179 protein-coding genes, 4 pseudogenes and 1 riboswitch (2 of these 184 only partly in view) are annotated in these 230,686 nt (G+C 44.0%); of the genes and pseudogenes, 149 read left to right on the plus strand and 34 right to left on the minus strand.

Annotated features, from left to right (window positions below):
* The 4 genes from AC58PQ_RS05335 to AC58PQ_RS05350 all read left to right on the plus strand — a co-directional run.
* Positions 1-424 carry the 3' portion of an HAD family hydrolase gene (locus tag AC58PQ_RS05335; RefSeq protein ID WP_497240926.1) on the plus strand. Its footprint begins 248 nt before the window's first position, so only the last 424 of its 672 coding nucleotides appear in the window; its start codon lies off the left edge, out of view; its stop codon occupies positions 422-424.
* Positions 425-499: 75 nt separating this feature from the next.
* A complete protein-coding gene (locus AC58PQ_RS05340; protein WP_497240927.1) occupies positions 500-724 on the plus strand; it encodes a spore germination protein in 225 nt (74 codons plus the stop codon).
* Positions 725-932: 208 nt separating this feature from the next.
* Positions 933-1,961, plus strand: a complete 1,029-nt coding sequence (locus tag AC58PQ_RS05345) for a cation diffusion facilitator family transporter (protein ID WP_497240928.1) — start codon at positions 933-935, stop codon at positions 1,959-1,961.
* Between the two features lie 29 nt (positions 1,962-1,990).
* Positions 1,991-2,365, plus strand: coding sequence for an ArsR/SmtB family transcription factor (locus AC58PQ_RS05350; RefSeq protein WP_497240929.1), 375 nt, complete (start codon positions 1,991-1,993; stop codon positions 2,363-2,365).
* A gap of 97 nt (positions 2,366-2,462) precedes the next feature.
* Here AC58PQ_RS05350 and AC58PQ_RS05355 read toward each other — a convergent pair whose 3' ends face one another.
* The 5 genes from AC58PQ_RS05355 to AC58PQ_RS05375 form a co-directional block, all read right to left on the minus strand.
* On the minus strand, positions 2,463-3,563 hold the full coding sequence (locus AC58PQ_RS05355; protein WP_497240930.1) for a YheC/YheD family endospore coat-associated protein: 1,101 nt from the start codon (positions 3,561-3,563) through the stop codon (positions 2,463-2,465).
* Between the two features lie 6 nt (positions 3,564-3,569).
* Positions 3,570-4,697, minus strand: a complete 1,128-nt coding sequence (locus tag AC58PQ_RS05360; protein ID WP_497240931.1) for a YheC/YheD family endospore coat-associated protein — start codon at positions 4,695-4,697, stop codon at positions 3,570-3,572.
* Positions 4,697-6,061 (minus strand): YheC/YheD family endospore coat-associated protein, encoded by a 1,365-nt coding sequence (locus AC58PQ_RS05365; RefSeq protein WP_497240932.1) that lies wholly within the window; start codon positions 6,059-6,061, stop codon positions 4,697-4,699. The genes AC58PQ_RS05360 and AC58PQ_RS05365 overlap by 1 nt, the downstream gene beginning before the upstream one ends.
* A gap of 104 nt (positions 6,062-6,165) precedes the next feature.
* On the minus strand, positions 6,166-7,278 hold the full coding sequence (locus AC58PQ_RS05370) for a YheC/YheD family endospore coat-associated protein (protein ID WP_497240933.1): 1,113 nt from the start codon (positions 7,276-7,278) through the stop codon (positions 6,166-6,168).
* Between the two features lie 8 nt (positions 7,279-7,286).
* Positions 7,287-8,675 carry a YheC/YheD family endospore coat-associated protein gene (locus AC58PQ_RS05375; protein WP_497240934.1) on the minus strand — a complete coding sequence of 463 codons (1,389 nt, stop codon included), beginning with the start codon at positions 8,673-8,675 and terminating at the stop codon, positions 7,287-7,289.
* 524 nt (positions 8,676-9,199) lie between these two features.
* Between AC58PQ_RS05375 and AC58PQ_RS05380 the strand changes: the two are divergent.
* The 8 genes and pseudogenes from AC58PQ_RS05380 (at position 9,200) to AC58PQ_RS05415 (ending at position 15,443) form a co-directional block, all read left to right on the plus strand.
* A pseudogene (locus AC58PQ_RS05380) lies at positions 9,200-10,026 on the plus strand (RNA-guided endonuclease TnpB family protein).
* Positions 10,027-10,377: 351 nt separating this feature from the next.
* Positions 10,378-10,581: a hypothetical protein gene (locus tag AC58PQ_RS05385; protein ID WP_497241308.1), complete on the plus strand. Its 204-nt coding sequence runs from the start codon at positions 10,378-10,380 to the stop codon at positions 10,579-10,581.
* Complete coding sequence (locus AC58PQ_RS05390) at positions 10,488-10,700, plus strand: FAD:protein FMN transferase (protein ID WP_497240935.1); 213 nt, start codon at positions 10,488-10,490, stop codon at positions 10,698-10,700. The genes AC58PQ_RS05385 and AC58PQ_RS05390 overlap by 94 nt, the downstream gene beginning before the upstream one ends.
* The gene (locus AC58PQ_RS05395; protein ID WP_497241297.1) at positions 10,685-11,203 is read left to right on the plus strand and encodes a ferric reductase-like transmembrane domain-containing protein; all 519 of its coding nucleotides are present in this window, start codon (positions 10,685-10,687) and stop codon (positions 11,201-11,203) included. The genes AC58PQ_RS05390 and AC58PQ_RS05395 overlap by 16 nt, the downstream gene beginning before the upstream one ends.
* 115 nt (positions 11,204-11,318) lie before the next feature.
* Positions 11,319-12,374, plus strand: coding sequence for an acyltransferase (locus AC58PQ_RS05400; RefSeq protein WP_497240936.1), 1,056 nt, complete (start codon positions 11,319-11,321; stop codon positions 12,372-12,374).
* A gap of 446 nt (positions 12,375-12,820) precedes the next feature.
* Positions 12,821-13,549, plus strand: coding sequence for an oxygen-insensitive NADPH nitroreductase (gene nfsA / locus AC58PQ_RS05405; protein WP_497240937.1), 729 nt, complete (start codon positions 12,821-12,823; stop codon positions 13,547-13,549).
* Between the two features lie 100 nt (positions 13,550-13,649).
* A complete protein-coding gene (locus AC58PQ_RS05410) occupies positions 13,650-13,937 on the plus strand; it encodes a hypothetical protein (protein WP_477590237.1) in 288 nt (95 codons plus the stop codon).
* Positions 13,938-14,114: 177 nt separating this feature from the next.
* Positions 14,115-15,443: a DRTGG domain-containing protein gene (locus AC58PQ_RS05415; RefSeq protein WP_477590238.1), complete on the plus strand. Its 1,329-nt coding sequence runs from the start codon at positions 14,115-14,117 to the stop codon at positions 15,441-15,443.
* Here the strand turns inward: AC58PQ_RS05415 and AC58PQ_RS05420 are convergent.
* The 3 genes from AC58PQ_RS05420 to AC58PQ_RS05430 form a co-directional block, all read right to left on the minus strand.
* Positions 15,440-15,733: a YtpI family protein gene (locus AC58PQ_RS05420; RefSeq protein ID WP_497240938.1), complete on the minus strand. Its 294-nt coding sequence runs from the start codon at positions 15,731-15,733 to the stop codon at positions 15,440-15,442. The two genes, AC58PQ_RS05415 and AC58PQ_RS05420, sit on opposite strands and share 4 nt — an antisense overlap.
* An 85-nt stretch (positions 15,734-15,818) precedes the next feature.
* Positions 15,819-16,310: a sporulation membrane protein YtrI gene (locus AC58PQ_RS05425; RefSeq protein ID WP_497240939.1), complete on the minus strand. Its 492-nt coding sequence runs from the start codon at positions 16,308-16,310 to the stop codon at positions 15,819-15,821.
* A complete protein-coding gene (locus tag AC58PQ_RS05430) occupies positions 16,307-16,639 on the minus strand; it encodes a YtrH family sporulation protein (RefSeq protein ID WP_477590243.1) in 333 nt (110 codons plus the stop codon). Before AC58PQ_RS05430 ends, AC58PQ_RS05425 begins: the two co-directional genes overlap by 4 nt.
* Before the next feature lie 123 nt (positions 16,640-16,762).
* Here AC58PQ_RS05430 and AC58PQ_RS05435 point away from each other — a divergent pair, with 123 nt between their 5' ends.
* The 8 genes from AC58PQ_RS05435 (at position 16,763) to AC58PQ_RS05470 (ending at position 25,946) form a co-directional block, all read left to right on the plus strand.
* Positions 16,763-20,335, plus strand: a complete 3,573-nt coding sequence (locus AC58PQ_RS05435; protein WP_497240940.1) for a DNA polymerase III subunit alpha — start codon at positions 16,763-16,765, stop codon at positions 20,333-20,335.
* 124 nt (positions 20,336-20,459) lie between these two features.
* Positions 20,460-20,960 carry a phosphatidylglycerophosphatase A family protein gene (locus AC58PQ_RS05440; protein ID WP_497240941.1) on the plus strand — a complete coding sequence of 167 codons (501 nt, stop codon included), beginning with the start codon at positions 20,460-20,462 and terminating at the stop codon, positions 20,958-20,960.
* Positions 20,961-21,130: 170 nt separating this feature from the next.
* Complete coding sequence (locus AC58PQ_RS05445; RefSeq protein WP_163949334.1) at positions 21,131-21,319, plus strand: glutamate decarboxylase; 189 nt, start codon at positions 21,131-21,133, stop codon at positions 21,317-21,319.
* A 65-nt stretch (positions 21,320-21,384) separates the two neighbouring features.
* Positions 21,385-22,251 (plus strand): acetyl-CoA carboxylase, carboxyltransferase subunit beta, encoded by an 867-nt coding sequence (accD, locus tag AC58PQ_RS05450; RefSeq protein WP_497240942.1) that lies wholly within the window; start codon positions 21,385-21,387, stop codon positions 22,249-22,251.
* The gene (locus AC58PQ_RS05455) at positions 22,241-23,221 is read left to right on the plus strand and encodes an acetyl-CoA carboxylase carboxyltransferase subunit alpha (RefSeq protein ID WP_497240943.1); all 981 of its coding nucleotides are present in this window, start codon (positions 22,241-22,243) and stop codon (positions 23,219-23,221) included. Before accD ends, AC58PQ_RS05455 begins: the two co-directional genes overlap by 11 nt.
* Positions 23,214-24,968: a pyruvate kinase gene (gene pyk / locus AC58PQ_RS05460; protein WP_497240944.1), complete on the plus strand. Its 1,755-nt coding sequence runs from the start codon at positions 23,214-23,216 to the stop codon at positions 24,966-24,968. Before AC58PQ_RS05455 ends, pyk begins: the two co-directional genes overlap by 8 nt.
* Before the next feature lie 137 nt (positions 24,969-25,105).
* Positions 25,106-25,546 (plus strand): acyl-CoA thioesterase, encoded by a 441-nt coding sequence (locus tag AC58PQ_RS05465; protein WP_497240945.1) that lies wholly within the window; start codon positions 25,106-25,108, stop codon positions 25,544-25,546.
* A gap of 4 nt (positions 25,547-25,550) precedes the next feature.
* Positions 25,551-25,946, plus strand: coding sequence for an FxsA family protein (locus AC58PQ_RS05470; RefSeq protein WP_497240946.1), 396 nt, complete (start codon positions 25,551-25,553; stop codon positions 25,944-25,946).
* Between the two features lie 33 nt (positions 25,947-25,979).
* Here the strand turns inward: AC58PQ_RS05470 and ytvI are convergent, their stop codons facing one another.
* Positions 25,980-27,116, minus strand: coding sequence for a sporulation integral membrane protein YtvI (gene ytvI / locus AC58PQ_RS05475; protein WP_497240947.1), 1,137 nt, complete (start codon positions 27,114-27,116; stop codon positions 25,980-25,982).
* A gap of 277 nt (positions 27,117-27,393) precedes the next feature.
* On the opposite strand from ytvI, the gene ppk1 reads away from it, so the two are divergent.
* Positions 27,394-29,535 carry a polyphosphate kinase 1 gene (ppk1, locus tag AC58PQ_RS05480; RefSeq protein ID WP_497240948.1) on the plus strand — a complete coding sequence of 714 codons (2,142 nt, stop codon included), beginning with the start codon at positions 27,394-27,396 and terminating at the stop codon, positions 29,533-29,535.
* On the opposite strand, the gene AC58PQ_RS05485 is transcribed toward ppk1, so the two are convergent.
* Positions 29,501-31,039: a Ppx/GppA phosphatase family protein gene (locus AC58PQ_RS05485; protein ID WP_497240949.1), complete on the minus strand. Its 1,539-nt coding sequence runs from the start codon at positions 31,037-31,039 to the stop codon at positions 29,501-29,503. The genes ppk1 and AC58PQ_RS05485 overlap by 35 nt on opposite strands.
* 297 nt (positions 31,040-31,336) lie before the next feature.
* Here AC58PQ_RS05485 and citZ point away from each other — a divergent pair, with 297 nt between their 5' ends.
* The 4 genes from citZ to AC58PQ_RS05505 all read left to right on the plus strand — a co-directional run bounded on the left by citZ (position 31,337) and on the right by AC58PQ_RS05505 (position 35,715).
* Positions 31,337-32,449 (plus strand): citrate synthase, encoded by a 1,113-nt coding sequence (citZ, locus tag AC58PQ_RS05490; protein WP_497240950.1) that lies wholly within the window; start codon positions 31,337-31,339, stop codon positions 32,447-32,449.
* Between the two features lie 157 nt (positions 32,450-32,606).
* The gene (gene icd, locus AC58PQ_RS05495; RefSeq protein WP_497240951.1) at positions 32,607-33,905 is read left to right on the plus strand and encodes an NADP-dependent isocitrate dehydrogenase; all 1,299 of its coding nucleotides are present in this window, start codon (positions 32,607-32,609) and stop codon (positions 33,903-33,905) included.
* A gap of 48 nt (positions 33,906-33,953) precedes the next feature.
* On the plus strand, positions 33,954-34,895 hold the full coding sequence (gene mdh / locus AC58PQ_RS05500) for a malate dehydrogenase (protein ID WP_497240952.1): 942 nt from the start codon (positions 33,954-33,956) through the stop codon (positions 34,893-34,895).
* Between the two features lie 388 nt (positions 34,896-35,283).
* A complete protein-coding gene (locus AC58PQ_RS05505; protein WP_497240953.1) occupies positions 35,284-35,715 on the plus strand; it encodes a hypothetical protein in 432 nt (143 codons plus the stop codon).
* A gap of 134 nt (positions 35,716-35,849) precedes the next feature.
* Here the strand turns inward: AC58PQ_RS05505 and yfbR are convergent, their stop codons facing one another.
* Positions 35,850-36,446 carry a 5'-deoxynucleotidase gene (gene yfbR / locus AC58PQ_RS05510; RefSeq protein WP_497240954.1) on the minus strand — a complete coding sequence of 199 codons (597 nt, stop codon included), beginning with the start codon at positions 36,444-36,446 and terminating at the stop codon, positions 35,850-35,852.
* Between the two features lie 544 nt (positions 36,447-36,990).
* Positions 36,991-38,127: a polysaccharide deacetylase family protein gene (locus tag AC58PQ_RS05515; protein ID WP_497240955.1), complete on the minus strand. Its 1,137-nt coding sequence runs from the start codon at positions 38,125-38,127 to the stop codon at positions 36,991-36,993.
* A 117-nt stretch (positions 38,128-38,244) separates the two neighbouring features.
* On the opposite strand from AC58PQ_RS05515, the gene AC58PQ_RS05520 reads away from it, so the two are divergent.
* The 4 genes from AC58PQ_RS05520 (at position 38,245) to AC58PQ_RS05535 (ending at position 43,840) form a co-directional block, all read left to right on the plus strand.
* Positions 38,245-39,795: a fumarate hydratase gene (locus AC58PQ_RS05520; RefSeq protein WP_497240956.1), complete on the plus strand. Its 1,551-nt coding sequence runs from the start codon at positions 38,245-38,247 to the stop codon at positions 39,793-39,795.
* 139 nt (positions 39,796-39,934) lie between these two features.
* Positions 39,935-41,731: a two-component system histidine kinase PnpS gene (gene pnpS, locus AC58PQ_RS05525; protein WP_497240957.1), complete on the plus strand. Its 1,797-nt coding sequence runs from the start codon at positions 39,935-39,937 to the stop codon at positions 41,729-41,731.
* 118 nt (positions 41,732-41,849) lie between these two features.
* Positions 41,850-42,566, plus strand: coding sequence for a response regulator transcription factor (locus tag AC58PQ_RS05530; RefSeq protein ID WP_497240958.1), 717 nt, complete (start codon positions 41,850-41,852; stop codon positions 42,564-42,566).
* Positions 42,567-42,757: 191 nt separating this feature from the next.
* Positions 42,758-43,840: a Gfo/Idh/MocA family protein gene (locus AC58PQ_RS05535; protein ID WP_497240959.1), complete on the plus strand. Its 1,083-nt coding sequence runs from the start codon at positions 42,758-42,760 to the stop codon at positions 43,838-43,840.
* 65 nt (positions 43,841-43,905) lie between these two features.
* On the opposite strand, the gene AC58PQ_RS05540 is transcribed toward AC58PQ_RS05535, so the two are convergent.
* Positions 43,906-44,784, minus strand: a complete 879-nt coding sequence (locus tag AC58PQ_RS05540; protein WP_497240960.1) for a helix-turn-helix domain-containing protein — start codon at positions 44,782-44,784, stop codon at positions 43,906-43,908.
* A gap of 196 nt (positions 44,785-44,980) precedes the next feature.
* On the opposite strand from AC58PQ_RS05540, the gene AC58PQ_RS05545 reads away from it, so the two are divergent.
* Positions 44,981-45,823 (plus strand): phytanoyl-CoA dioxygenase family protein, encoded by an 843-nt coding sequence (locus AC58PQ_RS05545; protein WP_497240961.1) that lies wholly within the window; start codon positions 44,981-44,983, stop codon positions 45,821-45,823.
* A 69-nt stretch (positions 45,824-45,892) separates the two neighbouring features.
* Here the strand turns inward: AC58PQ_RS05545 and AC58PQ_RS05550 are convergent, their stop codons facing one another.
* From AC58PQ_RS05550 to AC58PQ_RS05560, 3 genes are read right to left on the minus strand one after another with little or no spacing between them, the layout of a single operon-like run.
* Positions 45,893-46,180 (minus strand): DUF6171 family protein, encoded by a 288-nt coding sequence (locus tag AC58PQ_RS05550; protein WP_497240962.1) that lies wholly within the window; start codon positions 46,178-46,180, stop codon positions 45,893-45,895.
* Between the two features lie 12 nt (positions 46,181-46,192).
* Entirely contained in the window at positions 46,193-47,671 is a 1,479-nt protein-coding gene (locus tag AC58PQ_RS05555) for an alpha-N-arabinofuranosidase (protein WP_497240963.1), read from the minus strand.
* Between the two features lie 16 nt (positions 47,672-47,687).
* A complete protein-coding gene (locus AC58PQ_RS05560) occupies positions 47,688-48,707 on the minus strand; it encodes a GntR family transcriptional regulator (protein ID WP_497240964.1) in 1,020 nt (339 codons plus the stop codon).
* An 878-nt stretch (positions 48,708-49,585) separates the two neighbouring features.
* Between AC58PQ_RS05560 and AC58PQ_RS05565 the strand changes: the two genes are divergently transcribed.
* From AC58PQ_RS05565 to AC58PQ_RS05680, 24 genes and pseudogenes are all read left to right on the plus strand, one after another.
* Positions 49,586-50,419 carry a class I fructose-bisphosphate aldolase gene (locus tag AC58PQ_RS05565; RefSeq protein ID WP_497240965.1) on the plus strand — a complete coding sequence of 278 codons (834 nt, stop codon included), beginning with the start codon at positions 49,586-49,588 and terminating at the stop codon, positions 50,417-50,419.
* Between the two features lie 19 nt (positions 50,420-50,438).
* Positions 50,439-51,596 carry a Gfo/Idh/MocA family protein gene (locus tag AC58PQ_RS05570; protein ID WP_497240966.1) on the plus strand — a complete coding sequence of 386 codons (1,158 nt, stop codon included), beginning with the start codon at positions 50,439-50,441 and terminating at the stop codon, positions 51,594-51,596.
* A 2-nt stretch (positions 51,597-51,598) separates the two neighbouring features.
* The gene (locus AC58PQ_RS05575; protein ID WP_497240967.1) at positions 51,599-52,816 is read left to right on the plus strand and encodes a carbohydrate kinase family protein; all 1,218 of its coding nucleotides are present in this window, start codon (positions 51,599-51,601) and stop codon (positions 52,814-52,816) included.
* Between the two features lie 4 nt (positions 52,817-52,820).
* The gene (locus AC58PQ_RS05580; RefSeq protein ID WP_497240968.1) at positions 52,821-53,369 is read left to right on the plus strand and encodes a D-lyxose/D-mannose family sugar isomerase; all 549 of its coding nucleotides are present in this window, start codon (positions 52,821-52,823) and stop codon (positions 53,367-53,369) included.
* An 86-nt stretch (positions 53,370-53,455) separates the two neighbouring features.
* Positions 53,456-54,211: a DeoR/GlpR family DNA-binding transcription regulator gene (locus tag AC58PQ_RS05585; protein ID WP_497240969.1), complete on the plus strand. Its 756-nt coding sequence runs from the start codon at positions 53,456-53,458 to the stop codon at positions 54,209-54,211.
* 361 nt (positions 54,212-54,572) lie between these two features.
* Positions 54,573-55,661, plus strand: a complete 1,089-nt coding sequence (locus AC58PQ_RS05590) for a GerAB/ArcD/ProY family transporter (protein WP_497240970.1) — start codon at positions 54,573-54,575, stop codon at positions 55,659-55,661.
* Complete coding sequence (locus AC58PQ_RS05595) at positions 55,658-57,130, plus strand: spore germination protein (RefSeq protein WP_497240971.1); 1,473 nt, start codon at positions 55,658-55,660, stop codon at positions 57,128-57,130. Before AC58PQ_RS05590 ends, AC58PQ_RS05595 begins: the two co-directional genes overlap by 4 nt.
* Before the next feature lie 2 nt (positions 57,131-57,132).
* Complete coding sequence (locus AC58PQ_RS05600; protein ID WP_497241298.1) at positions 57,133-58,275, plus strand: Ger(x)C family spore germination protein; 1,143 nt, start codon at positions 57,133-57,135, stop codon at positions 58,273-58,275.
* 472 nt (positions 58,276-58,747) lie between these two features.
* Positions 58,748-59,139, plus strand: a pseudogene (locus tag AC58PQ_RS05605) (DUF5703 domain-containing protein).
* An 87-nt stretch (positions 59,140-59,226) separates the two neighbouring features.
* A complete protein-coding gene (locus tag AC58PQ_RS05610; protein WP_497240972.1) occupies positions 59,227-59,418 on the plus strand; it encodes a hypothetical protein in 192 nt (63 codons plus the stop codon).
* 443 nt (positions 59,419-59,861) lie between these two features.
* On the plus strand, positions 59,862-63,902 hold the full coding sequence (locus AC58PQ_RS05615) for a DUF7402 domain-containing protein (protein ID WP_497240973.1): 4,041 nt from the start codon (positions 59,862-59,864) through the stop codon (positions 63,900-63,902).
* 93 nt (positions 63,903-63,995) lie between these two features.
* Complete coding sequence (locus AC58PQ_RS05620; RefSeq protein WP_497240974.1) at positions 63,996-65,654, plus strand: S-layer homology domain-containing protein; 1,659 nt, start codon at positions 63,996-63,998, stop codon at positions 65,652-65,654.
* Positions 65,655-66,265: 611 nt separating this feature from the next.
* On the plus strand, positions 66,266-71,134 hold the full coding sequence (locus AC58PQ_RS05625) for a discoidin domain-containing protein (protein WP_497240975.1): 4,869 nt from the start codon (positions 66,266-66,268) through the stop codon (positions 71,132-71,134).
* Between the two features lie 68 nt (positions 71,135-71,202).
* Complete coding sequence (locus tag AC58PQ_RS05630; RefSeq protein WP_497240976.1) at positions 71,203-71,346, plus strand: hypothetical protein; 144 nt, start codon at positions 71,203-71,205, stop codon at positions 71,344-71,346.
* A gap of 754 nt (positions 71,347-72,100) precedes the next feature.
* Positions 72,101-73,639, plus strand: a complete 1,539-nt coding sequence (locus tag AC58PQ_RS05635) for a response regulator transcription factor (protein WP_497240977.1) — start codon at positions 72,101-72,103, stop codon at positions 73,637-73,639.
* 220 nt (positions 73,640-73,859) lie between these two features.
* Positions 73,860-74,084 (plus strand): annotated as a pseudogene (locus tag AC58PQ_RS05640) (DDE-type integrase/transposase/recombinase); the annotation flags it as partial.
* A 100-nt stretch (positions 74,085-74,184) separates the two neighbouring features.
* A complete protein-coding gene (locus tag AC58PQ_RS05645; protein ID WP_497240978.1) occupies positions 74,185-75,354 on the plus strand; it encodes a helix-turn-helix transcriptional regulator in 1,170 nt (389 codons plus the stop codon).
* A 216-nt stretch (positions 75,355-75,570) separates the two neighbouring features.
* Entirely contained in the window at positions 75,571-76,506 is a 936-nt protein-coding gene (locus AC58PQ_RS05650) for a carbohydrate ABC transporter permease (protein WP_497240979.1), read from the plus strand.
* 24 nt (positions 76,507-76,530) lie between these two features.
* On the plus strand, positions 76,531-77,361 hold the full coding sequence (locus tag AC58PQ_RS05655) for a carbohydrate ABC transporter permease (protein WP_497240980.1): 831 nt from the start codon (positions 76,531-76,533) through the stop codon (positions 77,359-77,361).
* Between the two features lie 106 nt (positions 77,362-77,467).
* The gene (locus AC58PQ_RS05660; protein WP_497240981.1) at positions 77,468-78,823 is read left to right on the plus strand and encodes an ABC transporter substrate-binding protein; all 1,356 of its coding nucleotides are present in this window, start codon (positions 77,468-77,470) and stop codon (positions 78,821-78,823) included.
* A 60-nt stretch (positions 78,824-78,883) separates the two neighbouring features.
* Positions 78,884-80,566, plus strand: a complete 1,683-nt coding sequence (locus AC58PQ_RS05665) for a sensor histidine kinase (protein ID WP_497240982.1) — start codon at positions 78,884-78,886, stop codon at positions 80,564-80,566.
* A complete protein-coding gene (locus tag AC58PQ_RS05670; RefSeq protein ID WP_497240983.1) occupies positions 80,553-82,112 on the plus strand; it encodes a response regulator in 1,560 nt (519 codons plus the stop codon). Before AC58PQ_RS05665 ends, AC58PQ_RS05670 begins: the two co-directional genes overlap by 14 nt.
* A 541-nt stretch (positions 82,113-82,653) precedes the next feature.
* Positions 82,654-88,131 carry a galactose-binding domain-containing protein gene (locus tag AC58PQ_RS05675; RefSeq protein WP_497240984.1) on the plus strand — a complete coding sequence of 1,826 codons (5,478 nt, stop codon included), beginning with the start codon at positions 82,654-82,656 and terminating at the stop codon, positions 88,129-88,131.
* Between the two features lie 92 nt (positions 88,132-88,223).
* Positions 88,224-89,906 (plus strand): S-layer homology domain-containing protein, encoded by a 1,683-nt coding sequence (locus AC58PQ_RS05680; RefSeq protein WP_497240985.1) that lies wholly within the window; start codon positions 88,224-88,226, stop codon positions 89,904-89,906.
* A gap of 350 nt (positions 89,907-90,256) precedes the next feature.
* On the opposite strand, the gene AC58PQ_RS05685 is transcribed toward AC58PQ_RS05680, so the two are convergent.
* The gene (locus AC58PQ_RS05685; protein WP_497240986.1) at positions 90,257-91,126 is read right to left on the minus strand and encodes an AraC family transcriptional regulator; all 870 of its coding nucleotides are present in this window, start codon (positions 91,124-91,126) and stop codon (positions 90,257-90,259) included.
* A gap of 192 nt (positions 91,127-91,318) precedes the next feature.
* Here AC58PQ_RS05685 and AC58PQ_RS05690 point away from each other — a divergent pair, with 192 nt between their 5' ends.
* From AC58PQ_RS05690 to AC58PQ_RS05870, 37 genes are all read left to right on the plus strand, one after another.
* Positions 91,319-93,022 carry an endo-alpha-N-acetylgalactosaminidase family protein gene (locus AC58PQ_RS05690; protein WP_497240987.1) on the plus strand — a complete coding sequence of 568 codons (1,704 nt, stop codon included), beginning with the start codon at positions 91,319-91,321 and terminating at the stop codon, positions 93,020-93,022.
* A 57-nt stretch (positions 93,023-93,079) separates the two neighbouring features.
* Positions 93,080-94,285, plus strand: coding sequence for a S41 family peptidase (locus AC58PQ_RS05695; protein WP_497240988.1), 1,206 nt, complete (start codon positions 93,080-93,082; stop codon positions 94,283-94,285).
* Between the two features lie 527 nt (positions 94,286-94,812).
* A complete protein-coding gene (locus tag AC58PQ_RS05700) occupies positions 94,813-96,198 on the plus strand; it encodes an ABC transporter substrate-binding protein (RefSeq protein WP_497240989.1) in 1,386 nt (461 codons plus the stop codon).
* A 102-nt stretch (positions 96,199-96,300) separates the two neighbouring features.
* Positions 96,301-97,209: a carbohydrate ABC transporter permease gene (locus tag AC58PQ_RS05705; protein WP_497240990.1), complete on the plus strand. Its 909-nt coding sequence runs from the start codon at positions 96,301-96,303 to the stop codon at positions 97,207-97,209.
* Positions 97,210-97,227: 18 nt separating this feature from the next.
* Positions 97,228-98,043, plus strand: coding sequence for a carbohydrate ABC transporter permease (locus AC58PQ_RS05710; RefSeq protein ID WP_497240991.1), 816 nt, complete (start codon positions 97,228-97,230; stop codon positions 98,041-98,043).
* A gap of 80 nt (positions 98,044-98,123) precedes the next feature.
* Complete coding sequence (locus AC58PQ_RS05715) at positions 98,124-99,914, plus strand: cache domain-containing sensor histidine kinase (RefSeq protein WP_497240992.1); 1,791 nt, start codon at positions 98,124-98,126, stop codon at positions 99,912-99,914.
* A gap of 6 nt (positions 99,915-99,920) precedes the next feature.
* On the plus strand, positions 99,921-101,564 hold the full coding sequence (locus AC58PQ_RS05720; protein ID WP_497240993.1) for a response regulator transcription factor: 1,644 nt from the start codon (positions 99,921-99,923) through the stop codon (positions 101,562-101,564).
* A gap of 26 nt (positions 101,565-101,590) precedes the next feature.
* On the plus strand, positions 101,591-102,994 hold the full coding sequence (locus AC58PQ_RS05725) for a carbohydrate ABC transporter substrate-binding protein (protein WP_497240994.1): 1,404 nt from the start codon (positions 101,591-101,593) through the stop codon (positions 102,992-102,994).
* A gap of 7 nt (positions 102,995-103,001) precedes the next feature.
* Positions 103,002-105,032 (plus strand): DUF5107 domain-containing protein, encoded by a 2,031-nt coding sequence (locus AC58PQ_RS05730; protein ID WP_497240995.1) that lies wholly within the window; start codon positions 103,002-103,004, stop codon positions 105,030-105,032.
* 25 nt (positions 105,033-105,057) lie between these two features.
* Positions 105,058-109,035 (plus strand): glycosyl hydrolase family 95 catalytic domain-containing protein, encoded by a 3,978-nt coding sequence (locus AC58PQ_RS05735; RefSeq protein ID WP_497240996.1) that lies wholly within the window; start codon positions 105,058-105,060, stop codon positions 109,033-109,035.
* Positions 109,036-109,100: 65 nt separating this feature from the next.
* Positions 109,101-111,209 carry an alpha-galactosidase gene (locus AC58PQ_RS05740; protein ID WP_497240997.1) on the plus strand — a complete coding sequence of 703 codons (2,109 nt, stop codon included), beginning with the start codon at positions 109,101-109,103 and terminating at the stop codon, positions 111,207-111,209.
* A 178-nt stretch (positions 111,210-111,387) separates the two neighbouring features.
* The gene (locus AC58PQ_RS05745) at positions 111,388-113,559 is read left to right on the plus strand and encodes a glycosyl hydrolase family 95 catalytic domain-containing protein (RefSeq protein WP_497240998.1); all 2,172 of its coding nucleotides are present in this window, start codon (positions 111,388-111,390) and stop codon (positions 113,557-113,559) included.
* Positions 113,560-113,608: 49 nt separating this feature from the next.
* On the plus strand, positions 113,609-116,269 hold the full coding sequence (locus AC58PQ_RS05750; RefSeq protein WP_497240999.1) for a glycoside hydrolase family 38 N-terminal domain-containing protein: 2,661 nt from the start codon (positions 113,609-113,611) through the stop codon (positions 116,267-116,269).
* Between the two features lie 198 nt (positions 116,270-116,467).
* Positions 116,468-117,145, plus strand: a complete 678-nt coding sequence (locus AC58PQ_RS05755) for an ABC transporter ATP-binding protein (protein WP_497241000.1) — start codon at positions 116,468-116,470, stop codon at positions 117,143-117,145.
* Positions 117,129-118,166: an efflux RND transporter periplasmic adaptor subunit gene (locus tag AC58PQ_RS05760; protein ID WP_497241001.1), complete on the plus strand. Its 1,038-nt coding sequence runs from the start codon at positions 117,129-117,131 to the stop codon at positions 118,164-118,166. The genes AC58PQ_RS05755 and AC58PQ_RS05760 overlap by 17 nt, the downstream gene beginning before the upstream one ends.
* Positions 118,167-118,201: 35 nt before the next feature.
* A complete protein-coding gene (locus tag AC58PQ_RS05765; RefSeq protein WP_497241002.1) occupies positions 118,202-121,036 on the plus strand; it encodes an ABC transporter permease in 2,835 nt (944 codons plus the stop codon).
* A gap of 3 nt (positions 121,037-121,039) precedes the next feature.
* Entirely contained in the window at positions 121,040-121,918 is an 879-nt protein-coding gene (locus AC58PQ_RS05770) for an ABC transporter ATP-binding protein (RefSeq protein WP_497241003.1), read from the plus strand.
* A 166-nt stretch (positions 121,919-122,084) separates the two neighbouring features.
* Entirely contained in the window at positions 122,085-123,839 is a 1,755-nt protein-coding gene (locus AC58PQ_RS05775) for a sensor histidine kinase (protein WP_497241004.1), read from the plus strand.
* On the plus strand, positions 123,836-125,428 hold the full coding sequence (locus AC58PQ_RS05780; protein ID WP_497241005.1) for a response regulator: 1,593 nt from the start codon (positions 123,836-123,838) through the stop codon (positions 125,426-125,428). The genes AC58PQ_RS05775 and AC58PQ_RS05780 overlap by 4 nt, the downstream gene beginning before the upstream one ends.
* 182 nt (positions 125,429-125,610) lie before the next feature.
* The gene (locus AC58PQ_RS05785; RefSeq protein WP_497241006.1) at positions 125,611-126,924 is read left to right on the plus strand and encodes an ABC transporter substrate-binding protein; all 1,314 of its coding nucleotides are present in this window, start codon (positions 125,611-125,613) and stop codon (positions 126,922-126,924) included.
* A gap of 91 nt (positions 126,925-127,015) precedes the next feature.
* On the plus strand, positions 127,016-127,882 hold the full coding sequence (locus AC58PQ_RS05790; RefSeq protein WP_497241007.1) for a carbohydrate ABC transporter permease: 867 nt from the start codon (positions 127,016-127,018) through the stop codon (positions 127,880-127,882).
* Positions 127,882-128,712 carry a carbohydrate ABC transporter permease gene (locus AC58PQ_RS05795; RefSeq protein WP_497241008.1) on the plus strand — a complete coding sequence of 277 codons (831 nt, stop codon included), beginning with the start codon at positions 127,882-127,884 and terminating at the stop codon, positions 128,710-128,712. The genes AC58PQ_RS05790 and AC58PQ_RS05795 overlap by 1 nt, the downstream gene beginning before the upstream one ends.
* 14 nt (positions 128,713-128,726) lie before the next feature.
* Positions 128,727-131,390 (plus strand): glycoside hydrolase family 38 N-terminal domain-containing protein, encoded by a 2,664-nt coding sequence (locus AC58PQ_RS05800; protein WP_497241009.1) that lies wholly within the window; start codon positions 128,727-128,729, stop codon positions 131,388-131,390.
* A 284-nt stretch (positions 131,391-131,674) separates the two neighbouring features.
* A complete protein-coding gene (locus AC58PQ_RS05805) occupies positions 131,675-136,546 on the plus strand; it encodes an immunoglobulin-like domain-containing protein (protein WP_497241010.1) in 4,872 nt (1,623 codons plus the stop codon).
* A 94-nt stretch (positions 136,547-136,640) separates the two neighbouring features.
* Positions 136,641-138,323 (plus strand): S-layer homology domain-containing protein, encoded by a 1,683-nt coding sequence (locus AC58PQ_RS05810; protein ID WP_497241011.1) that lies wholly within the window; start codon positions 136,641-136,643, stop codon positions 138,321-138,323.
* 650 nt (positions 138,324-138,973) lie between these two features.
* Complete coding sequence (locus AC58PQ_RS05815; RefSeq protein WP_497241012.1) at positions 138,974-140,371, plus strand: response regulator transcription factor; 1,398 nt, start codon at positions 138,974-138,976, stop codon at positions 140,369-140,371.
* Complete coding sequence (locus tag AC58PQ_RS05820) at positions 140,368-142,140, plus strand: sensor histidine kinase (protein WP_497241013.1); 1,773 nt, start codon at positions 140,368-140,370, stop codon at positions 142,138-142,140. Before AC58PQ_RS05815 ends, AC58PQ_RS05820 begins: the two co-directional genes overlap by 4 nt.
* A 148-nt stretch (positions 142,141-142,288) precedes the next feature.
* Positions 142,289-143,947: a type 2 periplasmic-binding domain-containing protein gene (locus AC58PQ_RS05825; RefSeq protein ID WP_497241014.1), complete on the plus strand. Its 1,659-nt coding sequence runs from the start codon at positions 142,289-142,291 to the stop codon at positions 143,945-143,947.
* 75 nt (positions 143,948-144,022) lie between these two features.
* Positions 144,023-144,913, plus strand: coding sequence for an ABC transporter permease (locus tag AC58PQ_RS05830; protein ID WP_497241015.1), 891 nt, complete (start codon positions 144,023-144,025; stop codon positions 144,911-144,913).
* A 14-nt stretch (positions 144,914-144,927) separates the two neighbouring features.
* Positions 144,928-145,821, plus strand: a complete 894-nt coding sequence (locus AC58PQ_RS05835; RefSeq protein ID WP_497241016.1) for a carbohydrate ABC transporter permease — start codon at positions 144,928-144,930, stop codon at positions 145,819-145,821.
* Positions 145,822-145,840: 19 nt separating this feature from the next.
* On the plus strand, positions 145,841-147,922 hold the full coding sequence (locus AC58PQ_RS05840; RefSeq protein WP_497241017.1) for a DUF5054 domain-containing protein: 2,082 nt from the start codon (positions 145,841-145,843) through the stop codon (positions 147,920-147,922).
* A gap of 189 nt (positions 147,923-148,111) precedes the next feature.
* Positions 148,112-148,777 carry a GntR family transcriptional regulator gene (locus AC58PQ_RS05845; protein WP_497241018.1) on the plus strand — a complete coding sequence of 222 codons (666 nt, stop codon included), beginning with the start codon at positions 148,112-148,114 and terminating at the stop codon, positions 148,775-148,777.
* Between the two features lie 56 nt (positions 148,778-148,833).
* A complete protein-coding gene (locus AC58PQ_RS05850; protein WP_497241019.1) occupies positions 148,834-149,595 on the plus strand; it encodes an SDR family NAD(P)-dependent oxidoreductase in 762 nt (253 codons plus the stop codon).
* A 38-nt stretch (positions 149,596-149,633) separates the two neighbouring features.
* Positions 149,634-150,731 carry a mandelate racemase/muconate lactonizing enzyme family protein gene (locus tag AC58PQ_RS05855; protein ID WP_497241020.1) on the plus strand — a complete coding sequence of 366 codons (1,098 nt, stop codon included), beginning with the start codon at positions 149,634-149,636 and terminating at the stop codon, positions 150,729-150,731.
* Between the two features lie 28 nt (positions 150,732-150,759).
* Complete coding sequence (locus AC58PQ_RS05860; RefSeq protein WP_497241021.1) at positions 150,760-151,602, plus strand: amidohydrolase family protein; 843 nt, start codon at positions 150,760-150,762, stop codon at positions 151,600-151,602.
* A 20-nt stretch (positions 151,603-151,622) separates the two neighbouring features.
* The gene (locus tag AC58PQ_RS05865) at positions 151,623-151,946 is read left to right on the plus strand and encodes an L-rhamnose mutarotase (protein WP_497241022.1); all 324 of its coding nucleotides are present in this window, start codon (positions 151,623-151,625) and stop codon (positions 151,944-151,946) included.
* 144 nt (positions 151,947-152,090) lie between these two features.
* Entirely contained in the window at positions 152,091-152,612 is a 522-nt protein-coding gene (locus tag AC58PQ_RS05870; RefSeq protein WP_497241023.1) for an EexN family lipoprotein, read from the plus strand.
* A gap of 617 nt (positions 152,613-153,229) precedes the next feature.
* Here the strand turns inward: AC58PQ_RS05870 and AC58PQ_RS05875 are convergent.
* Together AC58PQ_RS05875 and AC58PQ_RS05880 are read right to left on the minus strand one after the other, a co-directional pair.
* On the minus strand, positions 153,230-154,804 hold the full coding sequence (locus AC58PQ_RS05875) for a glycoside hydrolase family 26 protein (protein ID WP_497241024.1): 1,575 nt from the start codon (positions 154,802-154,804) through the stop codon (positions 153,230-153,232).
* Between the two features lie 117 nt (positions 154,805-154,921).
* A complete protein-coding gene (locus AC58PQ_RS05880) occupies positions 154,922-155,686 on the minus strand; it encodes a helix-turn-helix domain-containing protein (RefSeq protein ID WP_497241025.1) in 765 nt (254 codons plus the stop codon).
* A 246-nt stretch (positions 155,687-155,932) separates the two neighbouring features.
* Between AC58PQ_RS05880 and AC58PQ_RS05885 the strand changes: the two genes are divergently transcribed.
* From AC58PQ_RS05885 to AC58PQ_RS05910, 6 genes are all read left to right on the plus strand, one after another.
* Entirely contained in the window at positions 155,933-156,715 is a 783-nt protein-coding gene (locus AC58PQ_RS05885) for a phytanoyl-CoA dioxygenase family protein (protein WP_497241026.1), read from the plus strand.
* Between the two features lie 87 nt (positions 156,716-156,802).
* Positions 156,803-157,570, plus strand: a complete 768-nt coding sequence (locus AC58PQ_RS05890) for a DUF975 family protein (RefSeq protein WP_497241027.1) — start codon at positions 156,803-156,805, stop codon at positions 157,568-157,570.
* Positions 157,571-157,583: 13 nt separating this feature from the next.
* A complete protein-coding gene (locus AC58PQ_RS05895; RefSeq protein WP_497241028.1) occupies positions 157,584-158,603 on the plus strand; it encodes a hypothetical protein in 1,020 nt (339 codons plus the stop codon).
* Positions 158,600-159,433, plus strand: coding sequence for a DUF8832 domain-containing protein (locus AC58PQ_RS05900; protein WP_497241029.1), 834 nt, complete (start codon positions 158,600-158,602; stop codon positions 159,431-159,433). The genes AC58PQ_RS05895 and AC58PQ_RS05900 overlap by 4 nt, the downstream gene beginning before the upstream one ends.
* 165 nt (positions 159,434-159,598) lie before the next feature.
* On the plus strand, positions 159,599-159,862 hold the full coding sequence (locus AC58PQ_RS05905; protein WP_497241030.1) for a hypothetical protein: 264 nt from the start codon (positions 159,599-159,601) through the stop codon (positions 159,860-159,862).
* 195 nt (positions 159,863-160,057) lie between these two features.
* The gene (locus AC58PQ_RS05910) at positions 160,058-161,821 is read left to right on the plus strand and encodes a glycoside hydrolase family 2 protein (RefSeq protein WP_497241031.1); all 1,764 of its coding nucleotides are present in this window, start codon (positions 160,058-160,060) and stop codon (positions 161,819-161,821) included.
* 51 nt (positions 161,822-161,872) lie between these two features.
* Here the strand turns inward: AC58PQ_RS05910 and AC58PQ_RS05915 are convergent.
* Positions 161,873-162,007 (minus strand): annotated as a pseudogene (locus tag AC58PQ_RS05915) (carbohydrate ABC transporter permease); the annotation flags it as partial.
* Between the two features lie 31 nt (positions 162,008-162,038).
* Positions 162,039-163,298 (minus strand): MFS transporter, encoded by a 1,260-nt coding sequence (locus tag AC58PQ_RS05920; protein WP_497241032.1) that lies wholly within the window; start codon positions 163,296-163,298, stop codon positions 162,039-162,041.
* A 157-nt stretch (positions 163,299-163,455) separates the two neighbouring features.
* Between AC58PQ_RS05920 and AC58PQ_RS05925 the strand changes: the two genes are divergently transcribed.
* The 3 genes from AC58PQ_RS05925 (at position 163,456) to AC58PQ_RS05935 (ending at position 165,161) form a co-directional block, all read left to right on the plus strand.
* Positions 163,456-163,689, plus strand: a complete 234-nt coding sequence (locus AC58PQ_RS05925) for a cold-inducible protein YdjO-related protein (RefSeq protein ID WP_477589539.1) — start codon at positions 163,456-163,458, stop codon at positions 163,687-163,689.
* 383 nt (positions 163,690-164,072) lie between these two features.
* Positions 164,073-164,516 (plus strand): DUF2663 family protein, encoded by a 444-nt coding sequence (locus AC58PQ_RS05930; protein WP_497241033.1) that lies wholly within the window; start codon positions 164,073-164,075, stop codon positions 164,514-164,516.
* A gap of 3 nt (positions 164,517-164,519) precedes the next feature.
* Positions 164,520-165,161: a carbohydrate-binding family 9-like protein gene (locus tag AC58PQ_RS05935; protein ID WP_497241034.1), complete on the plus strand. Its 642-nt coding sequence runs from the start codon at positions 164,520-164,522 to the stop codon at positions 165,159-165,161.
* Positions 165,162-165,289: 128 nt separating this feature from the next.
* Here the strand turns inward: AC58PQ_RS05935 and AC58PQ_RS05940 are convergent, their stop codons facing one another.
* Positions 165,290-166,489 (minus strand): ornithine--oxo-acid transaminase, encoded by a 1,200-nt coding sequence (locus AC58PQ_RS05940; RefSeq protein WP_497241035.1) that lies wholly within the window; start codon positions 166,487-166,489, stop codon positions 165,290-165,292.
* A gap of 232 nt (positions 166,490-166,721) precedes the next feature.
* Between AC58PQ_RS05940 and AC58PQ_RS05945 the strand changes: the two genes are divergently transcribed.
* Complete coding sequence (locus AC58PQ_RS05945; RefSeq protein WP_497241036.1) at positions 166,722-168,149, plus strand: aspartate ammonia-lyase; 1,428 nt, start codon at positions 166,722-166,724, stop codon at positions 168,147-168,149.
* Positions 168,150-168,202: 53 nt separating this feature from the next.
* Here the strand turns inward: AC58PQ_RS05945 and rocF are convergent, their stop codons facing one another.
* On the minus strand, positions 168,203-169,120 hold the full coding sequence (gene rocF, locus AC58PQ_RS05950; RefSeq protein ID WP_497241037.1) for an arginase: 918 nt from the start codon (positions 169,118-169,120) through the stop codon (positions 168,203-168,205).
* Positions 169,121-169,321: 201 nt separating this feature from the next.
* Positions 169,322-170,554, minus strand: coding sequence for an aminopeptidase (locus tag AC58PQ_RS05955; RefSeq protein WP_497241038.1), 1,233 nt, complete (start codon positions 170,552-170,554; stop codon positions 169,322-169,324).
* Positions 170,555-170,714: 160 nt separating this feature from the next.
* Between AC58PQ_RS05955 and AC58PQ_RS05960 the strand changes: the two genes are divergently transcribed.
* The 11 genes from AC58PQ_RS05960 to AC58PQ_RS06010 all read left to right on the plus strand — a co-directional run bounded on the left by AC58PQ_RS05960 (position 170,715) and on the right by AC58PQ_RS06010 (position 183,038).
* Complete coding sequence (locus AC58PQ_RS05960) at positions 170,715-171,650, plus strand: VanW family protein (RefSeq protein WP_497241039.1); 936 nt, start codon at positions 170,715-170,717, stop codon at positions 171,648-171,650.
* A 134-nt stretch (positions 171,651-171,784) separates the two neighbouring features.
* Positions 171,785-173,185 carry a glucuronate isomerase gene (gene uxaC, locus AC58PQ_RS05965; RefSeq protein WP_497241040.1) on the plus strand — a complete coding sequence of 467 codons (1,401 nt, stop codon included), beginning with the start codon at positions 171,785-171,787 and terminating at the stop codon, positions 173,183-173,185.
* Between the two features lie 209 nt (positions 173,186-173,394).
* Complete coding sequence (locus AC58PQ_RS05970; protein ID WP_497241041.1) at positions 173,395-174,495, plus strand: flagellar assembly protein A; 1,101 nt, start codon at positions 173,395-173,397, stop codon at positions 174,493-174,495.
* A 62-nt stretch (positions 174,496-174,557) separates the two neighbouring features.
* Positions 174,558-174,830 carry a hypothetical protein gene (locus AC58PQ_RS05975; protein WP_497241042.1) on the plus strand — a complete coding sequence of 91 codons (273 nt, stop codon included), beginning with the start codon at positions 174,558-174,560 and terminating at the stop codon, positions 174,828-174,830.
* 27 nt (positions 174,831-174,857) lie between these two features.
* On the plus strand, positions 174,858-176,573 hold the full coding sequence (locus AC58PQ_RS05980; RefSeq protein WP_497241043.1) for a sensor domain-containing protein: 1,716 nt from the start codon (positions 174,858-174,860) through the stop codon (positions 176,571-176,573).
* A 116-nt stretch (positions 176,574-176,689) separates the two neighbouring features.
* Entirely contained in the window at positions 176,690-177,433 is a 744-nt protein-coding gene (locus AC58PQ_RS05985) for an Hpt domain-containing response regulator (protein ID WP_497241044.1), read from the plus strand.
* An 18-nt stretch (positions 177,434-177,451) separates the two neighbouring features.
* Complete coding sequence (locus tag AC58PQ_RS05990) at positions 177,452-178,138, plus strand: response regulator transcription factor (RefSeq protein WP_497241045.1); 687 nt, start codon at positions 177,452-177,454, stop codon at positions 178,136-178,138.
* A gap of 28 nt (positions 178,139-178,166) precedes the next feature.
* Positions 178,167-181,046: an MASE4 domain-containing protein gene (locus AC58PQ_RS05995; protein WP_497241046.1), complete on the plus strand. Its 2,880-nt coding sequence runs from the start codon at positions 178,167-178,169 to the stop codon at positions 181,044-181,046.
* Positions 181,047-181,206: 160 nt separating this feature from the next.
* A riboswitch (cyclic di-GMP riboswitch) is annotated at positions 181,207-181,299 on the plus strand.
* Between the two features lie 430 nt (positions 181,300-181,729).
* Positions 181,730-182,242, plus strand: coding sequence for a GGDEF domain-containing protein (locus AC58PQ_RS06000; protein ID WP_497241047.1), 513 nt, complete (start codon positions 181,730-181,732; stop codon positions 182,240-182,242).
* A gap of 125 nt (positions 182,243-182,367) precedes the next feature.
* Complete coding sequence (locus tag AC58PQ_RS06005; RefSeq protein ID WP_497241048.1) at positions 182,368-182,808, plus strand: hypothetical protein; 441 nt, start codon at positions 182,368-182,370, stop codon at positions 182,806-182,808.
* A 38-nt stretch (positions 182,809-182,846) separates the two neighbouring features.
* Positions 182,847-183,038: a hypothetical protein gene (locus tag AC58PQ_RS06010; RefSeq protein WP_497241049.1), complete on the plus strand. Its 192-nt coding sequence runs from the start codon at positions 182,847-182,849 to the stop codon at positions 183,036-183,038.
* A 167-nt stretch (positions 183,039-183,205) separates the two neighbouring features.
* Here the strand turns inward: AC58PQ_RS06010 and AC58PQ_RS06015 are convergent, their stop codons facing one another.
* Both AC58PQ_RS06015 and AC58PQ_RS06020 read right to left on the minus strand, forming a co-directional pair.
* Positions 183,206-183,463, minus strand: coding sequence for a hypothetical protein (locus AC58PQ_RS06015; protein ID WP_497241050.1), 258 nt, complete (start codon positions 183,461-183,463; stop codon positions 183,206-183,208).
* A 245-nt stretch (positions 183,464-183,708) separates the two neighbouring features.
* Entirely contained in the window at positions 183,709-183,900 is a 192-nt protein-coding gene (locus AC58PQ_RS06020; protein ID WP_497241051.1) for a hypothetical protein, read from the minus strand.
* A gap of 306 nt (positions 183,901-184,206) precedes the next feature.
* Between AC58PQ_RS06020 and AC58PQ_RS06025 the strand changes: the two genes are divergently transcribed.
* The 21 genes from AC58PQ_RS06025 (at position 184,207) to AC58PQ_RS06125 (ending at position 205,512) form a co-directional block, all read left to right on the plus strand.
* Positions 184,207-185,826: a glucosaminidase domain-containing protein gene (locus AC58PQ_RS06025; RefSeq protein ID WP_497241052.1), complete on the plus strand. Its 1,620-nt coding sequence runs from the start codon at positions 184,207-184,209 to the stop codon at positions 185,824-185,826.
* 34 nt (positions 185,827-185,860) lie between these two features.
* Positions 185,861-186,538, plus strand: coding sequence for a C40 family peptidase (locus AC58PQ_RS06030; RefSeq protein WP_497241053.1), 678 nt, complete (start codon positions 185,861-185,863; stop codon positions 186,536-186,538).
* Between the two features lie 338 nt (positions 186,539-186,876).
* Entirely contained in the window at positions 186,877-188,541 is a 1,665-nt protein-coding gene (locus tag AC58PQ_RS06035; RefSeq protein ID WP_497241054.1) for a GspE/PulE family protein, read from the plus strand.
* 46 nt (positions 188,542-188,587) lie between these two features.
* The gene (locus tag AC58PQ_RS06040; protein WP_497241299.1) at positions 188,588-189,610 is read left to right on the plus strand and encodes a type IV pilus twitching motility protein PilT; all 1,023 of its coding nucleotides are present in this window, start codon (positions 188,588-188,590) and stop codon (positions 189,608-189,610) included.
* Between the two features lie 26 nt (positions 189,611-189,636).
* Positions 189,637-190,848, plus strand: a complete 1,212-nt coding sequence (locus AC58PQ_RS06045; RefSeq protein WP_497241055.1) for a type II secretion system F family protein — start codon at positions 189,637-189,639, stop codon at positions 190,846-190,848.
* A gap of 35 nt (positions 190,849-190,883) precedes the next feature.
* A complete protein-coding gene (locus tag AC58PQ_RS06050; protein ID WP_497241056.1) occupies positions 190,884-191,324 on the plus strand; it encodes a type II secretion system protein in 441 nt (146 codons plus the stop codon).
* 103 nt (positions 191,325-191,427) lie between these two features.
* Positions 191,428-191,898: a type II secretion system protein gene (locus tag AC58PQ_RS06055; RefSeq protein ID WP_497241057.1), complete on the plus strand. Its 471-nt coding sequence runs from the start codon at positions 191,428-191,430 to the stop codon at positions 191,896-191,898.
* 41 nt (positions 191,899-191,939) lie between these two features.
* Entirely contained in the window at positions 191,940-192,725 is a 786-nt protein-coding gene (locus tag AC58PQ_RS06060; RefSeq protein ID WP_497241058.1) for a prepilin peptidase, read from the plus strand.
* Positions 192,686-193,858 (plus strand): type IV pilus biogenesis protein PilM, encoded by a 1,173-nt coding sequence (pilM, locus tag AC58PQ_RS06065; protein WP_497241059.1) that lies wholly within the window; start codon positions 192,686-192,688, stop codon positions 193,856-193,858. Before AC58PQ_RS06060 ends, pilM begins: the two co-directional genes overlap by 40 nt.
* Entirely contained in the window at positions 193,855-194,397 is a 543-nt protein-coding gene (locus AC58PQ_RS06070; RefSeq protein ID WP_497241060.1) for a PilN domain-containing protein, read from the plus strand. The genes pilM and AC58PQ_RS06070 overlap by 4 nt, the downstream gene beginning before the upstream one ends.
* Positions 194,398-194,406: 9 nt before the next feature.
* Positions 194,407-195,048: a type 4a pilus biogenesis protein PilO gene (gene pilO, locus AC58PQ_RS06075; RefSeq protein WP_497241061.1), complete on the plus strand. Its 642-nt coding sequence runs from the start codon at positions 194,407-194,409 to the stop codon at positions 195,046-195,048.
* A 39-nt stretch (positions 195,049-195,087) separates the two neighbouring features.
* Entirely contained in the window at positions 195,088-195,513 is a 426-nt protein-coding gene (locus AC58PQ_RS06080; protein ID WP_497241062.1) for a hypothetical protein, read from the plus strand.
* Positions 195,514-195,517: 4 nt separating this feature from the next.
* Positions 195,518-196,096, plus strand: coding sequence for a prepilin-type N-terminal cleavage/methylation domain-containing protein (locus tag AC58PQ_RS06085; protein ID WP_497241063.1), 579 nt, complete (start codon positions 195,518-195,520; stop codon positions 196,094-196,096).
* A gap of 64 nt (positions 196,097-196,160) precedes the next feature.
* Positions 196,161-197,531, plus strand: coding sequence for a hypothetical protein (locus AC58PQ_RS06090; RefSeq protein ID WP_497241064.1), 1,371 nt, complete (start codon positions 196,161-196,163; stop codon positions 197,529-197,531).
* A 151-nt stretch (positions 197,532-197,682) separates the two neighbouring features.
* Entirely contained in the window at positions 197,683-198,297 is a 615-nt protein-coding gene (locus tag AC58PQ_RS06095; RefSeq protein ID WP_497241065.1) for a hypothetical protein, read from the plus strand.
* Positions 198,294-199,901 (plus strand): glycosyl hydrolase family 18 protein, encoded by a 1,608-nt coding sequence (locus AC58PQ_RS06100; protein WP_497241066.1) that lies wholly within the window; start codon positions 198,294-198,296, stop codon positions 199,899-199,901. The genes AC58PQ_RS06095 and AC58PQ_RS06100 overlap by 4 nt, the downstream gene beginning before the upstream one ends.
* Before the next feature lie 94 nt (positions 199,902-199,995).
* Complete coding sequence (locus AC58PQ_RS06105; RefSeq protein WP_497241067.1) at positions 199,996-200,676, plus strand: C40 family peptidase; 681 nt, start codon at positions 199,996-199,998, stop codon at positions 200,674-200,676.
* 367 nt (positions 200,677-201,043) lie between these two features.
* A complete protein-coding gene (locus AC58PQ_RS06110) occupies positions 201,044-201,802 on the plus strand; it encodes a gamma-glutamyl-gamma-aminobutyrate hydrolase family protein (protein WP_497241068.1) in 759 nt (252 codons plus the stop codon).
* A gap of 65 nt (positions 201,803-201,867) precedes the next feature.
* Positions 201,868-203,253 (plus strand): NAD-dependent succinate-semialdehyde dehydrogenase, encoded by a 1,386-nt coding sequence (locus tag AC58PQ_RS06115; protein ID WP_497241300.1) that lies wholly within the window; start codon positions 201,868-201,870, stop codon positions 203,251-203,253.
* 82 nt (positions 203,254-203,335) lie between these two features.
* The gene (locus AC58PQ_RS06120; RefSeq protein WP_497241069.1) at positions 203,336-204,724 is read left to right on the plus strand and encodes a glutamine synthetase family protein; all 1,389 of its coding nucleotides are present in this window, start codon (positions 203,336-203,338) and stop codon (positions 204,722-204,724) included.
* Positions 204,725-204,741: 17 nt separating this feature from the next.
* Entirely contained in the window at positions 204,742-205,512 is a 771-nt protein-coding gene (locus AC58PQ_RS06125) for an SDR family NAD(P)-dependent oxidoreductase (RefSeq protein WP_497241070.1), read from the plus strand.
* 191 nt (positions 205,513-205,703) lie between these two features.
* On the opposite strand, the gene AC58PQ_RS06130 is transcribed toward AC58PQ_RS06125, so the two are convergent.
* Positions 205,704-206,525 carry a helix-turn-helix domain-containing protein gene (locus AC58PQ_RS06130; protein ID WP_497241071.1) on the minus strand — a complete coding sequence of 274 codons (822 nt, stop codon included), beginning with the start codon at positions 206,523-206,525 and terminating at the stop codon, positions 205,704-205,706.
* A gap of 161 nt (positions 206,526-206,686) precedes the next feature.
* Here AC58PQ_RS06130 and AC58PQ_RS06135 point away from each other — a divergent pair, with 161 nt between their 5' ends.
* Together AC58PQ_RS06135 and AC58PQ_RS06140 are read left to right on the plus strand one after the other, a co-directional pair.
* The gene (locus AC58PQ_RS06135; RefSeq protein ID WP_497241072.1) at positions 206,687-207,970 is read left to right on the plus strand and encodes a Gfo/Idh/MocA family oxidoreductase; all 1,284 of its coding nucleotides are present in this window, start codon (positions 206,687-206,689) and stop codon (positions 207,968-207,970) included.
* Positions 207,971-207,991: 21 nt separating this feature from the next.
* A complete protein-coding gene (locus AC58PQ_RS06140) occupies positions 207,992-209,011 on the plus strand; it encodes an alpha/beta hydrolase family protein (protein ID WP_497241073.1) in 1,020 nt (339 codons plus the stop codon).
* Positions 209,012-209,103: 92 nt separating this feature from the next.
* On the opposite strand, the gene AC58PQ_RS06145 is transcribed toward AC58PQ_RS06140, so the two are convergent.
* Both AC58PQ_RS06145 and AC58PQ_RS06150 read right to left on the minus strand, forming a co-directional pair.
* A complete protein-coding gene (locus tag AC58PQ_RS06145; RefSeq protein WP_497241074.1) occupies positions 209,104-209,481 on the minus strand; it encodes a YmaF family protein in 378 nt (125 codons plus the stop codon).
* Positions 209,482-209,579: 98 nt separating this feature from the next.
* Positions 209,580-210,014, minus strand: coding sequence for a methylglyoxal synthase (locus AC58PQ_RS06150; protein WP_497241075.1), 435 nt, complete (start codon positions 210,012-210,014; stop codon positions 209,580-209,582).
* 247 nt (positions 210,015-210,261) lie between these two features.
* Here AC58PQ_RS06150 and AC58PQ_RS06155 point away from each other — a divergent pair, with 247 nt between their 5' ends.
* On the plus strand, positions 210,262-210,891 hold the full coding sequence (locus tag AC58PQ_RS06155; protein WP_497241076.1) for an SLOG family protein: 630 nt from the start codon (positions 210,262-210,264) through the stop codon (positions 210,889-210,891).
* Between the two features lie 126 nt (positions 210,892-211,017).
* Here AC58PQ_RS06155 and AC58PQ_RS06160 read toward each other — a convergent pair whose 3' ends face one another.
* Positions 211,018-211,143 carry a DUF6199 family natural product biosynthesis protein gene (locus tag AC58PQ_RS06160; RefSeq protein ID WP_497241077.1) on the minus strand — a complete coding sequence of 42 codons (126 nt, stop codon included), beginning with the start codon at positions 211,141-211,143 and terminating at the stop codon, positions 211,018-211,020.
* A gap of 177 nt (positions 211,144-211,320) precedes the next feature.
* On the opposite strand from AC58PQ_RS06160, the gene AC58PQ_RS06165 reads away from it, so the two are divergent.
* The 5 genes from AC58PQ_RS06165 (at position 211,321) to AC58PQ_RS06185 (ending at position 217,593) form a co-directional block, all read left to right on the plus strand.
* The gene (locus tag AC58PQ_RS06165; protein WP_497241078.1) at positions 211,321-213,390 is read left to right on the plus strand and encodes a bifunctional aldolase/short-chain dehydrogenase; all 2,070 of its coding nucleotides are present in this window, start codon (positions 211,321-211,323) and stop codon (positions 213,388-213,390) included.
* A gap of 27 nt (positions 213,391-213,417) precedes the next feature.
* Positions 213,418-214,638, plus strand: a complete 1,221-nt coding sequence (gene rhaI, locus AC58PQ_RS06170) for an L-rhamnose isomerase (RefSeq protein ID WP_497241079.1) — start codon at positions 213,418-213,420, stop codon at positions 214,636-214,638.
* Positions 214,632-216,134 carry a rhamnulokinase gene (rhaB, locus tag AC58PQ_RS06175; protein ID WP_497241301.1) on the plus strand — a complete coding sequence of 501 codons (1,503 nt, stop codon included), beginning with the start codon at positions 214,632-214,634 and terminating at the stop codon, positions 216,132-216,134. The genes rhaI and rhaB overlap by 7 nt, the downstream gene beginning before the upstream one ends.
* Before the next feature lie 10 nt (positions 216,135-216,144).
* Entirely contained in the window at positions 216,145-216,906 is a 762-nt protein-coding gene (locus tag AC58PQ_RS06180) for a DeoR/GlpR family DNA-binding transcription regulator (RefSeq protein ID WP_497241080.1), read from the plus strand.
* 186 nt (positions 216,907-217,092) lie between these two features.
* Positions 217,093-217,593, plus strand: a complete 501-nt coding sequence (locus tag AC58PQ_RS06185; RefSeq protein WP_497241081.1) for a metallophosphoesterase family protein — start codon at positions 217,093-217,095, stop codon at positions 217,591-217,593.
* Between the two features lie 209 nt (positions 217,594-217,802).
* Here the strand turns inward: AC58PQ_RS06185 and AC58PQ_RS06190 are convergent, their stop codons facing one another.
* The gene (locus AC58PQ_RS06190; protein ID WP_497241082.1) at positions 217,803-218,675 is read right to left on the minus strand and encodes an aldo/keto reductase; all 873 of its coding nucleotides are present in this window, start codon (positions 218,673-218,675) and stop codon (positions 217,803-217,805) included.
* 364 nt (positions 218,676-219,039) lie between these two features.
* Between AC58PQ_RS06190 and motA the strand changes: the two genes are divergently transcribed.
* A complete protein-coding gene (motA, locus tag AC58PQ_RS06195) occupies positions 219,040-219,828 on the plus strand; it encodes a flagellar motor stator protein MotA (protein WP_497241083.1) in 789 nt (262 codons plus the stop codon).
* Positions 219,825-220,631, plus strand: a complete 807-nt coding sequence (motB, locus tag AC58PQ_RS06200; RefSeq protein WP_497241084.1) for a flagellar motor protein MotB — start codon at positions 219,825-219,827, stop codon at positions 220,629-220,631. The genes motA and motB overlap by 4 nt, the downstream gene beginning before the upstream one ends.
* 72 nt (positions 220,632-220,703) lie before the next feature.
* On the opposite strand, the gene AC58PQ_RS06205 is transcribed toward motB, so the two are convergent.
* A complete protein-coding gene (locus tag AC58PQ_RS06205) occupies positions 220,704-222,623 on the minus strand; it encodes a methyl-accepting chemotaxis protein (RefSeq protein WP_497241085.1) in 1,920 nt (639 codons plus the stop codon).
* A gap of 259 nt (positions 222,624-222,882) precedes the next feature.
* On the opposite strand from AC58PQ_RS06205, the gene AC58PQ_RS06210 reads away from it, so the two are divergent.
* The 5 genes from AC58PQ_RS06210 to phoU all read left to right on the plus strand — a co-directional run bounded on the left by AC58PQ_RS06210 (position 222,883) and on the right by phoU (position 227,904).
* On the plus strand, positions 222,883-223,809 hold the full coding sequence (locus tag AC58PQ_RS06210) for a phosphate ABC transporter substrate-binding protein (protein ID WP_497241086.1): 927 nt from the start codon (positions 222,883-222,885) through the stop codon (positions 223,807-223,809).
* 848 nt (positions 223,810-224,657) lie between these two features.
* Complete coding sequence (pstC, locus tag AC58PQ_RS06215) at positions 224,658-225,596, plus strand: phosphate ABC transporter permease subunit PstC (protein ID WP_497241087.1); 939 nt, start codon at positions 224,658-224,660, stop codon at positions 225,594-225,596.
* Positions 225,593-226,450 (plus strand): phosphate ABC transporter permease PstA, encoded by an 858-nt coding sequence (gene pstA / locus AC58PQ_RS06220; RefSeq protein ID WP_497241088.1) that lies wholly within the window; start codon positions 225,593-225,595, stop codon positions 226,448-226,450. The genes pstC and pstA overlap by 4 nt, the downstream gene beginning before the upstream one ends.
* 3 nt (positions 226,451-226,453) lie before the next feature.
* A complete protein-coding gene (gene pstB / locus AC58PQ_RS06225; RefSeq protein ID WP_497241089.1) occupies positions 226,454-227,221 on the plus strand; it encodes a phosphate ABC transporter ATP-binding protein PstB in 768 nt (255 codons plus the stop codon).
* A gap of 23 nt (positions 227,222-227,244) precedes the next feature.
* Positions 227,245-227,904, plus strand: a complete 660-nt coding sequence (phoU, locus tag AC58PQ_RS06230; RefSeq protein WP_497241090.1) for a phosphate signaling complex protein PhoU — start codon at positions 227,245-227,247, stop codon at positions 227,902-227,904.
* Positions 227,905-227,971: 67 nt separating this feature from the next.
* On the opposite strand, the gene AC58PQ_RS06235 is transcribed toward phoU, so the two are convergent.
* Entirely contained in the window at positions 227,972-229,579 is a 1,608-nt protein-coding gene (locus AC58PQ_RS06235; protein WP_497241091.1) for a response regulator, read from the minus strand.
* A 227-nt stretch (positions 229,580-229,806) separates the two neighbouring features.
* Between AC58PQ_RS06235 and AC58PQ_RS06240 the strand changes: the two genes are divergently transcribed.
* Positions 229,807-229,986 (plus strand): hypothetical protein, encoded by a 180-nt coding sequence (locus AC58PQ_RS06240; protein WP_497241092.1) that lies wholly within the window; start codon positions 229,807-229,809, stop codon positions 229,984-229,986.
* Between the two features lie 24 nt (positions 229,987-230,010).
* On the opposite strand, the gene AC58PQ_RS06245 is transcribed toward AC58PQ_RS06240, so the two are convergent.
* Positions 230,011-230,686: the 3' portion of an HAD family hydrolase gene (locus AC58PQ_RS06245; RefSeq protein ID WP_497241093.1), read on the minus strand. Its footprint extends 74 nt past the window's final position; the window shows 676 of its 750 coding nt (coding positions 75-750); the start codon falls outside the window, past its right edge; its stop codon occupies positions 230,011-230,013.

Genomic DNA, 230,686 nt, shown 5'->3' on the forward strand with positions numbered 1-230,686 from the left:
ATTGATCAAGTACCAGGTACAGGGACTTTTGGAGGGCCGCGGGGTGCTGTACGATGGCGTGGCGGAAACTTTGCAGTCATTGCATGCCAGAGGCGTTCGATTATTTGTAGCGAGCAATGGCTTAGAGGCATATGTCAAAGAGGTCATTGCAGCGAAGGGGCTTGCACATCTATTCGAAGGTTTGTACAGCGCTGGTGAATATCAAACGAGATCGAAAGTAGATTTAGTAAAAATGTTGCTTGAAACCCACGGGATTCAGTCGGCTTGGATGGTCGGAGACCGCTCGTCCGATGTGGAGGCAGGTCTTCGTAATAACCTCACGGTTGCAGCTTGCGACTATGCGGGCTTTCGAGAAGCTGGTGAGCTAGATGGCGCGCATATTCGAATTGCACGATTTACAGAGCTGCTTGATTATATGTCCTAATTCACTCAGGTTGTCGCAAAGCCGGATCCTTGGGCATACACTGTAGCACATTGAGAGATAAAGGTGCTGATCAGAATGCCTTCTTTTGTAGGAATATTTAATATCATAAGGAATGAAGGAAACCTGATTAACGGAGATACGTGTGTCATTGCCCCGACGAGTGCCTCCAAAACGTATACAGGAGCGGGCGGGGGAATTACAGGAGATTTTTCCATATCCACGACCGTTTTTAGTGCGACAATTACGTTAGACCCAGACGTGATTGATGCAGTGGCGAATAAGGCAGGAACGGGGACCTAAGTAAGCAAAATAGATTAGGATTTGGACCGATTCAAGCTCACTATGCGTGAGTCGATGAATCGGTCTTTCATTTTTGGTGAAGCCTATTGACACTGGCAAGCTTACTTATTTATTATTAACATATGAGTAATCACTCATATATAATTGTCCTCACGATAGGGTCATCTGTAACACAAGTAGTGAGCAGAGCAGCTAGGGAGGGAATGCCATGCACCAGCACGATTCGGAAAAACACCACGCATGTGGACATGACCATGGAGATGAGAAGAAAGGGCAGGGGCATCATGACCATGAGGGCCACAGCCATCACCACGACCATCATCATGGTCACGGACACCATCATCACGGACATGGCCATCACCATGGACCTACGGGGAATAAACAAGGGTTGCTCATTGCGCTAGGCATAACCGCAGGGATTATGGTACTTGAATTTGCTGGCGGTCTTTGGACGAATAGTTTAGCGCTGCTCTCTGATTCTGGTCATATGCTAAGCGATGCTGGCGCATTGGCGCTAAGTCTCCTAGCCTTATGGTTTGCAGCGAAGCCGTCCTCGGCTCGTTTATCCTTCGGATTTCACCGGTTTGAGATATTAGCAGCACTCTTTAATGCAGTGACGTTATTTGTCATTGCGGGTCTCATTATTTGGGAAGCCATTGAACGCTTCCTTCATCCTGCTGTCGTTGCCAGCGGGTCCATGATGCTCATCGCATGCATAGGTCTTATAGCCAATTTAATAAGCGCCTGGTCGCTCATGCGTAAAGGAGATGTACATGGCAATCTGAATTTGCGCAGCGCTTATCTGCATATTTTGGGTGATGCTTTAGGTTCTGTAGGTGCAATCATAGCTGGCGCTGTGATGCTGCTCTTCGGGTGGTATGCGGTGGATCCTATTATCAGCATTATTGTGTCTCTACTTATTTTAAAAGGAGCTTGGGGCGTCCTGAAATCAACCCTGCATATCTTGATGGAAGGGACTCCAGGTTCTATTTCTATCGGGACTGTTAAACAAGTATTAGAAGGGATTGACGGTGTCGTTGACGTTCATGACTTGCATGTGTGGACGATTACATCGGGGATTGAGGCCTTAAGTTGTCATTTGCTTATTCAGGACGATCGAGACAGTCAGGAAATTCTTCAGCAAGGGATTACCGTCATCGAGAAGCAGTTTGGCATCACGCATGCGACCATCCAAATCGAAAAATCAACGAACAATCACAGCGCTCTTCCTGTATAAAATAGGTGACGGAGATAGGAGGATTTTCTATGGACAAAGGATTACTGGAAGCCATTGCGGTAACCGATGATTGCAGCTGCGGGCATGCGGATATATCCAAAACGGAGCATGAGGGTGAGCTAACCGATGGGCAGGCGACTGGGATTGCGGAGATTTTTAAAGCTTTAGGAGATCCTACGCGTGTTAAAATCATCTACTTCTTACTGAGGCAGGAGCTCTGTGTTCACGATCTTGGGGTGCGAATCGGGATGGAGCAATCAGCCGTCTCACATCAACTACGGTATTTGAGAGACCTGCAAATTGTCAAAAGACGCAAAGAAGGAAAGACGGTATATTACTCCCTGGACGATGAGCATATCGAGCAAATTTTTGTGCAAACGATGGGGCATCTTGGGCATATGTAAGCTGGTCTAGGCAGCATATATAGAAAAACCTGAGCACGAGAATCGATCTCGTTGTCTCAGGTTTTCTTGTTTTTCATGTGCAATCTACTCAATTCAGTCAATTCTCAGAGCCTTTATTTTTTTGCTGCAGCATCCAAAGGGCATATTCCAACGGTCTTGTTATGGCCTTCTGGTAGATAGCGTGCTGACCAATCCTGCGAAAAACCTCTCGCGAAGGCTTCGGATTCACTTCGAGAAGCCATACATTGCCTTTGGGATCGACGGCGATGTCCATACCGAGTTCACACAGCTTGCCGAATTTGACCTCTAAATAGTCTGCAAGCTTGTAGGCAAAATCGTTCATCTCGTCCTTGATTGCCTCTATTTTCTCAGGGGAAGTGAAGCGATACCTCAACAATCGATCTTGCGTTACCGCAGTGCCGCCCCCGTGAAGATTGGAGGTAATACTGCGATGAGGACCAATTCTTCCAGCGCAGCCAGTTACTTCCCATTCACCTTGACCGTTTTTCTGAATGAGCAAACGATAGTCATGAACACGGCCATCATTCAGTGTCAGATGGATGCCTTGCTGAACGACATAGTCGGGACTCAGATTCAGCGTATGCAACTTAATCGCCAGCTGTCTTTCATTAGCTCTGAACGGCGCGATGATCGATCGGTATTGATTTCTACCTTGTAACAAATATAGATCGGAGGAAAGCTGTTCAATTCGCATGATGCCTCTTCCTCCGGTGCCATTCTTCGGTTTGACATAGACAAGCTTATACTTTTTCAGAAACCTCATTAACTCGTGGATGTTGCTGTATCGGACCGTTGCTGGTAGATATGGACGAATTGCTCCGCTTGTGGAGAGTGTTTGATGCATCGCCCATTTATTGGCGAGCGGTTTACTTAAATAAATCAGCTTGGCATGGCGGTTGCGGAACGCTTGAAGCATATGATAATTCGCCGCGGCTTTATAGCGGCAGCGATCGTAGATAATGGGAGGTAATGTCGTGTACTTTCGAAGCCATCTTCCTCGACTGGAATCAAATGTGAGTGTTCGCACTGCGTTTCCTTGTACATCCGCCGGAGTAAACACCTCGACTTGAACACCTAGCTTCTGGCCTTCCTTACTTAGCAGTTTGAAATAGGCAAGTTCTTCAAGTCGAGAGTTGTTTAAATAGATAGCGAGTACGCCTAGTCGTTCTTGAGCCAAGCATAATCACCTTCTTCTCCGATTATTGATCAAATGAAGACTGTATTGAATAATCCGTTCAAGCGATTTCTGGCGGATCCGGGGTTCATCGAATTTCATTGGCTTTGAATTAGCTTCAAAAAACCAGATGTGTCCTGCCGTATCAACACCGATATCCATGGACATTTCCCCAAGTGGATTACCAGAGGATTTCTCTATTTGCGTGGCAAGTGTTATCGCCGCAGTCCGAACGCGATTTAGAATGTTTTTGGCTCCCTTTGCTCCAAAAGCATAAGTGAGCAGCTTCCGTGGTTCGTCAATCGATCCACCGCGCGGAACATGTGTTGTGATGCTTGCTTTACCTGCTACACGTGCGCCAACACCAGAAACACTCCACTCACCCTTAGAAGTTTTCTGGACTAATGCACGCAGATCGTAAGCACGTTCTTTGAATCTGGTTAACGCAATCCCCTGTTGGACGATATAATCTTGGGCGCCGCTATGTCGATCCCATTCCTGCCAAATCTCATCTGAGGAATTATGATAGCTATAGACCATTTTTTTGTCCTCTTGACGGCTCAGACGATATTGTCCATGATTCGGTTTGGTGGACACGCGATCTATTCGCATGATGCCCATCCCGGCTTTACCTTTAACTGGTTTCAAGTAGAGCACGGGGTGCTTCTTTAATAATTCTGAGAGATCGGAAACCTCGTTCATTTGCTGTGTATCGGGCATGTAAGGTTTACTTTCTTTGGCACTATTCAACCAACTGAATAATGTCCATTTGTTAAAAAAGGAAGGGTTGAATAAATGGATACTCGTACTGCGCTTACAGGCCTGAATGGTTTGCTGAACCTCAGGTCTCATTTCCATTTTACGGTAGGGGATTCGATTGTAAACAACTTGAGGAGAGGGAACAAGTTCCCTGCTCCATTTATTAGCACCTGGTTGAAAGCGATAACCGTACATCTCAGAGTTCGATATGCTGAAATCTTTCGTTGTCACGACATAAACGTCGAGGCCATAGCGCTCACCCGTTTTTATCAAATCAAGAAAGTTATCTAAGTTCCCACGAAATACACGGGAACTGTCTTTCACTGTGAGAATGGCCAATGTAGGTTTGGGTACTTTCTCATGAAGGGTAAAACCCATTAGTTTTCCCTCCTTGAGCGGAAGCGGCTCAAATAAAGACAGTGCTCATAAACACTTTGAATGGTGGCAGCATCTCCGTCTTTCAGAGAAGGATGCTTGAAAATCGATCGACCCGGCTTCGCATTGGCTTCAAACATCCACACTTTTTCATTCTGATCAATCCCGATATCGAAGCCAAGCTCGCCAAGTAAATGCTCATAGTTATTTTCAATACCTTGGGCAAGTTTGATAGCCGTTTCCTTGGCATTGTCTAGAATTTGCTCCGCACGTCCCCCATAAACTAAACGTAGAACCTGCTCAGGTGTCATGAGTTGCCCCCCGTTGCGGATATGCGTTGTGACGCTGCCTTTACCGGATTTCTTCGCACCAATCGCTGCCACAACCCATTGATTATTACCGTTTTTCGTCAAGTGGAAGCGGAAATCAATCGGGCAATTATCAATTTCGATGAGTCGAATCCCTTGTTGGGCAACGTAGCTTGCTAAGCGTCCGCGTCCTGTCCCCAGCATTTGCATCAAGCTTTCGAATTTGGCATAGCGAATCAGAACATTTTTATTCGCTTTCCGGTAACGGACGAAATAACCACGCTTCGGATTATAGGTTACACGATAAATACCGATGCCAAGGCTCCCTGCTGTTGGTTTCAAGTAAATAAATTTATGTTTATCAAGCATTTCTTTGATTTGTTCAGCAGTGGGATTAATTCTGGATTCAGGAACGAACCGAAATGCGTCGTCGCCGTCTAACATTTTATAAACATCCCATTTATCAAAGAAGCTCCAGTTAAAGATCGGAATACCCCGCCCCACGAAGCGATTTTTAAATCCCTCCATACCTGCTGATTTCTCCGCTTTGCGGCTGGATAGCCGGTTATAAATAACGTCTGGCAGCGGGAATGTTTTACGCATCCAACCTCCGCCTTCTTTCGGGACTAGGCCTGACACAGTCTCTTGAATCCAGTTCACATTCCTGGGACTGAAAGCGAAGCTGAAGGAGCGATGTGAACCTGTATTAATGACTTGGCGAATGAAGCCAGTTATGGAGCCGAAGGGCGATGTACCACTCTCTACATTGGTTAACACACCGATAAGTGGACCAATTCGAAGCTCTTTATTATTGGTATTAGCAACTAGCACATTCCCAGTTCGAGGAATACGCAAGGAGGCCATTAAGGAAAGCGGGATGTACATATGCTGACCACTTTTTTTGATCAAACGGACCGGTAACGAAGTCCCTTTACTCCCAACCTTTACAGTAATGGATTTAGTTCCGGTTAACCGTAAAGCTTTGGCGAGATCACTCGTTAAGTAGACCGATCTATCTGTTCGTTGTACGGCGTGGAGCATACACGATGTCAAACTCATTAGGTTACCCTCCTAAACTTGTTGCCCTACGGGGCTTTCCGTGTCAAAACAGGCAGATATGACCTTCTGCCCCCATGAGCACGTTCAAACAAAGCTTAGCTAACTCAGCTCAGCTGTTTGTTTAACAAAAATCCAGCATAGTGGATCGGATTTGCAATTGATTTCATACGTGCTCGTTCATTATTTAAACGGGCAAAAATCGTTCTGCCCGGCTTCGAATTCACTTCAAGAATCCATATACGTCCGTCAGTATCGATCCCCAAATCAATACCAAGCTCGGCTAGTCGACCATGATAAGACTCCAAGAAGGTCGGAATGTGCTTGGAGAGCATGGCAATCGTGTTAATCAGCTGATCGGACTTCATTTCACCGAATTCTCTGGTTAGAAAATCACTCACATCTTCGGCAGTGCCCCCGCCATGCAGATTGGAAGTGATACTTCCAGGTTTACCAACGCGAACGGCCATACCCGTTTGTTCCCAGTTACCGCGACCATTTTTCTGAACTAAGGATCGTACATCATAAGCCATTCCGTTCATCGAGTGGAGATGTAAATATTCTTGCAGGAGGTAGGGACGTGAGCCTAACACGCTCTTCAGCCATTGCCAGCAGGAAGGCCACTCCTTGAACTCACCTGTAATAGGATGGTTATGTCCATCTCGTCCTTGTACGCTGTACCCCATGCCTTCTTTGTGAATGTGTAACGCACCTTTGCCTTGACTTCCGCCTTGAGGCTTTAAGAAGGCATCTGCTCTGTTATGAAACCAGATTTCGAGCTGGTGACGGTTACGGAGTCGGCTGGTTTCTGGCAAGTAAGGATGGAGTGCAGGATCCTTCTGTAAGATCTGGCCCACTTCCCACTTTCCGCTTAGACCGTAGCCAAGAAACCGAATAGAGGGCATCGCACGCAGTTTGCGCACGTGATATTGATAGGTGAGATAACTATGTTTATTGCTGAAGAAACAGCGATCATAGATGAGTGTAGGAAGGGGAAACAGCTTAGTAATCCAATCCTGCTGTGTCCTATCGTACATATAGCCTCTTACCATTTCTTGCTTCCATTCGATGCGATTTGGTGAGAAGACAAACACATCAATTCCTTCGTTAGCTCCGTGAGCCGTCAGATTCTGATAAAAGCTTGCGCTAGCAAATGGAAGTTCTCGGTTCAGTTCGGTTACCATGATGCCTAACAAAGGGCGCTGTGTTCGCAATCGCATGTTTCACCTCAATACTTCGCTAAAAAACGAGCGTATTTGACTAGCGTTCTAACAGAAGGTCTAATTTTATTTTTATTGGTATCGGTATTTAGTGCTGTATTATCATCCTTAGATGGCTTGGAGTTGACTTCCAGAAGCCAAACTCTGCCTGCTCGATCAACGGCAAGATCAATCCCTAGTTCTCCAAAATGACTGGGAATTTGGGTTTCGATCCCTTTCGCTATGTCCAATGAGGCTTTGCGTAGTCTCCGAATAATGGAGGCGCGAGTTGGCGTGGAGAAGCCAGCTTTGGCTAATGCTTCAGGAACCGTTGATAAGCTTCCACCGCGTGCAAGGTTAGATACAAAGTGCTGGCTGCCTGCAATCCGACCTACAATGGAAGTGATTTCCCATTCTCCTTTTTCACCACGTTGAACAAGTGCTCGGAAATCAATGGGATTTCCCTCTGCAGTTATGAGATCAAGTCCTTGTTGGATTTGATAACGCTGTGTCTTGAGCTTCCCAGATACGGACTGAAAGACGGCTAGAAGGGATGGGAAGGTCTGTCTGCGCACACCGGCAAGGCTTGTTGAATGAGCCGTATAGGTTTCTCCGCCACCTTCTCTGCGAATACGAATAATGCCATTGCCGAGACTTCCAGTAATCGGTTTAAGGAAAAGAGCACTATGGCGAGCAGCCATTGATTTCAACATTTGAAAGTTTTTGAAAAGGTAAGACTCTGGTAAGTAGCTGTGCAAGGAGCTATCTTTGCGAAGAGCTTCGAAAACTTCTGTTTTGTTCAAATATTTCTCGTTGAAGATTTCCGTGCCATAACGCGATTTGACGTCCTTCATGAACTGTTGAACATTGGTCATATTCTCGTACTTCCGCGAAGTGAGTCGATTGTAGATCACATTGGGAATCGGAAATGTTCTTTTACTCCAAGAACCATTCGCATACGAATAAGCAGAAATTGTTTGTGGATTGGCATGCATCTCTTGTGGAGGGAAGAAACACACACTAGCCCCTACTTGATTACAAGCGTCGGTCAACTCTTTACAAAAAGTGGTAATAGGACCAAAAGGGCGGCTGGGGGAACTCGTATTCACGCGGCTAATCATGACGCCAATTAAAGGTCCGATCGACATTGTATTCGAAGTTGGCTTATAGTTGATAGTAAGCCGTGCCCCTTGATGTAGACCAATCTTGGATGCAAGTGCAGGGTCGACACGGAGGCTATTCGGTACCGCAGCTGTGACCACTTTGACATCCTGCTGGTATGAGCCGAATCGCATGTTAATCATTTGATTGGACGGAACTTTCCACTTTCTTGCAATGGCTTCACTTAGAACAACGGTCCGATCATCCAAATAGATGCTGGTGCTTTGAATGGATACGCCAACTTTCGTTCTGGTCAATAGTGAACACTCCTTCCAGCATAAGAAAATCCCTGTCGAGGCTATTCAAGGATGATCGACCGCGTTTAAAGGTAAATTTTAACGCCAATAAGAAATTTGTTTCGATATCCGAAAACTTAAACTTTCTTATGTGTACACAAACGGCATTACTGCTTAGCAAAGTAAACTACTCCATCATATGAGGACATATTTGCCTTTGTTCCTAGGCATATGAAGGAAAGCGCCCATTCTTCAAACATAACTTCACGGAGTTTTCAGCTAATTTTTAGGGTTTGCTCAGGATTTGAGGTCTTCAACCACGTATACTGAGCTTAGATTCTTAATTAGAGAGATGGGATGGGTTAGGTATGAAAGCATCCTCCAAATGGACAAAATGGCAGATCGGAATCGTGAGTGCGATGATTGTGGTCTATTTATGCATAGTCGAGAACTCTCATTACTTCAGTGATGAGATGAATAGGTAGTTTCATAAGCGAACGTATGTGCTGTAATAGTTCTACAGCCCTTTTGAATGGAGGCTTTGCATGCTATCACATAAAGCATATAACTACCGGATTTACCCGACAAAGGAACAAGAGAGCCTCCTTCGTCAAACATTTGGTTCCTGCCGTTTCATTTTTAATTACTTCCTAACACAATGGAACGATACGTATGCCACAACAGGAAAAGGACTATCTTACAATGTATGTGCAACTGGACTTCCTTCGTTAAAGGCAAGTTTTGGATGGTTAAAAGGCGTTGATAGTATTGCCTTACAATTAGCAGTTCGGAACTTAGCGGACAGCCTTGACCGCTTCTTTAAGAAGCAAACTGATGCACCGCGTTATAAGAGCAGGAAAAATCCCGTTCAAAGCTATACGACCAAATACACGAATGGCAATATTGCAGTTGATGGTAACATGCTAAAACTACCGAAACTGGGTCGTGTTCGCTTTGCAAATTCCAGAGCCATGGAAGGTCGTGTGCTTTCGGCAACGATTCGTCAGAATGCATCAGGTAAATATTTCGCATCACTCGTATGTGAAGTGGAGATTCAACCACTGGTTCAAAACCCGTGAATAAGATGCTCAAAAATCAGCGATTAGCAAAATCGATTGCCGAAGTTTCTTGGTCAACATTTCGTACCTATGTCACGTACAAAGCTAATTGGTATGATCGTACGATCAGTGTTGTTTCGAAGGAATTTCCTTCTAGCCAGCTTTGTCATGTGTGCGGGCATCGCAATCCAGATGTAAAACGACTTGCTTTGCGTCAATGGACATGTTTGGGATGTGGCACCCATCATGACCGTGACGTAAATGCGAGTCAAAACATCAAGCAAGAAGGATTAAACAGGCTAGCGGTTAGTTAATCATCGCTAACTCCGCAGGAATTGCGGATCACGCTTGGGTATCTATTCTGCATTAGTAGAATTAATCCAAGAATCATGCGAATTCATTCGTGTGAGTTTCAATTCAGGAAGTCAAAGAAAGCCCTGAATTTCTCATAGCTGTACGAGAAGCTGCTAATTCGAAGCTGAATGCATCAACAATCGTAACTCAGAAGAAGACGGACCCCCCATCTAAACTAGAGAAGCCCCACACACGAAGTCACGTATCCTAGCTATAGACAATTATTTGAGGGAATAAAGGAAAGTATAGTTGAGCTTGAACAGCATTCTCCCTTTACAGCACCGGGTGTGGCGCCGCAAGAGGATCCCTGGATGAAATCGGTTCGAATCTCGGCAGGTCACCTGTTGGATTTCGGAGGATTTGTGAAAAGCTGGACAGCGCACCAATTAGCCAAACAACTTCGGCAGGCGGCGATGTGGAAGTGTGGGGTGGAGCGTCGGAGAGCGAGCTATGGTGCATTGGCATTGCCAATCCCTTTGAATCGGATCCTGCACGTGAAGCTACGCTTCAACTAAGAACGGGTGCTATAGCTACTTCCAGCATACTGCGCAGGCGCTGGCAAACGAGGGGAGGGCAGAAGCATCACCTCATTGACACACGTATGATGAGGCTAATGGTATTCTTTCCTTTCTGACATTGTTTGTTGGAATGGCGATCGGTATCACCTACAGCTTTCCTCAGCTCCATGGGCGCAAGAAGGGGCAACTGCTACGCTGGCACACTTATACGAATCTAACGGGAACCTGTTTTGCTCTCCTACATACGGTACTTCTCATTATAGATACTTTCATGCCTTTCGACTGGGCGGAACTTCTAATCCCTTTTACAGCGAAAAATAATCCTATTTTGAACGGCTTGGGCACGCTCGCTATGTACGGTTTATTAATCGTAGTATTTACAACGGATATTCGGCAGAAGCTAAAACGAAAGCTATGGCTTGCCCTTCATATGTTGTCCTATCCGATTTTTGTTTTGTCACTGCTGCACCGCATTATGATCGGAACGGATAGCAAGTATGAATGGGCTTCACTCATGTACTTCGGGACGGCAATGATTTTAGTAGGTTTAACGCTAGTTAGATTTCAACTTTCAACGCGTAAACGTCAAGTTCAAGCAGGGAAAACCAAGCAAGGGTGATTCAGGTTCCCATCGATGCGATTGGGGCTCTTTTGCTTGTTCACATGTTGCGAAACATGTCGAAAATGTCTATAGTAAAAGGGTATTTATTATGAAATGAGGATAGTAAACCGATATGGCAAAAGCAAAAATTACGGAGCTTGATATTGTCAGAGCAATTTCGATCCTTGCTGTGGTTCTGATTCATGTAACGGCGGACTGGACAGTGGATCCAGCTTTGAAAGGCAGTAGCACACAGCTGTTTATTTTATTCCTGAACAAAATAAGTTATTTTGCTGTTCCCGTATTTATATTTTTGAGCGGCATCGTGTTGTTCTATATTTATGCGGATAATTGGAGCGCTAAGCAAGCCGGTATTTTCTATTGGAAACGTGTTCGGCAAGTGCTTGTCCCCTACATCGTTTGGTCCTTTTTCTACTATATATATAATCCATGGCTTTGGACGCCAGAGCATCCAATAAAAGTAGATCTAAGCGTTTTTCTTGAGCAGTTAAAATGGGCAGATTCGGGCTATCATCTGTATTTTATGATCATTATCGTGCAGTTCTACCTGCTGTTTCCGCTGCTCGTTTGGGCCGTAAGAAATGCAGCATGGTTTCGTAAAACGCTGGCTTTTTGGGGTTTAGCGATTCAAGCAGGTGTCTACATCTACAGCCACTGGGTTGGTCCGATTAGTCATAAGCCTGAGCTATGTATCACCTATTTCGGCTATTTCCTCGTTGGCGGTGCCATCGGGATGAACTATGGGAATTTCCGCGCATGGTTGGATCACAACAAAGGGTGGGTAATTCCATCCTCCATAGTGAGTGGTTTGGTTTACACGGGGCTGTATTTATTAGCATCAAGGGGATATTCCTTCGAAAATACCTGGTTTGAGATTACGTGGTTGATGTACAATCTTGGCATGGGTGTGAGCATGATCTGGATGGCTAAGGAGCTCCTGTTAAAATGGAAGCGGGTGGGTAAGTTTTTCGTTTCCCTCGGGATGATGTCCTTCGGCGTTTACTTAATGCATCCTGCCTTATTGTCCTTGTGGAAATACAAGGTTCATATGCCGGGTTCGATTCTACTATTTAATGTCTACAACGGGATTGTGTTTGTATTGATTGTGGCCATACCATGGACATTAACATTGCTGTATCGTAAGGTGAGAAAAGTGTTGATGAAATAAGGTTTGGTTGAGGGGAGCCTCATTAACTACACAAAAGCAACCTGCACAAAGTAACCCCCTACAAAGCTGATTCATACAAAAATAGCTTCCGCAAAACTGCGAAAATGCAGTTTTTGTGGGAGTTTTTTCGTGGAGATAGGGAGTTAGTGCAAATATGCAGTAATTTTAGGTTATTTCTCAAAGAAAGTGGGTTTTCATCGGATAAAGTTGCATAATCGCATTAATTTACTAGTTATGAAGCTAGAATTTGGAAAAAAGATGCACATTTGCAGTTTTCGATCTAATTTGCGGCCCCATAGCCCGCATCAGCCCTCCGCATCACCTGCATCCAGCACCGCCACCTTACCAGCGCAAGCTCTGACATACTACACTCTGATTTGGATTTGAAAATTGGTCATATTTCAGGGATACTAATAGAAATGAGACAAAGGACGTGGATCCAGACAATGAACGCCATCATTGAAACCTTGCAAAGTCATCGCTCCATCCGCAAATTTACGAATGAGCCTGTTAGCGAAGAACAACGCGAGGCGATTATCAAGTCTGCGCAAGCCGCCTCGACTTCGAGTAATATGCAAGCATTCAGCGTGATTCATGTGACGGATGCTGACCTGAAGAGCCAGCTAGCCGAGCTAGCTGGCAATCAAGCTTACGTCAGCGAGTGTCCGCTATTCCTCGTGTGGTGCGCAGACCTGCACCGCTACGCGGAGGCGGTCCACCAACACGTGGACACGCCGGTTACCGGCAATGCTGAGAATCTCATCATTGCCACGGTCGAGGCTGCATTAGCTGCGCAAAATGCAGCGATTGCCGCCGAGTCACTCGGCCTCGGCGTCTGCTACATTGGCGGGCTGCGCAACAAGCCCGCTGAGGTGAGCGAGCTGCTGGGCCTGCCCCAGCTCGTGTACCCGATCTTCGGCATGTGCATCGGCATGCCGGATCAAGAGCCGCTGCATCGCCCGCGGCTCCCGCTTGAAGCCGTATACCATGAGAATCGGTATACGCTAAACAACGGCGCGGTCGAGGCATACGACGAGACGATCCGCGACTACATGAATGTGCGTACCAGCGGCAAAGTTGATACGAGCTGGTCCAAAGAAATGGCTGCGAAAGCGCAGCGTCCAAGAAAGCATATGAAAGCCTTTCTGGCCAGCCAAGGCTTCGAAGTGGAATAAGCTTGGCCCTCATGAGCCCATACGTTCATATATCTAGTACTTGTCTCATACAATGGAAATAGGTAGAGATAGGTTCGAGATTATTTGAAGCGAAAGGCGTGTGATCCCATTGAAAGGTTTTAAAAATGTTGTGTACATGAGTTTGGCAGTCGGCATGTTATTTTATTCCATTCCACAACTACAATTCCGTGAGGTTGGTTCCTTGCCGATGATATTTAGTGTCATCTGGCTCGTGATGGCCTTGCTCATCATTGCCGCGCATTTACACCAAATCCTTGGTGTAGATGAAGAAAAGCGCAAGCAGCAGCTCCGCATCAATCGGATGAAGAAATGGCAAATGGAGCAACTCGTGCAAGGCCGACGCAAGCTTTTGCAATTCCGTAAGTAGGCAAAGAATGATCAAATCTTTGACATCGAACATATGTTTGATATAATGATGATGCAGCATCCAATCCAATAGGGTTGGATGCTTTTTCTTCTCACGAACCCTCATTGTTCTTACTTGCTAGAACGCTTATACTAGTAGTACAGACTAATACAGTATTTAGTGAATGAGGTGTAACAGTTGGATACACATTCCGTCGATACATTAACGAAACATGAGCAGATTTTGCGGCATATTGAAGACTTAAAGTTAGGCAGTCGGATTTCCGTGCGCAAAATCGCCAAAAATATGGAAGTCAGCGAAGGCACGGCATACCGCGCGATCAAAGAAGCAGAAAATCAAGGACTCGTTTCAACCAAAGAACGGATCGGAACCGTTCGTGTTGAGAAAAAACTTCGTCAGAACATTGATAAACTGACCTTTGCCGAGGTTGTGAATATGGTGGATGGTCAGGTGCTTGGCGGGGCGAAGGGTCTGCATAAGACGCTGCACAAGTTCGTCATCGGCGCCATGGAGCAAGATGCGATGATGCGCTACATTGAGGCAGGCAGCCTGCTCATCGTGGGTAACCGTAATCGGGCACATCTGTGCGCTTTAGAGCAGGGTGCGGGCGTATTAATTACGGGTGGTTTCAATACGAGTACCGAGGTCAAGGTGCTGGCGGATGAACTGGAGCTGCCGATTATTTCAAGCAGTTATGACACGTTTACCGTCGCATCCATGATTAACAGAGCGATCTACGATCGTTTGATCAAAAAGAAAATCATGCTCGTGGAAGATATTCTCGCCTCTGGCGCAGCGCTCTTCGCACTGAAAGCGAACAGTACATTGAAGGATTGGCAGCGTATGTCCGAGGATACGGGATATAGCCGTTTTCCCGTCGTCGATGAGTGGAATCGCATTATCGGTGTAGTGACGTCCAAAGATATGGTTGGTGCAAGCACGCAGCAATCCGTCGATAAATTGATGACAAGGAATCCGCTCACCGTTTCACCTCAGACTTCAGTTGCGTCTGCCGCCCACATGATGGTGTGGGAAGGGATTGAACTGCTGCCGGTCGTGGATACGAATCGGAAAATTGTCGGCGTGCTTAACCGCAGCGATATCCTAAAGGCAATGCAATCAATCCAGAAGCAGCCGCAGAACGGTGAAACCTTTGAAGATTTGATCTGGTCCGGGATGGAAGAAGTAAGAGATGAGAAGGGCAAACTGCAATTTCATGGTGTGATCACGCCACAGATGACGAATCATTTGGGGACTGTTTCAGAGGGGGTTCTTACGACGCTCATGACGCAAGCGGCTTACCGAATTGTGCAAGAGCATAAGAAGGGTGACCTCGTTATGGATAATATGTCGACCTATTTTCTGAAGCCGCTTCAAATAGATTCCAAAATAGAAATACGGCCCACCATCATCGAGGTGAGCCGTAAATTTGGCAAGATTGATGTAGAAATTTATCATGCAGGAGCCCTGGTATCGAAGGCGATGTTAACCGCCCAAGTGATCTAACGCAGCAGGCGATCGAAGTGCCCGTGATTACGGATTCCGACGAATACATTGAAAACACCGATCAACACGAGTACCGTGCCGAAGATGCGGCGGAAGCTGGATTCGCTGAAGAAGAAGATTTGCGTAATTGCAATGAGAACTAACATGAATCCCATGCAAATGTTCATGCGGGCCGTATACAAGCCCCGCTTGGCAGCATCTGACTCGCGTCTGGAGCGAATGCTGTAGAACAAAGTGAGCCCGAGTAGTAGGCAAATAAGAATAAATAACGTGAGTTGAATGGCGTGCATAGGTACAATCCGTCCCTTTATGTAGAATTTACAATTAACTTTAGCGAGTTTAGGACGGGATTGCAAGATGAGACACGAATTCATCTTATGTTTTTTTCTCCTCGGCCGTAATCCAAATGGTTAACTCCGTTTGGATCAACACAATGGATTTGACTTGGACAACATACTTTTTATCATGTAGAAAATAAGTTCTTTGCGTAATTAGCTTCTCATAGAGGGGCTGGGCATCTCCTACGAATGATGCCTTTTGGCCAATGACGACCTTGAGCTCACTTTTAATATCACCTTCAATTTCTTTCTGAATATCCTCGCTAAAGATGTCAGTGTCATTTTTGGGAAGCAGATGAACATTGACTACATTAACTAACGTTTGATTATTTTTAGTCTTTTTTAAGTTAGCGATATCGATTTCGAGATCTTCATTCTCCTGTAAAACTTTATGCAATTGCACGTACAACTCATTATACGTGTGATGATGAATGCTCATATACACAGCGCTCCCAATGATCGCTCCCGACAACAGCAGTCCAAAGCTCGCAAGCAGTCGTTGATATCGGGCAAAAGGAGGGATTCTCAAGGCTGATGGCCTCCCTTGCAGATCATTTGAATGAGCGCAGTTCCGAATTGTGCTCCTGTAAAAGCAACGATGATATAGACAATCTGTTTGATTGCCGGATTGAGATGGCCAATGGCCACGTGACTTTCAATATAACGGATTGGATCAATGGTTCCGCCAACCGCAGCGACCATCGCCCAAATCTTAATATTTTCCGAAATGGTCAACATTTTTTCTGTGGGAGATTGCAAGGTTAATACGGCTGCTATACCGCTTAGCATGCTGCCTCCGAATACGACCCCAAATGCAATGCAGAAATACATGATAATACTTGCCCAAAAGCCAGCCATGTGTTAATCGCTTCCTTTCTACTGAGTTGGGAGGACAAACTCTCTCTACTACTGTATGGGACTGGCTAGCTCCAATATGATAAAATGTAAGGAATAATTCATGAAAGAAGGGGGGAATTGCGGATGAGTTCGTTTGTACATCTGCATGTGCATAGTGAATATAGTTTATTAGACGGTGCGGCACGGATGGAGGAGCTTGTTTCACAAGCGGCTAATCTTGGCATGACCTCTCTGGCCTTGACGGATCATGGTGTCATGTATGGGGCGATTGCATTCTACAAAGCCTGCAAACAGCGTGGCATCAAACCAATTATTGGGTGTGAAGTTTACTTTACTGCGGGTTCCATTCGCGATAAAGGAACACGGCAGGAGCAGCCGATTTATCACCTTATTTTGCTAGCGAAGAATTTCAAAGGCTATCAGAATCTCATGAAGCTCACTTCGATTGCACATCTAAAGGGCTTTCATTATAAACCGCGTATTGATTTAGAACATCTGGCCCAACACTCAGAGGGGCTGATTTGCCTAAGCTCTTGTTTAGGCAGTGAAGTTTCCCAACATTTGCTCCACAACCGGTATGATGAGGCGCGCAATGCGGCAGAGCGTTATCGCGACATTTTCGGTGACGATTTCTTTCTGGAAATTCAAGATCACGGCATGATTGAGCAGAAAAAAGTGATGGTTTCCATGATTGAATTGAGCAAAGAAACTGGCATTCCTTTAATCGCCACGAATGATGTGCATTACGTAACAGAGCCGGATCATGTGATGCAAGACATTCTTATTTGTATCGGCACCGGCAAAACAGTGGATGACACAGATCGGCTCAAGATGGGAACGAGTCAGATGTATTTGAAAAGCGAAGAGGAAATGCGGCGGTTATTCGTCCATGTGCCTGAAGCGCTTGCGAATACAGCTGAGGTTGCTTCACGCTGTGATCTCGAACTGACGTTCGGGAAGTCGATTTTACCAAGCTTCCGACCGATTCCTGAGCATTTCACTGCGGGGGCTTATTTGCAGGAGCTGTGCAAGCAAGGGTTGGAACAGCGTTATGGCAGTAAGCCAGAGTGGCATGATGCGAGCCATCCCATGAGAAAACAGGCGGAAGATCGCCTAGCCTATGAACTTGGTGTCATTGCGAATATGGGCTTTTCCGATTACTTCTTAATCGTATGGGATTTTATTCGCTTCGCGCATGAGAAACGGATCATGACGGGGCCAGGGCGGGGCTCCTCCGCAGGCAGTTTAGTTGCTTATGTGCTGCGTATTACGAATGTCGATCCGTTGCAATATAAGCTGCTCTTTGAACGGTTCTTGAATCCGGAACGGATCTCCATGCCCGATATCGATATTGATTTCAGCGATGAACGACGGGATGAAGTGATTGACTATGTCGTTGCCAAATATGGTCATGAACACGTTGCGCAAATCATTACCTTCGGAACGATGGCGGCTAAGGCCGCAGTTCGGGATGTGGGGCGTGTCCTGGGTGTGCCTTATGGGGACGTGGATCGGGCCGCTAAAGCGATTCCAAATCAGCTTGGGATGACACTGAAGGAAGCTCTTCAGGTGAGCTCTGATTTGAAAGGAATGGTAGCCAGACAGCCTAAGACCGCAGAACTACTAGAGATGGCTATGCGTGTTGAAGGGATGCCGCGTCATGCCTCTACGCATGCTGCTGGCGTTGTGATTTCTCGTGAGCCTTTGACGCACTACGTGCCTCTGCAAGAGGGGACGGCTCAGACGGCACTCACGCAGTATACAATGGAGCATTTGGAAGCAATCGGACTCCTCAAGATGGATTTTCTGGGTCTAAGGACCCTCTCAATTATTGAACGAGCTGTGGATTGGCTGGCTCAAATGGAGGAAGTTCAGATTAACTTTGATCTCCTCAACATGGATTCGGATGATATCACCTACGAGATGCTCAGCAGAGGGGAAACAACAGGCGTATTCCAATTGGAGTCAACAGGCTGTCGCAAGGTTCTGAAGGATTTGAAGCCCTCTGAATTTGAAGATATTATTTCCGTCTTGGCTTTGTACCGCCCGGGTCCGATGGAATTTATACCGAAATATATTGCAGGTAAGCATGGACTGGTGGAGGTTGTTTATCCGCATCCAACACTAGAGCCTATTCTACGGGACACCTATGGCATCATCGTGTACCAAGAGCAAATCATGCAAATTGCCTCGTCAATGGCAGGGTTCAGCTTAGGTGAAGCAGATTTATTGCGCAGAGCTGTTTCCAAAAAGAAGCGGGAAGTACTCGATGAAGAACGGACTCATTTCGTCTCGGGGAGCTTGCGTCAAGGATTTAATGCCGATGAGGCGAATCATGTGTACGATATGATCGTGCGATTTGCGGATTACGGTTTCCCGCGTGCGCATGCGACGGCGTATGGCGTGCTTGCCTTCCAAACCGCCTACCTCAAAGCGCACTATCCGATCTATTTCATGGCTTCGATGTTGACCGCTGTTATGGGGAATCATCGCAAGGTTGCTGAGTACGTGGACGAATGTCGACGTGTGAAGCTTGCGGTGCTCCCGCCGGATGTCAATGGCAGCGGAACGGTGTTTACGCCAGATTCGAGCGCCGGCGCCATTCGATTTGGTTTGGCCGCCATCAAAAATGTAGGAACACAAGCTATAGATGCAATTCTTAGTGAGAGAAAGAAAGCGCCGTTTGAGAGCTTGCTGGATTTCTGCCGACGTGTCGACCTTCGCGTAGTTAATAAAAGAGTGGTTGAATCACTCATTCAAGGCGGAGCTTTCGATACACTTGGCGGGCATCGTGCTGGGCATCTCGCAGTCCTAGATGAAACGATTGCTTCCGCTACGAAATGGCGCAAGGAACGGGACGATTTACAGCTTCATCTCTTCGGATTTGTTGAAGAGCCGAACTGGGAGGTTGAGGTGCCGAACATCCCGCCGATGCCGCAATCCAAGCAGCTTGAGCTGGAGAAAGAGCTACTTGGTATGTATATCTCTGGTCATCCCCTGGATGCCTATACCGAACAGCTGGCAGAGCTGGATGCCGTGATGTTGCATCAGCTAACGGAGCTTCCAGATCATAGCGATGTCCTTGTTGCCGGGATGATCCTCTCGAATAAGACGATCGTCACCAAAAAAGGCGATCCCATGGCGTTCATGGAGCTGGAGGATCGCATTGATAAAGTCGAGGTGGTCTTGTTCCCCGAGACCTGGAAGAAATCGGCTCCGCTCGTGCAGAAGGGCAGACTAGTCCTCGTCCGTGCGAAGCTGCAGCTTCAGGACGAGGACCCGCCCAAGCTGCTCGCGGAGCAGCTGGTCGCGCTGGACGACCCGGAGGCCGTCCAGCGGCTTCGCAGGCAGCCTGCGGCGCAGCGACGATCCCCTGACAGCGTCAGGGATCGTACGCCGCGCCCGGCTGCCCCGCCGAGCGGCTCGCGCAGCGCCGCTCCTGTCACGCAGGCGGCCCCCGAGGCGAAGCCGCAGCGCGTGTTCGTCAAGATCACGGCTGACTGTGAGCAGCCGGATAAGCTCCTGCAGCTGAAGGCGCTGCTGAAGCTGCATAAGGGCCAGCTCGCGGTTGCGCTTTTCTATGAAAGCAGCAACAAGCTCTTGGCCTTGAGCGACCAGTATCGGGTCGATCCGACCAAGGATCTTATGCGCATGATCGAGACGATCATGGGCAAAGATTCCGTCCGAGTGAAATGAGAAAATCTCAATCGTAGATTTTCTCTCGTGGTTCATGTGGTAAAAATCGCTTTCTCCGCATATGAATAGGAACCCAGCTTTTCATTCTATTCATGTGGGCATCCCATTGCTAGGAGGAGGATTTATGACCGAACAACACATGATCCAACTACTCCAGAAACGCGGTGTGACCGTGGATCAAGTCGCAGAAATCGTATATAAGCTGCAAAAGCCTTATAATGATCAACTCACGATTGAAGAATGTGAAGACAGCGTTATGGCAGTGCTTTCCAAACGTGAAGTGCAATATACCCTCTATACAGGGATTGCCCTAGATGAATTAGCAGAGAAGAAAATGCTGCCAGAGCCGCTGCAATCTATTCTTGAGGTGGATGAACCGCTTTACGGGGTAGACGAGACCTTAGCACTTGGGATTGTTCATGTTTACGGCATGATTGGCTTAACCAGCTTCGGCTATTTAGATAAGGAAAAAATAGGGATTATTCGCGCGTTGAACGATGACCGCAGCGCTGTGCATGTATTTCTAGATGACTTAGTTTGCGGATTAGCGGCAGCAGCCTCAGCTAGAATCGCTCATCAAAATGAGCATGCGCCTGATTATAGCAGTAAACACCGTCTGGACTAAGCCTAAATAGTTCAGGCTTTACTTTTTATATCGATGTGCTCTGTTGCGGGCAAAAGTGAAATTATGATATCATTATTGCATTGTGTGTTCCTATGCGTATAAAGGATGTTGTTATCGTCATAGCTTAGTTGCCTTAGTGGTTGTAGTTGCACGTCATAGGAGGTTTATTCATGTGGACGGTGATCTATATAGCTCCTACTGCGAAAATTGCAGAGCGGATTAAACAGAAGCTGACGGAAGAAGGTTTTCTCGTTCAAGTACGAGGCATCTCTTTATCCAAAAATCAATTCGAAATTGTTGTTCCCGAAGGGGAGCTGGAAGAAGTACAAGAAGTGCTCAATTCTATTTTACATAGATAGTAAAAGTAGAACTAAGAACGTGGCTTGTCAAGGAATATAGATCATAGCCAAGTAGAGGTGGAAATGTGCTAAAGGATTTATTTCAAAAGCGAAAATATGCAACGATTCCTTCCGAGAGAACGAAAAGGGATATTCCTGAGGGTTTAATGAATAAATGTCCGAAGTGTGGCACGATTCAGACAAGTAAAGAGCTTGAGAAGAATCTCAAAGTGTGTACATCTTGCGGTTATCATTATCGATTAAGCGCATCCGAACGGATCCAACTAACGCTCGATGAAGGCCAATTTGTTGAATTTGATGCGGATATGATCTCAGAGGATCCTTTGCAGTTCCCTGATTACGCCCTGAAATTGGACAAAGCGAAGACGACAACGAAGCTTCAGGATGCAATTATGACGGGTCAAGGAACGATTGGTGGATATCCTGTTATCGTTGCTGCAATGAGCTTTGATTTTATGGGAGGCTCGCTAGGTTCCGTTGTCGGTGAGAAAATGACGAGAGCCGTCGAAATTGCGATTGAGAAAAAGCTTCCGATTCTCATTTATTCCACATCTGGTGGCGCACGTATGCAAGAAAGTATTCTCAGCCTTATGCAAATGGCCAAAACTAGCGCAGCATTGTCCAAGCTTAACGAGGAAGGCGGATTGTTCATATCTATTATTACTGATCCGACTTTTGGCGGAGTTTCGGCGAGTTTTGCGATGCTAGGTGATATTATTATTGCTGAGCCAGCAGCTTCATTTGGCTTTACGGGCCGCCGCGTTATCGAGCAAACGATTAAGCAGAAGCTGCCTGATAATTTTCAAACATCTGAATTCAATCTCGAGCATGGTCAGCTCGACAAGGTCGTCTGCCGTAAGGATATGAGACCGACCTTAATTAAGCTGCTCGACATGCACGGTACGAAGGAGGAGGCGACTTATGGCGGGTGAAATGCCGTTTGAACAGCCACTGGCGGAACTAAAAAGTAAAATTGCCGAACTGCGTAAATTTGGGGCAGAGAAGCAAATTGACTTTTCAGAGGAGATTCGTCGTTTGGAAGAAAGATACGCTCAGCTTGAGGATGAACTATATACCACGATGACGTCAGCGGAGAAAATGCAGCTGGCACGCCATCCGCAAAGACCGACGACGATCGATTATATTAACACGATTTTCACGGATTTCATTGAATTTCATGGTGATCGCTTATACGGCGATGATCTTGCTATTGTTGGTGGACTGGCGAAACTGAACGGAGTACCCGTGACGGTTGTTGGTCATCAAAAAGGGAAAGATACGAAGGATAATATCGCGCGGAATTTCGGATGTCCGCATCCAGAAGGGTTTCGTAAAGCGCTGCGTATGATGCGCCAAGCGAACAAGTTCAAGCGTCCCATCGTGACATTTATTGATACGAAGGGTGCGTTCCCTGGGAATGCTGCGGAAGAGCGTGGTCAAGGAGAAGCGATTGCCAGAAATCTGCTGGAAATGGCCTCTTTTCGTGTGCCGATCATCTGTATTGTCATCGGAGAAGGCGGCAGTGGCGGTGCCTTGGCGTTAGGTCTAGGAAATAAGGTGTTGATGTTGGAGAATGCGATCTATTCGGTTATTAGTCCTGAAGGCGCGGCTTCGATTCTTTATAAAGATGCTTCTAAAGCCTTACACGCAGCAGAAGCTATGAAAATTACGGCTGATCATATTCTTGAACTTGGTGTCATCGATGGAATTATACCGGAGCCCAAGGGTGGCGCTCACCGGGATCTAGCCCTACAAGCCGAACATATTAAATCAGCGATCTGGGAACAGCTTCAGCAACTGCTGAGTTTGAACGAACAGGAGCTGCTCGAGGATCGTTACCGTAAATTTAGAGATATCGGTCGGTTCACATTCACTCAGGAGGGTAACAGTAACCATGCGTAAAACGAAAATTGTCTGTACCATTGGACCAGCAAGCGAATCTCAAGAAAATCTTAAAAAGCTTCTAGAAGCGGGCATGAACGTAGCTCGTCTTAATTTCTCCCACGGAGATTTTGAAGAGCACGGGGCACGTATCCGCAACCTTCGCGCTGCATCCGCTGAGACAGGTTTAGTAGCTGCTATTTTGCTTGATACCAAAGGACCGGAAATCCGTACAGGTAAGCTAAAAGAAGAACCAATTGAGCTTGTTCAGGACAAGCATATCATTTTGACTACTGAAGAAATTCTTGGGGATACAGACCGTATCTCTGTTACGTATTCAGACCTGCCACGTGACGTAAAAGTCGGATCGACGATTCTAATCGATGACGGTTTGATTGGTCTTACAGTTGTTGATATTCGTGGAACAGAGATCGAGTGCCGTATCGTTAATGGCGGAACGATCAAAAGTAAAAAAGGCGTTAACGTACCAGGCGTTAAAATCAGCCTTCCAGGTATCACAGAAAAAGATGCGAATGATATCGTGTTCGGTATCGAACAAGGTGTAGATTTCATCGCAGCTTCTTTCGTACGTAAAGCAAGCGACGTCATGGAAATTCGTGAATTGCTGGAGCGTCACAATGCTTCGCATATCCAAATCATTAGTAAAATCGAAAACCAAGAAGGCGTTGATAACCTAGACGAAATTCTTGAAGTTTCCGACGGCCTGATGGTTGCTCGTGGAGATCTTGGTGTTGAGATTCCGGCTGAAGATGTTCCAGTTGTCCAAAAGCAAATGATCAAAAAATGTAACATCGTGGGTAAACCGGTTATTACCGCTACGATGATGTTAGATTCCATGCAACGTAACCCGCGTCCTACACGTGCGGAAGCAAGTGACGTAGCGAATGCGGTATTCGACGGAACAGATGCTGTGATGTTGTCCGGTGAAACAGCAGCTGGGAAATACCCTGTTGAGTCCGTTGAAACGATGGCTCGTATTGCTGAGCGTGCAGAAGCGGCTTTGGAATATAAAGAAATTTTCCTTCGTCAAGCACAAGCACAACAAGTAACGGTGACAGAAGCAATCTCGCAAGCTGTTGCTAACTCCGCATTGGAGCTTGGCGCTAAAGCGATTCTGACGGCAACTGAAAGTGGCTACACAGCGCGTATGGTATCCAAATACCGTCCGAAATCCCCGATTATCGCAGTTACACCTAGCGAGCAAGTCATTCGCCGTTTATCCCTCGTTTGGGGTGTAATTCCGGTGTTTGGCGTACAAGCGAAAACGACTGATGAGCTGTTCAACCTAGCGGTGGAAAGCTCCATCAAAACAGGTATCGTTTCTTTGGGTGATATCGTTGTCATCACAGCAGGCGTGCCAGTTGGCCGCTCTGGAACAACGAACCTGATCAAGGTTCATCACGTTGGTGAGATGATTGCCAAAGGGACAGGCATCGGTATGCAAACAGCTACGGGTACTGTCGTAACTGCACGAACACCAGAAGAAGCTAACGCGAAAATGGTAGACGGTGCTGTGCTTGTAACGGTATCAACGGATAGAGAGTACATGCCGGCTATTCAAAGAGCATCTGCGTTAATTACCGAAGTGGGCGGCATCACGTCTCATGCGGCAGTCGTTGCACTTAGCCTTGGTATTCCAGTCATCGTAGGCGTGGAAAACGCAGTAGAAATCATCAAAGACGGTACAGAAGTGTCGATTTACCCAGAAGTAGGCGTTATCTACTCAGGTCAAGCGAGCGTTCTGTAAGTTAAGTGATAACGAAGAGTGAAGCGAGAGAACAATCTTGCTTCACTCTTTTTTGCGTTTAAGGAGACGCCAAATTCTGAGCTCACGCCCCACCTATGATATAATGGAATCACCAAGTATCTCAGGAGGATTTTTACATGAGTCAGGAACGGTGGCATCAACATCAGCTGCGTGTGCGCTATCAGGAAACGGATCAAATGGGGGTTGTCTATCATGCCAACTATTTAACATGGTTCGAAATTGGTCGCACGGAGCTCATACGATCTCTAGGTTATCCCTATCGTAAAATAGAGGAAAAAGGGCTCTTACTTCCTGTTACAGAAGCTGATCTCAAGTTCAAAAAACCAGCGCGATACGATGATCTTGTGGGAATCTATACACGGGTGTCACAAATGAGCAGTGTTCGCCTGCAATTTACCTATGAAATTCGCAGCATACATGACGATCTCACTGAAGAAATACTGGTGACAGGAACATCTGGTCATGTTTGGGTGAATCCTTCTTGGAGGCCAGTACGTATAGAGAAGGAAGCGCCAGAATTGTGGGAGCTTATTGCGAAGTATTCTGAAGGAGGCTAAACCTATGTTTCGTTGGATTCTTGCTATATTTATTCTTGTGCCTGCGATTGAAATAACCATGTTAATCATGCTTGGACATTTGGTCGGAGGTTGGATGACCTTCCTGTTAATCATAGCGAGCGGTTTCTTAGGTGCTTACTTTGCTAAGCGCGAAGGACGCAAGGTGATGGAATATGCAAAGTTTGAATGGTCGCAAGGTCAGCTGCCAGCTGGGCAAATATTAGATGGGATCTGTATTTTCCTTGGAGGGATTTTGCTGATTACGCCGGGCTTCATAACAGACATTTTGGGTTTCCTGCTCGTCTTTCCATACACGAGACCGATATTCAAGGTGCTGATGCTCGCCATCATTCGCAAACAAATCGGAAAAGGCAACATGCACATCATCAATCGCAGATAATAAAGTTGTCAAACCAAAGGCTCGGTCATCCTCCTATTTCGGAGGTGCCGAGCCTTTGTGTATGTAAGCTGCGATATCATGAAAGATTCTCGCTCGGTAGAAGGCGGTGATAAGGATGAGTGATACAGGCCCAACGATGAGTCCCAATAGACCGAATAGCTTTAAACCAACGAACATCGCAATAAGCGTGGCTAACGGGTCTAGGCCGACTGAAGAGGCTAATACTTTGGGCTCCATGATTTGCCGCGCGATCACAATAACGCCATATAAGACACTAAGTCCAATGCCAAGCACGATATTACCTTGAGCAAAGAACACATAGAGAATCCATGGCACCATGACTGCGCCTGTACCTAGATACGGCATCAAGTCAGCTAAACCAGTTAATAAGCCGATGGTGATCGCATAATCAACTCGGAGTACAAGTAAGCCGATGATCACAACTAGCGCAGTTAGAGAAACGAGAATTAACTGAGCCCTTATGTAGCCGAATAAGGCTTTCTGCAAATCCGTTCGGATCAACTTGGTTGTTTTAACAATCATGTCTGAGAAGATGCCTTTATATCGTTTGATTAGTCCGTACCAATCCTTACTGATGAAAAATGTAGCTAACATGACAATGATCGTGATCGTTGCGATATTCGGGAGTGAGGTCAGGAATGCTTTGAGTGCCGCAAAGACATAAGTGATGATCAATTTACTAACATCAGCAATTGAGCCTGCTGTGGAAGAGAGATTGGTGTTAACCGTCTCCTGATATTTCGGATTATTTTCAAAAAAATCATTCACACGCTCAATCCATTGTTGGAAGGTGACCGAATTAATGAACACATTAAATTCCTCTACCCACCGGTTGATTTGAAGTTGGAGCGTATCTGCTAGTGAGCCTAATTCCACGACGATATTGGCAACAAGTAAAGTGATGACGGTAACCATTGCCCCTAGGAATAAAAGCATGGATAAAGAGACAGACAACCATCTGGGCAGCTTTAATTTGAATTGAAAAAAATTAACAAGCGGATTGAGCATAAGTGCGATAATCCAACCAAAAATAAAGGGGTAAATGAGCGGAATGATATAGTAAAAGGCAAGGGCCACGAGTAAGAGTATAATCGCCACCCAAATGCCCCTGAAAATTTGATGAACTAGTCGCGGATTTAGGATACCCATGGTAGGAATCACTCCTTGTTTCAAGTCAATTTCAAATATAGATTTATATGTTTCACACGATTAACTGGCTATATTTCTAGATAAACGCTCCCGTCCAAGAAGGACGGCGAAGCCGTTTATTTCGATTGTAACATGAACATGGATAAATACGGAAATATCATGTTCTTTACAAAATCTTAATATATTGAAATACAGGGATTTGGATTGTCGCTCCCTTAAGAGCCATAGTACAATGAAGATACAGGATTACTAAAAATGGAAAAATACTGGAGGATTTATGAGTATTGCGCGCGAACCAGAACTGAAGGAAGTTAAAGAACTCAAAGAACTCAAAGAAGTCAAAGAGATTTCAACCAAGTACTTAAATCGTGATTTGAGCTGGATTGAGTTCAATTGGCGTGTGCTTGAGGAAGCGCAAGATGCGAGTACACCTCTGCTAGAGCGGGTGAAATTTCTGTCAATCGTATCGAGCAACCTCGATGAATTCATGAGTGTTCGTGTCGCAGGACTCAAGGATCAAATTAAGGCAGGCTATACTAAAAAGGATTTTACCGGCTACACTCCCGCAGGGCTCATTAAACGTATTATGAAACGAACAGCGAAAATGGTGACAGAGCAGTACAAAACATATCGTGAAGTAACGCGGCTATTGACGCGGGAAGGCATTGTCTTTACCGAGTATGAGGATTTGAATACGTCTCAGAAGAAAGCCATGGATGCCTACTACCATGATATTGTTTTTCCCGTGCTCACACCGATGGCTGTCGATCAAAGCCGACCGTTCCCACTCGTACATAATCAATCTTTATATCTAGCGGTTTTACTTGTTCGTGAGGGAGAAGATTTGGACGAAGAACCTTTCTTCGCTATTGTTCAAATCCCAAGCAACTTGTCACGCTGCATTCCTGTACCTACGCGTTCGAATAGTAAAAAAACCGAATTCATACTACTTGAAGAATTAATTGAGCACCATATTCAGTCTCTTTTCAGCGGCTACATACCGATTTCCGTGCATGGCTTCCGTGTGACGCGAAATGCGGATCTAACGCTCAATGAAGAAGGTGCGGAGGATTTACTGGAAGAGATCGAAAAAGAGCTTAGGCGAAGACGTTGGGGCTCTCCTGTGAGGCTGGAGGTCCAAGAAGGAATCCATCCCTACGCCTTAGCGCAATTGCAGGATGAGTTTGAGATAGAGGAACAAATTTTTGAGATTGATGGACCCTTGGATATCACCTACTTTATGAAGCTAGCCAACACATTGAATGGCTTTGATAATCTTCGCTTTCCGCGGATTGTTGCCAAATATCCCGTTGAATTTGAGGATTCAGCTGATTCGGCGGACTTTTTCAATATTCTTAAAACGAAGGATGTACTCGTTCATCATCCGTATGAGACTTTTGACGCCGTAACGGACTTCATTGTCCATGCCGCGTATGATCCGCACGTATTGGCCATTAAGATGACACTCTACAGAGCGAGTGGTAAATCGCCGATTATTCAGGCATTGGCTAGAGCAGCAGAATCGGGTAAACAGGTGACGGTGGTTGTTGAGCTGAAGGCTAGATTCGATGAAGAGCGGAATATTGCTTGGGCTAGAATGCTTGAAAAATCGGGCTGTCACGTGGTATACGGGCTAGTGGGACTCAAAACCCACGCGAAAATCACGCTTGTCGTTCGACAGGAGGAGCATACCCTTCGTCGATATGTGCATGTCGGAACAGGTAACTATAATGATAGTACGGCCCGGTTATATACCGACGTTGGTTTGTTCACCTCAAACAGTGTCATTGGCGAGGATGCATCGGCGCTTTTCAACGAAATTACAGGGTATTCGGCACCTCATGACTGGCAATCCTTTGCCGTTGCTCCAACCGATATGAAGGATAAGTTATTCGAGCTCATCGCTCGTGAATCTGAGCATGCCAGAGCTGGTCGACCCGCACAGATTATTGCGAAAATGAACTCCTTATCGAATCAAGAGATGGTGGATGCGTTATACGCGGCGTCACAAGCTGGTGTGAAGATCGAACTCATTATTCGCGGGGTATGCTGCTTGCGGCCAGGTGTTCCTGGTCTAAGTGAGAATATTACGGTACGGAGTATTGTAGACCGGTTTTTAGAGCATTCACGGATCTATTATTTCGAAAATGGCGGGCATGTCGATGTCTATCTATCTTCGGCAGATTGGATGACGCGCAATTTAACTCGGCGAATTGAGTTGATGTGTCCGGTTCTGGACCGCGAAATGAAGAAAATGATGATTCAAATTCTGAACGTGACGCTCCATGATAATGTCAAAGCGAGAGAACTCATGTCCAATGGGATGTATTCACGCATAAAAAATGAACTGTCCCCTTATCGGAGTCAGTTCGAGGCAATGCGAATTACTTCATGGAAGAAACTCCGGCGTGATTCGTAAGCTTAAGTCCCCAGATTTTTTCGAAGTCTTTGGTGAATGCGTTAAGCTCCTTGAGCTCCAAATACGGGTTATGCACACAAAGCAGTTTGAGATTCATCGATGTTTCACTGCGTTGGATACTGAGCTCTTGAATAGGCTGTGTTTCACTCACATCCAGAGCAATGGCAAGTTTCAGGATGGCACCTAACTTGATGATTAAGGCTGCATCGGATTCTAGCAGCAGGTCCTTGTACGCAAGAACTTGCTGCTGAGTCCGATTTTTTGTTTTGAATGTTGCGATCAGGGAAGCTATAACAATCTCCCGATGGCTTAAGCCGTCAATATGGGCTTCTTGGATCATATACTCCGTGTGCTTGAGGTATTGGTAGTAATGAACACTTACTCCAATTCGGTACAATAGAGCAGCTGTGTGCAGAAGCAGCCTGCCGCGGGCTTCTAAATCTGTGGATGGAGCAAGCGCATCGTACACCTGCATAGCAAATTTATCGATATGGCGGACATGTTTGACGGCTGCATTAGGGTGGAGCGTAAGCACATTTTGGATGCTAGCTTCCAAAACATTGGGTTTAATGGGTTGCTTTGGATTATAAGTTTCAAAGAAAAGTCCATCGCGCAAGCCGGACCCGCTAATGAGGCAGGCAGAGGATTTCGCTGCTTCAAAGATCGTCTCTAGAATGAGTAAACCTGGCACCATAATATCGGCTCGTTCTTTGGCGAGGCCATCGACTTTCTTTCTTTTTTCTATGGGCAACGAGGACAAAATATTTGAAAATTCCTGAATCTCACCAGATTTCAGGATGTAATTATGCGCAAGCTGGAGCGGATATTTATTGCGTTTACGGCTCATTTTACCCAGTGTACGGATCGTACCTCCTAAACCAACCATGGGAAGATCAGGTGAAGTCGCAATCCAAGGCTGAGAGGCAATCGCCGCATGTACCATCTTACGAATATCGGTAATTTCTTGATCCGTTAGATTAGCGCCTTTCATAAATTGGCGAGTGGTATTCACTGCTCCGAATGGGAAAGAAACACTTTGTACCAATTCCCTATCCTTTAATAAAGAGACCTCAGTACTTCCGCCACCGATATCAATGATCATGCCATCGCGAATATCCATGGAGTTTATGACCCCGAGATAACCAAAGCGCGCTTCTTCAAAACCGCTCAATACCTCAATGCGGAGCCCGGTTTGTTCCTCAAGGACGCGTATGATTTCCGCGGTGTTGGCAGCGTTCCGAACGGCTGCTGTTGCAACGGCTCGAACGGTTGTGACTGCTTGAGACTGGCATAACATGGCATAATGGGTTAAGATAGGAACGATCGAATGAATTTCCTTGCTATGTAAGAGGCCATCTTGACCCATACGTTCGCTAAGTCTTGCGGAATCTTTATGCTCACTCACGACGCGATAAGCTCCTTGGGCATTAATTTCATAAATGACAAGTCGGATGGAGTTGGATCCGATATCGACGATGCCAATCCTAGTTGCGTGGTTGCTCATAGTGTCGCTCCTTTTTAACTCAATTCACGGATTCATTGGTTACATTGTATCAATCTCGCACTATGTCTACAAATTTTTCCGCGTCCACTGAATAATTCGGGGAAATTAACAAAAACTTGTATCGTGTGTTTGGGAACTGTGTACGAAAAATGGTGTGAAAATTCCGCCAAAAAGAATTTCTATGGTAGTGATAATTTACTTCTATGACCCCGTTTGTTCACTTACCAAGTAAAATACTTTATTATTAAGAGTAGAACAGCAATAATTTGCTAATAGAGTAGCTAAGGAGAGATTCCCATGTCTGCAACCAAAGGTTTAGAAGGAATTGTAGCCACAACCTCGTCGATCAGCTCCATTGTAGATGGCGTGCTTACGTATCGCGGGATTGATATTGATGACCTCGCAGAAAATGCGACATTTGAAGAAATTATTTATTTACTTTGGTTCGGTAAATTGCCTACACAAGCTGAGCTTGAGAAATTACAAAGCGACCTGAACTCATACAGTAAAGTACCAGATGCGGTAATTGACCTCATTCGTACATTCCCGAAAGATGTGAATTCGATGGCAGCTCTTCGTACAGCGGTTTCTGCACTTGCCCTGTATGATGCAGAGGCAAATGATGCTAGTATGGAATCCAATGTGCGTAAAGCGATCAAGCTGCAAGCACAAATTCCTGGTATCATCGCAGCTTTCGCACGTATTCGTGAAGGCAAAGAGCCAGTAGCTTCCCCAGGATATTCTTCTGTAGCCGCTAACTTCTTGTTCCAACTAACAGGAAACGAGCCGGATAAAGTAGCAATCGAAGCGTTGGACAAAGCATTAGTACTTCATGCTGACCACGAGTTGAACGCATCCACATTCGCAGCGCGTGTAACGGTAGCAACACTTACAGACATCTACTCCGGTATCACTTCCGCAATCGGCACGCTTAAAGGACCACTTCACGGTGGTGCGAACGAAGCGGTTATGGTCATGCTTGAAGAGATCGGTACTGTTGAGAACGTTGTTCCTTACATTAACGGTAAATTAGAGCGCAAAGACAAAATCATGGGCTTTGGTCACCGCGTATACAAAAACGGCGATCCGCGTGCGAAGCACTTGCAAAAAATGTCTTATGAGCTGGGTAAATTGACTGGCAACTTGAAATGGTACGAAATGTCCATTAAAGCAGACGAGTTGGTAACTGGCCTTAAAGGCTTGAAACCAAACGTAGACTTCTACTCGGCATCCGTATACACAACGTTGGAAATCCCTCGTGACTTGTTCACGCCAATCTTCGCGATCAGCCGTACATCGGGTTGGGCAGCTCATATCCTTGAGCAGTACGAGAACAACCGCTTGATCCGTCCTCGCGCAGAGTACACAGGTCCAGTTAACCAAAAATATATCCCAATTGGCCAACGCTAATTGTTATTGCTTCAAGCTTAAGGTGCGGCAGTTCGGTACTGGGCCCCAGTAAGTCTGGGGGAGTACTGCAACTCCCGTCACTTTTTGTGTGCCTAGCTATGCATGCACATCATATAGAGAAAATCATTTTCGACAAATTTGAGGAGGAACTATTATCATGCCACAATTCGAAGCTTACGAACTACCAACTGAAGGTCAAAAAATCACGATCGAAAACGGTGTACTTCAAGTCCCTAACAATCCAATCATCCCTTTCATCGAGGGTGACGGTACAGGTCCTGACATCTGGGCAGCTTCCGTACGCGTGCTAGATGCAGCAGTTGAGAAAGCATACAAAGGCGAGAAAAAAATCGCTTGGTACGAAGTATTTGCTGGTGAGAAAGCATTCAACAAATTCAACAACTGGTTGCCGAACGATACGTTGACAGCTATGCGTGAATACATCGTGTCCATCAAAGGACCTCTTACTACACCAATCGGTGGCGGTATCCGTTCCCTGAACGTAGCACTTCGTCAAGAGCTTGATCTTTACGTATGTTCCCGTCCAGTTCGTTACTTCAACGGCGTTCCATCCCCAGTTAAACGTCCTGAGCTAGTTGACATGGTTATCTTCCGTGAAAACACAGAGGACATCTACGCTGGTATCGAGTGGGAAGCTGGTTCCGAAGCCGTTAAGAAAGTAATCTCCTTCTTGCAGAACGAAATGGGCGTTAACAAAATCCGTTTCCCAGAAACTTCAGGTATCGGTGTTAAACCAGTATCCTCCGAAGGTACAGAGCGTTTGGTTCGCGCTGCAATCGAGTACGCAATCAAACATGGCCGTAAAACATTAACATTGGTACACAAAGGTAACATCATGAAGTTCACAGAAGGCGCGTTCAAAAACTGGGGTTACGAGTTGGCTGAGCGTGAATATGCAGATAAAACATTTACATGGGCACAATACGATCGTATCAAAGAAGCAGAAGGCGCTGAAGCAGCTAACAAAGCTCAAAAAGACGCTGAAGCAGCTGGCAAAATCATCGTAAAAGATGCGATTGCTGACATTGCTCTTCAACAAGTTTTGACTCGTCCTACTGATTTCGACGTTATCGCTACATTGAACTTGAACGGTGACTACCTGTCTGATGCACTAGCTGCACAAGTTGGCGGTATTGGTATCGCTCCAGGAGCGAACATCAACTACTTGACTGGTCACGCAATCTTCGAAGCAACGCATGGTACAGCTCCTAAATACGCTGGTCTTGATGTTGTTAACCCAGGTTCCGTAATCCTTTCCGGCGTTATGTTGCTTGAGCACCTTGGTTGGTTGGAAGCTGCTGATCTAATCTACAAAGGCTTGGAAACATCCATCAACAACAAAACCGTTACTTATGACTTTGCACGTTTGATGGACGGCGCGAAAGAAATTAAGTGCTCCGAGTTCGCGAACGAAATCATCAAAAACATGGCTTAATTCTTACCTATAGTTGAGTTAGACTAAATATGAGGAGGTATATTTTAAATGGCTATTCGTCGTAATAAAATTACCGTTGTTGGCGCGGGTTTCACAGGTGCTACTACTGCTCTAATGCTAGCTCAAAAAGAACTTGGTGACGTTGTTCTACTCGACATTCCGCAATTAGAAAACCCTACGAAGGGTAAAGCGCTAGACATGCTTGAAGCAGGTCCAGTGCAAGGCTATGACGCTCAAATTACAGGTACATCCAACTATGCGGATGCAGCTGGTTCCGACATTGTCATCATTACTGCAGGTATTGCTCGTAAACCGGGGATGAGCCGCGACGATCTCGTTAACACCAATGCGGGTATCGTGAAATCCGTTTGTGAAAACGTAAGAGAAGTTGCTCCAGATTCCATCGTGATCATTTTGAGTAACCCAGTGGATGCCATGACTTACGTAGCTTACCAAGCACTTGGTTTCCCAAAAAACCGCGTCATCGGTCAATCCGGTGTCCTTGATACAGCTCGTTACCTGACGTTTATCTCCCAAGAGTTGAACGTATCCGTTGAGGATGTTAAAGGGGTTGTAATTGGCGGACACGGCGATGACATGGTCCCTCTCGTACGTTACACGTACGCTGGCGGGGTGCCAATCGAGAAGCTAATTTCAGCTGATCGCATTGAAGCTATCGTTCAACGTACACGTACTGGCGGCGGAGAAATTGTTAACTTGCTTGGTAACGGTAGTGCATACTACGCACCAGCAGCTTCCCTTGTGCAGATGACGGAAGCAATTCTTAAAGACAAAAAACGTATCATTCCTACAATCGCACTTCTTGAAGGCGAGTATGGTTATGATAATCTGTTCATGGGTGTTCTTACAGTTCTTGGCGCTAACGGCATCGAGAAAATTATGGATATCGAATTAACAGAAGCAGAACGAACAGCGTTGGACAAAACAGCTGAATCCGTGCGCAACGTAATTAAAGTTGTAGCGGGTTAATCTATTGGAAATGAAGGACCAACCTCCTAGGTTTAGGAGGTTGGTCTTTTTTTGTGGTGTGCAAGGAGTAGGCATTACAAGCGCTTGCATCGGGTGCAGCGAGCATGCGGATTAGACAGAATACTACGAATAAATTAACGAAAGCCGTTACGATTGCGGATGTGGCAGCAGAGCCGTTGCCTTAGGTTAAGTTCAAAGTAAGGTAAAGAAACAACGCCAATCCCCATGCTTTTGTGGGAGATTAGGCGTTGTTTCTGCATAAATGGTCACATTTTTATGGAGATATGGTGAATTTGCTCATAAGATGACATCGCTTTCTTGTTACGTTCAATCGGATTCTGTATACTAAAAGAGAACGATTCTAATTAAAATTGCGGAGGTCGACTCAATGTACCATGTTATGATTTTTTTACATGTAATAAGTGCTCTATTGCTTGGCTCTTATGTTGTTTTCCCTTTCATTGTGGGACGAGCTGCTAGCTTATCTGGCGCTGGACAAGAAAGCTTCATGGGATTGTTATCTACGATTAACCGAATTGGCCAATTTTCTTTGATTGTTACTTTCATATCCGGAGGCGCGATGATCAGTGAAGTTGATCCGCCTGTTAGTTGGATGGTGCTTTCCGTAGTTCTGTTAGTTATTGTTGGGGCTGTTACTGGTATGCTCGGCAGCAGAATCAAAAAGCTGAGAGCGAATAGTGCCGCAGGCAAGAGCATTATTTCTGATGCTGCGAAAATCAAAGTGTTCAGCTGGATCGGTGCGGTAGCGGTTATCGTTGCAGTTTTTATCATGACAAATCGTCAAATTTTCGAATCATAGGAACAACTTCAAACGGGTACGCCGAAAGAACCTCTTATTCCTCACTAAACATGTGGAGTAAGAGGTTCTTTTTGTGTTCGTAATGGTCGTGTGATTCTTTGGTTATCACCGAAACGATGGATTTTCTCACTCCACTAGCTAGGATCTGCGATGTCTAACGTAATTTCATCTAGTGTTTTCTCGAAGGAAGCACTCATGTGCTCGAGGAAGTAGTCTACTTCAGGCATGTTCATCTTTTTTAAACTATCGAGAACTTGTTGTTTCGCAACGACGAACTCACGATTGCCGGTGGAGAGCTCAGTTAGGCATTTGATATAGGCTTCGATTAGATCAGCGGCCTTTACCCAGCGATAGAGCTCTGGGTCAGGATCTTGAATGAGCCCGCGGTAGATGCTGCTGAGTGCGGGTGGTATCGTGCCAATCAGGCGCTCAACCGCGACATCTTCGATTTCACGGAAATTGCGCAGAATTTGCTCGTTATTGTGTTTAACTGGCTGAGGGATGTCACCTGTCAGCACTTCGGATGCATCGTGGAACAAAGCGATGGATACGACGCGATCGGTCGGCACATTCCCGCCATAGACTTCGTTGGAGATGGTGCACAGCATATGCGCGATCGAGGCTACGTAGAAGGAATGCTCGGCTACATTCTCGCGGCGCGTGTTCCACATAAGGCTCCAGCGATCGATATATTTGAGACGATATAGGTAAGCGAAAAAGTGATGATTCATAAGTTCCTCCTAGGACGGCTATCGGACAGAAAGTATTCGCGAGTATGTCGCGAAATGATCTACCCTAACAGGTATATCATCTCACCTAGGCTAAGTCAACTGGACTGGGACTCGGCGGATTTTATGATTATGAGTTTAACTGCTGGGAAATTGTGTTCAACACATCGAACGAATGTGAAGTTTGAGGATGTGGTTGTACATGAGAGGAGGAGACAGTAAACAGGAAAAGGTGAGGACAAGTTGGATGTTCATTTATATGGGTGGGGCGGCGTTTTATGTGAAGGCTGGAGGAGATAAGTGCAAGAGAAACTCGAAAAAGTCGAGTAATTCGGGTGAAGGAGGGGGGGAAAGGGATGGAGATGGTCGAAAAAGTCGAGTAATTCGGGTGAAGGAGAGGGGAAAGGGATGGAGATAGTCGAAAAAGTCGAGTAATTCGGGTGAAGGAGAGGGGAAAGGGATGGAGATAGTCGAAAAAGTCGAGTAATTCCACTTCAGGAAAGCAAAGAGGAGGTACAACACGTAGTCTCTTGTTGTACCTCCTGTTCTACTTCACGCTCGGCGCCACCCGCACAGCCACCTTACCGGTGGCCGGGGTGTAGACGAGCGACTGCCCGATCAGCGCTTGCAGATCGTCAAGCGCGATCGTGATCTGCCCGTGCTCACGCAGCACGGGCTGCCGCAGCCGGACGCGCGCGTCGCCGCGCGTCGCGGTCTTCGCATTCACCTGCAGGGTGAATGCCTCTTGCCCCAGGAGGAGGCGAAGCTCTCCGCCATCCACCGCGGCGCTGCCGCCAAGCTGCGCGGCAGCAGCGGCCGCGTCCACGCGCAGCGGCGCGCTGCCCGGCTGCGCCGTAACCCGGCGCTGGATCGAGCGCTGCAGCAGCTCCGGCGTGATGCCGGGGCTGCCCGCGTTGATCCGCGGGATCAACAGGTGATCGGCGCTGCGCGTCGCCATCTCGGGTGAGATCGTGAAGGCGTAGCGGATGCCCGCCTTCGCCACTTGCTCCGTCGCAGCTGGCGACGTGATGCCGAACGGGTACGCCATCGCGTCGAGCGGCGCATCCGTAAGCCCTGCAAGCTTGCCGATGCAGGCTTGCGTATCCGAGAACACGCGCTGATTCAAAGCACCCGCGTTATCCCCCTCAATTCTGCCGACAAGTGCGGCTTCCCCACTCGGAAGCTTGTGGTGAAGGTTGTCTGTATGACAGCCAATGTCGATGAAATTCGTCGCATGGGTCATTTCACTGATCTGCTCCTTGGACATCGACGGAATGTACGAGGCCAAGGGGGTCGCTAAATCTGTCGTGATAACGAAGTTGACGGCGGGTATGCGTAAGCTTTTGAGAATGGGATAAGCCCCTGTAAAAAAGCTCTGATACCCATCATCAAAAGTAACCAGAACTGCGTTAGATGGAACGGTTGCGCCTGCCATGTACTTTTTAAACTCATCTAAGGAAATGAAATGATAGCCTTTGCTGAGAAGCGACTCTAACTGATTTTGAAACAGCGCACTTGTGATCGTGCTTGAGCTTGTATCCGTGTCATGGATGTGATGATACATCAGGACGGCAACCTGATTTTGGTAGTAGATGGTTTCGGACCGTTCAGCCTGCAAGGGTGTCAGCAAGAGCGTGAGCCCAATGAGACTAACGAGAATCGAAATTGCGATTCTTTTGTACATGTCAGGGAATCTCCTTGTTTTGCTCACAAGAACCGTCGAACTGTTCCTATGAGGTATGGTATAATGGTTTGTATTCTTTAAGATTATGCGGGTAATTGAGAGGAGATAGACAGCGTTATGCAACATTTTTATCAAAGTGTTTATGATTTAATTGTAGAAACATCTACGAATCTTCCTGGTGATGTTCGTCGTGCGGTACAAGCCGCGCAAATAAAAGAGGATAATGGCACGCGTTCAGCATTATCACTGTCTAGAATTGCCGATAACATTCACATGGCGGAAACGAATGTATCCCCGATTTGTCAGGATACAGGAATGCCAACGTTTATTATACACTGTCCAGTTGGGGCAAACCAAATTATTATGAAGAAACACATCCTTGAAGCAGTTGCGAATGCAACAAAAGCTTCCAAGCTGCGCACGAATTCCGTTGATTCCCTTACAGGTGCTAATAGCGGGGATAACCTCGGACCTGGAACACCTGTCATCCATTTCGAGCAGTGGGAACGTGATGATGTTGAAGTGAAGCTCATTCTCAAAGGCGGCGGCTGCGAGAACAAAAATATTCAATACAGCCTGCCAGCTGATCTTGAAGGCTTAGGCAAAGCAGGTCGTGACCTCGACGGCATTCGGAAATGTGTGATGCACGCAGTATATCAAGCGCAAGGTCAAGGCTGCAGCGCAGGCTTTATCGGTGTTGGAATTGGCGGCGACCGGACAAGCGGTTACGAGCTTGCTAAGCATCAATTGTTCCGTCGTGTAGACGATGTGAACCCGCATCCGGACCTTCGCAAGGTTGAAGAATACGTCATGGAGCACGCGAATACGTTAGGAATCGGTACGATGGGCTTTGGCGGTCAAGTCACTTTGCTTGGTTGTAAAGTTGGCGTGATGAACCGTTTGCCAGCTAGCTTCTTCGTTTCTGTAGCGTACAATTGTTGGGCGTTCCGTCGTCAAGGTGTGATTTTGAATGCGGAAACAGGTGAAATCAACGGCTGGTCTTATCCAAGAGGTGTTGAGGTTTCGTTCCAAGAGGCTTTTGAAGCTAGTAGCGAAGAAGCTAGAAATACACCGCAAGAGGATCGACGCGAGATTGTGTTGACGACTCCGATTTCAGAAGAGCAAATTCGCAGCTTGAAGGTCGGTGATGTGGTCGTTATTAACGGAACGATGCACACAGGACGCGATGCCCTGCACAAATATTTGATGGATCACGATGCGCCAATCGATTTGAATGGAGCGGCAATCTATCACTGTGGGCCGGTTATGGCCAAGGATGATGCGGGTGAGTGGCACGTGAAAGCGGCTGGACCAACAACGAGTATTCGTGAGGAGCCTTATCAAGGTGATATTATTAAAAAGTTCGGTATTCGCGCGGTGATCGGTAAAGGCGGCATGGGTCCTAAAACGCTAGCAGCGTTGAAAGATCACGGCGGTGTGTACTTGAATGCGATCGGTGGAGCAGCACAATACTATGCACAATGTTTCAAAAAGGTTGAAGGCGTCGATTATCTGGAATTCGGTATTCCAGAAGCGATGTGGCACTTAGAGACAGAAGGCTTCGCTGCGATTGTGACGATGGATTCGCACGGCAACAGTCTGCATGCAGATGTTGAGAAAAATTCGTTAGAGAAGCTGGCAGCGCTGAAAGAACCTGTGTTCAAATAAGCTCTCCATGTCTTCAGGATACATTTACAAAAAAAATACTGGATTAACTATAGAAATTAGGGTTACTATTTAGAGTAGCCCTTTTTCTTTTTTTTTTGGAATAAATCGGCACACACACCTGTTGGAGGTTTACGCATCCATGACCAAATTTCGTGCAAAGCTAACCCTGATTTTAATCATTTTAATTGGATGCTCGATGTTGGTTGCCGGTATTTTCATGGCGAAGGTACTCGAGAGTTCCCACGTCAATTCTTTACAAGAAAATATGGAGCGAGAGCTTCATGTGATTGCGTCAAGCGGCGTATGGGATTATCAAGGGACGGATGCCGAGCTGTTTACGTATTATTCTGCGCAAGCGCAGCGTTTGAAGGAAGCAACTAGTGAACGCCTGACCTTTGTTCGTGCAGATGGTAAAGTACTTGGTGATTCTGATCAACTGCCAGAGCAGATGGATAATCATTTAACAAGGCCAGAAATTGCAGCAGCAGCGAAGGATGGGGTCGGCTATACGACACGTTACAGTGATACGCTGAAAGAGAAGATGCTTTATGCCGCTATTCCGGTTAAAAATCAAGCCAAAGTGACAATTGGGTTTTTACGAATTTCGATGAGCTTAGAGCAAGTAGATAAGTCCATTCGCAGCCTATGGTATTTCTTTATTTCAGGACTAGCGATCCTATTCGTCATTGCAGGTATCGTCAGTTATCGAATCGCCAAAGGGATTACTCGACCAATCGAGAGAATGACCAAGGTCGCGCAGCAAATTACGAATTTGAATTACGAGTCACGTGTTCCAGCTTATAGTAATGATGAAGTTGGGCAGCTTGGGCAGGCGATTAATCGGATGTCAGAAAGCTTGCAAGGGCAAATGGCGCGGATTCAGGAAAATGAACGCAGACTGCAAGGCGTCATGGAAAATATGATGAGCGGCATCATGATGATTGACCGCGAAGAGCGGATTATGCTGCTCAATCCTTCTGCTGAAGCGATTCTGGGATTCTCATCCCAGGAGCTGTTAGGTAAGAAATATAATGAAGCGAAGCAGCAATATGATTTTACGAAAATGATCCAAGAATGCATCGAGCTTCAGGAACCGATCTCTGACGAGATGATGTTCTATTATCCTGCTGAACGTATACTGGATATCCATTTGAGTCCCATCGCGCATGAGGATGAAGAATGGTCGGGTGTGCTCATCGTGCTGCATGATATCACGGCGGTCAGGCGATTAGAGCGAATGCGCAGTGAGTTCGTAGCCAATGTCTCACATGAGTTGAAGACACCGATTGCGGCAGTTAAGGGCTTTGCAGAGACGCTGCTGGCTGGCGCGCTGAATGATAAGGAAACGGCGGTATCGTTTCTGCAAATCATTTTTGATGAGAGTGAGCGATTGAACCGATTAATTGGGGATATTCTGGAGCTTTCGAAAATTGAATCGAAGCGGATTCCGATGAATTTCTCGCCCGTCTATTTACCCGAATTTCTGGAGAGATCGCTTAGTGTATTGCGGAAAGAAGCAGAGAAGAAGCATATCGAGCTCAGCATGATGGTAGAAGATGATATGTACATCGAAGCGGATGAGGATCGATTACGCCAAATTATTATCAATCTGCTATCCAATGGTATCGCTTATACTCAAGATGGCGGTAAAGTCAAGCTTCGTGTAGAGCCATTGGAGACCAATGCTGACGGGGATTATGAACGACTGCGAATCATTGTTTCGGATACGGGAATGGGGATACCTAAGAAGGATTTACCGCGTATTTTCGAACGGTTTTATCGGGTGGATAAAGCGAGATCCCGAAGCTCAGGCGGAACCGGACTCGGATTATCGATCGTTAAGCATCTCGTGGAGTTGCATAAAGGAACGATTCGCGTTGAAAGTGAGGTCGGGGTAGGGACGAAATTTATCATTGAATTACCCGTCATTCACTAAATGGGTTCATATTTTCAGCGGATTTACACAGAGATGATGAAGCCTTTACAATGCCTTTACAATTGTGTGATACACTGGGGTTGTGCAATGTTAATAAACTGTAAATGCGAGGGATCTCATGGCACAGAAGATACTAGTTATTGAAGATGAGCCGACGTTGGCTCGGTTACTATCCTATAATCTCTCGCAAGAAGGCTATGACACGAAGGTAATCGATCATGGTGGGGATGGCCTGCAGGAGGCGCTTCAGCAGTCTTATGATTTAATTATTTTGGATATTATGCTCCCGGGACTGAGCGGCTTTGAGGTTTTGGCTAAGCTTAGGCAAAAGGGAAATCGTACGCCTGTCATCATCCTAACGGCTCGAAATGCCGAGGATGAGGTCGTACAGGGCTTGAAGCACGGAGCTGATGATTATATCACGAAGCCATTTGGGGTGGCCGAGCTGCTGGCCCGTGTGGCTGCTGTTCTGCGTCGTACACAATCGGAGGAAGCTGCTGCGGATATTGCCAAATCGAATGAGAAAGTGATTCAGGCGGGTGAGCTTCGTATTTATCCGGAGAAATATGAGGTTGTGTTGAACGGCGAGTCGATTCCGTTGCGTCCTAAGGAGTTTGAGGTTTTATTGTATCTTGTTCAACGTCCAGGCGTAGTTGTAACCCGAGATGATCTCATGAATATCGTTTGGGGCTTCGACTATATCGGCGGCCAACGTACGGTGGATGTGCATGTAAGTTCCTTACGCAAAAAGCTGGAAATGAATCAGCAATCCGTTCAGATTGATTCGATTCGCGGTGTTGGGTACAAGCTGGTAGCGACAATGATTAGAAAGTAAGTAGCATGGAAGCTGGGTGGACAGCGGCCATGCTTTTTTTATTTGGCGGATTTGCTGAGCGGATAACACAATCGCATACAATCTTCGCAAAATCGGGAATTTTATTAACGGTGGTATTGGGTATAATTAGTGTATACATATGACTGCTAGCTTTAGAGGAATTTGCAGGATCATTATAGAGGAGGATCATCATGTCAACGACATATCGGATCGCGATTATTGGGTGTGGGGGGATTGCGGGTGGCAAGCACATGCCTAGCCTTAGCAAATTGGACAATGTAGAAATGGTGGCTTTCTGTGATATCGTTTCCGAGAGAGCAGAGGAAGCTGCTACGAAGTTCGGTAAAGGTGAAGCACGCGTCTACGAAGATTATCGCGTGGTATTGAAAGATAGTTCCATCGATATCGTTCATGTGTGCACGCCGAATGACTCCCATGCTGAAATTACAATTGCTGCTTTGGAAGCTGGCAAGCATGTCATGTCAGAGAAGCCAATGGCGAAGACAGCACTTGACGCTAGACGTATGGTTGAAGCGGCTAAACGTACTGGCAAAAAGCTAACGGTCGGTTATAACAATCGTTTCCGAGGCGACAGCCAGCATTTACATAAACTTTGCTCGGAAGGTGAGCTTGGCGATATTTATTTCGCAAAGGCACATGCCATTCGCCGCCGCGCTGTACCTACATGGGGCGTGTTCCTCGATGAAGAAAAACAAGGCGGAGGCCCGTTGATCGATATCGGTACACATGCGCTGGATTTGACGATGTGGATGATGAATAACTATGAGCCGGCCGTTGTTTTGGGTACTTCCTATCACAAGCTTTCTGGGCGTGAGAACGCGGCGAATGCTTGGGGTCCTTGGGATCCAGCCAAATTCACGGTGGAAGATTCCGCATTTGGTATGATTACGATGAAAAATGGCGCAACGATTATCCTTGAATCCAGCTGGGCGTTAAATACGCTTGAAGTGGACGAAGCGAAGTGTACGCTTTCCGGTACGGAAGGCGGCGCTGATATGAAAGGCGGCCTACGTATTAACGGTGAGAAGCATAGCCGTTTGTTCACGACAGAAGTGGAACTGAACGCAGGCGGAGTTGCATTTTATGATGGAAAAGCAGAAGTTGCTTCAGATTTAGAAATGAAATTGTGGATTCAAGCGATAGAGAACGACACAGATCCAGTTGTTACACCTGAGCAAGCGTGTGTGGTCTCTGAGATTTTAGAAGCTATTTACGAGTCAGCGAGAACAGGTAAGGCTGTTTATTTCGACTAGATGAAAAAAGTCCTATTTCCTGGGAAATAGTTAACGACATGAAAAATCCCTTCTTCCGATACACGTTATCGGTTGGAGGGATTTTTTGTGGTTTTGCGATGGTCGCCGGGCGTCGTGCCTGTGCGTTGTTTGAATATTTTAGAAAAATGATGTAAATCCGCAAACCCGCAATAGTCCGAAATGGATTCATGGCTGAGCTCTGTATTCGTAAGTAATTCCTTCGCATGATGGATGCGCATCTGCAATAAGTATTGGTACGGAGAAGTCCCGTAGCGTTGCTTGAAGAGGAAACTGAATCTAGAAACAGATAGATTGGCCCGATCCGCCATGGCCTCTACGGAGAGAGGTTCACTTAAATGATTGGAGAAATAAGAGGTGATCCAGTTTAAGGTTGGAGCTGGTACGGGGACATCGCGCTGATAGGCTTCTAACATAGAAAGGATGATTTCCAGCATAAGATGCTGTGTTCTCAGCTGTGTAAACGGATCTTGCATATGGACAAGTTCAATGGTTTGCAAGAGCTTTTCTTTCATAAGTGCTGGGTTTTGCGGCTGGACATGTACGGGAACCCTTATGCCAAAAAGGTTTTGAATGGTAGGCTGCATCAGATGGTTATACGCGGATAGATCAATTTGCCCTGGTCGTGTAGGAAAGCTGATCTCACGTTCGGGATTGTAGGCGATATCAAAATGAAGATAAGGCGTGACGGTGCTTGTCAGTCCCTCTAATGAAAGCAGGCTGCCTGGCTGCACGAGGCAGAATTGGCCTGGGTAGAACATATACTTCTGATGATTGACCCAGAAACAGCAAGTACCTTCTTGTATGTACACCAGTAGATAGTCCAAGAGTCTACGCTCGGGATAGTTCCAAGGCTTGCGAACCGCAAAGTCACATGCCCTGATATAGGGGACGATGGGATGCGTGTGTGATAATTCATTGTACATAGAAGAACACCTCTTACGGATATGTGAAAAATCAATATGACTGCCTTAGTATGCCGCACTCACCTCTTATTGTAGTGCATGATGTCACTTATTTTCCAGTTGTTTTTGACAAATCAATAACCTTGTTTGACAAAGATTATTAGGCAACAGGGTCGTATAATGAAGCTATAAATAGACAAGTTGAGGTGCATAGCGCATGAGTAATCTTGAATCGAACCCAGTCAATGAATTGCCGTTGTTAGAAGACAGTTACAAGTTGTCGCAGGAGCAGCAGGAAAGATATCAACGTGATGGCCATATCGTTCTTCGCGGGGTAGCGAATGAGGCTGAGATTAATGTCTATGAGCCGATCATCTCAAACTTGGTGAAGACCTTGAATAACCAAGATAAGCCGCTTGAACAGCGTGATACGTATGGGAAGGCGTTTATTCAAATTTCGAATTTGTGGGAACAAAGTGAAGAGGTTCGCCGCTTCGTATTTGCGAAGCGTTTTGCCAAAATTGCTGCTGATCTTATGGGTGTGGACGGTGTGCGCATGTATCATGATCAAGCCCTGTATAAGGAACCGCATGGCGGTCATACCCCTTGGCATCAAGATCAAATTTATTGGCCGCTCGATACAGATAAAACGATTACGATGTGGATGCCGCTTGTACCGATATCTGAAGCGATAGGTTCGATGACCTTTGCTTCGCAATCCCATCGCATGGGCTACATCAATAAGATGGTTATTTCGGACGAATCCCATCGCACACTTGCGGGTTACATCGAAGGTAAGGGATTTGAGACCAAGTCTCACGGTGCGATGGAAGCAGGGGATGCCACGTTCCATGCCGGATGGACGCTGCATAGCGCCCCTGGCAATCCGACGGATACAATGCGTAAAGTCATGACAGTCATTTATTATGCGGATGGCTTGCGGATCGCTGAGCCCGATAGTAAAGCTCGTGAGAGTGATTTGAAAAGATGGTTCCCGGGCCAGCAGCCGGGTGAGATAGCTGCTTCAGAGCTGAATCCGTTATTGTTCAGCCGTAAGTAAAAAAGATCGCTTTCCCGCATCTAGAATGGGGAAAGCGATCTTTTCGTATATGCGTGCCAGTGTAGGTGGCTACCATTTACTCCCGTATGGAGAAGGGCAGCGAGCGCTACTGAGCTTGGCCTTCACGCCCATCAAACAGCCGCAGTGGCGGCAAGTCGTGCCCCATTGATAGTCGCTGCAGCTTGAGCAGACCGCGATGCGACGGTCATATTCCGCTTCCGTTGTCAGCTTCAAGTTACGCACGCGGAGCGTTTCACCAAAAAGCTTGGCGATTTCTTCGGGTGTTACGTGAACGGAGGCTGAACACCCTTTACAGTCGGATCGGACATCGTTTTTATTTTCAGCTAATTGATCCATCTCAACGTGCTCCTATGTAAGGCAAAGTGTGACCACGGAGTGGGCAGGAAGGGTAACGATGAGTTGCTCATTTTCAAAACGATAGTCCGTAAAAGGTTGATTTTTCACAGCATCTGGATCCTCAAATGTATTATGCGCTTGCAGCGTATCGGACGTGATGATTAGCCCGGAGATGGTTCCCGAAAGCGTACCCTTAATGTCGCATTGGACTTCAAGTGATTCGACATGGTGCAAATTACAGAGAGAAATATGCAATTGATTATCAGCATTTCGTGATGCAGATGCGCTTAGTTGGTTGATTTGCTTGCCATCCATCGCATAGGACGGGCTGTCTGTTTCTACAGCAATATGGCTAGCATCTTGATGCACCTTGTACATGTCGAATACATGGTAAGTAGGTGTTAACAGCATATCAGCACCCTCCGTGAGGATAACCGCTTGCAAGACATTAACGACCTGAGCAATATTAGCCATACGAACACGATCACTATGTTGGTGGAAAAGGTTTAAATTAATACCAGCGATGAGTGCGTCGCGTATCGTATTTTGCTGATAGAGAAAGCCAGGATTCGTGCCAGGCTCAACATTGTACCAAGTGCCCCATTCGTCCACGATTAAGGCCACTCTTTTGTCAGGATCATAGGTATTCATAATAGCAGAATGACGTGTAATGAGTTCATCCATGTAAAGCGTTTTCTCTAGGGTTGAAAACCATTCTTGTTCCGTAAAATCGGTTGCGGACCCTTTATCCTTCCAAATCCCCGTAGGAATTGTGTAGTAATGAAGACTGATGCCATCCATATATTTGGTCGCTTCGCGCATCAAGACTTCGGTCCAATTGTAATCAGCGCTGTTGGCGCCGCAGGCGATTTTGAAAATCTTATTATCCCCATAGTTCCTTACATAGCAAGCGTATCTGCGATACAAATCAGCGTAGTACTCGGGACGCATATCCCCGCCACAGCCCCAATTCTCATTCCCTACGCCAAAATATTTGAGCTTCCATGGCTTCTCATGGCCATTCTCTTGACGCCAGTTCGCCATCGGAGACTCGCCGTCGAAGGTCATATACTCAACCCACTCTGACATTTCCGCTACGGTACCGCTTCCAACATTCCCGCTAATATAAGGCTCGGCGCCGATTAACTCGCACAGACGGAGAAACTCATGCGTGCCGAAATGGTTGTTCTCGAGAACACCGCCCCAGTGCGTATTAATCATCCGTTTGCGTTTCTCTGCGGGACCGACACCATCTTTCCAATGATATTCATCTGCGAAGCAGCCGCCAGGCCAGCGAAGAACGGGAATTTGCAGTTTGCGTAAGGCGTCAAGCACATCATTTCGCATACCTTCAGTGTTAGGAATCGGGGAGTCGCTACCAACCCAAATGCCTTCATAGATACAGCGTCCTAGATGCTCAGAGAAATGACCATAAATATTTCGGTTAATCGTGTGTAGAGGTGAATCGGCATGAATAGTTAGCTTAGCCATGAAAGGTATCTACTCCTTAGTGATTCATATTTAAAATCGACTCCCGACTGATCAGAGCAGCTGAAAGTATGATTTGTTCCTTCGCGATTGACTCGTGGGCGTGGTGGCGATGGATGGCGGAAAGCAGTTCCTCGACGAGATGCTTGGCATCCAAGCTAAACGTCGTCAATCTTGGTGATATTTGTGCGGCAAGCGGAATATCATCGCAGCCAATGATGGATGCATCCTCTGGAATGGAGCGGCCATTCTCTCGAAGGCCTTGTATGCAACCGGCGGCCATCCAATCGTTCACGGCGAATATAGCATTCGGAAGTTCTGCTGTAAGCAGCTGATCCGCTGCTCGTCGGCCGCCTTCCCAGTTCATTTTCTCCGTAATGACTTGGACTTTCGCGTCTTTCGACTGGCAAAATGCAAGGAAACCTTGCTTACGCAGCCGAGAGGAATCGTATTTATCTGGCCCTGCCAGCAGGGTGAAAGAGCGATGTCCTGCATCGTACAGCATTTTGGCCGCTTTGCTCCCGATCCGATAATCATCGAAATAAATTTGGATGATATCCTCACGATGGGCATAGCGCTGAATGGAGAAAAGCTGACCAGACGCCATGTTTAGACGGTCGAGCTGGACGTCGTCCATCTGTCCGATCAGAATGAGCGGGCTCGGAAGTGAAGCTCCGCTTGGTTGATCGGGGTGCACCATCGAAATCTTGATCGCTTGCTTCGCAGCTAAATTCGTGATTTCAACAAGAAAGTTGGTGTAGTAGGGATCATTCCCTTTGATATCTGGTGAACACATGACATAAAGTGTGTCCAAGAGAACAGCCGGGACGATGTAGGTGCCCTTACCTTGTAATTGGACGAGTAAGCCTTCCTGGACCAAGGTTTTGATCGCTGCCCGTACACTTACACGGCTAGCTTCGAAGTTTTCAGCCAAATCGCGCTCAGAGGGGATTTTGACGAGTTGATCCTTTTGTAGTGATTGAATCTGGACACGCAGTTGTTCGATAAGTCTTTCTTTAATAAGGGGGGATTTCTCCATGTGACCAAAACCACCATTCTGGGTGTTACCATTACAATTCTATATAATACCAATAAGATACCATTCGGAGTGTGGAGAGTCAATTCTTATTTGCTTGCTTGCTGGTGTGTGATGTCATATTTATTGAGAAAAATTCCATATTTCTTGAGACGAAATTATCAGAATTAATGAGTATACATTAATTTACTTGACAATTAAAGTAGGCAGAGATATGAGTAAGGTATTTAAAAATCAACTAAGTGTTTACCAGTAATAATGAACCATGTATGGAGTGGTAAGCTGCAACCGTGAAGATTAGTTATATACTACAATCGAAATCTTAATACAAAGCAAGGGATCTATCTTTTGATAGGTCCCTTGCTTGTTTAAATTCAAATGATTTTCACAAGCCCGAGGGAAAGCTGGCAATGCGACCTTTAGTTTATTTTCTCCGTACAGGAGAATGCAAAAAAGCCCAAGCGAGTCTGTCTCCGCCGTGATAAATCGTGTTTCTTTGGTCAAACCATCTTTAATGAGAAGCGTTTGGATAGATCTGAGTGAACCTTCGTGCGGCAGACGGCAAAAACCCCGCAAGCGCTCCGGAAATGAGGCTTGCGGGGTTGGCGTGACACGGCTGCGATCAGGCAAGCGCTGCCGCGATTGCGTCGTTTATTCGTTTGCGGCAATGGAGAAGCTATTCGGCATTTTGGGGAAAGCTGCGGAACGTGAGCGGTTCTGCCAGCCCCTGCTCCAGCGCGTTCAGCGCGTGCTCCTTGCCTGCCAGAGATTCGAGCAGTTCCAAAAAGTCTCCCATAGACAAATGTTATATTTTAACTTATCATTATGTTAGAAACGAACTTTATTTGTTTTTAAATAACATTCAATGGAGGATAACTTAAATGACAGTAAAGCCAAGACTAAACCGTATGTTCAGCGAACAAGGAAAATGTTTTGATGTTGCAATCGATCATGGATTTTTTAATGAGGTTTCGTTTCTAACAGGGATTGAAAACATGCAGCAAGCCATAGCTACGGTCGTTGAAGCTGGACCAAACTGCATCCAGTTAAGTATTGGGCAAGCTGGACAGCTTCAATTGATCCCTGGAAGTCAAAAGCCAGGACTTGTACTTCGTACGGATGTAGCAAATATTTATGGGAATGTACTACCTAATTTCTTATTTAGCGAGCTGATTGACAAAGCTATTGAGCAATCCGTTCGAATGGATGCTGTGGCTGTATGTGTGAATCTGTTACTGCTACCGAATCAGCCTCAACTTCATTATCAATGTGTGAAAAATGTAGCTAGGTTAAAAACGGAATGCGAGAAATACGGTATGCCTCTAATGGTTGAGCCGCTTGTAATGCTAGCAAACGAAGCAAAAGGCGGCTACATGGTGGATGGCGATATTAACAAAATTCTGCCCCTAGTGAGGCAAGCAGTTGAACTCGGTGCAGATGTCATAAAGGCAGATCCTTGTGATTATGTAGAGGAATATCACCGTGTAATCCAGATCGCTTCTGGCGTTCCTGTACTCGTGCGCGGCGGAGGAAGAGCCAGCGATGAGGAGATAATGAGGCGCACGGTTGAATTGATGAAGCAAGGTGCATCCGGTATCGTATATGGTCGCAATGTGATTCAGCATCCGAATCCTGCGGGCATGACTAAAGCCTTGATGTCCATCGTTCACCACGGCTCCACGGAAGATCAAGCTATGGCTATTCTAGCTCAATAACATGATAGGAGATGAATACATGTCGAAGAAAATGATACGCTTTGGAGTTATCGGCTGCGGACTAATGGGCAAAGAATTTGCCAGCGCCGCTGCAAGATGGTGTCATCTTACAAATATTGATAGCGAACCCAGGATTGTAGCGGTATGCGATGCTAATCCTGCTGCAACTCAGTGGTTTCAAGACAATTTACCCAGTGTAGAAGCTTCGTACACGGACTATAAAGAATTGCTTGCCAACCCGAATGTGGATGCGATTTATTGTGCAGTTCCGCATAATTTACATGAACAGATGTATATTGATATTATTGAATCAGGAAAGCATTTACTTGGTGAAAAGCCCTTCGGTATCGATCAAGCAGCAAATAGGCAGATTTCTGAAGCCATCACCCGTAATCCACATGTCATCGTCCGTTGCTCTTCTGAGTTTCCATTTTTTCCGGGTGCTCAACAAATCATACAGTGGGTGCGTGAGAATAAATTCGGCAAAATTATTGAAGTAGAAGCTGGGTTCTGGCATTCGAGTGATTTGGACCCTACAAAAGCAATTAATTGGAAAAGGCGTATTGCCACCAATGGTGAATATGGGTGTATGGGCGATCTGGGAATGCATGTTCTGCATTTGCCAATGCGGTTTGGTTGGAAACCGAAATCAGTAAGAGCATTGCTTTCCAAAATTGTACCCGAGCGTCCGGATGGTAAAGGGGATATGGTCCCATGTGAAACATGGGATAATGCGATTTTAGCTTGTGATGTTGAGGTAGATACGCAACAATTTCCAATGGTTTTATCCACGAAACGTATCGCCCCAGGACATGCCAATACTTGGTTTATCCGGATCACGGGCACGGATTTCTCTGCCGAATTTACAACGAAGAATCCTAAGCAAGTTGCCTCTTTACCTTACAGCCCAGGCGGGGTGCAAGCTTGGCATATAACCGATGCTCCGTATAAGTCAACGTACGGGACGATAACTGGAGGCATATTCGAGTTCGGATTCTCGGATTCCATCTTGCAAATGTGGGCAGCGTTCTGTGATGAACTAACACATCGTAACGAGATGGGGCAGCTATTCTATTGCGCAACGCCAGATGAAGCAGCTTTTAGTCACAAGGTGTTTACTGCAGCGTTAGAATCTAATAGAACTGGGCAAACGATACCGCTTTTTTGGGAGGGATAAGTGTGAGCAGCAAAGATGAGATCATCGTTGCAGGGCATATATGCTTGGATATTATTCCGACGATACACGAGAAACAAACTGGTATGGATGCCCTATTTGTTCCTGGAAAGTTAGTCGATATTGGGCCGGCCATTATTTCGACAGGTGGCGCTGTTTCTAATACGGGTATTGCGCTTCACCGTCTTGGGAGCAAAGTGAAACTAATGGGGAAGATTGGCGGAGATCATTTCGGGCAGGTCATCTTTACCCTGCTGCGGCAGCATGATCCATCCTTAGTGGATGGGATGATCGTGTCACCGGTGGAGCATAGTTCCTTTTCCATCGTTATCAGTCCACCAAATACCGATCGTACTTTTCTGCATGCAACGGGAGCTAATGATACGTATTCGGCTGCAGATCTCAGACAGGAACAGCTGCAGGGAGCACGGTTATTCCATTTTGGATACCCTCCATTAATGCGAAGGATGTACGAAAACGAGGGTGCTGATCTAGCCTTATTATTAAAAAAAGTAAAAGACGAGGGATTGACGGTTTCCCTAGATTTGGCTAAGCCCGATCCCGAGTCACTTGCAGGAAAGGCTGATTGGCGGACAATTTTGACCAAAGCCCTCCCTTTCGTGGATGTATTTCTGCCTAGCTTCGAGGAAATTATGTATATGCTTTATCGGGAGCGTTTCGATGAGATGTTAAAGGAAGCAAATGGGGGAGATTTGCTTCAATGGGTGGACGGCAGAATATTAGCAGAGCTGTCAACAGAATTGCTGAATATGGGTGCGGCTATCGTTGTGCTCAAATTAGGTGAACATGGTTTATATGTGCGAACAACGTCGGATGTAAAACGACTTTCAAACATGGGATTATGCACACCTGAGCTTAGCAAAATTAATAATTGGCTAAATTGCGAACTTATTTCCTCCTGCTATGAAGTGGATGTTATCGGAACTACAGGTGCTGGAGATTGTACAATAGCAGGTTTTCTTTTAGGGCTGACAAGGCAATTGAAGTTGGATGATGTTCTTGATTTAGCAGTGGGCGTAGGAGCATTTAATGTAGAGCAAGCTGATGCTACGAGTGGAATTCCGGAATGGTCAGAAGTTTGGAAACGAATCAATCATGGTTGGGCCAAGAGGAACATGCGTTTAAAACTGGAAGATTGGCGTTTGAACGAGCAGCAAGTCTGGATAGGGCCACATCATAAATCTCAGCAAAAGGGCGTGTAAGGCAATGAGACGAAGTGATATAAGCAAAGCACAATTACATGCGAAATTCATGTTGAAAACAGCGGGTATTGAGTTAACACTCCAAGAAATCGAGAGCATAGAAGTCGCGGATTTTGGTCTGGGCGAGCTCGATGTACAAGGCCTTGAGTTGGTTACCTATGTAAATACAGACCGTTATTGTGCGAAGGAATTAGTTTTATTTCCTAAACAAACATGTCCTGAACATCTTCATCCTTCTCTTGCAAATGAATTGGGGAAAATGGAAACCTTTCGTTGTCGCGCAGGTAATGTTTATTTATATGTGGAGGGAGAGCCGACATCAGAGATCTCAGCCATCCTACCTTCAGGCAGTGAGGAGTTTTATACGGTCTTTCATGAAATTGTTTTGTATCCTGGTCAGCAATACACCATTGAACCTGGAACTAAACACTGGTTCCAAGCTGGTGATGAAGGGGCTATCGTATCTGAGTTTTCCAGTACAAGTAGAGATGAATATGATATATTTACGGATCCGCGTATCGAGCGGATGCCAATCGTAATGGAAGATGAGTAAAGGAACATATCTATGAGACTATATGGACATCAGTTGAATAATTGGGATAATAGAGTAGGAAAAGAATCATTTTACGGGGGTTCTCAATGAATCAAATCAACGGCCGGCAGCAACAGATATTAGATCGTATGGCACTAGATGGTGAGGTTAAAATTGCCGAGCTGAAAGAAATGTTTGATGTAACCGAAATGACAATACGTCGGGATATGGAAAAGCTTGAAGGCATGGGACTTCTTAGAAGGACCTTTGGAGGAGCAATCCTTATAGGCAAGGATATTGCTCTGCAAGATCGTACGGAAGTCCTGATGGAAGAGAAGAAGGAGATGGGCCTTCGTGCAGTACAGTTAATTGAACCTGGAAATTCCATTTTCCTGGATGGAGGCTCAACCACGCTTCAAGTTGCAAGATATTTACCCCCATCTATGAATATCACTGTTGTTACGAACGCACTTAATATCGCTGCCGAGCTTCAAGGTAAGCAGATACCCACAATCGTCGTGGGAGGATTGCTATTAGATAAAACAGCGACACTTGTAGGCCCTGATGCCTCCATGGCTATTGCAAAAATGGCTTTTGACCGCGTATTTATCGGAACCACAGGTTTGACAATCAAACATGGTTTCAGTAATTCCAATATGCACGAAACTGAAATTAAAAGGCTTGTTATCGAACAAGCTTCTGAAGTAAACGTGATGATGGATCATACGAAATATGGCGTTCGAGATCTGTTTTCATTCGCAGGGATAAGTACGGTTCATCGTATTATTTCAGACAGGTATCCAGAAGGTGAATTAAGAACTTCTTTGGAGGAAGCATCTGTCCAAATACTCGTTTGTTTATGACCCTAATTGTGGACGTTTTAAAAGAACGGCCTCAAAGACTAAATTATGCCGCTAAAAGGTGATTTCTGAACTCATCGAGGTCACTGAAAAAGTCCTCTATTGGAAAAAAGGTATAGTCCCTCAATTTATGAGGAGATCGTACCTTTTTTTTCTGTATAATTGAGGAATCAAATATAGTAGGTGATTACGATGATTCAATGTCAACAATCGATGATTGTCAAAAGCCACTTCGGGATGCCCGTGTTAGTCAGCCACTTGTTCTTTGTTCGAACCAATAACAGGAATTTCAGGGAAATTGTATAAATCCAAGAAAGTGCGACATACTACAGGAACAATTTACTAATAAACATCGGAGGCTTAAATGAAAAATGGTTCCATAACGTTTTTACAAACAAGCATGATGTTTATGCTTTCTGTTGGATTACTTAACCATGTCATTATCATTCCCTCGGTGTTAGATAAAGCACAACGCGACAGTTGGATCTCCGTTCTGCTTGCAGGTGCTTTTTTTATGATTTGGGTCGTTCTGCTGTATTCGGCTATTTCTAAAAATCGGGAGATACGTTTTTTTCAATGGCTAAAGCTTACCTACGGTGCAAAGGTATCCTACCCTCTGGCGGGGATTGCTTGTTTGTACCTTAATACTTTATCGACAATTACGTTAAAAGATACCGTTACCTGGATCCATCTCTCATTTTCAACGAGCACGCCAACATTAGTTTTAGGAATTACTTTGTTGATTGTTTGCGCTTTCAATGCTTATAAAGGGATCGAATCTATAGCTAATACAGCAGTAATCTTTTTACCCTTAGTTGTAATTTTGGGATTTTATGTGATGTCGGCTAATTATCCGAATAAGGATTACTCCTTACTTAAGCCATATTTGGAGCATGGCATGATGCCAGTCTGGCATGGTGTTATTTATGTTGAAGCCGGACTAATCGAAATGTCATTGCTAATATTTATGCAGCACCACATTCGTACTCGCATTTCGTTCATGTCGCTAGTGTATCTGGCCTTGATACTTTTAGGGCTTACAGTGGGTCCTCTTATCGGGGCTATCATCGAATTTGGTCCTACGCAAGCTTCACATTTAAGGTTCCCCGCCTATGAAGAGTGGAGACTCGTGACGATTGGTCATTTTATTGAACATATGGATTTTTTAAGTATTTATCAGTGGTTTAGCGGGGCATTCCTGAGAATTTCTCTGACTATTTTTTTGATTAGCGATATTTTGAACATTGAGAAAAAAGGGAAAAAGGTGTTTTTTCTTTTCCTCACATGCCTTATCCAGTTAATTGTGATTAGTTTGCCCTTTAGCGATCCTAAATTTATCAATCTAATAACAGAAATTTTGTTACCCCTTATATTTTGGGTAATGTCGTGCTATTTCCTAATTATCATTGGATTAATTCATTTCGGAAACAGATGGAGAAGAATAAAATCATGACCAATACGTTAGATCGGCTGGATTCTATGAATGATGAAACATTTCAAACATTTCGGCAACTGTTCAAAGACTGTGGCGATGTACAGACTAATAAGCTGACTGTTCCGCAAAAGAATGGAACTTCATCCACTTTACTCCTGATCTATTGTGAGGGGTTGTGCGACGTTAATCGGATTAATGAGTTTTTTATTCCCCACCTGATTGAAATGTTTAAAAATCATGTCATTTCCGATGACGCTGAACTCAGGCAGCACCTGCCATTCCAGCTTAGCTTCATACCGCAAGATGTGGATGCCGATTTTATCATGACTAAAATATTTAATGGTGAATTATTAGCTTATTTTTATGACACAGCCTCTATGTATGCATGTAATCTGGCCAATGCACCTCAGAGGAAAACGGAGGAAACGAATGCGGAGATCTCGGTAAAAGGTCCTCGAGATGGTTTTATTGAAGAAACGAAGACCAATGTCGCATTAATTAGAAAAAGATTAAAGACGAATGCTCTGGCAGTTGAAGAATATACACTCGGTACGCAGACGCAGACGAAAACAATGCTGCTATATCTGAAAGATAGCATTAATCCAGTCGTTGTAGAGGAGATTCAATCCAAGCTGGCCAATGTGAAGGTAAAAGGCCTGATCAGCAGTACACAACTGGAGGAGATGCTAATCGGTAATACTTTATTCTCGAAGTTTGCGTATACGGGCAGACCGGATTTTGCGGTGAACTCACTCATGCACGGTAGGTTTGTGATTGTGGTCGAAGGTTCGCCAACGGCGATCATTGGGCCTATTAACCTTACCTTTTTGTTTAATACTTCGGAAGATGCCTATACACTTAATTTGTTTGTCTTGTTTACACGTACTTTAAGGATATTCGGTATCTTTCTTTCTGTATTTCTTCCTGGATTTTGGATCGCGTTGCTTACCTATCATCAGGATCAGCTTCCGTTCACGTTGCTAGGAACACTAGTTATGTCAAGACAAGGTGTTCCGTTACCGACGACTCTCGAAGCCGTTGTCATGATTTTACTTTTTGAATTGTTTCGGGAAGCGGGCATGCGCTTGCCATCCACGATCGGACAGACGATATCCGTTGTGGGCGGATTGATAGTCGGACAAGCGGCGATTAGTGCGGGAATGACGGCACCAGGCATTCTTGTGGTTGTAGCCATCTCCGTATTAGCGTCGTTTACCATGGTTAATCAAAACATGGTCGGCCTAGTTAGTCTGCTGCGATTAGTCATATTGCTGATTAGCGGAGTACTAGGATTGTTCGGATTATTGATATGTATTTTATCTATTGCCATTTACATGGTCAATCTGCAATCGTTTGGCGTTAAATATTTAAGTCCTATAGCTCCGATCAGCTTCCGTGACCTTTACAAAATTTTGTTCCGAATGCCTTGGGGGAAGAAGGAAGGAATACCAGACTTCACCAGAAAAAACGGAGATGAGCAACAGTGAGGATGATACGGCAATTCCTGGTTTTTGGGCTAGTCTCTCTAATGCTTACCGGATGTTGGGGAGCAAAAGAAATCGAACATCTCGCTTATGTCAATTCGATCGGAATTGATTATGTGAAAGGCAAAGTCGTATTTTACACCAAAATGATTAGTTTTAGTAATATTGCCAAGAAAGAAGCCGGGGCGGGATCCAACAGGGAGCTGGTTTCCATTGGCAAGGGTGAGGGAGAGACAGTGGATGACGCTATCTTTGATCTCTACAGAACGGCGCAGCAAAGACTATCCTGGAGCCACGTGAAAACCTTGGTGTTTACAGAAGCAGCGCTGAGACAGGATGTCATTCATAGCATTTTAGATCAAATGGACAGATATTACGAGTTTCGGTACACCATTTGGACGCTGGCAACCCGAGGGTCGATCGAGGATATGTTTAATGTATACCCAATCCAAAACATGTCTACCCTTTATTCACAATTAAATAACCCGCTTGACCGATATTCTCAAAGCTCGATGATTGCCCCTCTTTATTTGTATAAATTCATTTGGAAATGGGAGGAAGACGGACAGATAGTGCTCATTCCCTCAATAAGCGTCAATGAAGATAGCTGGGTAGAAAATAAGAAGTCGACGCCACAGCTTCAACAAGATGGGATATGCGCCATTCAAAATAAAAAATTGAGGGGGTGTTTTAAACTTGAAGATATGAAAGGCCTGCGTTGGTTGGAGAAAAAAACGGTACGTACCCCTTTACTGCTTCGGATCGATCAAGAGCCGATAGCGATGATGGTTTTGTCAAAAATTAAACCTTTCATCGCGTTCAAGTTGTCAGACGGAAAACTAACATTTCAAATTAAGGTCAAAGCGCTAGCTTCGATTACGGAACAGGAACAGCCTGCTACGGAGAAAGAACTGATAGATCTCGCAAATATGGAAATAAGAAAGCAGATTCAGAAAACGTATCTGATCGGACTTAAATCAGGCACTGATCTTCTTGGTCTTTCCAATTCGCTCTACCGATCCAACCCTAAGGAATGGCATCGCTTGAAGGAAGATGGCATTCTACCATTAAAGCCTGAATCTTTAGAAGAGATTGATGTGAATGTAGGTTTAGTCGATGTGGGGATTTCTAAAATAATTAAAAAATAGACTGTGTCGGAGACAACCATCGTACGAAGCAAGTCCGCGTAACGAGACCACTGAAAAAGTCTTTACGAAGAATTTAAAAGGCTTTTCAGAACACAAAAAATCCGTTTTTAGCCTGTAAGATGGCTTTAAACGGATTTTTTCTTTTTTTATTTGACTTTACATATAAAGATCGATGATCTTCCGAAAAAACGCAAGTTTTTCAGTGGCCTCCGCGTAACTCGTGGGCTTTTTTAGTTCCGCTAAATGGACATACCATGGGGATTTATCAACTTTCGGCCACGAGGAAGGAGATAAAGCACTCAAAGCAGTTGCTTTAATCCTAAAAGAAGAGGCCGAGGAGATAGGGATTGCTGGGAGGGAAAATAAAGTTTGTTAGTGAACATTTACATTTGTAAACATTTATTTTTTTATATTTAGGGGGTCCTTGCTTGCACAACGACAACGAAAACCAGAGCTTGATGAAGATTCGTTGATGAAGGACGGAAATTCACTATTTATTTGGTTCAAGCTAGGTCGCGTCCGCATAAAGCTTTCCCCGAATCCGTTCGCAAAGGAGAATTCCTTCAAACAAACTTTACTCTTGCCGATGGGAAAATAACCATTCGGATCTGGGTAGATGCGAACGCGCCTGTTGTCCATGTGCAGTCGGAAAGCGATCTGGAATTGGAATGTGAAGCCAGTTTGGAGCTTTGGCGCAGACATCGGCCAATGGTGGCGGAAGATAAGCGTGAAGGCAGAACAAGCGGAGGCTCGGATGGTTCCGGTAGCGAGCTAGGACTTATCTATAGTGGATTTCAGCCCATGATTACGCCGGATACGGTAATGCCACTAACGGATCGGCATCTTGTCGAGAAAGCAGCGTAAGCCGCTTGTCTTGCAAGATTTGGAAGCCGTGGATTTGCTCGATTGGAGGAAGCACTTTCCTTCGGAGCTATCCGGAGGACAACATCAGTGCGTTGCGATTGCACGAACATTGGCGGGGATCCGTCGATTATCTTGGCGGATGAGCCGACAGGGGCACTGGATTCGAAGACGGGCGCGGAGAACATGGATATTTTCAGGCGGCTGAATGAGCAGGGCAGGACGATTATTGTAATTACTCATGGGATTGTGAGATTTCGGGATGGGAGATTGCTGAATTAAATTATATTTATCGTCTTACAAAGTGTTTGATATTGGAGTATGTTACATTAACCGCCTATTCATATGGCGGTTTTTTTGCGTACTTCTTAGTGCAAGGCCAAGGGACAGTGAACAATTACGAAGTATTGACAATTTTATCAATCAAACCTTGTGATGCAATCTAGAGGCGGAGTATAGAAAAAAAGTCATGGACCGCCTCCATCAAAATAAACATTAAATTTCTCACGCAAGCGCATTTACTTGGGTTTGTAAGATGATAACAAAATACAAATGGGTTCAGTCAAAATTACAAATCGTTATTACCTGTAATGGATTATAATCTATTTATGCTTACAATAAACTTGTTTAGCTAAGGGGGGACAAAATCAGCCAGAGGCTTCTCTATGGAAAATGCAGCAAATTCGAGTTGAGATTTTTAGGGAAAAGAAGGGTGGAAAAAAAGTATGTTTAACATGCTTCAAATGAAAAAGATTTCAATTTCTACGTTTCTGATTCTCACAGTATTTGCAGTTATATTCACAATCGGTATTCAGACACCGAAGGTAAATGCTGCTTCAGCAAATTTCACCCAAACCACGGAAACAATTGGTGGTGTTAATTATTCGGTCATCACCGTCACTTATTCCGGGGATGATGCGGGTCCCGCAGTTAATGAAGCTATTGCAGCCGCCCAAAATGCTGCAAAACCAGTCATTTTGGATTTTCCGACAGCTACATATAACTTTAAGGATTCGTCTGCCATCGATGCTCAATATTATATTTCCAATGCATCGACTGCGTCACAGACACCAGGAGGGTGGAGAAAGGTCGGACTTTTGTTTAAAAACATCAGCGACTTGACGATACGGGGAAATGATTCAACGCTGATGTTCCACGGTGTGATGACGCCCATTGTATTTGACAATGCCGTAAATGTGAACATGAATAACATTAGCTTTGATTTCAAACGGCCGGTTATGTCTGAAATGACGGTGGCCGCAGTTGGCAGCAATTATATTGAAATGAATGTTCATCCGGATTCCTTGTATCAGTTCGTAAATAATAAGCTCAGTTGGACAGGAGAGGTTGACGGCACTGGCGCTGCTGCGGACAATTGGGTAGCCAGAGGGTACGCAAACATCACACAAGTGCAGGAGTACGATCCGAATACGAAAAAGACGTGGAGAACATCCAATCCCTTTGCGAACTATTCTAGCGCGCAGGATTTAGGAAATAGGAGAGTAAGATTTAATTACACCAGCGCACCGGCATTAGCCGTTGGACACGTCTATCAGCTTAGAAACGACGTTCGCAAAGAACAGGGTGCTTTCATTTACCGGAGTAAGAATGTAACCTGGACAGGGGTAAACTTCTACGCTGCGCCTGGACTAGGCATCGTAGGGCAGTATAGTGAAAACCTTATCTTTAATCAATTAAATTTCGCACCGAAAACGGGTAGTGGGCGGACAAACGCATCTATGGCCGATTTTATGCAAATTTCGGGTTGCAAAGGCCAGATTACGGTTAACAATTCCAACTTCTTCGGAGCACATGATGATCCGATCAATGTTCACGGTACTCATCTGCAAATTGTCAGCAAACCGGCCGCCAACCAGATCATGGTAAGATTCAAGCAATCGCAAAGCTGGGGATTCGATGCATTTGCGGTTAATGATAGTATCGAGTATATAAAGGGTTCAACACTTCTATCCTCTGAAAGCGCTATCGTAACTGGTGTGACTCGAGTAGATGATAATAATATCCTGCTTACCCTTGATAGAGATGTTCCAAGCTCGATAACCGTTAATGATTACTATGTTGAAAATGTAACGTGGAACCCGAATGTCACAATTAGCAATTCAACTTTTGAATCCATTCCTACAAGAGGCATCCTAGTGACGACACGCGGGAATGTTCTAATTGATCATAATCAATTCAACAGATTGACAATGAGTGCAATCCTGATAGCTGACGATGCTAGCAGTTGGTATGAATCCGGTATGGTTAAGAACGTGACCATAAGCAATAATACGTTCAATAACAATGGGAATTCTGTCATAGACATTTCGCCTAGCGCGTCTTCCACGAACCCTGATCAGACCGTACACAGCAACATCAGAATTAGCGGCAATACATTTTATATGACGGGAGGAACCACCTCGATCAATGCTGGAAGCATCAACGGATTCAACTTTATCAATAACACATCTCAGCAAGGAGGGGTTCAGATCAATGCAAAGGGTTCGAAAAATGTAAATATCACAGGAAATACGTTTGCACAGAGTGGGGTAACCAAAGGTATATCTTTGTCTAATATGTATACGAATACCGACACAATTGACACGTCCCAAGGTTTTACGGTAACAAGAAGCAACATTTATGCTGCAAATCTCGGCACAAATATTGCGCCTTTGTCGACAGTAACGGCCTCCTCATTTTATAACCCGACTTATGTTCCTAGAAATGCAGTCGACGGAATCATCGGCGGGATCAATTCCGGGGAATGGGCATCCCTTCATGAATTAAATCCGTGGATACAACTGACGTGGGATACCAGCCGAACGATTAATAAAGTTGTTTTGTATGACCGCAAACAAACTACCACTGATGTCAATGCAGGTACGCTATCTTTTAGCGATGGCAGCAGCATTAACGTAACGGGTATCGATCGAGCTAGCGCGGCAAAGGAAATTGCTTTCCCGGATAAAACGGTTACATGGGTCAAATTCGTGGCAACCGGAGGCACAGGCGGCGATAATGGCCTGTCCGAAATTCAAGTATACATTAGTGAAAATCCATCTAATATTGTTGGAATAACAGCGGCGGCACCCATTACTGGTGTCGAAAATGGAGCTGCAAAGACGGCAGCAGTTCTCGGTTTGCCAGCAACGGTTGTGTTGGTAACCGAAACGGCGGGAATCCTGAATGCCAATGTGGAATGGGATGTGAATGGTTCATCCTATGATGCGTTCTCAAAAGCAGGACAGACGTTCACTGTGAACGGAACAGTAACTTTGCCTGACGGAGTTCCAAATCCGAACAACGTGGCACTGACAACAAGTATCAGTGTGACTGTTTTGGCGGCAACACCAAATGTTCTGGAAATAACAGCACCAGCCTCCATCAGCGGAGTTGCAAACGGAACGGCGAAGTCGGTAGCAGCTCTTGGCTTGCCAGCAACCGCCCTACTGGTAACCGATACGGCAGGTAGCCTGAATGCCAATGTGGTATGGGATGTGAATGGTTCATCCTATGATGCGTCCTCAAAAGCGGGACAGACGTTCACTGTGAACGGAACAGTAACTTTGCCTGTCGGAGTTGCAAATCCGAACAACGTGTCATTGACAACAAACGTTAATGTGACTGTTTTGGCGGCAACACCAAAAGTTGTAGGAATAACAGCACCAGACTCCATAACTGGGCTTGCAAATGGAACGGCGAAGACGGCAGCAGCTCTTGGCTTGCCAGCAACCGTCCAACTAGTAACCGATATGGCGGGAAGCCTGAATGCCAGTGTGACTTGGGATGTAAATACTTCATCCTATGATCCGTCTTCACAAGCAGGTCAGACGTTCACTGTGAACGGAACAGTGACTTTGCCTGACGGAGTTGTAAATGCGAACAACGTGGCATTGACAACTAGTATCAGCGTGACAGTATTACCAGTGCCAGTATCGCCTCAGGCTACCCTAACCAGTGGGCAGCAGGTAATAACTGGCCAAACATTCGATCTAACAATGGGAATAAGCAATGTTACGCAAAATGTATACCAGCAGGTGTATGCTCAAGAGCTGACTCTTACCTATGATGTGGTGAATATGCAGCTGGGTACGGTGACCTCTCTTGTTTCCGGATTGCAAGTCATCGATCAAAAAGAGACAGTGCCGGGGCATGTTCATATTATTCTTGCAAGCACAGACACTGATGGATTTGTTCCCCAAGGAGATGTACTGAAATTTAGCTTTATCGCCAGAGCTGTAACCCAAACTACGAATACAGCCTTTGGTGTAAGTAGTTTTACAATTGCCAACGCTCTAGGTAACGAATTGCAAATTAACGGAGCCTCTTCCAGCATTCAAATTATTTTACCTGCCGTACCGGTGGATAAGACATCACTGAACGCTTTAATCGGAAGTGCTCAGGCAAAGCATGATGCTGCAGAAGAAGGAAATAACGACGGTCAGTATTTGTCGGGATCCAAATTAATCTTTCAGTCGGCCATAAGTGCAGCGGGTGTGACAACTAATGACCCGAATGCTACTCAGGTTCAGGTGGATAATGCTAAAGCTGCGCTTGAAACGGCAGTTCAGGCATTCGAAAACAACAAAATAACAGCAGATGTCAATGGAAATGGAACTATTTCCATTGGGGATTTGGCTATTGTTTCTTCGAGCTATGGCAAGCAGTCTGGTCAGTCTGGCTGGAATACCAAAGCGGATGTTAATAAAGACGGTAAGGTAGATATTACAGACCTTGCGATCGTGGCTAAAGCTATCATACATTAAACTGAATATTGATAATGAGGGGAGAACTCAAGTTCTCCCCCTTTTCAAAATCATGCTTGCATGGCAAGGAGGAAAGAAAGGATGACTTCTCCGATGATAAAAAAACTGCTCGTCTATATGCTGGCATTGCTTTTAATTGTGATTACATTTCCTCAGAATGTCATTCATGCAGACGCAGGCCCGCAGTTTCTATTGTCCATTTCTAACGAAAGCCCGGCGGCAGGTGCCAGTTTTCAAGTAAAGGTAAATGGAAAACAGTTAAATGACATGTACGCGTATGAGGTTAATCTAACTTTCGATTCTAGCAAGATAGAATTTGTGAGTGGTGACAGCCAAAGCGGTGGCTTTGCAATAAAACCTATTGTGAACGGGAACAAAATTCAAGTAGCACATACGCAAATTGGAAATACACCAGGTCAAAACGGAAATGCGCTACTAGCCACTTTAACCTTCCGCGCAGTGAATGAAGAAGCAGCCGATATTGTGCTGAACAGTGTGAAACTCGTGAATTCGCAGTTAGATTCTACACTTATGTCAGTGGCCGAGAAGGTATCGGCAAATGGCGGTAATGGCAAAATGAAATCAGATCAGACCATCCTAACACCTGTAGTGAAGGTCGACTCTGCAACAAACATTGCAACGTCAACCCTTGATGCAGCTGCATGGGAAAAAGCTCAAAAGCAAGCCGAGTCTGATCCAAGTGGAAAAGGAACGATCAGCCTTGAATTTCCACAAACAGCTGATGCAAAAACCTATATTCAGCAGATACCTTCTTATTTAATGTCAAGCGATAAGAAACAATATCAAATTGAAATTAAAACACCTATCGCCACTATTGTTATTCCAAGCAATATGTTCCGAGACGGTGATTTGACGGATAGCCAGACCGAGTTTCTTATCTCTCGAGCAGATACCAGCAAGCTAAATGCAAGCGTACAGAATCAAGTCGGATCTCATCCGGTCATTGAGCTCACCGTTCAATCCGGCGGCCAAACCATTGCTTTCAATAACCCGAAGACCCCTGTTATCGTGAGTGTACCTTATTCGCCGACCATGGAGGAACAGAAACGTCCCGAGCATATCGTCGTCTGGTATATCGATGGACAAGGCAACATTCATACGGTACCGAATGGCAAGTATGATGCAGCCACAGGTCAAGTTACGTTCTCGACGACACACTTTAGCACGTATGCGGTATCGTTCGTTCAAAAGACATTTGGTGATATCGCTTCCGTGGACTGGGCCAAACATGTCATTGAAGTTTTGGCATCCAAAGGAATTATTAATGGTACGACAGACAGCGAATTTAGTCCGTTGGAACACGTAACCCGAGCAGATTTCCTATTGCTGTTATTGCGTACGCTTAACTTGCAAGGACCTTTAGGCGATCGATTTGCAGATGTGAACGAGGGCGTATATTATGACGAAGCCGTAAGGATTGCCAGAGGCTTAGGGATAGCGGGCGGAATCGGAGATAATCTATTCCAACCTGAGGCTTCCATTACAAGAGAAGATATGATGGTGTTGACGGAAAAGGCGCTTAGAATAAGCGGGCAGCTGACAGTCGACGCTATGGCAGCCGAACTTGGCTCATTTACAGATACTCCGGAAATTTCAAATTACGCTGCAAGCAGTATCGCTACTCTTGTCAAGTCAGGGTTAATCAACGGCTACGACAACAAACTTTACCCGAAAGGAACAACGACTCGGGCGGAAGCGGCGCAATTCATGTATAACATTTATAATTATTAGTTGAAAAAGAAAAACACGACGAATGCGTTCTTCAATGTCATTTGTTCTCACGTTAGCACTTGTCTTCATGGGATATGTTAATTATGGAATTAATCAGTGCCTTGGCAATTAGATATTTGTAATTGCAGGTAAATAGACCGCTATGCGAAAGCTCTTTCGCATGGTGGTCTATTTGTGCAGACAATTTTTTACAAGTCAAATCATGTGATGCTCCATACCGATCCTGAATCAATCGTATTCCCCATTGATTCAACTGCTTTGAAAAATGTAAAAATTAGCAGATGGACGAAAAAACTGAAGGTGGTAGTAATCCAAATTGTCGATTACTATCGACACAGTGAACATTTATCTACTAGAGTCGTTCCCGCCGAACAAAAGCACGAAGCTCGTGACTTTCGCTGCTCCCTAATTCGAGAATCATTAGAAAATACAAATGAATTCGGATGAAATTACATGGGTGCTTAGAAAGTGATGAAGTATAATTTGAATACGCTTACGAAATCAATTGTTTAGGTATAAGGGGGGGCGTAAAAATCAGCCAGTCGTTTCTCTCCGGAAAGAGAAACAAAGTTCGAATTGAAGTTTCAGGAAATAAGGAAGGTGGGAAAAGTATGCTTAAAAAGCGTCTTATTAAGAAGATTTCATTGTATATGTTTCAGATATTAACTGCATTTGTAGTAGCTTTCGCAATGTTGATTCAACCAGCAGGTGCAGTTGTTGCTTCGACCAATTACACCCAAACCACGGAAACAATTGGTGGTGTTAATTATTCGGTCATCACCGTCACTTATTCCGGGGATGATGCGGGTCCCGCAGTTAATGAAGCTATAACAGCTGCCAAAAATGCCGCGAAACCGGTCATTTTGGATTTTCCGACAGCCACATATAACTTTAAGGATTCTTCTGCCTTGGATGCTCAATATTATATTTCCAATGCATCGACAGCAGCAGAATCACCAGGCGGGTGGAGAAAAGTTGGGCTTTTATTTAAAAACATCAGCGATTTGACGATACGGGGGAATGGGTCAACGCTAATGTTCCATGGTGTGATGACACCCATTGTATTTGACAATGCCATTAATGTGAACATGAATAATATTAGCTTTAATTTCAAGCGGCCGGTTATGTCTGAAATGACGGTGGCAGCAGTTGGCAGCAATTACATTGATATGGATGTACATCCGGATTCCTTGTATAAGTTTGTAAATAATAAGCTTCAATGGACAGGTGAGGTTGACATTAATGGCAACCCGACAGACAATTGGGTAGCGAGAGGGTACGCTAACGTCACTCAAGTGCAACAATACGATCCAAATACCAAAAAGACGTGGAGAACATCTAACCCTATTTCGGCCTCTACCAGTGCGCAGGATATGGGGAACAGAAGAGTCAGGTTTAATTACACCAGTGCCCCGAGCTTAACTGTCGGACAAACCTATCAGCTTAGAAACGACGCTCGTAAAGAAGAAGGCGCTTTCATTAATAGGAGCAAGGATATAACGTGGACAGGGGTAAACTTCTACGCTGCTCCAGGACTAGGCATCGTAGGCCAATATAGCGAAAACCTTGACTTTCAGCAACTAAATTTCGCACCAGAAATAGGCAGTGGGCGAACAAATGCATCAATGGCCGATTTTATGCAAATTTCCGGTTGTAAAGGCCAAATTACGGTTAACAATTCCAATTTCTTTGGGGCTCATGATGATCCGATCAATGTTCACGGTACACATCTAAGGATCGTCGATAAACCGGCTTCCAACCAGGTTAAGGTAAGATTCATGCAAAATCAGAGTTGGGGATTCGACGCTTTTGCGGTTAACGATACCATTGACTTTATTCAGGGATCTACGCTGCTTGCTGTTGGGAGCGCTGTAGTAAGCAATGTAACCCGGGTTGATGATTATAATATTCTTCTTACACTCAATCAAAATGTTCCGAGCGCGGTAACCGTCAATAATTACTATGTGGAAAACGCTACTTGGACTCCAGATGTCACAATTACGAATTCCACTTTTGAATCCGTTCCTACAAGAGGCATCTTGATGACAACTCGCGGGAAAGTTTTGATTGACAACAATACATTCAACCAATTGGTAATGAGTGCCATATTAATAGCTGACGATGCCAACAGCTGGTTCGAATCAGGCATGGTCAAAAACGTGACAATCAGCAACAATACGTTCAATAACACGGGCAATGCCGTAATCAGCATTGAGCCAAGCGTATCCTCGACGAACCCGGATCAAACCGTGCACAGCAACATTAGCATTAACAATAATACATTTAAAATGACTGGCGGAACTTCATCGATTTATGCCGGCAGCATTAATGGATTCAATTTTAAAAATAATCAGGTTCAAGAAGGCGGATTGCAGATTACCGCCAAAGGTTCAAAAACGGTGAACATTGCTGGAAATACATTTGCACAGAGTGGGGTATCCAAGAAGGTAACTCTGTCCAATATGTATACGGATACCGATACAATCGACCAGGCTCAAGGTTTTACGGTAACACGGAGCAACAATTATACGCCAATGGTTCCGGGTCCGAACGATATTCCGCAATCGCAAATGACAGCAACAGCAACAAGCCAGCATCCCGGTAATGAGGCTAGCAAAGTGCTGGACGGGGATAGTTCTACTATCTGGCATACTGAATGGTCTCCGATGACAAATCTGCCGCAGTCCATCACGATTAATCTTGGAGGCACTTATCAGGTTGCCAAGTTAAGATACCTTCCAAGACAAGAGGGCGGTTCCAATGGTGTAATAACGGGATACACCATTGCTACAAGTACGGATGGAGTTAATTATACCAACGCAGCATCAGGCACATGGGCGAATGACAGCAGTCAAAAGACAGCTGCATTTACACCCGCATCGGCTAATTATGTAAAATTAACGGCTACCAGCGGCGTTGGTAATTTTGCCTCTGCTGCTGAATTGAATATCGAACGTGCGGGAAGTATTCCTGTAACTGCAACTGCATCAAGCTCGTATAACTCAAGTTTTCTTCCTGCAAAAGCAGTTGACGGCGATTGGAATTCCAAATGGTCTGCAACGACTGGAAACAGCGGTGAGTGGTTGCAATTGGACTTTGGTTCCAATAAGACGTTCAATGAAGTGCTTTTGGGTGAATATCTAGATCGGATAACAGGATATAAGATCCAATACGATAATGGCAGCAGTTGGGTCGATTTTTACACAGGAACGACAATTGGCGCAAAAAGAACAATCGATTTTCCTGCCATTACAGCGCAAAAAATCAGGTTTTACGTAACATCGACTAAGATTGATTCTAACGGCTGGGGAAATCAGCCTAATATTACTGAGTTTGAAACTAATATGATCGTCGTGCCAGTTTCATCAATTTCTCTAAGCGGCGCGGGTGGTGCAAATGCGATAACTGTCAAGAATGGCACACTGCAAATGCAGGCTGCTGTTCTGCCTGCCAATGCAACAAACAGCAATGTAACATGGAGCGTCTACGAGGCTGATGGCGTCACGGCAACGGATAAAGCGACTATTGACGCCAATGGATTACTTACGGCTGCCAAAGATGGGACAGTGAAAGTGGTTGCGACAGCTGCGGACGGCAGCGGTGTACAAGGTTCCAAGACAATAGCGATAAGCGGACAAACACCGATTCCTGCAACTGCAACTGCATCAAGCTCGTATAACTCAAGTTTTCTTCCTGCAAAAGCAGTTGACGGCGATTGGAATTCCAAATGGTCTGCAACGACTGGAAACAGCGGTGAATGGTTGCAATTGGACTTTGGTTCCAATAAGACGTTCAATGAAGTGCTTTTGGGTGAATATCTAGATCGGATAACAGGATATAAGATCCAATACGATAATGGCAGCAGTTGGGTCGATTTTTACACAGGAACGACAATTGGCGCAAAAAGAACAATCGATTTTCCTGCCATTACAGCGCAAAAAATCAGGTTTTACGTAACATCGACTAAGATTGATTCTAACGGCTGGGGAAATCAGCCTAATATTACTGAGTTTGAAACTATAAGCGGACAAACACCGCTGATCGTGCCGGTTGCATCGATCGCTGTAAGCGGTGCGAACGGCGCGAATGCGATCACTAACAAGAATGGAACACTGCAAATGCAGTCTGCTATTATGCCTTCCAATGCAACAAACAACAATGTAACATGGAGCGTCTACGAGGCTGATGGTATCACGGCAACGGATAAAGCGACTATTGACATCACTGGATTAGCTACAGCTGTCAAAGATGGGACAGTGAAAGTGGTTGCAACAGCTGCGGACGGCAGCGGTGTACAAGGTTCCACGACAATAGCGATAAGCGGACAAACACCGCTGATCGTGCCGGTTGCATCGATCGCTGTAAGCGGTGCTGGAGGCGCGAATGCAATTACTAACAAGAATGGCACACTGCAAATGCAAGCTGCAGTTCTGCCTGCCAATGCAACAAACAGCAATGTAACATGGAGCGTCTACGAGGCTGATGGCGTCACGGCAACGGATAAAGCGACTATTGACGCCAATGGATTAGTTACAGCTGCCAAAGATGGGACAGTGAAAGTGGTTGCAACAGCTGCGGACGGCAGCGGTGTACAAGGTTCCACGACGATAACGATAAGCGGACAAACACCGCCTGCGCCAACGTTGCCTTTTGCAACGCTAACGGGTCCAGCCTCGGTTCAGAGTGGAGCATTATTCAGTACGAATGTAGGCTTTGGCAATCTGGTAAACAGTGTCAATTCCTCGGTATATGCAGCAGATATCACATTAAGCTTTGGAACAAATGGCATTGATTTTGTATCGGTGGAACCGTTGAAACCCGGATTCGCAGCGGTTGAGATCAAGGCTGACGTGGCAGGACAAATTAGAATTATAGCAGCAGCTCAAGGGGCAATGGGAGCATTAACGACAAGCGGAGATGTATTCAAGATCAATTGGAGATCGAGGTCGCTCCCACAGTCAACACAGGTCAACTTGAACCTGACCGATGCTACCGTTTCCAATGCGTTGGGTCAAGAGTCGGGAGCCGCATTGACTTCATTCATGGTATCGATTATCCCTGTTGATCGTACATCCTTACAAGCGGTGATTGACACAGCGCAGTCCGTATACGATCAAGCGGTAGAGGGTTCTCTAGCCGGTCAATATCCGGTAGGTTCCAAAGCTGTGTTGTTGTCTGCTATTAACGCAGCTAAAACCACGAACTCGGATCCTGCGGCTACCCAGCAGCAGATCGATAATGCGGCCAATACGTTAAACCAGTCGTTGCAGAACTTTAATCTGTTGATCATCCCTGTCTTGCCAGGAGATATCAATGGTGATGGTCATGTAAGTATTGGAGACTTGGCTATTGTAGCAGGGAATTATGGAAAGACCACGCTTAGTTTGGATTGGAATAAGGCTAAAATGGCCGACTTTAACCATGATGGTAAGATCGATATTATCGATTTAGCTGGTATCGCGCAACTGCTTCTAAACTAACAACCAATGTGACAGGAAAGAGAAAAGCGCAGCTTTTCTCTTTTCATTTCCCCATGTGTTTTATTACAATGATTTCGAACGCGACTCAGCAGCAGGTGGATAATGCGAAAGTCGCATTGGAAGCAGCAGTTCAGTTGTTTGAAAGTAAGCTAATAACCGCAGATATCAATGGCTTAGTTGCGGGAGCTAATTTCAATAGTCGTAAATCATGAAAATCACTATGATAAAAGTGTAGCAACGCAAAAAACTAGGGCGGTCATGGAATGACAAATTCAAAAAAACAATGGCAATGGATTACATAAAGTGACTCATTCCCTTTTTCAGATTGCACACTATCCATAGAGATAATAATACCCCCATGTTGATTCACAACCTGCTGGAGTTCGTCCTCGACAAATTCGGTTATACTCGAGCGTAACAGTGTTAGATAACGTTCATACAATCTTTTTGGATTGGAATAAACATAGGCCATGCTCCAAGCTTGGATGAGGTCCACTCCCCCTGCTGTGGGGAAGAATCCATAAGGTCCATGTAGTCGGAAGCGAATCAGTTGGAACCATAAAAGTACACGGATACCGAACCCAGAAAAAATCAATATAAAAGTCAAAAAACTGATAATAATGCCTTGTAAGATAAGTGCTATAATTATTTGAATTGATAGCGGCCACAGAGGCGATTGCATAGCATAAGGGAGTTTTGAATATGCATTTTCTGGTAAACCTATCGGATGGATTCCAATATGCGCACAGGTTAAATAAGGTGGAATGGAAATAAGTGTACAAGATAATGGAAACGGATTCATGGATGAGGGAAACGCAAATATCAAGAAAGTCGATTGGGTTAACGAATGTAAAAGATCGTTTCTTGCTTCACTATGGGGGATCCTCCTATTTTGATATTCAAAGTTCCCCCTCTTTAGGAACATGCATTAGGATATTTATTCCAGATGAAACGAGCTGATCTTTCTTGAATCTATTGATTGTTGAGGATGAGGCACCTGTCCGTAAACATATGAGGTGGATGTTAGAGGGCAGTGGCATTGAGGTATGGGAAACTGAAAACGGAAGAGATGCTCTGGATGTATTAAAGAGTACCGAAATAGACATAATGCTAACGGATATTCGCATGCCTATAGTGGATGGCATAGAGTTAATACAACAGTGCAAGATTCTCTATCCCCGGTTATGGTCTATCGTAATAAGCAACTATGCAGAGTTTAACCTTGCGCAAATGGCATTGCGTTATGGGGCGAAAAATTATTTACTCAAAGCAACCCTCAATAAGGAAAGTCTTATCTCCGAATTAAATCAAGCTTACGAAGATTTGCGAAATCAAGGTTTGGACAAAGGTCGTTTAGACTCAAATGAATTGCTAATGGTTCAAAACTCATTATTCTATGAATGGCAGCATCAACGTATCAGTTCGTCAGAATTAATCAAAAGATCATTGAAATTGAATGTCCAAGTCTTCCAATTCAAGGATCCCAAGTCGATGTTTACATTGCTGGAAGTGGATCGGTTTGCAGAGTGGTGTGAAACTAAATTCAACAATAAGACGGATCTTGCCATTTATGCTTTTATGAATGTAGCCGTAGAGGTCATTAAACAATTTCATCCGAAAAATGAATTATTCCATTTGGAAAACGCCAGATTTATAATTTTGGATTTCGATGAATGTGAGAATGAGAAACACGCAAAGAAGATGAAAGAAGTGCAGCTTGCTTTACAGCAATTTTTAAAACTTGATGCTTCTTTAATAACGGGATATGAATTTACAACCTTAGCTTCATTATTAGAGATGATCCGTAATTCGGTCAACGATATGACAAAGTTATTTTATTGTGGGCCAGCATGCCTAATCTCACAAAATGAGTTCGAGCCTGCTAGCAAAGATATTGATTTGTATTCTTTTTTTCAAAACATGGAGATGGAAAACGACAATAACTACTCGGTGATTTCCAATTTACCGATGTGGGTCGAGTCTTTTTTTGTTTTGATCCGTTATTTAAAGCGACCACCTAGTTCAGTTAAAGAAGACTTGAGGTTTCTGATTACTTTTATCGAGAAAAAGGGATATGCGGTTATAGAGGAATTGAAATCTGAAATAAGTTACAAACAAGCATATCGGTTAAGCGATTATAAAGCCATGTTTGAACGATGGTTAAATGAATATCATTATTTGGGCACACATCGGATAGAAATAGTAAAAGCATTAAACTATATCCATGAACATTATCAAAATAAGTTCACTTTGGATGATATCTGTAATCACATTTACATAAGTCGATCTCATTTTTCTAAGTTATTTAAAGAGCATCAGGGAGTATCCGTTAATGAATATTTGGAAGGGGTCCGCATGAAACAAGCCAGAGTGTTACTTCGAACAACGCCATTAACCATTAGTGAAATAGCCGATAGAATCGGTGTACAAGATATATTTTATTTCAGCAAACTATACAAGAGATATTATAAGGTTAATCCGAGTAAAGACCGGAATATGTTGTAGAGAACAGTTTACAAGATAGGAAGAAGGTAAGACTTCCTCCTTCCAACAAAAACTGATCTGATTTTACAAATGGCAAAGGATGAAATTCCATGTTTTTTTAATTGTTGACTACTTATAATAGGTTTAGTCTTAAAAAGACTTGGAGAAGCTCGAACCCATTTAATGGCGCAACCAGCGTTCAGGATTTGGGAACGTATCAGCTTAGCCAAAAGAAACATTGGTTAGACAAACTAAGTATCTAAACAACATTGTTGAACAAAATCATCGATTCATAAAGAAAATCACAAAACCAATGCTTGGTTTCAAAACGTTTCAGACTGCAGAACAGACGTTGAAGGGAATCGAGGCCTTGCATATGATTAGGAAAGGGCAGGCCGAAAATAATTCGTCTGTCCTAACTTCTGTTGAATGGCTCAATAAAATATTTGGTAAAGTGGCATGTTAAATTACAATTTGTTGGGTATTTGCTATCCATTTTTATTCTTGCACGACAACCGATTATTGATTACCTTTGTTTATATTGAGGTGCCGAGGAGGAGGATCTTTTGCAGAATGGGGGGATTCAAGAGCATCCATATATGATCCGAAATGAGTTCTTACGTAATGCGATGAACCGCCAAGTGTTACAATCACCTGAAGATTTTATTATGAAAGCAAATTCTATAGGTATTCGACTTACGACTGCAGAATATCATGTTATTTCGATAAGGTTTGATCGATTAGTTGAAGTGAAAGCAAGTTATGACAATCACGACTGGTGCTTGTTGAAATATGCAGCGCATACTATGGCCGTGGAGATTACGAATTCTTTAGCGTGTTTTTATGACACTGATGAATGTCTTGTCATTTTCGTGCAAACTTCCGATTTAGAATCAGCGATTGGAATTTGTCATGATCTACAGGTGAAATATCGGAAATATTTGAAGCTTTCGATCTCCGTCGGTATTTCGCAATCGCATGCTGTGCCATTCATCGCAGATGGCTATTTCGAATCGAAGCAGGCGTTGAAATACCGTATGATATCAGATGAAGGTATGGTTATGACTTTTCAAGCCGCCTGCCGCTATCGAAATACATGTTCAGATCGATATTTGAATCAGCTGTGGGCGCTTTTCGAACTTGAACATGCCCAGACGATCATTGATCGGCTCAAAGAATGGAACGAAGAGATCAAGAATGCTGGATTGCACGTAACGGCTTTGAATGCAATACAGAAAGAATTAAAGGTTTTTCTCTTAAGATATTTTGTTAAGGGGAGATTTGGCAATAATCATAATCTCCAGATAGGCAAACAGATTGATCAGATTGAGAAGGGGGATTCCTTTTACGAGAAAATGCAGCCGGTTTTCCAACTGTTGAACGACAAGATTCATCAAGGTAAGAGAGGGGGAATTGAAAGTCGCACAGTTGAGCAATCAATACAGTTCATGAGAGAAAATTTCAATCGAAATTTAACCTTATCTGCGATCTCGGAGCACATATATATGAATCCAGCGTATTTCAGTGTGATGTTTAAGAAGAAAACGGGCAAAAATGTTATTGTGTTTCTTACGGAAATTCGGCTTGATGCAGCAAAAAAGCTGCTTAAACATCCTGAACTGAAAGCTTATCAAGTAGCGGAAATGACAGGATTTAACGATGCGGCTTATTTTTCTAATCGATTCAAGAAATATTTGGGCTTTTCTCCACAGGAATATCGAAATATGCATCCGTAGTACGAAGTTTTCGGATGAAGTAATGACGAGTAATTAGAATCGTGCACCATTTTGCGAGTCAAAGTCTTACGAGAAAATTCGTAGGGCTTTTATTTTTTTTAGGAACCTGGCAAATAAGACAATATTACAAATGAGTCAAGCATTTGCTCCATTCCGAGTCCATTTGAAATAGAAGATAATATAACTATATTCAATCAATTTAATAGGAGGCAACCCGTGGAGAAGATCAATACACTTACTCAACCTGCAAAAAAGAAGTTTCGCCATGGATATTCATTGGAGAGACGCGAAAAGCAAGTCGGTTTCTTATTCGCAATCCCTAGTATTATTGGATTTTTCCTGTTTGTTTTGTTACCGATACTGGGAATTTTTTTCTTGAGCTTCTATAAAGTAGACCTCATGTCAGGGAATTTTTCGTTTGAGGGGTTGAAATATTATAGCAAAATGATTCATGAAGAAGATTTTTGGAAATCAGTTCAAAATACAGGCGTATATTTGGTGATTTATGTCCCATTGACCCTTGTACTGGGACTTGCAATGGCTTTAATCCTAAATGCCAAACTCTATATGAGAGGCTTGGTCAGAACATTTTTCATTATTCCTTATATCACCACTTATGTAGCAACATTAGTCGTTTGGAATGTTTTTTTGCATCCAACGCAAGGACCATTAAATAGTTTACTAATGAGCTTGGGTGTCACTTCGCCTCCGCAATACATGGTGGATACGCATTGGGCACTGCCTGTTCTTGCTATCATTGGAGCATGGAAAGACGTTGGTTATCATTGCATATTATTCCTAGCCGCGTTGCAAGCAGTATCGAACGATTACTATGAATCTTCTTCAATTGATGGAGCCAATCTCATGCAAAGATTCCGACATATCACGTTGCCGTTAATCTCGCCAACTACCTTTTTCCTTCTACTGATCACGATTATCGGCGGGCTTCAAGCTTTCTATCAAATGGCTTTAATGACCAAAGGTGGACCTGCATTCAGTTCAACTACACTTACCTATTATATTTACCGTTCCGCATTTGAGTTTTCTGATTTCTCCTATGCATCTGCAATCGGTGTATTCCTTTTCTTGATAACCTTATTGTTAATTTGGATCAATTGGATTGCACAAAAGAAATGGGTATTTTATCAATAACATGATAATGGGAGGAGGATAACTGTGAAAAGTGGATTTAATGTTCAACAAGGTATAAAATCACTTATATTTATCATAATTGGATTAATCTTTATCACTCCGCTGCTTTGGATGGTATCGACATCTTTTAAATTTGAAAGCCAAGTTTTTGAAAAGCCATTTGTCTTCTTGCATTTGGGACATATGAATTTTGAGAATTACAGAAACATTTGGCTCAACACGCCTTTTTTAACATGGTTATACAATTCTATATTTGTTGTCGTCTTTTCAGTGATATTCCGTTTAATTATTGCTGCATTTGGTGGATATTCATTTGGTTTTTTAAAATTCAAGTATTCAGGAGCTATATTTTTCCTGTTCTTAATGACCTTATTTGTACCGTATCAGCTTACCTTATTACCACAGTTTATTGCATTTCGTTTTGTTCATCTATTGGATACAAGGTGGGCATTAATCATTCCAAACATCTTAGACATTTTATCCATTTTTATGATGAGACAATTTTTTCTAAGTTTTCCTCGTGAATTAATTAGTGCTGCGTACATGGAGGGTAGCGGAATTACACGGTCTTTTTGGAAAGTAGCACTACCTTTAGCTAAAGTTCCATTGATTACACTAGGCATACTCAGTTTCTTTATGATCTGGGATCAGTTTTATCAGCCCCTTATTTTTTTGAAATCTAAAGATCTTTATACAATACCAATGGGCTTACAAAGTTTCCAAACTCAATTTGGTAAAGACTATGCACAACAAATGGCGCTGGCGTGCCTTGCCATTGTACCTGTATTAACTGTATTTTTAATTCTACAAAAACAATTTATCGAGAGTGTGACTTCGTCAGGAATTAAAGGATAACAGAACAGACAATTCTACAAATAAACCAAGCATTTATTCCATTCAGTATCAAATTCAGTTCAACATATAATAGAATTGTACAAAAACAAATTAAGGGGATGAAAACATGATCAAAAAATTATCAATTATTGCTGCATCTTGTGCGCTAGTTTTCACGACAGTTGGCTGTAGTTCCAAAAGCAGTTCGACGAGCAGTTCAAAAGAAAGTACTGTTGCAAGCTCGAAAAACACCGTGACACTTGAGGTATTGAATATTTCTGAGTACATGGATACACCGGAGTTTAAGGCTTTTATCGATCGCTTTCAAAAAAAATATCCGAATATTAAGATTGATCCGATCTCAGTCCCTCATGAACAATATATTAATAAACGCAATGTCATGCTAGCTAGCGGCTCAGTCGTCGATTTAGTATGGGGCAATGGTGTAGATCAGTTTGACGCGATTAATAAAGGATTCCTCATGCCAATTGACGAAGCAGCCAAAGAAGCTGGCGTAGATATGAGTAAAGATTTCGGTAATTTCAAACCGGACAAGGATGGGAAATATTATCGATTCCCTATTCAACAAAACAACTGGATGATGTATTATAATAAAAAAGTCTTCGATGATGCTAAGGTCCCCTATCCCGATGCTAAAGTGCCAATGACTTGGGACGAATATGCTGTCACCGCTCAGAAATTAACAAATAATGAAAGCGGTAAAAATAAAGTGTACGGCATGTTCTATAACAATTGGGGCATGTACTACTATGGTTTCGGCAGTCAATTAACGGACGGCAAGTTTTATTCCTCAGATGGTTTGAGCAATATTAATGCACCTGAATTCAAACGCAGCTTAGAATGGATGAATGATGTTATCAATGTGAAGAAAGCAGCAATGCCAGTAGCGGAATATATCTCCAACAATACAGATTTCTTATCTTATTGGAATGGGAATTACGGAATGGTTGTTGGTGCCCAATGGTATGCACAGTTAGCTGCGACGAAAAAAGACAAATTCCCACGTGATTGGAAAGCTGGAATTGCGCCAATGCCTGTACCTAAGGAAATGGCTGGAAAGCATATGAACTGGTCAAGCATCGATTCGTTGGCTGTTCCTAAAAATTCAAAACATGCCAAAGAAGCGTTGTTATTCGCTAAAGAATATGTTGCGGATTACACCTTGAGTACGGGAACCCTTCCAATGTATAATAAAGTTGACGCGAACAAGTATTATCAGGAACTAGCAGATAAATTGAAAGATGACGGAATTACTGTGGAACAAGTCAAATATCTGTTTGGCGGTGACACAAATGTAATTAATGTCGAAGAAAAACCAATTTTAGGTGCGCCATCTGAATATGAAGCAACCTTCTTGGATCAAATTACACAATATTACACTGGAAAAGTAACGGTGGATGATACTTTGAAAAATATTAAACAAAAAGTCGACAAAGTGATTCAAGAACAAAAAAATAAATAAGTAACTTTCTATGCCCGTCTGATTAGAGGCGGGCATAGAACTTTTACAAGGAGAAGAAGCATGATGTTGTGGAGTTACAAACGGTATTCAGGTCCTAAATCGGTTCAGCGCAGATTGATTTTTTTGCTAGTGGCCGTTTTCATTCCCTTATCGTTGGTACTCTTTTTTGTTTATCGATTTACGGAGCAAACTTTGGTGAGCAAGGTGAACGAGGTTAATCAATTCAGGATGGAACAAACATCTTCTCGTGTTCAAGATTTATTTCAAAGAATATTTATGGCTACAAATCTATTTATTAACGATAGGCAATTTTTAGGTTCACTTGAGGTGAAGGATCCTTTCGATATTGAGAAAAATAAAATTTATTTAGAAGCGATAGAAAGGCTACAATATGCTTTCTTTCTCAATGAAAAATATGCGGTAGTTCTACGTGACAACAACGGCAATATTTATCAATCGGACACATCTCGGCTGGGATTAAGAAAGGAACAATTGCAGGAACGGGTTCTAACAATCATGGACTGGGAAGAAGCTGATATTTTTTATAGTTTCAAATGGTCTATGATAGATTGTCCTCAAATAAATGGAGATTCCACAAGCTTTATTGTATTCACAAGATGGCTGTTTAACCCCGGAACTGCTACAAAAAAGGGGATGATCTCAATCGTTATCCCTATTTCATATATACAAGATATTCTAAAAAACGATGGGGGACATTATGTAATTGAAAATGAAAATCACGAAAGTTTGTTTTCAACTCAAATAGATGGTGATCAAAAAGTAGAGAAAATATCGAAAAGCACGAGTACTCACAGCATGAAGCAGCTAAATCCAACGAATTGGTACTTATATCAATTGGAAAGTACGGATTTTTTAAACAACCAGTTGAGATTGTTTAGTTTCGTTGTATTTATGACGATTGTAGTGATATTAATTATTTATCTTGGAATTATGGCAGTGGTACTTCAGACAACTAGAAAAATATTTAATCAAATACGATCCTTATCCAAGCAATTAACATCGAATTCACCCAATTTAACGATATCGATTCAATCCGATTACCAAATCGTTGAATTATCAGAAATACTTCGCCAATTGGTCCATAATCTGACGACCTCTCGTAAAAACTTTGAACTGGCTTCTACTGAAAAAAGGAAATTGGAAATGGAAATGCTTCAGCAACAAATGAATCCACATTTTTTATTAAATACATTAAGTACAATTCGATTTATTGCTGACTCCACCTCACAGCAAAGGATAAGTTCATTAATACTATCTCTTTCATTTCTTCTAAGACAGCAATTATATAGGGAAAATTCTCATTGGACGATGAAAGAAGAGAAAGAGTATTTACTTAGGTATATAGAGATACAAAATGCTAGATTTGGTGACGAATATAAAGTCGATATTCATTTTCAAGAGGAGATGATGGAAAAGGTTGTATTACGTATGCTTATACAGCCGCTCTTAGAAAATTGTTTTGAACATGCTTTTGCTGGTAAACCAACCGGATGGATTCAAATATTCGCACAGTTTAAAGAGGGTGGAATGAAGTTAACCGTTCAAGATAATGGAAACGGATTTATAAATAGGGAGACACAAAAATCGAGAAAATCTATTGGGTTAGCGAATGTAAAAGATCGATTGTTGCTTCACTATGGGGGCTCCGCATATATTGATATTCAGAGTTCCCCATCAATAGGGACTTGCATTCAGGTATTTATTCCAGATGAAACGAGCTGACGCTTGGATGAAGCTTTTGATTGTTGAAGATGAGGCGCCTGTCCGTAAACACATAAAGTGGATGTTGGAGGGCAGTGGCATTGAGATATGGGAGTCGGAAAATGGTAGAGATGCATTAGATGTATTAAAGAATAATGCCATGGACATTATGCTGACAGATATTCGCATGCCTATCGTGGATGGTATAGAGTTGATACAACAGTGTAAGATTCACTATCCCCGGTTATGGTCAATTGTAATAAGCAACTTTGCAGAGTTTGACCTTGCTCAGATGGCTTTGCGTTATGGGGCGAAAAATTATTTACTTAAAGCAACTATCAATAAGGAAAGCCTTGTCTCCGAATTAAATCAGGCTTACGAAGATTCGCGAAATCAAAGTTCGGACAAAGGAAGTTTGGACTACAATGAACAGTTAATGGTTCAAAATTCATTATTTTATGAATGGCAGCATCAGCGTATTAATTCGGCTGAATTAATCAAAAGGTCAATGAAACTAAACGTCCAAGTCTTCCAGTTCGAGGAACCCCAGTCGATGTTTACACTGCTTGAAGTGGACCGATTTTCTGAATGGTGTGAAGAAAAATTTAACAATAAGACAGATCTTGCCATATACGCTTTTATGAATGTAGCCGTAGAGGTCATTAAACAATTTCATCCTAAAAATGAATTATTTCATTTAGAAAGCGCTAGATTTATACTTCTGGATTTCGGTGAATGCAATAGGGAGAAGCACACTGAGAAAATGAAAGAAGTTCAGTTTGCGTTGCAGAAATTTTTAAAACTGGAATCTTCATTAATAACGGGATATGACTTCACTACGTTAGATTCATTATTTAAGATGGTCCGTCATTCGGTCAACGATATGAAACAATTATTTTACTGCACGCCAGCGTGCCTCATTTCACCAGTTGAGTGCGAATCTACAAGCAAAGATATAGATTTATATACTTTTTTTCAAAACATGGAGATGGAAAACGACAACAACTACACCGCAATTTCAAATTTGCCGATGTGGATCGAGTCCTTTTTTGATTTGATCCGTTATTTAAAGCGTCCGTCTAGTACGGTTAAAGAAGATTTAAAATTCCTGATCACTTTTATCGAGAAAAAGGGATTTGCAGTCCCGGAGGATTTGAAATCGGAAATAAGCCACAAACAAGCCTTTCGGTTAACTGATTATAAATCCATATTTGAACGATGGCTAAATGAATATCATTATTTGGGCACACATCGGATAGAAATTGTCAAAGCTTTAAACTATATCCATGAACAATACCGAAACAAATTCACTTTGGATGATGTCAGTAATCACGTTAACATAAGTCGGTCTCATTTCTCTAAACTATTTAAAGAGCATCAGGGCGTATCCGTTATTGAATATGTGGAAGGGGTTCGGATGAAACAAGCAAGGGTGCTTTTACGGACAACTCCACTCGCCATTAGTGAAATTGCCGATAGAATCGGTGTTCAAGATATATTTTATTTCAGTAAACTATACAAGAGATTTTACAAAATTAATCCAAGCAAAGACCGGAGTATGGTGTAAAGCTAGTTCGACAGTTCTCAAATTCGCCCGAAAAATCGAGGTACAAGTACCAAGTGGGCTCCACAATCTGGAACAGGTGCTGAGAAGGGATCGTTTCTTCGATTCTACAATCCTTGGAGTAGCAAGGTGCAAGTCGAATCCACGAATGGAGATGCAATATTGGAAGGAGCACTAATAGAGTTGGAAACTGTGCCAGGCGAGACGATTACAATGGTACCTTTGAAGTAGGTAAACGCTAGTCAAGCACCTTTAAAAATATAAACATTGACCCTCAGCTCGAAGCTGTGGGTTTCTTTTTTTTGCATAGTGTTGTCAAAATTACTCGAATCTTCCGATTTACTACTGATGTAAAAAGTCAAGATACTGCATGCATCGAAGAAAATAATCCATGTACGCAATATAGCGTTATTGAGTAGGCTTATAGGAGGGGGGATGCCATGAATCCGAACTTTTTTGGGGGATTTATAAAGCAATAGACCAGCAACCTGAATTTGTCTTTTTAGATGTTTGGCGTGATAACAATACTATTGGAGGTCATGAAATGGGAAGTAAGTCACCGAAAAAACTTTTGAAACAAAGCATGTGTCTTATGTTAGCGGTATTCATTATTATGTCATATATTCCATTTACTGCAAAAGAAGTAAGCGCAGCCATTGGAGATCGGTATAAGAAAGGCGCGCTAAAGTACAGTAATGATCTGGATAATACAAACGGCTTAGTTCAGATCAACTTTGGTACTCCGCTTAATGGCGGTTTTTCAACTGCAACCGTAGACGGAAGAACGGCACTCAAAGTTTATGGCAATGAAGCACCCGATAATGCCGCAAATATTTTTGTAGTAGATACGAATTCTACCGTGGCTCCTAAAAATGCTATCGCAGAATTTGATATGAAAATAGTACCATCACCCACTTTTGGATCACAAAAATCGGGATATGTTTTCGGAGTGAATTATACAGCAACCAATGTTGAACCCACTACATATACCTGGTTGGCTAATCAGGATTCTAGCGTAATGAGAATAAGATCTAAGCCCCCAGGCTTTGCTGCGGCTGACAATCTGCCTTCTCATAATGGAAAGATTAAAACATCTACTTGGCAGAAGTGGCGTATTGAGTATTACAATGAAAATTATCGCGTATATGTTGACGATCAGCTGGTAACGGATGCTAACTTCCCAGGGGGAAGAACTACGCATACGGGCCTTGTAGGCTATATGCTCTGGTCACAATCTGAAAACTATATCGATAATCTCAAAGTATATGATTTGGTCATCGATAATCCGCCTGCTCTGGATGATAGTGCTCCTGCAGATAGCTATGCACTGGAGAATGATCAAATTAAGGTTACTGTAGACAAGACATTCCCGCAAGCGCTTAATTATGAGTTGAAATCAACCGGAGGAACGCTTTATGGAGGGTATCCCAATATTGAGCATGTTGCCTATATCACGGATAGTGTAAACCCGGTTGGAAAATCATATCCTGCAAGTGTTACATCATTTACCTACGGAACTCAAACAGCCAATTATACATTGAATGTGCCTGATTTTCATGGTGGAGTTGACATTGCGTATGAGTTTTCACTCGAAGGTAATCAGCTTGTAAAGAAAATATCAAGTATTACCGGACCAGGTGAACCATTCCTAATTTCCCTCAAGCTTGATGTCCCTACCCTTAGGGCGAGAGGCGATCAAGCAAATGCAAAAATTGCCTACGAATACGAAGATGATCCAGATCAGTACAATAACTACCAAGGCGAAGTGAACGGCGATACCGTAGCTGCTGTTAGTACGCTAACCAATCGTACGGATTGGAGTTCATGGGCTTTTACTTATACGGATAAGATTGTTGGTTCCGTATACAATAATTTATTTGATACACCCTTGCAAGTAAAAGTACAAACATTTAACAACGTCAAGCACGCTGGGTTGTATGAGAGAGAGTATTATTATCGTTTTGCCTATAAACCTAATACTTCAGCTGGAGCTACTTTAGGTGCCGAAACTAGCGTATTATCAGGTCGGATGTTTGAAAGTAAAACTTACATTGGTGCTGATAATAATAACAATAGCTTAGTAGATTGGCAGGACGGTGCTGTTTGGGTAAGGGACCAATTGCCTAAACCCTTACAAGGCATGTCGGACATTTATGCGGCAGGTGGGGCATGGCAGCAAGTTCATGGCGCTTTCCCAGATAACCCAACAAACTCCGGAATATATTCGCCTTATTCTATTTTTGCACCTCAAATGAGACAAATATACTACCAAACAGAAGGTTCGCCTACGGAATTCGCCGTGGCTGGATGGCAGCAGCACGGACATGACTGGAGATGGGGAGACTGGGCACAGCCGGTAAACCCAGGTGCAGGCGGTCTTCAGGCCATGCTCAAAGCAGAAGATGATATGAGTAATTATGGCGGAGAAGTATCCTACCACTTAAATCAAGAACTCACCCTTGACCAAGCAGATTCTTGGGATCCAAAAGTGATTTCGCGTAATGGCAGCGGGGGTTTAATTGGGTATAGCGCTGTTTTTGGTCAACATACGTTCTATAACAAATCCTACTTTTTGGATTGGGTGGCCGGAAACACGCCAGCACGGATGAATACCTTCTTTACTACGCAAGGCATGCCGGCCCCTAAGATCCTTTATAATGACCAGTTATGGGATAATCCGAGCCCCTATAACGGTGTATACGGTGTGCACGAATCATGGGCTACGGCAAAGATTTTTGAGAAATATGCTAGTTTTGGTATCAATATCGCCACTGAGGGATATCAGCCTGCCCATATGAGAAATGGCCAATTCAGCAATAAATACAGAAATAACGCAAATTCCAGAATTGATGATTTCGTTACGGCCGGTCGTTCTTCCTATCACATTGGTTCAACTAATCAAGCTCAATTATTCAGCGGACTTATTGCAAGCCGTTCAGGTAATTTAAATTATTATAATGATAAACTGTTTGCTAATGCTGTTATCGATGATTTCTACACCTATACGTATTTGAATGCATTGCTGCAACAGCAGACCGCGATGGAATATATCGACAATGCACAAATGTATGCGGTTAGATGGGGTAACGACATCATTGCCAAGCTTGATAAGACGCAAGCCAATAAATTTATGGTAACGCAAGGCAATGTCGTGTATGCGGACGGTACCGACAGATTCATTCCTGATCTGGAGGAGCCTGAACAGAAGATCCATGTTTATAGCTTAAGCGGAAGTAATAGGGATTGGGTGCTTCCGACATCTTGGGCAGGAGTAACGAAAGTAGACAGATATGAGCTTACGGAGTCAGGGAAGTCCTATATCGACAGAATGAATGTAGTAGGTGGAAGTGTTCATTTGAATACGCCTGCCAAGGTAGCCTATATCCTTGTCCCAGCAGAAACACAAGAGATTGAAGCAGGAGCTGTCAACACCGCAAATGGAAGCACAGCTGCAGCTTCGAGTGAATCGGCAACTGATGCGGCAGCTAATGCGATTGATGGCAATGACGCTACAGTTTGGACAGCTAATGGCGGAAGCGACAATTGGCTGGAAGTAACGTTTGACCATGAAACTGAAGTGAATCGTGTAGAAATCATGGAACAGGGCAACAAAATCAAAGAATATAAGATACAGTATTTGCAAGGAGATGTTTGGGTAGATATTAAAGCTGGCACCACAATCGGAGCTAAAAAACAGCTATTGTTCCCCAATATCAGAAGCAACAAGATCAGGCTATTAGTAACTAATTCGTTAAATAATCCTCAAATCAAGGAGTTTAGCGTATTTGCAGATGCCAACCTTTCTATGACAGCCACAGCATCAGCAGACTCTGGAACTACGGAAACTGTGGTGATCCCGGACGATAAAGGCGTTAATGTCAATTATCGAGTAGGTGTAAACGGCTTTAGTGCGAAAGACGGAGCAATGGAAACTTATTGGAAACCAACAACAACGGCAAACGCTTGGTTACAAATGGATTTTTCAAGGCCATCTAGGGTGAACAGAGCGGTCATTCATGAAACAGGAAGCGCTGTCACTGCATATAAAATTCAGTATTATAAAGGGTCTCAATGGATGGATATCGCGAGCGGAACATCAATCGGAGCATCCCTAGAAGTTAATTTCCCAACTGTCGAAACTCAGAAAATGAGATTGCTTATTGTCTCTGCAACTGCACTTCCACAAATTAGCGAGTTTAAATTGTTCGGTGTGGACAATGCAGTAAAAGTTGCAGATCCGATTCCTAATCTTGCATTAAATAAGACAACTACATCCAGCACTCCAAGTGCTGCTTATGGTGGACCAGAAAAAGCTGTAGATGGAAATACGAATCCAAACTGGATTGCTAATGCGAGCAATTCCATATTTGAATCGACTACAACAAATCAGCCATATTGGCAGGTAGATTTAGGGTCTGATCAAGAAATAGGTGAAGTTGTTATCTATGCTAGAAATGGTTTTATAGACAGAGCTAGTGATTTTGACATTACCATTACTAACAGCAATTCAAATGTGGTATGGACTCATAGTCATGGTACTCTTCAAGGTATCTCCGAAGTTATTCCTGTAGCGGGACCGAATGGAGAAAAAATTAATGGTAAAACCATTAAGATTCAAAGAAGAGCTGCAAATGCGATTTTAACCATTGCTGAAGTTGAAGTTCATGCACAAATAGCATCTGCAGATAAAACTATTTTGCGAAATTTGTATGATGACAGCTCCATAATAGTAAAAGGCAATTATTCAGATGAAACATGGAATACGTTTGTAGCAGCACTCTCATCGGCTTTGCAAGTGCTTGATAATGCTAATGCCACATTAGCTCAGATCAGCCAAGCAAATAGCGATCTGTTCTATGCCAGAGAAGGTCTAATAGAGAAGCTGTATTCGATGCGGCTTGTGGGAATCACAGCGCCGGCATCCATCACTGGAGTTGTATACGGAACAGCGAAGACGGCATCTGCTCTTGGATTGCCAGCAACAGTAGAACTAGTAACGGATACGGCAGGAAGCCTGAATGCCAGTGTGACTTGGGATGTGTATGCATCATCCTATGATCCGTCCTCGCCAGCAGGGCAGACATTCACTGTAAACGGAACAGTAACTTTGCCTGACGGAGTTGCAAATCCGAACAACGTAGCACTGACAACAAGCATCGGCGTGACGGTATTACCAGCACCAGTATCAGTATCGCCTCAGGTTACCCTAACGAATCCACAGCAGGTAATAACTGGGGAATCATTGGATGTGACGATGGGACTGAGCAACCTGACTCAAACTGAATTCCAACTTATCAATGCCCAAGTGTTGACGCTTCATTATGATGCGGTGAATATGCAGTTGGGTTCGGTGACCTCCCTTGTTTACGGGTTGAAAGTCATCGACCAAAAAGAGACAGTGCCCGGACATGTTCAGATTGTTATGGCAAGCGAAATCGCTGATGGCGTTGCTCTCCAAGGAGATTTACTGACATTTAGCTTTACAGCCAAAGCTGTAACGCAAGTGACGAATGCAGCCTTTAGTGTAAGCAGTTTTACCATTGCGAACGGTCAAGGCAACGAATTGCACATTAACGGAGCCACTTCCAACACACAAATCATTTTACCTGTAGTAGCGGTGGATAAGACATCGCTGAATGCCTTAATTACAAGTACGCAAACTAAGCATAATGCTGCAGGAGAAGGAAATATGGACGGTCTGTATGTATCAGGATCCAAAGCCATTCTTCAGGCGGCCATCCATGCAGCGAGTATGATAGCTAATAATCCGACTGTAACTCAGGGACAGGTGGATCAGGCAGCAGTTGCACTTGCAGGGGCAGTTCAGGCATTTGACAACAAAAAAATAATAGCAAATGTCAATGGAAAAGACGGTGTAACCATTGGGGACTTGGCTATGGTTTCGGCAAGCTATGGCAAGCAACCGGGTCAAAGCGCTTGGAATGCCAAAGCGGATGTCAATCATGACGGTAAGGTTGATATTATCGACTTAGCCATCGTAGCCAAAGCTATGTTGCAGTAAAACGATCAATGATAACGAGGGGAGAACTCAGGTTCTCCCCCTTATCCAATTATGCTTGTCTGGCAAGGTTATGAGAAAGGATGACTTATCCGATGAAGAAAACACTGCTCGCATTTATGCTGGCATTCCTTTTAATTGTGACTACATTCCCCAAAAATGTCATTCATGCAGACGCAGGCCCGCAGTTTCTATTGACCATCTCTAACGCAAGCCCTGCGGCAGGTGACAGCTTTCAAGTAACGGTGAATGGGAAGCAGTTAAGCGACATGTATGCGTATGAGGTTAATCTGACATACGATGCTAGCAAGATCAGGTTTATAAGCGGTGACAGCCAAAGCAACGGCTATGCTATAAAACCTATTGTTGACGGGAACAACATTCAAATTGCACATACGCAATTTGGAAATACGCCTGGTCAAAACGGCAGCGCGAAATTGGCCGAATTTACCTTTAGCGCAGCGGTTGAAGGAACGGCCGATATTGTGCTGAAAAGCGTGAAATTGGTGAATTCACAGCTAGATGTTGACCTTATTTCAGTCAATGGAAAAGTATCAGCCCATATACAGCCTACAAGCTCTACGGGAGGCGGCAAAGGCGGAACGAAATCAGGGCCGATCATACTCTCACCTGAAGTGAAGGTCGACTCTGCAACAAATATAGCAACGTCTACCGTTGACGCAGCTGCATGGGAACAAGCTCAAAAGCAAGCCGAATCTGATCCAAGTGGAAAAGGAACAATCAGCCTTGAAATTCCGCAAACAGCCGATGCAACGACCTATATGCAACAGATACCTTCAAATTTAATGTCAAGCGATAAGAAACAATATCAAATTGAAATTAAAACACCGATCGCCTCTATTGTTATTCCAAGCAATATGTTCCGAGAAGGTGATTTGACGGATAGCCAGACAGAGCTGCTTATCTCTCGAGCAGACATCAGTAAGCTAGACGCAAGCGTGCAGAATAAAGTCGGATCTCATCCGGTCATTGAGCTCACCGTTCAATCCGGCGGCCAAACCATTGCCTTCAATAACCCGAAAGCCCCTGTCATCGTGAGCGTACCTTATTCTCCTACAAGCGAGGAACAGCTTAATCCCGAGCATATCGTCGTCTGGTATATAGATGGACAAGGCAACATTCATACGGTACCGAACGGCAAGTATGATGCAGCCACAGGTCAAGTTACGTTCTCGACGACACACTTCAGCACGTATGCGGTATCGTTCGTTCAAAAGACATTTGGTGATATCGCTTCCGTGGACTGGGCCAAACATGCTATTGAAGTTTTGGCATCCAAAGGAATTATTAATGGTACAACAGACAGCGAATTTAGTCCGTTACAGCAAGTAACCCGAGCAGATTTCCTATTGCTGTTACTTCGTACGCTTCATTTGCAAGGGCCATTAGGCGATCGATTTGCAGATGTTAACGAGGGTGAGTATTATGACGAAGCCGTAAGGATTGCCAGAGGCTTAGGCATTGCGGGTGGAATCGGAAATAACCAATTCCAACCTCAGGCTTCTATTACAAGAGAGGAAATGATGGTGCTGACGGAAAAGGCGCTTAGAATAAGCGGGCAGCTGACAATCGACGCTTCGGAAGCCGAGCTGGGCTCATTTACGGATTCACCGGAAATTTCGAATTACGCTACAAACAGTATCGCCACTCTTGTCAAATCAGGGTTAATAGGCGGCTACGATAACAAACTTTACCCGCAAGGTACAACGACTCGCGCGGAAGCGGCGCAATTCATGTACAACATTTATAACTATTAATCGCAAATGAAACGAAAGCAGCAAGAAGGGATGAACGAACCTGTTCATCCCTTCTTGCTGCGAATAGGGTAATTAAAGCTTAGTCTCCATTTTCTTTTCTGATTGTTTATATAGAGAAAGCGATATTCCATAGTATTTTTTATTTGATCCTGAAAGTTTTCTACAACTATTTTGTAGATACGAGCAATAACGATATTACGTTTATTTTGTTTCATGTTTTCAACAAAGAGAACGATTCGGAGAAGATCGACGTAAAAGTTTCATGGATTTCATCCATAGTTTCAAATGAATATATATTTTCATAATAAGTATATTTGCAGTTGTGAAAATATGAGTGTTGTTGCGTCGGCCTAATCATCAGCCGAGATTGATTTTCGCGATTTAAGCAAATTAAGTTCCCCCTTGCGCAATGTGGAAGGGGAGTAGCCACAAAGCCTTTTGAACACTTTGGTGAAATACACTACGTCCTCAAATCCGGTTGCTTTAGCAATATCCTTAATTGAAAGGTTGGTGTGTGTCAATAAACGGGACGTTTTCTCAATTCGATAACTCATAATAAATTGATAGGGCGACTGATTTGTATGTTCTTTAAAAACTTTAGAGAAATAACTACGCTCTAAATTCACAAATTTGGAAATCATAGCTACGGTTAAATTGTGCATCGCATAGTTGGACTTAATGAAACTAATCGCTTTATTCACATAGAACTGTTTTGAATTGGACTCTTTTATCGTTGCTTCAACTTTGCCTAAATAGGACTCTTTTGAAATTAACGAGAGGAGGTGATACATCCAGCCGATACTGCTAATTTCGGAAGGAATTGTATTTTGGCGGGCTTGTTCAAATAGGGCGAAAAATATATTTTCCAATTCTTTTATATGAATATGCCTATGAGTAGGAGAATCAGGAGAAATATCGGATAACCTAAAACATTCTTCTACGATATTCCCATCGAAAGCAACCCAATAGTACTCCCATGGCTCATCTTGGTCGGCTATATAAAAACTTGGCATACCAGGGAAGATGATGAAGCTCTCTCCTGCTGATACAGTGTATTCCTGATCCTTAATCCGGTAGATGCCTTTCCCTTGCTTCACATAATGAAGGAGATAATTATCTCTCATGGAAGGGCCCCAGTAGTGATTAGGCTGAACCTTCTCAAAGCCGCAATAATAAAAGTTAAGCGTGTAATTACACATTGAGGAAATATAATATTCCACCTTAAGATTTCCTCCTTTTATCCTCAAAATGTGCTATGGATTTAGCGTTGATTCCACTAAAAAAAGCCCAATTATTAGACACAAATTTACCAACTATTCACCCCATTCTCACATATATTTGTACGGATCATTCTACTATAATTTCTGTAGTGTTAGCAAACAATCGGAAAAATATGGGGGAGCGCGAAAGTTATGTCAACAAGTTCAATCGGTACAGGGAATTTTGCTTCATTTGATATAGAAAAGCTGACTGACAGTCCTCTTCATCACATCGGACTCGTGTATAAAGACAATGTTTATGTAACGCTTCCGGAAAATGCGGATCGCACTGCGCTTAAAGCGGTCTTCACTACTACGCAACCTGGTGATGTCGTGATGGTGAATGGAGTAGTTCAGCAAAGCGGCGTAACTGTCAATAATTTCAACGAACCTGTGACGTACACGATTGTAAATCATTCGGGTGAAAGGTCATTTGTAGTGAGCGTCGGAGATTGGAGAACCATCCCGGGTCACTTCGCTGAGGGTGACGTAACCAAGAAAGCAGAACGGCCTTATTTCAACGACTATACTAAAACGTTAACTATGAAGTTATTTATGGCCAGTCCTGGTACGGACGGCACCTCCGATGTGAGGCTAAAGTTTGATGAAGCGTTGGAGTTGATCAGGCAAATTGATAATCTGACAATTGGCATCCCGAAAATTATTTATTTGGTAGGTTGGCAATTCTCAGGTCATGACGACAAATACCCGTCTTGGGCAGTTGTGAACGATGCATTGAAATGTACATCTTGTGGTCATGCGACGGCGGAGGAAAGTTTGAAATGGCTGATGCAAGAAGCTCTTGCGTATAATACGAAGGTTAGCTTGCATCTCAATTCGACCGATGCTTATGAAGACAGCCCATTATGGGATGAATATCTTGAAGGAAATCTGATCTCGAAAAATGACGACGGCAGCCTGAAGGAAATAGGCAATTATAATGGTAAAGTGGCTTATCAAGTGAACTACAAAAACGAATGGGAAAGCGGCAAGTACAAGCAGCGCGTCGACCAACTTCTTCAAATGCTGCCGATGATTCGCTCTTTTGGCACCATTCATATGGACGCTTTCTTCGCACACGCGAGCCAGCAAAGCACGTTGGTGCAAGAGCAAGAAGCACGACTTAAAATGATGAGGTATTGGTATGATAACGGTATCGATGTGACAAGCGAGTTTTTATATTCGATGAGCGGGTCAACAGAAACACATAACAACGGAAGCGATACGGGACTGATCGGTGTTATGCCATTGACATGGCACTTTAATCAGAGCAATGATAATTACATGTCACGACCGGCTTCGCTGGTTACGGGCTGTGGAATCAATACGATTACGTACGGCGACGACAGGGAAAATGTTGAAATACTCTTTGGAAGAAGTATGTGGGGAGAAGACATACTGACAAGTTCAGGAATCGTCGGTCCGATTCCGAATTGGGATGTAGAGTTCCTTCATCAGTTTGCGACAATGACAGTGCCGTGGGCGTATCAAAACCAATTCGCACGATTGTCGCTGTATGGAAACGGTACAAGTCGGATCGTGACCTATTCTGATCAGTTGGTGGCGACGCTGGCGACAAAAACGGTAACCAAGGATAGCTTTCCGATCCGTCAGGACAAAAATATATTTGTGCCTGCTGCTTGGAGCACAACTCCGAAAATTATCGCATACAGCTATGTTGGCTATCAAAACAGAACGTGGACGATGCCGCTAAATTGGAGCGAAAATACAGTTAATATTTATACAGTAACTAAAGAAGGCTTTGTTTCCAAGCAAACGAAAGTGGCGCTATCGAATCGTCAGCTAACACTATCGTTAAATGCAAACGAAATGGTTGTTATTGAACCGGAGAACTGAAATTTCTTCTCTATTTTTTCGGACAGCATGGAGATAGAACTTTTGGAGGTAAGGGTTATGTTTACATTAGAGAATGATCATTTGACAGTGCATCTGTATGGATGGCCTGGGGTTAATTCGTATAAACATAAGTTAACTGGAGTCGTGATGCAGGGCAGCAGCACAGAAGGTAAACTAGCTGTAAATGGGAAAGCGACGCATTGGGAAGAATGGGATGTGCAATTGATATACCTGTATCATCAACTGCTACAGCGGAAAGGAAAATGCAGATTGACTACAACATTTCAACTAAATGATGTTTTCGTTAAGAATACGGTTGAATCACTTTCAGACCTGTTGCTTGATTATTATATTTTTCCGAAAACTGCTGAAAGCATTAAGACTGTTCTACTTGAAAAGCTTGCTAAAGGCGACCTTTACAAAGTAGAGAGTGGCTTAGCTTTATCGGAGAAGATTACGGGTTATATGCGTGAAATAAGTAATGACATACATTTGAAGCTTTTCTTTAGTGAAAAGTCGTTACCGCTTCAATTGCACGATTCAATCGCTGACGAGGACATCAAATTACGCGATAAACTGAATAACTACGGATTTGAAAGGGTAGAGAGATTACCAGGAAATATAGGATATCTTGTTCTTAATGAATTCGTTTATCCCGAGCTTGCTGGTGAAACGGCAGCGCACGCTATGAGTTTTTTAGCGAATACTGATGGGTTAATCATTGACCTCCGTAATAACCAAGGGGGCTCTTCATTTATGGCGACGTTAATTGCCAGTTATTTGTTGGATGGTTCTCCACCAGTACATTTAAATGATATTTATTGGCGATTTTATGATATCACACAATCTTTTTGGAGTTTGCCATTTGTGCCAGGGAAGCGATTTGGCATGGATAATCCTGTTTATCTTCTGACCAGTCAAATAACATGTTCAGGTGCTGAAGAATTCGCTTACAGTCTACAAGCAATCAAAAGAGTTAAGATTGTCGGCGAAAGGACTCGTGGCGGAGCAAATTCAGGTGGCATCCATCGCATAAATGAGCATTTTCAGGTCTTTATCGCAAATGGACGTGCAATTAATCCGATAACCAAAGATAACTGGGAGGGTACTGGTGTTTTACCAGATATCGAGACCAACAGTGATGAAGCTTTCGAAAAGGCATATAAAATGCTCCTTCAAAAGTTATTACAACACTTTAGCGAGAACTCGGAACCAGGGCGTGAGGAGTTACTGAAGGACATTAGAAAAATACTAAATAGCTGAAATGCCTTATTAGCTTTGTAAAACCAATAGAATAAAAAAATTTAATAACGCAAAGAATAGGGTGGACACTTCGAGACCACTGCAAAAGACTGACTTTTGTCTGAATTGGATCATCGAAATGGAAAAAAGCATGAGATAATGAAAAAAAAGCAGTCCGTTCCTCGTCAGAGGGCGGGCTGCTTGTCAGCACTGCTTTTCCTTTTCTTCCAGTATACAACAAACCCAATTTCATTGTCAGATATCAAGTCAATTCAACTTTTCTACCACTAAACGGAACCCGTTAAAATTCTTATAGTCCTCTTTTTTAACAAAAAGTACATTTCAAAGATAGATAAAAATACAGTTTCATAAACGCCAATATAGTGCAGGTTTTGTTCAAGATTATGCATGTTAAACAAGCATCTCGAAAATGTATACTTAACTCATAGGAAGTCGGAAGCAGCATTTTCCTTGGAGCAGACAAAGTCTTATCCCTTGTTGCACGGCCAATTCCTGAATTCGCATTTACATTTAGAGGAGGTCTTTACATGAAGAAATTAAAATTAATCCCATCCTTACTCGCTGCTGCTTTACCATTGTCGTTATTAGCGGGTTGTGGAGCAAAAACAGAAACTCCTGCAGCTTCCGAAGCAGCCAAAGCAACTCCAGCGGCTACTGCTGCGGCTACCGCTGCGCCATCTGCCTTGGAAGGTAAAGTCGTATTCTGGTCCATGTGGAAAGATTCAGAACCGCAAGCAAAAGTGATTCAGACTACGGTTGATGAATTTAAGGCTGCTAATCCTAAAGTGAATGTAGAATTGAAATTTACAGGACGTGATCTCGCTAAGCTAATTAAGCCAGCTCTGGATGGCGGACAGCAAGTTGATATTTATGAAGGAGATCCATCCGGAATGATTGGCAATCTGAAGGATCACGTATTGAAGTTTGATGATCTTCTTTCACAACCAGCCGTTGGTATGGCAGGCAAATCATTTAAGGACTCCCTTTTGCCTAGCTTAATGGATTGGACAAAATCACTATCCAAAACTGCAGGAATCGCAGAAGGATACTATGCAATTCCACAGCAACCGTATGCCGTATTGTTCTTCTACAATAAAGCTGTGTATGACAAAGCAGGAGTCACGGCAGCACCTAAAACATGGGATGAATTCATGGCAGCATGTGAATTGATTAAAAAGTCAGGCGTTGCCCCAATTACATTTGATGATGCTTATCGCGATCAGTTTATCGGTGGATACCTAAGCAGCGCAATGGGCAGCGATTGGGTTGATCAACTTGTTAAAGATAAAACTGGCGAAATGTGGAAGGATCCAATCATTGCTCAATTCGCTAAAGATGTCGTTACGATGAAGGATAAAGGTTATTTCTCTGACAAAATTGCTGGAAGTAAATATCCTGCAGCACAACAAGACCTTGTACTTGGGAAATCTGCTACGTACTTGAATGGAACTTGGTTGCCGAATGAAGTTTCTGCAACATCTGGTCCAGACTTCAAATGGGGTTCATTCCAATTCCCTACGATTGCTAATGGAAATGGAAAAGGTGGTCAACAAGGACTATCTTTTGGTGCACAAGCACTTCTTATGAATAAAAACAGCAAAAATGTTCCTGCTGCATTCGAACTTATTAAATACTTAGTAGGGAAGAAAGCACAAGAAGGAATGGCTACGCAAGCTTTAGCGATCCCAGCGACAATCGACTCCAAATGGCCAACACAATTAACGGATGCTTCTGTTGCCTTCTCTAACGCAAAGGTTAACATGCCATGGGGCTTTGGTATTGATAATGCCGGTGATTTCTCAGCTAATACAGTTATCCCTGTATTTATGGAATTAGTTACAGGAAAAATTAAGGCTGATGAATATGTGGCCAAAATGAGCGCGGAAGCGAAAAAATTCTACGCTGGTAAATAATTAAATACCTTTAAGCTATTATCTATGTGCAGCGTTCGATGGAATGCTGCACATAGATTTAATTTTTTCATTAGATTTGATTATTTCATGGGGGTGTATGACATGCTTTTCAAAAAACGAATTATAGCTCTTTTCCTACTGCCAGCAGTCATCATTTATCTTGCCATTTTTCTCTATCCCACCATTAGAGCCGTTATGATGAGTTTTTACAATATAGAATCTATTTCTAGCAAGATGGATACGTGGAATTTTGTTGGCATAGGAAATTACACGGATCTGCTCCATAATTCCTACTTTTTGGGTTCAATGTGGAATGTACTGAAAATATATGTATTTGGCGGAATGATTATATTTTTCTTCGCTTTTCTCTTTGCTGTCATCCTTTCCACGGGAGTTCGCGGGAAAAATTTCTGGAGATCGCTAATCTTTCTTCCCAATACTGTTTCAGTTGTTGTTTTATCGGTTGTATGGCTGCAGTATATTTATAATTCAAGTTTTGGGTTTCTAACGACAGTATTCCATGCAATTGGTCTGAATTCACTAGCAAATATTCAATGGACGGATGATCAACATTTGTTCATGTCCATGTTAGTAGCTTTCAGCTTCGGTTCAATTGGTTATTTTATGATCATTCTTAATGCAGGAATTGACAGGATTCCTCCTGATTTTTACGAGGCGGCCTTGCTCGAAGGTGCAACCGCTATTCAGAAATTTTTCCTAATCACTTTGCCGCTGCTGCGCGACGTTTTTCGTACAACCTTAGTTCTATGGACGATTACAGCCATTAACTTTTTTGTTTGGTCTGCAACATTCGGAATGAACGATCCACACACGATGACACCTGGTTATTATATGTATTTAAAGGTGTTTGGCGGTGGTAGAAACATTTATCAAGAAGCGCAATTTAATGTAGGTTCAGGGGCAACCGTCGGAGTCATTATTGTTCTTTCGATTCTTTTGTTATCTGCAGTAATTAATAGATTTTTCAAAAAAGAGACTTTAGAATACTAAGGGAGGTCTGATTCCAGTATGGCAAGTAAACTTCGTTATATACCGCTTTACGCATGGCTTTTATTTACGATTGTCCTATTTGGATATGCGATATTAGCCTCATTAAGCACGACAAGAGAAATATTTTCGAATACGTTATTTAGCAGTGGTTTACATTTTTCCAATTATGTAAGTTTGTTTAAAGAACAACATATGGGACGATACTTTATGAATAGTGTGATGTATACAAGTGTAGCCTGTATCGGAATTATAGTCGTTGCAGCGCCTGCTGCCTATATCTTGGGACGGGTCAAGTTTAGAGGGAAAAATGTAATTAATTTGATGTTCCTATCTGCACTATCGATACCAAGTTTATTGATTTCAATTCCTTTATTTTCATTATTTGTTGAACTAAAACTAACAGGCTCCCTATTTACTTTAATTCTCATTTATATTTTTACCAACGTTCCTTTTGGTGTGTTTTTACTAACTGGTTTCTTCGCTTCCATTCCGAAGGAATTAGAAGAATCTGCTGCTATGGATGGCTGTGGTCCCATTAAAGCTTTTATAAAGATCATTTTACCTATCGCTCAACCAGGCCTATTAACACTTTCAATTTTTAATTTTATAGGCATATGGAATGACTATTTTTATGCACTCATTTTCGCAAGTGATCCTAAGAGACACACCATTGCACTTGCCCTTCAATCGGTTGTACAAGGATTTACCAATTCAGGGAATTATTCGGGAATTTTCGCAGCATCTATGATCGTGTTTATTCCAACCTTTATCCTGTATGTACTTGTCTCGAGAAAAATCGTTGCTGGTCTTACACTTGGTTCAGTGAAGGGCTAGCAAAGTAAGAGGATATATAAGATAATTAGAGAGCGCAGTAGATGAGAGAATTTGCAAGCTGCAAAAAGAAGGAGTATTTGATGAATTATTGGCATAGACTTGTTCAGCTGTCCAGGAAATCAGGCATTCATACAAGGCTGATCGTGTCATTTCTGTTGATTTCTATACTACCACTTGGAATTACAGGCATCATCGCGTATAACAAATCGAATCAGGCCATAAGTTCCAAAACGAGTAATTATTCCTCCCAAATTTTACAGTTGCTCAAAAATAAAATCAGTGACGAAGCACGAAATTATGAAACATTCGCTGATCAAATCATGCTCAATAAAGAAGTTCAGGGCGGACTGGTCAATTTTGATAAGATGAGTGAGTTAGAGAGAAGCAGACTGCAAGTCTATGTCGAGCAAAGCTTGTTAGGCAATAATTTCTGGATACTCTCAACCATTAAGAGTTTACAAATTCAATTGGCTGACGGCCGCGTTTTGTATGATTTTGGGTATAATACGCTTAAAGAGCAGGATATTCAAAGATTAACAGAGATCGCACATACGAACGGTCAAATGGATACGTGGACTTTCGGTACTACGATAGGTGGTGAATCTTGCCTCGCACTGATGAGGCGGATTCCAAATTTAGAGGGGGCAGAGGGGACGCTCGGCAATTTGATTGTGGGGATCGACGAAAACATTTTCTCACAAATGGCCTACAGCGACATTAATCTGGGTGAAGGCAGCCAATTGGTTTTAATGAACGGTTCTGGTGAAATATTATCCAGCAAATCCGAACTATTTCGTAATGGCGAGAGCCACACACCGAGTGATCCACTACGTGCTTGGATGAACTCGGAACAGTCAACTGGGAGCATGGAAATAGCATCTAAACGCTATTTTGCGTCCTATGTGCATGACGAACCATTGAACTGGTACTTGATCGGCTTGATCCCTTTTGCGTACCTTGATGAAGAATCAAAGGAAATCGAGTTGACCATTATACTTGTCATTGTTGTGTGCATTGTGATCGCACTCGTGTTCACCACATTAATAACGACGAGCATCTCATCACCGCTAAGAAAATTAAAAAATGCTGCGGTTCGTGTTATGGATGGCAACTTAAAAACGAGTATTCTTGACGAGGGTCAAGACGAAATTGGGCAATTATCAGGAAAATTCAACGAAATGATCCTTGAACTTGATCAATTGATCGAGAAGGTCAAGGAAGAACAGGCCAATAAACGAGAAGCCGAATTGAAAATGTTACAAGCACAAATCAATCCACACTTTTTGTTTAATACGTTAAATTCACTAAAATGGGCGGCAATGCTTAGTCAAGCTGACAGCGTGAGTGAAGGGCTGGGAGCTTTGGCGGAATTGCTTCGGAATACAATTGTTCACAAGGATGAACAAGTTACATTAGGGGATGAACTGCATAACATTTCTAACTATATCGTCATTCAGCAAGTCCGCTACGGCACCACATTACAGATGCAGTATGTGATCCCCGAAGAGTTAATGAGCGTTCTTGTACTTAAATTCTTACTTCAACCTATCGTAGAAAACGCTATCATTCATGGGCTAGAAGGATTACACAGAGAACCTATGATTACAATATCCGCAGGTCGAATCCATAATGATATCCAAATAATAATAAGCGACAACGGAAAAGGAATTTCCAGAGAAAAGCTCCAGCGGCTATTGGATTTCGATGCAAAGCCATCGGAGAATCGATTGGCTAACATTGGGATCAGCAACGTTCGTGAACGGATAAAGCTGCATTATGGCGATATTTACGGTCTAGACATTTATAGTGAACCAGATCGCGGAACAGACATCGTCATTACGATTCCCTACGTATTCACGAAAGGAGAGTGAGGAAGAATGCTGCGAGTTTTAGTTGTTGATGATGAGAAAATAGTAAGGATCGCGCTAAGTACAATCATCAAATGGCAGGAAAACGGATTTGAACTGATTGGAACCATGGCGGACGGTTTGCAAGCGCTAGAAGCGATTGAGAATAATAAACCTGATATTGTGATCACCGATTTAAAGATGCCGAATATGGATGGTCTGGAACTTATTCGAATACTTCGTGAAAGAGAATTCGAAGGGAAAATCGTTGTGTTAAGCAACTACGGAGATTACGAATTGGTTCGTGATGCAATGAAGCTTGGTGCAGTCGATTATTTGTTGAAAGTCACACTTAAACCGAATGAATTACTCTCCGTATTGGTGAAGGCTACAGAGTTATTATCGGAAGAACGGTTACGCTCGGAGAAAAACTTCCATATTCGAGTCGAATTGAATGAAAAACAGCTTCTACAAAGAAATCATGCTTGGCTTGAGCTGCTTCAAGAGGATGAAAAGTATTTGGGAGATGTGCTGAAAGAAACTGTGAAAATCGGTGTATCTGCGGATAAACTGGCGGGCTATCTTATTTATGTCAAGATAGATCGTTACGAGCATGCATTGTCAACAGGTAAAATTAAGAACAAAAAACTGCTCAATTTCTCCGTTGCTAATATTATTAAGGAAGCCATTTCTGACCGGGGTACCATTGAATTGGTCGAAATTGGAGATGGACAATATACTGTCATAGTAAGCAAGCTGGATAAGAAAGAGGAAGATGTCAACTGGACTCAACTGGCTAACAACCTTATTAAATTGATGTCATTATATTTAAATTTAAGCATAAGTGTGGCGTTGAGCGAATCATTTAGCGGCTTCGTCCAGCTTCGTGAACAGTTTGCAAGATGTCGTCAAGGGGTAGCAGAAACCTTCTATAAAGGTCCAGGCTCTGTCATTATGACTGCTAACATGAGCTTACAAACAACGTTGTCACTTATTCAACATTCAGAATGGTCAAACGAATTAAAAAGTTTAATCGAAGAGGGCGATGTGGCACGGTTGTCAGAATCCCTTGCAGCCATCATGATTGAAATGAGAGAAGTGATGTGCGATCCAGTTGTTTTGAAACAGTCGATTCTGAGCCTTCTAACGGACTTGGATAACATGATCGTGAAATGGGAGAGGACGACTGGATCCAGCGAAGGGCAAATGAGAGAGTCGAGTTATACATTACCTGAGTTTCTGAAACGTCAAGTCATGAAGGCGGAATCTTTTGAGGAGTTTCATGTATCTGTTGAACAATCATTGCAGGAAGCTGTCTTGCGCTTGCAGCAAGTAAAGAGCCGGAATTGCCGGAAAGAAGTGCTGCGCGTCATCAAGATTATGCAAGAACGATTGGATGACAAAGTAACTTTAGACATGCTGGCCAATGAGGTTAACATGAATGTCAGTTATCTGTGTCGTGTGTTTAAACAGGATACAGGAAAGAGTATTGTGCAATACCTCAATGAACTGAAAATGAACTATGCCGTTGAATTGTTAAAACAACCGGATATAAGAGTGAAGGAAGTTTCCGCTATCGTCGGTATTGATGATCCGTTTTACTTCAATCGATTATTCAAAAAGACTGTTGGAATCAGCCCATCTGATTTTCGTAAGAGATTGTTTCTAAGTTAACAGTTAACGAAAAGGGGAATACACTTATGCCTGTCAATGTAATCAAGCAACATGTCGCTTTCATAAGCGTTCTCCTGTTTTTCATCATTTTAGCGGGCTGCAACATGTCGGAAAGGGATGGAAGCTCGAAGAGCTCAAGTACGCATGATGCCGTTGCTACTAAAACCAAAAAAGAATTTACCAATAAAGAATTGAATGTAGCCGCATTCGAAGGCGGCCAAGGAAAGGATTATTGGGTAGCCGTAAAACAAAAATTTGAAGCGGACTATCCCGGAGTTAAAATTAATTTGACAACCAGTCCGAGAATTATGGATATGCTCAAACCGCAAATCGTCGCGGGTAACCCGCCCGATTTTATTTATATGCCTCCGTCTGATGGCACAGGCCTCATTAATCAAATGATGAAAGACAGGCGATTACTCGATTTAACCGATGTTTTCGAGGGTAATGCTTTGGAATCGGATATACCGCTTAAAAATAAATTGATTGATGGTGTTCTTGACTATTCCAAAAAAATAGGCGACGGTAAAATTTACTATGCGCCAGCCTATATCTCTCCTGCAGGATTAATCTACAATAAGGCTCTATTTGAAAAGAAAGGCTGGAAAGTATCGGAAACATGGGATGAATTTATGGCTCTCGGCGAAGTTGCGAAAGCAGAAGGAAGATCGCTTTTCACATATCCTGGCATGTATGCAGGTTACAACGAGTCGCTATTTTGGTCAACGGCTGCTTCTGTTGGCGGTATCGACGCAGTGACGAAAGCGATGAACTATGAACCTGGTGCGTTTAAATCGCATGCGATAACGAAGGCTATGGATATTTTCTATACGATCGCGCAAAAAGGATACCTATTGCCGGGCTCTCTTGTCATGAACCATACGCAATCGCAAAGCGCGTTTCTGCTAGGCAAAGCACTATTTATTCCTTGCGGCACCTGGATAGAGAATGAAATGAAAGAAGCGCCGCGGGAAGAGGGCTTTCAATTCGGCTTCATGGCACCTCCCGTTATCTATAAAGGTGACCAACAGTACGCGAAAATCGAGCTATATGATTTTTATATTCCGGCCAAAGCCAAAAACATCGAACTGGCAAAAGAATTTTTGCGATATCAGTATAAAGACGAGATTGTCAAGCTGAATGCAGAGAAGTCAAAAGGTGTCATTGCAGTGAAAAATGGCGTCGAGATGGCAAAGCCATATATTGATTCTGTTTTTTATGATGCAATGAAAATTTTTGATCACGGTGTAAAGCCGTTAATGCTCCAATGGAAAACGACACCGAATACATCAGTGACGATCGATGATGCTCTCTGGATTTCCATCAACAATGTTATGAACAAAACGATGTCCGTATCCCAGTGGCAGGATCGGATTGAGATCGTATCTGGCCAATTGCGGAATTTAACTTCGAAACCAACTGGAGGCTGAAAAGCTGATGAAAAATAATGTTTATAACTCAACTTTATTGATTGAAGGTACGACCTTACAAGGCGATAATCCTCTTCCCATGTTCAGAAACAGGAATCATCATCGAGAAGTGAAAGAAAATGGCAGCTTTTCCGATGCGCTAAAAGAAAATATGGGCTATGAAACCGGCGAAAGGTATTTGCCTTACCGCATGCAGGATCGATATACAAGAAAGCGCGAAGATATCACTATCAAAACGATTGTTCTGGAAAATGACATTCTGCAAGCTGTTTTCTTGCCTGAGTATGGCGGGAGACTCTATTCACTCAAAGATAAAAGGACAGATGAAGACATTTTATATAAGAATCCTGTGTTCCAACCTGGGAATTTGGCCATCCTGAATGCTTGGTTTTCAGGAGGAATTGAGTGGAACATTGGACAGATCGGGCATACGTTTACGACATGCTCTTCCATGCATGCTGCGAAGCTAAACGACGATGAAGGTAATGAATTTCTACGAATTTATGAGTATGAGCGTTGTAAAAATGTATTCTGGCATATTGATTTTCATTTACCTGCAGGCGCTGATAAGCTTGGCATTTATGTCCGCATCATTAACGACAATCAAGTGTCAGTTCCGATGTATTGGTGGACGAATATTGCCGTTAAAGAAACGGAGAAATCGCGAGTTTTTTCATCGACAAGTGAAGTGATCTACATTGATCATAAGCTGCCTGGTTTTGGTGTCGATCACCTGCCTTACCTGCCATCTGTGCCTAATACGGATGTTTCCTATCCGATGCAATTTCCTTTTGCGAATGAGTATTTTTTCCAAACTTCCGAATTGACCAAATCGCCTTGGGAAGCAGTAGCTTATGAGAATGGAAACTTATTTTTTGAGCGATCTACCTCCGGGCTTCGGTATCGCAAAATGTTCTGCTGGGGTAACCATCCTGGTGGGCGACGTTGGTGCGACTTCCTGGCCAAGCCTGGCGAAGGCAATTATATCGAAGTGCAGGGCGGAATGGCGCCAACTCAGCTTCACGGCCTCGATATGCCTGCCCATACGACATGGGATTTTACACAAATGATAGGCCAAACAAAGGTGGATACCGAGATAGCTAATCAGACGAGCTGGGATGCGGCATGCACCTATATTCAAGACGTCGTGGACGATAACTTGAGTGAGGATGACGTAACCAATATTCATCATAAGCTGAAATCATTTGCCGATAAAATGCCTGAAGAGCTCCTTCACGCAGGTTCAGGTTGGGGCACATTAGAGAAACTGCGCAGAATAAAGATGGAAGATAGGGAAATCCCGCAAGGCTTTTATTTTTCTGAAACAGTTTTGTCAGATCAATACGACTGGCATGTTCTATTACAAGAAGGACGACTCCCAGAACATGACGTACAAGAAGTTCCAGCTTCATGGATGATCCAAGACGAGTGGTTGGAGATGCTCCAAGATAGTCTCCAAACTAAAGCGAATCAAACGTGGAATGCCTATATGCATCTTGGCGTTATGTATTATGAGAGAGGGATGGATAAGGAAGCTATAGCAGCGTGGGAAAAGTCGGTGGAAATGAAACCTTCCGCTTGGGTGTATAGGAACCTTGCAGAAGTGATGAAACGTCGAGAGAACTATGATTTGGCGCAGCATTATATGGAGAATGCATATAATATTAACAATAAATTCCCAGATAGAGCTTTTGTAGAAGAGTACCTGAATCTATTGATTCAAAGTGAAAATTATGAAAAAGCATGGGGAATATACGAATCGTTGAGTGAAAATGATGCAAATAGTGATCGTATACAAATCATAGTCGGTGCAGCCGCTCTTGAACTAGGTAAGGATGAATTCGTGAACCAATTGTTCACAAAGGAATTTGCCGTAATTCGTGAAGGGGAAGTATTGATTATCGAGCTGTGGTATAAGTATCAGGCCAAAAAACTTGCTCACGCTAGAAATGAAGCACTGACGGATCAACTGCTTGAAGAGGCAAAGGCGAAGTTTCCTCCTCCAACGAATATCGATTTTAGGATTATTGGCTCATAATTTTCGCTAGAAGGATGGATGCAATTTGATTTCACGAAATATAACAGAATTCGGGGTTATGCCTGATTCAGGTGTAGATGTTGTACAAGCTGTGCAGTGTGCGATTGAAGCCATTTCCCGCATGGATGAGCGCGTTATCCTTGAATTCCCAAAAGGACGCTATGATTTCTACCCGGAACATGCAGCCAGAATTCCTTATTACATCTCTAACACAGCCACTGAGGAAGAAAATGAAGATGTAACGAAAACAATTGGCATTTTATTTAAAAATATGAAAAATGTCATTGTCGAGGGCAACGGATCCCTCTTTGTGTTTCATGGCAAACAAACAATGATCGTAGTAGATCATTGTGTGAATATGGAAATTCGCAACGTAAATACCGATTTTGCGTATCCGACTATGGCGGAAATGACCGTTGAGGCGACCGGCAGCGACTATATCGATGTTAAGGTTCATCCCACATCACGTTACGAGATTCAGGATGGAAAACTGTTCTGGATAGGCGAAGGCTGGCGGTTTCATCGTGGTCCCATGCAAGAATATGATCCGCTCACACATACGACTTGGCGCTGCGAGAATTGGATTGCGAATGCCATTCGTGTTGAAGAACAAGAGCCTTGCAGACTGAGGTTGTATGTCGACGTTCCTCCGGCAACGGTTGTCGGTCGTGTACTGCAAGTTAGAGACGGCATACGTGATCAAGTCGGGGTGTTTATTCTGGGGAGCAGTCAAATAACCTGGCATCATGTCGGCATGCATTATATGCATGGATTAGGCATGGTCGGCCAGTTTAGTGAAAATCTAACTTTCCATGAAATGAAGTTGGCGCCTCGTCCTGAAAGCGGACGCAGCGCGGCTGCTTTTGCAGATTTTATGCATTTTTCGGGATGTCGCGGGACGATTGCCGTTACGAATAGTCATTTGGCAGGGGCACATGACGATGCGATTAACGTCCATGGCACTCATTTGCGCATCGTAGAAAAACGGACTCCCCATCAACTCGTCGTCAAGTTTATGCATGGGCAAAGTTATGGGTTTGAAGCTTTTTTTCCAGGGGATACGATCGAATTTGTTCGTGCAAGTTCGCTAACCGCATATGCGAGCAGCATAGTGGAAGCGGCACAATTCATTAGCCCGCGGGAAATATTGCTTACACTGGAACAGACGTTGCCAGATAGGATTGAAGCGGGTGATGTCATTGAGAACGTGACTTGGACACCGGAAGTGGAGATCAGAAACAATCATATTGCGGTCATACCAACACGAGGCATCTTAATCTCTACGCGGCGTAAGGTTACGATTGAAAGCAATGTATTCGAACGTACGGCAATGAGCGCAATTCTCATCGCCAATGATGCGGAAAGCTGGTATGAATCCGGCATGGTCAAGGATGTCACCATCCGTAACAATCGGTTTATCGAGTGCGGAAATAGCGAAAATCCTGTCTTTTTGATCGCGCCAGAGAATAGGGACATCCACGCCGATCTTCCCGTGCACACTCATATTCGTATCGAAAATAATGTGATCCAAACGAAGGATGCGCCAGTACTCGCAGCTAAAAGTACGCGTGATTTACGTTTTATCAATAATGAAATTTGTGCGTCGAGCCTTGGGCGGATGATCGAACCATCGATGATACGACTGACAGCATGCAGTGAAGTAATGATCACAGGAAATACCGTTAATGGAGAACATATGAAGGTGAACGCTGATATGAAATTGCCTGATGAACAACACGATTTACTGTTTCTTGGACCGATTCAGCGATGGGATGAGGCGCTTCCCCTAGGAAACGGTTTAACCGGGTGCCTGGTATGGGGGGGGGGTTCCCCTGGTTCTCCACTCAAATTCAGCTTGGATCGCGGAGATTTATGGGATACGAGGCTGGCTCCAGAAGTTCTAGATCCTAACTTTACGTACAGTCATCTGGTTGAACTTGTCCGAAGTCAGAATCAGAGTGAGATTTCACGTCGATTTAGTGATTTCTTTTCCGCGCATCCGAATCCGACGAAACTGCCAGCAGGACGCCTTGAGCTTTATGGCATACAGGCGACAGACAAGTTAGCATTCAAGCTGAATGTTCGTGAAGCGAAGGCGGAAGTAAGCTGGCTTACGGAGGGTGCGACTGCGCCATGTAAACTGGAAAGCTATTTACATGCGGAATCAGGACTGGGATACATTCGGTTGCAGGGAGATACGGTGAACCAGCTAAGCCTGCATCTTGTTTCTCCCGACTACGCGGGTAAGCTGAATGAGCGAGAGGACATGCGATCCTCTTTTGAAATATCATTAGCTTCGCTCGGCTATCCGGCGGCTGAGTTCGGCAGCGAAGAAGGCATGGAATGGTTCTTGCAACGAACGAGCCATGGCTTAGCGTACGCGATTGTGGTTGCGATGCATCAGCAGACAGATCAGGACATTCATTGGGTATATACGGTTGCTTCCAATTTGGACGGCGATGACTGGTTCGAGGAAGCCATTAGAAATGTGCGGAAAGCTGCTCTTATTGGATTCGAGGAAGCGCTGCATGACCACAAGGGCTGGTGGGAACATTATTGGCAACAAAGCGCATTGACGTTATCTGATTTTGAAATGGAAAAAATGTGGTATTTGACCAACTATTTGTTTGGCTCCTGTTCCCGCAAAGGAGCTCCTCCTATGCCGCTGCAAGGCGTGTGGACGGCAGATGAAGGCTTGCTGCCGCCATGGAAGGGCGATTATCATCACGATTTAAACACGGAATTAAGTTATTGGCATTACTTGAAGGCGAATCATTTGCAAGAAGGGGAAAGCTTTATTGATTTTCTATGGGACTTACGCCCAGCTGCTCGCGAGTTTGCAACGACATTCTTCGGGACGGCAGGCATCAACTTGCCTTCGGTCATGACCATTGACGGCAAACCGCTTGGCGGGTGGCCGATGTATTCCCTCAGCCCGACGAATCAAATTTGGGTATGCCAAGCTTTTGACCATTATTGGCAATATACCGGTGACCGTGATTTCCTTGAAGCCAAAGCGTATGTCTACCTCAAGGAGACAGCTGCTTGTATGCTTGACTTGCTGCAGCCGAATGAGGAGGGCAAGCTGTATTTGCCGCTCTCGAGCTCACCAGAAATACACGATGACAGCTTGCGTTCTTGGTTGACGCCAAACAGCAATTACGATTTATCGCTGCTGAGATACCTGTTTGCCACTTTGGAGCAAATGGCTAATGTGCTAGGCAAGGATGTGGAGCGTGAGCAATGGGCAAACGTACTTGCAAGTCTGCCTGAACTCGCTGTCGATGCATCGGGGCTCATGCTCAGTCCAGATGAGCGGTTGCCAGAAAGCCATCGGCATTTCTCGCATGCGATGGCGATTTATCCGCTGCAAACCTTGGACTATCGAGGCTCTGAAAAAGATAAGCGAATCATTGACGATTCGATTGCCCATCTGGAAAAGCTCGGCAAAGGGTTGTGGGTTGGTTATTCATTTGCATGGATGGCCGCCCTATACACGCGACAAGGAAATGGTGGAGCAGCACGCTACCATCTAGGCCAATTCTGGGCATACATGTGCTCGCCTAACGGTTTCCATCTGAATGGCGACTATAAAAAGGCAGGAATCACGCAATGGCATTACCGTCCATTCACGCTGGAAGGAAATATGGCGGCGGCCGATGCGCTTCAGGAGATGCTGTTGCAGACAAACAACGGCGTCATTCGACCTTTTCCAGCTGTGCCGAAGGAATGGCGGGAACAAGGCGCTGAATTTCACCGATTTCGCGGCGAGATGGGCGTGCTTGTATCTGCCAGAATAGCTGAGGGACAACTAGATTACGTCGAGTTGTTTGCCGAGAAGTGTGACGGCATTTACAAGGTGGAAAATCGGTTTAATTCTGTCAAACTAGTAATAGAACATAACGGAACAATTGATGAAATAACTTGCGCGATCGGTAGTGAATTGACGGTTCAATTGTGCAAAGGAGAAACGTGCACCATTTCGCCAGTCAATAAGAAGTAGCACATCCTTGGACTGGGCATTCATTACGAAACAAGCAACTACATATACAATTCGAGGTGTTTAACATGATAAAACATGATGCCGTAAGAAACATTTGGGTACTTGAAGGAAATCATATTTCCTATGCGCTAGGATTAAGTGATCTGGGCACGATCAATCATATTTATTTTGGTGAAAAGCTTCCGCACCTATCGGATTATCCGAGTGCGAGTAGTATTGCACATTTCCCCTATACACTTGGCAGTGAACTGAGCGAAGAGGAATATATGGGATGGGGAAAAGCGAAATTTACAGAGCCAAGCTTGAAAGTCACCTTTCATGATCATGTGAGGGATGTCATTTTGACATTTGTTGATTTTGAAATCAGTGAGAACGTACTTGTTCTGAACCTGAAAGATACCTACTATGCTTTACATGTGAAGCTAACTTACAAGATGATCGCGGATTGTGATCTCATTGAAAGGTATTGTGAGATTAGTAATCGCAGCGAGAACAATATGACGTTGGAACAAGCCTTAACTGGCTCCATTTACTTACCGCGAGAGAAGGATTACAGACTTACGTATCTTACGGGACGTTGGTCTGGAGAAACGCAATTAAATAGGGTTACGCTTCCAGATACGAAGCTTGTTCTTGAAAGCAGACGAGGTACGACCAGTCACTTTGCCAATCCCTTTTTCATGTTGGATCGGGGAGGTAAAGCAGATGAGACGCAGGGAGAAGTATACTTCGGTGCATTAGCATTTAGCGGCAACTGGAAAATCGCCATTGAAAAAGACAAATTTAACATGGTGAAAATAAGTGCAGGGGTGAATGATTTTGATTTTTCCTGGCATTTGAAGCCTGGAGAGACCTTTCGTACGCCAACCTACATCGTTGGATATGTAAATAAAGGGTTTGGCGAAGCCAGCAGAAATCTACATACCTATCAACGGAACTACGTGCTGCCGATTGAGAATCGAACAAAGCTGAGGAAAACGCTCTATAATTCATGGGATGCTACCGCTTTCGATATCAATGAAGATCAACAGATCAAGCTTGCAGAGATTGCATCTTCCGTCGGAGTTGAGCTGTTTGTCATGGATGATGGATGGTTTGGCGCACGCAATTCTGATCGAGCAGGTCTTGGAGATTGGGTGGTTAATCCCACTAAATTTCCGAACGGATTACACGGCCAGATTCGTAAAATAAACGATTTAGGCATGGATTTTGGACTATGGGTGGAGCCGGAAATGGTGAATCCCGATAGCGATTTGTATCGAGCGCATCCGGATTGGGTCTACCATTTTGAGACACGAGAGCGAACGCTTATTAGAAATCAGCTTATTTTAAATCTGGCTAGAGCTGATGTAAGAGCATACATTTATGAGTCCATAGACAGACTGCTTTCCGAGCATGCCATTGCTTTTATCAAGTGGGACATGAATCGCAACTTCAGTGAACCTGGCTATCCTTCCATGCCCCCAGAGGAGCAGAGGGGAATTTGGGTAAGGCATGCAAGGGGCGTTTATGAAATCATGGACAAGTTAAAGAAAAAACATCCTAACGTTATCTTCCAATCCTGCTCGGGTGGAGGCGGCCGGGTGGATATGGGCATTTTACAGTATTTTGATCAGGTCTGGACCAGCGATAATAATGATGCATTTGACCGGTTGCGCATTCAAGAAGGGTTCTCGTATGCCTATTGTGCCAAAATCATGGAAGCGTGGGTTTCCGACGAAGTAAACTGGGTTAATGGCAGAAAGCTTTCATTAGCCTATCGGTTTCATTCCGCGATGATGGGAGATTTGGGCATTGGAGAAGACCTGTTGAAATGGAGTGACGAAGAAAAGCAAGAAGCGAAAGAGCTTATTCATCTATATAAAGAGATTAGGCCGATTATTCAGCATGGGAATCTTTATCGATTGCTTTCCGTAAGGGAAAATCAGTTGGCTTCGGCTATGTATGTGAGTGAAAATCAAGAAGAGGCGGTCGTTTTTGCCTTCCTACACTCGAATAACTTTGCAGATGAGTTGCCACGCATTCGTTTGCAGGGCTTAGATGAGCAGACGCTGTATCAAGTTGATGGCGCGGAGCAACCCCTCAGCGGAAAAGCTTTAATGAAAATGGGGATTAAAGTTGATTTAAGAGGAGATTTTCAAAGTACGGTTATTAGAATTCATAAAATGTATTAATGTACGTTTTCCGCAAAATAGTGCAGGTTTATTTCAAGATTATACATGTTAAACTAGGGGCTCCAAAATGTATACTAACTCATAGGAAGTCAGTAGATAAATAGTTTGCCAATCACATGCTATATTCCATTAGGAATATAGCATGTTGACTAATAGAAGGATAAGGAGTTGTCGATTGATGGCTGAATATGATCTGAAACAACGGATGGAAAGATATAAGGGCATTTTTATAAAACCACCTGAACATATACCTTCTACCAAAGTGGTCGATGCTCCTTTAATTGGAAATGGTGATGTCGGCGTTGCAATAAGTGGTTCACCTGAACAACAACGTCTATGGATATCGAAAGCAGATTTTTGGAAATCAAAGCGAATATTTATGAATGGAACCCCATGTCTACTAGGTGGAGTAGATATTCACATTCCAGCGCTTAAAGAAGCTACCTATTATTGTGAACAACGCTTGCTTGAAGCAGAGGTAGTATCAACTTTTCAAAGTAGGCATACAACAGTTACGATGAAATGCTGGGTTTCGGCAACTGACAATGTGGTAGTAGCTGAATTAACTGCTGAAGGCCAAGCTGTATCCGTTAAGGTTGACTTGTGGGTCCAATCGGGAAACGAATCTTCAACGGAATATGGTCAGAATCGTGATGTCTCATGGGGGACTCGCAAATTTACAGGTGACGACTTGGATTGGACGACTGAAGGTGTCCTTGCCTTACGAAGTCTAAATCAGGAGAGCAATGAATTTACACTGCTGCCTGGGGAAACATCCTACATGATTATCAACGCGATGACGAATCATGAGCAAACCAACTACTTTCAAGAGTCCATTGAAGCCGTAGCACGATTAGATGAAGCAGCTATTCAAAAAATTCATTCCAAGCATAACAATTGGTGGAGGCAGTTCTGGGAGAAGTCCATGATTGAAATCGGTGATGAGGTACTGGAGAAATTCTGGTATGGCTCCCACTATATTATGGCTTCTTGTAGTCGAAATAAGCAGTTTCCTCCTGGTTTATTTGGGAATTGGATAACAACAGATCAACCTGAATGGGCTGGAGACTATCATTTAAACTACAACTATCAAGCACCTTGGTGGGGAGTGTATTCGTCCAATCATGTAGAGTTAAGTGAGCCGTATGACCAGCCATTGCTCGACTATATGACGAATGGGCGTCAATATGCTGCACAATATCTAGGTTGCAGAGGAATTTATTATGATGTTGGTGTAGGACCCAAAGGACTGCCAACCGGATTATGCCATACCGTGTATGAGGATGGACATATGTTTATGGGGCAGAAAAGCAATGCAGCGCTATGTACAGTAAACATGCTAATGCGTTATTATCACACGTATGATTTACAATATATGGATCAAGTTGCCTATCCATTTCTGATTGAAGTGGCCGATTTCTGGGAGGATTATTTGACGTTTGAGGATAATCGCTATGTCATTTATCGTGATGCCATTCATGAAGTTCCTACGTATACAGACTCACATGAAGATGATGATGATTGGGCAAAAGGTTTCGATGATATGAACCCGATTGTTTCATTAGGGCTAATCCGTATGTTGTTCAAAGGCTTGCTCGATATTTCAGAAGACCTTGGCGTCAATGCAGAAAGACGTGAAAAGTGGACACATATTGTACAGCATATCAGCAATTTCCCAACATATACCCACAATGAAAAAACGATATTCCGTTTAACTGAAGAGGGAATGGCGTGGAGTGATGGTAATACGCTTGCCATTCAACATATTTGGCCAGTTGGCGCAATTGGCCTTGACTCAGAGCCACTGTTGCTCGAAATTGCCAAAGATACAATAACTTCGTTAAATCGCTGGACAGATTATAACGGTTTTCCAACGATATTTACAGCTGCAGCACGGGTGGGATACGACCCAGATATCATCTTGCGAGAACTTCGCCGCCAGTGTACGGATCATAGCTATCCGAACTTATTTATCTTCTTTGGTGGAGGTGGCATCGAATGCTGCAGCGGTGTGCCTTCTGCAATTAATGAAATGCTGATGCAAAGCCATGAGCATAAAATTAGGTTGTTTCCCGTTTGGCCACGCGAAAAAAATGCGCGTTTTTCATGTTTAAGGGCAGTTGGAGCATTTCTTGTTTCGAGTGAGTTGTCAAATGGAAGCGTATCAGCTATTGAAATTAAAAGCGAGAAAGGGAAGCGTTGCTACATTGTAAATCCATGGTTAAACAATGATGTCCACATAGTAGAACAAGGCGAACCGATGCAGGAAATAGCGTGGCAGTTGTCTGGAAATGTGATTTCTTTTGATACGAAGATAGGGAAAACCTATTCGCTCCGGAATGGTCTGTGATTAAAGGAATAACCTCCAGTTCATTATAAGATTAGGAAGGAAGATTACAATGTCAAAAATCAAAGAAGTGCTTGTGCTGCATCACAGCCATATGGATGTTGGATATACACATGCGCAGCCTATTTTACTGGAAATGCAAAGGCATTATATCGATCAAGCTTTGGATCTGTGCGAACTCACTGAGGATTGGGCGGAGGTCAATCGATTCCGATGGACGTGCGAGTCAAGCTATCCGGTTATGCGCTGGTTGGAAAAGGCGAAGCCAGATCAAGTCGATCGCTTTAAACATTTCTTGCACAACGGTCAAATGAGTATCTCTGGCTCCTACATGCATACGACGCCGCTCTGCACGGCGGAGGAACTCGCGAAGATGCTGTACCCGATCCGTCACTTGCGAAGCCAATTCGATATTGAAATAAAGACAGCCATTCATCATGACATTAACGGTCAGCCATGGACCTATAACCAGTTGCTGCTTGATGCCGGCATCGAGTTTCTCATTATGGGCATCAACATCCACTTTGGCGGCGTTCCTTTCAATAGGCCGAACGCGTTTCACTGGCAAGCGCCAGATCGCAGAAAATTGCTAACCTTCAATGGCGAACATTATTCGCTTTTCAGCCAGATTTGCGACGTCAATGCGATGAATACGGACATCATGGCTCAAGGTCTATCGAAATATTTACGTAAAATTGAATCAAACTCGGAATATCCATTTGATTTTGCTTATTTAACCGCAACGAATTTGCCGCTGTACGATAACAATCCGCCAGACCGCGATTTGGCACAATTGCTGAAAACTTGGAATGGTGAAGACAGAGGCATTCAGATCTCGTTCGTAACGCCCGAACAATTATATGCAAGAGTTAACGAGCATGCGGCGAGATTGCCTGTTCATGCAGGAGATTGGACGGACTATTGGAATTTTGGTTCAGCTAGTTCCGCCAAAGAAACCAAACTGAATCGCAGAACCAAGCAAGGGATGAAAGCGGTTGAGCTGCTGGATGCCTTTGGGCAAGTAGAAGATCCATCTTTTACCGAAACGAAACAGGAAGCTTGGAATCAAATCCAGTTGTATGATGAGCACACCTGGGGGGCATCTGATTCGGTTTGGAAGCCTGATCATCTGGGTGTTGACATCCAATGGATGCATAAAGCCCATTATGCCTATATGGCAAATAGTTTAACAGGCTACCTGCTGAATACGCATTTGGAGAAGCTTGCGAACAATCCTTTGCAATCGCTAACGCCAGAAGGCATCATGCTCATCAATCCATCTTCGGTGGCTGTGACGCACGACTTACAGATTCCTTCCAGTTTTCGATTGCCAGGGAGACATTTAAGTGCGGACCGCATGCGACAAGTGTTGATGAATATCGAACATAATCATATGGGGGCAAGCTATGGCACGGTTACGCTACCTCCATTTAGCTGGCGCAAGATTCCATTTCAAGGGCTTAGGGAAGTTGAATTGTCACAGGAGATACAGGCGAGCAAGGGTGTTATTGGCACGGATGGCGAAGGACCTTGGTTTAGAGAGATTACAGTGGAGCAGGGTGCAATTGAAACCCCATTCCATTCCTGCAGCTTCGATCCTTTAACAGGTCGAATTACGAGTTTATTTGATAAGCAGCAAAGTTGGGAAGTGCTCGATCCATCCAGCCCGTGGACCTTGTTCCAATACGTTCAGGAGACGGTTGATACGGTTTATCATCAGAATAACCGAAGCGCCATCCACCCTAGAGATATTGAAGATGGCAACAACAGCATTAGCCAATGGAACCATAACTGGAAGGCTAAAAGACTTACCTATACAAAATTCAATTACTGCCGTGTAGAGCGAAGCGCGCATAGCGCAACATTGATTATTAGTTGGGACGCACCAGGCGTGGAGCAGCTGGAGCAGAGATTCACCTTCTTTAGCTACAAGCCAGATATTGAAATGAAGGCCTCCTTCTTCAAACAAGACATCACGACACCTGAAGGGACTTATTTCGCATTACCGTTAAATTTGCAGGCGTGGCGCTGCCATTATGATACGGCCGGTCAATTGGTTGAATTGGATGCACAGCAATTGCCAGGTGTGTCCAGGGATTTTATTACGATAGATAAGAGCGTTTCTGTGTACGATGGACTGCATGGTGTTACCATGAGCTGTCCAGATGCACCGCTTGTTCAGGTTGGTGACTTCAATTTCGGCAAAGAACAGAAGGCGATTGAGAAGAAAGAAAAGCCTATTCTGCTGGCTTGGCCAATGAATAATTACTGGGATACGAACTTTCGAGCTCGTCAACCAGGTCTTGTTTCGTTCACGTATATCCTATCTACCTTTCATGCCTTCGATCCGGTGGATACGATGATCTCGGCTACTCGAGCCGTTTCATCCGTACTTGCAACGCCTGTCGTCGATTGTGAAGAGGAAAGTGCAGGCCAATTTGTTGAAGTAAGCGAAGATTGCGTTCAACTATTCGATTTGAAGCCGGTGGAGGAAGGTAAGGGAATGCTAGTACGCCTTATCAACCACTCTGATCAAGAAGTCAATACAACATTGCGCTTTCCAAACCGCATGATCGAAACGGTATACAGAACGAATGTATTAGAAGAGATTCAATCGGAGATATCCGGTATTGATGAGGGTTCTTTTACCATTAAAATAGAAGCTAAACAAATGCAGTATATTCTTGTTAATCTGAAAGATAATCATGAATAGTAGGAAATAAGCCTGCAGGTGACGGTGCTTAAGCTTGAATGGAAGATTCGTCTTTCATTCAAGCTTTTTTTTGTGGAAATCCAGTGTAGAAATGTGCAGTTTTTGTTCATTTTTGTGCATGTTAAATAAAGTTCAAGAGTGTTATTAATATTATAAGGAAAAACCTGGAACAAACAATAAAGGGAAAGGATAACACACATGAGCCTTATAAAAGCTACTGGCGTCAAACGCGTATTCGGACGTGGCACGGGGGCTGTAACCGTGCTGAAAGGTGTTGATTTAGCCGTTCCACCCGGAAGCCTAATTGCTTTAAAAGGTCGTTCGGGTTCAGGGAAAACGACACTTATTAATCTGCTTGGCGCGTTAGATAGGCCAACAGAAGGATCCATACATTTTGCAGGTCGAGAACTAACCGAATGTACAGATCGCGAGCGTGATAAACTCCGGAGAACTGAAATTGGACTTATCTTTCAATCTTTTGCGCTGTTACCGTTAATGTCTGCCTATGAGAATGTGGATTTCGCACTTCGAATTGCTGGTGTCGATAAGAAGCAACGGCATATAGCCGCACTTCAGGCACTTGAACTTGTAGGTCTGAAGGCTCGTATGCACCACCGACCGTACGAGATGTCCGGCGGTGAGCAGCAGCGGACAACGATTGCTCGTGCAATTGCACATAAGCCGAAGCTGCTACTAGCAGACGAACCAACGGCGGAGCTCGACAGTAGAACAGGACTGCAAGTGATGAAAGTGCTTATGGAGCTAGTCCGGCACGAGGGAATGACCGTTATTATGACGACACACGATCCAGCCATCATGGAAATTGTCGATCAAGTATATGAATTGGAGGATGGGAAATTTGTTGCAACCCGCTAATCGATATATGTCAATCAAGCTCGCTATTGTGCTGGCTTGCTCACTGCTCTCCGGCTGTTCGCTTCTACCGAAGGAAGAGCAGGCGCTAGAGCCGCCGTTAGTGAAACCAACGCAGGAAAATTATAATACGGTAAAAGTGGAATTGGGCTCAGTTGCCAAGGAAGTGAAAGGAACAGGTATCTTCGAATCGACGAAAATGGATACCGCTCAGTTCACGAGTAACGGAGGGCGATTGGAGAAAATCAACGTGAAGTCCGGAGATCAGGTGAAAAAAGGAGATGTCCTCATACAGCTTACCTTCGATGGATTAGATCTTCAACTGAAAGAACAACAGCTTGCAATGGAGAAGGCAAAGTATGCGTTAAGAATTACCGAGCAAAATAAGGATAAAGATCCAGAAAGCGTCAAAATCGCAGGCCTACAGCTGGAAATCGAGCAAATCAAATACGATCGTCTTCAGCAATCTGTCAATGGTAAACAATTGAAGGCTAATATCGACGGTCGCGTGGTTTTTGTAACAGAACTGAAGCCAGGCAGCTTAATAGAGCCTTATCAGACGCTTGTACTTGTTGCCGATCCAAGTCAGCTTCGAATTGCATGGAGCCCTAACAATTCACAGAATACCCAAGAAGTCGGGCTGGGGATGAGCGCAGAGGTGGCACTGGAAAAAGGTGATCCCATCGTAGGAAAAGTTGTACAGATACCATCATCTGCTCCATTGACACAGAACAAAGATCTTGCTGAAAAATATGCAAAAACGTTGTACGTCGAAGTCGGGAAAATACCAGATGGTGTAGATATCGGTACTTCTGCGTCGATGACCATCTATTTGCAAAAACATGACAATGTCCTCAAAATTCCCATTAGTGGACTGCGTTCATATCTAAACCGAAATTATGTACAGGTGCTGGAGAATAAAGGACTAAGGGAATATGATGTGGAAACGGGTATCCAATCATCAACGGAAGTCGAAATAATTAAAGGTGTTAAAGAAGGACAAAACATCATTCTGCAAAATTAATCTTACCCCGACCTATGGAGCTGGAGGCTTTAGCCATGGCATTATTTAACATGATATTTCGCAAAATGATCCAAAATAAGTGGTTGGAAATTAGTCTCTTGCTAGGGCTTACAATAACTGTGGCACTTGTCAGCTCCATGCCAATCTATACGGAAGCAATATTATCACGTATGCTCGTCAAAGACTTAGATCGACAACAGCAGGATTCCAATACATATTCGGGTTCCTATTGGACTTCTATTTGGCTTGCTGGCAAGAAGGCCGATGAAATGAAAGATACATTGATCCAAGCTGAACGTTTTATGAGAACGGAAGCAGCTTCGGGATTTCATTTGCCGATCCAACAATTTGTTACGACACTAAGTACGTCTACGTTCGGAATTGAGCCAGATGCATCGAGCACAGCTGATCGCAACATCTCACGAACTGTCAACTTGACTTCCTCCTCAGGACTCAAGGACCACATCAAGCTTGTCGATGGTCGTATGCCGTCAGCGAAGCCGGTAAATGGCGTTTATGAAGTGCTCGTGACAGAGAAAACGTTCAATCAGCTTAAAACGGTTTTAGACAATGTGTTTATCGTAAATGAAAATAGTTCCTCCGAAAAGATACAGCTAAAGCCAGTCGGTATTTTCGAGAAAAAAACAGATCATGACTTGTATTTTTATAGTCCAGATTTGGACAGGTTTACATCTACAATGGTCATAGATGAAGAATTGTTTGATCAAGAGTTCGTGCAGAAAGCGAAACTGAAGCTGTTTAGCGCCGAATACTTTATAGCCATGGACTACACCAAAATGCGTGTGCATGATATAAAGGGTTTCTTGCAGACAAATGAAAATATTAAAAATTGGGTAAGTGGTTATGGCGCTGGTTCTTCCAATTATTCAAAGGTTCCTGGGCTAAGCACCATCCAAAGTTATGAGACCCGTGCCTCAAATTTACGTCTTCTCATTTGGTCGTTGAACGTACCTGTACTCATCATGCTCGCATTCTATATGTTTATGGTCTCGAATATGATTGTGGATCGGCAAAAGAACGAGATTGCCGTATTGCGAAGCAGAGGTGCCGCCAGATGGCAAATTATGCTGACCTTTGTCATGGAGGGCCTGATACTTAGCATCATCGCCTATCCTTGCGGAATTCTGTTAGGACTGCTCTTGACAAAAATTACGGGCGCCTCGAACGGATTTTTGGAGTTTGTCCAGCGTACAGCCTTGCCCGTGCAATTGAATAGTGAGGCGATTCAATACGGCTTGAAAGCACTGTTTTGTTCGCTCCTAACGATGCTAATTCCGGCATTTTTGGCAACGCGCGTAACGATTGTCGAACGCAAGCAGCAGTTGGCACGTGTGAAAAAGATGCCGATTTGGCATAAACTGTTTCTTGATGTGATCTTTCTTAGCATTGCAGCATATGGACTGCACTTGTTTAGAACACGAATGAAGACGTTGCTTAATCTTGGACTGAGCACAGGTGATTTGAAAATCGACCCTCTGCAGTTTTTATTGCCAACTCTGTTTATTTTCGGCTTTGGATTGTTGCTGCTGCGTCTTTATCCGTTCTTGATGAGGACTATATACTGGTTGGGTCGCAGTTGGTGGCCGCCTTCGATGTATGCGACATTGATTCAAGTTGGCCGATCGAGTAGCCAGTATCAGTTTCTAATGTTATTTCTTATCCTGACAATTGCGACCGGCGTATTCAGTGCGAGCGCTGCAAGAACGATCAACGATAATATGGAAGACCGAATCCGATACGGGATCGGTGCAGATGTCGTGATGCAGACGTGGTGGTCCAATGATGCTCCTCCCAAATCGGAAGGAAAGGCGCCTCCTAAGCGGATTCATTATGAAGAACCGCCTTTCGACCCAATAAAGAACTTTCCGAGTGTGGAAGAGGCAGCTAAAGTTTTCGTAAAGCCGAAAGCAAGTGTCACCGCCAGCCACTCAAACAACATCGCGACCTTAATGGCTGTCGATACGGACATTTTCGGCCGCACAGCATGGTTTCGTAATGGTTTGCTTTCCCATAGTTTCAATGAGTATTTGAATTTATTAGCTGACAATCCGAAAGCAGTACTTATCTCCAAAACGATGGCAGATAAAATGAAAATAAAGGTTGGCGATTCGATAAATTTAGGTTGGGATGGTGTTGATGCAAGATCGTTTATTGTATACGATGTCCTTGATTTTTTTCCAACCTTTAATCCAAATCCAGCAGAATCCAAAGAGAAAGCTCAGACACCCATGCTCGTCGTTGCCAATCTGAAGCAAGTGCAATCCGTGCTTGCGATTGAACCTTATCAGGTTTGGCTGAAATTGAAGTCAGGTGCTTCGATGAACGCTTTGTATCAAGAAATGCAAGATAACAAACTTTCGGTCGTTTCAATGAGCGATACCAAATCCGAAATACTGAGAGCCAAGAACGATCCGTTCCTACTATCGATTAACGGCGTATTATCGCTTGGCTTCATCATCTCACTTGGTGTAAGTTTCATCGGTTTCCTTCTCTACTGGATGCTTGCGCTGCGTGGCAGAACTCTGCAGAACGGCGTTTTGCGGGCAATCGGAATTTCGTTTCGTTCACTCATCGGTATGCTCATTGCCGAGCAGGTGTTTACTTCCGGTTCTGCGATTCTAATTGGTATGTTGACCGGAAATGTGACAAGCAGGTTGTATGTGCCTGTTTTTCAAACTGCATTTGATGCGAAAAAGCTAGTTCCGCCTTTTGAGGTTATGTTCAATCCCATTGATACCCTACGCCTCTATATCGTTATAATCATGATGCTAGTGACGGGACTTTGCATACTCGGATTTATGCTAACCCGTATCAACATGCATCAGGCTCTGAAGCTAGGGGAGGATTAAATCATGATTCAATGCGAAGGATTAGTGAAAATATACAAAGTAGATGAACTCGAGGTGTTTGCGCTGCAAGGATTGGATTTGCAGGTAGAGACCGGAGAACTGATGGCGATCATCGGCAACAGCGGAAGCGGCAAATCAACACTGTTGAATATGCTTGGCGGGCTTGACCGGCCATCGGCAGGAAGCTTGATGGTTGATGGGAAAGATTTATTGAAATTCACAGAACGCGATTTTGTTACCTATAAACGAGAATCTGTAGGTTTTGTTTGGCAAAACAATGCGCGTAATCTGATTCCGTACTTAACCGCACTGGAAAACATTGAGATGCCGATGATGTTGATGGGCAAACCGAAACGTCTAAGGGCGCTCGAACTCCTGGATTCGGTTGGATTAAGCCACCGGGCGAATAACAAGCTGCACCAATTGTCGGGAGGGGAGCAACAACGTGTCGCAATCGCAATTGCGCTTGCCAATCATCCCAAACTGCTGTTAGCTGATGAGCCTACTGGCTCGGTTGATTCGCGTATGGCATCACAAATTCTCAACCTGTTTCGCAGGCTGAATCGGGAACTCGGCATCACGATCGTCATCGTGACGCACGATCCTGAGTTAGCGAAGAATGTAGATAGAGTTGTAGCCATTAGAGACGGTAAAATCTCATCGGAAATGTTACGCAAACGCGCTTACAGTGAAGAACTAACTGAGCTTGAGCAGGGCTGCGCTATAGATGAACAGGAAACACATGTTGAATATGTGGTGCTGGATAAAGCAGGTCGCCTGCAGTTGCCAAATGGCTATCTTGAAACATTGGGGTTAAAGAAGGCGAATAAGGTGAAAGTCGAATTTGCTCAGGGCAGCATTGTGTTGTCGCCACCTGAGTAGGTGTTAAAATAGGAATTCCCGCTGCTTTTTTCTCCTCGAGAAAGGCAGTTTTTTTTATGCTTAAATAAGTGGAAAAATTCTATTAACAATTGAGAACATTGAGGTTAAACTATTCATAGATTACAGATGTGCGAATCAAGCCCAATAATTCACCAAGGAGATAGTCATGAAAAATATCATAAAAAAGATGAACTCCTCATTGTTCGCAAAGGTTTTTATTGCCGTTATTTTTATTCAAACGATCATTATTTTGATGGGTGGTCAACTGAACATTATCCGTGTAGATCGATTTATTCAAGACCGGGAGTATGAGTATGCTCGCACAGATTTACGTAATATCCAGGATGTTTATAATCATAAATTACAGCAAATCCGCTCAAACGTATTCTCCTTGTTTTTTGAAACCAATCAAAGCGAATCTGTGTTAGAGAAAATCAAAAGATATAAAGGAACCACACAAGCTGATGAATTAAAGGTGAAAGCGGAAATTGAACAAATGCTGCAGTCCATGGCTTATGCAGACATGAACATACATTCGATATCGTTTATAAGAAATACGGATGAGACAAATTTCGCATTCGTCAGGTATTTTGATCCAAGACGATTGCCTAATTTCAAAACAATGACTTCACTTTTGAATGATGAATACGTGAGAGTGTACCCAGTAGCAGAAGCAGGAATGAACGAAAGCCTCGGTAACAACGCGTTAGTTTTTATATTAAAGTTGAACGATCCAGGTGATCTTGTGAGAAGTAAGCCTGTTGGTAACCTGATTGTAAGCATGAATACTTCGTTTTTGCAACAAGAGGGAGGTCATCTCAGGTCAGATTCCATGGTCGAATTAAAGAATGCTAACGGAAGGATCCGGATGTGGGGCAACGCCATTCCGATGGAGGATCGTCAGTCAAATATCGATACGGAACAGCTTTCCTCGACCAATTATTTCGTTACGCAAGTCAGCAACTCGACGGATGACATGACTTTTACGATGATGATTTCCAAAGAAAAACTGATCGATAACATACGTGCTATGAAGAAAAATGAATGGATTACACTCGCGGCTATCATTGTCTTAAATATATTCGTGGCTTATTATATCACTAGGGTGTTGTCTAAGCGGGTCAACACCTTGACTCGAAATATGCGAAAATATAAACCTGGAGAATTCATCCAGCCGATCCAAATACAAAAAAAAGATGAATTCACCGTTTTGGAAGATACATATAACCAATTGATTCAAAAGTTAACTGAATTCATCCAAAAGGAATATGTCCTCGAGATCAAGTCGAAAGAGGCGGAGCTGCAGTTGCTTCACTCACAGGTCAACCCGCACTTTTTATCCAATATGTTGGAAATCGTTCGTATGCAGGCCATCAAAGAAAATAACTTAAGTCTGTCTGACACGATCTATCGGTTAAGCGAAATTTTCAGATGGAATATCAGAAATAAAGAAACGGACGTGACGCTTTACGAGGAGCTATACTATGTTGAATATTACTTGAAGCTCCAAGAATTCCGTTATCCCAAATTGCAATTTCACATTGACTTCCCGGCTCATCTTCAAAATCAACGAATCGTCAAGTTTTCAGTGCAACCGATCATTGAGAATATTTTCAAGCATGCTATGAATAAAGGAAAAGAAATTGAAATTCAAATTAAAGTGTCAGAAGATCAAAATATGATCAAAATAACCGTCATGGATAATGGGAAAGGAATTGCGCTGGATGAGCTGGTTCGACTAAGAGCTAGTCTCCAAATGCCCATTTTGGATTCGAAAGATATGCCATCCATTGGAATCATGAATGTGCATGCAAGACTGCGGTTAATCTTCGGGGAGCAATTCGGATTGGACATCGATAGTCGGATCGGCGAAGGTACTGAAATTACACTTAATATTCCGAGAATCGAGGTGAATCCATGAGTCAATTTATGCGAAAAGTAATCATTGTCGACGATGAGCCGATGATCCGAGAAGGTTTGAATGCGATGATCGATTGGGAGAGCTTAGGTTTCGAAGTAGTTGGATTGTTTGAAGATGGGGAGGATGCGTGGGAGTTTCTTCAAACTAATAAGCAAATTGACTTGGTTATTACGGATATTCAAATGGATGTTTGCACAGGACTGGAATTGCTAAGTAGGATCCGAAAGGCCGATTATCGCTTCAGAGTTCTGATCATTAGCGGATACGACGAGTTTCGTTATCTTCGCGAAGCAATGACGATGGGCATAGACAACTATTTGTTAAAGCCGATCAATAAAGATGAGCTGATAAGTTCACTGGGGCAAATTCAGGAATCACTTCTCATAGAGTACCGTAAATCCCAAGAGTTGTTCGAAGGAACGCTGCTCATGAAAAATAATATGTTGAATCAGATCGTGATGAACAACTACTCTATACGAGACGTCAACGAGAAGTGCGAAATGTTGAATATCAACCTTCAAGAGGGCGCTTTTCAAGTCGTTGTCATGGATACGATCACAAGACAAAAGAATGTTCCGTTGTTAGAAGAGAGGCAACTCTGCGAATTTGCGATTCGTAATGTGGCTCAAGAAGCGATCGGGGGAAATGGCAGCGTATACATCTTTGGGAATCAAAGTAGCCAAACGATTTTCTTATTTGCTGGAATTAAACAATCCAGCCAAGCTGCAATAAGTAACCGAATGAAAGATATTACGGATTTAATACTGAATGTACTAAAAATTCAAGTCGTTGCGTTCATCGGTAGGCCCTGTGCGTTCTGGAGAGATATTCATCTATCTTATCAAAGCGCGATGGAGTTGTATGACTATCGCTATTTCGTCGAATCCGCATCGGTCATCGATTATACGAAGAAGGATCGGGAAACGAAGATAGAAGCTTTATCCAAGGAACTGGGCATCAGTCATTTAAATCAATTATTGGAAAATCAAGCATTTGAGGAAATTCTCGTTGAGTTGGAATGTGTTGGAAAACGATTACAAGAGATCCAGGTACCAGATATTCATTTAATCCGAACTGCTCTAATCGACTTTGCATTAAGATGTTTGAGTAATCTGCGCGAAATGGAATTTGAGATCCATGAGCACACAAGCGACTTTCAGAAGTTAGTAGATGAGCTTTTCTATGCCGACAGCAAGGAGAAGTTGTACGAGCATTTTTGGCAAATAGCCAGTAAGCTGCTTCAAACTTTGCAGAAACTTAAGATGAACAGAAATACGAATATCGTGGAGAGAGTGATTAAATTCATCGATGCTCACTATATGGATGGCTTGACCCTGCAGCAATTATCGCAGCAGTTTCATATCTCGGCGCCTTATCTTGGAAAGCGTCTTAAGATCGAATTAGGGCAGCAATTCAACGAGTATTTGCATCATGTGCGAATTAACAAGGCGAAAAATCTTTTATTGATTTCCGATGAAAATGCCAAGGATATCGCCGGAAAAGTTGGCTATACCGAGACGAATTACTTTTTCAGTCAGTTCAAAAGAATTACTGGCAAATCCCCCATGGAATTTAAAAAAGGAATATAAACCATGTATGATAAATGCCTCGGGATCATTTCCATATCCTGGGGCATTTTTTAATTGGAACAGTTTAGAAATTAAAACTGCATTAATATATAGAGTCAAACTTTAATTTCTGCACTTTTTGTCGACAAAAGTAGATTATATAATAAAAATGTAAAACAAATCACTCAATAGGGGGCACTAAAATGAAAAAATTCTTGACCTTGAGCATGGCGATGCTCGTTACGACATCCCTTGCTGCATGCGGTACATCCAATTCGTCTACTAGTTCACCGAGTTCATCCGCAACTGCTTCGGCAGCTCCTGCGAAAGCTGCCGAAGCAACGCCAGCTGAACTAAGTGTACTTGTGTTTGAAACACCTAACTTGACAGCACAGTTTTGGGATGCCGCGATTAAGAGATTTACGGACAAACATCCTAACATTAAGATTAACAAAATCGTATCCCCAGATACAGATCGTACAAAATACGCAAAACAATTGCTTGCGACAGGTCAGTTCCCAGACGTGTTAATGTCTATATCCGCTCAAGATTTCCTAGCTTCCAAATCGATTATGGCATTCGAAGATCAATATGTTAAAAGAGTTCCAGGTGCAGACGGGCTTGCAATTGACGGAAAGGTTTATCAGCTTCCTTGGGGTGCGCAAACGATCCCTTACATTTACTATAACAAAAAAATGTTCGCAACCGCTGGCGTGACTGAACCGAAAACTTGGAAAGAATTCGTGGATGTCACTGCAAAGCTTAAAGCTTCCGGCGTAACGCCATTGCTGTATGGTGGCGCTAAAGATCCTTGGTCAACGACGTTCCTGTTGGACGGCATTATCAGTGCAGATGTCTATGGCAAAACACCAGACTGGGTCAGCAAACGTAAAAAAGGTGAAGTGAAGTTCTCCGATCCGTTGTTTAAAAATGCTGTGCTGAAATGGAAGAGCCTATATGATTCCAAATCCTTCAACGAAGACGGATTAAGTATCGGCTACTCTCAATTGCAAGAAGCATTCCTCAAAGGCAAAGGCGCGATGTATCCGATGGGGTCTTGGTTCGTAGCTGCTGCTGATGGTCAGAAAGATATCGAAGTTGGCGTATTCCCGGTACCTACCGATGATGGATCCGTCCTCAGCGCATATTCAGTTGGCGGTCCTGCTTTTGTTAGCGCTTCGAGTAAATTCCCTGCAGCGGCGCAAGAGTTCGCAACAGCATTCGTAACTGATCCACAGAATGTCGTTGAAATTGTTAAATCTGATGCTTTAATTCCGTTAGAAGGCCAGAAAGTGGATTTCAAATATTCACCATTGTTCCAAAAAGTTATTGATATCAATACGCAAGGCAAGAAAATTAATGCATTCGGATGGGAAAACGGCGACGCAGCCATGATTACCGGCATGACGGATGAAATTAACAAATCTGCTCAAAATATTATTCTTGGCAAGTCCGTAGATTCAGAATTGGCGGCACTGGATAAAAAATGGGATGAAATTGCTGCGCGCACGAAGTAAAGCTATAACAATAAATAAATAGATGTTTGAATAGGGGGAAGGGAAGTAGTTATCTTCTCCCTATTCTTAAAATCTGAAGGGTGTGGAGGCATTGAACAATAGGATTTCCAACTTCTTTCTCTTTGTATCACATGGACTGATTATTTATTTAGTTTTTGTCATACTACCGATCATCCTTTGTATATATTACAGCTTTACAAATTTTAACCCGCTGTACACGGATTTTAAATGGGTAGGAATAGCTAACTATACGGATCTTATGAAAGATAGCGCTTTCGGACATGCCATCATCGTTACTTGCATAATCGCTTTTATTGTGACATTGGCGTCGAATGCGCTGGGATTGCTCTCAGCTCTATTAGTAAACTTTAAAGGATGGATTTATAACACAGCAAGAACCGTTTTTTTTACCCCGCAAATATTGAGTCCCGTCATTGTTGGGTTTATATGGTCCATTATTCTTACTAATGATGGCGTGTTGAACAAACTTCTGGGCTACATTGGTCTTAGTGGAACGAGCTGGCTTGCAAATACGCACATTGTTGTATATTCCATTATCGCCGTTATTGTTTGGCAATCGATGGGTTTTTGTACGGTCATCTTCCTCGCTATGCTACAAAGCATTCCGAGCGACTTATACGAAGCCTCTACTATAGATGGGTGTAATCGTTGGAAGAAGTTCAAGCATATCACGTTTCCGCTGCTTGCTCCGGGAATTACGATAAACACCGTTATGCTTTTAATAGCCAGCTTTAAAGTGTTCGACCAAGTTGTTGTATTGACGAATGGCGGGCCAGGCACAACTACTGAAACCATCTCTTTGAAAATTATCAATATGGGCTTCGTAGAGAATCAAATGGGGTACGCTTCAAGTATGGCTGTTGTTTTGTTTTTGTTAATTGGTAGTATTTCTGTTTTTGTGGTCAGCATTTTGAAACGCCGGGAGGTTGAATACTAATGCTATCCGGATGGTTTGCAAGAGCACATGCTTTGTTTACGCTTTGTATCACATTCATATTTTTTCTACCCTTATACATGGTTCTTGTCAATATTTTCAAAGATAACAAGAGCGTTATGGACAATCCTTTGAGTTTTCCAACACAATTCACTTTGGATAATCTAAAAGGCGTACTATTAAGGCCGGATCACCTAATATTGACCAGTATGTGGAATAGCACTGTGATTACCGTCATTTCTATAGTCGTCGTAATCGTTTCTTCGTCCATGGTAGCTTATTATCTGGTTCGAAACGATAACAAGAAGACAAGATTACTTCTTATCTTTTTCCTGTTTGGCCTCATGGTGCCAACGACCATTATTCTTATTCCAATTGTTAAAGTCTTGGTTTTAGTTCATTTAATGAGCACGAAGACTGGCCTCATTCTCTTTTATATGGGGTACTATGTTCCATTTGGCATTTTTATGTATTCAGGATTTATTCGGACATTACCGAGAGAGTTGGATGAAGCAGCTTCCATTGATGGGGCAAGTCCACTGCGAACCTTTTGGACAATCATCTTTCCTTTGCTTGGTCCGTGTACTTCGAGCGTGATCATTTTCATCAGTTTGTGGGTTTGGAACGATTTTCTAAATCCGTTAATTATTATCGGACCCATCAAGGGAACTACGATAACGGCAGGAATTTATCGAGTCATCGGACAGTTTTCGGTGAATTGGGGGCAGATGTTCTCTTTGATGTTCATAGCTTCGCTTCCAATTATTGTGTTGTACCTTGCACTTCAGAAACAATTCGTAGAAGGAATAACCTCAGGTTCATTAAAAGGTTAGGAAGGATGAATACAATGTCAAAAATCAAAGAAGTGCTCGTGCTGCACCACAGCCATATGGATGTTGGATATACACATGCTCAGCCTATATTATTGGAAATGCAAAGGCATTATATCGATCAAGCTTTGGATCTGTGCGAACTCACCGAGGATTGGGCGGAGGTCAATCGATTCCGTTGGACCTGTGAGTCAAGCTATCCTGTTCTGCGCTGGTTGGAAAAGGCGAAGCCAGCTCAAGTTGATCGTTTTAAGCATTTCTTGCATAACGGACAAATGAGTATCTCTGGCTCTTACATGCATTCGACGCCGCTCTGCTCTGCAGAGGAAATTGCGAAGATGCTGTACCCGATTCGTCATTTGCGAAGCCAATTCGGTATCGAAATAAAGACGGCTGTTCATCATGATATCAATGGTCAGCCATGGTCGTATAATCAGCTGCTGCTCGATGCCGGCATCGAGTTTTTCATTATGGGCATCAACATCCACTTTGGCGGCGTTCCATTCAATAGACCGAACGCGTTTCATTGGCAAGCACCAGATCACAGAAAACTGCTAACCTTCAATGGTGAACATTATTCGCTTTTCAGCCAAATCGGCGACGTCAATGCGATGAATACGGACATCATGGCTCAGGGTCTGTCGAAATATTTGCGGAAGATTGAATCAAATCCGGAATATCCATTTGATTTTGCTTATTTAACCGCAACGAATTTGCCGCTGTACGATAACAATCCGCCAGACCGCGATTTGGCACAATTACTTAAAACATGGAACAGCGAAGACAGAGGTATTCAGATCTCGTTCGTAACGCCCGAACAATTATATGCAAGAGTTAACGAGCATGCGGCGAGATTGCCTGTTCATGCAGGAGATTGGACGGACTATTGGAATTTTGGTTCAGCTAGTTCCGCCAAAGAAACCAAACTGAATCGCAGAACCAAGCAAGGGATGAAAGCGGTTGAGCTGCTGGATGCCTTTGGGCAAGTAGAAGATCCATCTTTTACCGAAACGAAACAGGAAGCTTGGAATCAAATCCAGTTGTATGATGAGCACACCTGGGGGGCATCTGATTCGGTTTGGAAGCCTGATCATATCAATGTTGACATCCAATGGATGCATAAAGCCCATTATGCCTATATGGCAAATAGTTTAACAGGCTACCTGCTGAATACGCATTTGGAGAAGCTTGCGAACAATCCTTTGCAATCATTAACGCCAGAAGGCATCATGCTCATCAATCCATCTTCGGTGGCTGTGACGCATGACTTACAGATTCCTTCCAGTTTTCGATTGCCAGGGAGACATTTAAGTGCGGACCGCATGCGACAAGTGTTGATGAATATCGAACATAATCATATGGGGACAAGCTATGGCACGGTTACGCTACCTCCATTTAGCTGGCGCAAGATTCCATTTCAAGGGCTTAGGGAAGTTGAATTGTCACAGGAGATACAGGCGAGCAAGGGTGTTATTGGCACGGATGGCGAAGGACCTTGGTTTAGAGAGATTACAGTGGAGCAGGGTGCAATTGAAACCCCATTCCATTCCTGCAGCTTCGATCCTTTAACAGGTCGAATTACGAGTTTATTTGATAAGCAGCAAAGTTGGGAAGTGCTCGATCCATCCAGCCCGTGGACCTTGTTCCAATACGTTCAGGAGACGGTTGATACGGTTTATCATCAGAATAACCGAAGCGCCATCCATCCTAGAGATATTGAAGATGGCAACAACAGCATTAGCCAATGGAACCATAACTGGAAGGCTAAAAGACTTACGTATACACGATTTAATTACTGCCGTGTAGAGCGAAGCGCGCATAGCGCAACATTGATTATTAGTTGGGACGCACCAGGCGTGGAACAGCTGGAGCAGAGATTCACCTTCTTTAGCTACAAGTCAGATATTGAAATGAAAGCCTCATTCTTCAAACAAGACATCACGACACCTGAAGGGACTTATTTCGCATTACCGTTAAATTTGCAGGCGTGGCGCTGCCATTATGATACGGCTGGTCAATTGGTTGAATTGGATACGCAGCAATTGCCAGGTGTGTCTAGGGATTATATCACGGTAGATAAAAGCGTATCGGTTTATGATGGAGGGCATGGTGTGACATTGAGCTGTCCTGATGCACCGCTCGTTCAGGTCGGTGACTTCAATTTCGGCAAAGAGCAGATGACGATAGACAAGAAAGAAAAGCCTTTACTGCTGGCTTGGCCGATGAATAATTACTGGGATACGAACTTCAGAGGACGTCAACCGGGTTTTGTTTCATTCACGTATATCCTGTCTACCTTCACCTCCTTCGATCCAGTGGATACAATGATCTCGGCTACTCGAGCCGTTTCATCCATACTTGCAACGCCTGTCGTCGATTGTAAAGAGGAAAGTGCAGGCCAATTTATAGAAGTAAGCGAAGATTGCGTTCAATTATTCGATTTGAAGCCGGTGGAGGAAGGTAAGGGAATGCTAGTACGCCTTATCAACCATGCTGATCAAGAGGTTAATACGACGTTGCGCTTTCCTAACCGAATAATCGAAACGGCATTCAGAACGAATGTATTGGAAGAGATTCAATCGGAGATATCCGGCATTCATGAGGGAACTTTCACGGTTACAATGGAAGCCAAGCAAATGCAGTATATGCTCGTCAATCTGAAAGAAAAACTTGGATCGTAGGAAATAAGCCTGCCAGGTGACTGGTGTTTAAGCTTTAATGGAAGATGCTTCTTTCATTAAAGCTTTTTTTAGAAAATGTGGAGTGTATTAGCGCAAACAGGCTTTAACCTTTATTAGTCAGTAAACCTAAAAGCATGAAGTTTTTAGGGGGGGGATGGGGTATGTAGTTCAGATTTTGTCTGTAGAGCCGATTGCGAAGAGGGGTTAAACAAATCGATGCACATGTATTTCGCGCCTTATTGATTTAATTGAAAGATAAACTCGATTATACAAGGAGGATTACTATGAAAATTTCAAGGGCACTGAAACGCATTGGTTCTCAGGCGCTGATTCTTAGTCTTTGTTTAAGTGCAACGGCTTGGAGTTTGCCATCCGCGCTGGCGGCTGACGACATCGACGCGGTTGAATCAGGCGATGTCGTCTCAGGAACGCAATTCGCAGAAACAGCGGGTATAGATGACTGGGGAACCATCAGTGAGATCGTAGGCAAGAATTACGGAGAATGGAACGGCGACGGATACAGTGGTGCCATTTCCGACAAAATACCCAACACAGCTCTGCTTGGGAACGGTGATGTGGGGATAACATCGGCAGGCGCGAAAGAGCAAAAGACATTCCTGATCTCAAAGTCTGACTTCATTTCAGCAGGAGATCTGAAAGGCGTGTTTAACAGCGGAAACAATAATACTAAACCTCTGCCCATCGGCGGCATCACGATCCAACAGAAATCCATTCAGGTTAGCAATACAAATTTAGCCCCGACTTACAAAGCTGTAACGGCGAGTTCAACCCATGACACTTTCTATCCGGCCACGGCGGTAAACGGCAATTTCCAGACGTCCCCTAGCGGCTATGGCTGGGTGACTTCGGTCGGTAGGACCCACTGGCTGGAGCTCCAGTATAACGCGCCGATCACCGTGCAACGGTGGGTAGTTAAGAACGATGGCGCAGTACGCAGTGGCGTCAGCATGAACAACACGAGTGCGTTCCGCCTGCAAGTCAGTGAAACGGGAGGCCCGGGTGCTGTCTGGACGGACGTATCCGTCGTCGACAACAACACAAATGATGTGTACGACGCGAACTTGCCCGCTTCTGTCACCTCCGCGCATTTCCGGCTGTACATCACCAATCCGCTGCAGCAGAGCAACACCGATCCCAATCCACGCGCCAGAATCGGACAGTTTGAACTCTATGAGGGTCCGAAGCAAACTGCGCCCGTCCTGGGGAATCCGAACCTTGCGCTGAATCGGCTGGTGATGGTTTCCGATTTCCAGTCCGGCTTCGGTTCGGGACTGTTGGTTGACGGCATATCCAACGATACCAATAAGAAATGGGTCTCCGACACAACCCTTCCGAACCCGCACTGGGCGATCATCGATTTGGGAGAGCCTAAGACGATTGCCAGCTACAGTTTGTATAACGCAAGCTTGGTGGGCGAGCCTGTCACGCGCAACACCAAGGATTTTGCGCTGCAATACCTGTCTGACGAGAGTGGCGTTAGCTGGAACAATGTCACAGCGCAGAGTGGTTGGGTCAATATGGACTCTGTGACAGGCAACGACGCGGCTACTGTGAACAGGAATCTTGCTGCTCCGGTCACTGCGCGCTATGTGCGGCTGTGGGTTACGAAAGCATCTGCTGAGGCGGGCAAGGAGAATGTGCTGCGTATCCATGAGCTGGAACTCTACAGCAAATCTCTAAATATGCCGACGTATGAGAAGCAGGATATCTTGAACGCGCAGATCCAGACCAAGCTAACTATCAATGGTGTGAATCTGTCAATGAACACATGGCTATCGTCCTCGAAAAACATGCTGGTTACAGAACTCACGTCTTTGGGAACCCAGCCAGTCGATCTGGAGGTAAACACATGGGGTAAAGCGGACAACCCACAATATCCGGCTACTGCTGCCAAAGTTGACGGAAACGTGGTAACCACAAGGGCGACATTCAACAACGCGCCGCTAAACCCGAACTCATGGACGTCGAAGGCGGCTTTGGCAACCAAGTTGCTGGGTGCTATAAGCACGGTCTCTGTCAACAGCTTGAAAGGTATGGGCACCACGGCGTTTACGCTGGATGCCGGTCAGACGGTGCAGATTGTCACAGCAATCGGCGGCGGCGGAAAGACCTACAACGCAACGAACAATCTGCTTACGACCGATCCGGTCTCCGAGGCGAGTGCTCTGCTATCGCCGATCACCGGCGCTCAAGAGGTTCAGACCCTGCTGGCCGATCATCAAAGCTGGTGGAAAAATTTCTGGTCTGCCTCCTACATCAACATCCCGGACTACGCGGACGTTCAGAAATACTATTACGGTGCACAGTATCTCCTTGGCAGCACCGCCAAATCCGGCAAAGTTGCCCCGGGTCTTTATGGGATATGGCATACCACCGACAATCCCACCTGGTCGTCCGATTACCATCTCAACTACAACTTCATCGCGACGTTTTTCGGAGCCAACTCCAGCAACCGCTCCGACTTGTCGCTGCCGGCAGGAGAGGCGATCTTGAGCTTCGTGCCCGAGGGTATGAGACGCGCTGCGGACCCGAATCAGCTCAAAAGCATCAACTCAAGCTACGTTAACAGCCGTCCGGAACTGCAAAATGGAATCGCTGACGCGGTTTTATATCCGGTGGGTATTGGACCGTGGGGCACCGTCACTGATGATCATTATCTGTCCGAGGCGCTCAACGCCGCTTTCAGCAGTTATCCTTTGATTCAATATTACCACTATACGCAGGATAAAACGTATCTGGAAACCTACGTCTATGACTATCTTAAGAAATGCGTGAACTTCTATGACGCTTGGCTCGACAAGACCGGCAGCACGTATACATTGTACGCGGGTTACAACGAGGGCTCGTGGGCCAAAAACCCAGCGGTGGAACTTGCGGCACTAAAGAATGTATTGTCTGAATTGATTGCCGCTAGCGTCACGCTGGACAGAGACACGGATCGGAGGGCGCACTGGCAGGATCTATTCGATCACCTCGCTCCGCAGCCGACCAGTGTATGGAATGGCAAGCAGGTCTATTCCCTCGCGGAGAAGGAAATGAAAAGTGGGCAGTGGGTAGATCTGGCCAATCCTGTCCCGGCAGATGGAAACATCATACCGCTGGACACCGTTGTCCCCGGCGGTCAGTTGGGTTACTACTCCTCGAATAGCGCTCAGCAGATCGCTAGAAACACAATCGACGTGTTCGGCACAAGCGCGTGGAGCCAGATCAACAATTTCCCCAGAATCTTCAACGATGCGGTTCATGCCAGATACCCCGCTGATGTTGTCTTAGGAAAAATGACCAACACGATCAGATCCCAGATTCAACCCAATCTGCGCATCAGTGATGGTGTGCACGGCGTGGAGAAGATCGGCGCGACCGAGGCGATCAACAGCATGCTGCTCATGAGTGATCTGGGCGTTATGAAGGTGTTCCCGAACTGGGTGAGCGGAAAGAACGCAACTTTTGCCAGACTGCGCGCGCCGGGAGCCTTCGTTGTGTCCGCTGCTTACGACGGAGCGTCAAACGAGGTGCAAAGCGTGACTATCAAGAGTGAGGCGGGCAAAGCGTTGACCATTGCCTCTCCCTGGGCTGTTGGCGTCGATGTCTTTGACTCATCCGGCCATGAGATTGAAACCACCACCGGAACCGCCCCAAACTGGGCAAGCGAAGTCACTGTTACCTTCAATACTGTTGCAGGAGAGACATATATTTTGCGCAGGAACACAGACCAGATGGACGTCGCATTGGATAAAGCGAATCTTGCTATCGGCTACGCGGAGGGTGACAGCGAAGCAGGTGTAACGGAAAACGTTTATTTGATAAAGAACGGTGCGAACGGGGCAATAATTACATGGAGCAGTGATGCTCCATCTATCATCGACGCGAACGGTAAGGTAACCCGCCCGTTATCTTCCGAATCTGAAGCGACTGTAAGGCTATCAGCAACGATCACCAAAGGTACTGTTTCGGACACAAAGACGTTCGTACTTAACGTATTAAAGGAAACAATTCCAGTAGCACCAAAAGCTGTTCAAATAACAGCACCGGCTTCCATCACAGGAGTGGCAAACGGAACGGCGAAGACGGCAGTAGCTCTTGGATTGCCAACAACAGTCCAGTTGGTAACTGATACGGCGGGTAGCCTAGATGCCAATGTGACATGGGATGTGTATGCTTCATCCTATAACCCGTCCTCACCAGCAGGCCAGACGTTCACTATGAACGGAACAGTAACTTTGCCTGACGGAGTTGCAAATCCGGACAACGTAGCACTGACAACAAGCATCGGCGTGACGGTTTTACCAGCGCCAGTATCCGTATCGCCTCAGGCTACCCTCACCAGTGGGCAGCAGGTAATAGCTGGGGAAGCATTGGATGTGACTATGGGACTGAGCAACGTTACACAAAGTGAATTCAAGCTTATCAATGCGCAAGGGCTGACGCTTCATTATGATGCGGTGAATATGCAGTTGGGTACAGTGACCTCACTTGTTTACGGATTGCAAGTCATCGTTCAACAAGAGACAGTGCCTGGACATGTTCAGATTATTCTTGCAAGCACGAACCCTGATGGCTTTGTTCCGCAAGGTGATTTACTGAAATTTAGCTTCATCGCTAAAGCTGTAACTCAAGTTACGAATACATCCTTTGGCGTAAGCAGTTTTACCATTGCCAACGGTCAAGGACACGAACTGCAAATTAACGGAGCCTCTTCCAGCACACAAATTATTTTACCTGCAGTGCCAGTGGATAAGACATCACTGAACGCTTTAATCTCAAGCGCTCAGGCGAAGTATCATGCTGCAGTAGAAGGAAATATGGATGGGAAGTATTTGACGGGTTCAAAGGCAATTCTTCAGTCGGCCATAAGTGCAGCGAGTGTGTCAGCTAATGATCCGAATGCAACTCAGGTTGAGGTGAATAATGCCAAAGCTGCGCTTGCAGCGGCAGTTCTGGCATTTGACAACAAAAAAATAACAGCAGATGTCAGTGGAAATGGTATTATTTCTATTGGGGACTTGGCTATGGTTTCGGCAAGCTATGGCAAACAACCTGGTCAAGACGATTGGAACGCCAGAGCGGATGTCAATAAAGACGGTCAGGTTGATATTAGCGACTTGGCCATCGTGGCCAGAGCTATGCTGCAGTAAACCGATCAATGATGATGTGGGGGGGACGCAAGTTCCTCCTTTTTTCTAATTATGTTCTGTACGGCAAAGGAATGAAGAAAGGGTGACTTATCCAATGAAGAAAACACTGCTCGCCTATGTGCTGGCATTCCTTTTGATTGTGACTACATTTCCCCAAAATGTCATTCATGCAGAAGCTGGTCCGCAGGTTCTATTGTCCCTATCTAACGCAAGCCCTACGGCAGGTGCCAGCTTTCAAGTAACGGTGAATGGCAAACAGTTAAGCGACATGTACGCGTATGAGGTTAATGTAATGTATGATTCGAGCAAGATTACGTTTGTGAGCGGTGTCAGCCAAAGCGGTGGCTATGCTATAAAACCGATTGTGAATGGGAACAACATTCAAATCGCACATACGCGAACTGGAAATACGCCTGGTCAAAGCGGAGACGCAAAATTGGCGGAATTAACCTTTGAGGCCAAAGGTGAAGGAACGGCCGATATTGTGCTGGACAGCGTGAAATTGGTGAATTCGGAGTTAGATGCTACTCATATTTCAGTTAAGGGGAAAGTATCTGTCCATATACAGCCTGCAACCTCTACTGGAGGCGGCAAAGGCGGAACGAAATCAGGGCCGATCATACTCTCACCTGAAGTGAAGGTCGACTCTGCAACAAATATAGCAACGTCTACCGTTGACGCAGCTGCATGGGAACAAGCTCAAAAGCAAGCCGAATCTGATCCAAGTGGAAAAGGAACAATCAGCCTTGAAATTCCGCAAACAGCCGATGCAACGACCTATATGCAACAGATACCTTCTTATTTAATGTCAAGCGATAAGAACCAATATCAAATTGAAATCAAAACACCTATCGCTTCTATCGTTATTCCAAGCAATATGTTCCGAGAAGGCGATTTGACTGATAGCACGACTGAGCTTCTTATCGCTCAAGCTGATACCAGCAAACTAGACACAAGCGTACAGAATAAAGTCGGATCTCATCCGGTCATTGAGCTCACCGTTCAATCCGGCGGCCAAACCATTGCCTTCAATAACCCGAAAGCCCCTGTCATCGTGAGCATACCTTATTCTCCTACTATGGAGGAACAGAAACATCCAGAGCATATCGTCGTCTGGTATATCGATGGAGAAGGCAACATTCATTCTGTACAGAATGGAAAGTATAATGCTGCCACAGGTCTAGTGACGTTCTCGACGACACACTTCAGCACGTATGCGATTTCGTTCGTTCAAAAATCATTTACTGATATCGCATCCGTGGACTGGGCCAAGCATGCTATTGAAGTTTTGGCATCCAAAGGAATTATTAATGGTACGACAGACAGCGAATTTAGTCCGTTGCAACAAGTAACCCGAGCTGATTTTCTATTGCTGTTAATGCGAACGCTAAATTTGCAAGGACCTCTAGGCGATCGATTTGCAGATGTTAACGAGGGCGTATATTATGACGAAGCCGTAAGGATGGCCAGAGGCTCAGGCATTGCGGGTGGAAGCGGAAATAACCAATTCCAACCCGAGGCTTCCATTACAAGAGAGGATATGATGGTGCTGACGGAAAAAGCGCTTAGAATTAGCGGGCAGCTGACAGTCGACGCTTCGGAATCCGATCTTGGCTCATTTACAGATACGCCGGAAATTTCAAATTACGCTACAAACAGTATTGCTGCTCTTGTCCAGTCAGGTTTAATCAACGGCTACGATAACAAACTTTATCCGAAAGGTACAACGACTCGGGCGGAAGCGGCGCAATTAATCTATAACATTTATAACTATTAAACGAAAATAATGAAATAGCAATTTGGCAAAGCAAATGAAACGAAAGAAGCAAGAGGGATGAAACGATCCGATTCATCCCAGATATTGAAATGAAAGCCTCCTTCTTCAAACAAGACATCACGAAACCTGAAGGGACTTATTTCACATTACCGTTAAATTTGAAGGCGTGGCGCCGCTCGTTCAGGTTGGTGACTTCAATTTCGGCAATGATTGCGTTCAAGTGTTCGATTTGAAGCCAGTGGAGAAAAGTAAGGGACTGTTAGTACGCCTTATCAATCATTCTGAGCAAGAAGTCAATACGACGTTGCTCTTGCCAAACCGTATGATCGAAACGCATACAGAACGAATGTGTTGGAAGAAATACAATCTGAAATATCCGGCATTGCTGAGGGAACTTTCACCGTTACAATGGAAGCCAAGCAAATGCAGTATATGCTCGTCAATCTGAAAGAAAAACTTGTATAGTAGGAATACGCCTGATGCGCTGGGGGTTTAGCTTGAAACTGCTTTTTCTCTTCGGAGAAGGCAGTTTTTTTGTTTAAAACAAGTGAAACTCGTTCCCAAAATACAAATGCAGGATTAGTGAGAAGTTTGTTGAAATATATGTCTCTAATGATAAAGAACAGATCAACAAACATAGAGGTGATCTAATGCTCAAAACCCTTATCGTCGATGATGAAAAGCTTGTTCGAAAAGGAATCATTTCTATTTTTCCATGGAAGCAATATGAAATTGAAATTGTAGGCGAAGCGGCGAATGGAGAACTCGCTCTTGAAATATTGCATGAACATGCTGTAGATCTTATTTTTGTTGATTTGACAATGCCTATTATGGGTGGTCTTGAATTGATGAAAGAGATTGGAGAACGCTTTCCCAATACTTGGATGGTTGTGCTTACTTGCCATCAGGATTTCACCTATATTCAAGAAGCCCTGCGACTTGGTGCCATTGACTATATCATAAAGACACAACTTGACCAAGAAACGATAGAACATGCTCTAGAACGAATTACCTGCCGAATCTTCAAGGAAAAGCATAAGCGAATTCCCGCGCAAAGCAGCATACGTCATGAATCTGAAATTTGCGGTCATGTGCTTGTTAGCGAGAACAAATCCGAACAATTCCCTTTAGAATTTATAGAGCCAGAATTGGTAATCCAAATAGATAACGGTGTGTGGTTTATCTCTTCTATGAAACAAAGCGATTCATACGTTCAAGCGCAATCCTGTATATCCTGGCAAACGAATTCGATCTGGCTGGATGTGGAGGGAAGGAATCCGCAATCGACGCCGTTTTTTTATGATCGACTTCGAGTGATCGTGCCATTCATTTCATATTATCACTTCGAGGCCGGTCAAAAGATAGGAAGGCTTTCTGTGAACACGATATCTGAGTTTCAGTTGAGTACAGATGAAGAGTGGCGGTTGGTGGAAGATCAGTGGCTCGATATGCGTTGGATCTATGATGATAATCATTTTGACGGATTACTCAAAAAAATGGTACATGCCATGCACGAGCCGAATAAAGTACATAACTTGATGAATGGATTATGGACCCCTTGGCTTGAAATCGTAAAGAGCGAACTTATTCGAAACCGCTTACAAGACAACAATCCATTTCTACGTTGGACGGTTTGGGTAGATTGGTTGAAAGAGACTAGAACAGCCATACGGAATGAACTGAAGCGACATTCGTATGGCGTGGAAATGATTGTAAATCTGGTGAAAGCGATTCGCTATATCCAACAAACAAACGACTACTCCTTTGGCCGGGATGAATTGGCAGCCAAGTATTTAATGAGCGGGAGTTACTTCAGCCAAATCTTTAAAGAAATGGTGAGGGAGCCCTATGGCGAATATTTAAAAGAAATACGTCTGCGCAAAGCTGTCGATTATTTACACGAAACGAATCTCCCTATTTATCAAATCGCCGAACAAACTGGTTTTCAGGATGAAAAATATTTCAGCAAAGTATTTCGCCATCTCTATGGAATCAACCCGAACGATTATCGCAAACAACGGATTTCAATAAGCGAGGAAAAAGTATGAATCGTCCATTTAGCCTTCTTCCACCTACCTATACCTTAAAATCACGAATGATCATCATCTTAATGTTAAGTACATTGATTCCCTTATTATTATTAGGTGCCGTTTCCATTGTCTCTTTTAAAAAAAGTACCAACAATAAAATCGAATCGGGTTTGTTTAATGTGTTGAAGCTGACAAGTGCTAGCCTCCAAAGCACGCTCAACAATATGGATTACGCTTCGTTACAGCTTACGAATGAAGGCAGTGTGGGGCAGAAGTTATTAAGTTATTTATCGATGGACAGCAGTTATCAAAAATTAGAGCTTAGTCAGGCCATACAAAGTAATCTGAACCTGGTAAACTTTACGAACCCTGATCTCGGTGTAATTTTGTACCGCTTGTCCAAAAAAAACGAAATTCCGTTTCAAAATTTGGTGATTCGCCCTGACGCTGATTTCTCTAATCTACCTTTACTTGCGAAGTGGAAGGGCGGCGTTTTTTCAGGCCCGCATCGCACACTTTATCGTTATGGGGAGAACCAAGTTTTTTCGTTGCTGAGGCCAGTCTATAATCCGAACAATTTTGATGAAACGAATCAAGCCTACATTTATATTGAGACGAATCTGAAATTGCTTGAAAATATTTTGAACAAGCAGCAGTATGGCATGCCCGCATCCAATGTGTTGATCAATGATGAAGGCATAATTGTTTACAGCGATGCTGTGGAGTCCTATAAGCCCGGCATGCGTTTTGAAGTTGAATCCTCTACAGGTACATTTAAGACTGTCAAAGCTAATACCTATATTTTCGGACAGCGTAATGAGCAAGGCTGGAGTCTGCTCGCGGTCATCAATAAAAAGGATTATGAGAATGAGTTCTATGCATGGCTTGTGAGATTCACATTAATCGTATGCACAAGTTTGTTGTTCAGCTTGATATTTGCTTACGTATTATGGGGAATGGTGTATCGTCCATTAAAGAGAGTGGGCAAGCAAATCGACCTGCTGGCGGATGAGCGATTCGATTCGACCGTTGCGTATACGAACATAGCTGAATTTGATGCGCTGACGCACAAATCATTTCAAATGAGAAATCGAATCCAAGAATTGATCACCGACGTGGAACAGCGTGAAGCGAATAAGCGTAAGCTGGAGGTTGAGAAACTGCTCTACCAGATTAATCCCCATTTCATTCACAATACATTGAATACGATTCAATGGCTGGCCAAAATGAACGGACAAACCGAAATCGACCGGCTTGTTTCTGTTTTCACCCGTGTACTCAATTACAACCTTGGGAAAAAGGGGGAAATCGTACCGTTCCAGGTTGAACTTGAGGCCTTACAAGATTATGTAACTTTACAGAGGATTCGATATGATTATGATTTTCAAGTTTTGTGCGAAATTGATGAAGGATTGAAGGGGATCGAAATTCCACGATTTATTCTTCAGCCCATTGTGGAGAATGCGATTTATCATGGACTCCATGATGATTACGGCAAGATCACAGTCAGCATCCGAAGGAGTAACGAGCATACCGTGCTCGTTGAGGTTAAGGATAATGGGCGAGGAATGACCCCGGAAGAAATTTCAAGAGTGATGATGGAAGAAAAAAATCCATTAAAGGAATCAGGATTAGGCATCGGTCTCGATTATGTCAAACGAATGATGGAAACGTATTACGGTGATCATAGCAGATTTACTATTGAAAGCTTGAAAGGACAGGGTACTGTTGTCACATTAACCATGCCACTACGAAGGCCAAGGTATGAAAATGGTCAGAACGAGTAAGAAAACGGTCTAAACGATCCCGCTGTTTATTGAAAAGACGAAATTCCTCCTGAGAACACCACAATTCTCTCACGGATCATTTCCGCTTACTGCTATGCTTAAGCAGTAGTTCACATTCATTCAGATATATCCAGGGGAGGCAAAGGAAATGTCAAAGAAAAGGTCCGTGTTAGTCTTGGCTTCGTTAATGTTAATTGTTAGCGCTTGCAGCGAGACGAAGACTGAGGTTGCGCCTTCTAGTTCAGCAGCTTCTAGCAAAGCTTCGACCGCGCCTAGTGCAGCTTCAGTAGGTCCATACGTCAAATATGATCAGCCTGTTACCCTCAACCTCGCTAAAGCATACGTCACCAAAGATTTAAAGCTTCCGAATGGCGATACAGTAGGAAACAATGAGTATTTTCGTTACGTGGAGAAAAAACTAAATGTAAAGGTTAACTTATCTTGGCAAGTAGAGACCCCTGAAGCCTATGATCAGAAGATTGGCGTGTCAATCGCAGGCCGTGATTTACCGGATGCCTTTCTTGTAAACGAGTCGCAATTGAAGCAGCTTGTAGCAGCCAACCTTATAGAAGATCTTACAAATGTTTATAAAGATAATGCGAATGATTATATCAAAGGGTTATATAAATCCTATGATAATCGTGTTCTGGGACGGGCAACGTTTAATGGAAAGCTAATGGCTCTTCCTAATACTCAGATCGGTCAGCAATTTAACATTACCTGGATCCGCCAGGATTGGCTAGACAAATATGGTTTGAAGGCGCCTCAATCGCTCGATGATTTGGTGAACATCGCCAAAACATTTGTTGATAAGAATGCTAGCGGTAAAGGTACGATTGGCTTTACAGGTATTCCAACACTTGCGGGCTGGAATGCCACACACGGCTTCGACCCGATTTTCGGGGCGATGAATGCCTACAAGGGTCAATGGCTCAAAGATGCTTCTGGCAAGGTCACATACAGCTCAACATTGCCTGAGATGAAAACAGCGTTAGGCAAGCTGCACGACCTTTATGCTCAGGGCATTATCGACAAAGAATTTGCACTGCGTAAAGATCCGAACGAAGTAGTGGCCAACAACAAGGTAGGCATTGTTTTTGGTCCATGGTGGAGCCCTTATTGGCCGCTGCCAGATTCCTTGAAGAATGATCCTTCGGCGGAATGGAAGCCGTTCCTTGCGCCAATTGATACGAAAGGTAAATTTAATACCGCAGATCAAGATCCGACGAGTAGTTTCCTTGTTGTACGTAAGGGGTATGCGCATCCGGAAGCTGTTGTCAGGACGCTGAACGTGGAGTACGACGGAATTAGACAATTTGATCCAGGGGCGAAGGACATTTACAAGGATGTGCAGGGAGTCGGCGCTATGTGGGGACTGTGGCCATTTACGCTGCAAGTCGGTCCTGAAGATACGGTGTACCAATACGCTGCGGATATTACAAAGGCTGTAGATTCCAAAAATCCGTCTTCTTTAAATGCGGAATTGAAATCCATGTATGACGATGTGATGAAAAATAAGGAAAACCCTAAAAAGGACCTAAATGTATGGAGCAATGCAATCGCAAGGACAGATGGTTCCATTTTGATGGGCTCTGATAAAATCAATATGGTCAGAAATGTATTTTTCGGAAAAACGAAAACCATGGATCAGAAGTGGGCGACTTTGCAAAAGCTTGAAAATGAAACCTTCTTAAAGATCATTATGGGTGAAACACCGCTGGATAGCTTTGATTCTTTCGTCTCTCAATGGAACAGCCTTGGCGGTAAGGATATCATTAATGAAATTACGCAAGAAATGAACCACTAGAAATTGAAGGTCAGGGGAGCGCCAGCCTTTCGCATGGCGCTTCTCCTATATTCAGAATCGATTGGAGGTTTGGGTATGAGGTCGAGCAAATGGCTCATCACCTATCACTTAATGCTGCTGCCGGGAATGGTCTTCCTCATCCTGTTCAGCTTGATCCCGATGTTTGGGGCCGTCATTGCGTTCCAAAATTTTATTCCAGGCATTCCGATATTCAAGCAAGAGTGGATCGGCCTCGATAATTTCAAATTCATGCTTCAGATCCCGGACAGCCGAATTGTATTTCAAAACACCATTATTATAGCTTCCATGAAAATAATAGCTGGTCTCATTGTACCTGTTGCCTTCGCGCTGATCTTAAATGAGGTGCGAACGCGATGGTTTAAGCGATGGGTGCAAACGGTGGTATATTTGCCGCATTTTATATCTTGGGTCATTTTGTCGGGGATTTTGACAACCATGCTTTCCTTGGACGGGATTTTTAACCGAATATTAAGCCAGTTTGGAATTGATCCTATTCTTTTTTTGGCTAGTAACAGTTGGTTTCGCTACATTATCGTCGGAAGTGACGTTTGGAAGGAATTTGGCTTCAGCGCTATTGTGTACTTGGCGGCACTTGCGGGAATTAACCCCGCCTTGTATGAAGCGGCGGAAATCGATGGTGCCGGCAGATTAAGCAAACTGAGACATATAACGCTTCCCGGTATTTTGCCAACGATCATTTTGTTATCTACGCTAAGCTTAGGAAATATCTTAAATGCTGGTTTCGACCAAGTGTTTAACTTATATAACCCGCTTGTTTACAGCTCCGGTGACATTATCGATACCTACGTTTACCGGGTGGGGCTCGTTAATTTTCAGTATGGCTTGGCGACTTCCGTCGGATTATTGAAATCAGTAGTTGCTATCCTGTTGATCGCACTATCCTATAAGCTGGCGAGCAAATTTGCTAATTATCGAATCTTTTAGGGGGGAGGGATTATATGGTTCAGTCTAAGACATGGCTTAGCCGAAGCGCTGATTTTGGTAATTATTTAATATTGACACTCATTTTTTGTATGTCACTATTTCCACTTTGGTATACATTGGCTCTCTCTTTTAGCGATAAAGCCGCTGCGAATGCGGGAATCGTGTCTGTATGGCCGGTAGGATTCAATTTGTCCTCTTATCAGATCATCTTACAAGATCATAAATTTTTTCAAGCTTTCCTTGTGTCAGTGAAGCGAGTTGCGATCGGCGGAGCGATCAACTTTGTATTAACGGTTCTGATGGCGTATCCATTGTCAAAAGAATCGAAACTGTTTCCTGGGAGAAACATGTATATGTGGTTCTTGGTGTTTTGTATGCTTTTTTCAGGCGGGCTCATCCCTCTTTATATAACCGTAGCTGAGCTGCATCTGCTAAATTCCGTTTGGGCGCTAGTATTACCCGGGGCCGTACCGATTTTTAACGTCATTCTGATCATGAATTTTTTCAGAAATTTGCCTAAAGAGCTCTCTGAGGCAGCGGTTGTAGATGGAGCAGGACCTATTAACACGCTCTTGCGAATCTTTATTCCGATATCGCTTCCTGCCTTGGCAACAGTGACACTTTTCAGTATTGTCGGACATTGGAACTCCTTTTTTGACGGATTGATTTTTATGAATAAGCCGGAAAACTATCCGCTTCAGACGTATATTCAGCAGCTGGTGGTACGGATCGATCCGCAATTACTTAGCACTTTAACTACCGAAGAATTAATAAAATTATTTAAAGCTTCGGATAAAACGCTCAATTCCGCCAAGCTTATTGTGACGATGCTCCCACTATTGATCATTTATCCATTTTTGCAAAGATTTTTTATTCACGGAATCGTACTCGGATCTGTTAAAGAATAAATGAAGGATGGTTAAATTGATGACGACAGTTAAAAAAGTACACGTTATTTTCAAAACGCATCTGGATATCGGGTTTACCGATCTTGCGGCTAATGTGGTTGACAAGTACATGACGATGTTTATTCCGCAAGCCTTATCATTGTCTGAACGTATGGCAAGAGAAGAAGGACGGTCGAACTTTATTTGGACAGTCGGGTCTTGGTTGATCGAGGAATATTTGCAATCCGCGTCGGAAGAGCAGCGGATCCAAATGGAACAATCCATTCGTAGAGGGCATATTGCGTGGCACGGTCTCCCTTTTACAACACATACGGAATTGATGGATAAAACACTACTTGAATATGGCTTGTCGATCTCCATGAAGTTGGATCAACGATTTGGGAAGAAAACGATTGCCGCAAAAATGACAGATGTTCCAGGGCATTCAATTGCTATGGTGCCCATCTTGGCGAGAAATGGCATCCGTTATTTGCATGTGGGCGTAAATCCTTCAAGTAAGCCTCCGTCAGTTCCACAAGTGTTTATATGGCGTGCAAGCGATGGTTCGGAATTGATTGTGAATTACGCTGCGGATTACGGCCAACGGCTGGAAGTAGAAGGTCTTGAGGATGTGCTCTATTTTGCGCACACGGGAGATAATTGCGGTCCTTCATCAATAGAAGAAATAGAGAGGCTGTACAGCCGATTGCAAACTGATTATCCGAGTGCGGAAATTTCCGCGTCAACACTGGACGCCTTCGCTGAAAAGCTGCTGGCATGTAAGCATATGCTTCCGGTCGTCAGTGAGGAAATCGGTGATTCGTGGATCCATGGCATGGCTTCCGATCCGGTCAAAGTGGCACGCTACCGGGAACTGCTTCGATTAAGGGATAAATGGGTTGATATGGGTTCTCTAGATCCAAAAGGTGAAAGCTACGGCAAGTTTTGCAATCGTCTCATGTTGATCCCAGAGCATACTTGGGGGTTGGATGAGAAAACCTATTTGGCGGATTACGTCAATTACTCTGCTACGGATTTTACGGCGGCGAGATCGAAGGATCTAATTAGGAATGAAGAGCTTCAAGGCGCTTATGATGCGTTTAATCAACTTGGGCGTAAAGAGCGCAGCTATCGGCACTTTGAAAGCTCGTGGGAGGAGCAACGAGCATATCTGGATCAGGCGGTGTCAGCGCTTAGTTCGGAGTTGCAAATCGAAGCGAAGAAAGTGTTAGACAGCCTGAACCCTGTCAGTTCATATCATTCAAATGACATCGCAAGCATTGAAAATCTTGAAATGAACCGATGCTATACGTTTGGAAAATTTCACGTAAGCTTCGCTTCCGACGGTTCTATCGATCAACTGGTCGACACGAATGGGAAAGTATGGGCAAATGATGAAAATAGGTTAGCTGTCTACCGATACGAAACATTCGGCAAAGAAAACTACGACAACTATTTTAAAGAATATACAATTAACATGAAACAGCATTATTCTTGGGCGATTCCCGATCACGGCAAGCCCGGTATTGAATATGCAGAGCCAACTCCAGAACATAAGCAGTACCGTCCGATTTTAAGAAGCCTCCAAATGGAAAGAGGGGTTGATACTGACAAAGTATGGGCTCAATTAGAGATGCCGTCCGATGCTTGCATTCACTTTGGCGCACCTCATCAGCTCGCGATCGTATATACGTTCCATCATAACGATTGTAACATCGATGTGGAGTTGAACTGGATGGATAAACTGGCATGCCGTTTGCCGGAAGCAAGCTGGTTCTCGTTTGTCCCTTGCGTTGACAATCCGAATTTGTGGACCATGGATAAACTGGGCACACGTGTTTCACCATTATCCGTAGTTAAGAACGGCAATCGGAATATGCACGCTGTGAATACAGGACTTTATTATGAAGGATCGGATGGGGGCCTCATAATCGAGACGTTGGATGCTCCCATCGTATGTCCCGGTGAAAGAAGATTGTTGCAATTCAACAATACGTTCGCACCTCTGGAAGGTGGATTTCATTTTAATTTGCATAACAACGTATGGGGAACGAATTTTCGCATGTGGTTCGAGGAGAATATGAAATACCGCTTCCGATTATGGTTCAGATCTAACAGATAAGTGAGTTGCTAGCAGCAGGTGATAAAGAATAAATAAAGCGGCTCCGCTTGGCGGAGCCGCTTTATTTATCTACGGATTAAGTCGAAAAAATATCTATTTATTTTATATCCTAAATCGTGTATGATTTGTAATATAAAGATTTTGAAAACATATTACTATAAATCCCATTCAGATATTGAGGTGATTATTATGAAAAAGAGCCTAAGTCGCTATGTATTAACCGATGAAATTTATACGTTAATCAAAGAACGAATCCTTAACCATGAAATTGCTTCGGGTGGGAAGATCAATATTGATCAATTAGCCCGAGATCTAGAAGTCAGTAACATTCCTATTCGAGAAGCGCTCACGAGATTAACGGCAGAAGGCTTGGTCAATACGGTGCCTTTCAAAGGAATGTATGTGGCCGAAATGTCGCTGCAAGAGCTGGATGAAATGTTTGAAATTCGGATGGAGCTAGAAGGCTTGGCTATAAAGAAGGCCGCCCCTAGAATACCGCGGGATGCCATAGTGGAACTGGAGCGGGCCATGCAAAGCTGGTCTGACAGGAAACCGACGGAAAGCGACGAACAAATTCTTTTCATTGCCGAAATGAACGAAAGCTTGCATGGTTTAATTCTGGCATACAGTGACAACCAATCGTTAAATCAACTTATCCATTTATATATAGAAAAAATTCAGAGATATTTATCATTCATCCATAAAGGAATCGATCAGAAAGTGATTGAAGATGAATGGCAGGAGCATATGCTGGTTGTAAAAGAGTTGACGTCTGGCAATTTTGAAGCTGCAGAAGAAGCTTTACTTCAGCATTTAAAACATTCGCATATTCGGACTAGAAACTTTTTTCTATAATTTTTTTTTGAAATAAATCATACACGATATATGATAATCGAGAGGGGGCAACGTAAATGAATTTAGAAGGAAAAACAGCGATCGTAACGGGCGGCGGATCGGGTATCGGCGAAGCGATTGTCCGATTGTTCACAGCCCAAGGTGCAGCGGTTATCATAGCGGACTGGAATGAAAAGGAATCAGCGCGGTTGGCGGATGAGTTAACCTCTTCCGGACTTCAAGCCGTGGCGGTGAAAGTCGATGTTTCTAAAGATGCGGATGTCCAATCACTTATCCAAGAAACCGTAGAACGATTTGGAAAGCTGGATATTCTCGTCAATAATGCAGCTGTCATTTTGCCTAAGTTCTTAGAGGACGTGGAGGAAGGAGAGTGGGATCGTCTCCTCAACATAAATTTGAAGAGTGTGTACCTAACGGTCAAACATTCGCTGCCTTATTTAAGAAAAACGAGAGGATCGATCGTCAACATGGCCTCCCTCAACGGCTTGGTTGGACAAAAGATGAATCCCGTTTATGCCGCAACGAAAGGCGGAGTCGTCGCCATGACGAAGGCATTAGCACTCGACTATGCACCGGATGGCATCAGAGTGAATTGTATCTGTCCAGCCGGGGTCTCGACTCCCCTACTACAGCAATGGATTCAAGACCAAGATGATCCGACCGCAACAGTTCAGCTTTTGAATGATATGCATCCCATTGGCCGACCAGCAACCTCGGAAGAAATTGCTCAAGCTGCGTTGTTCCTAGCTACCGCTCAATCCGGTTTCATTACAGGCGTTGCTCTCCCCGTAGATGGCGGAGCTTCACTTGGTTATTAATACATGGTAAATACACATACAATAGGGAGATGTTTCAGATGAAAATTACAAAAGTCGAAAGTTTTGTTTTGCACGTGCCGATTACACCACCAATTACAGATGCAATCAATATCGCAACTCACTGGGGATTAGCTGGTGTTCGCATCTTTACGGATGAGGGCTTTGTTGGATACGGTTATACAGGCACTTGTGCCCATGGTGATGATATGATCGTCGATACGATCGATAAATACTACGCGCCACTTCTAATTGGCAAAGATCCGTTTATGGTCAGAGAGCTATGGAATGACATGCGTTTTGGTAAAATGCACTGGATTGGCCGTTCCGGCGTTACACACATGGCGCTTGCAGCAGTGGATATCGCGATCTGGGATATCATGGCGAAATCTTGTAATAAGCCGCTATGGCAGTTCCTTGGCGGTGCTAAATCGGAACCGATTAAAGCCTATAATACGAATGGCGGCTGGTTGAACTGGTCGGAAGAGCGTTTGGTTAAAGATTGTGCTGAAATTGTAGAGTCAGGCTTCACGGGTGTTAAAATCAAAGTCGGTAAACCGGATTCACGTGAGGATTATGCTCGTTGTAAGGCAGTACGTAAGGCGATCGGCGACGATGTGATTTTCATGATTGACGTCAATCAACAGTGGAATATCAATACCGCAATGACATGGGGCAAAAAGCTTGAAGAGTTCGATTTATTCTGGTTGGAAGAGCCACTGAATCCAGATGACATTATGGGTCACAAAAAGCTGGCGGACGAGTTAAATGTTCCGATTGCTTTAGGCGAGCACGTGTATAACAAATACGCGTTCAGAGACTATATTCACCAAGGTGCCATCGAATATTGTCAAGTTGACGTAACGCGTGTCGGTGGTATTACGGAATGGCTGCAAGTGGCAGGCCTCGCTGCTTCCTATGATGTGCCAATTTGCCCGCATGTAGGCGATATGGGTCAAATTCATTTACACCTTGTCGCATCTACGCCAGGCGCTATTATGCTGGAGTACATCCCATGGATTCGTCATATTTTTGAGGAGCCGGCTACAGTGGTTAATGGGCACTATGTACTACCTCAAATGCCAGGTGCTTCGACGACGATTCTCCCTAAGTATTTCCAGGAATATCGGGTTAGATAGGCTAACGATATCCATATAGGAGGCTAGCATGGTAAAAATAGATGCGCATCAACATGTTTGGAATCTGGAAAAGGTTGCTTACCCCTGGATGGATCCGGCTTTCGGGCCAATTTGCCGCAATTTTGAAGCAGATGAATTAGAACCTTTGGTAAAGCTGGCAGGCATCCATAAAACGGTTATTGTGCAAGCCATGAACTCTTATGAAGATACAGCCTATATGTTGAATGTAGCTGCAGAAAGGGAATGGGTGGGTGCCGTCGTTGGATGGGTGCCCCTCAACATTCCTCAAGTAGCAGATATCAAACTTAGTGAATACGCGAAGAATCCGTATTTCAAAGGGGTTCGCCATCTGATTCACGAGGAGAAGGATTCGGATTGGGTCATTCGTGATTCGGTGATCGAAGGGCTCAAGGTTCTAGCCTCATATGGCATGACATTCGATGTGGTAGGGGTGTTTCCGAATCATCTGAAGCATATCCCGTATTTGGCTAAGAAAGTACCTAATCTAAAGATCGTGATTGATCATTTCGCCAAGCCGCCAATCAAGGAAAAGCAAATGGGAGCTTGGGCGGATGAGTTCGCTGCGGCAGCACAGTGCCCCAATGTTTATGCGAAAGTCTCAGGATTAAATACGGCGGCCGATGCGGACACATGGAGTGCGGATGATTTGAAGCCTTATATTGATTACGCATTGCGGCATTTTGGTGCTGAAAGGCTGATGTTCGGCAGCGATTGGCCAGTGGCCAACCTAGCGGGTAATTATGAGAAAGTCTGGGCCGAAACCAATCTAGCAATTGCCGACTATACGGAGCAAGAAAGATTAGCCATTCTAGGTGGAACGGCGGCACGTTTCTATAATATTCAAGAATAATTGACGCGAGGTGATTCATTGTGCAGCGCTATGGAAGTGTGATCAAAGTGAGGCCAGACAAGCTGGAAGAGTACAAAGAGCTTCATGCTAATGTATGGCCGGACGTACTGAAGATGATCACGGCATGCAACATCCGCAATTATTCGATTTATTATAAAGACGGTTATCTATTTAGTTATTTCGAATATGTCGGCGAAGATTTCGAGCAGGATATGGCGTTAATGGCAGCAGATGCTATCACGCAGAAATGGTGGGAGCTATGCAACCCATGCCAGGAACCGCTGGAAACGCGGCGTGATGGCGAGTGGTGGGCGTCTATGGAGGAAGTGTTTCACAATGATTAGTAGAAGGATAGCCCCAATGAAAGTATTGGGGCTATCCTTTGTTTCGCTTAGGGCAAATAGTTGAATAACCATTAAAGGAATTTGTTATTGGTTCGCGAATAATTGAATATCTTTTATTATCAAACCTGAAATTAGGGAGGGAACATGAGAGTTTATAAAATTATTTTTATCCTATTATGTATCTCCCTTGTTATTTCTGGATGTAAAAGCAAGACAATTGAGGAAGAGTTTTATAAAACACATCATAAAGAAGGACAGGAAATCATTTACCAAGGCTCCGTAATGAAAAGAACATTCATTTTATATAAAGCCCCTTTTGATAGTGGAAATATGGGTATTGGCTTGGCAGTATTTGAAGGTGATGAAGATAAAGGATGGAAGCTGAGTTCATCAAATGCTATGTATAATGACACTAACTTGTTAATCGATCAATCAGGAGTTACCTTTAATGATAATGTTAGAAGGCATATCCTATATGGTTTTATTAATGATCCTGAAATAAATAAAATTGAAATCATCGATAAAAACAATCAAGTTATTGAGGCTACTATTATTCAGACGAATTGGAAGCGAGTGTATTTCGGATTAGTTGAAATGAATGAATTGCGAATGAAGGCTTATGACAAGAACAATAAAATCCTGTTGGAAGTACCGTACAAGAACTAACTGGATTCAGCAAACATAGCAAAAACCAAGAGGGTATCCCAAAAGCCATGCAAATGGCGTATCTCGCTAACGGACACAGTGGACATTATTTGCTTCAAATCAGTGGTTTTGAAATTCTAACGGACATAGACGCCTCTATTCTCCCGTATTCAGCCATCCATCGAGAAATAAGGCCCAATTAGCGGCTGTAGCGTCCGTTAGATTCTGAAAAGCTCTAATTCGACCAAAATAACGGCATCCATGTCCGTTAGATTTTCAAATACCGTCTTTTTCGGGGATTAACGTCGCTCCAGTCCGGTAGCTGGGAAATATCCTTGTATGTATATTTATTTGACCACAACACGAACACGGCATATATTCAACACTTGCGTATACAAGTATTTACTACTGTCTTCCCTATTTGACACCGCACGCAATACGGGATAGTATGTGCTGGGAGTTCGACCTCGGCCTTGAAGCTGATCGATTCGCCAATAGAAACTTCTGCACGGTCACCGTCTCCCACTTTCAATGTTAGTGGGAAAAGGAAAAGCCGATGTGACCTGCTTCTTGGTCTTACCGGCTATTTTCGTCTCGAAATGGTTGAGATATGGCCAAGCAAGGAATGCTGACGACAATTAATACTTCATAACACCAATCAATTCCATCTTGTCATTATAAGCCAATACGTACCAAGGTTCTGACGCGGATTCAGGATTTACATGAATGTCTATTTCCCAAGGAGCCTCATAACTAGCGCCTAGAAACTGATTGCCTTGGTAAATGGCGATGGCAAATGGGGCCTTACCCTGTTCATTTTCAAGCTTAGGATAGACAATTACGGTTTGTTTCCCCGTAGGTAGTGAATGGCCTAAGACTGGCGTATAGCGGTATTGAATGGGATCCACTCCTGGCTCGACTTTGCTTAAAAACCAATCCGATGCGATCAGTCTTTGATAAAACCCGTCCATGAATGGATTCTCCCCGATATCGTAAACATAATTCCCGTTCGTACGAACCGCTTGAGCTCGGCTGAAGTTAAAGTATGTGATCGCTTTGACCTGAGGAAACAATCGCGGCAGCAGTCCGTACATGTACCCCAACTGGTCTTCTGCCCAGCTCCAGTAAGCATTGTTAGTGGGCAAATACGTGTGAGCAACTGCGCCCTCTGAAATCATAATAGGTTTATGACTATAATGGTCGTAGAGCGGAGCGAAGGTATCGATCACGGTACCCTGTAGCTGTTCTTTACCTGATGAGAAGGGGGTGCTATACAGTGAGAAACCAACCCAGTCCACGTAGGAGTCCCCTGGATAGTAGTCATCTATCGTATCTGGAGGCCAGAAATTAGGTGACCACACCATAGCTACATTAGGCGCTTCTTCGGCCATGATGTCGTGTATAAGGCGGAATTTCTCTATATATTTCTGAGGCTCTCCATGCCATGGCACCCATTCTCCGTTCATCTCCGAAGCATAGCGTAGGAAGATTGGAATGCCGGAGGCTTTGGCTTCTCTTGCGAAACGGCGGACGTATTCGTCATCTTTCACGTCGTCTAAGCCAAAGCGCGGTTCCCAACCGATCTGGAGTGCACCGCCAAGCTCCTTCACTCTTTCGGCTGTCCGTGCGGGGAAATAAGTGTTCGTGTCGGTTTGCAGCTTACGCCACCCGACATAAGACAAGTATAGAGCGTGCTTGCGTCCGTAAACGTCTTCGATTTTATTAACATCATAACCGACTCTGCGATCTGCCCCGAGCATACCGATATAAACCCCCGATGCCGGCTCATGTTTGGCTAGAGAGGATGACGCAGAAATATCAGTTGCAGAAGTTTCTACCGATTCGGCCGTCAAGGGAGCACGGAAATAAAGCTCCATATTTACTGAAGAAGTTTGATTGCTAGTGGAAGTAGGTGTAGATATCGAAGGAAGTCCAGCTGCGTGTACAGCGATCCGGTCTCGATATGCAGCTGCGGCCTCCAGATGTCCTGCTTGCGCGGATTTCTTCTCTTGGTTGTTCCAAAAAGTTAGGATATCCGGCTGTTTAGGCCGTTCAGGAGACGAAGTAACAGTAGGCTGAGTCAGTACGGCAACCGTATCAGACTGATTGTGCTCGAGCTGATCTCCTTCACCACTCATGAATAGTGTAGTAATCACGAGGCAACTCGCCAAGCCGAGAAGGGCTCCCAATGTCCAAATAGCCTTTTTTAGCATGATCCAAGTTCCTCTCACAGGGGATTAACATTCATTGTATTCCCAAGCCTACAAGATGGTCAATGGAGGACAAGAGGCTGTCTCATACATGAGACAACCTGTTTTTGTTGACCTTTTTTAAGTATAACGCTTCTCTTTTTGACGGAACCGACCTGGTGGAACCTTTTTCTCCATTTGAAAAGTACGAGAAAAATAATGCACCGAAGAGAAGCCGGTCATTTCGGCGATTTCTTTAATAGGCAGTTCACTGCTAAGCAAGAGATGGGCAGCTTGGCGGATACGTTCGCTGCGGATGAAATTGGTGAAATTTTCATGGATCCCCTCTGCAAATAAGCGAGAGAGATGACGTTCCGATACGTTCAGATAGGTGGCAACGTCTTTAAGCTGGAGTGCTTGAGAGAGGTTATCGCGAATATAGAGCTTGGCACGTTTCATCAAGACATGCGTGTTTGTATGGCGGCTCATGGTATTCTTCGGCAACAATCCGAATACGGCTGGAAGCGAAACTAGCAAGGCGTAAGCAACGGAATGAATCGCGATGTAGGGTAGACTCCCATGTCCTTCTCGTAATAGAAGGGATCGCCACAACTGCACAATGGGCTGATCCTCAGACACGTATAGGCAAATATCGCCATGTTCAGCAAGTTCATTGAAGGCGATCTTCATCGAATCCTCACTCAAAGTTTCATCTAGCTCGAAGCCGATATAGACAATGTGCAGCCCTTTGTCAGTACGGATTTGGTGTATAATGCCAGGCTTTGAACAAAAAATAGTACCAGCGCGGAGCGGATAGATGCGATCATCCTCTGCATATTCTCCTTCTCCATCCAAAATGTAACAAATCTCGAAGAAAGAATGCTTATGGGGCTGATTCTCACCCATACAGGGCTCCCCCCCCCAATAATGAACTTGAAAACAAGCATCAGCTCCTTGGATAACGCTTACATCTCCATTGAGCATGGCTTTGGTTTCTTTGTGAAGATACATGGGCTTCACCTTCTTAAGAGAAATGTTGGCGTTAAAGTACAAAAAAATGTCCTCTGTTGAAAAAGAAAATAATGACGATACTTCCTATAATTATAGATAGAAAGTGGCTTCATGATCAACTGCCAAACGGAGGGATAAACAATGATTCAATCAAAGGATGTCGATTTTTACAAAGAGAACGGGTATTTACTTGTAAAGGGTGTTTTCAATGAAGTGGAAGTTGCCCAAATGAGACAGGCTGTTGAACACATTATTACACGCGCAGCTCAAGCGAAAGCAGATCGTAACGATGTTTGGCAAGGGGATTATCTTCCGGCAGAGGAGTTGAAGAAGCTCGTTCTCAAAGGCTTTCATGATGTGCACTATCATGATGCGGCCTTCATGAGAGCCGTCATTCATCCTAATATGGTTGCTGTGCTAACACAAATTATAGGACCTAATGTTCAACTGCATCATACCAAGATGCTCGTCAAGCCACCTGAGAACGGCGCTGCATTCCCCATGCATCAGGACTATCCCTATTTCCCGCATGAAAAGCATACAATGCTCGCTGCAAGTATTCATCTTGACAATGCGGATATAGAAAATGGGTGTTTGCGAGTCATTCCAGGCTCTCATCTCGAGGGGAGCTTGCCGCATGTCGGCACCCACTATCTGAATCATAAGGAATATCCAATTCAGCTAGGAACACCGTGTGAGGCTGAGGCTGGCGATGTCTTGTTCTTTAATTATTTAACGATTCATGGCTCTTCCGCGAATAAGAGCGCTAGAACGAGAAGAAATGTATTGTTTCAATATCGGGAGGCAAGCGACTTTCCTTGCAATCAGGATCATTTTGATTGGGGCATGGGACTGATGGTAAGCGGTGAGAATCCTAATTTCAAGAAAGTGAAACCTAACTTCCAAATTATTAAGGAAACCTAAAGTTTTCTTTGGTAAAAACAGGTGTTGTTCTATGACTATCTACGTTAAAATAGGATGGTATATAGGCATTACCTGAGGAGGGATTTCGTGAATTGGTCGCGTAAAGAGTTAAAGAGCAGAGCGAAACAAGTATTACGAACGACGTACTGGAAAGCATTTCTTGTAAGTTTGATACTGGCATTTATAAGTGGCGGGTTTCCAAGTTGTTCGGGGAATTGGAATTTGAATGCGAATTCGAATCCAAACATGAACTTGTCCGATACGCATCTAGGATTCGGTGATGTGACGGATGGTGTAGGTGCGATCATTCTGATCGTGATCATTATTGTAGCGATATTGGCAGGCTTGGCAGCAATCGCTTTCAGCATTTTTGTAATTAATCCATTTAAGGTGAATATGCAGCAATATTTTAAACAAGCTTCACAGGGCGAAGCTGACTTAAATCACCTTTTATATGCGTTCAAAAAAGGGAGATATGTAAGTGTCGTCGCATCTATGTTCTGGAGTGCTTTACTTAATTTCTTGTGGTTCTTATTGTTCATCATCCCAGGATTTGTGAAGACATATGCGTACAGTATGGTTCCGTATATTCTGGGTGATAATCCTACAATCGGTAGGAAAAGAGCCGTTCAGCTCAGCAATCAGATGACTCGCGGATATAAATGGCGGATGTTTGTCCTGGATCTCTCCTTTATTGGTTGGTTTCTACTCGGTGCCTTAGCACTTGGCGTTGGCGTGTTGTTCGTATTACCGTATTATAATACGACGAAAGCAGAATTATATTTGGTTTTGCGACAGCAAGCCTTGCATGAGGGTCTGAGTGACCCGAAAGAATTAAATCTACCCATTTTATAAGGAGCTGATTGTTTTGTCTGTCCCAGTGATGGTAAGTAATGCGCAAGTAACCACAGCTAATTCGAAGCATTCGATTACGATGATCATGGGGATGTGGCTAATCATTGGCTTGTTTATTGATGGGTTCGCCCATAACCATGGTGCGGTCGAAACCTTTTTTACGCCGTGGCACGCGATTCTTTACTCCGGGTACTTGGCTTGTGCGGTGTGGATTTTTATGATGATTCGCTCAAACAAAATCAGCAGCCAATCACCCACTTGGATCGCGGCGATCCCCGTAGGCTACAAGCTTGGGGTAGCAGGGGTTGTCCTCTTCTTTATAGGTGGGCTAGGCGATATGTACTGGCATACCGTCTTCGGCATTGAGGTTAATATTGAAGCCCTGCTAAGCCCGACACATCTCCTTTTGCTTGCGGGTGCCCTCTTAATTCTGACAAGTCCCTATCGTGCCATCAGCGCTGTTGAAAAGGGTGCTGCTCCGACGTTTCGCCAATTGTTACCGGCGTTAACTTCGATTGGATTAACCTTTACAGTGTTCGCTTTCTTCCTGATGTACGCATGGTCTTTTCGTCAGCACTTATGGATGGCTAGGGATTATGATGCGATCGCAAGAGCCGTCGTAGATTTCATGCTGACAACGATGATTCTTGTGATTCCGTTGATGTTTGTACTGCGGAGATGGAAACTCCCATTCGGCACGGTTACATTCTTCTTTCTGTTTGAATCGATTTTCTTAGCGGTCTTGGATGGATTTAGAGATTATGGATCGATTATCATTCTGCTCATAAGCGGCGTGATCGGTGATGTGTTGTTTCGCGGGATCAAAGAGAGGGAAGTGACAGACTGGCGATATAAGGCTGTGTTCTTTGTTCTACCTATCTTGATTTGGGGGCTGTATTTCGCCAATTTGAAATTATTCCATACCTTGGACTGGTCTCCTGAGCTGTGGGGCGGCTCGATTTTCCTGTGTGCGCTGTCCTCGCTTGGATTAAGTATTCTTGCAGCACCGGTTACTTCCAGTCCAAGCGAATGAAAGTGAAGTCGCTGCCCATTCTCTGCTTCATTGTCTTGCTATCGGCTTGCGGCTCGTCAACCACTACGACGATTGATATGTCCGATATGTCGAGCATGACGATGACGCCGTCATCCGTCACCCATCCACACACCAGTGATGCTCTTGCCCATTTCTCGGTGGATTCACCGAATTACTTACCGAATGAGCTATCGAACGTCACGATTCTGGTTCAAAATAAATGGAATCGGCCCATCGAGAAATTCGATGTGATGCACGAGAAGCTCATGCACCTCATCGTGGTCAGTAAGGATTTGTCCTACTTCGAACATTTACATCCAACCTATGCGGGTGCCGGGCGATTCGACGTCCAAACGTCGTTTCCGGCAGGCGGGTATTATCAGCTATTTGCTGATTTCACGCCAACCGACTTAGGGGAAACGGTTCAGTCCCATTGGGTGACCATTCATGGGAAGGCATCGAAGGCAACTAAGCTGCAACCCGACAAAAGCTTAACCAAACAGGTAGGTGACAAGGAAGTCACCTTGGCTTTCGATCATCTCATGGCTGGTATGACGCTGGACATGGTATTCACGTTTAAGCAGGGAGTTGCGAAAACACCTGTTACGGACCTGCAGCCGTATTTGGGAAGCGTAGGGCATGTCGTTGCGATCAGTGAGGATGGAAAAGAATATGTCCACGTGCATCCGACTGATCCTGCAGCTACATCCGGCCCTACCGCGGCGTTCAAAATTCTGTTCCCCAAAAAAGGGATCTACAAAATTTGGGGCCAGTTTCAGCAAAACAACGAAGTCTTCATCGTTCCATATGTGATTCATGTGAATTTGTAATATAAAAGAAATATAGTAGACATCTGTCATACATGTTAATCGATTATAATAAAAGACGACCCCCTTTTAAAATATAAACCTTAAGACCCGCAGCCCGTTGCTGTGGGTCTCTTTTTGGTCATTTATGGTACAATAGGCGATATAACCAGATTAGGAGTGAGAAGAATGACTGCACCCATGAATGAGCAGGAGCTTTTACAATTCATCATCAGTAAGTCGAAGGCAGATCCAAAGCAAATTGAGCTAGTTTTGAAGCATGAGAAAGCTTATATCGCCAAAGCCGGTGACGTAGATATCGACAGTGATGATTTGATCGATCATATCCTGAGCCGTCCTGACGTGAAGCTAAGCGAGCTTGCGGTGGATACGATCCTGGAAGCTGAAATGGAGTATTTAATGAAAAATGGCATGGCGGGCTATATCGACTAAGTCATCATAGGCATGGTAAGGACTGCCCTCACGTAGAGATCTCTATGTGGGGGTTGTTTTGTTTTAAATGGTAACTTAAAAGTTAATTAAATAACGCATATTGACTTTATTTTCGGGCGATTGCATAATGGAATCAGGGATTATTACCTTATTTAGTTAACTTTCGAATTATCTAATTGGAGGTTTTCCAACACAATGAACAATCAACCGAGAGCTGAATACCCAAGACCGCAATTTGTGCGAGACAGCTGGATGAATTTGAATGGTGAGTGGCAGTTCGAATTCGATGATGCGTGTGTGGGGACGAAACAGAAGTGGCATAGGGGAGAGAAGGATTTCTCGGAGACGATTCAAGTGCCGTTTGCTTTTCAAAGTCAATTGAGTGGAATTGGTACCAACGAATTTCACGATGTCGTCTGGTATCGCCGCGAGCTGGAGATTCCACAGGCGTTTGAGAATAAGCGTATTCTGCTTCACTTTGGTGCGGTGGATTACCAAGCATCGGTTTGGGTGAATGGGACGCTTGTAGCAACGCACGAAGGTGGCCATACACCTTTCCATGCGGACATTACAGATGCACTTCAGGAAGCCAACAATCAGCTCGTTGTAAAGGCTGTAGATTTTAGCCAAGACGTTACTCTGCCTAGAGGAAAGCAGTATTGGAAAGCGGATTCCGCAAGTATTTTCTATACAAGAACGACGGGGATTTGGCAAACGGTGTGGATGGAGGCCGTTTCTGCGAACGCTTACTTAGATAAGGTGAAGATGACGCCGGATATCGATGCGAAGCAGATCGAAATTAGCTACGAAATCGCGGGTATCGATGCACATTCGGCGTCCAAGCATCAGCTGAAGGTTGATATTTCTTTTAAAGGCGAGCTAGTTTCCGAAGATGTATATGGCATTCGCAGCGGGACGGGCACGCGGAAGATCCGTCTCCATGATTTCAATGATCATGGACTTGGTGGTTGGTGGACGCCGGAGAATCCGAACCTCTATGATGTTACATTTACACTCCTGACGGATAACGAGGTTGAGGACGTCGTGTCGAGTTACTTCGGGATGCGCAAGGTATCGATCGAAGATGGCAAATTGTGCTTGAATAACCGTCCTTATTTTCTGAAAATGGTGCTGGACCAAGGCTATTTCCCGGATGGGAACTTGACGCCGCCGAGTGATGATGCGATTAAACAAGATATCGAGCTTACGAAGGCGATGGGCTTCAATGGGGCTCGCAAACATCAGAAACTGGAGGATCCAAGATTCTTATATTGGTGTGATGTGTTGGGGCTCGTTGTATGGAGCGAAGCGGCAAATGCCTATGAGTACACGGACAAATATGTGGGTCAATTCACGAAGGAATGGATCGCATCGATGGAGCGGGATTATAACCACCCGTCGATTATTGCTTGGGTACCGCTCAATGAAAGCTGGGGTGTCCCGAACATTCAAATCGATAAACGGCAGCAACAGCATGCTTTAACGATGTATCATTTGAGCAAATCGCTGGATCCTATGCGTCCTGTCATCTCCAATGATGGTTGGGAGATGGTGACAACGGACCTCTATGCGATTCATGACTATGAGTGGCGCGAAGAGGTGCTGGCTGAGCGTTACAGCTCGAAGGAAAAGGCGGTTCATGCAATGCCTGCGAATCGACGTATTTTTGTGGAAGGCTTCCCGTACCAAAATCAACCGATCCTAGTAACCGAATTCGGCGGAATTGCCTACAAGAAGAGTGAATGGGAGGGCTGGGGTTACTCCGGGGCAGATAATGATGAGGATTATGAGCAAAAGCTGCGCGCCGTCATTCGTCCACTCCTGAACTCTGGTGTTGTTCAAGGCTATTGCTATACGCAATTGACGGATGTCGAACAAGAGATCAATGGCTTACTGACCTACGATCGCAAGCCGAAAATTCCTGTGGAAATGATCAAAGCGATTAATGATCGTAATTAATAGCAAGCGTAGAAACGCCGTCTGCTCCCAGTGGAGTCGACGGCGTTTTTATTACCCTTTGACAGCGCCGATCATGACGCCTTTTACGAAATACTTTTGAACGAAAGGATAGAGGATGAGAATCGGGACAGAGGCAACCATGATGGTGGCATACTTGATCGTTTCCCCGAGCTGGAATTGATCGGCCGCATGGGGAAAAGAGGTATTTCATGTTCAATTATTCAAGGGTTTTGAAGCGTTGCTTGCCAAAGAAGAAATAAAATAGATAGGAAATGACAGAATATACGACTGCGGTAATGCAGAAGGCGTACGCATAGCCGAAATAACTGCCGTATCGGAAAACAAGGCCTGTACTAATCGGAGAGGCAATAAACCACCCTAGGTTAAAAACAGCTTCTCCCGAGCTTGACGCAAGACCGCGAAGCGAACGATGTACATAGCTCATTTTGATGGAATTGTAGAAAGGATTCGCCGCGTTCATCAGGGCTTGACGGAATAAATACCCGCCCGAAGATAAGTAGAAGTTAGCTGAAAAGGCAGTTAACAGCAGAAAGGGAATGGAGCTTAACTGCAAATACACAACAGATTTGACTTCACCATAGCGTTTAGCAATCATAGGCCCGATCAGGAAGGCTACGCCTGTCGCTGCTTGTCCCAAGGCTACGACGATCCCAATGGCGGATTTGGAAGCTTCAAAGCGATCCTCGAAATACACATTGAGATAAGGAACGATCATTCCGCCGCCGAGTGAAGACAGTAAACCAAGTAAACAGAAAATACCAATCACTTGGATTGACGTTTTATGTTCACGCCAAGTAAGCTTCCAGTTCAATGTTTCGCGTTGGGGTGCTGCTTCCTCCTGGTCACTCTTCTCGAATAAAGACATAGGAAGGACGCCAAGTGCTGCAATCGCCACACCAATTAATAACGTGTACCGCAAGCTATGTATCTCGTCAACACCAATTACGAATTGAAAGAAATCGCACAGCAAGCCACCTAGGGAAATGCCAATGACATTTGCAAGCATAACCAGCGCCATATTAAGGCTGAATAGATGCACCCTCTGCTGTGGAGAAGAGTTATTCGCCATGAAGGGCAGAATCGTGGCCGAAACTACGGCTAACGCCATGCCGCCTAGGAACGCAGAAATCATCATGCCTTCTTTGGCTTCGATGAGTGATCGTGCGGTGAGCGCGGCAATCGTGAAAATAAGGCCAAATGAGATGACGCGCTTCGGTCCCAAGCGATCATTCATGATTCCTGCTGGGATCAGAATGATGGCCGCGGCGAGCGCGGTCATGCCAACCAAGCTGCCGACCATCGTTTGATGGTACCCCAGACTTCTTACATAAAGGTTGTACACCAGACCAAACATGCTGATGCCTAAGTTCCAAACGAAATTAAACCAGAAAAACAGCTTAATATTTCGGCTATAACCACCGAGTTGCTGCTTCCATTCATGTAGTAGATTGGTCATGCGATATTCCTGCCTTTGTATTTTGTGTCTAAATTGCAATCGCTTTGTCTATTCTACCACTGGTAAATACTTTTGAACACGGGAAAGACTTGATATTCGATCCAATCTGTATAATAATAAGTAGTCTAATCTACGAAGCAGGGAGCACATAATTGAAATGTCTACAACAACGAGTATTGTAACGGAAGAACAGAAACCAGAAGTTGAACAGATTGAGATTTGGAAATGTAAAGGAACTGATTGTAAAGCTTGGGTTCGCAAAGAATTCGTAACAGAAGCATTACCAACATGCCCGCTTTGTAAAACGCAAATGGTACGCAGCTACAAGCATGTACCTGTAACTTCTAAAAAAGGAAACAAAAAGTTTCTTGTAGGAAAGAAACGCTTCTAATTCGAAATTATTGAAGTTATTTCTTCTTCTAATAATAGGTCAAGATCAAGAGCATCTTCAGCGAGGCGTGAAGAGTGATGCTCTTGATCTTTTTTTTTATGTAATATTAGATTTGAGTACAAAAATGTAAAAATACATCATTCCCACTAGTAGAGTCACGATTTATAAAAATTGATGCGAATATGCAACCTTTTCAATCAAATTTAACCTTTTTTAAGGCTTTCGATCAAAAAAGATGTATTTTTGCATTTATTCTTCGAGAAACGCCCCGTTTCGCTGAATAAAGATGTACTTTTTGCAATTTTGGATCCTCGGAGGGACAAGGCGTGAAGAGTGATGAAAAAGAGGAGACAAGCATAGCATGGTTATGAGGGGGAGATGCTGTGTTTGGACCTACTATTAATGTGAGTGATGATACCGAAGCCATATTGAAAGAGCTGCAAGAGAGAAAAGTGAAATGGGACAAACTTAAGAAAATGCAACCCATTCTTTCCATTCTTACGGGAGGCATCCTCCTTTTCGTCATCTTCTTATTGTATCGTCATGTGATCGTACGTTCAGGTGGTAATGCCCTGCTGATCTTGGAGCTATTGATAGCCAGTAAATTATTATGCGGCTTATTGCTTGCATGTATAACCTTGTTTCTCTACACCTCCAATCGTGCGGGAGAAACGGCAAAGGCGAAGAGTAAGTATGAGGCCTTGCGTATAGAAGTGATAGAGCGTTTCGATGCCTCTTGGCTCAAAGATGTGAAGTCAGAGTCTCGCGATCAAATTTCGCGCTTCCTATCTAAGGAATTTGATATTAATATTGTTTATAAGAGTTAAAGTATGCAAGGTAGAGGTGAGGAATTGGCAACTGGGATGAAATACGAGTGTAGTTACATCGATGACGTTCGTCATTGGAATTGGTCAGAGGCCCAAATTGGTTACTTGCGTGATGTGGTGACGGAGGAAGCTCCAAGGTTAGAAACTCGGTTTCGTGCCTGCTGGACGAAGATGCATTTACATATCCGATACGAGTGTAAAGATGATCATGTCGTAGCGACAATGACGGAGCGAGATGATCCTCTTTATGAGGAGGACGTCGTAGAGGTGTTCCTTGATCCATTCGGCGGAGGCACGACCTACTATGAGTTTGAAGTAAGTCCGCGCGGCGTCTTATTCGATGCGTTGATTCACAATACGTTGGATGGGAATAAAGAGGTGGATACCTCATGGATTGCGAAAGGATTTCAAGCTGAGGTCAAGCAAGGTACGGATGACGGATGGCTCATCTATGATGTGCGGATACCATTTGCGGATTTGGATGTTGCTGGCGCGCCACTGCCGGGAACGGTGTGGTATTGGAATGTCTTCCGGATCGATGATGATCGCGACGGCACCCGGCATTATTCAGCTTGGTCGCCTACGGGGAAGGTCAATTTTCATATTCCTCAGCAATTTGGGGAGCTTTTGTTTGTGAAAGAATGAGAAGAGGAACGAAGCAAAGCCGCAACATGAATAGGCTCGTTATCCGAGCCTAATCCAAAAACAGCCCACCTTAACAGATCAATCTGTGAAGGAAGGCTGTTTTCTATCTGTATTCATTTGCCAACGGATTAGATATCACTAAGCACATCGTATAGATGCTGCCAAGCCCAATCCAGCTCATCCTTCGTTATGATAAGTGGAGGCGCTAAGCGAATGATATGATCATGCGTTTCCTTACACAGCAAGCCTTTCTCTTTCAATGCTTCGCAGAAAGGGCGTGCGGCAACGGTCAGATCAATGCCGATAAACAAACCGCGGCCGCGAATCTCGTTGATCCGCGACGACTTGATTTCCTGAAGCCGCTTCAGGAAATAAGCCCCAAGCGCATCCGAACGCTCTGCGAGCTGTTCGGCTTCGAGCACCTCAAGAGCGGCGATCCCCACGGCGCAGCCGAGTGGATTCCCGCCGAATGTCGAGCCGTGAGAGCCTGGCTCGAACACCTCAAGAATCTCGCGATCTCCGGCCAATGCCGAGATCGGGAACACACCGCCGCCTAGGGCTTTGCCCAAGACATACAGGTTCGGCGTGACGCCTTCCCAGTCGCAGGCAAAGCGGCGGCCGGTGCGGCCGAATCCTGTCTGGATTTCGTCCGCAACGAACAATACCTGATTCGCCTCACACAGCTCATAACATTCTCGCAAGTAGCCCTCAGGTGGAATAACGATGCCAGCCTCGCCCTGAATGGGCTCCACCATAAATCCAGCCGTATTCGGCCCAATGGCCTCACGCAGCGCCGCTGCATCCCCATATGGAATGATGCGGAAGCCCGGCGTGAAAGGCCCGAAGCCTCGCTGATATTCCGGCGAGGAGGAGAACGATGTGATGGTCACGGTACGACCGTGGAAATTCCCCTCACAGACGATAATTTCTGCCTGATCTTCAGGAATTCCTTTTACATCGTAACCCCATCGACGAACAGCCTTGATAGCTGTTTCAACCGCTTCTGCGCCGGTATTCATCGGCAAGATCATTGGTTTTCCTGTATACTGCGCCAATTTCTCATAGAACAGTCCAAGCGTTTCGCTATGAAAGGCTCTCGAGGTCAAGGTGACCTTTCCTGCTTGTTTAACTAATGCTTTTATGATGTGTGGATGGCGATGCCCTTGATTCAGTGCGGAGTAAGCACTCAACATATCCATATATCGATGACCTTCGGGATTTTCAACCCAAACACCCTCAGCCTTGGAAATAACAAGCGGCAGTGGATGGTAATTACGAGCACCATATTTCTCTGTCAGTTCAATAAGATAGGAGCTTTGCGTAGTCATGTGAATTCCTCCCCTAAATTAGGTCATAGCATCTTCAGTTGTACTACATTGTATTCTAGTATTAGCGTACGATGTCTTCCTAAGTATATAATTGAAAAATAGGCGAAGCTATTCAAATTTTAGCCAACCTGTGCATATCCCTGACTTTTAAGCTAAAAATAACCACGATAGTGGACTTGATGCCGCGCCGGGTTCCATGTAAGTTAAGGGAATGAAAATGAAGTGATAAAGGATGGTTCCGATGACTTTTCGCATTGAGAAAGACTTTTTAGGTGAAAAGCAAGTCCCTTCTCATGCCTATTATGGCATTCAAACGATGAGAGCAATTGAGAATTTTCCCATTACGGGTGTCACCATTCATGTAGAGCTGATTACAGCACTAGCCGAAGTGAAGCGTGCTGCTGCACTAGCGAATATGGATACCCACATGCTGCCTAAGAAGATAGGTGAAGCTTTAGTCAAAGCAGCTGAAGAAGTGAGTGAGGGAAGGCTTGTGGAGGAATTTATCGTCGATTCCATTCAAGGCGGAGCAGGTACCTCCATCAATATGAATATGAACGAAGTGTTGGCTAATCGGGCCTTAGAGCTGCTAGGTGAGGAAAAGGGCAGTTACTTCCACTGCAACCCGAACAACCATGTGAATATGTCGCAATCGACGAATGACGTCATTCCTACAGCGATTAAAATAGCTGCCTACCGCTTGTCAGAGCAATTAATAGAAGCATTAAGCTCGTTACAAAGTGCGTTTGCACGGAAGGAAATTGAGTTTGATGATGTGATTAAAATGGGCCGAACGCACCTTCAAGATGCCGTGCCCATACGTATGGGGCAAGAATTTGGCGCTTACGCGCGCGTGTTGATGCGTGATATCAATCGAATCAAGCAGGCGATGCGGGGGCTTTTGATCGTGAATATGGGAGCAACTGCCGTAGGAACGGGGTTAAACGCGAAGCCTGAATACGTGGAACGTGTCATGTTTCATCTGAAAGGTGCAGCTGGGATTCCAGTCGAGATCTCGGAGCACCTCGTAGACGGAACTCAAAACATGGATGCCTACACGGAATTGTCTGCGTCCTTAAAAGTATGCGCCGTGAACCTATCGAAAATATGCAATGATATTCGGATGATGGCCTCTGGGCCTCGCGCAGGGTTAGGTGAGCTGAAGCTTCCTCCGAGACAGCCAGGGTCCTCGATTATGCCAGGAAAAGTAAATCCGGTGATGCCAGAAGTTGTGAATCAGGTGGCGTTCCAAGTCATTGGCAATGACCATACGATTTGTCTGGCCTGTGAAGCGGGTCAATTTGAGCTTAACGTTATGGGGCCTGTCTTAGCCTTTAATCTCTTGCAATCACTTAAAATATTGCGAAACGCAGCTGACGTATTTGAGCGCTTCGCGATTGAGGGCCTGGAGGCTGATCGTGAGCGCTGTAAGAATTACGTGGAGCAAAGCTTTGGCATCGTTACAGCCTTAAATCCTCATCTTGGCTACGAGGTTGCCGCACAGCTTGTCAAAGAGGCGGTTCGTACGGGACTCACATTGAAGGAACTCATCTTAGAACGAGGACTTCTCACACAGGAAGAGATTGAAGAAATTCTGAATCCGATTCAAATGACTACGCCAGGTATCGCAGGCGACAGATTGCTTCGACCAGCAGAATAAATGTTATGACAATACCCCCGTCTCCATAAGAAGCGGGGGTTATTTGTACGTTATTATAATATTTGCTCACCGAATAAAGAACTAATAAGGCTTACGGCCAATTGTGAGGTTTTATTGCTGTCATCCAGCAGCGGGTTTACCTCAACAAATTCGGCAGAAGTTACGATGCCGGCTTCATGCAGCATTTCAACAGCGAGATGAGCTTCGCGGAAATGAAGTCCGCCTTTGACGGCCGTCCCAGTTCCTGGCGCCTCAATGGGATCCACGGAATCCACATCATAACTGAGGTGAATGCCATCTGTTTTTATTTTAATATAATCAATGGCTTCCTCCATCACATGTGCCATGCCTTTACGATCAATATCGTACATGGTAAAGCATTTGATACCTAGTGATCGAATTAGCTTCTTCTCACCCTCATCTAGTGAGCGAGCCCCGATGAGTACGATATTTTCCGGCTTCACTTTAGGATTAATTCCATGTAAATCAGTTAATAAGGGGTGCCCGATACCCAAGCTGACCGCAAGCGACATCCCGTGTATATTGCCTGAAGGGCTTGTATCCGGTGTATTTAGATCTGAATGGGCATCAATCCAGATGACTCCCAGGTTCGAATAATGCGCGGATAATCCTGCAATGGTGCCAATCGCTATGCTATGATCGCCACCGATAATGAGTGGGAAATGACCTTGGCCGACAACCTGAGATACCTGCTCGGCAAGCTGGGTGTTAATCGCGATAACCTCAGCGAAGTAATTGAGATTGTGTGAATCCACTTGCGCATCTAAGTGAGTTGCTGTGTCGTTCACAAGATGAAGATCAGCAACATGATCAACGGTATAAGCTAATTGCTGCAGCTCGTGAAGTAATCCTGCTTCCATAATAGTCTTAGGTCCATGGCTTGCACCTCGGCGACCTGCCCCAAGATCAAAGTTGACACTGATTGCAGCGATGTTCGGTTTGATACTCATCGGATCAACTCCTTTTGATTGGATGACTAGACAAATAAATCCTCGGGCCAACGCTCCTTTGACTAACATTCCCAATCTACATGTAACCATCCTTCTACATGATATGAAGCTATATTTTCTTTGTTCGCTCGTGAAATCCTTTTCGTGATAAACAAAAAGAGCTCGGATTGTAGATAACTACAATTCCAAGCCCTTTAACCATTAAAATGCCCAATTGCCTTTGCGGAAAATGGGTTCAATTGTGCCGTCTGCGTGTTCGCCGTCAATATCCATGTCAGCGGAGCCGATCATAAAGTCGACGTGAATGAGGCTGTCATTCAATCCAGCTTCCAGCTGCTCCTCTTTGGTCATCTTCGTGCCGCCTTCAATACAAGTAGGGAAGGCTCTGCCGAGGGCCAAATGGTTTGAAGCATTTTCATCATAGAGTGTGTTGAAAAAGATTAGATTCGTGTTCGAAATGGGGGACACATGCGGCACAAGCGCGATTTCGCCCAAGAAGTGCGCACCTTCATCCATTTCGATCATGGCTTGCAACGATTCAAAGCCTTGTTTCGCAGTATAGTGCGTGACGCGGCCTTGCTCGAAGCTGATCGAGAAGTTATCGATCAAGCTTCCTTGATAGCTGAGCGGCTTTGTACTTCGGACCGTTCCATGCGTTCCTATGCGATTAGGGGAAATGAACACTTCCTCTGTCGGGATGTTCGGGTTAAAATCGAAGCCACCCGTTTCGTTCGTCGCAGAACCGCCGCGCCAAATGTGCTGTGGTGGAAGTTCTACGGTAAGCTCAGTGCCAGGAGCGCGGTAATGAATTTTATGAAATTGCTTCGCATTCAATTGTTCCCGTTTGCTGCGGAGAGTGGCGTTGTGATCGTGCCACGTTTGCACCGGATCTTCTTGATCTACGCGAGTAGCTTCGAAGATCGCAGCCCATAAGGCACTTACTGCTGCCTGATCTTCGAGATCAGGGAATACCTTCTGTGCCCAAGCGAGCGAAGGTGCAGCGATGATGGACCATGTCATTTTGTAGGAGGACATATATTCTCGCCATTTGACCAGCTTAGGACCAGCGGCTTTGCCATTCGCAGCAATACGAGCGGGATCCACGTCCTTGAGCAGCTCTGGATTATCAGCATCAATCCATAAATAAGCGCCATTGTTTTCAGCTAATTCCGTTAGCGCTTGCGCACGCCAAGTTGGATACTCGTTGAACGATTCATCAGGTGCGTGTGTATAGCGGATTTGCGTGCAGATTTCATCCACCCATTCAATATGTACATGCTTGGCGCCGGCTTCATACGCTTTGCGGGAGATGAGTCGCACGAATTCGGGGTGCCCAATTGGCGCATTAATCCAAAGCGATTGACCGGACTGAATGTTGAGGGCTACTCGTACCGTCAGCTCCGCATATTTCTCGAGATTTTGTTCAAACGTCATTAGAAAAATCCTCCTTTTTACTCCGTCTTGTTTGAAGTTTATCGCTCTGCTCGCCGACTGTCAAATAAATTTTACCGTTTGGAAAATTGCTCAATTCTGGTTGTCATTGCATGGAATTTTGACATTTGTTTACACTAGTGGCAGGAGGTGAGTTGCGTTCATGCGCTATGAATGGCTATTGGGCCTACTGCTGCTAGCTCAGCCCAAAGAAGTACCTTTTCAACTATCTGAAAATCCAGATGGTCATCAGTGGATGGCCCAGATTCAGCGAGAGCCTTACACGATACAACTTCTCGATGTGCCGATGGTTGATACTCAGAAATTAGACAAGCTTGCGGAGCGAATTGATAAGTCGATTTACCGCAAACCGGTCAACGCCACGATTCATGACAACGGGGCCATTGTCAAAGAGATCGCAGGTGCTAGGCTGAATCGTCGTGCATTTATCGATCAGTTTTATGGACAGTTCTATGCAGAAGGACCCATGAAAGTGGCGTTGCCGCTTCAAATTTTGTATCCCAAAGTAGACAGCGAGCTGCTTGCCAGCATACGAGTCCGTCCTATCGGCTATTATGTTACCTATTTTAATTCGCGCAATAGTCACCGTGTTAATAATCTCAAATTAGCTGCACAGGCCATTAACAACTATGTTGTGCAACCGAATGAGACGTTTTCCTTTAATAAAGTTGTTGGTGTTCGAACCCCGAACAGGGGGTATATGTCAGCTAAGGTTATTGTGAGGGGGGAATTCTCGGAGGGGATAGGCGGTGGGATTTGTCAAATATCCTCAACGCTTTTTAATGCGGTAGACCGCGCAGGTCTTACGATTATTGAGAGATACTCCCACAGTAGGTCGGTGCCGTATGTGCCGCATGGAAGAGATGCGACCGTCAATTGGGGTGGGCCGGATTTTAGCTTTAGAAACGATTATAATCAGCCTGTCTTAATTCGAGCACACACATTGCCTGGACGAGTCCAAATCAGTATATCATCTTCTGACCTCATCAATTTCAAAGCACGACATGTGCCAGGTGCTACTGAAGCGATTCCAGAAGAAGTAGAAACGAATTCGAATGTAGGAAAAATGCTTCCTTAACTCCTTAGAGCCTATTTGGATGTCAAGATATGCATATTTTATGAAATAAAAGCACGAAATCGCAAGATTTCTGAGCTGATTTTTTGCTAAAATAGGGGGCAGATCATTCAGCTTAAGAAGGGTGGAAGTGCTTTATGAAAACATTTTTAGATGAGAATTTCTTACTTACGAATGAAACCGCCGTACATCTTTTTCATGAATATGCCAAAGAATTGCCGATTATTGACTATCACTGTCATTTAAGTCCTAAAGAAATTTATGAAAATAAGCAGTTCAACAACATAACGGAAGCTTGGTTGTATGGTGACCATTACAAATGGCGGATGATGCGTGCCAATGGTGTAGATGAGTCTAAGGTTACTGGTGAAGCTAGTGATTATGATCGCTTTGTAGCTTGGGCCGCGACGCTTCCGATGGCGATTGGGAATCCGTTGTACCACTGGTCCCACATGGAGCTTCAAACGTATTTCGGTGTGTACGATATTATTAATGAGGCGAATGCACCCGCGATTTGGGAAAAAGTGAATGCGAAGCTGGCTGCAGGTGGATCACGCGCTAGAGACCTGATTACCAACTCCAAAGTAACGGTCATTTGTACGACAGACGATCCTGTGGATTCCTTGGAATATCATATCCAGATTAAACACATTGAAGGCTTTGACACGCAAGTGCTGCCATCCTACCGTCCGGATAAGGCGCTCGAAATCAATCGTGCGACGTTCCTTCCTTGGATCGCACAACTTGAAAAAGCGGTTGGCACGCCAATTCGCACCTATGATGACTTGCTAGCAGGTCTAGAAAGCCGCGCTGTCTTCTTCGACTCTGTAGGGTGTAAGGTATCTGACCACGCGCTTGATTATGTACCTTACGCAGTAGCGACCAAAGAAGAAGTCGATGCGATCTTCGCGGCAGGACTTGCTGGGCAGCATGTTACCTTAGAAGATGAAAAGAAATACAAAGCGTTCACGCTATTATTCTTAGGCGGCATCTACAAGAAGCTGGATTGGGCGATGCAGTACCACATTAACGCTTCAAGAAACAACAATGGACATGCTTTCGCTACGCTAGGTCCAGATACAGGTTTTGACTCCATCGGAGACAGCCCAGTGGCTGGTGCGTTAACAGGATTGTTGTCCTCCTTGGCTGTGGCAGGCTCGTTGCCGAGAACGATTCTCTACTCCTTGAATGCGCGGGATAATGAAATTCTAGCTTCCTTGATGGGCAGCTTCCAAGGCGAAGGCATCGCTGGTAAAATCCAACTTGGCGCCGCATGGTGGTTCAATGATACACGGGATGGCATGGTATCCCAAATGAAATCGCTAGGCAATTTCGGATTGCTTGGCCGTTTTGTAGGGATGCTAACGGACTCGCGCAGCTTCTTGTCTTACACGCGTCATGAGTACTTCCGCCGCATTCTATGTAATATGTTCGGTGAGTGGGTCGAAGCGGGCGAGTTCCCGAATGACGAGCAGCTGTTGAAGCAATTGGTTCAAGGTATTTCCTATAACAATGCGAAACAATATTTCGGATTTTAAATAAAAACCTTCGTGCGAGCGTTAGCTTGCACGAAGGTTTTTTTCATGAATCATAATCAATTATTTCGTATATGTTTCCGTTAAGAAACCTCTAGGAAACCTTATCTTGTTATGGATGAAATAATTATCTTTTATGATAGAGCAATATCATCGAAGAATACATATTTAAATCCGATTTTTCTATAAGGCTATAAGAAGAGGGGCATAGCATGGTCAAGACAATTGTCACCAAAGGTAAAACAGTAGAGCATGCGGTTCATCATGCACTTGGACTGTTAAAAGCTAATGAAAATGAAGTAGACATAGAGATATTAGAGTACGAGACAAAAGGCATTTTCGGGATCGGCGCCAAGCCGGCTGTAGTTCGAATACGTGCTGAAAAACAAGAACAAGGAATCCAAAAGGAGGGGCGGATTTTTGTCAAAGATGGACCCAATAAATATCCATTGGTTTCGCCTGCAAAAGATATCAACCTGTATATGAACGATAAAGCTGTTGAAAAAACGGAAGTAGTTACCGAAAAAGATATTCTTATCGTTGATTTAAAGGATGAGGTTCACGAAGCTATCTGGGAATTAAACATATCCGACAACAACATGCAGGCCGTTATGAAGATCATCGCTCCGGCCTATCGAATTATAAGACGTTTAAAGGATTGTTCCCCAACTTCCCTAGTGGTACTGGAAGTGAAGGAAAGTAAACTGCCTATAATGATTCAGACCGGTCTGATTGTAGAAAAGCTCAATGCAATGGGCATTATCCATGGTATCAATTATTCGGAAATTGCAAATGCTTGTGTTAGTGAAGTAGCGGGGTCGTTTGTCATAGCTCAAGGGACTCTGCCAAAGCAAGGAGCACATGGGTATTTTCGGCCCGTCCAGGAAATTGATATTAAAAAACAATTGAAAGTAAGGCCGGACGGGACTGTGGATTATCGAGAAATCCGGCAGTTTCCTTCGGTGGAGCCAGGAGAATTGATCGGTGAAATTATTCCGCCGGTAGCTGGGCTTCCAGGGAGAACGGTTACCAACGAAACTATATTTTCTTCCGAAGTTTACCCGCTTGTAATCAAAGAAGGTATGGGAGTTATCCTAGTCGAGGAGGGGACAAAGATCCTTGCGACCCATGCTGGACATCCTAAATTGAAATATCAGGGGCAACTCGTATCTATATCGGTCTTGCCAACACTTCAGATTAACCAAGATGTTGATCTGAAGTCGGGGAATGTTCACTATGATGGGAATGTTGAAATTCAAAAGCGAGCTTCGTACATAACAGTCACTTATGTTCTAGCGGAGATATATCTCTAACAGGTTCAGGTTGTTATAACTCCAAGATTCATGCCAGCGGGAACATTCATATAGCTGGTTTTGTGCGCGGCGGCGAAGTTTATGCCGGTGAAAGTATGATTGTCGGTGAAGCAGGCGCTGTAGGCGGAGGGTTCACGAAGTTAAGTGTTTCGAAAAATGGAACGATAAAAATGAAACATGCTCTGGAAGATACAATCATTCAGATTGGCAGCAAAGCTTACAGATTTAATCATCCTAAATCCCATGTATTTGCAAGACTCGATGAAAAGGGAGAACTCATACTTACTTGCAAGACCATTGGAATTAACGATTTTATATCAGGAAGAATAACTTAGAAAAAGGAAGGGGGGTGAAATTATTCGATGAATGATCTTTTGGTTTCTAAACATTATTCGGATATTGAACTAACAAACTCGCTTAATGAATTGGAAGATATTAAATTTGCTTTGGATGTATCCTCAATCGTAGCAGTTACCGATCATCGAGGAATCATTACTTATATCAACGATAAATTTTGTGAGATCTCCAAATACAGAAAAGAAGAGTTAATTGGTAAAACCCATCGAATCATCAATTCGAATTATCACCCACCTGAATTTTTTAAGGATATGTGGAAAACAATTTCATCGGGACAAGTATGGACAGGTGAAGTGAAGAATAAAGCAAAGGATGGATCCTTCTATTGGGTAAAAACATTTATTGTTCCATTCTTAGATGGAACAAAACCATACCAATATATTGCGATCCGTACTGATATTACCGAACAAAAAAATATGGAAGAAACGATTCAACATCTTGCCTATTATGATACGTTGACTGGATTGCCCAACCGCTGGAGCATCCAAGAAACACTTAAGAACGCAATTAGAGTCGCAAAGCACAATAATCAGGAATTCTCTGTTTTTTTTATTGATCTGGACAGGTTTAAATTCATCAATGATTCATTAGGGCATGACAAAGGGGACCTTCTCCTGAAACAAGTTGCTCAAAGATTAAGTAAATGTGTAGGAGTAGCAGATATTGTTTCAAGGCAAAGCGGTGATGAGTTTATTATTTATTTCCCGGGGTTAAGCAAAGATCGATCTTCTAAGGTAGCGGAAACGATCATCGATCATTTATCTAGATCCTATATGTTAGGCAATAACGAATCGACGATTACACTCAGTATTGGTATAAGCTCATATCCAATGGATGGAGACAATATAGAGGGACTATTGAAACATGCAGATGTGGCCATGTATAAAGCCAAAGAGGAAGGCAGAAATACATATAAATGGTTTTCTGCTGAAATACAAGACGAATTTATTCAAAAGGTAAATATTGAAACTGGACTGCGGAAAGCGCTTGAGAATAATGAATTTGAGCTGCACTATCAACCACAGTTTAATATGCTTACCGGAAAAGTGATCGGATTTGAAGCTTTATTACGTTGGAACCATTCCAAAATGGGAAGTGTTTCTCCTGTTTCATTTATATCTGTAGCGGAAGAAATAGGAGAAATTGTTCCGATTGGTAAATGGGTCTTGGAAGAAGCATGCAGGCAAAATAAAGCATGGCAAGATGCCGGTCTCAAGACTTCAAAAGTATCCGTAAATATTTCTGCCAGACAGTTTCAGAGTCCAAGCTTCATTGATGATATCAAGGCTATTTTGGAAAAAACAGATTTTAATGCCAACTGTTTAGAGTTGGAAATCACTGAGAGCATTGCGATTCAGGATATACAAAGCACATATGAAAAACTGAATACATTGAACAATTTAGGGATTAATATCGCGATGGATGATTTCGGCACAGGCTTCTCATCGCTAAGTTACTTGACTCAATTTCCGTTAAATACGATTAAGATTGACCGCTCATTCATCAATGGAATCACGAAATCCAAAGAAAACTTAGCTGTTGTAAAAGCGATTATTACTATGGCCAAAATTTTGGATGTTAGTGTAATTGCCGAGGGGGTAGAAACGGAAGAGCAATTAGACTTGCTGCGCAAACAAGAATGTTACGATGTACAAGGATACTATTATAGCCACCCTTTGCCGGCGAAGGATTTAGAGAGTCTGCTACAACAAAAGGGTTAAGTGAACGAGAATAAGGAAGAATAATGGATGTATCACCTTGGTGGTACATCCATTTTTATGGAATTAAAAAAGTTTACAATTATTGCTTCTCAAAAGAACTAAACTGGAGGTTATCTATGATAAATCATGATTGGGCTCGGTCATTACATATATTGTTGGCGGAAGCTAATAAGATTAATCAGATTGTTATTATTGAGAAGCTAAAAGCAAAGGGGATTTCAGTGACTTTAGCTAACAACGGTAAAGAAGTTTTAGAACAATTACCGCTAAAGAACTGGGATCTGCTTTTACTGGACATTTATATGCCTGAGCTCGATGGGATCGAGACAACTAAAATAATTAGAGCTAATCCTATGTATGTTAAGCTTCCAATCATTGCATTGACTGCTGGAGACAGTAAACAAAGTCATGAAATGTTTAATCATGTAGGCATGAATGATGTATTAATGATGCCACTCGACATGGAAGATTTTTTTCGGAAAATAAAGCAGCATGTCAAACCGGTAACCACGAATTCAGATTTAGATGGAATTCAAATAGAAGGAATCAATGTGGAAGCATTATTATCAAGTATCAACGGAAAACACACGATTCTTATTCATATTTTGAGAACTTTTCGCCAAGAATATTTAGACTTTATGATCAAAATGAAGGAAATGCTATTGCAGTTACAAACAAAGAAGGCACAAGAAATGCTGCATGCCTTTAGAGGGGCAGCTTCATCTCTTCATGCTTTAAAGTTATATGAAGCAGCAAGCGAATTAGAAGCCGTATTAAAGAACGATGAAGATTATTCCCCAAGTATTGAAAAGCTCGAAAAGGAATTACAGACGATCCTTCACTCGCTGCGTAACCTTTAGTAGAAAGGAGTCAACTTAATGAAAATAATGCTGTTCGAAGATGAAAGAGTGCTGGGTGATATGCTTGCCATGTATTTGAACGATGAAGGATACGTTGTTAAAAGAGCCGAAAGTGGTATCAAAGGGCTTGCTGATTTTGCGGAATTCAATCCTGATATTGTCATCGTTGATTTTTTATTGCCAGATATCAATGGGATTGAAGTTTGTAAAAAGATACGCAAACATTCGTCTTTACCAATTATTATGATATCCATGATAACAGAAGTTTCTAACCGAATAGATGCCTTAATGTCAGGGGCGGACGATTATATGTGTAAACCTTTTAGCATGAAAGAACTAACAGCCCGATTGGTTGCTCTGATACGAAGATCTAATCATCGCTTGGATCAGATAGAAAATGAAAAAGGAGAAGAGCCCAATCAAGAACTACTAATTGATACGGAGTTCCGCGTCGTCGAAGTTGGTGGGAATCGGATCGATTGTACGTATTCAGAATTCGAAGTCTTAAAGTATTTAAGTAATTCACCAGGCCGAGTGTTTACGAGAGAAGAACTGCTAATTTATTTACGAGGCAATGACACGCAGGTTAATGAGCGTGCCGTTGATGTTATTATTACGAAATTAAGAAATAAAATTGAGAAAGACCCCAAGAAACCGAGTTTCATAAAGACTGTTTGGGGATTTGGCTACAAATTTGAAAGATGAATCAGGAGGTCACATAGGGGATGATATTATGAACGACCATGATTACGATACTAACCATTCGACAACGCTCTTTAACCGTAGTTCAACAGAACTCCAGCGGAGAGCTTTTTTCATCATATCTGCACTTCTTATTATAGTGGCCAGTATTACGTTTCCTTTTGGCCGAATGATACTTCCGGCTATTCCTTCTTTTTTGTCTACAATGTATTCGACGGTCTTTTGTTTCGATCTCATTACCGCGTTTATCCTATTCAATCAATTTCGCATCAACTACAGACTTTCTGTATTAATGCTGTCTGCGGCTTACTTATATGCTTCACTCATCATGATTCCGGGTATACTTTCATTTCCCGGTGTTATCTCTGAACAAAGTTTGTTGCATTCAAATTCGCAAACGTCCGCTTGGATTTATACATTTTGGAATGGTGGGTTTGCGCTGCTTATTTGCGTTTATTTGTTCATTCACTCCCGTAAAGATACGAAATTAAGCCGTCGACAAGCTAGGTTATATTTGACGTTGGTCGTTCTAACTGTCCTGCTGGCAGTCATCACATTAACAATACTATCCATATTCTTCAGCGATATAATGCCTTCATTATTCGCAAATAATCATAGAACCAAGTTTAATAATTTCACTGTCGCTCCAGTTAATCTGATGTTGAATTTTGTTGCTTTCTCGGGAGTCATATTTATTCTTCGCGGTAAAAATGTTGCGAGCCTGTTTCTGTCTCTCTCTGTACTGTCTTCGTTCCTTAATGTGTTTCTAAACACAATCTCCGGTGGACGCTTTAGTTTGGCCTGGTATATGGCCTTAGGAAGCAGTTTCATGAGCTCCAACATTTTGCTGATTTTTCTAATTTATGAAATCAATCAATTGTATTTAGTAGTGAGGCAATGGATGGTAGAGCTTGCAGCAGCCAAGAGAACTGCCGAATCTGCCAGCCTTACCAAGAGCGCATTTTTAGCCAATATGAGCCATGAAATTCGGACCCCGATCAACGCAATCTTGGGACTAAACTATTTACTCCAGCAAACGAGCTTGACTGAGTTACAAGTGGATTATGTGAGTAAATCAAATATGTCAGCCAAAGGCCTGTTGAATCTGGTAAACGATATTTTGGATTTTTCCAAAATCGAAGCTGGCAAAGTCGTTTTGGAGCAAATCGATTTTGACTTGTATGAGGTTATGAACGATATCTCCAGTATGATTAACTTGATGGCATACGAGAAAGGGTTAAAGCTTCATTTCTCCATCGACCATCGCATTCCACAAATGCTCAAGGGAGATCCATATCGGCTAAAGCAAATTTTGCTCAATCTGACGAACAACGCGGTGAAATTTACGAATGAGGGAGAGGTTTCAATATCTGCAGCCCTTCAATTACAAGACGAGATTGGGTATTGCCTATTATTTAGTGTAGAGGATACGGGCATTGGCATGACGAACGAGCAGATGAGCTCACTATTCCAAGAATTCACCCAACTTGATATGTCAACGACTCGAAAATATGGGGGCACTGGACTTGGGCTGGCCATTAGCGATAATCTTGTGGAGCTCATGGGCGGCAAAATGGAGGTTAACAGTCGTGTCGGCGTTGGAAGTTGTTTTGCATTTACCGCGCGTTTCAATCTTAGTCTGGTGTCACTAAGTGAGCATAAAAATTTGAAGCTCAGGCGCGTGCTGCTCATTTGTGATAATACGGAGATGCAGCAGGTTCTAAGGAAGCAACTCGAGCAACTCCAATTCACGATATCCATAGCCGATTCCCCGCAAGAAGCGATCCACCAAATTGCTCGGAATGGACAATGCGATCTCATCATGATCGATTGGAATCTGCAGAACTCGGATGTCATCCATTTGGCTGAGTCGATCCAAAGTGAATCTACAACGAAAATGTCGCAGGTCATTGTGTTGATTAGCGCTCAACATGATTTCGAGTTTCACGAAAAAGCGCGATCGGAAGCCGTAAAAAAAGTGATACTGTATCCGATTAGTCAATCTCAGCTTTTAAACGAAGTGATCACTTTACTTGAGCCGAACGTAGAAAGCCAAATACTTCTATCAGGCACGCAGCCCAAGCAAGAAGAAATGAATACATTGCTGCGGAACACGTCCATACTGCTCGTTGAAGATAACAAAATTAACCAACTGGTAGCTAAGGAAGTGTTAATAGGAATGGGAATGAAGGTCGAGGTTGCGGACAATGGAGAGGAGGCGCTCAAACGGATTGAAAAGGGACGCTTCGATGCTATTATCATGGATTTACATATGCCAGTCATGGATGGCCTCGAGACAACAAAACATATTCGAAAGCACGATGAATTTAAGGATATTCCGATTCTTGCGATGACAGCGGATGTAGTGGAAGGCGTGAAAGAGAAGGTGCGGGAAGCAGGCATGAACGGCTATCTTTCAAAACCTTTTGACCCGGTTCAGCTATACAATGTGTTGCAAAGCTATTTGAAAGCTTCTCGTACGAAAGATGTTCTTGTGGACGATTCTACTAAGGCAGCAGCGAAATTGGTTCCGTTAACGGGCCTGCATGTAAAAGAAGCTTTGCATCAGTTAGAACAAAATATTGGATTGTATCGGCAATTACTGCAAATGTTTGCTGCGGACCATTGCCAGGACGCAGAGCATATTCGTCGAGCTATAGAATTGGGTGATATGGCACAGGCTGTTTTGTTGACCCATATACTAAGGGGGGTTGCTTTGCATATTGGTGCTTTGGAACTATTAGAATCGGCCGCGAATTTGCAGCATGAGCTTGAGGAGCTTGAGAGTGGTAAAAAAGATCTTGAGCAATCACTTCTTCTATTGTCGAAAGTAAAAGAGGAACTAGCTGTCGTTTTGGAATCAATCTCTAATTTCCTAGTGCAATGTGGCAGGGAAAGGCATCCGAATTAGATCGGATGCCTTATTCTCTTAAATAGATAAGAAATACATAAGCAACAGAAAAGAAATGATTCCCTAATGTTATCGCAATATGTATTGATTAACATTATCCATAGGGTGTCCTAATCCTAGAAGTGAAGATCACTATTAAAAATAACGATTCAAGAATTGAAATAGAATAAGGCAAAATTCTCGAAAGGGAATGACGCAAAGCCATGGGTCTAAAATCCTTATAGATAGGGATCATGATTGCCAGGTTGCAGCCTATATCACCGGTGATAGTTCCGGTGGATAATTCGTGCAACCATTTGGTTCGCGGTTATTTTGCCCTAGCGAGTATGTGAAATAAGGCATATATAGGAGGTTTATAATATGTTTAAATTTTTAAACTCAAAAATGATATGGTGGATATTAATAGCAGTGATAATCCCTATTCCTGGACTTTCAATCTATTTTTTCCAATCAAGAGAACATATATATTTTTTTATGTGGAGTGTCCTGTTATTTCCATCATTTATTTTAATAACACACTATCCATTTTGGAAAACGTATTGGTTTACAATTTTATCTTTTTTAATATATATAAATCTTTAGTGATGTATTATTTTGATCTACCCACAAATAGCGCATCCATATTTTCTTCGATAATTAATGTTTCTATTTTCAGTTTAGTTACACATTACAAACTTCACAATGTGAAACTAGTTAAAGAATTAAATGAATTATCTTTTACAGATCCTTTAACGGGTTTATATAATAGAAGATATTTTAATGAATTTCTTGAAAATCGAATATCATCATGGAAAAGAAGTAACTTTCATCTCGGATTCATTGCTTTTGATATTGATAACTTTAAGCGCATTAATGATAACTACGGTCATCCTGTTGGAGATGAAATATTAAAAAATATCAGTAGTTTAATAAGCTCAAGAATTAGAAAAGAAGATGTATTTGTTAGAATGGGAGGAGAAGAGTTCATTATAGTTGTATGTAATGAAACCAAAGAAAGCCTCTTACTTATAGCTGAAAAATTAAGAAGTTTGATTGAAACAGGTGTATTCGTAAGTGAAGAAAATAAGAAAGGTGTTACGATCAGTATTGGAGTAGCTATGTACAATAATGAACCAATTGATGAAATATTAGAAAAAGCAGATAAAGCTTTATATCTTTCTAAAACAACTGGAAAAAACAAAATTACATTTTATTAAACTCGTATTTAAGAGATTTTTTTGTTGAAAAAAGAAGGGAAGAGTATACTTCATGTATGACTACATCCAGAAAATACGCCTACAAGTTGCGATTAAAGTCTTGTGTTCGTAAGGAATTTACTTTTTTGATTAAGATTATTATTGCTCTCTTCGTAGTCTTTTTATGTAATGATCTTTTTGCTACTGTTCGTCCATTTGAATCATTCGGTAATGATTTAACACTATCAGAATCGAATGCAATAGATTTTCTTCCACACAGTTTCCTTTACTATTTGGAAGGGGCATTATTTTCAGGGTGTTTGTTTGTGTGGATTTCTACTCGTGTTAGCAAAAAGGTTGTACTTGATCTCGTGTTTATTTATATGTCGATACTATTTTCTATTCTTTTATTCGCTGTTGGGATTATTGATGTTATTTTAGAGAAAATGTATGAGATGAACATTTCCCTTTATCATATAGAAATTCTTTTTCCTGTGATAGGAATTGCGGCCATTTTGACATATGTACTCTATTCTTCTTTGCACATTGTGGTGTTATACCGAAAAAAGCTTTTATATCATACCTGATTGCTTATTCTATCTATGTATTTTGGGATATCACGACAGTGATAAATTTTCTTATAAAGGATTTTTGGATTCCTTTGACGTTATTAAATTATTTCCATGTGTTGGCATTTAGTGTTTTCCTTTTGGCAGTTGTTGAGCAGATTGCTAGCTCAGATGCAGAAGAAGGTTTATATTTAGCTGAACCCAAACCAGTCCATCATTATGAGGCGTATTTTGCTGGATCCTTGTGAAGGCAGGGGCACGACTGATGAAGGCCACTGCAATTGAGGAACAACGAACTGAATTAGAAAAAGCGTTACAGCCGATGGGCTGTAACGCATGTATATAAATATACTCTTATACATTGTGTTTTAAATGTTATGTATAATTATTATGGCAATAAATAAATCACTACAAGTTAAGGTTTATCTTCCTGTACTTTTGTCGTTGCTTTTCCATTAGCTACCAACCAAGGTTCGACTACGGTCTTATGATAATGCTTAATTGCAATCTCAATAGCCTGTGTCATATTAAATTCAAGCCCAAATAACTGTTCGGAATGATAGTAGACGATCTGTTCAATCTTATTTCTAAGTTCTGGTGTAGCCTTGAAGGTCATAGTTGGGCTAATACCTTTTGTCTTTAAGTCTTTCTTAGTTTCTTGATTGGATGTCATACCTGTTACCAACTCCATTCATAAGTTAACTCTAGTATAACACCCGTGTAACCACATCGCAATGAATATATAAATTAATACACTGTATTTTGTAGGGGGGAGAAAGGCTACAGAAACCTTTCCCCTCAGATTTACGAAGTAGGGTCGTAGCCTTACAAAAATAATTAAAATCGTTTAAACCCACTTGCTACGGATAATTTCCCAGTCGGTTTCGCCTCCTAAACACTTGATATATCACATAGTTTCTATAACTTTCCCGTACCGCCGCTCTCTACCACTTGACTGTGAACACGTCTGATACAGTACTCGATAACTTTCGTCGGCTGGACTCCGAAATTCTCTTGACCAAAAGCGTCCCCAATCTCTTGTAACATTTGATTGACTTCATCTGGTGCAGTGAAACAGGTTTCTCCACCATTCGTACCAATAGAATCCACTTTGACAAATACCACCTTTCGACCTTTAAGAGTATCCTTAGAGTACCATTATAGAATAACCAATTTGCCTGAATACAAATACCTAAAAAATAAAGAACAGAAGTCCATTTTTGTATGAATCATATAATGATAATGAATGGACTCCTGCATGTAGCGTGGGTGTCTTTTTTGTCGTTGTCACAAACTGGTCGGTGTATTTACATCTGAAATCGAAATGGAATAAGCTAGTTATTTAAATACATCACAATACAGTGTATTATGAATACATCGAGTGAGAGCGACTAACAGATATAAGGGGGAATAAAAATGGCCTTATATGTAAATGAACCAGTGGTAATCAATCAATCAGATTCGGCGTATTACGCAGAGGTTGGTACAGTTATTTCAACTGATGGCAATGGAAACGCAGATGTTAATGTTATCTATCTCGGAAACAACATCAAGGTTACTCTTCCAGTAGCCAAGCTAGTTGAATTACCAAACGGTAATGTAGCAACAAACAATGATGCAAAAAATATATTCATCAATGCAATTCAATCGGGTGCAAAAGATGGTTGGACAAGATTTGGTGTACTTCCATCAATAACCATTGCACAGTCGATGCTTGAAAGCTATTGGGGACAAAGTAGTTTGGTCAATAACGCAAATAACCTGTTTGGAATCAAACAAGGTGTCAACTGGACAGGTAATACTGTCACAGTAAATGCAGATGAATTTGACGGAACGAACTGGTATAAAGAAATATCTAATTTCCGTATGTATCCAACATGGAAGGATTCGATTGTAGACCATGGTGTTTTCTTAACGGCAAAGCGTTATAGCAACATCATCAATAACGGTGATTATAAATCGGTAGCAAACAACCTGTACTCCGATGGGTACAGCACAGACCCAGTATATGCACAAAAGTTAATCTCACTGATTGAACAGTATGATTTAACTAGATTTGACCCAGTGCATGTTACGCCGCCTAATCCGCCTACGCCGATGCCTGAAGATCCTAGTCCACTAGATAACCCACAGAATGTTATCAATGCGACACAGCCTAGAATAACAGGCTTAGATATTCAGAATGCACAAACAAACAAAGCAATCAGCATAAGTGCTTCTACAGCCAATACAACAGCCTACAGAATGTCTGCCAAATATACTTTCAATGGCGTTGATACATGGTTGCCGACACAATACACAAAAGATTATGTGACATCTTTAACACCAACAAAAGCAGGAACATATACAATCACCGTATATTCCAGAAACTTGCCAGAATCTGACCCTAAATCTACTGCAATCAGTACAACAAAAACAATTACAGTACAGCCAAGTGTAGTTACTATTAAATCAGTCTTGAATATGAGGGATTACAATGGCAACATTATTGGACAAGTTCAAGCAGGGAGCTCATGGAAAATCATTGATATGACTAGCAAAGCAGGATGGTGCAGAATCGGTAATAATGCGTATGTATCAGCATCGCCAACTAATGTTACCTTTGACACTTCTTTTGTACCAACACCTGTAAAACCTGTTGTAACTCCACCTGTAACACCTGCTATAACTACGTCTTTCGAAGATCAGGTTGCTAGCCTTGTAAACGCAGAACGTGCCAAAGCAGGACTAAAGCCAGTAACATTCCGTTCAGACCTATCTGTTGTTGCAGAGGATAAGGCTATAGACATGAGTCAGAACAATTACTTTGACCACACTTCACCGTCATACGGTACTCCATTTAGTATGATGACCAACTACGGGATTAAGTATTCCTATGCAGGTGAGAACATTGCTAAGGGACAACCTACTCCACAGGAAGTTATGACAGCTTGGATGAACAGTGCAGGACACAAGGCAAACATTCTTAGCCCTAATTTCACAGGTATTGGAATTGGATACTACCAAGGAGCTTGGGTACAAATGTTTGTAGGTTAAGGTATACTAAAAATACTTCTTAGAGGGATGGATAATGAAAAAACTACTAACAATCTTAGCACTCATAATGTCAATTACCTTTGCCTCAAACACCTTTGTACGGCCGGCCGAAGCCGCGGATGCCAGAAAAGTTCAAGCTGTGTCCTATGCCAATGTTCGTTCTGAAGCATCAACTTCTGCTCCAGTTATTGGTCAATTGAAACCTAACCAGACAGTTGCATATCTTGGTGGTGACAAGTATTGGTCAACGATTACGTACAACGGTAAGACAGCATACGTCTCGGCCAGTCCCAATTACACAAAAATCATCGGTACTGCTCCAAAGATCACAGCAGATAATATCATTTCATTTGGTAAGCAATGGATGGGAGTTCCTTATGCGTTCTCCAACACGAAGATCGTTGACGGTAAGCTAATTCAAGCGGATTGCTCTGGTTATACTAGATTCGTGTACGGCCACTTTGGAATCCAGTTGTCAGGCAGTTCTAAGACTCAAGCTACGGACGGGAAACCAGTGTCCCGTAATCTACTACAAGCAGGAGACTTGATCTTTTCAGACACGAACAACGACGGTGTCGTGAACCATGTCTCGATCTACATGGGGAATGACCAGTTGCTTCACACGTATAAAGTTGGTATTGGTGTTACAATTACGAAGTTCAGTGGATCCATCTATGATCGCACATTTGTTAACGCAAGACGAGTTCTTTAAAGTAGAGTCCCACACTTAACAAGGCCAGTTTACGGACAGTTGAAAAAGACCCCTATGCTGTCAAAAGGTGACTTCTGAATTGATCATTGATCATGAGTCATCTTTTTTTTGTCCATTGATGTAGCTCTGAATTGTACTTAGGATTTGAAAATTTGCTTTAAATGTTTCATCAATTGTAGCGATTACGGATCATTAAGTAATCATTTCTATAAAAACACATTTTAGAAATAGAAGTGAAATTTTTATTTAATATCTGTGCAATATAATTTGTATAACTTGTATTCCTGTTTCCGCAATAGAGGTGTCTTTTTTCATTCTAAATAAAGGCGGGTGATGTCATGGCTCCTCGTAAAAGAATCGGAGATCTTTTGGTCGAATCTGGCCTGATCTCGGAAGAGCAGTTGCAAAACGCACTCAGAGAGCAAAGAGAGTTAAATATCAGGCTTGGCGATGTGCTCATCACCCGAAACTATATTACGGAGCAGCAACTGATTGAAATGCTTGAACATCAACTTGGAATACCTCATATACAAATCTATCGCCAGAAAATCGAAACGAAGATAATTAATATTATCCCCCAACGGCTTGCCGAAAAGCACCAGGTTTTGCCGATTCGCACGGAGGGTAATAAGCTGATTTTGGCGATGGCCGATCCTCTGGACTATTTTGCTATCGATGAGCTCCGCATGACGACAGGCTTTCGTATTGAGCCGACAATCGCATCAAAAGACGAACTAGGGCGGGCGATTAAGCGTTATTACGGGCTTCAAGAATCCGTTGATCAAATCATGCAGAATTTGAGTGCGCGTGAACTGGAAGAAGCAAGACCGCTGGCAGAAGATGAAGATTCCCCTGTAGTCAAAACGGTGAATCAAATTATTATACAAGCGATCCAAATCGGCGCAAGCGACATTCACATCGAGCCGCAGGAAGATAGTCTGCGAATCAGGTATCGAGTTGATGGGATCATGCGAACTGAAAGAACGCTTCCTCCGCATATGCAAAGTGTCATCGTTGCCAGGATCAAAATTATGGCGAACATGAACGTCGCGGAAAGAAGAATGCCGCAGGATGGGCGCGTAGAAATGGATGTTGAGTTCCGCAAGGTGGATATTCGGATTTCTTCTCTGCCAACGATTCATGGCGAGAAGGTCGTGATGCGGGTTTTGGATTTGGGAAGTTCGCTAACGGATGTCGAAAAGCTGGGCTTTTCCGAGCACAACCTCCGACTTTTCCAAGATGGAATTAGTAGCGCAGATGGCGTCATTCTGATTACTGGACCTACGGGTAGCGGTAAAACAACGACGCTGTATTCCGCTCTTGCCAGACTGAATAATGATGAAGTCAACATTATTACTGTTGAAGATCCAGTAGAGTATCAGTTGAAAGGTGTTAATCAGATGCAGGTTAATACAACCACTGGATTAACATTTGCCAAAGGGCTGCGCACGATTTTGCGGCAGGATCCCAACATCGTCATGGTCGGAGAAATTCGAGATGCGGAAACGGCAGAGATTGCCATTCGTGCAGCGATGACGGGGCATCTTGTTCTCAGTACCTTGCATACGAACAGCGCTGTGAGCTCCATTACGCGGCTAATCGATATGGGCGTAGAGCCGTTCCTCCTTTCATCCGCGGTAAATTGTATCGTTGCCCAGCGGCTTGTACGCAAAATTTGTCCAAGCTGTGCGGAGAACTACGAGCCGACTTCAGAAGAAATCAAGATTCTTGAGAGGTTTGGCTACTCAGTGGGAACACTACGAAGAGGAAAAGGCTGCGGAGATTGCGGCCGAACCGGATACAAGGGGCGGCTGGCTATTCATGAGGTTTTGCAAGTGGATGATACCCTCCGTTCGATGATTTTGCAAAAATGTTCTGATAGCGACTATCGCAATTATGCCATGGAACATGGATTAATTCCTATGCTGCATGATGGTATAGATAAAGTGGTCGCAGGAGTAACAACATTGGTTGAAGTATTCCGCGTTACGGGCAAAGATTGAGCATGCGACGAATTGGAGGCAGAGTCGTTTGGGAATTATAGAACTGATGAAGCTTGCTCATGAGCACAATGCTTCGGATATTCATATTACAGTCAATTCGCCGCCAATGTTTCGTATTCATGGTGACCTGAAGCCGATCGGCGATGTGCTTCTTACGCCAACTGCAACATTGGAAATGGCTAGGGAGTTAATGACGCGCGAGCAATTTGAAACATTTTTGGACAAAGGCGACTATGACCTTTCATTTGGTATACCGGAACTTTGCAGGTTCAGGGTCAATGTATATCGACAAAGAGGACAAGCGAGTTTAACCATCCGACTCATTCCGAATAAAATCCCTGAGATGGAAATGCTCGGATTACCGCCGACTGCTGAAGATTTTGCTAAAAAGCCGCAAGGTCTCCTGCTCGTGACGGGGCCGACAGGCAGCGGTAAATCGACAACATTAGCTGCAATTCTGGATTACATCAATCGAACAAGAAGCGATCACATTATTACGCTTGAAGATCCTATCGAGTTTGTCCATCCTCACAAATCTTGTATCGTGAATCAACGGGAAATTGGCACGGATACAGATTCGTTCACAAGTGGATTGAGAGCCGCGCTGCGTCAAGATCCTGACGTCATTCTGGTCGGTGAGATGCGCGATCTGGAAACGATAAGCATCGCGATTACAGCGGCGGAAACGGGGCATTTAGTATTTGGTACTTTGCATACTGCCGATGCCCCACAAACAATCGATAGGATCATTGATGTATTTCCTCCGGAAGCGCAACAGCAAGTGCGCGTTCAGCTTGCATCCGTCATGCTCGGAGTCATGGCGCAGCGGCTTTTGCCGACGAGTGATGGAAGTGGCCGAGTAGCGGCAATCGAAGTGCTGGTTAACACACCGGCTGTCGCCAACCTGATCCGGTCAGAGAAAGTACACCAGATCCGCTCTGTTATGCAAACCGGCAAAGCTCAAGGGATGCAAACGATGGAAATGTCGCTTCGCGAGCTGCTTCAACAGCGAAGGATTTCCGTAGATACAGCAAAAGAAGCGCTATTTGGCTTCGCAGAGCTTCATTAATCGTATGGAAGGCAAGGGGGATTCGAGTGCCAAAGTTCAGATATCAGGCAGTTGATGATAGCGGCAACTATTATAAAGGGGTGCTTGAAGCGTCTACCCAACAAACGGCTACGGAAGAACTGCGCGGCAAGGGACTTTGGATTCTGAAGTTGTTAGATCAACAAAATAGTGTTCTTAACAGGGACATTTCGTTCGGCGGACCGAAGGTTAAGATGGTGCATTTCACTATATTTTGTCGGCAGCTATCAACCTTGTATAAGTCAGGCGTCAATATGGTGGAATCGGTTCGTATTTTGAGCGAGCAATCAGAAAGTAAAGCGTTTAAGAAAGTGCTAATGGAAGTTGCTGAGGAGATGCAGCGAGGCACGCAGCTTTCCGTCGCAGCCGCACAATTTCCAACTATTTTCTCTACTGTATTTATTTATATGATTCAAGCGGGGGAAGCAAGCGGTAATTTGGATGAAATGTTCGATCGGTTGGCCGTATTTTATGAGAAAGAACATAGTACGAAAGAAAAAGTCAAATCGGCCATGATTTATCCAATTATTATGGGTATTGTTACCGTAGCAGTTGTGACGTTGATGATGACCTTCGTCATACCTAAATATGTTGAGAGCTTTCAAACTATGGATCTGGAGTTACCGCTTCCTACAATAATTGTTATGAAAATAAGCAACATAATACGAGTATACTGGTATTTTATTCCGGTTGTCGCTGTTATTCCTAATTTGATCATCAATATGATGAAGAAATCGAAGAAAGGGATTTACTACTTGGATTATATCAAGTTGAAGATCCCGGTCTTTGGGAAGTTGGCACATAAACAGTCTATTGCCAGATTCAGCCGTACGTTTAGCTCCTTATTTGCCGCGGCGGTTCCGATGCTTCAGACGATGACCATTGTGTCTAACGTAGTTGGCAATGAAGTCATTGGCAAACTAATTTTGGAATCAAGAGAAAGTTTGCGCGACGGTCGATCCATTGCCGATCCGTTTCAAAACTCATGGCTGTTTCCGCCAATGGTCGTTCAAATGCTCGCGATCGGAGAGAAATCAGGCGCTTTGGACAGCATGATGGAGAAGGTTGCTGATTTCTATGAAGCTGATGTCGATACGATGTCTGATCGACTTAAATCCTTGCTAGAACCGCTAATGATCTTACTGCTCGCTGGAATTGTTGGAGGAATCGTGCTAGCTGTTATGCTTCCGACGTTTAAAATGTTGGGCGGTATTCATTAATATATGTAAACAATTATAAAAGGAGAGATATTATCATGTTGAAAAAGTTAATAAACACGAAAATGAAGTTGGTCAAAAATCAAAAAGGGTTAACGCTCGTTGAGTTGCTTGCTGTAATTGTCATTTTGGGAGTTATTGCTGCGGTTGCTATTCCGGCGATTGGCGGGGTCATTAACAACTCGAAGAAAAATTCTGATGTTCAATCTCAAACGCTAGTCATAGATTCTGCACTTCGTTATATGACAGATGTAGATCCTGACGGTAATGGTTTAAATGATGCAGGTACTGCAGTTCCTGGTTATACAGCTACTGGAGGAACAGTTAGTGTAGATACACTTGTTACTGCAGCATATTTAAAATCAAAACCCAAAATGCAAGCAACGACTCAAGGCTTCATGAATACAGTAGCTGTTACTTTTACAAATGGACAATGGAATATGAATCCGACATCAACCATTACTTATTCAGCATCATAAAAGTACACGGTAACTGCCCAAATAGAGGTAACTCATTCGAGTTACCTCTATTGATATAATTTGAGCGTACGGAATTAATATGGACATATGAAGAGGTAATATTATGATGAACAAGGTAATGAACACGAAAATGAAGTTGGTCAAAAATCAAAAAGGGTTAACGCTAGTTGAGTTGCTTGCTGTTATTGTCATTTTGGGAGTGATTGCGGCAATTGCTATTCCGGCGATTGGCGGCGTCATTAAGAACTCGAAAATCAAATCGGATATTCAATCTGCAGCTCTAGTACGAGATGCAGCCACTCGTTATATGACAGATTTGGATCCTAATGGTAATGCTAATTCAACAGATGCACTAACAACAAACGATGTACCTGGGTTTAGTGGAACAGCTACTTCAGGAACAGCAACAGTTTCTGTATCTACCCTTCAAACTGCAGCATATTTAAAAAATGTACCTAGAGCACAATCAACGCAGCTCTTTAATTCGACTGTAGGGTATTCCTTTGACCAAGTATTTGTTACTTTTAGAGATGGACAATGGGGTGCGACACAGATTTCGTTTGTAAAACCGTAACTAAGTATCTATTGATATCATTTGTACCGAACGGAGCTACTATGGATATTATAACTCTTCTCTATGTGATAACCGCTGCGATCTTCGGACTTGTTTTGGGTAGTTTTTTCAATGTAGTAGCGCTTCGAGTTGTTAAGAAACAATCGATTGCCTACCCGCCATCGCATTGCGTGCATTGTCATCATCCGCTTAAATCGCTCGATCTTGTACCTGTTTTTAGCTACTTGGCCTTACGCGGGTCATGTCGATATTGCAAGAGCCGTATTTCGCCCATTTATCCGTTCGGAGAATTGACGACAGCAGTTGCATTTGCCACAGTTACATGGAAGTTAGCGCCTTCTGCAGAATTATCAGTCGGATTGGTTTTTATTTCCGTTTTAATCATTTGCTCATTGGCAGATATTAAGTATAGGATCATTCCTGATGTTGTAGTGTTTACGGGTATTGCACTCGCTATACTACTGCGGATTTGGACACATCCACTTCCGTTGTGGAATTATGCGGTTGGATTTTTTATTGGCAGCGGAATTCTCTATGTCGTTGCATATGCTTCCTTGTTGTTTTTGAAGAAGGAAGGTATGGGCGGCGGCGATATTAAGCTGTTTGCTTTTATCGGACTTGTACTCGGTATTAAACTAACGTTGTTCACTCTATTTGCAGCAAGTTTATTAGGCGTGGTATTTGGTGTAGTTCAATTGATCATGAATGAGGCACGTCAAGATCGGTCAATACCATTTGGTCCATTTATAGCAGCAGGCGCATTCATTTCTTACATGTGGGGGGAACCATGGATAACCTGGTATCTGAGCGTCATTCGGTTCAATTAGACAACCGCACTCAATCAAAAAAAACATTATTTCCAGGAAAAACATCCTTAGGAATTGAAATTTCTGATTCATTCATAAAAATGAGTACGCTGCGTTTGCGTGGAAAAAAAGAACCATTCGTTCAGACTAGTTTAACAGAGGAGTTGCCTGCACTAGTCGTCGAGGAAGGCAAGATCAAGGATCAGCAAGTTGTCGTCCAAACATTGAAAAAGATGATCGCGCAGCTCGCTTCAAAACCGAAATACGTTCATTTGGCGTTTCCGAGTCAACTTGTGATGGTTCGATTTTTGAAATTTCCAGATATTCCGGAAAAAGATCTTGCGAAACTGGTTGATTTTGAGATCGAGCACAATCTTCATCTTCCTTTTGAAAATCCTACTTTTGACTTTATAAAGTTAAATGGTTCTGTCAATAAACGCACGAAGTTGATGAAAAAAATAAAGAATAATGCGGAAAATCAAAAGCTTCCTGACACCATGCTTGAGGCTGCTGCCGCTAATGAAGAGTCGTTTGCGAGAAAAGGCCTGTTCGATGACTTCGAGCAGGAAAAGCCAAAGGATGAAACGATTCAATGCGATGTGATGCTAGTAGCAGCACCCAAAACGATCATCGAACAATATATGGGTATAATGAAGGCTGCCGACATCAAACTGACAAGCATCGAGATCAAGGCATTGTCATTGCTGCGGCTCTTGCAGCGCACCTCTGCCATCGACCAAACGGGAACCTACATGATCGTCGATCTGAACGAGCATGCTGGGGATCTCAGTATTTTTCAAGGGGATCAGCTTAAAATTACTCGAAGCATCCCGCTGAGCTTTACGGATTCAACAAGTGATGAGTCGGAAACTGATTTTCTCAATCAATGTAATGATTTGGCGCATGAACTAGAGCGACTCATGAATTTTTACCGGTATACGTTAAACAATCGAAATCAGGACTTTGTTGATATTGTGATTTCCGGTGGTACGCGTAGAATGGCCGAGATTATTGCATTTTTGGATAACAGACTGTCGATTCCTGTTCATCTCTTTCAAGCAAGCGCACCCTTTGGGCAAAATAATAGCATTTCCAATGGATTTTCAGTCTTTGCAGTACCTATAGGACTCGCTTATAGGGGGGCTGATGCATGAGGAATATCAATCTGATTCCTAAAGTACCTACATTTCAAGGAGTGCTGTCATCGATACTGCTCAGTACTGCGTTAGTTTTTGTCATCTCAGCTTCTGCATTATTGTTCGTTAGTTCTAGTTATAGTAACAGTGCTAAGCAATTGGACAACGAGATTGCTTTATCAAATGCGGAGATCCAAACGTTAACGAAACAACGCGAACTGGATGAGAGAACCAAAATGTTGCAAGTTCTGCGAGACGAAATAACTAAATTAAATTTAGAACGCGCGAGTTGGATTCAGCTCCTTACTACTTTGGTTGACAATCTTCCAAGTGACAGTGGAATCGGATCTATGAACGCCGTCCCGGGTATGATTGAACTCAAAATGAGTTTTTCCGATCTTGCTTCGGTATCTAAATATGCGACCGCACTTCAAAGCTCAACTTTGATCGAGTCCGTAGCTATACAATCTGCTTTGAAAACGCAAAAATCTGATGAATACTCTGTTTATGACGTCTCTATATCCATTAAACTCAAGATACCCGGTCAAGGGAAGTAGGTGGGAAATTTGAGTAGTAAAGTCCAGTTGATTGCACTTGTAGTTCGGTTGAAAATACCGATGAAAATACTCGTGATTGCAATAACGATAGGTTTGCTGTTCAATGTATGGATTTTCAGCAGCTATTTGCTTCCATCCGTCAATTTGAATCATGCTTTGCAAAATAATTTAGATCAAATCGTGCTCACTAAAAATAGACTCTTGCAGCAACCGATACCTAAAAAGTTTTCTGATGATGAGGCTCATCGCATTACTGCGCAGATTCCTGCCAATGAAGAAATACCCAGATTGATTCTGGAGCTTAAGGAATTGGAACAGCAGGTTGGCGTATCGATAAACTCGTTATCATTTAAAAGTGATGCCAACAAGGCAAAGGTAGAGAATGCGAACGCAACCAATGTGTCGAATGCAATTACAGAAATTCCTTTTACGATTCAGGTATCTGGAACTTTTGAGCAATACGCGCAGTTCTTTTCAAGCATGCACGCACTTCCACGGTTTCTTTCAATCAAATCGTGGATCTGGCAAAGTACAAACGCCACACAAGCACAGAATTTATCGGTAACGACTGACAAAAGTATGACAGTAACAGCTACATTTACTTGCGTTGCTTACTATTCACCTGAGTTAAAGTCGATGTCCGCGAAGTAAAGTGGAGTCGTGGAATCGGATGGAAGAGAGGGAGAGAACATGATCAGCAATCAGAAGGGACTTACTCTGATTGAAGTTCTTGCAGCCACCATGATCCTTATTCTTATGGTTATGGTTTTTCTTAATGTTTCCAGCTTTTATCGAATTTCGTCTCAAAAGGACGATCTTAGAGCCAATGCCATTCGTTTGGCAGAGAAAATGTTAAATGAGCAAAGAAATGCTTTATCAGCGAACATACCCGATCGTCAGAGTTGGAACAATGTGGTGAAAAATATACCTGCGCCAACGCCGTATCGCATCGATATTCAGCAATCTGACTTAACAGCAAGTTCGGGTTATATCAGAACAAACTTTAGAAGCCACGTGGTTTCGTTGCAGGGCGTCGTGTTATTCAGGGATACGGTCGATACGAACGTGGCATTAGTGCCGCGGCTTTTGACGGTTACCGTTTCGTGGGAGGGATAACTTGATGAGAAATGAAAAAGGTTTTTCTTTAACGGAAGTTCTTGCTGTATTAACCGTCAGCACTGTGTTACTGGGCGTAGTTATTATGTTGCTATCATCAACTAATCTTTTATCCAGAACCAACACGATCGATTTTGCGAATGATGCAGAAATCAGAAAAACGATAGACACGATTTCCCGAAATCTTTCCGATGCAAATGAAGCATATTTGGTTGCGGGTGCCAATGAATTAAGATTTATTACATATGTCGGTGGAAGTGAACAAAAGAAATCGCTTGTTTTCAAAAATGGAACCCTGACTCTGTATCAATTCAATTCCACGAATCTGAATGATAGTGTGACTTTCAATTCGACAAACTATACAAACGGACAACTGCTAACGAATCAGCTTAAATCTAACACTTATTCCACGTTGTCAGCCACAAATTCCGCTAACCCACTTGGATCATCGAACATTTTATTAAATAGCGGAGATGCATTCCGCGCTGCCTTTACATTTGAAATGAAAAGAGCCACCTCAAACGGCGGATCGAAAAAGTACGAAGTCACTCAAGAACTTTCATGTAAATTGCTTCGCTATTAAAGGCGTGTCGGCGTCCAATCCACCTACATAAATGCCCATGTCTGCATTCATAGGAGGAAAAACAATGAAATTCATCTGCAACGAACGAGGGAACACTCTTATTTATGTCCTTATTGTCCTGCTGGTTTTAACTATTTCTACACCAGTTATTCTGAACTCACTATCAACTAATCAATTGGCCAATCAACAGTCCGAGCATGATAAGAAAGCGACAGACCTTGCGGTAAGCGGAATGGAATCATTTCTAAGTTATTTAGACGTCTATGACCAATTCGGACAAGGAGCGTCACGCAAAGATTACTTTAATAAGTATGGCGGAGGAACTGCACTCATCGGAGGTGTTTGGGGGAAGAAAACGATACTGTCACCCGAAGGGACAAAAATTACCTTCGAACAAAACATCGAGGAACAAGACATCGTGAAAAAGCCCGTTGACACGGATGGTGAATATACCGTTTACTTCAAAGCCACAGTTGGTTCGCATAGCAAACAGCTAACCTATCGGGTTTCCGTCTATGAATCGAAAGCTGGAGGCTCACAAGTACCGATTCCCGCTGAAGGCAGTGTCTATTACGGCATATCGAGTGACATTAAGCCATCTGTTCAAAGATCAACCATTCAAGCTATCGCTTCAACCTATCTAAGTACGATCCAGAATAACGTCAACACTGAAATTAACAGCTATTTATCGTCGCCTGCACTGATGAAATGCGGAGTTGAACCCGGGCTCGATTCTAATTGTGCAATGAGCGACATTAAAACGAAAAGCGACTCGAGTTCGAATAATCCTGTTATTATATATATACCTGGAACATTAACATTTACCAAAGTAATCACTTTAGGTTCGAAGGAAAAGCCTGTCATACTCATTGCCGACAACTATGATTTTTCGGGCAATGCTACTGTGAACATTTACGGAAGTTTAATCTCGAAAGGAAATATAACCGCTGATTCCATCAATCTAAATGCCTATAAGTCAAGAAGTGGGCAATATGGCGATATTTTCGCACAAGACGATATTACATTTTCTGGCGGTAACCTCATTGCTACTGATATTTACGCTAGAAGTTACGATGATTCCAAAGATGCCAAAATTACTGCTGATTCATTGACAATAGATGGCGCTTTCGTAAGTAAAAATAATTCCGCAATCACCGTTAAGAATGGAACTGTTGCTGTTGGGTCTTTCGATGTGAAGAGTAGTCCAGATATTATTGCAGGTGATCTTCTTGTAGAAGGTGATTTTACAGCTAATAACAACTTTTTATATCAAATCGATGGCGTTATTGCGGTAGGTGGCGTTATCGATACAAAGAAAATTTACAAAGATTCGTTTGTTGGTAAATCAGGTGAAACCTCATTAGATCTAACCGGTTCGGGTGGAGGTCTAGGTACGCCACCACCAGTAGATTGGAACCTAGAACGGAAGAGTTAAATCCCATATTCCTTATAATGACGTCTCTAACTTTGAGTTAGAGGCGTTTTTTTTTGTTCTTTTGCTTGAACGCCCATCATGTAAAATCATGATTTAAGGATATCAGGGAATAGTAAAACTACATGTAACGAAACGGAAAGGATTTTCATAAATGAAAAGAACTCTATTGCTTGGGATAGGGGCATTACTCTTGCTCAGTGGATGCGAGAATACACCTAAACCAATAGCGGAAAAAACCGAAAAAGATGAAAACATGCTAAGTATGAAACGATTTGAATATAAACAAAATCGCTTGCATATCTTGCAATCTTCTACACCAAAACCTATCCATACTGAGGATTTCCGAAATCTGTGGAATTCTATTAATGAAGAAATGAATCGCAACCTGTTTCTACCACCTTTGAAATTCCAGAATGGACAGGAAGGAACGCGTTATTTCACCGCCAATTTCTCGCCTCAATTAGAAATGATCGTGTATGTTTCTGAGGACAATGTCGTTCAATCTATCCATGTGAGCGGAAAACCTAAGAATAAATTTGATCGATTTATGATGCTTGATTGCTGGGCTCAAGTTATAGCTGTCACTCGCAACATAACCGATTCAGGTGAAGTATCTCACTTGTTCAATGAATGGGGAGCATCCGCAAATGCCGATTTATCCGCAATTCACAATCAAACCGTGTATAAGGATCATGCCATTTTCCAAGTCTCAACTACTAATGGGGATGCATTTGATTTCGTGTTTAAAGAGGAGAATTTGCAATGAAACGATTAGTCATAATTCTTTTCTCGCTCCTATGTTTGACGACAGTTGGTAACAACAGCTCCGCACTCTCTCCAAAAATGAATATGTCTTATTTGTATTTCGGCAGTCCGACCAACTATGTAGGCCAGATTGATAAAACAAAAAACACCATAACGATGGTCTCACCTAACTATTTGGATATAGTTGAGCAAGGAAAGCTAGAGGTAACTTGGAAATTGGATACTGCTTTTATCACTGAGATGCATCGGAGAGGCATCCGCGTTGTTCCTTTCTTAAGCAATCATTGGCAACGCGATAATGGGATTGCGGCTTTGAATCCCCAAAATGTTCAAGCTTTGGTCAGCGATATCATACTTGCTATCAACAAATACAATATGGACGGAGTCAACGTGGATATCGAAGGCGTCGGTGTAGATGACAGAGATGCTTTTACCCATTTCATCAAATTATTGCGTGAGCAGATCCCCTCCAACAAAGAAGTTTCCGTTGCGGTAGCCGCCAACCCCTATGCATGGAATACGGGCTGGCAAGGATTTTATGATTATAAATTACTAGCTGCTAACGCTGATTATTTGATGATCATGGCTTATGATGAATCATGGGAAGGTAGCGATGCCGGCCCTGTATCCTCCATTTCCTTTTTTGAAAAATCCTTGAAATATGCACTCAATAAAGGAGTGCCCAAAGATAAGATTGTAATGGGTCTTCCGTTCTATGGCCGATTGTGGAAACAAGACGGACCTACGTCCGAAGGTGTGAATATCGAAGGTTTGGGGGTTTCGAATACGCGAGTCGGACCAATTCTTACTCAGTTTAACGGAACAACATTCTACGATAAGGACAAACAATCGCCGTATGCAACCTTTACAATTCCACAGGGGCAAAATGGATTTGTAGTAGATAAAAAATTGACCGAAGGTAAATATTTATTATGGTACGAAAACGAACAATCCATCAAACAAAAATTGCGTATAATCAATCAATACGGGATCAAAGGGGCTGGCTCTTGGAGCTTATATCAAGAGGTTGCCGAAACATGGGATTATTTCACTCGGTGGTTGAATGGAAGTTTCTTTGCGGATGTTCCCGCCGGTTACTGGGCTGAAAGTGATATTATGAGGGTCTCTGAACTGGGCTGGATAACGGGTATGAGTTCTACAACATTCGCACCGGAAAAACCCTTAACCAGAGCTCAAGGGGCTGTTATTTTGTCCCGTGCTATGAACCTCAACCTAGATAGCGCTAGTCCAGCGCCCTTCGTGGATACACGCGGGCATTGGGCGGCGCCCCATATCAATGCAGCGTTCCAGAACGGAATGGTAGAGGGGCTTGATCGAAGCCATTTCCGACCAGATCAAGCGTTGACGCGTGAACAATTAAGCGCGATGCTGGCTCGCATTTTCAAACTTACAGCAGAAGCAGGAGAGCTTCCGTTTCAGGACATTCAATCGACTAGATGGTCCTATAAATATATATTAGCCTTGCAGCAACAAGGAATTGTCAGCGGTTTGGAACCGAATCGATTCGGAATCGAAGAATCGTCCACAAGATCGCAAATGGCGGCGCTTATGACAAGGTTGATTCACAAAATTCCTGCATCTTGAAGTCCGCCTCCCATCGTTTTCATATTGAGCGAAGCACTTGCTGGCATATACAATGAACAAGTGAATTCAATCGATTCGAAGGGGAGTCAACAACATGATCAAACAGAAACTGATTCTTGCTGCCACTTTGCTGTTCACTGTCGCTGCTAGCTCCCTGATTCCAGAGGCTCCTGCCATTGCGGCAACTGCAACGAGCAGTGCTGCTTTAGCGCAAGGCATGTCGAGTACTTCTGTTTCCTCATTGCAAACGAATTTAAAAACACTCGGTTTCTTTACCTATCCTACGATAACCGGGTACTTTGGTTCCGTTACGGCGCAAGCAGTGAAAGATTTTCAAAAAACATATATGCTGCCTCAAACGGGTATTGCAGATTTACCTACTCAAACAAGCATCAATCACGCACTCACCAAGCAAACGATGATGCGCGACGCGATGAGCTATCTCAATGTCCCCTATCTCTGGGGGGGCATCACTCCGCAAGGTTTTGATTGCTCTGGATTCGTGTATTACATGTTCCAATCACACAACGTACCGATGGTACGCTCTTCGTCCAAAACTTTATACACGATGGGTAACCCCATCGCGGCTGCACAATTGCAAAAGGGCGATCTTGTATTTTTCGCCATTGCCGCACCAGGCGTTGTTGATCATGTTGGGTTCTACATGGGCAACGGACAATTCCTATCTGCGACTCGTTCGGCCGGCATTTACCCGCAAAGCATGACAAACTCGTATTGGGGACCGAAATACATCGGCGCGAAACGCATCTATTAATACGTACAGACCGCACCCTGAAGCCATTCAGGAATGCGGTCTTTTTTACCACATAAGAATTTATATGTTTCCGGTACCCGGAAAAACAAATTCTTATTGGCGATAAAAACAACATTAAAAACGCGGTCGCTCATCCTCGAAGGACTTCGATAGAAGTTTTTCTCATAGCAACCATGTATCTAAGGTATCTACGTATGAGGAACATTCGTTCTGGAATTCAATACTCCTTCACTCAGAGCACCCCTATAGGGTGTTTTTTTCTTTATACGCATAGCACTAACGATTCAAACAACCCGTGTCTTTTCCTTTCCAGAGGTCATGCGTTTCATTCGCACGGAATAAAATGGTGGAGAGAAGAGGTGAAGTGATGAGCAAAATGCCCCTTATCGGAATAACGGGATATCATGTGTCTGGAGAGGAAGGGGTCGGCGGTACCTTTCGAGGAGTGAAGGGCCAAGGCTTCAGCGTCATAGGCCACGATTATATACATGCGGTAAAGCAGGTTGGTGCCATTCCAATCGGCATCCCTGTTGGAGATCGTTCAACTTGCTATGAGATTCTGCAGGCGCTCGATGGATTGATTTTGGCTGGCGGGGAGGATATTGATCCGCAGCTGTACGGCTCGAGTCCGGATCTTCGCTGCTGGACGATCACCCCGGAGAGGGATCGTTTTGAGCTGCAGTTGATCGAAGAGGCGCTGCGGCTTCATAAGCCGCTACTCGCTATTTGCAGAGGGATGCAACTTTTGAATGTGAGCTTCGGAGGCACGTTATATGTAGACATATCCGATCACGCTGAGAACGTACTGGCTCATCAATTTTCACGTGCTCCCCGCTGGTATTTGGCGCATCGGGTCAAGCTGCTAGCTCCGTCCATAGTAAAGCTATACCAGGCTGATGAAATCCGAACGAACAGCTACCATCATCAAGCGGTAAATCAGATCGGAGCGGGGCTTCAAGCGGCGGCGGTTGCAGATGATGGGATTATTGAAGCGCTCATTCATCCTAATCATCCGAACTTATTGGCGGTGCAGTGGCATCCGGAGATGATGGCTGTGAAGCATGAGGAAGGACTGATTCCTTTCCGATGGCTCATCGATCAAGTGAACGGAGGGGGATCATCGTGACATCCGATCAGGAAAAATGGAACTTTCTATGGATCAACGGAGAACAAATTGTGCTGACGGAAAGTATGACGGTCTACAATCCAGCTACAGGAGAGGTGGTTGGAAAAGTTCCCAAGGGAGCTGGGGAGGCCGCGAAAAAAGCGGTCGACGCCGCAGCGCGGGCCTTGTCCGCTTGGAGGCAGCTAACGGCAAAAGAACGAGGCCGCTATCTTTGCGATTGGGCGGACCGGATTGTGCATAACCGAGATGAGCTGTCCATCTTGATGTCCAAGGAGCAGGGGAAGCCTGTAGCAGAAGCAAATGGGGAGCTGGAGAGTTCGGCTGAGTTTATTAGGTGGTACGCTGAAGAAGGAAAGCGGATCTACGGGGAAACAATCCCGGGCTCCGGCAAAAATCAGCGTATCATGGTGTGGCGTCAGCCCGTCGGAGTCGTCGGCATGATTACACCATGGAATTATCCTGCTGCCATGGTGGTCCGAAAGGTCGCACCCGCTCTGGCTGCGGGCTGCACGGTAGTTGTAAAGCCGGCTCGTCAGACGCCGTTAATCGCTGTAGCGTTGTTTCAGCTGTTGATCGACACCGGGATTCCGAATGGGGTGGCTAATCTCGTAACGGGAGATGCGGCTGAGATTGGCAATGTCCTCTTATCCGACTCCCGGGTGCGAAAAATTTCATTCACAGGTTCAACTGAAGTGGGAAAACACATCATGCAAAGCGCCTCCAACCAATTGAAACGGCTTTCTTTAGAGCTTGGAGGCATTGCGCCAGTTATTGTTTTTCCCGATGCTGATCTGGACCTAGCGGCAGCTTGCATTGTCAGCAATAAATTCGAGAACTGCGGCCAAGTGTGTAATGGCATTAATTTAATTTACGCACATGAAGATATTCGGGCAGCCTTGAGCGAGAAGATCGTTTCGAAAGTCCGCCAACTCCGAGTGGGGGTTGGAACGGTACCGGGAATGGACGTAGGTCCCTTGATTGATCGGGCGGCTCTGGAAAGAGTCGAACGATTGGTAGGAGACGCCGCAGCGAAAGGGGCAAAGATTTTAACAGGCGGGCATCGATTAGAGGAAGGTGATTATGCGAAGGGTTATTTTTACGCCCCAACCGTGTTAGACGATGTTCATGATGAAATGGCGCTCGCGAAAGAGGAGATTTTCGGCCCTGTCGCTCCTATACTCGCTTTTCAATCAGAAGAAGAAGTGATCACCCGCTGTAATGGAACGCCTTATGGATTATCCGCCTATTTTTTTACGCGTGATTTGAACCGAGTATACCGGGTATGTGAATGGCTGGAGTTCGGCATGGTCGCGGTCAACGGAACTTCTCTTAGCGTTCCTCAAGCGCCGTTTGGCGGAATCAAGGAAAGCGGAATTGGACGCGAAGGCGGCCATCATGGCTTGGATGAATTTTTAGAACTGAAGTATATCAATTTGAAATTGGACGATTAGCGGCTGACGCTTACGAAGCGAGTTTTTTGGCTGCGTCTTGGTCAGACGCTCTGCATCAAAAAGCTTTTAGGAGGGGATAACCATGGATGAGAACCGGCTTTCAGGGCTGATTTCTCAAGCGGAGCTGGAAGAGGCGATTCAATCAGGCCTTATTGATACGGTGATGATTGCATTTTGCGATATGCAGGGCCGATTGATGGGTAAACGCCTTACAGGCGAGTTTTGTTTGCGTGGCGGTCTGTCCAAAGGGACTCACTTCTGTGTGTATTTGCTCGGAACCGACATGGAAATGAACACTCCCGGCGGGTACGAGCAGATGAATTGGGAAACCGGCTATGGAGATTGGTTAGCGAGGCCGGATTGGTCCACTTTACGCGTCATCCCTTGGCTGGAAAAGACAGTGATGGTCCTCAGCGATGTCGTAGATGAAAAAACAGGATCCCCCATCGGTATTGCTCCGCGCAATATTCTCAAACAGCAATTGCAAAGAGCGGAGCAGAAGGGATTTCGCATGATGATGGCAAGCGAGCTTGAATTTTATTTATTTAAAGAATCGTATGAGAACATTCATGATAAAGGCTACCGGGATCTGCAAGCAGCGGGGCACTATAACGAGGATTATAATTTGCTGCAGGGAACCCGCAATGAACCTCTTTATCGGAAAATCAGAAACGATATGACCGCGGCGGGAATCCCGATTGAATCGACTAAAGGCGAAGCGGCAGTCGGGCAGCACGAGATTAATATACTTTATGCGGATGCCCTCACTTCTGCCGATCGGCATGTATTGCTGAAGCATGGGATCAAAGAGATTTGCATGCAGTATGAAAATTCAGTGACCTTCATGGCCAAACCCCATCATGGGTGGACAGGATCGAGCGGTCATATCCACATCAGCTTATGGGACCTTCAGGGGGAACGAAATCTTTTTTACGACTCTGCTGAGCAACTGTACGCGATGTCGGAGACTATGAGGCATTTTTTAGGTGGTATTTTAGCGTGTACACGCGACTTTTCTCTTTTTTTCGCTCCTAATGTGAATTCTTACAAGCGGTTTGCGCCAGAAAGCTGGGCACCGGTGCATATTGTCTGGAGCCATGATAATCGAACCTCCGGCTTGCGAATTGTAGGGGATCAGCAAAGCTTGCGTATTGAGAACCGAATTCCTGGAGCGGATATGAACCCGTATCTTGCCTACTCGGCGATGATCGCGGCCGGCTTATATGGAATCGAGAACCGGATCGAGCCTGCACCAGAGTGGAAGGGGAACGCCTACGCGATGAAAGGACTTCCTCGTGTTCCAGCGTCGTTGTACGAAGCAATGGAGCTTTGGAAAGAAAGTCCGATCGTGCGCAGTGCACTCGGAGATCAAGTGACAGACCATTATTATAACATGGCCAAAGTGGAGCAACTGTCCATGAACGCATTTGTCACCGATTGGGAGAGGGCCAGATATTTTGAGCAAATCTGATAATGGAGGGCAGATAGATGGGGCGTTTACAGGATAAAGTATGCATTATTACCGGAGCGGGCAGCGGTATGGGGCAGGCGGCTTCTCAAATGTTTGCGCGGGAAGGGGCAAAGGTTGCTCTTTTTGAGATAAACGAGCAGTCAGGGCTTAAAACTACTTTGGAGATAAAAGAGAAAGGAGGAGACGCTGCTTTATTTACTTGCAACGTGTCCAATGAAGAGAGTGTGCAGGCAGCGGTGACCCAGGTAATAAAACACTACGGTAAAGTCGATGTCCTCTATAATAATGCAGGAATTATGCCTTCGGAGGATGGCTCTGTCATTGATACGACCGTCGAAGTATGGGATCGGGTGATGGATGTGAATGTGAAAGGAACTTTTCTTGCGTGTAAGCATGTCATCCCGCATATGGTAAAGCAGCAGAAGGGTTCGATTATCAACATCGCTTCATTTGTTGCGTTCATGGGATGCAGTGTGCCTCAAGACGCTTATACGGCATCCAAAGGAGCCATCGTTTCCTTAACCCGGTCACTGGCTATTCAATTCCGACCCCAAGGCATTCGTAGCAATGCGATTTGTCCAGGGCCGATTGAAACTCCATTATTAACCGAATGGCTGCTGAAAGATGAGGAGGCGAAGCGGATTCGACTGGGCCGTCAGCCAAGTGGGCGTTTTGGAAGACCTGAAGACATCGTGAACAGCGCGATTTACCTGGCATCGGATGAATCGGATTGGACCAACGGCGCGATTCTCCATATCGATGGGGGGATTACTTGCAATTATTTTTGAAACAACATGAAAACCCCCCCCCTCTAATTTAGAATCCGATCTTCCAGTGATTCACTGTCATTCTCCTTTCTTTCAAGGTTAAAAAAGGATGAAACTTCCCCCTCACAACGATGAAGAAGTGAAGGGGAAGTCTTAAGTCTGCGGTGTTAAGGCACTCAAACAGATGACCCCGACGGCGTATCGGAAAATGGTTACAGCCCGAGATGCATCATCTTCCGACATTCCAAAGGTGTTTGCGAAGTCACTTGCTTGAAAACCCGCCCGAAGTGAGCGACGCTATCGAACCCGGATTGCTCGGCGATGTGAATGACCTTCAGCTTTGTTTCTCTCAGAAGCCTCTGGGATTCCCGAATGCGGATATTATTCAAGTATTCAATGAAGGAGAATCCGGTCGTTTCCTTGAAAGAACGGCAGAAATAACTGGGACTAATGTGGAATTTTTCCGAAATTGTCGCCAAGCTAAGCCGTTCGTGGAAATTTTCATGGATATAGGTGGCGATCTCGAAAATTTTGGGATTATGCGCCTGCGGCTGCTCTTCATATGTGTCGAGCTGATTCATCAGTCGACTGCAACAAATTAACAATTGCGTAAGCAGCGCCTTACTATTGAGTTCCCAACCTTTTTGCTCCAGCTGCTTTTCACGCAATAAACTAAATAGTAGATTCTCGACGATCGTGCGATTTGCTCCGGATAGCGAGAAGATACGCTGCTTTAGCTGAAATGGTGCTAGCGCAATGGCGTGGGAGTCATGCCCCATCGTGCTCACCCAAGCGGTATCAAAGCTTAACAAAATACGCTCGTGCGGCTGAGCGTTGGCATCCAGCGTTTTGTGAAGTGTGTTTTTATCAATAAACACAAGATCACCTTCTTGCATTAGATAAGTGCGATCCTGTATGAAATAGTAGCGTTTGCCGCTGAGTAAGTAATAAATTTCGTAATGGTCGTGGTAATGATTCACGGGCATATTGAAGGAATGCTCTCTTCGTAGTCTTTCAATCAGGTAATGAATCAACGTCGGTCCCCCTAATGTCTCGTCTTATCACTCTAGTTTACAGCAATATGTGCAAAGAAATAAAGTCATTAGACAATATTCGATTAGAAACCATACAAATATTGTATTAATCTTAATGCAAGACTTGGTCGAGGTTCTAATTCGAGAGGGGATTAAGGTAGATGAAAACACGTTATGCGATTGTAGGTACCGGAGGACGGGCAGAATTTTTCTATGGATCAATGGTAAAAGACTTTCAAGATACATCAGAGCTTGTTGCGATTTGTGATATTAATCAAACACGTATGAATTTTACGAACGATTTACTGTCGTCCAAATATGAATATCATGCTGTTCCTACGTATAAAGCTGACCAATTCGAGGAAATGATTCATCAAGAAAAGCCGGATGTAATCATTGTTACAACGGTAGACCGTACGCATCATACGTATATTATTAGAGCGATGGAGCTCGGTTGCGATGTTATTTCAGAGAAACCGATGACGGTTGATGAAGAGAAATGCCAAGAAATTCTGGATGCCATCAAACGCACAGGAAAGCAGCTTCGCGTGACCTTTAACTACCGTTATGCACCGCATAATACGAAAATCCGCGAGTTGATCATGGACGGCACCATCGGCGATGTGCATTCCGTGCATTTCGAGTGGTTACTCAACACAGAGCATGGCGCAGACTATTTCCGCAGATGGCACCGCGATAAGCGCAATGGCGGCGGCTTGCTTGTCCACAAGTCAACACACCATTTCGATCTTGTTAACTTCTGGTTAGGAACGCAACCGGAGACGGTTTTTGCCATGGGAGATCTGATGTTCTACGGAAAAGCCAATGCAGAGAAACGTGGAGAAACGAAGTTCTACCAACGTGCTACGGGAAATGCGTACGCGAAAGAGGATCCATTCGCTCTTCATTTGGATAGCAATCCACAATTAAAAGGGCTTTATTTGGATGCCGAGCATGAGGATGGTTATCAGCGTGATCAAAGCGTTTTTGGTGACGGGATCTCCATTGAAGATACGATGGGGGTGATGGTTCGCTATAAAAATAAAGCGATTCTGACTTATTCCTTGAATGCGTATTTGCCTTGGGAAGGCTTTAATGTGAACATTAACGGCAGCAAAGGCCGAATTGAAATGAAAGTTGTCGAGAAGTCCTACGTGAACGCTGGAGGCGAAAAAGCGGACGAGGGTGCGTTGAAATCGAAGACGATTACGGTATTCCCAATGTTCGCAGCACCTTATCAAGTAGAACTTGAAGAAGGGGTTGGCGGCCACGGTGGTGGAGATCCTGTGTTGTTGAAGGATATCTTCGATAAGCCATCCGATGACCGTTTCAAACGCGCGGCTTCCCATGTGGATGGAGCGATGTCCATTCTGACTGGTATTGCTGGAAATATTTCATTACGGACGGGGCAGCCGGTTGCTGTAGATAAATTGGTGAAATTTTAACCTGTGACGGAGGGGTGTCATATGTGGAGTCCGGACGCAAGCATGGCTAATCTGTATCGTTCCTTCGAGTTGAAACGTGAGCAGCAGGAACTGACGAAGGATCATATGAAAAAGCGTTTGGCGAGCTCCTTAGCAGTACCGATGGAGGAACAGGACGAGCTTCGTCCTGTTCTTCTTGAACGTGTGGTGTGCGAGGATCATATCCGTGAACGCATCGAAATCGGTACGTTGTGGGGCTTTCGGGTTCCGGTTTATGTGCTGTTGCCCAAAGGTGTGACAGGTAAGTCTGCTGCTGTGTTGGCGCTTCATGGGCATGGCTTCGGCAGTAGGCAGATCGTTGGTTTGAACGCGGATGGAACTGAGCATACGGGCGAGTCGGATATTCATGGTAACTATGCCTTGGAAATGGTAAGGCGCGGCTTCATAGTTGTCGCTCCCGAAATCCTTGGCTTCGGTGATCGGCGCTTAGAAGCTGACCAATTTGACGGGCAAGTTGGCAATTCTTCGTGCCAAATGCTCGCTGCACATCTTATGCTATATGGGATCTCGTTAGCTGGTGTACGTGTACAGGAAGCTATGCGAGCATTAGATTACATGGTGTCACGTGAGGATATAGACGCTAGCCGCATCGGTAGTTTCGGATTTTCTGGTGGCGGACTACTCGCTGCCTATACGGCGGTATTAGATGAACGCATTCAGGCTACGGTCCTATGTGCGTTCGCCAATACATTTAAGCGCAGCATCATGGGTGTTCGGCATTGTATTGATAACTATGTACCTGGTGTGCTCGATTTCGCGGAACTTCCTGAGCTGATCGGGTTGCTATCCCCACGACCACTGTTCATCGCATCGGGCAGACAGGATTCGATTTTTCCCATTGAAGGTGTGGAAGAGGCTGTCTCGTATTTGGAGCAGGTGTATGAGATGGCGGGCGTTCCTGAGCGATTCGGCGTTCATCTCTATGAAGGTGTTCATGAAGTGAATGGGAGCCAGGCTTACTCTTGGTTGGTGGAGATTTTAATGAGGGAAGGCGAAGTTTGAAGGCTTTAAAGCTCGAAGAGACTACTGAAATCAATTCAGTAGTCTCTTGCTTTTTCGTGGCGAAGGTGTGGTTGATGATAGGATATAAGAACTTACTTCACGCTCTGACGAACGATGCTTTCAATAATCAATTTGTGACCAACTACGACACCAATTCGAATGACACCTGTTGTTCTGCCGGAAATGACGTGGCGATGCCCATCTGCGATATTTGTTAAAATTTGAAAACGATGAAAATGGTTTATGCCTACACCGATGTTGAGGCCCGTGCGACCGGAATACGAATGACGATGTCCGTCAGCTGTTGTCGTGATACCTTGGAACGTGTGACGATGTCTGCCATCCTCGGGGATCACAATATCACTTAAATTACCGAAGGAATGCCGATGATTTTGTACGAGAGATGTCAACCCCTGCATGCGATGTCTGAATTGTACCGGCCCGCCTGATCCTTGTTTGATTCTTGCCATTATTCTATCATCCTTTCGAGAAGAGATGATATTATCATATGCAATTCAGAGTGAACTGGCTTGGTCGAAAGACTAGCACAATGCGGAATTCAGCGCATCTATGTGTTCTCCGTACCATTTAATCGCGGTGAATCATATTTACGAATTTCTTCACGCCAAGAGAGGAAGCCGCTTTCTATGGCCCGGATCAACATTTCTGCGGTACCTACATTCGTAGCGAGTGGGATTTGTTGAACATCACAGAGGCGAAGGAGGGCGGTAATATCGGGTTCATGCCCTAACGCAGAGATCGGATCGCGGAAAAAGATAAGCAAATCAATATCATCCATCGCAATCATCGCGCCGATCTGCTGATCTCCGCCAAATGGTCCTGAACGAAGTCGAATCACATCCAGTTTTGCGGCTTCACTGATTCTTCTTCCTGTAGTTCCAGTAGCATAAAGCTGGTGCTTTTGAAAAATATGCTTATAAGCAATAACGAAGTCCACGAGCAAGTTTTTGTACACATCATGCGCAACTAGTGCAATATTCATTTCCTCTTCGCCCCTTTATATGTCATGTTAGTTGACGTTAATTCGTGTGTTGAGAACAGAATAACTCAAAAATTTAAATAATTCAATCATTATTTTGAATAATTCAGTCAATAATACGTCTTTAATTCGCTATATTTCATTTTAATGTCATATATCATTACATTAAAAGAGGCGGATGCATGCGCTTCTTCCTAATTCGAACTAACTATGCTAACCTGTATGGATAATCAACAAGGGGGTGAGTTCGTTGAAAAGAGTACTCATTACAGGGTACAAAGCGAATGAGTTAGGGATTTTCTCGCTGAAGCATCCTGGCATTCCGATTATTAAAAAAGCGATTCAAAAACGACTCATCGCCTTGTTGGATGACGGACTTGAGTGGGTTGTTGTAAGTGGTCAATGGGGCGTTGAACTCTGGGCCGCAGAGGCCGTGCTTGATCTGAGAGAGAGCACCCATCCAGAACTGAAACTCGCTGTGATCACGCCATTTCTGGAGCAGGAAGAGAAGTGGAGCGATGATAAGAAAGGCTGCTACGCGAACGTCATGCAACGCGCCAATTATGTGAACAGCATAACGAAGACCAAATACGAGGGGCCCTGGCAGTTCAAGGAACGGGACAAGTTCCTGCTCCGTAACTCGGATGGCATCCTGCTTGTCTATGATGAAGAGACTGAAGGTTCACCGAAGTTTATGAAACTGCAGGCTGCTCAAATCGCGGCGCATCATGCGTATCCGATTATGACGATCAATGCCTTTGATTTGCAAAATGTGGCGGAGGACGATGTGAGCGATTATATGGGCGATTTGCAGGATGAAATGTCTGGCGAGTCCAGCAACGATGGCGGAGATAAATGGCATTTCGATGATGATATTTAACGCGAATAGGACGTTCGTCAGATCAATTGATCTGACGAACGTCCTTTATTTTTAGAGTTAGTCGATAAAATCGACAAACTCATGTGCAAGCGAGGCAGTATGAGCCGAGTTAGTCCGTTTTCAATTTCAAAAAAGAAAAGGCAGAAAAACAAAACGAAATACAACCAAAACAATAACCGAAGAGATCCGACTCATCAACAGATAAGCATCGCTTGGTTCTGACTCGCTTTTGATCATCCAGCCATATCGCATGTATCACCCGAACTTGGGAAAGAAAATGTTCAGAATACGAGCGAAGCGAACTGTTTCTGTTTCTTTGGAAAACAAACATAAAAATAATTATTCAAAAACAAACAAAGATATGTTAAGATGAAACCATCAAAAACAAACACATACTCATGGGATGTAAAACTTAGGAGGGTACTTAAAATGGTTGCGAATTTATGGGATGCATCAAAAGCGAATGCAGTATCGAAAGGCGTAGAGGAAATTGTTTATCGTTCTAATTTGCTAGGAACAGATCGTGCTGTTTGTAACTGGGGCGGCGGCAACACTTCTTACAAAACGATTGAAAAGGATTTCCGTGGTCGCGATGTTGAAGTGATGTGGGTGAAAGGCAGCGGTTCTGACCTTGGCACGATGAAAGCAAAGAATTTCACAGGTCTTCGCATGGAAGATATTCGTCCATTAATCGAGCGTGACGAAATGTCCGACGAGGAAATGGTTGCTTACCTTGTGAACTGTATGATCGACAGCAAACATCCGCGTGCTTCCATTGAGACGCTTTTACATGCATTCTTGCCATTCAAAAACGTTGACCATACGCATCCAGATGCGATTATCTCGCTCTGCTGTGCACATAATGGACGTGAGCTTGCCAAAGAAATCTATGGCGATCGTTTCGTATGGGTACCTTATGTACGTCCTGGTTTTACACTTTCCAAAATGATCGCAGATGGCGTTCGCAACAATCCGAAGGCTGAGCTTGTTCTTATGGAGAAGCATGGTCTTGTGACTTGGGGCGAAACGTCCGAAGAGAGTTACCTCAAGACTATTGCCATCATCAATGAAGCAGAAAGCTTCATCGAAGCTTGTGTGAACGAAGCGAATTTGTATGGCGGTTCCAAATATGAATCCCTTACAGAAGAAGCTCGCAAGGAACTATTGGCTCAAGTTCTTCCAATCGTTCGCGGTGCTGTAAGCAATGAGAAGAAAATGATCCTTACCATTGACACGGAGGCTGACGTGATTCAATTCGTAAACAGCCGTGATGCAGCAGTGCTTTCACAAGTGGGAGCAGCTTGCCCGGATCACCTTGTTCATACGAAAATGAAGCCCTTATATATCGATTGGAACCCGACAACGGGTGATGCAGCTTCCTTAACAGAAGCTTTGAAATCCGGAATCGAAGCTTATAAAGAAGAGTACAAGGCCTATTTTGACCGTAACAAAAATGAAGGCGACGTTATCAATGAAGCGGCTCCGCGTGTTATCCTTATTCCAGGAATCGGGATGATCAACACAGGCAAAAGCTGGGCAATGGCTCAAATAAGCGGCGCGCTTTACCACCGTGCAATCTCCGTTATGAGAGGCGCTACAGCTCTTGGAACGTTCGTATCCCTAAGCGAAAATGAATCTTACAATGTCGAGTACTGGCCTCTTGAACTTTATAAATTAACATTGGCTCCTGCAGAAGCTGAATTTTCCCGTCAAGTTGCTTTCATCACTGGTGGCGCGGGCGGAATCGGAAGCGTAACGGCTCGTCAATTCCTCAAAGATGGCGCACACGTTGTGCTTGCTGACCTGAACCTTGAAGGTGCACAGAAGCTAGCGACAGAACTTAATGAACAATATGGCGAAAACAGAGCGATTGCTGTTCGCATGGACGTAACGAAAGAAGAAGAAGTAGAAGCAGCGTTCCGCGAATCTATTCTTAGCTACGGCGGCATCGATATTATCGTGAATAATGCGGGTCTTGCGACTTCCAGTCCTTTTGACGAAACATCGTTGAAAGAGTGGAACTTGAACATGAACGTGCTTAGCACAGGGTACTTCCTTGTTGCGAGAGAAGCGTTTAAAATTATGAAAAAGCAAACAATCGGCGGGAGCATGGTATTCGTAGGCTCCAAAAACTCCGTATTTGCTGGGAAAAATGCATCCGCATACTCCACGGCCAAAGCGGCAGAGATTCACTTGGCTCGTTGTATCGCGGCAGAAGGCGGCGAATTCGGTATTCGCGTGAACTCCGTATTGCCTGATGCGATTCTACAAGGCTCCGCAATTTGGAACTCCGGCTGGCGCAATGAGCGTGCTGCTGCTTACGGAATTGAACCGGATCAGTTGGAAGAGCACTACCGCAAAAGAACGACGCTGCTTGTTAACATTTTCCCGAAAGATGTGGCAGAAGCTATCGTGTATTTCGCATCATCCAAAGCAGCTAAAACAACAGGTTGCATGATCACTGTTGATGGTGGCGTACCTGCTGCCTTCACACGCTAATCACAAATATTAGGAGGCAACAAACCGATGAGCGACAAAGCCTACGCATTATTCGAAGAGCAACAAGCCCTGAGAGGCATTGATATAGCAGCTGTTAAAGCGAAACTGAAAGCCCTGAAAGTTGAGACGCCTTCATGGGGTTACGGAGATTCCGGAACACGCTTCAAAGTCTATCAACAAACAGGTGTACCGCGTAATCCCTTCGAGAAATTCGAAGATGCGGCGCAAGTGCACAAACTGACGGGTGTTTGCCCGTCGGTTGCCATCCACATCCCGTGGGACAAAGTAGACGATTACGCGAAGCTGAAGCAGCACGCGTCTGATCTAGGCGTTTCCATCGGTGCTGTGAACCCGAACCTGTTCCAAGAAGATGATTATATCTTCGGAAGTGTAACGAACTCGAACGCTGCGATTCGTCGTAAAGCGACGGATCACTTACTAGAGTGTGTGGATATCGCCAAAACAGTTGGTTCTGACGTACTGAGCCTATGGTTCGCAGACGGCTCCAACTATCCAGGTCAAGTGGATATCCGTGCTCGCAAAGCGTGGATGTACGAGTCACTCAAAGAAATGTACAATGCGATGTCACCAAGCATGCGCATGTTGATCGAATACAAGTTCTACGAGCCAGCGTTCTATCACACGGATCTAGCTGACTGGGGCATGGCGTTCAATTTGGCGAACAAATTGGGACCGCAAGCTGAAGTGCTTGTTGATACGGGGCATCACCCACAAGGAACGAACATCGAGCACATCGTGACGTACTTGTTGGATGAAAATAAACTAGGCGGTTTCCATTTTAACTCCCGTAAATATGGGGATGATGATCTGATCGTTGGATCTGTGAATCCGTATGAATTGTTCTTGATTTTCTACCAAATCATTGATGCAGCGAACGATAAGAATCCACAGATTCGCCAAGCTGCTGATAATATCGCTTATATGATCGACCAAAGTCATAACATTGAGCGTAAAATCCCAGCGATGCTGCGTTCCGTACTAAACGTGCAAACGCAATATGCGAAAGCTCTTCTGATCAACCTTGAAGAAGTTCGTTCTGCACAAGCGAATCAAGATGTTCTTGGCGCTGAGGATGCGGTTCGTAAAGCTTTTGAATTCGATGTAACGCCGCTTCTACAGGCTGTTCGTGAGGAAATTGGCGTGCCAGTTGATCCGATGAAAGCTTACTTGGCAAGTGGCTACGACGAGAAAATTAATGCACGCGGCAAAGGCGGTGCAAGCTGGTGAGTACCTCGCAGGCAGTTCTAGCCTTTGATTTGGGAGCAAGCAGCGGCAGAGCGATCGTCGGACGTCTTGATTCTGAAGCGGGCCGGATCACGATCGAGGAAATTCACCGCTTTTCGAATGATCCAGTGCGGGTGGGCAACCACCTTCACTGGGACATTTTGCGGTTGCTTCATGAGCTGAAGCAAGGCATTTTACAAACCAAACATCATGGATATACCGAGATTGAAAGCTTAGCGATTGATTCGTGGGCTGTCGATTTTGGATTGCTTGCTGCAAATGGTGAACTGCTAGGGAACCCGTATCACTATCGGGATCATCATACGGACGGCATCATGGGCGAAGTGATGGATATCGTGGGTCGTGAGAAGCTGTATGCCGCAACGGGGCTGCAGTTTTTGCAATTCAATTCCATTTTCCAGCTGTACGCACTCCAAAAAAATAACCCGGAATTACTTGGTCGAGCAGCAACCTTTCTGATGATTCCAGACCTGTTGCGCTACTTCTTAACCGGCGAGAAGCATAGCGAATTCACCAATGCCACGACGACGCAGTTGTTTAATGCGACTAGCTTGACGTGGGACACCGAGTTGATCAACCAGCTTGGCCTGCCGGAACAGATCTTCTTGCCGCCAGTAGCCTCGGGTTCACGTGCAGGGGCGCTTAGCCCAGCCGTCTGTGAGGAACTGGATGTTCCTTCCATTCCTGTCATCGCCGTTGGCGAGCATGATACAGCGTCCGCGGTTGTAGCCGTTCCTGCGCTTGATGATGACTTCGCGTTCCTAAGCTGTGGAACATGGTCATTGCTTGGAACGGAAACGTGCGCTCCTGTCCTCACGGAACAAGCGTTAGCCTGGAATTTCACGAATGAAGGCGGCGTGTACGGCACGAATCGCTTATTGAAGAACATTATGGGCTTATGGCTCATTCAAGAATGTAAACGGAAGTGGGAAAAGGAAGGCAAAACCGCTAGCTTCGCTGAACTTGTGAAGCAAGCAGAAGCAGTAAAGCCGTTCCAATTCTTCATCGATCCGGATGATAATATGTTCCTTAACCCAGCTCATATGCCTAAGCAAATCCAACAATATTGCCGTGACACCCAGCAAGCTGTGCCTCAAACGGACGGCGAGATCGTGCGCTGCATTTTGGAAAGCTTAGCGCTGAAATATCGCTTTATTCTGGAGCGTACGGAGCAGCTTTCAGGCAAAACGTATCGTGGACTTCACATCGTCGGCGGCGGCATTCAGAACGAGTTGCTCTGCCAATTCACATCCAATGCAACGCAGCGTGAAGTGTGGGCTGGTCCTGTTGAGGGTAGTGCCTTAGGTAACCTTGTAGTACAATGGATAGCACTAGGGTATATCGCGAATTTGCGCGAAGCCAGGAAACTGATTCGGAATTCGTTCCCAGTCCAAACGTATCAGCCAGAGAATGGCGCGGGTTGGCAGGCGGCGTATGCAAGTTTTTGTCAGGTGGCCTCCCGATCGACGGTGAAATGAGGGGTTTACAATGCTGGTAGCAGAAAGATGGCAGAGAATCGTTCAATTGGTAAATGAAAGAGGAAGCATTCGCGTAACCGAGTTGAGTGAACTGTGTCAGGTCACGGAAGAGACGATTCGACGTGACTTGGATCGGTTAGAAGCCGACGGCAAGCTTATGCGCAGCCACGGTGGTGCGGTGAGTGTGAAGGAAGCGCAGACCGAAGTTCCGTTCATGGAGCGGGAGACGGCGCACGCGGACTTCAAGAACAGCATTGCGAAGGAAGCTGTTTCCCATATTCAGGAGGGGGACCGCATCATTCTTGATGCGAGTACCACGGCTTGGTATATGGCGAAAATGATTCCCGATATGGCGATTACGATCATCACCAATTCGATGAAAGTTGCCTTGGAGGTCAGCGGCAAAGAGAAGATTCAAGTCATCTCTACAGGAGGCTTGCTTTCTCCGAAGTCCTTGTCCTACGTGGGGCCCTTGTCCGAGAGATCCTTGGACATGTACCATGCACATAAGCTTTTTCTATCGTGCAAAGGGGTGCATATTCAGCGCGGCATCAGCGAGTCGAATGAGCTTCAAGCGCTCATTAAGCGCAAAATGATCAGCATCGCAGACGAAACCTATCTGCTGGCTGACCATAGTAAATTCGGGATGCAAGACTTAACACAGGTTGCAGACTGGTCTGATATTCAACACGTGATCACCGATCGGCTAACAAGTAAGGATGCCCTTGCGCGTATCCGTGAAAAAGGCGTTAACGTCCGCCAATTGGATTAGCACATACGTAAATCCCCGTGCCGCAAGTTGTTTGTTACTGAGATGTTTTGGTTATTCAGCTATTGAAAATGTTTGTTTTATAAGAGACCAGGACGAGGCTGCCGGAGTGAATCGGCTGCCTCGTTGACGATTGTTGAGATTAGTATATCCTTAATGACTAGTCAATCTTGGAAGGAGTAAAAGGCGATGCGAATAGGTGTTATAGCGGATACGCATTTATCTTACAATGCACAGAAGCTGCCCGATGCTCTTATAGCTGGCTTACAAGGTGTTGATCTTATCATTCATGCAGGCGATTGGGTGAGTGAGCATGTCATCGAGCTTGTGGAGCAGATAGCGCCATGTGAGTCGGTGGCTGGTAACAATGACGGTGTAGAAATCGTGGAGAGGTTTGGGAAGAAGAAACTATTAACCTTCGGTAATTTTCGCATAGGACTCATCCATGGGGATGGCTTCCGGAAAACGACGGAGGAAAGAGCTCGTGAGGCTTTCGAAGCTGAGCGGCTTAATATGGTGATTTTTGGACACTCGCATATCCCGTATCTTCAAAATGTTCAAGGGACGATCATGTTCAACCCAGGTTCACCTACGGATAAAAGAAGACAGCCTCGCTACTCGTATGGCATTCTCCAATTAGGGGAGCAATGGAAGGCTGAGCATTTCTTTTATGACCACATAAGAATTTAGAAGTTTCCGAGATTCGGAAAAACAAATTCATATTGGCGATAAAAACAACCTTTAAAACGCGGTCGCTCATCCTTGTATGACTTCGATAGAAGTTATTCTCATTCAAAGCAATAGTACCTACTGTTGTTGCGCACTTGGTTACCCAGTAGAACAAAAGCCCGATAGGCTCAATCTGAGCTATCGGGCTTTTCGCAGTTTCTACTTAAACTCTACCGCACATACCACTCACCGGACACCCAGTCCGTCGATTTCCATTTAAGCACATCGGGATTCGCCAGATGCATAATCTCCTTGAGGAAATCAAGCTGCTCGAGATCGGTCATTGGGGTGAAGTTTTTGGCAATTGCGAGATTCTGCTCTAACTGTTCCATGGACTCCATGCCGACGATGGCTGTAGAAATCGGCAGTGACAGCGTGTATCGCAAGGCTTTCTCATACCAAGGCGCCAATTTACCGAGTGCCATGACCTTCATCCCGATGATCGCGATGCCTTTTTCATTTGCCTTGGGTAGAAACTCATGTGCAAAGCTATATACCAAGTGATCTGCGGCGGACAGCGCAACAAGCGCACTATCGAAAGGATAGCGGTCAATGGCTTCCAATTGGACATTTGGATTCGTATGACCACTTATGGATATATGCTTGATTATGCCTTGTTCTTTCGCTTCAATGAGAGCCTCCAAAGCGCCGCCTTTGGCGAAGCACTGATCCAGTTCTTCCATTTTCATGATATTATGTAAGCGCCATTCCTCCACATGATCGGTCTGTAGACGCTTCAGACTAGCTTCAAGTAGTCGCAGAGAGCCGTCCCGCGTACGATCATGGGTCTTCGTAGCAATCCAGACCTCATCCCTTCGGTTATGCAGCGCTAACGCTTTGCCGAGACGATCCTCCGATTGGCCCGCAGAATAGCTAGGCGCCGTGTCGTAATAAGTAATTCCCTCATCAATGGCACGGTTTACAATCTGAATCGCTTGTTCCTCTGTGCAGTTATGTTCATCCACAATACGCTGAGCGCCAAAGCTTAATAGTGGGAAATGTGCTCCCGCCCGCCCAAAAGGTCTTTTCTCCAATCCAATCATTCCTCCTACGATGGCATGCTAATACTATTCTGTCCTATCGTTCCCAAAATGAATACCAAGACATACCAATTTTACCACAGATGAAAGATGAAGTTTTCTTCGTTGGAAATAGTTAGTAGAGCGAAACAAGCAGGAATCATCACGTGCAACATGTAACTTAATAAGGTAGAGATAATCGTCAAGATTCGACCTAATTAGATCGAATTTATAAACCAGTGGGACTTTAGTCCTAATATTTTTGTGGAAAAGGATTGTGGTAATGGCTAAATAAACTTATTATGGAAGTATGGACTCATTTACTGTCGAGAACCTTGCTGGAACAAGATGATATAAATCAATCGAATACGTAAAGAGGTGCATAAGGATGGAGAAATCATCAATCATTGGTATTGTGTTGGCGGGAATATCAATTGGCTTAGGTATGGTATTAAAGGGGGCAAATCTAGCTGCCTTATTAAATCCTGCTGCGGCCTTAATCATTTTCGGTGGAACAGCTTCGAGTTTGCTCATTGCTTTCTCACTCGAAGAAATCAAGAAAATTCCAGCCTTGTTAAAAATTATTTTTACAGAGCAGAAGTTAATGCCCAAAAAAGAGTTGATCGAGACGTTCATTAACTGGGTGAGCATTACACGTCGTGAAGGGCTATTGTCATTGGAGAAGCAAGCAGAGGAACTCTCGGATCCTTTCATGAAAAGTGGTATGCGTCTGATCATTGATGGGAACGACCCTGATTTCGTTCGTGATGTTCTTCTTGAGGATATTGCTGAAATGGAAACAAGACATAAGAAATTTGCGAGCATTTTTACACAAGCAGGAACGTACGCGCCAACACTAGGAGTACTAGGTGCTGTAGTCGGACTTATTGCGGCTCTTGGTAATTTGAGTGAAATTGAAAAGCTGGGACACTTGATCTCAGCGGCATTCGTTGCCACCATGTTTGGTATTTTCTTGGGGTATGTCGTGTTCCATCCCTTTGCCAATAAGCTTAAGCAGAAGTCCAAGAAAGAGGTTGAGATCAAGCTAATGGTCGTTGAGGGCTTGCTTTCCATTCAATCTGGCGTTTCTGCGAATTCCGTGAAGCAAAAAATGATGATTTTCGTTCCTAATAAAGAACGTGAATATTATGAAGAAGGAGCGGAGGGGGCGCAGTGAGTAAAAAAAAGAGGCATGAGGATCATGAAGAACATATTGATGAAACCTGGCTCATTCCCTACGCGGATTTATTAACTTTACTCCTTGCTCTTTTTATTATTCTGTTTGCGTCGAACCAAGTTGATGAGAAGAAATATGACGTGATCATGCGCTCGTTAAACAGTGCTTTCTCTGGTGGTGAAGCACCCTTCGCGATGTCGAATTTAATTCCCATTAACGATACGGCGAATACGTCGAAAAATACGGAAAAGAGCCAGAGTCCACCTACCAAAGAAGAGCGTAAGACCGAAAGCGGGTTAGCTGCCAAGCTTCAGAAGGAAGAGAAGGATCTCAAAGAATTAAAGGAAAGCATGGATGCTTTTATTAAGGAAAATAAGATGAGTGAGCAGTTGACAACTAAGCTTGATAATGAGAAGTTAACCATTACGATAAGTGATCGTGCGTTATTCGATTCCGGTTCAGCTACGATTAAACAGGAATCTCAAAAGCTTGCCACATCAATGTCCAATTTACTGGGGCAATATCCGGGCTATCAGGTTGAGGTGGCTGGACACACGGATAATATTCCGATTCACCGAGCGGATTTTGAAACGAATTGGGATTTGAGCGCCAAGCGTGCTGTGAATTTTATGAAAATATTACTCATCAACACCAAGATTCAGCCTGCGTTTTATTCCTCAGTCGGGTATGGAGAGTATCGTCCAATTGCTGAGAATGCGACGACGGAGGGCAGAGCGCAAAACCGTCGAGTTGAAGTGAGCGTCCTTCGCAGCATCAAGGCAACCGATGAGATCGCCCAATAAAGTGATCGTCACTCTAATATGAGAAAAGAGCCGAAATCCCAGATGCGGGACATCGGCTCTTTTTTCTCATCGTTATTTGACCCCAACCAGCTCTTTCTTTTCTTGAAGCTGATCCTCCTCTTTGATTTCCTTCTGTTTAGACTGATCATGGTGTTCGAACGCCGGCTCCAAGCTCATTTCCACTTCAATGGCAGCGATTTGTTCCATAATTTGTTCCACGACGTTTTCTTCACTTGCATTGATATGTATAATTTCATCCTCACTTGCGGCTTCACTAATTTGAAACTTGCTAATCTCTGCAAAAAGCTGCTGAGCGAGTTCAAGAATATCATCCGATTCTTCCGCAATACGTCGGATCGAAACGTCCTGTTGGATGCTAGTCGAGTTGACCTCTTCAACACCAGCAGCTGTTTCCTGTGCAATTGCGGCAACAAACTGAACGGAATCGATAAGGTGATTGTTTTTCGATTGGGCTTGCTCGATTTTCTGATGAATTTGCACAATTTGCTCTCGGATGACCAACGTTGATTGCTCAATTCTACTGAAGGAGCCAAATGTTTCCTCCACATGGCTGCTTTGCGTCAACGCAGATTCACGCGCATCGACGAGTGAGAGCTGTAGCTCTTGGATCTGCCCTTGCAGCGTCCCAATGATTCCGCTGATCGTCTTCGACGATCCGTTCGTTTGCAGAGACAGCTCGCGTACTTCGTCCGCGATCACAGAGAAGCCGCGTCCGTGCGCGCCGGCCCTCGCCGCTTCGATCGCGGCATTCAACGCAAGCACATTCGTTTGCGTTGAAATATCCATGATCGAGCGCACGATGGCGCCGATCTGCTTCGAGCTGGCGCTGAGCGTCTGCATCGCCGCGTCCACCTTCTGCAGCAGGTGCTGCGACTGCGCAGTTGATGTTTTCAGTGCCTGCACGGACGCAGTCCCTTGCAGTGTCCCGACAGCAGCCTCGTCGCTGCTGCGTTTCATTTCATAGGTGTACGCGCTAATGTCGCGGATCTCCGTTTCCAGTTCGGCAATGAGCATGGAGCTGCTCTCTGTTTTCATCGCTTGCTCATCCGCACCTGATGAAATCTCATGGATCGCCTTGAGGATATCTGTGTTCGCCGAAGCTGTCAGCTGTGAAAAGCGATGAAATTCATGGGAGTGGGCGGATAAGGAAGAAGCGATGCCCTTCGTCGCGCCGAGCATGAGTCGAACCTGCTGAATCATCTGGTCAAAGCTGTTGCTTAATTGACCTAGCTCATCTGTAGCCGTCGAGTTAATGGTTTGCGTTAAATCACCGGCAGCAATGCGTGTGACCGCTCTTTGCAGAATAGAGATCGGACGTGTGAACGACGTAATAATGAGAAACGCGATGACCAAGGTAAGGAAGAAGACGAAAGCGGAAGCAACTAACATGATCGTGCGGCTATCACCCAGTGCCTTGGAGGAGCTAGCAATCGCCTGGGCAGCACCGTCCGCATAGGTGACATAAAATTTATCGACTAATCCAAAAATGCTATCCTTCAGCTCTTGCGATTCACTATATAAGTACAACAGATTAATTTGAAGATCAGTGGGTTTGATGTTCGGATCCTGAACCATTTTGGCCGCTGTATCGAAATTATTGATGTAATCGACAGAGGCTTGGATTAAGAGGCTGCGCCATTTTTGCTGTTCAGGGGTGCTGGCTGTATTGCCGATCTTCTCTATGAAATCATTGTAGGGCTTTCGTTTACTATTGTACTTCTCGATAAATTCCGGTTTCTTGGAAATCTCAAGTCCAGAAGCAATGATGTTCATCTCCTGAACCATATTCTTAAGCTCTAAGGCCATCACTTTAAGATCTACTTTATCGTTCTGATTGATCATTTGCTGCTTAATCTTCGTCACCTGATGAAGATTGAACAGCGCCACAGCAAAGAAAATGAGCAGCACACCGCTGAAGCTTACGATTAATTTTGCACGCATAGAGAAGTTGGACAACATCATTTTACCCATATGTATACCTCCTATAAATAGATAAGCTTAGACATTTTGCACCTTATTACTTATTAATATAGGGGGCTTCTATTAACTAAAGCGTCGAAATATGTAAGCGATTTGTAAATTAAAAGTTTTACATTACGTTTACGTTTCGTGGGTTTGTATTTTACATTCGCTTGTTACCATATGGAAGTAAGGTCGTTCGACACACAAGTAGATGGGGATCGAACTTAACCAAATCCAGCACATACATTCAAAGGAGGACATGTTAACAATGTTTAACTTCATGTCGAGAAAAGGAATTACATTCACACTATCCGCGGTATTAATGATGGGGACTTTGGTTGGTTGCGGCGCCAAAACAGAAACAACAAAAGATGCAACATCCGCTTCACCAGCAGCAACTGTAGCAGCTTCTACGAAACCTACTGAAGCTCCGAAAACTGATTTAAGCGGTACGGTAACAGCTTCTGGATCCAGCGCACTTCTACCATTAGTGAAACAAGCAGCAACGGAGTTTATGGAAAAGAACCCAAAGGTTACAGTTAACGTAACAGCAGGGGGTTCAGGTACGGGAATTAAAAACGTAGCAGACGGTACATCAGACATCGGTAACTCCGACGTAGAACCTGCAGCTGAATATAAAGATAAAGGTCTTGTTGACCACCAAGTCGCTATCGCGCCTTTCGCTTTGATCGTTAACAAAGATGTGAAAGTGGATAACGTAACGAAACAACAAGCAGCAGACATTTACACAGGTAAAATCACGAACTGGAAAGAAGTTGGCGGCAATGACGCGAAAATCGTTCTTGTTCACCGTCCAGACAGCTCAGGCTCCCGTACACTTGTGAAAAAAATCATTTTGGATGGCAAAGAATTCACAAAAGACGGTATCACACAAGAGAACAGCGGTGCAATGAAAACGGCGGTTGCAGGTCCATCTGGTTCTGGTGCCATTGGTTATGTAGATACTCCTTATATTGATGACACAGTTAAAGCGTTGAAACTTGATGGTGTTGCTTTCTCTGAAGAAAATATCAAAAACGGCACATACAAATTGTTCGGTGTTGAGCATATGTACACAAAAGGTGAAGCGAAAGGTGCTGCTAAAGCATTCATCGACTACATCTCCAGCAAAGAATTCCAAGGTAAGCAAGTTCGTGAGTTGAAGTTTTTACCAGCTGATTTGTTGAAAAAATAAATGGTTACAGCAAGAGCGTCTGCATATTTATGCAGCGCTCTTTTTTTAGTTAGTCGAATTTTTCGACTAACGCCCCCCGCGAAGCCACGCAAGTGCCCGAGATAGTCGAATTTTTCGACTATCTCCTCCCGCGAGGCCACGCCGTTGCCCGAGTTAGTCGAATTTTTCGACTAACGCCCCCCGCGAAGCCACGCAAGTGCCCGAGATAGTCGAATTTTTCGACTATCTCCTCCCACGAGGCCACGCCGTTGCCCGAGATAGTCGAATTTTTCGACTAACGCCCCCCGCGAAGCCGCGCAAGTGCCCGAGATAGTCGAATTTATCGACTAACGCCCCCCGCGAAGCCGCGCAAGTGCCCGAGATAGTCGAATTTATCGACTAACGCCTCCCGCGAGGCCGCGCTGATGCCCGAGATAGTCGAATTTTTCGACTAACGCCCCCCGCGAAGCCACGCAAGTGCCCGAGATAGTCGAATTTTTCGACTAACGCCCCCCGCGAAGCCGCGCAAGTGCCCGAGATAGTCGAATTTTTCGACTAACGCCTCCCGCGAGGCCGCGCTGTTGCCCGAGATAGTCGAATTTTTCGACTAACGCCTCCCGCGAAGCCACGCAAGTGCCCGAGATAGTCGAATTTTTCGACTAACGTCGCGTAGGGGTTTGACCGCCACCATGCGTCGGCGTCACAATGCGCGCACAGGATCCCTGCGAGGCCGCGCCCGCGCCCGATTTTATCGCTCTCCTAACCAAAACTTTTACATTCCCTTAACAATTCATTTACGATCCAATGACATTTATATTCTATGATAATAGTAAGTCATGTGTTACTTGCAGAGAAAGGGGAATCACGAAGTGAATTCCATAGTAGATCAACTAACCAGCGCGAAATCGGACGCAAAGAATCGTCCAGTCATCACTAAATGGACCCAAGGACAGCATAGACAAGATAAAATAATGAGGTGGTTGTTTGTAGGTAGTGCTGCTTTAGTTTCTGCCATCATATTCTCTATCATCATTTTCGTAGGCATGCAGGGTATCAAGACATTTCAGGGTGTAAGCCCTTTGGATTTTTTCTTTTCAACCGATTGGACGCCTGGTCAAAATAAATTCGGAGCGTTTCCTTTCCTATACAGCACGCTGCTGATGACGCTTGTTGCGGTTGTCATTTCCGTTCCGCTTGCGCTATCAGGTGCCTTGTTTATGGCCAAAATAGCACCGAAATGGATGCGCGAGATCATGCGTCCTGCTACGGATTTATTCGTGGGGATTCCTTCTGTTGTGTACGGATTGATTGGTATGACCGTCATCGTGCCTGCTTTAGGTAAAATAACAGGTGGCATCGGTTACGGCATCTTACCAGCGGCGATTATCTTAGCAATTATGATTCTTCCTACTATTCTGTCCATTTCGGAAGATGCGATTCGCTCGCTTCCTGGTCGTTTGGAAGAAGCCTCACTGGCGCTCGGAGCAACACGGTGGCAAACGATGTGGCGTGTACTCTTGCCAGCAGCTAGACCAGGTATTTTGACAGCGATCATTCTTGGGATGGGCCGCGCGATTGGTGAAACAATGGCCGTGTTCATGGTAATCGGGAACTCACCGCAAATGCCGAAATCGCTGCTCGACTCCACGACAGTGTTAACAACAGCGATCGTTAAAGACATGGGGAATACGAATTACGGGTCAACATGGAATAACGCGTTGTACTTGATGGCCTTGTTACTACTTGTCATCTCCTTATTTCTCATTCTCATCATCCGTATCGTAGCTAAGAGGAGTGAACTCAAATGACAAGTAAAACGACGGACCGCATTGCAACGATCTATTTTTGGTCATCAGGCATTATCATTATCGGGATTCTAGCATGGTTTCTCGTTCGTATATTAGGCGATGGTATCCCGCACTTATCCTGGCATTTCATCTTCGGAAAACAGGAAGAAATCAAAGCCGGCGGCGGGGTAGGACCTCAGCTTTTCAACTCTTTCTATGTTCTGTTCTTGTCACTTGTGATCTCGATTCCAATCGGATTATTCTCAGGTATTTACTTAGCTATTTATGCGCAAAAAAATTGGTTCACTGACCTCGTCAGAATTTCTGTTGAGGCCCTTTCTTCTGTACCGTCGATCGTGTTTGGTCTCTTCGGATTTCTTTTATTCGCTAATTTGCTAGGGCTCAAATTTTCAATCATCGGTGGCGCGGCTACCGTAGCTCTATTGAATCTACCTGTCATGGTAAGGGTTACGGAGGAAGCTATTCGTACAGTGCCTGATTCCTATTGGGAAGCTAGCTTGGCGCTTGGTTCAACGAAATGGCAGGCGATCCGTAAGGTACTCATTCCTGCTGCTTTACCAAACTTGATTACAGGGATCACATTGATTGCCGGCCGTGCGCTTGGCGAATCAGCAATTCTTATTTACACGGCTGGTTTATCCGTTTCTCGTTATTTTCCTGATTTCAATCCGCTCAAAATGGGGGAGACACTATCCGTTCATCTCTGGTATATCGGTGCGGAGTCACTCGTTCCGGATGCGAAAGAGATTGCCAAAGGCAGTGCTGCGCTACTCCTAATTGTTGTCCTGATCTTCAATCTGCTGGTTTCGATACCAAGTCGAATCTTACAAAAAAGACTTTCCGGGGGGAAATAACACATGGCTATTGCGACGAAGTATAAGATTAAAGCAGAAAAGCTGAATTTATTTTATGGCGAAAATCAGGCACTTCACGACGTAGATTTAAGTATCGAAACAGGAACCATTGCGGCGTTGATTGGTCCTTCTGGTTGTGGGAAATCTACCTTCCTTCGTACCTTAAACCGTATGAACGATCTGATTGATAGCGTCCGGATCACAGGGAATGTAGCTGTGGATGGACAAAATATTTATGGTTCTGATTCGGATGTCGTTTCCCTACGTAAGCGTGTAGGCATGGTGTTTCAACGTCCGAATCCATTCCCAATGAGTATCTATGATAACATCGCCTATGGTCCGCGGATTCATGGTACGAAGAAAAAGGCAGTTCTAGATGAAATTGTAGAACGTAGTCTCAAACAAGCTGCCCTTTGGGACGAAGTAAAGGATCGATTGAATAAGTCTGCCATGGGATTATCCGGGGGGCAACAGCAACGGTTATGTATAGCTCGTCTACTAGCTGTTGAGCCTGATGTGCTGCTTATGGATGAGCCGACATCGGCCTTAGATCCGATTTCAACATTGAAAGTAGAAGAACTAACACAAACCTTAAAAGAGAAATATACGATTATCATCGTGACACACAACATGCAGCAAGCAGCACGAATATCAGATATGACCTCCTTCTTCCTTAACGGTTATTTAGTAGAAACAGACCAAACCGATAAGATCTTCACTAATCCGAATGATCAACGTACGGAAGATTACATCACGGGCCGATTCGGCTAAAACACATCGAAGGAGAGATATACATGGACGCAAGACCGGGTTTTCATCAATCATTAGCACTGTTACAAAAAGAATTGCAGCAAATGGGTGAAAGTGTAGAAGAACTCATCTACAAATCAGTAGAGTCGCTTGCGAAGCTAGACGAGAAGGCTGCACAGCAAGTCATCCAAAAGGATGATCTCATCGATGATTATTTAACGACCATTGATGAGCTGTGTCTGCGATTAATTGCTTTACAACAACCGATGGCGAGTGATCTGCGAATCATCGGAACGGCGCTCAAAATTGCGACAGACCTGGAACGTATCGCGGATCATGCTGTCGATATTGCCAAGATTACGATTCGGTTTTCAGGTGAGGAGCTTGTAAAGCCGCTAGAAATCATTCCGCAAATGGCTGAAATTGCGATCGAAATGCTTCACGAGAGCCTTCTATCCTATACGGAACGTGATGTACATAGGGCAGCATCACTTGCCGAGAAGGATGACCGCGTAGATAAACTGTATAGTACGGTGATGCAGGAGCTGATGGGGATGATGGGCACGGATTATCATCGGAATCGTCAATTAACCCATCTGTTGTTTGTTGCACACTTCTTGGAGCGTGTGGCAGATCATACTACAAATATCGGCGAAGGCGTCATCTATATGGTTACAGGGAAACGCAAGGATTTGAACGTGTAAGTTAAAAAGCAAATGAGAAGGGCCGCCTCCAAAAGTAGATCCATCTACTTAGGAGGCGGCCCTTTCATTAATTTTGAGGTAACGGGAAGCGAATCAAGAAGGTTGTCCCATTCGTGCTTGAACTGACTTCAATAGTCGCTTGATGCCTTGCCGCAATGCTGTAGCAGATGGCTAAGCCTAGTCCGGTTCCTTCATCCTTCGTGGTAAAGAATGGCCGTCCTAGCTTCTCCAAGTGCTCCGTCTTAATGCCGCTGCCTTGATCTGCAATCATGAGTACAACATGCTCAATGTCCTGGTAGGTTTGAATCGTCAGTGTCCCGCCAATATTCATGGCTTCAAGTCCATTCATACACATGTTCAGGATGAGCTGTCTCATTTCTTTATCATCGAGCTGTATCACTGGGCAATTGCCGAATCGTCCATCGACGTGCTTGCCAGACATCACAGCCTCTGCTTGAATCAGGGGCAGCAAGCTCTCAATAATGCGGTTAATATGCTCGGGCCGCTGATGCGATTGTTTATTTTTGGCAAGCGAGAGGTATTCCGTAATGATCTCATTCGCTCTATCCAATTCTTCTAACATAATGGGGATATATTCTTTCTGCATATGGCGATCATTCTCTTGGAAAAGCTGAAGGAAACCGCGAATAGTCGTCATGGGATTGCGAATCTCATGGGCAATACCTGCGGCCATTTCCCCAACAAGATTCAATTGAGCTAAGCGGGCCATCTCGGCTTCAAATCGCAGACTTTCCGTAATATCAACAGATACGTGAAGCAAGCAGCTTTCATCCTCAATATCGATGATCTCTGTGGAAAGGAGAGCGGTTCGGATTTCGCCCGATTTGGTTTCATACCGTACTTTCTCATTCCGTACGATATCTCCATACTTCGTTACATTGTTGAATTCGTCACGCAACAGATTTAATGGTGTGCCAATAACTTCGTCGCCGTAGCCGGTGTGCTGCTTCCAGCTTTCATTAACATCGAGATAGGTAAGATCAGGAAGACGACGGATGGCCATTAAGGAAGGTGAAAGGATGAACATTTTTTTGAAATGCTCTTGGGAATTCATAAGCTTCTCATGAGCATCCACTAGCTCAGAGGTTCTCTCTTCGACCCAATTTTCAAGAAGCACATTCTGCTCGATTAATTTTGCTTCGGCTTCAGCGAGTTTGCGATTCGTTTCTTCTAGATCCAGGGTGCGTTTATGTAAAAGCTCACTCTGAGCCTTCAGCTTCTGATGGTTCAGATGCATATTCACGAATCCATCTACTTTCATGCGAAGCATTTTGGGATGGACAGGCTTAAATAAATAATCAATTGATCCCACATGATAGCCTCTCAATACATGTTCAATCGAGGTGCTGAGGGCAGTTAAGAAAATGATGGGGATATCTTGACAAGCTTTCCGTTGCTTAATGAGTTCTACGGTTTCAAAGCCGCTGAGTCCTGGCATCTGCACATCCATCAGAATGACCGCGATATGATCGGCAGGCTCTTTTAATAAATATCGAAGCGCTTCCTCCCCTGATTGTAAAGAAATAACGTCATAGGAAGAAGACGCCAGAATGCTATTCAGCGCCAGTAAGTTTTCATAGCGATCATCTACCGCCAAGATTTTTACTTGTTGTTCCATCAATTGTCCTTTCCGCACGAGATCTGCTGTACGCACCTAACAATCCATCCCTCATCTTTTCGAGGAAAAAGTGCAATTCCCTCTTTTTTATTGAAAGTCTTTACATACATTTTACATAAGTTTAATCAAGCCTATCCTATATCGGTGGGGATGATTTTATCGCGATATCCACGTGCCTTTCGCCGAAGCTGCTATGTCAGGAAATTATTAATCGTTTCGAAGCGGGCGTAAGGCTGTATTACGAGGGAGAAGAGTGGGAACATGTGGTGGATCGGAGCGGTCATCATGTGAAAAGCGAGGGGGTCACGCTTTCGCTGTCGTTAGTCATATGCAGCAGTGAGTCCCCCATTGCACTCGAGCACATTTCGCAAACAGCTGCCCAGCTGAAGAAGCATGCGAAGGCACATCAAGGCAGTATTTATTTTTTTCAAGCGATAGGTTAGTACTTACATAGCCCAATTCAATAATCAGAAGGTATAGATCAACTGCTTGAATGAACGAACAATGATGACTTTCTGCTTTCCGATTCGCCTCTCCGATATTTTCTTAATATTCGCCGGATGTATCCAAACCGCATCCATCCCCGTTGAAGCTGCGCCTACCACATCGTTACGCCACGAGTTTCCCACCATCACACTTTGGCCCGCAGCCGTGTTCATTGATTTAAGGGCTTGCTCAAAAATCGCTGGATGCGGTTTGCGTGGACCATCATTCTCCGTAGTAAACAAACGCTCCTGATCAAACCACGAGGTCAGCTTCATTTTCTCCAAATTGCGCTGTAGACGGTTCCGATTACCGTTACTAATGATGGCCAGCTTATATTGGCGAGACAGCGCTTCTAACGTATCTTCTACCCCCGGAAATAAGGCGACGAAATTGTCCTCTCGTTCTTCTACTTGATTGAAAAAAGTTCGTGTAAAAGCCGTATTAACCTGGATAGGAAACGGGTGAAGCGCTTTGATTAAACAAATATGCCGCAGCTCGTCGGGCGAGATGGGGCAACGAATCGGTGTTTTTCGATGGCGGCTCCACTCGGATTTATAGCTAAGCAGTGCCTCTTGCGCGGTCAGTTTCGTATCCTCTGTTTCCCACCTTGCTGTGAAATCCTGCATAACCTCCAGAAAAGCGGAATCGAAGCATTGT

This window comes from Paenibacillus sp. J22P143 (assembly GCF_059692035.1).

Coding starts and splice junctions, on each gene's coding strand:
- AC58PQ_RS05595 (WP_497240971.1), top strand. CDS start 55,658: ATGACCAATACGTTAGATCGGCTGGATTCTATGAATGATGAAACATTT.
- AC58PQ_RS06150 (WP_497241075.1), bottom strand. CDS start 210,014: ATGAATATTGCACTAGTTGCGCATGATGTGTACAAAAACTTGCTCGTG.
- AC58PQ_RS05695 (WP_497240988.1), top strand. CDS start 93,080: ATGTTTACATTAGAGAATGATCATTTGACAGTGCATCTGTATGGATGG.
- AC58PQ_RS05585 (WP_497240969.1), top strand. CDS start 53,456: ATGAATCAAATCAACGGCCGGCAGCAACAGATATTAGATCGTATGGCA.
- AC58PQ_RS05920 (WP_497241032.1), bottom strand. CDS start 163,298: ATGACCAATCTACTACATGAATGGAAGCAGCAACTCGGTGGTTATAGC.
- AC58PQ_RS05855 (WP_497241020.1), top strand. CDS start 149,634: ATGAAAATTACAAAAGTCGAAAGTTTTGTTTTGCACGTGCCGATTACA.
- AC58PQ_RS05780 (WP_497241005.1), top strand. CDS start 123,836: ATGAGTCAATTTATGCGAAAAGTAATCATTGTCGACGATGAGCCGATG.
- AC58PQ_RS05515 (WP_497240955.1), bottom strand. CDS start 38,127: ATGTACAAAAGAATCGCAATTTCGATTCTCGTTAGTCTCATTGGGCTC.
- AC58PQ_RS05360 (WP_497240931.1), bottom strand. CDS start 4,697: ATGGGTTTTACCCTTCATGAGAAAGTACCCAAACCTACATTGGCCATT.
- AC58PQ_RS05470 (WP_497240946.1), top strand. CDS start 25,551: ATGTTTCGTTGGATTCTTGCTATATTTATTCTTGTGCCTGCGATTGAA.
- AC58PQ_RS06115 (WP_497241300.1), top strand. CDS start 201,868: ATGACGGTCTACAATCCAGCTACAGGAGAGGTGGTTGGAAAAGTTCCC.
- AC58PQ_RS05925 (WP_477589539.1), top strand. CDS start 163,456: ATGTCTACAACAACGAGTATTGTAACGGAAGAACAGAAACCAGAAGTT.
- AC58PQ_RS05345 (WP_497240928.1), top strand. CDS start 933: ATGCACCAGCACGATTCGGAAAAACACCACGCATGTGGACATGACCAT.
- AC58PQ_RS05870 (WP_497241023.1), top strand. CDS start 152,091: ATGAGAGTTTATAAAATTATTTTTATCCTATTATGTATCTCCCTTGTT.
- AC58PQ_RS05830 (WP_497241015.1), top strand. CDS start 144,023: ATGAGGTCGAGCAAATGGCTCATCACCTATCACTTAATGCTGCTGCCG.
- uxaC (WP_497241040.1), top strand. CDS start 171,785: ATGAAAACATTTTTAGATGAGAATTTCTTACTTACGAATGAAACCGCC.
- AC58PQ_RS05665 (WP_497240982.1), top strand. CDS start 78,884: ATGATGTTGTGGAGTTACAAACGGTATTCAGGTCCTAAATCGGTTCAG.
- AC58PQ_RS06100 (WP_497241066.1), top strand. CDS start 198,294: ATGAAACGATTAGTCATAATTCTTTTCTCGCTCCTATGTTTGACGACA.
- AC58PQ_RS05805 (WP_497241010.1), top strand. CDS start 131,675: ATGAAAATTTCAAGGGCACTGAAACGCATTGGTTCTCAGGCGCTGATT.
- ppk1 (WP_497240948.1), top strand. CDS start 27,394: ATGAGTATTGCGCGCGAACCAGAACTGAAGGAAGTTAAAGAACTCAAA.
- AC58PQ_RS06055 (WP_497241057.1), top strand. CDS start 191,428: ATGATGAACAAGGTAATGAACACGAAAATGAAGTTGGTCAAAAATCAA.
- AC58PQ_RS05740 (WP_497240997.1), top strand. CDS start 109,101: ATGATAAAACATGATGCCGTAAGAAACATTTGGGTACTTGAAGGAAAT.
- AC58PQ_RS05885 (WP_497241026.1), top strand. CDS start 155,933: ATGATTCAATCAAAGGATGTCGATTTTTACAAAGAGAACGGGTATTTA.
- AC58PQ_RS06015 (WP_497241050.1), bottom strand. CDS start 183,463: ATGACATCCAATCAAGAAACTAAGAAAGACTTAAAGACAAAAGGTATT.
- phoU (WP_497241090.1), top strand. CDS start 227,245: ATGGACGCAAGACCGGGTTTTCATCAATCATTAGCACTGTTACAAAAA.
- AC58PQ_RS05620 (WP_497240974.1), top strand. CDS start 63,996: ATGATAAAAAAACTGCTCGTCTATATGCTGGCATTGCTTTTAATTGTG.
- AC58PQ_RS06070 (WP_497241060.1), top strand. CDS start 193,855: ATGAGGAATATCAATCTGATTCCTAAAGTACCTACATTTCAAGGAGTG.
- AC58PQ_RS05730 (WP_497240995.1), top strand. CDS start 103,002: ATGAAAAATAATGTTTATAACTCAACTTTATTGATTGAAGGTACGACC.
- AC58PQ_RS06105 (WP_497241067.1), top strand. CDS start 199,996: ATGATCAAACAGAAACTGATTCTTGCTGCCACTTTGCTGTTCACTGTC.
- AC58PQ_RS06090 (WP_497241064.1), top strand. CDS start 196,161: ATGAAATTCATCTGCAACGAACGAGGGAACACTCTTATTTATGTCCTT.
- AC58PQ_RS05945 (WP_497241036.1), top strand. CDS start 166,722: ATGGTTCCGATGACTTTTCGCATTGAGAAAGACTTTTTAGGTGAAAAG.
- AC58PQ_RS05385 (WP_497241308.1), top strand. CDS start 10,378: ATGAAATCGGTTCGAATCTCGGCAGGTCACCTGTTGGATTTCGGAGGA.
- pyk (WP_497240944.1), top strand. CDS start 23,214: ATGCGTAAAACGAAAATTGTCTGTACCATTGGACCAGCAAGCGAATCT.
- AC58PQ_RS05750 (WP_497240999.1), top strand. CDS start 113,609: ATGTCAAAAATCAAAGAAGTGCTTGTGCTGCATCACAGCCATATGGAT.
- AC58PQ_RS05905 (WP_497241030.1), top strand. CDS start 159,599: ATGACTGCACCCATGAATGAGCAGGAGCTTTTACAATTCATCATCAGT.
- AC58PQ_RS06025 (WP_497241052.1), top strand. CDS start 184,207: ATGGCCTTATATGTAAATGAACCAGTGGTAATCAATCAATCAGATTCG.
- AC58PQ_RS06030 (WP_497241053.1), top strand. CDS start 185,861: ATGAAAAAACTACTAACAATCTTAGCACTCATAATGTCAATTACCTTT.
- AC58PQ_RS05845 (WP_497241018.1), top strand. CDS start 148,112: ATGAAAAAGAGCCTAAGTCGCTATGTATTAACCGATGAAATTTATACG.
- AC58PQ_RS05540 (WP_497240960.1), bottom strand. CDS start 44,784: ATGTACAATGAATTATCACACACGCATCCCATCGTCCCCTATATCAGG.
- AC58PQ_RS05550 (WP_497240962.1), bottom strand. CDS start 46,180: ATGGATCAATTAGCTGAAAATAAAAACGATGTCCGATCCGACTGTAAA.
- AC58PQ_RS05745 (WP_497240998.1), top strand. CDS start 111,388: ATGGCTGAATATGATCTGAAACAACGGATGGAAAGATATAAGGGCATT.
- pilM (WP_497241059.1), top strand. CDS start 192,686: ATGGATAACCTGGTATCTGAGCGTCATTCGGTTCAATTAGACAACCGC.
- AC58PQ_RS06160 (WP_497241077.1), bottom strand. CDS start 211,143: ATGCGATATGGCTGGATGATCAAAAGCGAGTCAGAACCAAGCGATGCT.
- AC58PQ_RS06035 (WP_497241054.1), top strand. CDS start 186,877: ATGGCTCCTCGTAAAAGAATCGGAGATCTTTTGGTCGAATCTGGCCTG.
- AC58PQ_RS05935 (WP_497241034.1), top strand. CDS start 164,520: ATGCAAGGTAGAGGTGAGGAATTGGCAACTGGGATGAAATACGAGTGT.
- AC58PQ_RS05860 (WP_497241021.1), top strand. CDS start 150,760: ATGGTAAAAATAGATGCGCATCAACATGTTTGGAATCTGGAAAAGGTT.
- AC58PQ_RS05505 (WP_497240953.1), top strand. CDS start 35,284: ATGTACCATGTTATGATTTTTTTACATGTAATAAGTGCTCTATTGCTT.
- AC58PQ_RS05720 (WP_497240993.1), top strand. CDS start 99,921: ATGCTGCGAGTTTTAGTTGTTGATGATGAGAAAATAGTAAGGATCGCG.
- AC58PQ_RS05960 (WP_497241039.1), top strand. CDS start 170,715: ATGCGCTATGAATGGCTATTGGGCCTACTGCTGCTAGCTCAGCCCAAA.
- AC58PQ_RS05630 (WP_497240976.1), top strand. CDS start 71,203: ATGATTTCGAACGCGACTCAGCAGCAGGTGGATAATGCGAAAGTCGCA.
- AC58PQ_RS05370 (WP_497240933.1), bottom strand. CDS start 7,278: ATGCGATTGCGAACACAGCGCCCTTTGTTAGGCATCATGGTAACCGAA.
- pstA (WP_497241088.1), top strand. CDS start 225,593: ATGACAAGTAAAACGACGGACCGCATTGCAACGATCTATTTTTGGTCA.
- AC58PQ_RS05445 (WP_163949334.1), top strand. CDS start 21,131: ATGTGGACGGTGATCTATATAGCTCCTACTGCGAAAATTGCAGAGCGG.
- AC58PQ_RS05660 (WP_497240981.1), top strand. CDS start 77,468: ATGATCAAAAAATTATCAATTATTGCTGCATCTTGTGCGCTAGTTTTC.
- AC58PQ_RS05900 (WP_497241029.1), top strand. CDS start 158,600: ATGAAAGTGAAGTCGCTGCCCATTCTCTGCTTCATTGTCTTGCTATCG.
- AC58PQ_RS05880 (WP_497241025.1), bottom strand. CDS start 155,686: ATGGGTGAGAATCAGCCCCATAAGCATTCTTTCTTCGAGATTTGTTAC.
- AC58PQ_RS05565 (WP_497240965.1), top strand. CDS start 49,586: ATGACAGTAAAGCCAAGACTAAACCGTATGTTCAGCGAACAAGGAAAA.
- AC58PQ_RS05615 (WP_497240973.1), top strand. CDS start 59,862: ATGTTTAACATGCTTCAAATGAAAAAGATTTCAATTTCTACGTTTCTG.
- AC58PQ_RS05820 (WP_497241013.1), top strand. CDS start 140,368: ATGAATCGTCCATTTAGCCTTCTTCCACCTACCTATACCTTAAAATCA.
- AC58PQ_RS05765 (WP_497241002.1), top strand. CDS start 118,202: ATGGCATTATTTAACATGATATTTCGCAAAATGATCCAAAATAAGTGG.
- AC58PQ_RS05590 (WP_497240970.1), top strand. CDS start 54,573: ATGAAAAATGGTTCCATAACGTTTTTACAAACAAGCATGATGTTTATG.
- AC58PQ_RS05810 (WP_497241011.1), top strand. CDS start 136,641: ATGAAGAAAACACTGCTCGCCTATGTGCTGGCATTCCTTTTGATTGTG.
- AC58PQ_RS05420 (WP_497240938.1), bottom strand. CDS start 15,733: ATGCACGCCATTCAACTCACGTTATTTATTCTTATTTGCCTACTACTC.
- AC58PQ_RS05675 (WP_497240984.1), top strand. CDS start 82,654: ATGGGAAGTAAGTCACCGAAAAAACTTTTGAAACAAAGCATGTGTCTT.
- AC58PQ_RS06120 (WP_497241069.1), top strand. CDS start 203,336: ATGGATGAGAACCGGCTTTCAGGGCTGATTTCTCAAGCGGAGCTGGAA.
- AC58PQ_RS05755 (WP_497241000.1), top strand. CDS start 116,468: ATGAGCCTTATAAAAGCTACTGGCGTCAAACGCGTATTCGGACGTGGC.
- AC58PQ_RS05800 (WP_497241009.1), top strand. CDS start 128,727: ATGTCAAAAATCAAAGAAGTGCTCGTGCTGCACCACAGCCATATGGAT.
- AC58PQ_RS05795 (WP_497241008.1), top strand. CDS start 127,882: ATGCTATCCGGATGGTTTGCAAGAGCACATGCTTTGTTTACGCTTTGT.
- AC58PQ_RS06185 (WP_497241081.1), top strand. CDS start 217,093: ATGCGAATAGGTGTTATAGCGGATACGCATTTATCTTACAATGCACAG.
- AC58PQ_RS06095 (WP_497241065.1), top strand. CDS start 197,683: ATGAAAAGAACTCTATTGCTTGGGATAGGGGCATTACTCTTGCTCAGT.
- AC58PQ_RS05440 (WP_497240941.1), top strand. CDS start 20,460: ATGACCGAACAACACATGATCCAACTACTCCAGAAACGCGGTGTGACC.
- icd (WP_497240951.1), top strand. CDS start 32,607: ATGCCACAATTCGAAGCTTACGAACTACCAACTGAAGGTCAAAAAATC.
- AC58PQ_RS06125 (WP_497241070.1), top strand. CDS start 204,742: ATGGGGCGTTTACAGGATAAAGTATGCATTATTACCGGAGCGGGCAGC.
- rocF (WP_497241037.1), bottom strand. CDS start 169,120: ATGAGTATCAAACCGAACATCGCTGCAATCAGTGTCAACTTTGATCTT.
- AC58PQ_RS05995 (WP_497241046.1), top strand. CDS start 178,167: ATGAACGACCATGATTACGATACTAACCATTCGACAACGCTCTTTAAC.
- AC58PQ_RS05365 (WP_497240932.1), bottom strand. CDS start 6,061: ATGAGTTTGACATCGTGTATGCTCCACGCCGTACAACGAACAGATAGA.
- AC58PQ_RS06190 (WP_497241082.1), bottom strand. CDS start 218,675: ATGATTGGATTGGAGAAAAGACCTTTTGGGCGGGCGGGAGCACATTTC.
- AC58PQ_RS05710 (WP_497240991.1), top strand. CDS start 97,228: ATGGCAAGTAAACTTCGTTATATACCGCTTTACGCATGGCTTTTATTT.
- AC58PQ_RS05680 (WP_497240985.1), top strand. CDS start 88,224: ATGAAGAAAACACTGCTCGCATTTATGCTGGCATTCCTTTTAATTGTG.
- AC58PQ_RS06110 (WP_497241068.1), top strand. CDS start 201,044: ATGAGCAAAATGCCCCTTATCGGAATAACGGGATATCATGTGTCTGGA.
- mdh (WP_497240952.1), top strand. CDS start 33,954: ATGGCTATTCGTCGTAATAAAATTACCGTTGTTGGCGCGGGTTTCACA.
- AC58PQ_RS05400 (WP_497240936.1), top strand. CDS start 11,319: ATGGCAAAAGCAAAAATTACGGAGCTTGATATTGTCAGAGCAATTTCG.
- AC58PQ_RS06135 (WP_497241072.1), top strand. CDS start 206,687: ATGAAAACACGTTATGCGATTGTAGGTACCGGAGGACGGGCAGAATTT.
- AC58PQ_RS05815 (WP_497241012.1), top strand. CDS start 138,974: ATGCTCAAAACCCTTATCGTCGATGATGAAAAGCTTGTTCGAAAAGGA.
- AC58PQ_RS05690 (WP_497240987.1), top strand. CDS start 91,319: ATGTCAACAAGTTCAATCGGTACAGGGAATTTTGCTTCATTTGATATA.
- AC58PQ_RS05520 (WP_497240956.1), top strand. CDS start 38,245: ATGCAACATTTTTATCAAAGTGTTTATGATTTAATTGTAGAAACATCT.
- yfbR (WP_497240954.1), bottom strand. CDS start 36,446: ATGAATCATCACTTTTTCGCTTACCTATATCGTCTCAAATATATCGAT.
- nfsA (WP_497240937.1), top strand. CDS start 12,821: ATGAACGCCATCATTGAAACCTTGCAAAGTCATCGCTCCATCCGCAAA.
- AC58PQ_RS06060 (WP_497241058.1), top strand. CDS start 191,940: ATGGATATTATAACTCTTCTCTATGTGATAACCGCTGCGATCTTCGGA.
- citZ (WP_497240950.1), top strand. CDS start 31,337: ATGTCTGCAACCAAAGGTTTAGAAGGAATTGTAGCCACAACCTCGTCG.
- AC58PQ_RS05485 (WP_497240949.1), bottom strand. CDS start 31,039: ATGAGCAACCACGCAACTAGGATTGGCATCGTCGATATCGGATCCAAC.
- AC58PQ_RS05990 (WP_497241045.1), top strand. CDS start 177,452: ATGAAAATAATGCTGTTCGAAGATGAAAGAGTGCTGGGTGATATGCTT.
- AC58PQ_RS05715 (WP_497240992.1), top strand. CDS start 98,124: ATGAATTATTGGCATAGACTTGTTCAGCTGTCCAGGAAATCAGGCATT.
- AC58PQ_RS05560 (WP_497240964.1), bottom strand. CDS start 48,707: ATGGAGAAATCCCCCCTTATTAAAGAAAGACTTATCGAACAACTGCGT.
- AC58PQ_RS05535 (WP_497240959.1), top strand. CDS start 42,758: ATGTCAACGACATATCGGATCGCGATTATTGGGTGTGGGGGGATTGCG.
- AC58PQ_RS05940 (WP_497241035.1), bottom strand. CDS start 166,489: ATGACTACGCAAAGCTCCTATCTTATTGAACTGACAGAGAAATATGGT.
- pstB (WP_497241089.1), top strand. CDS start 226,454: ATGGCTATTGCGACGAAGTATAAGATTAAAGCAGAAAAGCTGAATTTA.
- AC58PQ_RS05785 (WP_497241006.1), top strand. CDS start 125,611: ATGAAAAAATTCTTGACCTTGAGCATGGCGATGCTCGTTACGACATCC.
- AC58PQ_RS05700 (WP_497240989.1), top strand. CDS start 94,813: ATGAAGAAATTAAAATTAATCCCATCCTTACTCGCTGCTGCTTTACCA.
- AC58PQ_RS05555 (WP_497240963.1), bottom strand. CDS start 47,671: ATGGCTAAGCTAACTATTCATGCCGATTCACCTCTACACACGATTAAC.
- AC58PQ_RS06140 (WP_497241073.1), top strand. CDS start 207,992: ATGTGGAGTCCGGACGCAAGCATGGCTAATCTGTATCGTTCCTTCGAG.
- AC58PQ_RS06050 (WP_497241056.1), top strand. CDS start 190,884: ATGTTGAAAAAGTTAATAAACACGAAAATGAAGTTGGTCAAAAATCAA.
- AC58PQ_RS05350 (WP_497240929.1), top strand. CDS start 1,991: ATGGACAAAGGATTACTGGAAGCCATTGCGGTAACCGATGATTGCAGC.
- AC58PQ_RS05825 (WP_497241014.1), top strand. CDS start 142,289: ATGTCAAAGAAAAGGTCCGTGTTAGTCTTGGCTTCGTTAATGTTAATT.
- AC58PQ_RS05670 (WP_497240983.1), top strand. CDS start 80,553: ATGAAACGAGCTGACGCTTGGATGAAGCTTTTGATTGTTGAAGATGAG.
- rhaI (WP_497241079.1), top strand. CDS start 213,418: ATGAGCGACAAAGCCTACGCATTATTCGAAGAGCAACAAGCCCTGAGA.
- AC58PQ_RS05970 (WP_497241041.1), top strand. CDS start 173,395: ATGGTCAAGACAATTGTCACCAAAGGTAAAACAGTAGAGCATGCGGTT.
- AC58PQ_RS06180 (WP_497241080.1), top strand. CDS start 216,145: ATGCTGGTAGCAGAAAGATGGCAGAGAATCGTTCAATTGGTAAATGAA.
- AC58PQ_RS05835 (WP_497241016.1), top strand. CDS start 144,928: ATGGTTCAGTCTAAGACATGGCTTAGCCGAAGCGCTGATTTTGGTAAT.
- AC58PQ_RS05980 (WP_497241043.1), top strand. CDS start 174,858: ATGAATGATCTTTTGGTTTCTAAACATTATTCGGATATTGAACTAACA.
- AC58PQ_RS05580 (WP_497240968.1), top strand. CDS start 52,821: ATGAGACGAAGTGATATAAGCAAAGCACAATTACATGCGAAATTCATG.
- AC58PQ_RS05770 (WP_497241003.1), top strand. CDS start 121,040: ATGATTCAATGCGAAGGATTAGTGAAAATATACAAAGTAGATGAACTC.
- AC58PQ_RS05775 (WP_497241004.1), top strand. CDS start 122,085: ATGAAAAATATCATAAAAAAGATGAACTCCTCATTGTTCGCAAAGGTT.
- AC58PQ_RS05530 (WP_497240958.1), top strand. CDS start 41,850: ATGGCACAGAAGATACTAGTTATTGAAGATGAGCCGACGTTGGCTCGG.
- AC58PQ_RS05465 (WP_497240945.1), top strand. CDS start 25,106: ATGAGTCAGGAACGGTGGCATCAACATCAGCTGCGTGTGCGCTATCAG.
- AC58PQ_RS05625 (WP_497240975.1), top strand. CDS start 66,266: ATGCTTAAAAAGCGTCTTATTAAGAAGATTTCATTGTATATGTTTCAG.
- AC58PQ_RS05600 (WP_497241298.1), top strand. CDS start 57,133: ATGATACGGCAATTCCTGGTTTTTGGGCTAGTCTCTCTAATGCTTACC.
- AC58PQ_RS05340 (WP_497240927.1), top strand. CDS start 500: ATGCCTTCTTTTGTAGGAATATTTAATATCATAAGGAATGAAGGAAAC.
- pnpS (WP_497240957.1), top strand. CDS start 39,935: ATGACCAAATTTCGTGCAAAGCTAACCCTGATTTTAATCATTTTAATT.
- AC58PQ_RS06085 (WP_497241063.1), top strand. CDS start 195,518: ATGAGAAATGAAAAAGGTTTTTCTTTAACGGAAGTTCTTGCTGTATTA.
- AC58PQ_RS05430 (WP_477590243.1), bottom strand. CDS start 16,639: ATGGCTGGCTTTTGGGCAAGTATTATCATGTATTTCTGCATTGCATTT.
- AC58PQ_RS05725 (WP_497240994.1), top strand. CDS start 101,591: ATGCCTGTCAATGTAATCAAGCAACATGTCGCTTTCATAAGCGTTCTC.
- AC58PQ_RS05985 (WP_497241044.1), top strand. CDS start 176,690: ATGATAAATCATGATTGGGCTCGGTCATTACATATATTGTTGGCGGAA.
- AC58PQ_RS06080 (WP_497241062.1), top strand. CDS start 195,088: ATGATCAGCAATCAGAAGGGACTTACTCTGATTGAAGTTCTTGCAGCC.
- AC58PQ_RS05955 (WP_497241038.1), bottom strand. CDS start 170,554: ATGACGTTTGAACAAAATCTCGAGAAATATGCGGAGCTGACGGTACGA.
- AC58PQ_RS06165 (WP_497241078.1), top strand. CDS start 211,321: ATGGTTGCGAATTTATGGGATGCATCAAAAGCGAATGCAGTATCGAAA.
- AC58PQ_RS05455 (WP_497240943.1), top strand. CDS start 22,241: ATGGCGGGTGAAATGCCGTTTGAACAGCCACTGGCGGAACTAAAAAGT.
- AC58PQ_RS05850 (WP_497241019.1), top strand. CDS start 148,834: ATGAATTTAGAAGGAAAAACAGCGATCGTAACGGGCGGCGGATCGGGT.
- AC58PQ_RS05910 (WP_497241031.1), top strand. CDS start 160,058: ATGAACAATCAACCGAGAGCTGAATACCCAAGACCGCAATTTGTGCGA.
- AC58PQ_RS05570 (WP_497240966.1), top strand. CDS start 50,439: ATGTCGAAGAAAATGATACGCTTTGGAGTTATCGGCTGCGGACTAATG.
- AC58PQ_RS05435 (WP_497240940.1), top strand. CDS start 16,763: ATGAGTTCGTTTGTACATCTGCATGTGCATAGTGAATATAGTTTATTA.
- AC58PQ_RS05705 (WP_497240990.1), top strand. CDS start 96,301: ATGCTTTTCAAAAAACGAATTATAGCTCTTTTCCTACTGCCAGCAGTC.
- motA (WP_497241083.1), top strand. CDS start 219,040: ATGGAGAAATCATCAATCATTGGTATTGTGTTGGCGGGAATATCAATT.
- ytvI (WP_497240947.1), bottom strand. CDS start 27,116: ATGGGTATCCTAAATCCGCGACTAGTTCATCAAATTTTCAGGGGCATT.
- AC58PQ_RS06210 (WP_497241086.1), top strand. CDS start 222,883: ATGTTTAACTTCATGTCGAGAAAAGGAATTACATTCACACTATCCGCG.
- AC58PQ_RS05840 (WP_497241017.1), top strand. CDS start 145,841: ATGACGACAGTTAAAAAAGTACACGTTATTTTCAAAACGCATCTGGAT.
- AC58PQ_RS06205 (WP_497241085.1), bottom strand. CDS start 222,623: ATGGGTAAAATGATGTTGTCCAACTTCTCTATGCGTGCAAAATTAATC.
- AC58PQ_RS06040 (WP_497241299.1), top strand. CDS start 188,588: ATGAAGCTTGCTCATGAGCACAATGCTTCGGATATTCATATTACAGTC.
- AC58PQ_RS06145 (WP_497241074.1), bottom strand. CDS start 209,481: ATGGCAAGAATCAAACAAGGATCAGGCGGGCCGGTACAATTCAGACAT.
- AC58PQ_RS05545 (WP_497240961.1), top strand. CDS start 44,981: ATGAGTAATCTTGAATCGAACCCAGTCAATGAATTGCCGTTGTTAGAA.
- AC58PQ_RS05875 (WP_497241024.1), bottom strand. CDS start 154,804: ATGCTAAAAAAGGCTATTTGGACATTGGGAGCCCTTCTCGGCTTGGCG.